This window comes from Sphingopyxis sp. Soil_C_28 (assembly GCF_057657055.1).
On the sequence record NZ_JBDGJE010000001.1, the window covers coordinates 1,077,901 to 1,304,835 of the forward strand.

Here is a 226,935-nt window from a genome sequence, read left to right on the forward strand (position 1 = left end):
AGGATGTTCGGGCTGGCGGAAACCGATAGCGACTGCACGGCGTTGCGCAGACCGCCCTTGTTACATTTTTCGATCGGCCAGCCCATGTCGTTGGCGGCGGCGCGGATCAGCTCCAGCGTATCGTCGTCGCAGACGAACGCGTTGAAGGGGTCACGCAGGCCTGCTGATTTGAAAGGTGCGTTCACTTGCCGCCTCCGCTTGTTACGCCGCTCAATTCGCCGGCACCGGTCTGGGGTTTGGTACGATAGGTCTGGATCGCTCGCGTCGCCGCAGTGGGGTCACTGCGGGTGTTGCTGGCGCCCTTGATCAGATCGTTCGGGTCGGCGACCATCGCAGCGAGATTGCTGTTCGTTGCGCAGCCATAGTTCGAAGAGGTCGAATTCGTCGGGTTGAGTGACGTTTTGCTGTCCCAATTGGGGCAGCCCGGCACAAAGGCCGAAGCGCGCGTCACGACGATGCGCACATGTCCTTCCGGCACGGCGCCGGTTGTCACCGGAACGTCGGCGCTGAGCAGCAAGCCGCGGCGTTCGACCATCGATCGAACCGTCGCCTGAGCCGAGCTGGCGCCATAGAGCGACGAATCCTCGATCGAGACACGGTCGCCATAACGCACGCCCATTGCATCGAACCAGCCTTGCAGGCGACCTTGTTCGCTGGGCGGCAGTTCGCCGTTCGCGGCCGCAACATCGAATTGATAGATGCTGTTGCGCACGACGGGCTGGTGCACCGATTCGAGGCTGCGGTTGCTGTGCGCGGCGCCGGTGCATCCGGCAAGCGACGTGGCCAGAGCCAGGACCGTCCAAGTTGCGATTTTCTTCATCACTTTGCTCCTGAAATCCAGCGCGTCACTTGATGCTGAAGCCGGGCGACGCATCGCCAGTGCCCCGCGGGCGGTCGGCGTCGCCGACACTCGTATCGAGCCGCGGCTTGGGGCGATCGCCGCCAGTCACGCCGTTGCTTGTCTGGTTGAGCAGCAGCCGCTGCAGATCGTCCGAGTCCTGGAAGGCGTCGGTCGGGAGCTTGATATCGTTCGCGGACACCGGCTGGACGAGATAGGGTGTCACGACGATGACCAATTCGGTTTCGCCGCGGCGAAAGCTGTCCGATTTGAACAACATGCCGAGCAAAGGCACGTCGCCAAGACCGGGCATCTTGTCGATAGCACCGATCGAACGATTGTTCATCAATCCGGCGATCATGAAGCTTTCGCCCGATCCGAGCTCGACCGTCGTTTCGGCGCGGCGAATGGTCAATGCGGGAACCTGGAAGCCCTGCATTTCGATCGCGCCTTCGGTCGACAGTTCGGACACTTCGGGGCGGACGCGCAGGCTGATGCGGCCATTCGACAGCACCGTCGGCGTGTAGGCCAGGCTGACGCCATATTTGCGATATTCGATCGTCGTCCCGGCGAAATTGCCCGGGATCGGGACGGGGAACTCACCGCCCGCGAGGAAGTCCGCCGTCTCGCCCGAGATTGCGGTCAGGTTCGGTTGCGCCAGCGTGGCGACCAGACCCGAACGCTCGCCGATATCGAGCGAGGCCATAAGGTCGAGACCGAACAGTCGGCCCGCACCGGCAAGGCTGCGGCGACCGGCAGGCTGGTTGAACTGATAATTGGTGCCCAGCGTTGTCTTGCCGTTGAGAAGCGGCAAGCCGGTTGCGGGATTATAGGGCACCGGAAACGGGCTGCCCGGAAACACCGCTGTCGGCGCCGGAATGTCGGTGATCGTTCCGGGGCTACGGCCGCCGAAGATACCACCAAGGAAACCGTTGCCCAGCGGACCGTCGGTGTCGCGGGTCAGCAGGTTTCCGCTGATTTCCTTGACGAGCGAACGGTTTACTTCGGCAATGCGAACCTGCAGATTGACCTGCAGCGGCGTGGCCGTGCGCAGGCGCGACAGCACCTTCGTCTGCTCGCCGACAAACGCCTGCACCAGCCGTTCGGCTTCGGCAGCGTCGTCGGGCGACTGAACCGTTCCGGTGAGCAGGACAAAGCCGTTCATCGGGTTGGCCGAGATCTTCGCTTCCGGCATCGCGAGCGACAGCATCTGGTCGATCGTCTCGATATTGTTGCCGACACGGGCAACGGTCGAAAAGACGACGCGTCCGCTGGCGTCGGTGGCATAGATGCTGGTTTCACCCGGCTTCTTGCCAAAGATATAGAGCTGGCGACCCGAACGAACCTGAACGTCGGCAACTTCGTCATTCGCGACAAAGACGTCGGACATCGAGGCCGGAAGGCTGACCAGACGACCACGGCCCACCGACAGTTCGATGCTGCTGCTGGCGTTCTGGACGGCCTGGGCGATGGCAGGCGCCGAAGGCGCCGCGGCGAGCGCGGCTGCCACGAGGCCGATGGCCAGGGTGCGAGCCAGAGCCGCCGCCTTGAAATTGGCTTTGCTGTTCATCTTATTTACCCCCAACCGAAACTTCGGTCATCTTGTCACCGCGGGTGACGCGCACGACCGGACCGGTCGGCACCGCCGCAGGACGAGCCCCATAGGACGGCGCGGAGTCGCCGTTATTTGCAGCCGGCTGCGGCGCCCGCGGGGACGACACACGGCCGCTGACCGGGATCCAGAAGCGCGACACGTCGCCGCCGGTCGTTACCGACGAGCGGCTGGCGGTCGGACGGGCGGCCGCTTCGGCGAGCATCCGCTTTTCCGCATTTGCACCGCCCGTGGCCGGCACATTGACCGCACCCGAGGCGATAGCCGCGTCGAGTTCGCCGGCGCTTTCCGCGAGCGGACGCAGCGCGAGCGACAATTTGCCCATGTCCTGTGCGACCGCGATCTTCTCTGCGATTTCGGGCGTGGCTTCCAATGTTACCGAACCGAAGGTGCGAACCGGGGTCTTGCCCGTTTCATCTTCGGCGTCGTAACGCTGGTCGGTCGCCAGAATGCGAACATTGCGAACGATGGTTTCAGCCGTGAATATCTGTTTGTCGGGATAGCTGCTGCCTTCCTCGACCGAGATGGTCTGGGCGAGGACGACGTCGACGCGGTCGCCAGGAAAGACGAAGCCTGCGACGCCCTGTTCCTGCGACACCTTGACCGTCACGGCGCGCATGCCCGGGCCAAGCGCCGCGGCAAGGAAGCCGCGATCGTCGGGATGAACCAGCGCACCCTGTGTCAGGGGCTGGCCAGCCGTGATCGGATAGCGCACGACGGTCCCGACCAACGTGTTCACGTCGGTCTTGTCCTTCATGAAATAGGCCTTTTCGACCAGTTCCTTCGGCCAGGGTTGAAACCGGAAGCTGTCCGGACCAATGATGGTGCCGACGGGCAACTGCCGCGTAGCAACAAGGATCATCGGACCCGTAATTTCCGGTGCCGCGGCGGCACGCGCCGACGGCGCTCCTGCTCCGCGCAGCATCTGGTTGACCCCGAACGCTGCGCCGATGGCAATCACCAGCGCGCCGACGATCAGCATAATCTTTCGCGTATCCATGACGATTTTTCGCCTCCTGCACCAACCAGAGCCGGCGGTGCTTGCCCTCAGGTTCAACCGATAGCCTGAAACTGGTTAAGATATTGTTGGTGAAGCGCCCAAAGGCCTGCCGCGGCGATGGCTACCCCATAGGGAACCTCGACCGCTTTGTCCGAAGGGCGCAATTTCAGATGGATAAGCATCACCGCCGACAGGATGCCTCCGCCGATCGCCATGATTGTCAGCATCGGCATGAACAGCGGTAGCGGGATCCATAGCATCACTGCGCCGATCATTTTTACATCGCCGCCGCCCATCGCCCCGATCGCAAACAGGCCTGTGAAGACCAGAAAGACCGCGAAGGCGGCGCCGAACTGGATCAGCACGTCGGGCCAGAACGCGAGGCCGGTCGCGATCCAGAACGGGATCGCCAGCAAAGCCATTGCAGCGTTGAGTTCATTGGAAATGGTCCGCGACCTGATGTCGCTGATCGCGGCTGCGATCATCATGAGGCCGAGTATGGCCATCAAGCCGAGCGAGATTGTGGCGCTATCCATCGGCTTTCCCCTACACATCGTGGCTTACCAAAGAGTAACCATGGCGGCGGGCACGCGCGGCTTGCATTCCGCGAGCCAGCGGATATGCGGCGGGCATGACTGACGCGCCGCCTTCCGCCACCGATGTGCTGATTGTCGGGGCCGGGATCGCCGGCGCCAGCCTGGCCGCTGCGCTGGCCCCATACCGCGAAGTCATGCTGGCCGAGGCGGAGGATTTTCCTGGATATCACGCGACCGGCCGGTCGGCAGCGTTCTGGCACGAAACCTATGGCGGGGCCCGCGTGCAGCCACTGACTGTCGCGTCGGCGCCGACGCTCGACAATCCCCCACCGGCGTTTTCCCATCGAGGTTTCTTGTCGCCGCGAGGGGCCTTGACGCTGGGCCAGCGGTCGGAGGCTGCGAGCGTCGACGCCTTCACCGCCGAATTCGCGGCGCGGGGCGTGGACGTAAAACGGATGTCGGGCACGGCCGTCGCGCAACAAATTCGAGGCGTTCGTCCCGAATGGAGCGAAGCCGCCTATGAAGCCGCCTGCCGCGACATTGATGTCGCAGGCCTGCATGCAGCTTATCTGCGTTCTGCAAAACGAGCGGGTGCTACTTTGGTTACCCGCGCGCCGTTACGATACGCGCGACGCGTCGATGGCGGGTGGGATGTTCGACTGGGTGATCAGCATGTACGGGCATCGGTCATCGTAAACGCTGCGGGTGCGTGGGCGGATGCGGTAGCGCTCGCCTGCGGCATCGCGCCGCTTGGCATCCAGCCCTATCGCCGCACCGTGCTGCAGGTCCGGCTCGGCGTGCCGGTTCCCGCCGATCTGCCGCTTGTCATCCATGTCGGCGGCGATTTCTATTTCAAGGGCGAGAGCGAGGGCCGCGTCTGGCTGAGTCCCCACGACGAAACGCCTACCGACGCTCATGACGCGGCGCCCGATGAGCTCGACGTGGCAATTGCAATCGACCGGATGCGATCGGTCGTCGACTGGCCGGTCGTCGCGGTCGAGCGCAAATGGGCCGGACTGCGTAGCTTTGCACCTGATCGCATCCCTGTTTTCGGCGCCGATCCTTGCGAACGCAGCTTTATCTGGTGCGCCGGGCAGGGCGGTTTCGGCATCCAGACCGCGCCGGCGATTTCGGCGCTGCTCGCCGCGCAACTGGGGGGGGCGAACGCCGAGGGGATAATCGGGCGCATCGATCCGTCACCGTTTTCACCATCGCGGTTCGGTTGACACAACATCTCTTGCGCGTTGAATTTGCTGGATTACCATGGCGTTGGCCGCCTCATCCCCGGGGTCGCCCGACCAGTGGAGGACCCGATGGCCCATTATTTCGAAATCAAGAAGAACAAGGCGGGCGAATTTGTCGCCTATTTCAAATATAATAGCGAACCGATCTTCTGGACCGAAGGCTATTCGAGCAAGGCCTCGGCCAAAAATGCCATCGAGTCGATACTGAAAAACGGGCCCGGCGCCGAAGTCCGCGAAGCCGAATAATTTCTAGCGCGCGGGCGCCGAACGCGCCCGCGCGACTTCGAGCGCCGCGTCGCTCGCCAGCGTGTCGGCGAGTTCGTTGTCGCCGTGACCCGAATGGCCTTTGACCCAGAGCCATTCGACCTGGTGCCGCGCGTTCTCGTTGACCAGGCGTTGCCAAAGGTCCGCGTTTGCGACGGGTTTTTTGGCGGCGGTCTTCCAGCCATTCTTTTGCCAGCCGAAGATCCATTTGGTAATGCCGTCGCGGACATAGACGCTGTCGGTCGACAGTTCGACGTTGCAACTGCGCTTGAGTGCGGCGAGCGCCTCGATCGCCGCCATCAATTCCATGCGGTTGTTCGTGGTGTCGGGCTCGCCGCCCGACAGTGTCTTCACCACATCGCCCCAGCGGAGTACGGCGCCCCAACCGCCGGGCCCCGGGTTGCCTTTGCACGCGCCGTCGGTGGCAACGATCACGGTTTTGCCGCTGGTCTCGCTCATGCGACCGCGAACAGGCTGGCGGCGTCGGCGGCGCTGTAACGTCGCAGGCGGGCGAGGAAGGGCGAGGGATCCTTACGCGTGACGAGGGCGTCGGCAGGCGTATGGATCCAGTCGTGCGCGCGCGTGAGCAGAAAGCGCAGCGATGCCCCGCGCGCGAGCAGCGGCAGCGTTGCAATTTCGGCATCTGACAGCGCGATTTCACTGATATAGCCGCGCATCAACGCCTGTGCTCGTTCGGGATCGCAATGCTGACCGTCGGCGGAAAAGGCCCAGGACGCATGGGTGATGACAAGATCGTAGGCCCGGAAATCGCTGGCGGCGAAATAGAAGTCGATGAGACCGGTAACCCGGTCGCCGAGCATCAGCACATTGTCGGGAAACAGGTCGGCATGGATAACATGCGCGGGCAGAGCGGTCGGCCAATGTTCCTCGACATACGCCAGCTCGTCATCGACGATGGCCTGTAATCCGGGCAGCACGACGTCGAGATTTCCTGCTGCTTCGGCAATGCCGCGCCAATGACGGTGGCCCATGCTGTTTTCGCGCGCGCCCGCATAACCCGCCAGCGTGCGATGCATCGCGCCCAACGCTGCGCCGGCGGCCTCGCACTGGTTCGGTGTCGGCTGGGTCAGTGAAATACCCGGCAGGAACTGGATGATGCAGGCGGCGCGGCCCGACACCTGCTGGATCGCGTTACCCTCGCCGTCGCGGATCATCGCTGGAACAGGACGGCCCTGATCGGCGAGGTAATTTAACAGATCGACGAAAAAGGGAAGGTCGCCTTCGCTCACGCGCTTTTCATAAAGCGTCAGGATGAAGCGCCCGCCCGTGGTCTCGAGCAGGAAATTACTGTTTTCGACGCCTTCGGCAATGCCCTTGCACGACACGGCAGTGCCGATGTCGTATCGAGCGACAAGCGTTGCAAGATCGTCGGGTTCGACGTGCGTATAGACCGCCATCAGGCTGGTTCGAGCCCGCGCGGCAGTTTGAAGACCATATTCTCTTCGGCGGTCACGACCACGTCTTCAACGATGGCCCGAACGGCTGCGACGGCGTCGATCACTTCGCGAACCAGTGTCTCTGGCGCGCTCGCGCCCGCAGTGATACCTAGCGTGTCGATGTCCTTCAGCCATGCGGGATCGACGTCGGCCCCGCGCTGGACCAGATGGGCAGGTGTTCCAAGACGTTCGGCCACTTCGACCAGACGCAGGCTATTCGAGCTGTTGGGAGCCCCGATCACGATCATGCGATCGCACTGGTTGGCGATCGCTTTGACCGCGTCCTGCCGGTTCGAGGTCGCGTAGCAGATATCTTCACCGCGCGGGCCGACGATCGCGGGAAAACGGTGTTGGAGCGCCGCGATGATATCGCGGGTGTCGTCGACCGAAAGCGTGGTCTGGGTCAGGAACGACAGCATCTCTGCATCCGGGGGCGACAGCGCGGCGACGTCGTCGACCGATTCCACCAGCGTCATGGCGCCCTGGGGAAGCTGGCCGAGCGTGCCGATGACTTCGGGGTGGCCGGCATGGCCGACAAAAATGATATGGCGGCCAGCTTCATAGACTCGTTCGGCCTGACGGTGGACTTTGGACACCAGCGGGCAGGTTGCGTCCAGATATTCGAGCCCGCGCATCGCGGCCTTCGCGGGTACCGACTTGGGTACGCCGTGCGCGCTGAATACGACCGGCACCCCGTCGGGAACCTGATCGAGCGATTCGACGAAAATGGCCCCCTGTGTCTTCAACGAATCCACCACATAGCGGTTGTGGACGATCTCGTGCCGGACATAGACCGGCGCGCCATATTTCTGCAGGGCCAGTTCGACGATGCGGATCGCGCGATCGACTCCGGCACAAAAACCGCGGGGCGCGGCGATCAAAACCTTAAGTTCTGGCGCTTCGCTGCCTTGTTCGCGCGTCATCGGATAGGGAGCGTTCATGATGCTGGCGCTCTAGCGCAGCAAGCCCTCCGGGGTAAAGCCGCTTCGTTCCTGTCCTCTTTGTTGCGTCTCTTTGTTGCGCCGCGTTCATCGCACCGATAAGAAGCGGCGCGCATGAAGCGGGATCAACCGTCCCGACGCCTGTCAGCGCGCCTGTTTGGAAAGTCCGATTATCATGATGTCCATTTCGTTCGCGTCCCGTAAGTTTCTGACCGTGCTGTGCGGCACGGCAGCCATGGCTACGGTGGCGGGTTGCGCGAAGGACAATGAAATCGACCTCGCCGGCGGCGTCGGCATTACCGCGACGCGCAGCGCTTGCCCGGCGGTCGCGGTGCCCTTGCACACCGGCGATGTAACATTGTTCGACCCGGCGACGAGCCGCGACGCGCGCGCTGTCGATGTCGTCGCCGCGATCACCAATGTGACCCCGCAATGCAACGATGCGGGCGAAAAGGTTTATCAGCTTGCAAGCTTTGATGTCGTGGCAACGCGCCGCGATGCGGGGCCCGCCCGCACGATCACCTTGCCTTATTATTCCACGGTCCTCCAAGGCGGCACCGCGGTTGTCGCAAAGCGGTTGGGCAATGTCGCTGTGACGTTCGCCGAAGGACAGGTCCGCGGCACCGGTCGCGCGCAGGCGTCGGCTTATATCGAGCGCGCTGCCGCGACGCTGCCCGCTGACATCCAGGAACGCATCACGCGCAAGCGCAAGGCGGGCGATCAGGACGCCGCGGTCGATCCGCTCAGCCTGCCCGAAGTGCGTGCGGCGGTACAGCGTTCAAGCTTTGAACTGCTCGTCGGCTTCCAGCTGACGCAGGACCAGCTCGAATATAACGTCCGACGATAAGGACCGCGGCGGCGCACCTGCGTCGTTCGCATCAAAGAGCCCTGCGCGCCGACCGGTGACGCGGGGCTTTTCGCGCCCGTCCAGCTAGGATAGGGCGCCCGCAAGACTTTTTCCGATCGAAGATAGGCCCAGCCCGTGACCCTGTTCAGCCGTTTTTCCGACCATATTGGCGCCGCGCTCGACGCTCTCGCCGCCCGCGATGCCCTGCCAGGCGGCCTCGACCGCAACGCGATCAGCGTCGAGCCGCCGCGCGACCCGGCGCATGGCGATGTCGCAACGAACGCGGCGATGGTGCTGGCAAAGCCCGCGGGCATGAACCCGCGCGCGCTCGCCGATCTGCTCGTCGCCGAACTTGGCGCGCTGGACGAAGTGACCGAGGCGAGCGTAGCCGGGCCCGGCTTTATCAACCTGCGCCTTGCCGATGACAGCTGGCGGGACGAACTGGCGCTGATCTTCAGCGAAACCGATGATTATGGTCGTTCGTCGATGGGGCAGGGGCGCCGGGTCAACGTCGAATATGTTTCGGCAAACCCGACCGGTCCGATGCACGTCGGCCATTGCCGCGGCGCCGTCGTCGGTGATGCGCTCGCCGCCCTGCTCGAATTTGCGGGGCACGAGGTGATCCGCGAATATTATGTCAACGATGCCGGCGGCCAGGTCGATGTGCTCGCCCGGTCGGTGCACATGCGGTATCGTGAAGCGCTGGGCGAGGATATCGGCGCGATCCCGGACGGGCTCTATCCGGGCGATTATCTGATGCCCGTCGCCGGCAAGCTCGCGGTCGAATATGGCGACCGCTTCGTTGGTGCGCCCGAAAGCGCATGGCTCGGCCTGTTCCGCGCCGAGGCGGTCAGCGCGATGATGGATATGATCCGCGCCGATCTCGCGAAGCTTGGTATCCATCACGATCTATTCTCTTCGGAGGCCGAACTGCAGGCCGAGGGCAAACCCGCCGCCGCCGAAAAATGGCTGCGCGACCACGATCTCGTCTATGATGGCATGCTCGAAGCGCCGAAAGGCGAAACGCCCGAGGATTGGGAGCCTGTCGTGCTGCCGCTGTTCCGCTCGACGCAGTTCGGCGACGATCAGGACCGCCCGATCAAGAAGTCGGACGGCAGCTTGACCTATTTCGGCGCCGACCTCGCCTATCATTTCCAGAAAAGCCAGAACGCCGACGAACTGATCGACATCTGGGGCGCCGATCATGCCGGGACGGTCAAGCGGATCAAGGCCGCAGTCGCGGCGCTGACCGGCGGCAAGACCCGCTTCGACGTCAAACTGGTGCAGATGGTCCGGCTGCTCAAGAACGGCGAACCGTTCAAAATGTCGAAGCGCGCGGGCAATTTCGTGACGCTCGCCGATGTCGTCGACGAGGTCGGCAAGGACGCCGTCCGTTTCACGATGCTGACGCGGAAAGCCGACGCGCAGATGGATTTCGACTTTGCCAAGGTGGTCGAGGCGTCGCGCGACAACCCGGTATGGTATCTTCAATATGCCAATGCGCGAATCTCACGTCTGCGCAAAAAGGCCGCCGATGCCGGGATTGTGTTGCCCGCGCCCGCGCCGGAGCGGCTCAATGCGCATGAACTCGGGCTGGTGAAGCTGCTCGCACAGTTCCCGCGGATCGTCGAAGCGTCGGCGTCGGCGCGCGAACCGCACCGGATTGCCTTCTACCTCGCCGATGTCGCGGCGGCGTTCCATGCCTGGTACAATCTGGGTAACGACGATCCGGGGCTTCGCATCGTTCTCGACAATGATCCCGAATTGACCGCGACGCGCCTTTATTTGGCCGACGGAATCGGGCAGGTTATCCGCAACGGGCTCCACCTGATGGGGGTAGAGGCGCTCGAGGAGATGATCTGATGGCCGGGGACAAGAACGCAGAGCAGGGGGACACGGGTCTCGGCCTCGAAGACGAGGACCGGCTGCCCTGGCTCGAAGCGGCCGACGGGTTCGAAGAAGATGGCGAGGTGTCGCCCGCGCGCCTGCTGGTGATGGTGCTCGGCGGGCTGCTGCTTATCGGCGCGGTGCTGGGCGGCCTCTGGTGGATCCAGAATGGCGGCGCACGCGGCAAGGGCGAGCTGATCGCGGCGCAACAGGGCGACTACAAGGTCGCCCCCAAAAATGATGGCGCGAAGACCTTCGAAGGTGAAGGCGACGCCAGCTTCTCGGCCAGCGAAGGCGCCGAGCCGGCGGGCAAAGTCGACCCGACCCGCATGCCCGAAGAGCCCGCCGTGACACCGCAAGAGCGCGAAGCCGCGGTGACCAAGAGCGCGGCGGACAAGGCAGCAGCGGCGAAAGCGGCCAAGGCCACTCCCGCGGACAAGGCAAATGCCAAGCAGGCAGCGACGTCGGTCAAGACGCCCGATGCCGACGCAAAGGCGGCGCCGACCACCTCGGGATCTGGAATGATCCAGCTCGGTGCGTTCAGCAGCGACGCCGCGGCCGCCAAGGCGTGGACGAACCTGTCGAAACGTTTCGCCTATCTGGCCGACCTCAACAAATCGGTTTCGCCAGCCAAAGTTGGCAATGGCACCGTCTATCGTCTGCGTGTTTCGGCGGGAACCACGGCTAATGCCACGAATTTGTGCGGAAAATTGCGCGTTGCCGGTGAAAATTGCGTCGTCGTTCGCTGATTCGGCCCGCTTGGCCGCAGACTCCGTTGGTGCAATCCCGCCGCTATGGCATGATCCTGTCCGGGTTGCAGCATGAGGGAGCGGTCGCCGATGGAGATTGACGCACGATGATACCCGCAATTTTCGGTCTGTCGGGCCTGACCCTCACCGATGACGAGCGCGCCTTCTTTCGCGACAGCGACCCGGCTGGCTATATCCTGTTCGGGCGCAACATCGAAAACCGCGATCAGGTGCGGCGTCTGACCGATGAGCTGCGCAGTCTCGACGGACGTGCCAACCTGCCGATCCTGATCGATCAGGAGGGCGGACGCGTCGCGCGTATGAAGTCGCCAGAATGGCCCAATTTCCCGAGCGGCGCGGCGTTCGACGCGCTGTACGACCGGGCGCCTGCCAGTGCGATCGAGGCCGCGCGGCTCAACGCGATGGCGCTCGCCGTCATGCTGGCGGAAGTCGGCATCACCGTCGACTGCTTGCCACTGCTCGACGTCCGTCAGCCCGGCGCGAGCGACGTGATCGGCGATCGCGCGCTCGGCAGCGAACCGATGCGCGTCGCGGCGCTCGGCCGTGCGATCCTCGGCGGGCTGCAAGCGGGCGGCGTCGTCGGCATCGTCAAACATATTCCCGGCCACGGCCGCGCCTTGCTCGACACGCATGAAGCGTTGCCGACCGTCACCGCGCCCGACCGCGATCTGCAAACCGATCTCGCGCCCTTTGCCGCGCTGCGTGATGCTGCGATGGCGATGACCTGCCATGTGATATTCGAAGCGTGGGATCCAGATCTTCCCGCGACGCTCTCGCCCATCGTCATCGACAGCGTGATCCGCCAGCGCATCGGTTTCCATGGCCTGTTGATGACCGACGATCTCGACATGAAGGCCTTGTCGGGCGACGTGCCATCGCGCGCCGCGGCGGCCGTTGCCGCCGGCTGCGACATCGCGCTCAATTGCTGGGGAAAAATGGACGACATGATCGGGATCGCGAATGTGCTCGATCCGATCAGCACCGTTTCACGCGCGCGGCTTGAAGGCGCGATGGACCGGATCGCGGGCGATAATGATGAACGCGCTTTCGCAACGCTCGTCGATCAGCGCGACGCCTTGCTGGCCTTAGCCTGACCCGCGATGGAGGAACTGCCGCTCGATTTCGACATCGCACCGGCAGCGCCCGAGCGCGAGGATTCCTTCCAGCTTTCGCTTGAAAGCTGGGAAGGCCCCCTCGACCTTTTGCTTACTCTCGCGCGAAGCCAGAAGGTCGATCTCAAGCAAATTTCGATCCTCGCGCTCGTCGAACAATATCTGACTTTCATCGCCGAGGCGCGCGAATTGAAGCTGGAGGTGGCCGCCGATTATCTCGTGATGGCGGCATGGCTCGCCTATCTTAAATCAGCGCTGCTGCTGCCCAAGGATCCGCTCGAGGATCCGTCGCCGGACGAGCTGGCGTTGCGTCTCCAACTCCGTCTGCAGCGACTGGCGGCAATGCGCGAGGCGGCTGCGCGACTGCTCGCGCGTGATCGTGTCGGCCGCGACGTATTCCTCCGCGCGAAACCCGAAGGTCTGCGCGATGTCAAACTGCGGCGTTGGGACGCCAGCCTGTACGACCTTCTTTCGGCCTACGGGCAGGTCAAGCTGCGCAGCGAACCTGTCGTGCATATGGTTTCGCGTCGCCCGGTCATCTCGCTCGACGCGGCGCTTCATCACCTGCGGCGGATGCTGGGCGTAAAGCTCGACTGGGCCGAGCTTTCCGATTTCCTGCCGCCCGACTACGACGGCCCGTTGCGCCGATCCGCCATCGCGTCGAGTTTCGTCGCGGCGCTCGAACTGGCACGGCAGGGGCGTCTCGACCTGAAACAGGATGGCGCGTTCGAACCTCTCTATCTGAAGGCTGCAGAAGCATGATCGATGATCTTGAGCGCGCGATAGAGGCGATGCTGTTCGCCAGCGACGAACCGCTCGACGCGCGGCAGGTCACGGCGCGGCTTGGCCGCGAAATGACACACGGCGACGTGCGTATGATCATTCAGGCGATTGCGGCCCGCCACGCCGGCAGCGGCATCGAACTCGTCGAACGCGGCGGACATTGGCATTTCCAGACGCCAGCCGATCTCGCCCATCTGCTTCGCCGCGAACGCGATGACCCACGCAAGTTGTCGCGCGCGGCGGCAGAAGTGCTTGCGATTATTGCCTATCACGAACCGGTGAGTCGGGCGGAAATCGAAGCGATCCGTGGGGTCCAGACCTCGAAGGGAACGCTCGACGTGTTGATGGAGGCCGAATGGGTCGCGCCCGCCGGACGGCGCGAGGTGCCCGGGCGGCCGCTGATTTACAAGACGACCGACGCTTTCCTGCAACATTTTGGCCTCACCAGCCGCAAGGACCTGCCGGGAATCGAAGATTTGCGTGCGGCAGGGCTGCTCGATCCGGTCGACCTCGCTTTTGAGGATGCGATGGGCGAGCTGGACCTAGTAAAAGATGGCGAAGAGGCTTAGATGAGCGCCTCAAGGAGAATTTAAGATGGGTAGCTTCAGCATCTGGCACTGGCTCGTGGTCGGGATTCTCGTCCTGCTGCTGTTCGGCAAGGGCCGTTTTTCGGACATGATGGGCGATGTCGCCAAGGGTCTCAAAAGCTTCAAGAAGGGCATGGCCGACGACGACGCGCCGACGCCCGCGCCCAAGCATATCGAAGGCCAGCGAGCGCCGGATCTGACTGCGACGCCGACCCCCACCACGGAAACCGAAAACCGCTGATTTTCAGCCGACTGCGGGGATTGGGCTCTTAAATGTTCGATGTTGCGCCCACCGAGTTGCTGCTCGTCGTGGTGGTGGCCCTGGTGGTTATTGGCCCCAAGGACCTGCCCAAGGCGATGCGCTTTGTCGGCAAATGGATGGGCAAGGCCCGCGGTATGGCGCGGCATTTCCGCTCTGGGCTCGACACGATGATGCGCGAGGCAGAACTCGAAGAGCTTGAGAAACAGTGGCGCGACCAGAATGACGCGATCATGCGTGAATTTCCGCGCATCGATGACATGAGCTCGTCAAACGCGGCCTCATCGGCGCCTGCAACAGGTACGGAGCCTGTGACCGACGCCGAAGTCGATGAGGCGGCGGCGGCCACCCCGCCCGAAACGCACGCGATCCCGCCCAAAGACGGCCCTCTGCCATGACCGACGAAGCAACCGTTGCAGCCGGAGATGAGGATGGCGGCGGCGGCAAGATGCCGCTGCTCGACCATCTGATCGAGCTGCGCTCGCGCCTGTTGAAGTCGCTGCTGGCGATCGGCCTCGCGTTTGGCGTGTGCCTTTATTATGCAAAGCCGATTTTCGGTGTTCTCGTCCAGCCGCTGGTCCGTGCGGGACAGGGTAAACTAATCTATACCCAGCTGTTCGAGGCATTTTTCGTCGAAATCAAAGTCGCGCTGTTCGCGTCGATGATGATCGCCTTTCCCGTGATCGCAAATCAGCTTTGGAAATTCGTCGCGCCGGGGCTCTTCAAGCAGGAAAAGCGGGCGTTGCTGCCCTTCCTGCTGGCGACACCCGTCTTGTTCGCGACCGGCGCGAGTTTCGCCTATTTCATCACGATCCCGATCGCGCTCAAATTTCTGCTCGGATATCAAGGCGACATTGGCGGGATCACGCAAGAAGCCCTGCCGACGGTCGGCAATTATCTGAGCTTCACGATGCAGTTCATCATGGCGTTCGGCATCGCCTTCCTGCTACCGATCCTGCTGATGCTGATCGAACGGTCGGGGCTGGTGACGCGCGAGCAGCTGGTTTCGGCGCGCCGCTATATGATCGTTGCGGCCTTTGCGATTGCCGCGGTCTTCACGCCGCCCGACATCCTGAGCCAGCTGTTGCTCGCGGTGCCGCTGGTGTTCCTGTATGAAATGTCGCTGCTGGCGATCTGGTTTACCCAGCGCCGACGCAAAACAGGCGCCGAAGAGGCGCCTGTCGAGCCTCTCGAAGAGGCTTAGGGTAAGTTATTCTCAGTCCCGATTAGTCGATGGCATCGCTGCCAGCCTGGCCGACAGATTCGATGTCGCGACCGGCACCCTTTACCGTATTGCAGCCAGCGACCAGAAAGCTTGCCATCAGAGCGAGAAGGATTGCGCGGTAACTCGTCATATTTCTACCTCTCAGGATTAGACGCAAAATGGCCCGGCACGCTTCGAGGGGGGGGAGGGAATGCGGGCCGGGCCAATGTTGCTGAGCAGCGCTGCGGGGGGGCGATGACCGCTGCTCGAATGGGAAACGACCGAAATGTTCGATAAGTTCCAAAAAAAAATCGCGGGGATGAATTTTTTTTCGCCGCTTTTTGAATCGATTTAATTTCAAATACTTGTTCTTACAGCGTCGTCAGTCCGCTGAGCACCGCAAGGCCGAGGAAGGCCAAAAATCCCATGGAATCGGTCGTCATGGTGACAAAAATCGAACTTGCGACGGCGGGATCCTGATCGAGCCTGTCGAGGATGAGGGGGATCGCGACACCCGCGACGCCGGCAACAAAGATGTTTACGACCATCGCCGCCGCGATGACGCCGCCTAGCTGCGGACTGCCAAACCAAAGCGCGGTGGCCGTGCCCGCAAGCAGCGCAATCGTGCCGCCGTTGAGCAGTGCAATCTTCATTTCGCGCCAGATCGCGCGCCAGCTGTTCGAGTCGGTGAGCTGGTTCATCGCCAGCGCGCGGACGGTCACCGCCAGCGTCTGCGTTCCCGCATTGCCACCGACACCCGCGACGATCGGCATCAAGGCCGCCAGCGCGACCATATGCTCGATCGCGCCGCCGAAAAATCCGACGATCGACGAAGCGAGCAGCGCCGTGCCGAGGTTGGCAATCAGCCAGCGAACGCGCGCGCTATATGTCTCACGGATCGGCTCGTTGATATCGCCATCGCCAGCGCCCGAGAGGCGCAGGATGTCCTCGCCCGCCTCTTCCTGGATGATATGGACGATGTCATCGACGGTAATCATGCCGACGAGCCGTCCGCCGCGGTCGATGACGGCTGCCGAGATCAGCGCATATTTCTGAAAGCGCAGCGCGACCTCTTCCTGGTCCATGTCGACCGGGATCAGCGTCTGTTCGCGTTTCATCACGTCGCTGATCGCGATGTCGCGCGGGGTGCGCAGAATCCAGCTCAGCTGGCAGCTGCCGACCGGACGATGCATCGGGTCGACGACGAAGATTTCCCAGAAATCGCTGGTGAGGTCGGTATCTTCGCGCAGCCGGTCGATGACGTCGCCAACGCTGACATGTTCTGCCACCGCGACGAGGTCGCGCTGCATCAGGCGACCGGCGGATTCCTCGGGGAAAGAGAGGGCGTCCTCGATCGCGGCGCGATCTTCGGGTTCCATCGCCTGAAGAACGGCTTGCTGCTCGTCCGCCTCCATATCCTCGATGATCGCGACGGCGTCGTCGGTATCGAGTTCGGATGCGAGTTCGGCCACTTGCTCCGGCGCGAGAAGGTCGATCAGCTCTTCGCGAACATAATCGTTCATTTCCGCCAGCACGTCGGCGGAGAGCATGTTGCCGAGTACCGCGGCAAGCATCGGGCGCTCGTCGGCGCGCGCGAGTTCGAAAAGGTCGGCGATGTCGGCGGGATGGAGGCGGCCGATCCGCTCGCGCGCCGCTTCGCCTTCGCCCGCCTCGGCCAGTTCGATGACGTCGCGGACGAATTCGGGCTTCAGCCGATCATCCTCATCGAGTTCGGTTTCGGCTTCGCGTGCCGGTTGTTCGCGGTCGCGGTCGTCGGCGATGGTGACGTCTTCGGGCGGCAGGGAATCTTCGCGTTTATCCATCGCGCGGTCCTCCCTGACAATTGCGGCGTGCGACCTTTCCCCTAGTGCCGCCACCAGCCGATGGCAACGCTGCGAACGCCTTTTCGCGATTTAATGCGTGGCTTTGACGGCCGCCCCGGCTATGGGACCGCCAACACAGACCACAGGAGTTCTAGCATGTCCGACACTCTCACGCTTTCGCTGTCGACCGGCGATGTTGTCATCCGCCTTCGCGCCGACCTGGCACCCAAGCATGTCGAGCGCATCAGCAGCCTCGCCGGTGAAGGGTTTTACGACGATGTCGTGTTCCACCGCGTGATCCCGGGCTTCATGGCGCAGGGCGGCGACCCGACGGGTACCGGCATGGGGGGCAGCGAGCTTCCCGATCTGCCGCAGGAATTCAGCAGCGAGCCGCATGTTCGCGGTGTCTGCTCGATGGCGCGGGCGCAGAACCCGAACAGCGCGAACAGCCAGTTCTTCATCTGTTTCGACGACGCGCGCTTTCTCGACAATCAATATACTGTCTGGGGCGAAGTGATCGAAGGCATGGAAAATGTCGATGCCTTGCCCAAGGGCGAGCCGCCGCGCGAGCCCGGCAAGATCGTCAAGGCGACCGTCAGCTGATTTAGGAAAATCCCCGCTCCGGCGGGGATTTTTTTGGCCCGGGTACTTCCTAATCGCCGATAAAGCCGTTCAGCCGTTCGCACGCGGCGATCCAGTCGGTCTTGAATTCTTGCACGACCTGTCCGGCACCCATCGCTTCGTTCATCAGGCCGACGCCCTGGCCAACCCAATAGGTAGCGAGCGCTTTCGCGCCTTCATGGCCCCCTTCCGACAATTTATCGACCTTGCGCAGCGCGGGTTCGCTGACCAGCGATTGCAGCGGCATCGGCAGCGGCTTGGGTGCGCCCTCGGCTTCCCACGCGTCGGTCCATGGCGAACGCAGCTGGCGCGATGGTTTGCCCGTACGGCTCTTTGACCTTACCGTGTCGCGCGACGACGCCAAAAGCATCTTTTCCTTCACAACGGGATTGGTTTCGGCCTCGGCGGTGGTCAACCAGACCGATCCGGTCCACGCACCGTGCGCGCCCATCGCCATCGCGGCCGCCATCTGGCGTCCGGTAACGATGCCGCCGGCGGCGAGGATCGGGGTGTTTGCGCCGACGGCTTCGACGGCGGCGGCGACCTCGGGCACCAGCACCATTGTGGCGACTTCGCCGCAATGGCCGCCCGCTTCGCCGCCGGCGACGACCAGGATATCGACGCCGGCACGGACCTGGGCGAGCGCATGGTCGCGTGTCCCGACAAGCGCCGCAACGGGGACATTGTGGCGTTTGCCGAGTTCAAGCATCAGCGGCGGCGGAACGCCGAGCGCATTGGCGATGAGCTTGATCGGATGGCGAAACGCGACTTCGAGCAGACGTGCGGCGCCGTCGTCGCTCATATTGTCGCCCAGGCTGCTGCGCATCGCGCCGGGCAGCGAAAGGTCATCGCCATCGACGCCATGCTTTTCCAGCAGGCCTGCGATGAACGCCTTATGCTCGTCGGGAATAGGCGGGGTATCCCGCTGCATCTCGCCTTTTCCGGCGAAACTGTTGGGGACGATCAGGTCGACGCCATAGGGTTTCCCGCCAATATGCGCGTCGATCCATGCCAATTCCTCCTCGAGCCGCTCGGGAGGCAGCGATGCGGCGCCGAAGACACCCATGCCGCCGGCCTTTGACACCGCGACGACGACGTCGCGGCAGTGGGAGAAGGCAAGCAGCGGGAATTCGATGTCGAGCATCGCGCAGATCGGGGATTGCATGGGGACCTCTCCAGTTCGTCTATTTGCACCCATGTCAGCGCTAGTTAACGTAAACGTCAAGTTGATTTGCTGGGCAGGCTGATTATCGCAGGTCCATGACCCAATTTTCCCTGCCCGATTTCGACCTTGATGCCTTTGTTCGCGCCACGTTGGCCGAGGATCTGGGGGCGGGGGGCGATATCACGTCGATGGCGACGATTCCCGCCGATGCGCGTTTCGGCGGCGTCATGGACAGCCGCGATGCGATCACCGTCGCGGGGCTGCCGATCGCCGAACATTTCTTTCGCGCGCTCGAACCTGCCATGGAGATCGAAATATTTGTCGAGGAGGGCGCGCAGGTTGCACCCGGCAGCGACCTGATGCGGCTGTCGGGCAATGCCCGCGCGATGCTGACCGCCGAGCGGTCGGCGCTTAACACCGTGCAGCATCTGTCGGGGATCGCGACGATGACGCGGCAATATGTCGATGCGCTGGCAGGGACCGGCGCGACGTTGCTCGACACGCGCAAAACGATTCCGGGCCTGCGGGTGCTGGAGAAATATGCGACGCGTATGGGCGGCGCAACCAACCACCGCATGGGCCTGTGGGACGCGGCGATGATCAAGGACAATCATGTCGCGGTCGCAGGGTCGGTCGAAGAAGCCGTTCGGCGCGCTGTCGCAGCCGGAATCGCGAGCATCATTGTCGAGGTCGACCGCGTGGCGCAGGTCGAACCGGCGCTCAACGCCGGCGCGACGCACCTGCTGCTCGACAATATGGGCCTCGAGGAACTGCGCGAATGCGTCGGCCTGGTCGGCGGCAAGGTTCCGACCGAGGCGTCGGGCGGGGTGCGGCTCGACACGATCCGCGCGATCGGCGAGACGGGCGTGACCTATGTGTCGGTCGGACGGCTGACCCAGTCGGCGCCGGCAGCCGACGTCGGGCTCGATTTTGCGCTGGCTTAGCGCCGCCGCGCTGGCGCTGGCACCCGTCGTGGTTCAGGCGCAATCGACGACATGTTCGGCGCCCGAACGGGTTTCGGTTCCGCGGCTCGAACAACCGCGCCGCGGCGAACCCGTACGAAAGTCGGCAGTCACCGGCTATCTGCTGAGCCTGAGCTGGTCGCCGCAACATTGCGCCGATGTCCGCAACCCGCGCGATGCGCGAGACCGCTTTCAATGTTCGAGCGAGAATGGCCGCTTTGGCTGGGTGCTCCATGGCTTGTGGCCCGAGACCGACGATGCCGGTTACCCGCAATGGTGCCGCCCGGCGAAGATCGTGCCGCAGCCCGTCCTGCGTCGGCATATGTGCATGACGCCGTCGGCCCAGTTGCTCCAGCACGAATGGGCCAAGCACGGGACGTGCATGAGCCCGAATCCGGCAGCCTATTTCCGATCGGCCGAGATATTGTTCCGGGCAGTGCGTTATCCCGATATGAAGGCATTGGGCGCGAAACCGCAGACCGCTGGAAGCATCCGGCGTGCCTTTGCCGCGGCGAATCCTGGGGTGAGCGCGCCGATGATCGCGGTGTCGGCCAATAGGCAGGGGTGGCTCGACGAAGTGCGATTGTGCCTTGGCCCCCGCATGAAGCCTGCGAAATGCAGACCTTTCCAGATTGGCGCCAAGGACGGCCGCCAGATTCGCGTTCGGCCGATACCGGGCCGTTAAGATGCGGGCAGCAAAGCGTCCCGAGGCGGGACGGTCGCGCGTTAACACTCTTTTAACCTTATCGACTCGTTAACATCGTTCTAGCCTCGATCGCATGGACTCGGACGATCATATCGACATTCGCGGTCGCATTCGCGAACATGGCGCAAGGCGACTGGTCATAGCGCGGCTCAGCGCCCCGGTGGACTGGCAGGGCGAACTGCGGACCGCGCTTGCGGCGCACCGCGAGCCCGTCACGATCTTTTCGAACAATGATTTCCGGTTGTTCGTTCAAAGTTTCGCGGTCTTCTTCACCGCGATGATGATATTTTTGGCTTAGCTTAGGGCAAAGGCCTAGTCGCAGGCCTTGTGCAAACGCCACGCCAGCAAGGCCGAGACCAGGCACATTGCCGCCACCATCAGCAGCGTATCGTCGATCGTCAGTCCCAGCCCGATCAACACGCTGAGCAGCAGCGTCGCGGCGACCATGAAGCCCGAATTGACGATGTTGTTGGCAGCAACGGTGCGGGCCGTCTGCGACTTGGCGACTGTCGTCGTCAGGAAAGCGTAAAGCGGCACCACGAACATGCCGCCCGCTACCGCGATACCGAAGAGGTCGAGGATAATGCGGTCACCGGTCCGTAACGACAGAAATTCGTGCCAGTCCATGAGGCTGCCATCATGATGTTGCCAGCCGCTTACAGCCCACCAAAGGTCGAGCACGAACAGCCCCATGACGATGACCGACCCGGGCGAGTAGCGCGCTGAGACATGTCCCTTGAGCAAGCGGTTGACGATGATCGAACCCACCGCGACGCCGACGGAAAAAATGGCGGTAAACAAGGTCGCAACCGTCTTGTCGGCGCCCAGCGTGTCTTTGACCAACGGTGGAAACTGTGCGGCCAGGATCGCCGCAATGGCCCAAAAGAAGCTGATCGAAACAATCGCCAGGAACAGGCGCGGAATATGCATCGTCGAATTGACGAGCCGCCACGAAGAGCGAAGGATATTATGGTCGATAACCATATCCTGCGTCTCTTTTTCGGGGGGCGCGGCGGGAACGAAGCTGGCGGTCAATCGGCCGACCAGCGCGACCGCTATGATACCGAGAACGGCGATATGCGGCGGGATCAGCCCGCCAGCGATCGTGCCGCCCAAGATTGCGATATAGGTCCCGGCCTCGACCCAGCCGGTCCCGGCCAGAACCTCGTCATCCTCCAGATGCTGGGGAAGAATCGCATATTTGATCGGGCCGAAAAAGGTCGAGTGGGTGCCCATCGCAAAGAGGGCGAGCAGCATAAGCGGGACATTTTGCAGCCAGATGCCAGCGCCACCGACGATCATGATGACGATTTCGGCCGTCTTGATGATCCGGATCATCTTCGTCTTGTCGGTACTGTCCGCAAGCTGGCCCGCAAGAGCGGAAAAAAGGAAGAAGGGGAGGATGAAGAGACCACCGACAAGGGCGTTGAACCAGGCGACCTCTGCCGGCTTGGTATAAATCGCATATGTGGCCAGCACGACCACCGACATCTTGTAGAAATTGTCGTTGAAGGCGTTGAGGAACTGCGTGGTAAACAGGGGCAGGAACCGGCGTTGCTTCATCAGCGCAAAGGAACCGGTCATTGAAAATCCACTTTTGCAGCCCGACATCCGGATCGCGCCGGTGCCAAGCGATCATTGTTGGGGCAATATTGTTGTCGCCCGGGCGACTTATCGGTTAGGGCTTGCCGGGTCAAAGCCGATTTTTGGACCCATAATGGAACGGACACATCGACAGGGATCATGCTGAGCCTTCCGAACATCCTGACATTGTCGCGCATCCTGGCGGTGCCCATCCTGCTTTTCCTGCTGTGGCCGGGCGTGGTAGAAGGGTCGCATCAGCCGAAAGCGATCGACTATGCGCTCGCTTTCGTCCTCTACTGCCTGATGGGCATTACCGATTATTTTGACGGTTATGTTGCACGCTCGCGCGGCATCGTGTCGCGGCTGGGCGCTTTCCTCGATCCGATCGCCGACAAGATCATGATCGCGGCGGTCATCCTGTTGCTCGTCTTTACCCGCGACATTACCGGCTATCACGTCATTGCGGCGCTGATGATCCTGCTCCGCGAGATCATCGTGTCAGGCCTGCGCGAATTCCTTGCGACGTTGCAGGTGTCGATGCCTGTGACGCAGCTCGCCAAATGGAAGACCACATTTCAGCTTGTCGCATTCGGTGCGCTGATCCTGGCGGGGGCTTTGCCCGCGATAGCGTGGATCAAAATTGTCGGGCTGGCCTCGCTGTGGGGCGCCGCGGTGCTGACGCTGATTACCGGCTGGGATTATCTGCGCGTCGGCTTAAAGCATATGGATTGAGCGTCCGATGGCGGCGCTGGACATCGCCTATTTCGCCTGGGTCCGCGAGCGGATGGGAATAGCCGCCGAGACGGTCGAAATTCCGGCGAGCGTTACGGACATAGGCGCTCTCGTCGCCTGGCTTGCGGCGCGCGACGCGCGCGGGCAAGCCGCCTTTGCCGAGCCGCAGCGTATCCGTGCTGCGGTCGATGGTGTGATGATGGGCCCCGCCGCGCCGATCGTTGGCGCCCGCGAGGTCGCGCTGTTCCCGCCGGTGACGGGCGGATGATCCGCGTCGCAGTCCAAGCGGAGACGATCGATATCGTCACCGAATTCGACCTCCACGACGCCGGTGGGCACGGCGCGAGCGCGAGTTTCATCGGCCGCGTGCGCGGCGACGGCGACCTGACCGAATTGTTTCTCGATCATCATCCGGCGATGACCCGGGCGGGGCTCGCCGATCTGGCGCATGCCGCGGCGGATCGCTGGCAGCTGTCGGCGCTGACATTGATCCACCGCGTCGGGGCGATGGCGCCGGGCGAGACGATCGTATTCGTCCTCGCGAGCAGCGCGCATCGCGCCGCGGCGCTGGCCGCGTGCGAGTTTATGATCGACCGGCTGAAGACCGACGTGATGCTATGGAAACGTGAAACCTTCGCCGACGGGCGCGTTGCGTGGGTCGAACAGCGCGACGGAGATCATTCGCGCGCGCAGCGCTGGGACGGCTAAGCCCCCTTATGCTTGCGAAAAATGTCCGCGAGCATCTGGAATTCCTCGGCGCGCGGGCTGCCTTTACGCCAGACGAGCGCGATCGTCCGCCAATCATGATCCGAATCGAGCGGGCGGGTATCGATATCGGTGTGGTCGAGGATACCCGCTTCGATCGCCATTTGCGGCAGCATTGTAATACCGAGCCCATTGTCGACCATCTGCACCAGCGTGTGCAGCGAGGTTCCCATCATCCGCGCGCCGGCGCGCAGTTCGGGGCGATTGCAGGCCGCGAGGACATGATCCTTCAAACAGTGCCCGTCCTCGAGCATCAGCATCTGCGTGGGGTCTAACTGGTCGGCGCTGACCATTGCCGGCAGGTTCTCGGACTGATCGCCGGGGAAGGCGACGAACAATGCGTCGTCGAACAATTCCTCGCTCTCGACGTCGCCGCACGCGTAGGGAAGCGCGAGGAGGACGCAGTCGACGGTGCCATGGTGGAGCGATTCGCACGCCTGCGCGCTGGGTTCCTCGCGAAGGAAAAGTTTAAGCGACGGGCGTTCCTTGCGCAGCAGCCGCAACATTCCGGGGAGCAGGAAGGGCGCGATCGTCGGGATGACGCTCATGCGCAGTTCGCCGACGAGAGGCGCGGCGGCGGCGGCGGCCATATCGGCGAGTTCCTCGGCTTCACGCAGGACACGATGCGCCTTTTCAACGATCGCGTTACCGAGCCCGGTAAAGCGGACGACACGCCGCGTGCGCTCGACGAGCGTCTGGCCGAGTAACGTTTCAAGCTCGCGGATACCTGCCGACAGCGTCGACTGGGTGACGTTACAGGCGTCCGCAGCACGGCCAAAGTGGCCGTGTTCGTGGAGTGCGACGAGATATTGCATCTGTTTCAGCGACGGGAGGTAATTTTGCATTAATCGAGCATAGCAATGATATCGGATTTATTGAATAAGTTTTTCGATTAAAATTCGTCACCAATATGGCGCCGTTTGTTGCCGTTTTCCCGTCTACCGTGATAATCAATCCCATCAACCGGCGCGGAGGGGGCGTATGGCGATTTCCCGTTTTCTGATCGGCGGCGTGGCGAGCGCGCTATTGCTCACCGGCGGCCTCTTCATGTGGAAGGGTTATACCCAGATTGCGGAAGAGGAGATTCTTCCCGATCCGCCGCCAGCCTTACCGTCGATTCCGGTCGCCGCAGCGAGCGCGCCCAAGCGAGGACCGGCGCCGCCGGCACTCCCTGCGGCAAAAGAGGCGTCGCGCGAAGAGCGGCGCTTCAATCGCTTCGATCGCGACCGCAACGACAAGATCAGCCGCGTCGAATTGATGTCTTCGCGCACGGCCGCCTTCCGCAAGCTCGACAAGGACGGCAATAATCTGTTGACCTTCGAGGAATGGGCCGCAGCGACCGGACAGCGCTTTGCCGGGGCGGATGGCGACAAGTCGGGCGACCTGACGCGGGCGGAGTTTGCGACGACGGCGCCAAAGGCAGCGGCGAAACCGAAGTGTAGCTGCTAGGCGGCGATGCCGTCGGCTTGTTTGATCCATTCGGCGAGCGAGGCACCCGCACGCGCTGTATACCCCAGCTTGCGGTCCTTCTTGCGCACATCCTCGGCGAGCGGCGGGAAAAGCCCGAAGTTCACGTTCATCGGCTGGTAGCTCGCGGCATCGGCGCCGCCCGTGATGTGGCTGAGCAGTGCGCCAAGCGCGGTTTCAGGCGGCGGCGGCGCTAGGCCGCGGCCCGCAAGTTCGGCGGCGGCAAAGCGGGCGGCGATCAACCCGATCGCGGCGCTTTCGACATAGCCCTCGCAGCCGGTGATCTGGCCGGCAAAGCGGATATGCGGCGCCGACTTCAGGCGAAGCTCGCTATCGAGCAATTCAGGCGAGCGGATGAAGCTGTTACGGTGGAGCCCGCCGAGGCGCGCAAATTCCGCCTTTTCGAGGCCGGGAATAGTGCGGAACAGCTCGACCTGCGCGGCATGCTTCAGCTTGGTCTGAAAACCGACCATATTCCAGAGCGTGCCTAGCGCATTATCTTGCCGCAGCTGGACGACCGCATAGGGCCAGCGCCCGGTGCGCGGATTGTCGAGGCCGACGCCCTTCATCGGGCCGAAGCGCAGGGTTTCGGGGCCGCGCTCGGCCATCACTTCGATCGGCATGCAGCCTTCGAAATAGGGGGTGTTCGTCTCCCATTCCTTGAATTCGGTCTTGTCGCCGTCGACCAGTCCCTTGACGAAGGCGTGATACTGATCCTTGTCCATCGGGCAGTTGATATAATCCTTGCCGTCGCCGATCGGACCGACCTTGTCCCAGCGGCTGGCCATCCACGCGATGTCCATGTCGACGCTGTCGCGGTAGACGATCGGGGCGATGGCATCGAAAAAGGCGAGCGCATCCTTGCCGGTCGCGTCGCCGATGCTGGAGGCGAGGCCCGCGGCGGTCAGCGGGCCCGTCGCGACGATCGTCAGGCCCTCCGATGGCAGCGCATCGATGCGTTCGCGAATGATCGTGATGTTCGGATGGTTTTCGAGCGCGCGGGTGACGCCGCCCGAGAAGAGATCGCGATCGACCGCGAGCGCCGATCCCGCGGGCACCTTGTGCACATCAGCTTCGCGCATGATGATCGAGCCGAGGGTGCGCATTTCGCGGTGGAGCAGGCCCACCGCGTTGCTGTCGCCATCGTCGGATCGAAAGCTGTTCGAGCACACCATCTCGGCAAGCGCATCGCCTTGGTGCGCCGGCGTCATGTCGCCGCCGCCGCGCATTTCGGAGAGACGCACGTGAAAACCGGCCTCGGCAAGCTGCCATGCCGCTTCGGACCCGGCGAGGCCGCCGCCGATGATATGAATGTCGTAGCTCATTACCTGTATCCGTTGACTTGCGACCAATACGGCGGCCACTAGGCGGGTTAGGGACAAGATGCAAAGGGGTGCGATGAGCGGCGAGCAGGGTTGGGATCGGGCGCGTTGGCTGTGGCTGCTGGCACTCGTCGGCGGGATCAGCTTTTTCGCCGCGGTGTATTTGCGGCTCGATGGTCCCGCGATATGGGCATGGAAGACGAGCGGCGTCGGCTTGCTTGCGGTTTGGGCAGCAGCGAATGCACGGGAGAGGAATGGCTGGCTGATCGCAGCCGTGCTCGGCTTCGGTGCGCTCGGCGATTATCTGCTTGATGCGAAGGGGCTTATTGCGGGCGCTTTGGCGTTCGCCGTCGGGCATCTGATCGCCATCATCCTGTATCTGACCAACCGGCGGGCGCAGATGACGCCGTCGCAGCGCTTGCTGGGCTGGCTGACCATGCCCGCCACGCTGGTGATCGTCTGGGCGATGTTGAGCCCGGCGGCGGGCTGGTGGCACGCCGCCGTCTACTCGCTGTTCGTCGCCGCGATGGCTGCGGCCGCATGGACCAGCCGGTTCCCGCGCTATCGCACCGGGATCGGCGCGATGCTGTTCCTGGCGAGCGACCTGTTCATCTTTGCGGGCGAGGGTGGGCTACTGTCCAAGGACGTCAGGATATGGCTCGTCTGGCCGCTTTATTTTGCGGGGCAGGCGCTGATCGCGTGGGGTGTGGTCAAGACGCTTGCGAACGAAAATTCAAACACCTAGCTGGCGCGTGTAGACCATTCGACGAGGAGCATATTGGCCTCGCCGAACCGCGCCCAGGCATCCGTCATGTTGTTCCGCGCGCAGCCGAAATCCAGACGGAGCGACCTGCTCTGGCGTCCATGTTCCCAAATCAGCCCGCCCTGCGCCTGATCGGTGGCGATGGTATCGCAGCGCATTGTTTCGAGATTTTCGAGCGGCTGCAGGATATTCCGAATGCGCTCAAAACCCTCGACACCGACGTTCAAATGTTTCGAAATGCGTTGGCCTCGCTCTGTTGTTTCATAATGGCCGCGTCCCGATCGCTCGATCCACCATTTCGTGCGGCCGCCAGTCCATCCGTTGCCGATCCCTTGATAGGATATCTTGTCCGGCGCGGCAGCGGTCGTAGGCGACGGCTTCGGCGGGCTGGCCGGATCGGTCGAGATCGAGGCGGCCAGCAAAACCATGGCATAAATCATCAGCGTCCACCTGCCCGTTTTTCGCCATCCCACGCCGCGATCGTGGTGCGGTGGAGCAGGCGGTCATAACCGTCATATCCACCGGTCGCGCGGTGGAGCAACGAGCGATTGTCCCACATGATCAGCATGTCAGGCTCCCATGCGTGGCTGTAACGGAATTCCTCGCGCCCCTGCCACTGGATCAGTTCGTAGAGCAATGGCAAGCCCTCGCCGTCGTCGAGTCCCTCGAACCCGATGATATAGCCAGCGCAGCCGAACAGGCCTTCTCGGCCGGTTTCGGGGTGTTTGCGAATGAAGGGGTGGAGCTGGGTGTCGAGCGCTTCGTCGCCCGAACGAATATCCATACTGCGGTTCTTGTCGTTCGCGCCGTACATGCCCGACGGCGCGTAGCCGGCGCGAGCGCTGTGAACGGCCTGCAGGCACTCAACACGCGCGCGGAGATCCGCGGGCATGGCGTCGAGCGCGGCGTGCTGGTTGGAAAATTCGGTGTTGCCGCCGACCGGTGGGATCGTGATGCCGAACAGGCAGGTGCCGGCGGGCGGGCGGGGCTGAAAGCTCCAGTCGCTGTGCCAGTTTTCGGCGAACAGCGGCGCGGTTTCGTCGGCCCTGCGCTTCACCGCGATGATATGGTCGTGACCGGGAATCGGGCGGATGAAGGGATCGTCGCCGAAGCCGCCGAAATAGCCGGTGAAGCGCTCGAGATCGTCTTCGCTCATCTTTTGGTCGGGAAAGGCGAGCACATGATGTTCGAGCCAGGCAGCGCGGATTTCGGCAACGGTTTCAGCGGCGAGCGGTTGCGTCAGATCGACGCCGGTCACGCGCGCGCCACACGCCTGACCGCTGGGGGTGATCGTGAGTGTCATCGGGGAATGCTGCGCCGATTGGGGCGCGGGGTCAATCGGGAGCGGCTGGGCGGTCAGGTCATGCCAATTTTTGGCCAGCGGCCGCAAAGCGGACGATCAATGTAGACGCGGTCACCATTTTTCACCATCTTGATACGCGGCATGCCTCGATTGTTCGAGGCGAAGGAATGTATATGAAAACCCTGACAAAGATTGCGATGTCGTTCGGCCTTTGCCTGTCGATGGCTGTCATCCCGGCGCAGGGCATCGCCGCCCTGCAGCGAGGAACGAAGGCACCGGATTTCACGCTGAGCGCGGCGCAAGGCGGCAAGCCCTTCAGCCTCTCGTTGAAGCAGACGTTGAAAAAGGGGCCGGTCGTGCTCTACTTTTTCCCCGCTGCCTTCACCCCGGGCTGCACGATGGAAGCGCATCTGTTTGCCGAATCGAGCGACGATTTCAACCGGCTGGGCGCCCGCGTCGTTGGCGTTACCGCCGGCAACATCGATCGCGTGGCAGAATTCTCCAAATCGGAATGCCGCGACAAATTTGCCGTCGCGGCCGATCCCGGTGCGAAGATCGCGGCGAAATATGATACCGTGCTTCAGCGCCCGAACCAGCCGGCGATCTCCAGCCGGACGTCCTTCGTTATCGCACCGAATGGAACGATCCTGCTGAGCTACACCGATTCGAAACCGCAGGCGCATATCGAAAAAACGATGGCGGCGGTTCGCGCGTGGAAAGCCCGGCAGCGCTGAAGAATGAAAGCCCCAATGTCGAAATCCGTCTTTCTGGATGATCTGCAGGTCGGCCAGTCATGGCATGGCGGCCCGATCGAGATGACCGAGGCAGATATCATCCGCTTCGCGAGCGAATATGATCCGCAGCCGATGCACATCGATACCGCGGCGGCGACGAGTGGCCGTTTTGGCGGCATCATCGCCAGCGGCTGGCACGTCGCCGCGGTGGTGATGCGCGATTTCGTCGAAAAGGCGCCGTTCGGGGACACGCCGCTTCTCGGCCTCAAGATCGACGATCTGCAGTGGCGCCTGGCCGTGCGGCCCGGCGACGTGCTTCGCATCACGCGCGAGATCGTCGACATCGCACGCTCCAGAAGCAAGCCCGACCGCGGCGTGCTCACCATGCGAATGACCGTCACCAATCAGGATGATGTGGTCGTGATGTCGTTCATCAACCTGATGCAAATGCCGGCCCGGCCCGACGCTAATAGCTGATTGCGCCGGCTACTTCGGAGTTCCGCTGTAGCCGGCAGCTTTCCGCAATTCGCCCGCGTCCATGACATAGCCGTCGCTCACCACCGTCACGACGCGGCGAAGCGCGCCAAGGTCGGTCGAGGGGTCGCCGTCGACTAACACCATGTCGGCTTCCTTGCCCACCGCGATCGAGCCGGTGCGCTTGTCGGCGCCGACGACGCGTGCCGGGACGATAGTCGCGCTCTGGATCGCCTCGGCGGGGGAAAACCCGGCCCGCTGGTAGATTTCGAGTTCGCGGATCAGCTCGATCCCCCAGCCGTCGGTGCCGGCGACGATCGTCACGCCTGCCTTGTGCAGCCTGCCGACCAGATCGACCATTTTCGCGTAGCTTTTGCGGTAATCGTCGCGCGTCAGCCCTTCGACCAGCGGGTAGCCGCCGGCGGTGAACACCGAGCGTTCGAGGACGGGAGAGATAATCCCCATATAGGGGGCATAGGCAGGTTGGGGTTTTCCGCCGTCCTGGGTGAACATGCCTTCAAAGATGACAATCGTCGGATCGACGATGGTTTTCTTACGCGCGAGATCGGCGACAAAGCCCGACATCAGGGGAGCGTCGAGATCGACGTCCTTGAAATAACGCGCCGGTCCTTCGACGCGTTGTCGCGTGTTTGCCTTGTCGATCACTTCGCGCGGCATCGATTCCATCACGACGAAATTGAGGTGGGTGAGTTCGTCATAGCCCGCTGCCACGGCTTCGCTCGGCTTCATCCCGGCGGGAACATGGCCGTGGACGTGGAGGCCGAGCTTGTGTGCCTCGGCGGCGGCGGGGGCGATCCACGCGGGGGTCATAGAGGTGTAGAATTTGACCCCCCACAGGCCTGCGGCCTTGATCCGGCGCACGGCGGCGATGGCCTCTTCGGCGCTGCTGACCACCTCGGCGCCCTGCGCCGCCAGCGGATCCTTCTTGTCGATGATGGCCGAGATGAAGGGTTCTCCCATCAGCAAGCTGCGATCGGCGCGGCGCTTCGTCGCCTCGACCGCGCGGTCGAGGTTCGTGCCGGGGCTGCGAAAGCTGGTGATCCCGTTCGCCATGTTCGAGAGCACGTCCCAATCGTCGCCGATGTGGAGGTGGCTGTCCCAGATGCCGGGGACCAGCGTGTTGCCGCGCCCGTCGATGACCTGCGCACCGGCGGGTGCTTTCAGCGATCCGGCGGCGCCGATGGCGGCGATCTTGCCGTCCTGTGCGAGGACGGCGCGACTGGCGAGAAACGCACCCTTGTCGGCATCGAACAGCTGCACATTGTCGAACAGCACGGGGGCTTTGGCGGCATCGGAAAGGAAGCGTTTGGCGATACCGGCGACGGCTTCGGCGGTCGCCGCATCCTGTGCGTTGCGTAGCTGCTTCAGCGCGCCCTCATATCCCGCAGGGATCACCGAAATGAAGCTGATGTCCGAGAAATAGCGTTTATTCTCGTCGAGCCAGACCGGGTAGGGCGAGGGTAATATGCCGCTGACGAACGCGAGCTGGACCTTTTTGGGGCCGCGCGGTCCCTGAATCGTCTGCGTCGCGCCCAAGGCCATGCGTCCCTTGCCGCTCGGCAGGAAGTCCAGCCCGGCGTCACCGGCTGCGGCGAGCGCGTCGATCAGCGGGGCACTGGCGATGCCGACACCGCCCGCCGGAATGTACCAGCCGCCCGCCGGAGCCTCGCCCGAGTCTGTCGCGGTCTTCCACGTCGCGCGGCCATTCGCGGTGCGATATTCTTCGGCGGCATCGCCCGAGATGGTGACGCCGCGGACGGTCATCGCCTCGATCGCGCCGCCGGGCGCGAAGGTGGTGACCTGATCCATCTCGGTGATCCAGCCGCGCAATTCCTGCGACCAGCGATAGGCGGTGCGACCGTCGGGAAGCTGCCAGCGCCACTGGCTGCCGTGCTGGCCGGCTTCGGACACGACGACATAGTGGACCGCGTCGGCCGGGGGCTTCAGCAGCTCTTCCTTGGGGACTGGCTTCGATTGCGTGGCAGGCGCGGCCACTTCATGCGCGTATACGGGCGCGGCCGAAGCCAACAAGGCGGCGAGCAAAACGAGGCGCATCTTCATGGTTCCCCCCAGTACGGACAAGACCCGACGGTGGTAGAAGCATATCGGCACGCGAAGCAAGATGCGACCAACGCCGATCTATGTTCGATCAGCGTGGTGTCAGTCGCGCTTTTGCAAGCTCACGACAGCGTGGATCGGCAATTCCGCATAGATATGCGGGAACAGTTCGCCGCCGCGCGCTTCTTCCCAGCGGATGGCGTCGCCGAGGAGGATCAGGTCCACCTCGGCGATCATCAGGCCGGTTTGCCCCGCGAAATGTTTCGCGATCGTGCTTTCGAGCTGCTCGGCGGTCGACAAGTGAATATAGCCGTCAGCGATATCCACCGGGGCGCCGCGGAACACGCGTTCACGCTCGAAATCGGCCCATTGCTGCGGGGTCAGCACTTTGAAGGCAGTCGAGGGGCTCATTCCGACGGCGTTTCCGTTGCCGGGGTGGCTTCGGGGATTTCGCCCTCAGTGCCTTCAATGCCTTCGATATCTTCCTCGTCGCTCTCTTCGATCAGCGCCGCCGACACGACATGTTCGTCGTTCGCGACGTCGAACAGGCGCACGCCCGCCGAACCGCGCCCGATAACGCGCATCGAATCGAGCCCCATCCGGATCAGTTTCGCCTGATCGGTAACCAGCATCAGCTGGTGCCCCTTGGTGGCGGGGAAGCTGGCAACGACAAGCCCGTTTCGCGCGATATTGTCGATATTGGTAATACCCTGACCGCCGCGGCCAGTGCGGCGATACTCGTAAGCCGATGATAGCTTGCCGTAACCGTTGGCGCAGACGGTGAGGATGAACTGCTCGCGCGCAGCGAGTTCGGCCATCCGCTCGCCATCAAGCGTCGGTTCGTTCTCATTATCCTTCCACGGCGCGGCGCGCAGATAGGCTTCGCGTTCATCGCCGCTGGTTCCGACGCGGTGAAGGATAGACAGCGAGATGACTTCGTCGCCCGCGGCGAGGCGCATGCCGCGCACGCCGGTCGAATTGCGACTCTGGAATTCGCGCACATCGTCGCCGGCAAAGCGGATCGCCTTGCCCTGCCGTGTCGCCAGCAGCACATCGTCGCTTTCGTCGAGCAGGGCGACGCCGATCAGCCGGTCGTCCTCGTCCTCGCCTTCGAACTTCATCGCGATCTTGCCGTTCGACGGCACGTTGGTGAAGGCGTCCATGCTGTTGCGCCGCACGCTGCCCTTGGCAGTGGCGAACATCACGTGGAGCTTGCCCCATTCGGTCTCATCCTCGGGCAGCGGGAGCACGGTCGAGATCGTCTCGTCCTTGCCCAGCGGCAGCAGATTGATCATCGGGCGTCCGCGCGTCGCGGGGCCACCCTCGGGCAGGCGCCACACTTTCATGCGATACACTTTGCCGAGCGTCGAGAAGAAGAGCACCGGGGTGTGCGTCGAGGTGACGAACAATTCGGTGATGACGTCCTCATCCTTCGTCGCCATGCCGGCGCGGCCCTTGCCGCCGCGGCGCTGGGCGCGGAACGTATCCAGCGGGGTGCGCTTGATATAGCCGTCGAGGGTGACGGTGACGACCATCTCCTCGCGCTCGATCAGATCCTCGTCGTCGATGCCGTCGGCGGCGGGGGCGAGCAAAGTGCGGCGCGGTTTGGCGAACTCGTCGCGGACCGCAATCAACTCTTCGCGCATCACGGCATAGAGCTTTTCGCGGTCGGCAAGAATCTCGAGCAGACCTTCAATCTCGCCCGCCAGTTCCTTGAGTTCATTGCCGATATCGTCGCGGCCGAGCGCCGTCAGGCGATGGAGGCGAAGATCGAGAATCGCCTTCACCTGGACTTCGGACAGGCGATAGGTCGAACTGTCGTCCATTTCGCCGTCGATCGCTTCAACAAGGCGAATATAGGGCGCGATGTCACCGATCGGCCATTCGCGTGCCAGCAACGCATCGCGCGCCGCGGCCGGGCTGGACGATCCGCGGATGATGCGGACGACCTCGTCCAGATTGCTGACCGCGACGACGAGGCCGAGCAAGATATGCGCGCGGTCGCGTGCTTTCGCGAGCTCGAACTTGCAACGGCGGGTGATGACTTCCTCGCGGAAGGCGATGAACGCCTCGAGGATCGTCTTCAGCCCCATCATTTCGGGGCGTCCGCCGCGGATCGCGAGCATGTTGGCGGGGAAGCTCGACTGCGCCGGCGTGTGGCGCCACAGCTGATTGAGCACAACTTCGGCGGTCGCATCGCGCTTCAGTTCGATAACGACGCGCACGCCCTCACGGTTCGATTCGTCGCGGATGTCGGCGACGCCCTCAATGCGCTTGTCGCGCGCGGCTTCGGCGATCTTTTCGACGAGGCCCGACTTGCCGACCTGGAAGGGGATGGCGGTCAGCACGATCGACTGGCGATCGTTGCGGCCTTCCTCGATCACATAGGTCGAGCGCATCATGATCGAGCCGCGGCCCGTGGCATAAGCGAGCCGCGCGCCGCCTTGGCCCAGCATCATCGCGCCGGTCGGGAAATCGGGACCGGGAATGATCGCCATCAGATCGTCGAGGCTGATTTCGGGATTGTCGATCGTCGCGAGTGTCGCGTTGATCACTTCGCCGAGATTATGCGGCGGGATGTTGGTCGCCATGCCCACCGCGATCCCGCCCGCGCCGTTGACGAGCAGGTTGGGGTAGCGCGCCGGAAGCACGGTCGGTTCGGATTCCGAGCCGTCGTAGTTGGGCTGGAAATCGACGGTATCCTTTTCGAGATCGCCGAGCAGCGTGTTCGCGACCTTTGCGAGGCGCGATTCGGTGTAGCGCATCGCCGCCGGCGGATCGGGGTCCATCGATCCGAAATTGCCCTGACCGTCGACGAGCGGGACGCTCATCGACCAGTCCTGCGTCATGCGCGCGAGCGCCTCGTAGATCGAGCTGTCACCATGCGGGTGATATTTACCCATGACGTCGCCGACAATACGCGCCGATTTGCGATAGGGGCGTCCGGCGACATAGCCGCTCTCGAACGCCGAATAGAGGATGCGGCGGTGTACCGGCTTCAACCCGTCGCGAACATCGGGGAGCGCGCGGCTGACGATCACGCTCATCGCGTAATCGAGGTAAGATGTCTTCATTTCGTCGACGATGTTGATCGACGAGATGCCGTCTTCAGACGGCGGTGCAGGCGTATTTTCTTCGGTCAAGACCCGGCCTTTTTTCTGCTTTTCGGGAAGTGGGTTTTGCCTAGCCGATGGGCGCCGCAAAGGCCAGCGATTCGGTCCTTTTCCCGGCATTTTTTTGGGAGCCGAAAAGGCGCCGGAAGCGCCGAAAATTAGTGTGAAGGCGTGACGTCGCCGGTCGCCATCCCGGGGCTTGCCAATCCCATCTTCGGGCCTAAAGCTTCGCGTCGATGACCGCTGCTGAAAAACTCCGGCGCCGATGGCCCTGATAGCGCTGGTTGGCGCCAGCGAAACGCTGCCCGACGGGTCGCTTCGCGCGCTCGTCACAGTGGCGGGCGAAACGCTGATCGAGCGGCAGGCGGCGCGGCTTTCCGACGCCGGTGTAACGCATATCGCGGTCGCGGTCGGCGCGGTTCCGTCGGACCTGCTCGCGACCTGTGACCGTATCCGTCGGCGCGGGATGAAAGTCACCCCCGTGCGCGCAGCGCCCGACTTGATGGGGCTGGTCGAGGGCGACGACCGGATCATGCTCGTCGCCGATGGACTGCGCGCGGGTGGCACGCATTATGCGGCGATCGCCAAGCCCGGATCGCCCGCAATCCTCGTCACGGGGGATACCCCGCTGACGCAAGGCTTCGAGCGGATCGACGCAACGCGCCGCTGGGGCGGGCTGGCGTGCATTTCGGACGCGATGGTTGCCGAACTCGCGGCGATGCCCGGCGAATGGGACATGATGCTGACGCTGCTGCGGCTTGCGGTGCAATCGGGCGCGCGGCGGCTTTATTGCGAACCCGCGCTGTTCGAGCAGGGCGAGATCGCGATTGTGACCGATCGCCCGACCGCGGCGCTGATCGAGCAATCGAGCCTGCAACAGGTCGAATATGGCGGGATGGGGCTGGGCCGGTCGGCGATCATGATGCCGTTGATCAGGCTCGCCGGGCCCTTGCTCGTTAAATCACCCGCGACGGCGCGTTATTTGCCCTATGTCACCGCGTTGCTTTGGGTCATCGTGGCGTTGCTGGCAGCAAGTGGGCTTGCGGCGGCAGGCGCACTGGTCGCGATCTTCGGCGGGCTCGGGCTTGCGGCGATGCGCTTCCTCTCGGCATTTCGGGCGGAAAGCGCGGCACAGGACCGGGCTCGCGACGTAATCCGTACCTTTGCTTGGGTGTTGCTCGCGGTCTTTCCATGGCTGTTGTCGCTCGCCGGACCGGGACACAAGATGCCGCTGTTTTCGGAAGCGGCGCTCGCGCCCTGCCTTGCTGCGACCATCCTGATCGCTCGGTCGCTTTATGAGGATTCGGGCGAACGGCGCCGATTTCACTGGCTGCTGCCCGACGCCGACCAGGCGTGGATATTGCTCGCGCCGGCATTGCTGTTCGGCTTTGCACCTTTGATGTTTGCGATCCTGCCGCTGCTCGCGCTGTTCCAGATACTGATCTGGTTGCGGCTCGCACGGCGTCCGGAGGCGCGGTAAAACAAAGGTATTGAAGGTTTAAGGCCTATTAACGCCATGCTGTTATTGGCGGATACGCATGAGTGAATTCGTCTCCTCCCCCGGCATCGACCCGCCGTCGCCGACGCTGTCGGCGCGCCTGCGCGAGCTGGCGGACTATCTGGCCGCGCCCGCAGCGGGCCGGCTGACCGAAGAGCAGCGCGCGCTCTCGCTGGGCATCGCGCGCCGGCTTGTAATCGACGTCGCAGAGCGGCTCGACCCCGGCATCAACCCGGAAGCCCTGTGGGACGGATGGCTGCGCGGCGGATTGCCGTGCGCTGCGCGGCTGGCAAGCCTCTGTTTTGTACGCGCTGAGGAACATCGCTGGCGCGAACAATCGGCGCACCGGGCCAGCCCGCCGCCGATTCTGAACGCAACCGAGGGGGCGAGCGCCGACGCGCCTTTGGTGGGTGAGCCGCTGTCCGAGGTCGATCGTGCCTATCTGACGCTGCAGATCGCCGACCGGCGCCGCTTCGATGCATTGGGCAATCCCGCGCTTGCGATCGCCGACCTCGACAGCGAAATTTTTCGCACGCTGCTGCTCGATATCGCCGCGTGGCGGCTTGCCGAAGTTAGCGGGAACACGGACCGCGCCGCCCGACTGGGCGAAGCCGTGCGGATCGCGACCGAGCGGCAGGCCGAGGAGGCCGGCCTCGATCGCGCCGGGCAAAGCTATTATGAAGCTGTGGGCCCTGCATTGCCTGACGCCGCTTCGGACGCGATCGCGCGCCACAACTGGCCGACGTTGATCGCGTTGGCCGCCGCGGCGCGGCGCCGGACTTATAACGATATGGCGATCAGTTTGCTGACGGCCGAAAGCGCGGCGCTGCCTTCGCTGTTCGCGCCGCTGCGGCTCGATCATATTGCGCTCGCGCCGCTCGAGGCTTCGCTGGCGATGCTGCCCGCGCGCGCCGTCGCCGATGCAGGCGAGGCCGCGGTTCCGATGCCAGACGGATCGGCACGGTGAGCGAGCGCATCATCCGCGGCCGTATCGACCGGTCGGGGGCGCTGATCAGCGCCGACGCGCCGCTGCTTCGCCTGCAACAACGCGCGGGAGCGGGACTCGACAAGCCGCTGGCCCTGCCGCATCTCGCGCGGCTCGTGACACTTGCGCAGCGGCTGCACCGCGACATCAGCCGCCCGCTATATGCCGCCGACGATCATAGCGACATCCACGCCCTGGTCCGCATCATACCCGACGCCGACGGGGCGAGCCTGGAAATCAGCGACTGGCGCACGCGCCCCGTCATGCAGCCCCAGGTTCCGGCGATCGCGGAGAGCGCGGCAGTCCCGCAAAGCTGGACGTGGGAATGTGATCCGCAGTTGCGCATGGTCGCATTGCGCGCGGCCGCCGATGCGCCGCCGCTCCCGGCAGGGTGGGAAGGGCGCTCGCTTTCGGAGCTGTTCGAATTGCAACCCGACGCGGACGGCCGCTTTCCCGTGCTGCGCGCGCTCGCCAGGCAATCGCGCTTCGACGGCCAGCGCGTGCGCGCTGCGGCTACGATGACCTTGTCCGGCGAGGCGTCGTTTGACGCGACGGGCCGTTTCACGGGCTTTCGCGGGCTTGCGGTCGTCGCCGATGCCCCAGTGTCGGCCGAACCGACGGCGACCGCTGCGCTGATCGATCCCGCTTTCGGATCTTTGCCGCTGTCCGACCCGCAGTTCGGACGCCGTATCGACGGCGCGCTACGCGGCCCGCTCAGCCGTATCATCGCGACGGCGGAGACGATTTCGGGGCAATTCGACGGACCGATCCGCGCCGATTATGCGCGCTACGCTGGCGATATCGCCCATGCAGGGCGCCATTTGCTCGGTCTTGTCGACGATCTTGCCGATCTGCAGAATATCGAGCGGCCCGGGTTCAAGGCAGCACGCGACGAAATCGACCTCGGCGATCTGGCGCGCCGCGCGGTCGGGTTGCTCGGCATGAAGGCCGAAGAAAAGGGCATCCGCATCGATGCCCCGCGCACCGACGACAAGATGCCCGCAACGGGCGAATTCCGTCGCGTGCTGCAGGTCCTGCTCAACCTGCTGGGCAACGCGATCCGCTATTCGCCCGAAGATTCGCTGATCTGGATCCGCGTGAACCGCGAAGGCGACCGTGCCATGGTGACCGTCGCCGATCAGGGGCAGGGCATAGATGCCGAGCAGCAGGCGGTCGTATTCGAGAAATTCGAGCGGCTGGGCCGGACCGACAGCGGCGGATCGGGCCTCGGCCTCTATATCGCCCGCCGTCTTGCACGGGCGATGGACGGCGAACTGACCGTGGACAGCGCGCCGGGGCAGGGCGCGCGTTTCACGCTGAGCCTGCCGGCACGCGAGGTCTGAATCGAAACGGCGGCGCAGTTGCCTGCACCGCCGTAAGAAATTGCCAAAAATCGAATAGTTAGCGCTTGTCGACCGCCACATAGGGACGATGCGTCGGGCCGGTGTACAACTGGCGCGGACGGCCGATCTTCTGTGCGGGGTCCGAGATCATTTCGTTCCACTGCGCGACCCAGCCGACGGTGCGGGCGAGGGCGAAGAGCGCGGTGAACATCGTCGTCGGGAAACCGATCGCCGACAGGATCACGCCCGAATAGAAATCGACGTTCGGGAACAGCTTCTTCTCGACGAAATAGGGATCGTTGAGCGCCATTTCCTCGAGCTGAAGCGCGACCTCGAACACCGGGTCGTTGACCTTGAGCGCCTCGAACACTTCGCGGACGGTTTTCTGCATCACGGTCGCGCGCGGATCGTAATTTTTATAGACGCGGTGACCGAAGCCCATCAGGCGGAACGGATCGTCCTTGTCCTTCGCACGCGCGATATATTCGGGGATGCGTTCCGGGCGGCCGATTTCGCGCAGCATGTTGAGCGCGGCTTCGTTGGCACCGCCATGCGCGGGACCCCACAGGCAGGCGATGCCCGCCGCGATGCACGCGAAGGGATTCGCGCCCGACGAACCGGCCAGGCGCACGGTCGAGGTCGAGGCATTCTGTTCGTGATCAGCGTGGAGGATGAAGATACGATCGAGCGCGCGTTCGACGACCGGGTTCACCTCATAGGGCTCCGCAGGCACGCCAAAGGTCATGCGCAGGAAATTCCCGGTGTAGCTCAGCGAATTGTCGGGATAGACGAACGGCTGGCCGACCGAATATTTATACGCCATCGCGGCAATCGTCGGCATTTTCGCGATCAGCCGGTGGCTGGCGATCATCCGCTGGCGCGGGTCGTGGATTTCGGTCGAGTCGGGGTAGAAAGCGCTGAGCGCGCCGACGACGCCGCACATCACCGCCATCGGGTGCGCATCACGGCGGAACCCGCGATAGAAGGTCGCGAGCTGCTCGTGCAGCATCGTGTGGCGAGTGATCGTGGTGTCGAACTCGGTGAGTTCGTCGGCGCTCGGCAGTTCGCCGTTGAGCAGGAGGTAGCAGACCTCCATGAAGCTCGACTGTTCGGCGAGGTCGCCGATCGCATAACCGCGATGGAGCAGGACGCCTTCGTCGCCGTCGATATAGGTCAGGTTGGATTCGCAGCTCGCGGTCGAGGTGAAACCGGGGTCGTAGGTAAAGGCGCCGGTCTGCGCATAAAGCTTGCGGATATCGATGACGTCGGGGCCCACCGTGCCCTTCAGTACCGGACTGTCGACGGTTGTGTCGCCCAGGGTGATTTTTGCGGTCTGATCGGTCATATTATTTTCCCTGTTCTGACGGCGGGAGAGAGAATGGCTACGCCCCTGCCGGATAATGTTGCGCTGCGTCAAGTCGCGCCAGACTGACATCCCGTCCGAGCAACAGCAGCACGTCGAAAATTCCCGGGGAAATGGTTCGGCCGGTTAATGCCGCGCGCAAAGGTTGTGCCAGCTTTCCGAGGCCAAGTTCGGCGGCTTCGGCTTCTGCGCGGACTGCGGCGTCCAGCTCTTCTATCGTCCAGTCGTTCAGCCCGCGAAGCCGCTGAATCACGGCGGCAAGCAGACCTTCGGGCGAGGCCTTTAGCACCTCGGCCGCCTTTTCGTCCACCGGCAACGGGTCGGGTTGAAACAGAAAAATCGCGCCGTCGGCGATCTCGTCGAGCGTCTTGGCGCGCGGTTTCAGCGACGCCATCGCGCGCGTCAGCAGATCGCGGTCGCCGTCGTCGAGCGCACGCCCGACAAGCTTTTCGACGCGCGGGGCGACGAGATTCGCGAGGTGCGCGTCGTCGGCTTCGCGAATATAATGGCCGTTGAGATTTTCGAGCTTTTTGAAATCGAAACGCGAGGGCGAACGGCCGACATGCTCAAGGTCGAACCACTCGGTCGCCTGCTGGCGGCTGATGATCTCGTCGTCCCCATGGCCCCAGCCGAGGCGGAGGAGATAATTGTTCACCGCTTCGGCAAGATAGCCCATCTCGTCGCGATAGGCATCGACCCCGAGCGCGCCGTGACGTTTCGACAGCTTCGCACCGTCAGCGCCGTGGATCAGCGGAACATGGGCATAAATCGGTTCGCGCCAGCCCATCGACCGGATGAGGGCAAGTTGGCGAAAGGCGTTGTTGAGGTGATCGTCGCCGCGGATGACGTGGGTGACACCCATGTCATTATCGTCGACCACGACGCTGAGCATATAAGTGGGCGTGCCGTCACTGCGCAGCAGAATGAAATCGTCGAGTTCTGCGTTCTGGACGGTCACCTCGCCCTGCACCTTGTCAGTGATCGTCACCGCGCCGTCCTGCGGCGCGCGCAGACGAATGACATGCGGGACCGCCGGGTCGCCGTCTTCGCGGTCGCGCCAAGCGCTGCGGACACGGAAGGGAAGGCGCTTTTCCTGCGCCTCGGCACGCATCGCGGCGAGTTCGTCCTGCGTCAGGTAGCAGCGATAGGCTTCGCCCTTTGCGAGCAGCTCGTTCGCGACCTCGGCGTGACGCGGCGCGCGCGCGAACTGGAACACGGTCTCGCCATCCCAATCAAGGTCGAGCCACTGCATGCCGTCGAGGATCGCGTCGATCGCGGCGTCGGTGGAGCGCGCACGGTCGGTATCCTCGATGCGAAGCAGGAATTTTCCGCCGTGATGACGCGCGAAGAGCCAATTGAACAGCGCGGTGCGCGCGCCGCCGATGTGCAGATAGCCGGTCGGCGAGGGGGCAAAGCGCGTCACGACATCGGCGCCTGTCGCTTCGGCGGTTGCTGCTGCCATATTGGTCTGGTTTTCGGTTGCCACTCTGGCCTCTTTCACTCACTTTGCCGGACCAACAAGAGAAGGCTCGGCGGGGATCGGGGGAGCCCCTAGCATGGCGACAAGGCAGCTACAAACGCCCATTGCCGCGCGGTGGGCAAGTATTGGACACCGGCTGGCGAACGCGATCGAGGCGCGGCTGGAGGCCGAGCGCGAGCGGATCGGGCTATGGCTGCCCGTCGCGCTCGGCGCCGGGATTGCCGCGTGGTTTGCGCTTCCCACGGCCGCCCACTGGATCGGATTGCTGTTGCTGCTCGCCGGGGGCGTGCTCGCGGGATTGCTGATCGGCTGGCAAAAATGGTCCGGACGCGTGGTCGTCGTCGGGTGCGGCGTGATGGCGGCGGGTGTCCTGCTGATCTGGGCGCGCGCTCTCTGGGTGGCGGCGCCGGTGCTGGCTACGCCAGCGACGACCGCGTTTTCTGCCATTGTCGAACGTGTCGAACCGCTCCCCGCCAAGGGGCAGGTGCGGGTAATCGCACGCCCCCAGCAGCGCAGCGATCTGCCGCCGCGCGTTCGGCTGACCTTGTCCAGCGAGCAGGCGCTCGATCTGGATGAGGGTGAAACGGTCGGTGTTCGCGCCCGCTTGATGCCGCCGCCGACCGCGAGCCTGCCCGGCGGCTATGATTTCGCCCAGCGTGCCTGGTTCGACCGGATCGGCGCCGTTGGGACGGTTTTGGGCGACGTGTCGCGTACACCGGGGCGCGGCGCGGTGACGCCTCCTCTGCGTGCCCGGCTCAGCGGGCATATCCACGGGCAGGTTGAGGGATCGGCGGGTGGTATCGCCGCGGCGCTTGTAACTGGCGACCGCGGCGCAATCAGCGAAGCGGACGAGGAGGCGATGCGCCGCAGCGGCCTTGCTCATCTTCTGTCGATCAGCGGCCTGCACGTGACCGCGGTCGTCGGCTTTGCCATGCTGCTGACGATGCGGCTTTTCGCGCTCAGCCGTCGGCTCGCGCTCGCGGGCTATGTCCTGCCGCTCGCCGCCGCTGCGGGAGCGCTTGCCGGCGGCGGGTATACATGGCTGGCTGGCGCCGAGGTGCCGACGCTGCGCTCGTTCATCGCTGCGCTGCTCGTGCTCGTGGCATTTTTGATGGGGCGCGAGGCGCTGACCCTGCGGCTTGTTGCGGCGGGTGCCTTGATCGTCCTGATCTGGCGGCCCGAATCGCTGGCTGGCCCCAGCTTTCAGTTGAGCTTCGCCGCTGTCACGGCGATCATCGCGCTGCACGAAAGCCGTCCGATGCGATCCTTTCTGGCGCAGCGGGAAGAGCCGTGGGTTTTCCGGCTCGGGCGCGGCGTTACGGGGTTGCTCATCACGGGGCTTGTCGTCGAGGTGGCGCTGGCGCCGATCGCGCTGTTCCACTTTCACAAGGCGGGACTGTATGGCGCGCTGGCCAATGTGATCGCGATTCCGCTGACGACCTTCGTCATCATGCCTGCCGAGGCGCTGGCGTTGCTGTTCGACAGCGTCGGGCTCGGTGCGCCCTTCTGGTGGGTTGCCGAACAGGCGTTGCTGACGCTGATCGGCCTGGCGCACAGCGTCGCCGACGCGCCGGGTGCGGTCGCGATGATGCCGACCTTTCCGCGTTGGGGCTTCGCCTTGGCGATCGCCGGCGGGCTCTGGCTTCTGCTCTGGAAAACTGGCTGGCGCAGGGCGGGCGCTGTGCCATTGGTGATCGGCATGGCCGCGCTGGTTCTGCAGCCGCGCCCCGATCTGCTGGTCACGGGCGATGGGCGGCATATCGCCGCTGCGCTCCCCGACGGCGGCTATGCGCTGCTCCGCGACCGGGCGGGCGATTATATCCGCGACACGATGGGGGAGGCGGCGGGTATCGATACGCCGCTCGCTGCGCTGGCCGAGCTCGATCATGTCGAATGCAATCGCGATTTCTGCCGCTGGAGTCAGGGCGAAGGCGCTTCCCGTCGCATCATCCTCGCCTCGCGCGGGCGCGACCGGATCGAGGGCGCCGACATGGCGGCCGCTTGCGCCGCCGCCGATGTAGTGATCAGCGACCGCTGGCTACCGCATGAATGCTCAGGGCGCTGGATGACGATCGATCGTGACAGCCTGGCCGCAAGCGGCGGACTGGCGCTCTATTTCGGCGAAACACCCGAAGCCGTCGCCACGCTACGCGCGGGCGACGGCCATCCGTGGCGTTTGCCGCAGCAACTCAGTGGTAACGACGAAGCAGTCCCGACAGCCGACCTTGAACGATGACGCGGTTGGCGGGGTAACGCTGCGGTTCATAGGCGCTGTTGGCGGGGTCGAGCCGGATCATTGCCCCCTCGCGGCGGAAATATTTGAGTGTAGCATCCTGCCCGTCGACGAGCGCGACGACGATATCGCCCTCGCGCGCGGTGCTCGCCTTCTGGATCAGCGCGTAATCGCCGTCGAAGATGCCTGCCTCGACCATCGAGTCGCCCGACACTTCGAGCGCATAATGTTCGCCCGAGCCGAGCAAAGCGGCGGGAACGGCGAGGTTATTATGCTCCTCGAACGCCTCGATCGGCACGCCGGCAGCAATCTTGCCGTGCAGCGGCACTTCGACGATGTCGTTCGCGGCAATCGGACGGACCGTCGGTGCCGGCTTACGCAGCGGCACGACATTCTCGCGCGCCGGAGCGGTCTTCGCTGCCTCGGGAACCTTGATCACTTCGAGCGCGCGGGCGCGATTGGGCAAGCGGCGCAAGAATCCGCGCTCTTCCAGCGCGCTGATCAGCCGGTGGATACCCGATTTGGATTTGAGGCCCAGCGCCTCCTTCATCTCCTCGAACGACGGCGAAATGCCGCTGTTGTCGAGCTTTTGCTGGATGAAGTGGAGCAGCTCATGCTGCTTTGCGGTCAACATCGGTTGTTCTCCATGATGCCAGTTCCGGACATAGTGAGAACGATAGTGGAACAAAGCGGAACTTGTCAAGCGATGACGAGATAGTCCGACATGGCGCCCGCATCGCGTGCCGGCGCACCAATCTCGCGGATGAGCAGCGCGTTGGCGGACGCCAGCGGCAGCGTCAGCCCGCTTTCCTGCCCGAACATCGGCGTAAGCTTGCCGTTCTCGAGTCTCGCGCGAAGATAGTCGCGCCGCGTTCCACCTTCGGCCAGCGGCGTCGCGAGCGGGCCCCGATGCGCAACAGGAAGCGGATCGCTCGCGCCGGCAAGATGACGGACGAGCGGCAACAGAAACAGTGTTGCGGTGACGAAGGCCGAAGACGGATTGCCGGGCAGACCGACCAGCACCGCATCGCCGATTGTCCCGGCGATCAGCGGCTTGCCCGGACGCATCGCGATTCGCCAGAAATCCAGATGTCCGCCGGCGTCCTCGAGTGCGCTGCGCACATGGTCATGATCACCGACCGACGCGCCGCCGACGGTGACGATGACGTCGTGACGTCGCGCCAAATCCTTGAGAATCTTGGCAAGTATCAGGCGGTCATCGCGGACTTGATGCGGCAGGATCGTTTCGGCGACCTCACCGTCAAGCATCGCGGCGAGCATCACGCCATTGCTGTCGGGTATCTGCCCGGCCGCGAGCGGACGCCCCGGTTGGACAAGTTCATCGCCGGTCGTCAGGATTGCGACGCTGGGGCGACGGCCAACGGTAATCTGGCCCGCGCCGCTCATCGCCGCGGCGGCAATCGCTCCGGGCGTAAGGCGGGTTCCGGCAGGAAGCAAAATCGTGCCGGCGGCGAAATCGGTTGCCCGCTCACGAATGTGGCGGCCGCGTGTGCCCGGCCCATCTCCGCAAAGCGTCAAGCGTTCGCCCTCGCGCGAGACATCTTCCTGCATGACGACGGTATCGGCGCCGTCTGGCAGCAGCGCGCCGGTAAATATCCGTATCGCCTGGCCCGACGTAAGCGTCCGGTCGGTCGCGGTGCCGGCAGCGACTTCGCCGACCATTGTCCAAGGGCCGGGCAGATCGTCGAAACGGATCGCATAGCCGTCCATCGCCGATAACGCCGCGGCTGGTTGGTCGCGCAAGGCCACGACATCATCCGAAAGATAACGGCTAAGCCCATCGGAAAGGCTGATTTTTTCGCTTCCCAAAGGCGCACGCAGCGCGAGAAGGCGGTCTTGTGCGTCCTCGACCGGAAGGAGCGCCGTCATTCGGCGCGCCAGTCGCCCGAGCGACCGCCGCTCTTTTCGAGCAGGCGAATGTCACCGAGCACCATCGCGCGGTCGAGTGCCTTGGCCATATCGTAAAGCGTGAGCAGGGCGACCGACGCGGCGGTGAGCGCCTCCATCTCGACGCCGGTCTGACCCGTCGTCCGCGCGGTCGCGGTAACGGCGATGCCGCGCTCTTCCCATGCAAAATCGACGCCGACCTTGGTCAGCGCGAGCGGATGGCAGAGCGGGATGAGGTCGGATGTGCGCTTGGCCGCCATGATTCCGGCGATGCGCGCGGTCGACAGGACGTCGCCTTTGGGCGCGTTGCCGCTCCGGATGGCTTCGAGCGCCTCTGCCGACATCGTGATGCGCCCGCCAGCGACGGCGCGGCGCTGGGTCATGGCCTTGCCGCCCACATCGACCATCGACGCAGCCCCGCTTTCGTCGAGGTGCGTCGGCCGCGTCATGCCGGGGTGCCGGTCAAAAGCGTGCGCGTTGCCGCCGTGACGTCATCCTGGCGCATCAGGCTTTCACCAACAAGGAACACGCGAACGCCGCTTTCCGCCAATCTTTCGCAATCGGAGTGGTCGGCGATGCCGCTTTCGCCGACGAGCAAGGTGCCCGGCGGGACGAGGCGGGCCAAGCGTTCGGTGACACCGAGATCGGTTTCGAAGGTCCGCAGATCCCGATTGTTGACGCCGATCAGACGCGAGCGGAGCCGGGTCAGCGCGCGGTCGAGCTCGGCCTCGTCATGCACTTCGACGAGCACATCCATGCCGCGCTCGATCGCGGCCGCCTCGATGTCCTGCATGGCGCCATCGTCGAGCGCGGCGACGATGATCAGGATTGCATCGGCGCCGATCGCGCGGGCTTCGGCGACCTGCCAAGGGTCGACCATGAAATCCTTGCGGAGCGCAGGCAGCGCGCAGGCGGCGCGCGCGGCGACCAGATAATCTTCGTGGCCCTGGAAATAGGGTGCATCGGTGAGGACTGACAGGCACGCGGCGCCGCCGGCAGCGTAAGCGCGCGCATGGTCCGCTGGATTGAAATCGCTCCTTATCAACCCCTTGGATGGGGAGGCTTTCTTGATTTCCGCGATCAGGCCGAAGCCGCCAGCGTCGATCTTCGCCTGCAGCGCCGCCGCGAAGCCGCGGACAGGCCCGGCATCAATCGCGTCGAGGTCGGAAAGCGACCGGATTGCGCGGCGCTCGGCGACCTCACCAGCCTTGGTATCCAGAATTTGCGTGAGCTTGTTCATTTATAGGCGATCCAGCAATTGAGCAGCGCGTTGGCAAGGCCCTTGTCGATGGCTTCGGCGGCTTCCTCGACGCCTTCGACCAGCGTTTCGACGGCACCGGCGACGACGAGCGCCTCGGCGGCGTTGTAGAGTACCGCATCGCGGTAGGCTCCGGCTTCACCTTCGAGCAAGCGGCGCAGCGCCTTTGCATTGAAAATCGCGTCGCCGCCGCGGATTTCACCGAGCGAGCGCGTGGGAAGACCGGCATCGGCGGCAACGCTGCGCTGCATCCGCACGCCTTCGGGCGTGATCACCGCCACCTCATTGCCGCCCGCGAGCGAGAGCTCGTCGAGTCCCTCGTCGCCCGAAATGACGCGCGAATGCTCGGTGCCGAGCCGGTGCAGCGCCTCGGCATAAACGGGAACATAGGCGGGGCGGGCGATACCGATCAGCTGGCGCGTGACGCGCGCCGGGTTGGCGAGGGGGCCCATCAGATTAAAGATCGTGCGACGCCCGATCGCCTTGCGGATCGGCATGATGCGCTTCATCGCCGGATGGTGGTGCGCGGCGAAGAGGAAGCAGATGCCGAGATCGGCGAGTTGGGCCTCCGCCATTTGCGAGGCGCGATCGAGATCGAGGCCGAGCACTTCGAGGGTGTCAGCAGCACCAGATTTCGAAGAAGCCGCACGATTTCCATGCTTTGCTACCGGAACTTCGCACGCAGCGACGACGATGGCGACCGCGGTCGAGACATTCAGCGTATGGTGGCCGTCGCCGCCGGTGCCGCAGACGTCGATCGCGCCTGCGGGCGCTGCAATGGGGATCAACCGGTCGCGCATCGCCTGCGCGGCGGCCGCAATTTCAACCATCGTTTCGCCGCGATTCGACAGGGCGGTCAGGAATTCCACGATATTGTCGTCGCTGGCGCCGCCGTCGAGCATCGTGGCGAAGGCGTCGGCCGCCTCGTCATGCTCCAGCAACCCCGCAGGGTCGGGAAACGGGCCGAACCGGCTCATGCCGCTTTCCGTTCGCCGACCGGCAACCCCGCGATCTTCAGGAAATTGGCGAGCATCGCATGACCATGTTCGGTAGCGATGCTCTCGGGGTGGAACTGGACCCCGTGGATGGGCAGTTCGACGTGGCGAAAGCCCATCACCGCGCCATCGTCGCTCGTCGCGTTAATCACGAGGTCGGCGGGAATGTCGACAACCTCGAGGCTGTGATAGCGCGTTGCCTGAAACGGCGAAGGCAGGCCGGCGTAGAGCCCGCTGTTGTCGTGGCACACGGGCGACGTCTTGCCGTGCATCAGGTGGCCGCGCTGAACAGTGCCGCCGAAATGCTGGCCGATCGCCTGATGCCCGAGGCATACGCCGAGCAAAGGACGCCGGGCTTCGGTGCAGACGGCGACGAGGTCGAGACTGATTCCCGCTTCGTTCGGCGTGCAGGGGCCGGGCGAAATCAGGATCGCGTCGGCCCCGGTCGCAAGCGCGTCTGCGGCGGTCAGCGCATCGTTGCGCTCGACGCGCACATCGGCACCCAACTCGATCAGATAATGAACGAGGTTGAAGGTAAAGCTGTCATAATTGTCGATGACGAGGATCATGGGGCGTGCCGTAACGATTTTGCCGATGCGGGGAAAGGGATAGAAGCTTTTCGCGGCGCAATCCCAACTTCGTCATCGCGGCGCAGGCCAGGATGACGAAAATGTGGTAGCTACTCCGCCATCAGTTTCGCCAGATCGGCTTTCCAGAATTTTGCCCATGTGTGCGTGCTGTGCCCCTTGGTTTCGGGGCTCGCGGGGATCAGAATGAATTTCGTCGTGGGCATCCGCGCCGCGGCCTTTTCGGTGATGCCGTACGCGGGCGGGTTGATGAAATCGTCGGCGGAATTGATCCACAGCACTGGCACTTTGATCTTTTCGAGATTCGGCCAGGGGTTGTAGGTTCGCGAGCTATCGAGTTGATAAATCACGTCGTTCGCGTCGTTGCGGCCATAGGTGCGAGCGAAGGCTTCATCCTTATATTTCTCGGCGGTTTCGCGCGTCGGATATTGTGCCTGCAAGGCATAAGGATTGGCGCCCGCGATCATGCTGAGCGACGCTGCGGTGCGCAGCCCCGCCGCCGGCGGCTCCTGATAATTGCCATCCTTCCAGAGCGGATCGGCCTTGATCGCGTCGATCGACAGCGTCCGCCACATGCGGTTCTGGCCCGCGATCTCCACCGGCAGGCACGCGAAAGGCGCGAGCTTTTCGGCGAATCCGGGATGTTTCTCGCCCCAGATAAACGCGTGCATGCACCCCATCGAGGTGCCGAGGATCAGCTTCAGCTTCTTCACGCCGAGTTTCTCGGTGAGTAACCGGTATTGGGCATCGACCATGTCTTCATAGTCGTAGCGCGGGAACTTCATGCGCAGCCCGTCGCTGGGCTTCGACGAGCCGCCATGGCCGATATTGTCGGGCAGGATGATGAAATATCTGGCGGTGTCGAGCGGCTGGCCGGGGCCGAACAGCTCGTCGGCGAACTGCGGCTGGAAAAACTGTTTTCCGGTGCCACCCGTGCCGTGAAGGATCATCACGGCGTTTATGACATCGCCCTTCGCGTCATACTGCGGCGTGCCGAGCGTGATGTAACGGAGGGTGAGTTCGGGCAGTTTCTCGCCGCTCGCGAAATTGAAGTCGGCGAGGGCGGCATCGACCCCGGCGGCGCCGTCGACGCTGAAGCGATAGGGTTCTGCGTGCGCGGGCGTGGCGCTGGCGAACAGCAGGGCGAGCGGGGCAAGGAGTTTGCGCATGGCGCGACGCTAGCGCGCGCGCCGATCAGGTCAAGCTATTGCCCGTAACCCGGCGTTCCGGCGAGCCGCACCGCTTCGCGCGCTGCGGCGAACAGCGCGCCGGCCTTGGCTTCGCATTCGCGCTGTTCATAGGCGGGATCGCTGTCGGCGACGATGCCGGCGCCGGCCTGCACATGCATTTCGCCGTCTTTGACGATCGCGGTACGCAGCACGATGCAGCTGTCCATATTGCCGTCGGGCGCGAAATAGCCGACGCCGCCGGCATAGGGCCCGCGCGCATCGGCCTCAAGCTCGGCGATGATCTGGCACGCGCGGACCTTAGGCGCGCCGCTGACCGTGCCCGCGGGGAAGCCCGCGAACAGCGCGTCGATCGCATCCCTCTCGGGAGCGATTCGACCGACGACGTTCGACACGATGTGCATGACATGGCTGTAGAATTCGACCGTGTAACTGTCGGTCACGGTCACGGTTCCACCCACCGCGGCGCGGCCGACGTCGTTGCGGCCGAGGTCGAGCAACATCAGATGCTCGGCGCGTTCCTTGGGATCGGCCAGAAGCGATTCGCGGTTTTCGACATCCTCGGCGCTGGTGCGTCCGCGTGGCCGCGTACCGGCAATCGGGCGGATTGTGATCTCGCCATCACGCACGCGGACCAGAATTTCCGGCGACGAGCCGATCAGTGCGAAGCCCGGAAGGTCGAGAAAATAGAGGAACGGCGAGGGATTGATGCGACGGAGCGCGCGGTAGAGGTCGAACGGCGGCAGGTCGAAGGGGGTCGAGAAACGCTGTGACAGCACGACCTGAAAAATGTCGCCCGCGGCGATATAATCCTTGGCCGCTGCGACCATCGCGGCGAATTGCGCGGGCGTCGTTGCGGGGTTGGCCGCGATGTCGGCGGGGAGCGCATCGGTCAAGGCGCGGTCGGCGTGCGCGCTGGCGCTCGACAGCCGCGCAGCGATGGCGTCGAGCCGGTCGCGCGCCGCCTCGATCATCCGGTCGATGGCGCCATCGGCATCGGGCCAGATCGGCGCGATCAGGAACAGCTCGTCGGCGAGGCGGTCGAAGACGAGGATCGTCGTCGGGCGGACGAACACCATGTCGGGCAGGCCCAGACCCGCGCCGGGCGCGCGCGAAACCCGTTCGACCAGGCCGAAGGTTTCATAAGCAAAGAAGCCGACAAGCGTAGCAAGCGCCTTTGGCAAGCCCTCTGGGACGTCGAAACGGCATTCGGCGACGAGATCGCGCAGCGCATGAATGGCGGGGGCGGCCAGCGGCCGGAACGCCTCGCGGTCGCGCCGCCAGTTGCGGTTGATCCGCGCGGCATCGCCGGTGACCTCGAACATCAGATCGGGATCGAGGCCGATCAGGCTGTAGCGCCCTCGCGTTTCGCCACTTTCGACCGATTCGAGGACCCAGTCGCCGCGGCCCGGTTCGATCAGCTTGAGCGCCGCCGATACCGGGGTTTCGATATCGGCGATCAGCCGCTGCCAGACGACCGCGCCGCGCCCTTGCGCCAGCGCTTCGAGCGCTGCGGCTTTGCCCTCGAGGCTCACCCCTATTCGGCAGCCGGCGCGGTGCCGGTGAGTTCGGCGCGCAGCTGGTTGACGAGGTCCTTGTTGATCGTGACGCCGATGCGGCGCTTTGCCTCGGCGGCGAGCTGTTCGATCAATTCGTTTCCGAAAGCGGGCGCAAGTGGCTGGGCGATCGCGGCAACGCGCTGCGGCTCGATCGATTTCGGATCGGGTCGCTGGACGTCGGTCAGCGCGATTACCATCCAACCGCGATTGCCGGGGATTTCCAGCGTCTTCACGCTGCCTTTGGCCATCGAAAACAGCAGCGCGAGTTCGGGCGGGACGGGCTTTCCGCCAGCGCCAAGTTCGGCCCGGCGGCCACCGATCGTCTGCGCATTGCCGATGTTCGGGCCCGCAGCGGCAACGGCGTCGGCGAGACTCTTGCCGCCTTCGACCGCCTTGGCGATTGTCCGTGCCTTGTCGCGAGCAACCTTTTGCCCCTGGGCGAAGCGCCATTCGCTGAGCAAGTCGCCGCGGATCTGGGCGAAGGGCGGCGGCGCCGCGGCGACGATCGATTTCACCGCATAGACGGCGAACCGCTCATTCTCGACGAGCGTGGCGATATGCCCTTCGCCTTCGCCAGCGGCCTGAAAGGCCTGGCTGACGAGCGGCGCGAGTTCGGGAGCCGGCGTGAAAGCGGGCTGGCCGGGCGCGCGGCCGCTGGGCAGCAACGCGGGCGTTTCGACAAGCTGCAGCTTGCGGTCGGCGGCGACTTCCTCGACCGACGCGCCGCCGTTCACGGCGTCCTGGATTGCGTTGTAGTAATCGACGATCGCCTCGTTGGCCTTGTTCTTGCCGAGCTCGGTCCGGATTTCGGCGCTGGCGTCGGCGAGGCTACGGGCCGGGCGCGCGGTCGCATCCTCTACACGCGCCACCGTCCAGCCAAGTCCGGTTTGCGTCGGGCCGATCAGGTCGCCGCGTTTCGCCGCAAAGGCTGCCTTAGCCGCGGCCGCGCTGCTCGTCGCGGCATAGGCGGACTGTGTCAGGTCGCCGGTGGTCGAGGCCGACAGACCCGCCGCCTGCGCCGCGGCGGCAAGCGAAGCGCCACCGCGCACCTTGGCGGCAAGGCTGTTCGCCGTCGCCTGATCGGGGACGATCACCTGCGCGAACCGGCGCGTTTCGCTCGCCGCATATTGCGCTGCATTGTCCTTATAAACCTTCGCGATTTCCGCGTCGGTGACTGCCGGAACCGGCACTGCGGACCGGTCGAACAGCGCATATTGGATTACACGGCGTTCGGGGACGGTGAATTTGGCGGCATTCTGCGACAGGAACGTCTTCAGCGCCGCATCACCCGGGTCGGCGGTCGGCGCGAAAGGACTGGCGGGAATGAAGGTCGCCTGTCCGCGGCGCTGTTCCATCAACAGCGCGGCATAGGGCTGCGCCATGCCCGGCGCGATGCGTGGCATCATCGCGATCGGCGCCGCAAGCTGTTCGATCAGGAGCTGCTGCCGCAGGTCGCGGCGAAGCTGGGTTTCGGTCAGCCCGTTCTGGCGCAGGAAATTCTCGAAAACCTTCTGGTCGAACCGTCCTGACACGCCGGCGAAGGCGGGAAGATCGGCGATGCGCCCGTCGATGAGCCGCTTGCTGACGCTGAAGCCCATCTGGGTGGCAAACTGGTCGAAGGCCAGGCCCTCGACCAGCTGGTCGAGCACCTGATCGAGACCGCCCGATTCGACGAAGGCCGCCATCGTCATTCCCGGCTGCTGCTGTCGCGCCTGATTATACGCCTGGCGGGCGCGATCGCGCAGTTCGCCAACGCCGATTTCCTCGCTGCCGACCTTCGCGACATTGGCGCCGCCGATCCCGCCAAAGCTGGAGTTGCCGGTGACATCGCCAAGCGCGAAAGCGAGTCCGACGAGCGCGACGAAGGCGAGGGCAAGGAATTTGCCGATCGTCGAGGAAAACATGCGGCGGATGGCGGTGATCATGGAACGGGCATTCTTTCGGCGAAGGCGCGGGATATGCGCGGTTGCGCGCTGCTTTAGGCGGGAGGCGATGCCGCATCAAGGCAGGAAAGGGGCTTTTCGTCCCCGCCCGACGCCGCTTGCCTATCTCTATCGCTCGCCGCTAGGGCACGGACAAGGTTTGAACATCGGGAGAGACAAAGGTCATGGCACGGCGCAAATATGTGGTTGGCAACTGGAAAATGAACGGCCTGTCGGACGCCGTCGGCGAAGCGCAGGCGATCTTTGCCGCGGCTGACGATCATAGGGGAGTCGATGTCGCGATTTGTCCGCCCTTTACCCTGATCGCCGCGATGGCCGCGGCGGCGCCGGGCAAAGCAGTCGGCGGACAGGATTGCCATAACGCGGCCTCAGGCGCGTTCACCGGATCGGTCGCAGCACCAATGCTTGCCGATATCGGCGCGCGCGTGGTGATCGTCGGGCACAGCGAACGGCGCGAAGGCTTTGACGAAAGCGATGCCGATGTGCACGCCAAGGCAGAAGCGGGGCTGGCCGCCGGCCTGTCGGTCATTCTGTGCGTCGGTGAGCCGCGTGCGGTACGCGAATCGGGCGGCGCGATCGACTATGTGCTCGCGCAGATCGCGGGGTCGGTGCCCGATGCCTTCGATGCGCATCGCCTGGCGATTGCTTACGAACCGATCTGGGCGATCGGCACGGGTCTGGTGCCGACGGTCGCCGACGTCGCAGCGATGCATGGCGCGATCCGCGGTGCGCTGGAAGCGCGTTTCGGTGGCGTGGCACAGGATATGCGCATTCTTTATGGCGGCTCGGTCAATGGCGACAACGCTGCCGAGTTGCTCGATGCCGGCGATGTCGATGGCGCCTTGGTCGGCGGCGCGAGCCTGACCGCGGCAAAGTTCGTGCCGATCATCGCGGCGGCGGCTACACTCGCGGGTTGAAGCGAAGCGCCATCGTCTCTATGTGCGCCGCGGGCGCGGTCCGTGTGAGACTGTGCAAGTTCGGGAAAATATGATGTCCAGTCTCTTCACCTTCATACTCGTCCTGCAGGCGCTCGTCGCTGCGGTGATGATCGGCGTCATCTTGATGCAGAAGTCGGAAGGCGGCGGTCTGGGCGTCGGCGGCAGCCCCGCAGGACTGCTGTCAGCGCGCGGCGCGGCGGATTTCATGACCCGGGCGACGACGATCCTCGCCACGCTGTTTGTCGGCCTGTCGATCCTGCTCGCGGCGATGGCCTCGGTCGGTCGCAGCGGCTCGACGATCGACACCTCCTTGTCGAAGACGGCACAGACGAGCGGCGCGGCACCGGCTTCGTCGCTGACGGCCCCGACGCAGCCTGCGCAGGGTGCAGCGGCAGGTACCGCAGCCGCCCCGGCAAGCGACGATCCGTTGGCCGCGGCGGCAGCGGCAGCCAGCCAGGACGCCGCGCCGGCGCCCGCACAGGCGCCCGCCAAGAAATAGACCGGCGGCTTCGGCCTCCGACCGCAACCCGCCCGGCGGAAATATTTTCCGCCGGATGCGATTCGACGGCTTGCGCCGTCCCCCTCCCGTTGAGTAAGTCTTTCCTCCCATGGCGCGGTTCATTTTTATCACCGGCGGCGTGGTCTCCTCGCTTGGCAAAGGTTTGATGGCGGCTAGCCTCGCGGCCTTGTTGCAAGCGCGCGGCTATCGCGTTCGTATCCGGAAGTTCGATCCCTATCTGAACGTCGATCCGGGAACGATGTCGCCCTATCAGCATGGCGAGGTCTATGTGACCGACGATGGGGCCGAAACCGACCTCGATCTGGGCCATTATGAACGCTTTACCGGCGTTGCAGCGCGGCAGAGCGACAATGTGACGTCGGGCCGCATCTATCGCGACATCATCACCAAGGAACGCCGCGGCGACTATCTCGGGGCGACGGTGCAAGTCGTCCCGCACGTCACCGATGCCATCAAGGCGTTCGCACGCGCCGAACTGGACGACCTCGATTTTGTCTTGTGCGAAATAGGCGGCACGGTGGGCGACATCGAATCACTGCCGTTTATCGAAGCGATCCGCCAGCTGCGGAACGAGGAAGGGCGCGACAAAACTTTGTCGGTCCATGTCACGCTGGTGCCTTACATCGCCGCCGCGGGCGAACTGAAGACCAAGCCAACGCAGCATAGCGTCCGCGAACTCGCCTCGCTCGGCGTTCAGCCTGAAATCCTGCTCTGCCGGTGCGAACGGCCGCTGCCCGATGGCGAGCGGGCGAAGATCGCGCAATTCTGCAATGTGCGGAAAGAGGCGGTGATCCCGGCGCTCGACGCCGACAGCATCTATTCAGTGCCGGTGCAATATCATGGCGAAGGGCTCGACAATGAAGTTCTGCGGCATTTCGGCATCGACGACGCGCCCGCGCCCGACCTGTCGCGCTGGTACGACATCATGGACCGCAAGCAGCATCCCGAAGGCGAGGTCACGATCGGCGTCGTCGGCAAATATGTGTCGCTGCCCGACGCTTATAAGTCGCTGAACGAAGCACTGATCCACGGCGGCATGGCGCACCGGGTCAAGGTCAACATCCGCTGGCTCGACGCCGAGATGTTCGAGCGCGATGAGGATCTGGCCGCGAATCTGGAGCCGTTGAACGGCATTTTGGTGCCCGGCGGGTTCGGCGAGCGCGGATCCGAGGGCAAGATTTCAAGTGTGCGTTTCGCGCGCGAACGGGGCGTTCCCTTCTTCGGCATATGCCTTGGTATGCAGATGGCGTGTATCGAAGGCGCGCGGAACACGAGCGGCATCGAAAATGCGTCGAGCACCGAGTTCGGCAAGACCGACGAGCCAGTGGTCGGCATGATCACCGAATGGATGAGCGCCGAAGGCTTGCAAAAGCGCGGTGCCGACACCGACATGGGCGGCACGATGCGCCTCGGCGCCTATGAAGCCAAGCTGTCGCCGAATAGTCATGTCGCGACCATCTATGGCGCGAACGAGATCAGCGAGCGACACCGTCATCGCTACGAGGTCAACAACGCCTATCGCGAGAGCCTCGAGAAGGGCGGTCTTGTCTTTTCGGGCATGTCGCCCGACGGCATGCTGCCGGAAATCGTTGAGCGTCCCGACCATCCGTGGTTTATCGGGGTGCAGTTCCACCCGGAACTCAAGTCGAAGCCGTTCGATCCGCATCCCTTGTTTGCGGGCTTTATCGAAGCAGCGGTGAAGCAGAGCCGACTGGTCTGACGAGACACAAAAAGGAATTAGGGGCATGGATCACGCAAGACTCGCCGAGTTGCAGGGCCCCGACAGCATCTTTTCGGGGCTTTCGGTCGAAGATTGGGCCGAGATCACCAGCCGCGCGGTCCAAGTCAACTTCGTCAAGGGCAAGGAATTGCTCGTCCAGGGCGATCCGGGCGACATGATGCTGATCCTGACCCAAGGCACGGCACGCGTATCGATGCTGACCGGCGGCGGGCGCGAGATCGTGCTGGCCTATGCCGAACCCGGCGCAATACTCGGCGAAATTGCGCTGCTCGACGGCGGCGAGCGGACCGCCTCGGTCACCGCGACGAGCGCCGGGAGCGCCCTACAACTCGGCCGCAATGCGCTCAAGGATTTCACCGCAAGCCACCCCGAATTCGCCTGGTCGCTAATGCAACAGCTCGCGCGGCGGCTGCGGACAGCCGACCAGACGATCGAGAGCGACCGCGCCTATGCATCGGGGCCGCGGCTTGCCCGTTATCTCAAGCGCCTGATTCACAAGGATGTCGAGGCATCGCATCGCGTCGAGCTGAGCCAGACCGAGCTCGGCAATTTTGCCGGGATGAGCCGCGAACATATCAACCGCCAGCTCAAGAGCTGGGAGGAATCGGGCGTCATTTCGCTGGAACAGGGCCGCGTTCGGGTTCTCGACACCGCTATGCTCGAAGATATCAGCGAGAGTGAGAGCTGATCAGGCCGGAATCACAACGCCCGGGCCTCGTTTCCGAAACCCGGGCGCCTGTGACGAACACTCGCCATCCCCCTTTGTTGCAAGCCCGGCGAAAGGCCTGCACTCCCTGGAACCGGGCCTTGGGGCCGCTTGAACCAGAAGATGGTGGGCTAGGACCTGACGGGGGCTTTGTCACCCTCTGACGGGCACTTGGCCCTGCTTTTGCCGGGCGCTGTGGCCGATGGGCAACAGATTTTGCGAATCACTCGCAAGCTATTGGCGGTCCAGCGGCCATTGCCAGCGGTGCTGGCGCTGCGTAAAGCGGCGGCATGCGTGTCATTTTCCATGCGCCGCAAAGGCACAACCATCCATGATCCTGCGTCCTTATGAACGCACCCTCTTCAAACGCTATTTGCTTCCGCAGCGCGGCGAAGGGTTCATCTTCGTCGCGGCGGCTTTCAGCTTTACCGCCGTGATGCTGGGCGTCGCAACGCTGGTGATCGTGATGAGCGTGATGAACGGCGTGCGTAGCGACCTGTTCGAAAAGATCGTCGGGCTGAACGGTCATGCGGTCGTGCAGGGCTTTGGCGGTCGGATCGACAATTGGCAGGACGTGTTGAAGCAAGCGAGGGCGACCCCGGGCGTCGTTTCGGCAACGCCGCTGATCGAGCAGCCGTTGCTTGGCACCTTCAGCGGGCGGGTCGAGGGGATTTTGGTGCGCGGCATGACCGTGCCCGATATTCGCAAGAATGAGACGCTGAACGGGAAGGTGTTGCAGGGCAGCCTCGACACGCTGACGCCCGGATCGGGCAATGTCGCGATCGGCAGCGAACTGGCGCGTAACCTTGGCGCCACCGTCGGATCGAACCTGACGATCATCAACCCGGCAGGACGCTCGACACCGTTCGGCACGGTACCGCGCGAAATCAGTTATCGTGTATCCGCGATTTTCGAGATCGGCGTCTATGATTTCGACAAGGCCTATGTCGTGATGCCGATGGAGGATGCGCAGTTGCTGCTGCTCACCGGCGATCAGGTCCAGATGATCGAGGTCAAGACCACCGACCCTGACAAGGTCGGCGATATATTGCGACCGCTCGCCGAAAAGCTCGCGGCGCAGGCGGTCGTGTCCGACTGGCGATCGATGAACGCGAGCCTGTTCGAAGCGCTGTCGATCGAGCGCGTCGCGATGTTCGTCATCCTGTCGCTGATCATCCTTGTCGCCAGCTTCAATATCGTGTCCTCGCTGATCATGCTCGTCCGCGCCAAGACGCGCGACATGGCGATCCTGCGGACGATGGGCGCGCCGCGCGACGCGGTGATGCGCATCTTTATCGCGATCGGCCTGTCGATCGGGGTTGCGGGAACGGTCGCCGGAATGGTCATCGGTTTCAGCCTGCTATATTTCCGGCAGGCTGTACTCCGCGGGTTCGAATTCATCACGGGCCAGCCGCTGTGGGACCCGTCGATCCGGTTCCTTACCGAACTGCCGTCGAAGCCCGATCCTTTTGAAATCATCGGTATAGCGACGATGGTGATCGTCTTCAGCTTCCTCGCTACGCTCTATCCCGCGTTCAAGGCGGCCAATACCGACCCGGTACAGGTGCTGCGTTATGAATGACCCCAACACCGACCGGGCGCTTGAACTCGTCGGGCTGAAGCGCAGTTTCACGCAGGCCGACGTCACGATCGAGGTGCTGCGCGGGGTCGACGCGCACCTTAAACGGGGCGAGATCGTCGCGCTGCTCGGGCCGTCGGGGTCGGGCAAGTCGACGATGCTGCAGGCTGTTGGCCTGCTCGAAGGCGGGTTCCAGGGCGTGATCCGCATCGATGGCCATGACGTCACCGATTATGATCAGGGCGAGCGGACGAAGACGCGGCGCGAGAAGATCGGATTCGTTTATCAGTTCCACCATCTGCTCCCCGATTTCAACGCGATCGAGAATGTCGTGCTGCCGCAGCTGATCCGCGGAGCGGGGCAGGCCGAAGCCGAGGAACGGGCGGCCGACCTGCTCGGGCGGCTGGGCCTGGGCGAGCGACTGCATCACAAGCCGAGCAAGCTGTCGGGCGGCGAGCAGCAGCGCGTCGCCGTGGCGCGCGCGCTGGCTAACCGGCCCCTGCTGGTGCTTGCCGACGAGCCGACGGGAAATCTCGACGAGGCGACCGCCGACCGGGTGTTCGACCAGTTCGTGAGCCTCGTGCGCGACCATGGCTCGGCGGCGCTGGTGGCGACGCATAACGAGCGGCTCGCGGCGCGGATGGACCGTGTGCTTCGCTTGCATGACGGGCGGATCGAGGCGTAGGCTGCGGCCTTTATCGACAGGGGACGGATCATGGGACTTTACGATCTTTCGGCGCCGCTGCCCGGTGGGGCCAAGCAATCGATGGCGGATTATCGCGGCAAGGTGCTGCTGATCGTCAACACCGCCTCGAAATGCGGCTTCACCCCGCAATATGAGGGGCTGGAGGAGCTGTACCGCGATTACAAGGATCGCGGCCTGGAAATCCTTGCCTTCCCATGCAATCAGTTCGGGGCGCAGGAACCAGGCGATGCGGCAGAAATCGCAAACTTCTGTTCGCTCACCTATGATGTCAGCTTTCCCTTGATGGCCAAGATCGATGTCAACGGCGACGATGCCGATCCGATCTTCAAGCATTTGAAGAAGGAAAAGACGGGATTGCTCGGCAGCGGGATAAAATGGAATTTCACCAAATTCCTGGTCGACCGGAACGGCAAGACCGTTTCGCGCCACGCGCCCACCACCAAGCCCGAACAATTGCGCAAAGAGATTGAGCAACTGCTCGGCTAGATCGGATCATATGCCCGGCATGAAGCGAACAACGCGGATTTTGCTCAAGCAGGTCGCCGTTTTCTGCGTCTTGTTCGCCGTGACGATCGTCGTGCGGAACCGCTTCGGATGGACTGGCGTGCTCGCTCTAATTCCAATCTTTTTGGCCGCCGGATATTTCCGAGCGATGATCGCTAAGAAATGGGCGCAACGGGGAGCGATTAAATAGCGAGTGGGGTCCGCAGAGCCCTTCCCCGAATCGTCACATATGCCTAGCGTCATCCGATGGCCTTCAGCCCCTTTGTCCCCCTGCGCGTCTTTTCCTGCTACACGATGCTCGAAGGAGCGATCGAGCCGAAAGCGATCGCCAAAGCCGCGCGCGACCGCGGATTTCCGGCAATTGCGATCTGCGACCGCAACGGCCTTTACGGCGCGATGGCGTTTGGCGAAGCGTGCAAGGCCGCTGGGGTGCAGCCGATCGTCGGTGCGCTGCTCAGCATTGCGCGGCCCGGACAGCGGATGGCCAATGGTGCACCGCTGATCGACTGGCTGGCGCTCTATGCGCAGGATGAGACGGGTTATGGCAACTTGTGCGCGCTCGTGTCAGCGGCGCATCTCGACCGACCGATCGAACAGGATCCGCATGTCACGCTTTCCGATCTGGCAGGCAAGACCGACGGGCTGATTTGCCTGACCGGCGGCGGCGAGGGCGCGTTGGCGCGATTGTTGGCGGGAGAGCAGGCGACCGCCGCCAATGATTATGTCGAGCAGCTGGAGGCCCTGTTCTCAGGGCGGCTCTATATCGAACTGTCGCGGCGCGGCGAGGCGGCCGAAATCGCGGCCGAAAAAGCGCTGATCGACATGGCCTATGCACGCGCCTTGCCGCTCGTTGCAACCAATCCGGCGAGCTTTGTCGAGCCCCAGTTCCACCCTGCGCACGATGCAATGCTGTGCATTGCGCAATCGGCCTATGTCGAAAGCGAGGACCGGCGCGTCAGCAGTCCCGAGGCATGGCTGAAGCCCGCCGAGGCAATGGAGGATGCCTTCTCGGATTTGCCCGAGGCGATGCGTAATACACTCACAATCGCGCAGCGCTGCGCGTTCATGGCGCCCAAGCGCAACCCGATCCTGCCGAGCCTTGCCGGCGACCGCGAGGCCGAGGCGGCGCAGCTCGCGCGCGATGCGCGTGACGGGCTCGACGCAAGGCTCGCGCATTATCCCGACCTGTCCGACGACGAACGTCAGGTCTATATCGACCGGCTTGATTTCGAAGTTGGCGTCATCGTCCAGATGGGGTTTCCGGGATACTTCCTGATCGTTGCCGATTTTATCAAATGGGCGAAAAATCACGATATTCCGGTGGGTCCGGGGCGTGGTTCGGGTGCGGGCAGTGTAGTTGCCTGGGCGCTGACGATCACCGATCTCGATCCGCTCAAGCTTGGCCTGCTGTTTGAGCGCTTCCTCAACCCCGAACGCGTGTCGATGCCCGACTTCGACATCGACTTCTGCGAAACGCGGCGCGGCGAAGTGATCCGCTATGTGCAGGAGAAATATGGGCGCGATACTGTCGCGCAGATCATCACCTTCGGTAAACTGAAGGCCCGCGCGGTGCTCAAGGACACCGGACGCGTACTCCAGATGAGCTATGGCCAGGTCGATCGGCTCGCGAAGCTGGTGCCCAACCATCCGACCGATCCCTGGACGCTCGAACGCGCGCTGAACGGCGTGTCTGAGCTGATGACCGAATATAAACAGGATGACGGGGTGCGCCGCCTGTTCGACATGGCGCGCCAGCTGGAGGGATTGCCGCGTCACAGTTCGACCCACGCCGCCGGCGTGGTGATCGGCGACCGTCCGCTCGATCAGCTCGTCCCGCTCTATCGCGACCCGCGCTCCGACATGCCGGTGACGCAGTTCGACATGAAATATGTCGAGAGCGCGGGGCTGGTGAAGTTCGACTTTCTCGGGCTCAAGACGCTGTCGGTACTGAAAGAGGCGCGGCGGCTGCTGGCATTGCGCGGGATCGACGTCGACCTCGACGCGCTGCCATGGGAAGACGCGGACGCGACGCCCAAAGTTTACGAACTGCTCCAGCGCGGCGAGACGGTGGGGGTGTTCCAGCTGGAATCCGAAGGAATGCGACGAACGCTGTCGGCGGTGAAGCCGACCAATTTCGGCGACATCATCGCGCTCGTTGCGCTCTATCGCCCGGGGCCGATGGACAATATCCCGCTGTTCGGCGCGCGCAAGAACGGCCGCGAGGCGATCGCCTATCCGCATCCGCTGCTCGAGGGCATCCTCGCGGAAACTTACGGCATCTTCGTCTATCAGGAACAGGTGATGCAGGCGGCGCAGATCCTCGCCGGCTACAGCCTCGGTGGCGCCGACCTGCTGCGCCGCGCAATGGGCAAGAAGGTCCAGGCCGAAATGGACGCGCAGCGCGAAACCTTTGTGAAGGGCTGCGGCGAGCATAACCAGATCGCGCCAAAGGCCGCAAACGAGCTGTTCGACTTGATCGACAAGTTCGCGGGCTATGGCTTCAACAAGAGCCACGCCGCCGCTTACGCGCTGCTGTCCTATCAGACCGCATGGCTGAAGGCGCATCACCCGCACGAATTTTTCGCGGCGTCGATGTCGTTCGATAGCCATCAGACCGACAAGCTTTCGATCTTCATCGACGATATGCGCCGGCTGGGTATCCAGGTCGCGCCGCCGTCGATCAACGAGAGTGAGGCCGATTTTTCTGTCGGGAAGAGCGGCGACGAACTGGCGGTGCGGTTCGCGCTCGGCGCGCTGAAAGGCGTTGGCGAGAAGGCGATGGAAGCGCTGGTTGCCGAGCGCAACGCGAAGGGGGATTTCGCAAGCCTCGACGATTTCGCCAATCGCATCGATCCCAAACAGCTCAACCGCCGGCAACTCGAAGCGCTGGCGGGAGCGGGCGCATTCGACGGGATCGAGCCCGACCGCCCACGCGTTTATGCCGGCGCCGAAGCCATGCTGGGATCGGCCAACGTCAATGCGCGCGAGCGATCGATCGGGCAGGATTTCCTGTTCGGCGAAATCGATACCGTGCCGGCGCTGCGCCTGCCCGTTGCCGAACCCTGGACACTCGCCGAGCGGATGACGCGCGAAAAGGAGGCGTTCGGTTTTTATTTTTCGGCGCATCCCGTCCAGCAATATGAGGCGATCGTCGTCGCGCGGGGGGCGCGGACCTATGGCGAAATCTGCGCGAATGTCGAGATGACCCCCGGAACGCGCATCCCCATGACGATGGCGGGCATGGTCGAAAGCGCGCGGCCGCGGGTTTCGCAGCGGGGCAACCGGTTCCTGAACCTGACACTGTCAGACCGCAGCGGCCAGTTTCAGTCGAGCTGTTTCGACGAACAGGCAACCAAGATACTGGAAGCGCTCGCGGCCGATGGCGGCTGCGCGATCCTTGCGGTGGAACTCGACCTGCTCGAGGGTGAAGAAACGCCCCGGGTGACCGTGCGGGGCGCGCAGCCGCTGGCCGATATTGCGGCGACCGCGGCGCTGCAGCTGACGTGCCGCGTCGACCTTCCTGCCGCGATCGATGAAATGGTCCGGTTGCTCGATCGGCGTGACGATGCGCGCGGCCGCGTCATCGTCACGACTCGTGATCCGATGACCGACGAGGATATCTGCATCGAACTCGGACGCGGTTTTGCGCTTGGCCCCGATATTGTATCGCGTCTCGAAACGACGGCAGGGGTCAGCGATCCGGCATTGTCTCTCGTCGCGCCACGCGATTTTCGGGTTCGCGGATAGGCCGACAGCCGTTTTTCCTGCGGAAGGAGCGGTTGTTTTTGGTTTGGCCCCTTGCACCATCGCGGTTTGCGGCCTTATCCCTAGGCAAAATCATAAGAGGGATGCCTGATGTTCGGAATGCAAAGCCAGCCGCTGCTTGTCACCAGCCTGATCGATCACGCCGCGCGTGAACATGCCACGCGCGAGATCGTTTCGCGCTGGGCCGATGGAAGCATAACCCGGTCGACGTGGGGCGAGGTTGGCCAGGATGCGCGGCGCTTCGCTGCGGCAATGAAAAAGCTGGGGATGCAAAAGGGCGATCGCATCGCAACGCTGGCGATGAACCACGGTCATCATCTGGTCAGCTGGTATGGCAGTGCCGGGATCGGCGGCGTGCTCCACACGGTGAACCCGCGACTGTTCGACGAGCAGCTTATTTATATCATCAACCATGCCGAAGATCGTGTGCTGTTGTTCGACGCGATGTTCCTGCCGATCGTCGAGCGACTGCGCGCCCAGTTGCCGACGGTAGAGCATTTCATCCTGTTCGATGCCCCTGCGTGCGACGGCTATCTGTCGTATCGCGACCTGATCGACGCCGAGGATGGCAGCTTCGAATGGGTCGAACTGGACGAGCGCGATCCGGTCGGGCTTTGCTACACCAGCGGCACCACGGGCAACCCGAAGGGCGTGCTTTACGAGCATCGCTCGAACGTCATTCACGCGATCACGGAGATCCAGCCCGACGTGTTCGGGCTGGCGAACCGCAGCGTGATCCTGCCGATCGTGCCGATGTTCCATGCGAACAGTTGGGGCGTGCCCTTTGCAGCTGCGACTGTCGGCGCAAAGCTGGTGTTTTCGGCGACGAACGACGCGCAGGTGCTGTGCGACCTGATGCACGACGAGGGCGTCACCCACAGTGCCGGTGTGCCTACGGTGTGGATCGCAATGTTCGCGCATATGGACGCAACCGGCATCGGTTATGGCAAGCTCGAGCGCGTGATCATCGGTGGTTCGGCGGCGCCGCGCGCGATGATCGAACGGTTCATGCGTGCGGGAATTGCCGTCGGCCACGCGTGGGGCATGACCGAGACGAGTCCGATCGGGACGATGGGTAAGCGACCGTGGAACTGGGACGAGCTGAGCTTCGACGAGCAGGTCGATATCGTGTGTCGGCAGGGCTGCCCGCCGTTCGGTGTCGAACTGCGCATCGTCGACGACGAGGATGTCGAATTACCGCGAGACGGGGTGACGAGCGGACGGCTGCAATGCCGCGGGCCGTGGATCATCCAGCGCTATTTCAAGGCCGAAGCCGACGCGGCCGATGCCGATGGGTGGTTCGATACCGGCGACGTCGCGGTGCTCCATCCCGACGGAGTGATGCAGATCACCGACCGCGCGAAAGATGTGATCAAGTCGGGCGGCGAGTGGATCAGCTCGATCGAACTGGAAAATGCCGCGGTCGGCGCGCCGGGCGTGCAGGAAGCCGCCGCCGTTGGCGTCTATCATCCCAAATGGGACGAACGGCCCATCCTGCTGATCGTCAAGAAGCCGGGGTTCGAGGCGAGCGAGGCGGCGATCGTTGAGTATCTGCAAGACAAGGTCGCCAAATGGTGGCTGCCCGACGAGATCGTCTTTGTCGACGAGTTGCCGCACACGGCGACGGGCAAGATTCTGAAGCGGCAGATCCGGGACGATTATAAGGACTATAAGTTGAAATCGCTGGCGGCCGCCTAAAACAGTTCGATCTGTCCGTCGCGTTCGGGTGGGCGGAACAGATCGCTGCGGATCGGCGGAAAGCTCCTGTCCATGCCGTGCGCGTGCGCGGCGCGCTTGACGCGGGTGCGGATGAGCTGCGCCCAGACGCCTTGGCCCTTCATGCGCGTGAAGAAACCGGGGTCGTTATCGCGCCCGCCGCGAATATCCTGCACCATATGCATCACCTTGTCGGCGCGGTCGGGATAATGCGCGGCGAGCCAGGCGCGGAAGAGCGGCGCGACCTCATGCGGCAGGCGCATCAGAATGTAGGAAGCCCGGATCGCCCCTGAATCGGCAGCGGCGGCCATGATCGCCTCGATCTCGTGATCGGTGATCGCGGGGATGATCGGCGAGATATTGACCTGCGTCGGCACCCCGGCGTCGATCAGCTTGCGGATGGCGGCGAGGCGGCGGCGCGGGTGCGGGGCGCGCGGTTCCAGCGTGCGCGCGACTTGCGGATCGAGGGTTGTGACCGAAACCGCGACCCCGACGAGATTGTCGCGCGCCATGTCCGCGAGAAGGTCGATATCGCGCAGCACCCGGTCGGACTTTGTGGTGATGATCAGCGGATGGCGGGTTTCAGCGAGGACCTCGATGATCGAGCGGGTGATGCCCCACTCGCGCTCGATAGGCTGGTAGCCGTCGGTGTTCGTGCCGATCGCGATCGGCGCAACGGTGTAACCGCGTTTCGCAAGTTCGGTGCGCAGCAGTTTCGCGGCATCGGGCTTGGCGAACAGCTTGCTTTCGAAGTCGAGACCCGGCGAGAGGTCGTGGAAAGCGTGGGTCGGACGGGCGAAGCAATAGATGCAGCCATGCTCACAGCCACGATAGGGGTTGATCGATCGGTCAAAGCCGATGTCGGGCGATGTATTGCGCGAAATGATCGTTTTGGGATGCTCGACGGTCACCGTCGTACGCAACGGCGACGCATCGCCGTCGACCTCCTCCGCGGCGTCTAGCCAGTCGCCGTCGGCCACGCGCTCTGCCGACCCGGTGCGTGTGGGACGCAGGTTGGTAGGCGCGCCGCGTCCGGAAATCGGGGGTAGGGGTTTGTTCGATGCCACCGAAGAAGAATAGTCTGTCGATGGGAACAAATAAAGAACGAAATCACTATTCGGTGAGCCGGGGCATCAGTTCGACAAAGTTGCAGGGCTTGTGGCGGCTGTCGAGCTGGGTCGACAAAATACCCTCCCACGCGTCGGTCACGGCGCCCGTCGAGCCGGGGAGCGCGAAAATATAGGTGCCGCGCGCAACGACGGCGCAGGCGCGCGACTGGATCGTCGAGGTGCCGATCGTCTGGTAGCTGAGCCAGCGGAACAATTCGCCGAAGCCGGGAATGTCCTTGCCGTCGAGCCGGTGCAGCGCCTCGGGCGTGACGTCGCGGCCGGTCAGGCCGGTCCCGCCGGTCGTGATCACGACATCGACGTCCGGGTCGTCGATCCAGTTGTGGAGACGCGAGACGATCAGGTCGGTCTCGTCCTTGATGATCGCGCGCGCGACGAGGATGTGGCCGGCGGCGGTCAGCAATTCTTCGAGCTTGTCACCCGACCGGTCTTCCGCCGCGCTCCGGCTATCCGAAATCGTCAGCAGCGCGATGCGGACCGGCTTGAACGTGAGGCTTTCGTCAATCGGCATTGGCTATACCGCCCGCCCAGGTCAGGCGGGCGCGATCCTTGCTGTCGGGGAAGCGCGGCCATTTGCCTTGCGCGAGCGCGGCACGGCTGACCGACGGCTTGCCCTGCTGCGCTTCGTACATCCAGTAATTGCGCAGCACGATGCCGACATAACCTCGCGTTTCCCAATAGGGGATCGATTCCATGTAGAGCAAAGGATCGCCATTATCGCGGATTTCGGACTGCCAGCGCGCGACGGGTGCGGGCCCGGCATTGTAGGCGGCGATCACCTTGGGCAGCTGGCCGCCGGTCGAGGCGTCGCGGGCGAGATATTGCAGATAGCTCTGCCCCATGTCCATGTTGACCGCGGGGATGCGCAGATCGCCCGTGCCGCTGTCGCCGCGCCAGCGCGCCACGTCGCGCGCGGTGCCCGGACGCACCTGCATCAGGCCGAAGGCACCAGCGGGGCTGACGACGGTGCGCTGAAAACGCGATTCCTGCAGCGTGTGCGCGAAGACGAGGGCGGGATCGACCTTCCACCCGCCATTGGGTTCCCATTTGGGCTGCGGGTAGCGAGCCTGCGCCAAGGGTTTGCGGCCCTGCGGCGTATTATGGGCGAGATAGAGTTGTGTTTCGGGCAGGCTCAATGTGCCGGCAATCGCGAGCAATTGTTCGTGCTGGCGCGCATCGCCGATCCGCGCCTGATGGCGCAGCACCGCGTCGGCATATTGGTCTTCGCCAATCTCCGACAGCGCCATCGCGGAGCGAACGTTCGGCAGGTCTTCGAGCGTGCGCCAGGCGCTGCGATCGGCGCGCACATTTTCGCGCTGGCGGCTCGGTTCGACGCCGAGCGTCTCGGTGGCTAGCAGGCCGTAGAAGGTTTCTTCATTGGCGGCGGCGGCGCGCAGGCGCGGCTGCACCGATGCGGGTTCGCCGGCGGCGATCGCGGACCGCGCAGCCCAATAATAAGCGGCAGCGCGCAATTCGCTGTCGGGCGCCTCTTTCGCCACGCGGTCAAAGGCGCTCAGGGCGGTGCGATAGTCGCGGGTACGCCAGGCCGCGAGACCCTTGACCCATGCGCCCTGCGTTGCCCACGCGCCCTGACCGTTGCTGCATTCGTTCGCGAGGCGCAGCGCGTTGGCGTCGTCATTCTCGATATAATAGGACCAGGCGACCTTTTGCCGCCATTCGTTGCGCGCCTCGGGCGTCAGCTGATCACCGGCGGCGTTCAGCAGCGCTTCGGCGCCGGCAGGGTCATCATTCTTGATGCGTTCGGGGATCGAGCGCGCGAGTGCGGCCGCAGCGGGGTCGCCGCTGATCGCATCGGCACCGACGCGGCGGGGCGCCGTTCCGGCCCATGTGAGGCGGGCCTGCGAGGGAAGCGTCGGCAGGTCGGTCGCGCCGCGCTTTGCGGCAAGCCGGCCAAGCTGTTCAGCCTGCGGCAGATAGGGCGAGCGCGAAAGAATCGGCATGATGTCGGCGACTTCGGCGCGCGGGCTGTTCGGTGCGGTGAGCAGTTCGGCGCGCAGGAAGTCGTTGAGTGGACCGTTATCGGCACTATCGAGCAGCGATTTGGCCTCGGCCCAGCGCTGGCCGCGGATCGCGGTCAGCACCTGCGTGTAGAGCTGTTTCTGTTTCGACGACAGGATGTCAGGCACTGTCTGCGGCGCCGGTATCAGATCGCGGCTGCTCGCATCGGCGGCCATGAGCGGCGATGCGACGAAAGCGGCGGCGAGAACCGCGCATGAAACGAAAGTCTTGGTCATATTCTGCATCCGTCAACGTCCCCGGTTGAACAGTTTCAGGCTATCCCAGGCCGCCGCTTTCTGTGCGGGCCGGGCCAGGAGCATCGCAGGATGCGCCACAGCCACCGCCTCCATCCTTCCGCCATCTTGGTTAATATCTAGTAACTTTCCGCGCGCATCGGGCAACGCCGTCGCGGCGACCATGCGAACGATGTCGCCACCAATCAGCAGCAGCCGTTCCGGTGTGGCCAGACGCAGGTGGTGCCAGAGCAGGCGGTCGAGTTCCAACGCCTCGCCTTCGTCACAGCGTCCACCGGCGGGGCGCGTCACAGCGAGGCTCGCGATATAGCAATCGCCGCGCGCCAGCCCGATCGCCTGCAGCATGGCGTCGAGCAACTTTCCTGCCGGTCCGGAAAACAGAGTGCCGTCGCGCTGATCGTCGATTTCGGGCCATGCGGTCAGGAGCATCAGGCGCGCGCGCGCATTGCCAGCAGGAAGTATGCGGCGGGCGTCCCATTGGCTGCCCGGAACATCGTCGCTCGTCGCAAGCCAGCGCTGAAAATCATTCCAGTCTTCGGGAAAGACCACCGGCCCCTTCGTCTCGACGACGTTCGGGGTCTCCTGACGCCGAAGCGCTGCGGGGAGCGGTAACGGTTCGGGTTCGGCATGGACAACGCGCTTCGGTCTGGCTGCCGCAGCGTCATTTGCGGGCGGCGTTACGAGCCAGCCCGCGGGCTCTTCGCCGACGAGCGTGTCGACACCTGCCAGCGACCACCAGCCGCAAGTGCTTTCCGCTAGCAACGCTGAATATGACCCACCCATCGATTTACACCAAACAGGTGGTTGACGGACCCGTCAATTGGCGGGCATCGCAATTCGTGACAGAATGAGCGCCGGACACGATGAATGATCGGCGCGGGGACGGCAGAAAGGTATTTGCGGTGAGCGAACGGGAATCGATGCCCTATGACGTGGTCATCGTCGGTGCGGGTCCGGCGGGACTTTCGGCGGCGATCCGCCTCAAACAATTGGCGAATGACGCGGGCAGAGAATTGTCCGTGTGCATCCTTGAAAAAGGATCGGAAGTCGGCGCGCATATCCTGTCGGGAGCGGTGATCGACCCCAAGGGGCTCGACGAGCTGTTGCCCGAATGGCGGACGCAAGGCTGTCCGCTCGCGGAGGTGCCGGTCAACGACAACCAGCACTGGATCCTGACCAAGACCAAAAAAATTGGCATGCCGCACATCGTCACGCCGCCCTTCATGCACAATAAGGGCACCTACACCGGCAGCCTCGGCAATCTCTGCCGCTGGCTCGCCGAGCAGGCCGAAGGGCTGGGGGTCGAAATCTTCCCCGGCTTCCCCGCGGCCGAAATTCTCTACAATGAGGATGGCTCGGTCAAAGGCGTGGCGACGGGCGACATGGGCATCGCGCGCGACGGAAGCCACAAGGGCGATTACGCCCCCGGCCTCGAACTCCACGCGAAATACACCTTCTTTGCCGAGGGCGTGCGCGGTCACCTGACCAAGATGATCAAGCCGCAGTTCGCGCTTGATGCCGATTGTGAGCCGCAGGTTTATGGCCTTGGCGTCAAGGAACTGTGGGATATCAAGCCTGAGAATCACGCGGAGGGCCGCGTGATCCACACGCAGGGCTGGCCGCTCGACCAGCATGCCAATGGCGGCGGTTTCCTCTATCATCAGGCGAACGGGCAGGTCGCTCTCGGTTTCGTCACCTGGCTCAACTATCGCAACCCGCACATCTCGCCGTTCCAGGAGATGCAGAAGTGGAAAACGCACCCCGAGATCGCAAAGATACTGAAGGGCGGCAAGCGCGTTTCCTATGGCGCGCGCGCGATCAGCGATGGCGGCCTGCAATCGGTGCCGAAGCTTGCCTTCCCGGGCGGCGCGTTGATTGGTGACACCGCCGGTTTCCTGAACGTTCCGCGCATCAAGGGCACACATACTGCGATGAAATCGGGCATGATGGCGGCCGAGGCGGCGTTTGCCGCGGTGGCCGCGGGCCGGTCGAGCGACACGCTCGACGCGTATCAGGCCGCCTTCGACGACAGCTGGGTCAAGAAGGAACTGAGCGTCGTTCGTAACGTGCTGCCGCTCGTCGAGAAATATGGCGACATGGCGGGCACGATCCTGTCGGGTATAACGATGTGGCTCGAAACGCTGAAGATCAAAGTGCCCTTCACGATGAAGCATCATCCGGACAATGAGAGCCTGTACCGGGCCGACATCATGCCGAAACCGGACTATCCCAAGCCCGACGGGGTGCTGACCTTCGATCGTCTCTCCTCGGTGTTTGTTTCGAACACCAATCATGAGGAGGACCAGCCGGTCCACCTGCAGCTTAAAGATCCGTCGATCCCCGTCGCATATAACCTGCCGCTCTATGATGAACCCGCGCAGCGTTATTGCCCCGCCGGCGTCTACGAGATCGTCGGCGAGGCCGAGGGAGATCCCAAATTCGTCATCAACGCGCAGAATTGCGTCCACTGCAAGACCTGCGACATCAAGGACCCGACCCAGAATATTAACTGGGTCACCCCCGAAGGCGGCGGAGGCCCCAATTACCCGAACATGTAAGCCCGCGCGCTTTCTTCTCGCCGTCGCCGCGCTTGCGCTGGCGGTACCGGCGCAGGCCGTCGACGACAATGGCGCGGCGCTGAACGCGCTTGTGCGTGCCCGGCTGGCGGAGGAGAGCGGCAAGCCCGCCGCGGCGCTGTCGGCGCTGACCGCGGTTTCCAGTGTTGCACCCGATCTGCCGGGCCTTCGCGGACGAATGCTCGAACAGGCGATCGAGGCGGGCGATCTCGACGCAGCGCGTACCGCCGCGTTACGGTTTTGGGCCGACGGCGACCGCCGGTTCGATGCGCAACTGGTGCTGATGGTCGATGCGATGCGCCGTTCCGACTGGAAAGCCGCTCGCATTTATATGGCGGGACGCAACGACAAGGCGGGCGCCGACACGATCGCACGGCTGATCCAGCCGACGGTGAATGCATGGATCGACGTTGGCGCGCGTGAGAAGTTGCCCGAACGCCATCTGGTCGCGGCCGACGGTCGCGCGCGGCCCGAGCCGGCGCTGTCTCTTCAGGTCGCGATGGTGCAAATCGCGACGGGGCGCGCGGCGGACGCGGCGGCGTTGACCGACCGCATCACACTGACCGACCGGACGAGCCAGCTCGTCGGGCTCCGCCTCGCGGCGACGCTGGACAAGGCGGGCGAGCGCGATGCTGCGCAGCGGCTGCGTGGGCGGATTGCTCTGGCGTCGGGGCAGCGCGAAGATCCGATGCTGTTACTCCCGGACCAGCCGGTTTCGACTCCGCGCGCAGGTGCCGCGCAGTGGCTCGGGCTACTCGCCGACGGATTGGCGCGAACGCCGAACGGCAGCACGAAAGTGCCGCTATTATTCGCCCGGACGGCTTATTGGCTCAACGATCAGGATTGGGCGGTCCGCGCCACACTCGTCGAGGCACTCGATCGCAACGGGCAGCGAGATGATGCGCTGGCGCTGCTCGGCGCCGGACGCGGCGCTCTGCCGCCTGTCCTCGCGATGCGGCGGGCTGAACTCATGGCCGATGAGGGGGATTTGTCCGGCGCGGCGAAGCTTGCGGAGGCGGCGGCGAATGACAACCCCGCACGCAGCCTGCTCGTCCGTCTGGCCGACATTGCACGGCGATCCGATAATCCCGCCGCAGCGGCGCGCGCCTATGAGCGTCTCGAGGCTGCGCTGGGAGAGGATGAGAGCGACCGCTCGCTGCGCGGCGGCTTGCTGATCGCGCGCGCCGAGATCCTGCTGCAGGCAGGGGAGTGGGATGCCGCCGCACCGCTGATGGAAAAGGCGGTCGCCTTGCAGCCCGACGACGCGACGGTCCTGAATTTCGTCGGCTATTCGGCACTTGAACGACGCAAGGATGTGAAGCAGTCGCTTGCCCGGATCGAAGCCGCATGGGCGCAGGAGCCGCAGAACGCGAGTATCGCGGATTCGCTCGGCTGGGCCTATTTCCTGACGGGGCGGCACGACGAAGCCGTGCCGCTGCTCGAAAAGGCGCAGCGCGGCGAGCCGGCAAATCCCGTGATCGTGGAACATCTGGGCGATGCCTATTGGCAAGCGGGCCGCAAATTCCAGGCGCGCTATAGCTGGCGCGCTGCGGCGCTGCTTGCCGAAGCCGAAATGGTAACGCGTCTGGAGGCAAAGCTGCGTGACGGGTTGACCCCCGCGACCACCGCGCCGTGACAGACGCAATGCAGGAAACCGGCTGGGCCAAGATCAACCTCGCGCTGCACGTCCGAGGGCGGCGCAGCGACGGCTATCACGAGATCGAGACATTTTTCGCCTTCGTTGACAGCGGCGATGCGATTACGGCCGAGGTCGCCGTGGCCGACGCATTGGTCATCGATGGCGAGTTTTCCGAAGGACTAAGCGCGGGTGGCGACAATCTGGTGATGCAGGTGCTGGCGCTGCTGCGCGCGCGTTACGGCGCCGACCGGGTGCCGCCGCTGACGGTGACGCTGACAAAGACGCTGCCGGTCGCTGCAGGGATCGGCGGCGGATCCGCCGATGCGGCAGCGATGGCGCGGATTGTGCGGCGGCATTTCCTTCCCGAGCTGGACGATGCGGCGCTGGCACGGCTTATGAGCTCGCTCGGTGCCGATATCCCCGCCTGCATCGCGAGCGCAACCTGCCTTGGCGTCGGCGTCGGCGAAGAATTGAGCGCAGTCCCCGAATTGCGGCTGGCTGGAACCCCCGTGTTGCTCGTCAATCCGCGCCAGCCGGTCGCGACGGGACCGGTATTTGCGGCGTGGGACGGGATCGACCGGGGGCCATTGTTCATCGGTTCGGATCTGCGTGCACAGCTGTTTGCGGGGCGTAACGACCTCCAGCGCCCGGCGACGGCGCAAAGCCCCGCGGTGGCGGAAATCGTCACCGAACTTGGGGCACTTCGACCGTGGCTTGCGCGCATGTCCGGATCGGGAGCGACCTGCTTCGCCCTGTTCGACGCGGAGGCCGAGCGCGACACGGCTGCCATCACGCTGGCACAGCGGCATCCGGGCTGGTGGCAGATGGCGGGAGCCTTGCGATGAGCGAGGCATGGCGCCAGCTTGGAGAAGCCCGCGGCGGCGGGATATTGCTGATCGCCGATCATGCATCTGCTTATGTTCCAGGCGATATCGACCTTGGTATCGATCCCGCGTTACTGGCGAACCATATCGCGATCGATATCGGAGTGGCGGAGGTCGCTGCGCTGCTGGTCGAAAGCGGTACGGTCGATGCGGCAATCCTGGGCGGCGTGTCGCGACTGGTCGTCGACTGCAACCGCGACGAGGATGCGCCCGGGGTGCTGCCAATCGCCAGCGACGGGCACGCGGTGCCGGGCAACGCGCTCGACGACGCGGCTCGTGAGGCGCGGCTGGCGCGTTTCTTCCGGCCCTATCACGCGCATATCGCCGCGACGATCGCGGCGCATCGCCCTGCTATGATCCTGTCGCTGCACAGCTTTACGCCGTCGCTGGAGAGCCATCCCGATCAGGCGCGACCGTGGCATGTCGGGGTGCTCTATAATGAGGACGACCGGCTTGCAGGCGCGGCAATCGCGGCGCTGAAGGCCGAGGAGATGATTGTCGGCGATCAGCAACCCTATTCGGGCAAGCTGCTCAACGCGACGATGAACCGCCATGCCGAGGGCAATGCTATTCCCTATGTCGGGATCGAGATGCGGCAGGATTTGGTCAGCGACGCGGCGGGGCAAGCCTTGTTCGCGGAAAAATTGGCGCGCATGTGCAAGAAAGTGACATTGAACATCGCCCAATAGGCGTGTAGACGCCCATCAAATCGATATATTTTGAAATATTATTTCTCGGAGCTTTCCAAATGCCTTCTTATCGTTCGCGCACCACCACGCATGGCCGCAATCAGGCCGGCGCCCGCGGGCTTTGGCGCGCGACGGGGATGAAGGACGGCGACTTTGGCAAGCCGATCATCGCGGTCGTCAACAGCTTCACCCAGTTCGTGCCCGGCCACGTCCACCTCAAAGACCTGGGCCAGATGGTTGCGCGCGAGATCGAGGCCGTGGGCGGGGTCGCCAAGGAATTCAACACGATCGCGGTCGATGACGGGATCGCGATGGGGCATGACGGCATGCTCTATTCGCTGCCGTCGCGCGACCTGATCGCGGACAGCGTCGAATATATGGTCAACGCGCATTGCGCCGACGCGATGGTGTGCATTTCCAACTGCGACAAGATCACGCCCGGCATGCTGATGGCCGCCCTGCGGATCAATATCCCTGTGGTATTCGTGTCGGGCGGGCCGATGGAGGCCGGCAAGGTCGTGCTGAAGGGCAAGACGGTCGCGCTCGACCTCGTCGACGCGATGGTCGCGGCCGCCGACGACAAATATACCGACGCCGAAGTGACCGCGATCGAACAGGCGGCGTGCCCGACCTGCGGATCGTGCTCGGGGATGTTCACCGCCAATTCGATGAACTGCCTGACCGAAGCGCTGGGGCTGTCGCTGCCGGGCAATGGATCGACGCTCGCGACACATGCAGACCGCAAGCAATTGTTCCTGCGCGCTGGGCGTATCGTCGTCGAGATGTGCAAGCGTCACTATGAGCAAGACGACGACAGCGTCCTGCCGCGCAATATCGCGACGTTCGAGGCATTCGAAAATGCGATGAGCCTCGACATCGCAATGGGCGGATCGACGAACACCGTGCTTCATCTGCTTGCTGCGGCGTTCGAGGCAGGGGTCGATTTCACGATGGCCGACATCGATCGGCTGTCGCGCCGCGTGCCGTGCCTGTCGAAGGTCGCACCCGCGAAGTCCGACGTCCATATGGAGGATGTGCACCGCGCCGGCGGGATCATGGCGATCCTTGGCCAGCTCGAACGCGCGGGTCTGCTCCACGCGCATCTGCCGACGGTACACAGCGCGACGCTCGGCGACGCGCTCAACAAATGGGACATCTCACGCACCAACGATCCCGAGGTGCAGAAATTCTTCATGGCCGCGCCGGGCGGGGTGCCGACGCAAGTCGCGTTCAGCCAGGACCGGCGCTGGGAATCGCTTGATCTGGACCGCGAGACCGGGGTGATCCGTTCCGCCGACCACGCCTTCAGCAAGGACGGCGGACTGGCGGTCCTGTCGGGCAATCTCGCGCTCGACGGCTGCATCGTCAAGACCGCGGGCGTCGATGATTCGATCCTGAAATTTTCGGGCCCCGCCAAAGTGTTTGAAAGCCAGGATGCATCGGTTGCGGGCATATTAACCGGACAGGTCGTTGCCGGCGACGTGGTGGTCATCCGTTACGAAGGGCCGAAGGGCGGACCGGGGATGCAGGAAATGCTGTATCCGACGAGCTATTTGAAGTCGAAGGGGCTGGGCGCCGCTTGCGCGCTCGTCACCGATGGGCGTTTTTCGGGCGGTACGTCGGGGCTCTCGATCGGTCACGCTTCGCCCGAGGCGGCCGAGGGCGGCCTGATCGGGTTGGTCGAAGATGGCGATCTGATCGAAATCGACATCCCCGGTCGCACGATCCGGCTCGCCGTCGCGGATGATGTTATTGCGGCGCGCCGCGCGGCGATGGAGGCCCGGGGCGATGCCGCCTGGCAACCCGCGAAACCGCGGCCGCGCAAGGTTTCGGTAGCACTACAGGCCTATGCCGCGATGACGACCAGCGCGGCGCGGGGCGCGGTGCGCGACCTGTCGCAGCTCGCCAAGCAGCGCCGAGGGGGAGGCAAGGGATGATTTCCAAACGGGGCGCGATCCTGCCGCTTTTACTGCTGGCGGCCTGCAACCGTGCGCCTGACAATGGCGAACTGGCCGAAGCCGAAGCGCGCGGTTCACGCGAAGCTGCTGAAAACGGCCGTATTGAATGTGCGCTCGAGGGCACGAAATTATTCGATCGCACGTGCACCGTCGAAGAGATGAGCGGCGAGGGCGGGACCATCCTTGTCGTCGGGCGCGGCAACGTCGGCTACCGCCGCTTGCAGATCACCACCGACGGACGCGGTCTGGTGTCGGCCGACGGGGCCGAGCCCGCGAAAGTGAGCATCATCGGCAACAATATGATCGAGGTTGCGGTGGGCCATGACCGCTATCGCCTGCCCGCCAATACGAGCGGCGCGAAATAGCCGATATCATGCTAGGGAAACGGGCATGACCGTTCCCGCTGACGCCCCGATCCTGACCACAAAGGCGATGCGCGAGGCCGAGGCCGCCTGCGCGATCCAGGGTACCTCGCTGTCCGAACTGATGCACCTTGCGGGCGCGGCAATTGCCGAGACGGCGTGGCGGATGGCTGCGGGATCGCCGATCCTGATCCTGTGCGGCCCTGGAAATAACGGCGGCGACGGCTATGTCGCCGCGCGCCTGCTGGCGGAGCGCGGAGCCGCAGTCCGGGTTGCGGCGCTGGCCGAGCCGGCGACCGATCTGGCGAAAGCCGCACGGGCAGGGTGGACCGGCCCCGTCGAGGCCCTCGATGGCCGCCTAGCCCCGGCCCCTTTGATCGTCGACGCCCTGTTCGGGGTCGGGCTGTCGCGACCAATCTCGGGCGAGATCGCTGGCATTCTAGGTCACTTTATTGATCGCCGGGTTTTGGCGGTCGATGTGCCGAGCGGCGTCGAAAGCGACGGCGCGGCCGACTGGATGCCGCCGCTGCGTGCCAACGTAACGCTCGCGCTGGGCGCGCTGAAACCCGCGCATGTGCTGCTGCCGACCGCGCCGGGGTGCGGTCGCGTTCTGCTCGCCCCGATCGGCATTTCGGCGAACATGGCAATGCGGACCTTGCCAGCGGCACGGACGCCGAAACCTGACGCCACCTCACACAAGTTCACCCGCGGCATGGTACTGGTCTTCGCCGGACCGATGCGCGGCGCCGCCGGCCTGACGGCGGCGGCGGCGCTGCGCGCGGGGGCGGGCTATGTCGTGCTCGAAGGCGACGCGCATGCGCCGTTTGCAGCAATCATCGCCGAGAGCGATGCGCGATTTGGCGAGCGGCTCAACGATGCGCGCGTCGGCGCGGTCGTCATCGGTCCGGGATTTCCCGCATGCGACGAACTGCTGTTCGATGTCGATGCCGCACTCGATTCAGGCAAGTCGCTCGTGCTCGATGCGGCAGCGATCGACGCGGCGCTGCCGCGCCTGTCCGAAACGCCGTGCAAAGCGATCCTGACTCCGCATGAAGGCGAGTTCGCACGCGCCTTTCCACAGCTTTACGGCAGCAAGATCGACCGCGCGAAAGCGGCAGCGGCCCGGACGCAGGCGGTCATCGTCTACAAGGGTGCCGACACGATCATCGCTGCGCCCGATGGCCGTGTCGTTGCCGCCTGGCCGGGAAGCCCGTGGCTAGCGACCGCCGGGACGGGTGATGTGCTGGCGGGCGCATGCGGCGCGATGCTCGCCCGCGGCGGTGATCCCTTCGACGCCGCTGTTGCAGCGGTGGGGTGGCATATCGCGCAAGCCGCGCGTATAGGCCCCGGCCTTGTGGCCGACGATCTGGTTAGGGACTGAAATGAGTGAAGCTGCGCTGATCGAGCGCATTGCCGCGCGCGGCGATGGCGTGACGGGCGACGGCCGCCATGTGGCGGGCGGCGTGCCGGGCGATCGCGTGCGCGATGACGGTATCATCATCCCCGGTCCCAACCGCGCCGAACCGGCGTGCCGGCATTTCGGCAAGTGCGGCGGGTGCCAGTTGCAGCATGTCGCCGAACCGGCGCTCGCCGACTTTGTACGCGACCGTGTGGTCGGCGGGCTCCAGGGACAGGAAGTGACCGGAATTCAGGTTCTTCCCGCCTTGCTTTCGCCGCCGCAAAGCCGGCGCCGTGCCGTGCTGACGGCACTTCGCACGGGAAAGCAGGTCGCGATCGGTTTCAACGCCGCGCAGAGCAACCAGATCGTCGATATGCGGATGTGCCCGCTGCTGCTACCCGAACTGGCCGCCTTGATCGCGCCGATACGGCAACTTCTGACGATGATCGCGCAGCAGCGGCGACCGGTGAAGGTCAAGCTGCAGATGCTCGATCAGGGCGCCGAACTGATACTCGAGGGCGTGAAGGCCGAGGGGCTCGAAGCGGCGATGGCGCTGCAGGATTTCGCAGGGGCGCACAAGCTGGCGCGCTTTGCGATCGATCAGGGCGACGGCCTCGAAACGCTTTGGCAGCCCGAACCGCCGACGATGCGATTTGGCGATGTAACGGTTGAACTGCCGGCCTTTGCCTTTTTGCAACCGACGGCAACCGGGCAGGCCGCGCTGATCGATGCGGTGATCAAGGCGATTGGCGATGCGCCCACAGTCGCCGACCTGTTCGCCGGCGTCGGCACGTTCGCGCTGTCGGTGCAGGCGGGGCGAAAAGTCTACGCCGCCGAAGGCGCGCGCGATGCCATCGCCGCGTTGGCCGGCGCCGCCAACCGCGCGCGTGCGCTGGTGGCCACCGAACATCGCGACCTGTTTCGCCGCCCGCTCATTCCCGCGGAGCTCGAAAGATTTGGCGCGATCATCCTCGATCCTCCACGTGCGGGGGCCGAGGAGCAGGTGAAACAGCTAGCGGCGTCGAAGGCGCCGGTGATCGCTTACGTCAGCTGCAATCCCGCGAGTTTCGCGCGCGATGCAAAGACGCTGATCGAAGGGGGCTACACGCTCGATTGGGTGCAGCCTGTCGGCCAGTTCCGTTGGTCGACCCATGTGGAACTGGCCGCACGCTTTTCGCGCTGATCAGTGCAGCACAAAACCCATGAAGGCGTGAAGGCACAAAGCGAGCAGCGCGAGGCTGGCCAGCGCAAAGACGCCAAAGCGCCACATCACGCGGTTCACCGTCGCCTGGATCAGGCTGTGCAGGATGCGTAAACCGACATAGGCCCAGGCGAGCTGCGTGTTGAGCCCGCCGCCCATGTCGCCGATCGCGAGCGCAAGCGCGACGGCATAAAAGACCGTCGGCTGCTCCATCAGATGATTATAATTATGCGCCTTCCATTGCACTTCGGGAGGCAGCACCTCGTCGAGGCCGCGCCCCGTCGTGCCGACGAGATTCTTGGCATCGATCTTTGCGCGCTGCATCGCCGGGATCCGGGTCGCGTACATCCAGACCCACATGATCATCGACCACAGCGCGAGCGTTGCAACCGGCCCCAATATTGCGTTCGTATCCATATTCTTTCCCCCTTCAGCCCAAAGTTGCTATCACGGCCAGCGCGGACAGTGCGAACAGGCACAAGGTCGCCACCGTGAAAATGATAAAACGCACCGGCACGCGGTTCACCGTCGATTGCCAGAAACTGTGCACGATCCGCAGCACGACGTAGGCCCACGCCAGCCCGCGGGTCAGGTCGGTGCTGCCGCCCGACAGATGCAGGAAGACGATAACGGCGTAGAACAAAGTCGGTTGCTCGCACAGATGCGTGTAATTATGCGATTTCCAGTTGGTGAGTGGCGGCAGCACACCCTCCAGATCGACGCCGCGTCCGCCGGGCGGTGCCGCCTTCAGGTCGATACCGACCTTGGAAAAGGCTTGAAAGCGAGACACACCCGCCCAGGTCAGCACGATGAGCGTCCACAGCGCGAGCACCGCGCCGGGCGCGAGAAGATTTTCAGGCATTTGGCTCCCCCCTTGTCTATTTGCCGGCGATGCTAAGGCACGCGGCCGACATTGCAACCGGCGACGTTCAGCGCTCCAGTTCGCCGCGGATCTCCGCGCCGTCGCCATCGACGCGCGGTGCGAAGCCGAGATCGCGGGGCAGCATCGCGCCATATTTCACCGGCGGCTGCATTTCGTGGAACGCGCCGACATCGGGATGCGTGCGGTGCCGGAAGAAACCGGTCGCGACGAAATGCGGATCCTCCTTGATATCCTGCAGGTCGCGCGCCGCCATGGCGGGGATGTCGTTCGCCGCGAACAGCGCCAGCCATTCGGCATTGGTCTTTGCCGGGGTCTTGCGCGCAATCTCGCTGTAGATGATCGGCATATGCTGCCCCCTGGCCTTGGCCTCTTCATATTCGGGCGTTTCGAGCAGGTCTCCGCTGCCGAGCAGCGCCATCAGTCGCGCTGTCGATTCGGGCGTATAAGGGACGATTGCGAGATAGCCATCGCTGGTGGGGAAGGGCTGACGTGTCGGGTCGAGCTGGCGCGGATAGCCCGCGGGGCCGATCGCCGGGTCGAGCGCGGCGTCGCGCAGATGCTCGGTGAGCATGAAGGATGCGAAGCATTCGAACATCGGTACTTCGACCTGCTGTCCCTCGCCGGTGCGCAGCTTGTGGACGAGCGCCGCGAGGATCGCCTGCGCGCCGAACTGGCCCGCGATCTTGTCGGCGATAAGCGAGGGGAAATACCGCGGGCTGGGGTTACCGTCGACGCGCGGGAGCAGGCTGGTGGTGCCCGTCGCGGCCTGGATTACGTCGTCGTACGCCTGAAGATCGGCATAAGGGCCATCCTGACCAAAGCCGGTGCCATGGACATAGATGATGTCGGGCTTGAGCGCCTTGCAGCCTTGATAGTCGAAACCGAGGCGCGTGATCGCCTTGCCGCGTACATTGTGGAAAAAGACGTCGGCGGTCGCGACAAGATCGCGCAGCACCGCCGCGTCTTCGGGCTTTTTGATATCGAGCGCGATCGATCGTTTTCCCCGGTTCACCGTCAGGTGAATCGACCCCATCGTCGGATCGGGAACGCCGCTGCCCAGATAGCGCGAGATATCCCCCACGCCGGGGGTTTCAACCTTGATGATTTCGGCGCCAAGGTCCGCGAGCATCTGCGTCGCATAGGGGCCGAAGATGACCGTGGTGAGATCGACAATCCGGATCCCTGACAACATTTGCGCACATCCTCTCTCTGCTTCTTCGGGCACGATAGAATGATTGCAAAGTAAAACGGAAGAGGGCTTCCCCGATTTTCCTTACGCCGCCGCAGACTCAGCTTCGTCCCCGCCATTTCCGGCGGCATAGGCGGCCGAGATTCGGCGATAGGATCGCGAGCCCAACGCCAGCAGGGTCAGAAGCACGCCAAGGACGCCCGCAATCGTGAAAACGATTGCGATTCCGCGCTCGGGGCCGCGCCCGTACCAGTCACCGATCGCCGCGGCACCCGCCCCGTCGGTCATGAAAGGCACGAAGACGAACTGGGTGATCGGGGCGATGAGGAAAGCGGTGAGCGGCGAGGCGGCCTGTTCGACCGACTGCGCGAAACCAAAGACGCGCCCTTGCCGTTCGAAGGGCACGACTTTCTGAAGCGCGGTCTGTTCAGCCGCTTCGGCATAGGGGCCAAGGAACATCCAGATGAAGCAGCCCACGGCAAGCAGCGGGATCGACGACTGGATCGTAAAGACCGCAGCGACCACCCATTCGATCAGACAGACGAAGAGCAAAGTGCGGATCGGATTGGCGCCAAGACCGGTGCGTGAGATCAGCGCACCGCTGAGAATGAAAGCGCAGGACATGACGGCCCAGAGCAGGCCCCATTGCTCGACCTTCATCAGCGAGAGGCCATAGGCATCCATCAGCGCCATGAAGACCCCGCCGAGGAGATTGTTGAAGGATGAGAAAAGGATCAGCGCGAAAAGCCCGGGAATGCCAAGCACGACCCGAAATGTCCCCGCAAGGTCGATACCCGCGCGCGTGCCATGATCCGCGGCAGCGCGCGGCTCCTCCAGCTTGACGAACAGAAGATGGATCGCGACCGCGAGGGTGAAGGCGATCGCGAAAACCAGCGTGGCCGTCATCCCGCCCCAAGCGACCAGAAAGCCGCTGATCGCCGACGTGACCAGAAAACCGACGCCGCCGACCATGCCGACAAGGCCGTTCGCCTTGTCGCGGCGGTCTTCCTGGATCAGCAACGTCACAAGCGTCGGCAGCGCGATCATGCGGATGTTGCCGAAGATGACGGCGAGCATCGATATTAGGATGAAGAGCCAGAACGCGATGCTCGTCACGCTGGCCGACCGGATGTCGGGAACCAGCGCATAACCGGCGAGCGCCACGACGTAGAGAAAGAGCGAGGCGACACTCGACACCAGCATCATGTTGCGTTTGCCATGATGGTCGACGAGGCTGCCGAACCAAATGCCGAGCATTGCGGTCAGAACCAGATAGATGCCCGCGATCATCCCCGTCGCGAAAACCGATTGGGTTTCGAGGAAGGTCCAGAAGGTCAGCGCGAACCACACGGTGAAATTGGTGAGGTTGGCGACGAAATTGTTGGCGAGGAAATGATGGAAAGGCTGCATTGGCCGGGCAATCTAGCGGCTTGGCCTGAAAGAGAAAGGGCCGGCGCATCGCTGCACCGGCCCTTGTTGTCTAGCCATCGTCGTTCGTCAGAACAGCTTGGTCACCGTCGCGCTGCGGCGTTCCTGTTCGACTTCGCCGGTGTAGAGGCTGACCATCGGCTCGTCGCTGACGACATGCGTCTCGTCGGCGCCGAAGCCGTTGAACTTTGTTCGCATCGCGCAGCCATAAGCACCTAGCATGCCGATTTCGATGAAATCGCCAGCCTTGATGTCCGCCGGCAGGAAAAACGGTCCTGCCATATGGTCGAGGTCATCGCACGTCGGGCCATAAAAGCTGAACGGCACCAGCTCGGCTTCGCTTGCAACGTCGCGCTGCAACGCGACTGGAAAACGCCAGCCGACGTGCGCGGCGTCGAACAGCGCGCCATAGGCCCCGTCGTTGATGTACAGCTCTTCGCCGCGGCGCTTTTCGACGCGCACGATCAGCGAGCTGTACTCGGCCGACAGTGCGCGGCCCGGTTCGCACCAGAGCTCGGCCGAATAGCTGATCGGCAGGCTTTCAAAGCTGCGGTGGATAGTGTCGAAATAGGCGTCGAGCGGCGGCGGCTCCATGCCCGGGTAAGACGAAGGGAAACCGCCGCCAACATCGATGATGTCGACCGTGACCGACGCCGCGACGATCGCGGCGCGGACGCGTTCCATCGCCTGTGCATAGGCGTGCGGAGTCATCGCCTGGCTTCCGACATGGAAGCAGATGCCGAGTGCGTCGGCCGCCTGACGGGTGGCCATCAGAAGTTCGACGACTTCGTCGGCTTCAGCGCCAAATTTGGCAGCGAGGCTGAGCTTCGAATGGTCGGACGACACGCGCAGGCGCACGAGCAGGTTCAGGTCCTGCGCGCCTTCGGTCGCGCGGACGATCTTCTCGAGCTCGTCCATCGTGTCGAGCGAGAAGGTGCGCACGCCGTGCTTCCAATAGGCTTCGGAAATCGCTTCCTCGGCCTTTACCGGGTGCATGAAGCAGAGCGTCGCTTGCGGAAGGGTACGCGCGGCGAGCCGGACCTCGGCGATCGAGGCGACGTCATAATGCGTCACACCCGAATCCCACAGCACACGCAGCAGATCGGCGGAAGGGTTCGCCTTGACCGCATACATGGTCGTGCCGGGAAAGTGGTCGATGAAGAAACGCGCTGCGCGCCGCGCGGCGTGCGGGCGGACAAGCGTAACAGGTTCGACCGGCGAAAGTGCCTGAATCAGCCCGTGGGCGCTATGATGCTGGTGCAATGCAAGGGACCCCCAAAAGTGTAACGGTAAACGACAAGGCTGCCTTGCGGTTATTGGAAGTCCCCCTGGGGCAGCGGAGGCGCATATATGGAGGGGGGTCCCCCCTGTAAAGACCCTATCGCGCAATTTTGTAACACGGCGGTAACACGGGGGCCGAACCGGGGCCGATGTGCGCCGAGCCGGGCAAAAAAGAGACAAAGGCCGGAGGTGCCGCTAAGAATGAACGTTATTGAACCGGAAAAGGATCTCCGCACCATGGTGTCTCGCGACGACGTCAATTATAGTTTCACCGACGCCGAACTGGATGAATTGCGGGCGTTCGGGGTCGTCGAATCGCACAAGGCTGGCGACCTGATTGTCGAAGAAGGGGCGATGGCGCCCGACTGCATCGTCACCCTATCCGGACATACCGATATTTTTGCATCGACCGACGACGGGCGGAAGCGCGTTGGGTGGATGGAGCATGGGCAGTTCGCCGGCGACCTGTCGGTACTGACCGGACAGCGGCACCTGTCGCGCGTCGAAATGGGAGCCGACGGCGATATCCTCCGCATCGTCCACGCCGATTTCCAGCGGCTGATTGCGGGCAATTCGCACTATTCGGACATTTTCATTCGCGTCCTTTCGGCGCGGCGCGAATTCAGCAACAATCGCGGCTTCGCGGTGACGATCGTGATCGGCGCCGCGATGGACCGCAGCGTCTATGCGCTGCGCGACCTGCTGATGAAGCATGGCGTCGCACATCGCTGGTTCGACCCCGCCGACGGCCCGGTCGCGGGGCATCTGATGGCTGAGCGCGGGCTGACCGACGAGCAACTGCCGGCGGTCATCCTTGGCGCCGCGGATGTATTGATCCAGCCGACGCCCGAACAGCTTGCCGCGGGGCTTGGCCTCGACCTGCTCCCCGATGGAGCCACAGCCGACGTTATCGTCGTGGGCAGCGGCCCCGGCGGGCTGGCCGCTGCGGTCTATGCTGCGTCGGAGGGGCTGACGGTTATCGCACTCGATTCGCTGGCGCCCGGCGGACAGGCGGGAACGTCGTCGAAGATCGAAAATTACCTGGGCTTCCCGACCGGCATTTCGGGGAACGAACTCGCGCGGCGCGCGACGGTCCAGGCGCAGAAGTTCGGCGCAAGGCTGGTCTCGCCAGTGCGTGCGGCGTCGATCAATCGCGATGGCGACGATGCTTATTGCCTGCACCTCGCCGACGGCCGCAAGCTGCGCAGCCGCGCGGTCGTGGTCGCGAGCGGCGCGCAATATCAACGCCTGCCAATCGACGGCATCGAATCCTATGAGGGCCGCGGCATCTATTATGGCGCGACGCCGATGGAGGCGCAGCTGTGCGGCAACGCCGAGGTGACCGTCGTCGGTTCGGGCAATTCGGCGGGGCAGGGCGCGATCTATCTCGCGAGTGTCGCGAAGAAGGTTTATGTCATTTTCCGCCGGGTGAGCCTGCGCGAGACGATGTCCGAATATCTCGTCAAGCGGCTGGAAGAGCATCCGAACATCGAGATCATACCATCGACCGACGTCGTCGGCCTGCATGGCGAGGAGCATCTGGCCGGCCTGACCTATCGCTGCCGCGAGACCGGGGCGGAAGATCGGTGCGATTGCCGCTTTCTGTTCCTGTTCCTCGGCGCCAGCCCGAACACGCGCTGGCTGCCGAAGGAGATGGTATGCGACGATCGCGGGTTCGTGAAGACCGGCGCGGATATCGCTCCGATGGAGCTGGTCAAGGCGGGATGGTCGCTCGACCGGATGCCGAGCCGTCTCGAGACGAGCTGGCCGCGCATCTATGCTGTTGGCGACGTGCGCAAGGGATCGGTGAAGCGCGTCGCATCATCCGTCGGCGAAGGATCGGTGGTGGTCAGCCACATTCATCAGGCGCTGGCGGAAATTACCCCGCCGGTGGGTTGACCCTGCTTCGGTTCGATGATGTTATCACATTGAATCAACAGCAAAGAGAATGAAATGTTCCTGACCGCTTTGGCTATGACCGTCGCCGCGCAGAGCGCGAGTGAGCCCCTGCCGCAGAAGACCGATATTCCGAACGACTATTCAACCGTGATCTGCCCTACCGAGGCGGCGGCGCGGACCATGCTGGCCAGCTATTATGGCGTTCAGTCCGCGCCGCGCAATCACACCATCGACACAAGCCTGTTCTTTCAGGGATTGGCGGCAACGGGATGCTCGCAGGACAGCGTCGATGCGAAGTCGGTAATCACGATCCAGCAAGCCGTGGCGCGGCGGACGCTGAAGCTTGCCTCGGCGAGCGAAACCTATCTTGTCTATCGCGGCGCGAACGCGAAGGGCGTGCGGGTCATCGGAATCGTCGATGAGACGGGAAACAACAAACATCCCCGCACGGAGTTCGAGCGCTGGCTTTCCGAATTCGTGCCCGATGGGCAGCTCAACTATGATCCCGCAACAATGAGTACGGTCTATCTATGCGCGAGCGTCGATGGTGCGCGTGCTTCCGTCCGCGCTATCCCTGCCAAGGGGAGCAAGGCGGTCCAGAACCAGGCTTTCGGCAAGGCGCGCGCCGCGAACGCATGCCGACAGGCACCGGCAGGGCGTTACAAGATTACCGCGCGCTACGAAAATCGCGACATTCAGTGCGGGTTCGAGTGCGAGGACATCTGGAATGCGCTCGCCGCAACCGACGCACGGGGTCGGGCAGTCGCACTGATTTTCAACGCTTCGCACTTCTGATGCGAACCTACCCCAGCCGCGTCTTGAAATCCTCGTAACCGAACTCGCGTATCAGCTTCAGCTCGTCGGTGTCGCTGTCCCACAGCCAGATCGAGGGGAGGGGGACGCCGTTGAAGGTGTTGGTCTTGACCATCGAATAATGCGCCTGATCGAGGAAGGCGAAGCGCTGGCCGATGCGTGCGCCGCCGGGCAGGCGGTAATCGCCGATGATGTCACCAGCGAGGCACGAGGGACCACCGAGCCGGGTAGGCATGCCTTCGTCGCCCTCATCGAGCATCGCCGGTCGATAGGGCGCTTCGATCACGTCGGGCATATGGCAGGTCGCGGAAATGTCGGTGATCCCGATCGCCATGCCATTGTCGAACAGGTCGAGCACTTCGCCGACGAGGATCCCGGCGTCGAGGGCGATCGCTTCACCGGGTTCGATCATCACATCGCAGTCGGTCGACGCGCGAACCTGTTTCAGGAAGGCAATCAGATCGTCGACCTGATAATCAGCGCGCGTGACATGGTGCCCGCCGCCGAAATTGATCCATTTGAGCTGGTTGAAGAAGGGCCGCAGCATCGGCTGTACCGCTTCCCATGTCCGCTGGAGCGGCGGGAAATCCTGTTCGCACAGGCTGTGCATATGGATGCCGTCGATGCCCTCCATATGCTCGGGCAGCAGCTGGGTCACGGGGAAGCCGAGGCGACTGCACGGCGCGGCCGGGTCGTATTTCGCGACCTCGCCCTCGCTGTGCATGGGGTTGATGCGCAGGCCAATGTCGAAGCTCTCGCCCTTGGCGCGCAGTTCGTCGAGCAGCGGACGGAAACGCGCAATCTGGCCCGGTGAATTGAAGATCAGATGGTCCGACAGCACCGCGATCTCGGGCAAGTCGGCTTCCTTGTAGCCCGCGCAATAGGTGGCAACTTCGCCGCCATATTCGCCGCGGCCGAGCTTGGCCTCGTAAAGCCCCGAGGCGCAGACGCCGTCGAGATACTCGGCGACGACCGGCCCGAGCGACCACATCGAAAACGCCTTGAGCGCCGCGAGCACACGCGCGCCCGACGCATCGCCGATATGGCGAAGCACCGACAGGTTTGCGCGCACTTTCGCGGCGTCGACGACAAAGGCGGGCGAAGGGACGCGGCTGAGGTCGAAGCGGGCAAAGGCTCCGGGGTCGCCGGCACGGGTTTCCATGTCGCTATATATTCCTGTCAGACCGCAATGGGTCCCTTGAAGATGAAAAACGCCCCCGCCGCAATCAGACCGAAGCCGACGAGATGGTTCAGGGTCAGCTTCTCACCGAGCCAGAAGACCGCGAACCCGGCGAATATGACCAGTGTGATCACTTCCTGCAAGGTCTTGAGTTCGGCGGCGGTATATACACCATAGCCGATGCGGTTGGCGGGAACCGCAAGGCAATATTCGAAAAAGGCGATCCCCCATGCGATCAGCACCGCCAGCCAGATCGGCCGCGACACCGCGCCAAGTTGCCCATACCAGGCAAAGGTCATGAAGATGTTCGAGACGAAAAGCAGCCCGACCGGCGCGAGATAGGCGGTCATATCGGGATTACTCCTTGGTCAGCGGCAGCACGTCGCGAAGCAGCGCGGCGAAGAAATGCCCCGGCTCCTCGATCATCGGCATATGCGCAGAATGTTCGAACCAGACGAGCTTCTTCGAGGGTGCCTTGACCTGTTCGAACCATTTTGCCGCGACGGGCGCCGCCGCGGTATAGTCATGGCGACCGAGCAGAAAGACGATCGGCGCGTCCATCGTCTTCATTTTGTTGAAATTCACGTCAGCGAGGCGCGGCCAAACCGTCGTCACCGAAAACGCGCTGCCCTTGGCCCATGCCTGCCGGTCGGCCTCGCTGTATTCGGGCGAAAGGCGCGGGGTCTGGAAATAATATTTGAGATCGGGTTTGTTATAAATGAGCGATCCATAGGCGATGCCATATTTACGCCAGCCGTCGGCACTGGCGATGGAAAAATCGCCGCGCGGGTAGGGTGCAAGTGCGTCGATCGCGGCAACCGCTTCGCTATTCCCGACCGCAATCGCTTTCGCCCGCGTCCACGCCATGCCGACCGCCTCGCTCTCGCGAAAATCGATGGCCTGCCCGACCCCGACGTAGGCGTAAAGCAGGTCGGGGCGCTTCGCTGCGACCGATAGGCCGATGGCCGATCCCCAGCTGTGGCCGAGCAGCACGACCTTGCGCTTGCCATATTTTTTCCGGAGCAGTTCGATCAGTTCAATGGCATCGTCGCGGTAGCGGTCGAGTGTCATCGTCGGCGCCAGCGTGGCGGGATCGCCCAGCGGATAGGAGCTCCCCGCACCGCGCTGGTCATATTGCACGACGGTGAAGACGTCTTCCCACGGACGCTGGAACGACCAGGCAAAGGGCATCTCGACCGCGCCGGGCCCGCCGTGGACGAATATGAGGACCGGATTGTCGCGGTCCGATCCGCGCACGTTCACGACCTGCCGCGCGCCGCCGAGTGTGGCTTCGAAGGTTTCCTGCACACCGTTCGGCGTGACGATCTTGCCCATATCGGCGACGATCGCGCGCGCCGGGGCATAGGCGTCGTCGGTTTGAGCTGCCGCAGGCGCGGCGAAAGCAGCAAGCAAGGCGAGCGCCGCAATTCTCAGTTTCATGTCAACCACCTCTCGTCATTCCCGCGAAAGCGGGAACCCAGTCCGACGTCGCTACTGGGTTCCCGCGTTCGCGGGAATGACAAAATTTGGGTGTCAGACGCGATCAGAAATCGAGCGGGCCGTCCAATTCCTTCACCTGCCACGGCAGGCCATGCTTGTTCAGCATGTCCATGAAGGGATCGGGGTCCATCTGTTCCATGTTGAACACCCCATCGCCGCCCCATGTGTTGGTCACCATCATCGCGGCGCCAATCATCGCCGGAACGCCGGTGGTGTAGCTGACCGCCTGATTGCCGGTTTCGGCATAGGCATCCTCATGGTCGCAGATATTGTAGAGGTAGAGCGTCTTTTCCTTGCCGTCCTGACCCAGGCCGGTGGCAATGACGCCGATGTTGGTTTTGCCCTTGGTCGTTTCGCCAAGGCTCGACGGTTCGGGCAGCACGGCCTTCAGGAACTGCAACGGGACGATCTCGCGGCCTTCGTAGATGACCGGATCGATGCGCGTCATGCCGACATTCTGCAGGACGGTCAGGTGCGTGATATAGGCCTCGCCAAAAGTCATCCAGAAACGGATGCGCTGGATTTCGGGCAGGTGGGTCTTCAGGCTTTCGATCTCCTCATGATACATGAGGTACATCGTCTTCGGACCAACGGCTTCGAAATCGAACTGCTGCTTCACCGACATCGGCGGGGTTTCGACCCAGTCCCCATTTTCCCAGTGGCGCGCGACCGCGGTGACTTCGCGGATGTTGATCTCCGGATTGAAGTTGGTCGCGAAATGCTGGCCATGATCGCCGCCGTTGCAGTCGAGAATGTCGAGCGTGTCGATGCGCGAGAAATGATGTTTTTTAAGCCAGGTGGTGAACACGCTGGTCACGCCCGGGTCGAAGCCCGAGCCGAGCAAAGCCATTAGTCCGGCATCCTTGAAACGGTCGTGATACGCCCACTGCCAATGATATTCGAACTTCGCTTCGTCGCGCGGTTCGTAATTGGCGGTGTCCATATAATGCGCGCCGGTCGACAGGCACGCCTCCATGATCGTGAGATCCTGATAGGGCAGAGCGAGGTTCACGACATGCGTCGCGCCGATCGAACGGATCAGCGCTGCGGTCGCATCGATATGGTCGGCATCGACCTCGGCGGTCTTGATCGTCACCCCGGTGCGTTCTTTGACCGAGTCGGCGATCGCATCGCATTTGAACTTGCGGCGGCTCGCCAGCGTAATGTCGGGAAAGATGTCGGGGTTCATCGCCATCTTGTGCACCGCGACCGAACCGACGCCGCCTGCGCCGATCACCAGAACCTTGCTCATCGAAAAATCTCCTGCGCCTACCTATGTGGCTTGTCTTGTATGGCTGGCCCTATAGGACGAAGCCATGACACAGCAAAGCCCCGATCCCCTGCTCGATCCGAACCGTGCGCCCACGTTTGCAGGCGTCGAACGCGCGGCGGCGAAAGTCGCTGCATTGTTGCCGCAAACCCCTCTGCTGCCGCTCGAAGTCGACGGGACCGTCGTGTGGTGCAAGGCCGAGTGCCTGCAACCCGTCGGTGCATTCAAGATCCGAGGCGCGTGGCACCGCCTGACCGACCTGACGCCCGAACAGGCGGCCGCGGGCGTCGTCGGCGTATCGAGCGGCAATCATGCGCAGGGCGTTGCCTGGGCGGCTAAGCGGCTCGGCATCCCCGCGACGATCGTGATGCCCAGCAATGCGCCGCAGATGAAACTGTCCGCCACGCGCGCGCTGGGGGCCGAGGTCGTGCTGTACGACCGCGTCACGGAATCGCGCGATGCCGTCGCGGCAAAGCTGCTCGAGGAGCACGGCGGCACGCTGGTCCACGCGTACGGCGATCCGTGGATCATCGAGGGCCAAGGTACCGCCGGCATCGAGGCGCGCGCGCAGCTCGCCGCTCGCGGCATCGCCGGTCCCGACAAGGTGATCGCCTGTTGCGGCGGCGGCGGCTTGTCGGCGGGACTCGCGCTCGCCTGTCCCGATGCTCAGATCGTTGCGGTCGAGCCCGAGGGCTGGGACGATGTGACGCGTTCGCTCGAAGCCGGCAAAATATTGTCGGTCGAGGACCTTGCCTATCCGACAGAATGCGATGCGCTCCAGACGCCGCAAACATGGCCGATCAATTTTGCGGTTTTGCAGGCACGCGGCGTACGCGGAGCCGTGGTGACGCGAGCGGAAGTGCGCCATGCGATGCGCGTCGTGTTCGAAAAACTGCATCTGGTCGTCGAGCCGGGCGGCGCGGCCGCACTCGCGGCCGTGCTGGCGGGCAAGGTGGAGCTCGGCGATGCAACATTGGTCACCTTGTCGGGCGGCAACGTCGACCCGAAGCATTATGCCGAGATACTGGCGGGATAAGCGGATACTTATCCTGCGAGGTGCGTTTGGACGGGGAAGGAGAAGCGAGATGCAAAAGAGCTTTCTGATCGGTGCTGCGTCGCTGTTGCTGCTGAGCGGCTGCGAAAAAGCCGAGGCGCCAGCGCCCGCGCCTACCGATACCACCGAGGTTCCGGTCGAAACGGCCGATCCCGAGACATCTCCCGCCGAAGATTCTGCAACCGCGCCGCACCGCTTCGCGAGCTGGGCGGGCAAATGGACAGGGGTCGAGGGTATGTATGTCACGATCGCCGCCGCCGAGCCGGGCAAATACAAGCTGGAGATGCAGTCGGACCTCGATACCAAGGGGACCTATGACGGTGAGGACAGCGAGCATGGCATCAAGTTCAAGCGCGGTGCCGAAGAACTCAGCCTGCGCCAAGGCAGCGGCGACGAAACCGGCCTCAAATACCTCGCCGGCAAGAAGGAATGCCTGATCGTCAAGCAGGGCGAGGGTTACTGCCGCGACTGATTGAGCGACGATCGGGGGTGGGCAAGATGGACGGAATAGAGACCGCAAGCGTGCGCGACCATGCGGCGCTTGTCGAGACGCTGGCACAGGCGTTCCAGACTGACCCCGCTTTATCGTGGATATTGCCCGATCCCGCTCGCCGCGCCCACGCGCTGCGTAGCCTGTTCGATGTCCTGGTTCCCGCGGACATGCGTGCGGGCGTGGCATTGCGCGCCACCCATGATGAATCAGCCGCTCTCTGGCGCGCACCGGCACAGGCGCATAGCGGCATGTTCGAATTCCTGCGAACCGTTATCCCGCTCGTTGCGACTTTCGGCACTGCGTTGCCGCGCGGATTGAAGGTGCAGGGCAGCATCGACGCGCATCGTCCGGAAGGGCGCTTCTGGTACCTCCATTATGTCGGCGTCCGCCGCGAATATCAGGGCAAGGGCCATGGCGGGCGGATCATCCGCGCGCAGACAGCCGTTGCCGACGCGGAGGGTCTGGCTTGCTGGCTGGAGACCGCTACGCCGGAGAATGTGCCGCTTTACGAGCGGCTGGGCTTCGCGACGCAGGTCGAATGGGATGTGCCGGGCGGCGGCCCTCATTTCTGGGGTATGATGCGACCGGCACAATGAGGGGCGGTCACGCCGCCGGGCGCGTCGCGGTGAAGGCAAAGGCGATGTCGACGCCCGCAGCGATTGCGTCGGTTGCCGCCCATTCGCCCTGACCGACACCGAAGGCGGTGCGATCGATGCGCGCGGTGCCGGAAACATGGGCCTTGTCACCATCGATGCGCAGCGTGAAGCGCAGCGTTGCGGGTTTGCTGGCGCCGCGCAGGTCGAGCGTGCCGCGCGCTTCATATCTGTCCCCGCCGAGGTGGCGGATTTCGCGCGCGGTAAAGACCGCAGCCGGATGCGCACCGATATCGAAGAAATCGCTGCCTTTCAGTGAATCGTCGCGCTGCCCGTCGCCGGTGTCCGCCGACGCGAGATCGACCGTGACGCGAATCGTCGATTTGGCGAGCTCGTCGGGGCTGAACCGGATTGAGGCACGCCAGCGGCCGAAACGGCCGTCGACCGCCTCGCCGTTCCAGCGTGCGGTGAAGCCGAGGCGTCCACCCGAAGCGACCGTCCAGTCGGCGAGCGGCTGGGTATTATCTTCCGGCGCGGTTTCTTCCGTTTTGGCGGCCTCATCGCTTTCGGCTGTGGGGGGTGAGGGAGCTGTCGGCAAGGCGGCAACCGGCGCCGCGATCCCTTTTTCGGCGACGGAGCGGGCCTTGTCCGGGTAGATCATCTGGCCTGCGACAAAGGCGGCGCCGACGAGCGCCAGCGCACCGAGCGCGATACCCACCGCCTTGCCGCGCGCGAAAGGGATCATCCGCTGCAGCTCGGGCTTGCCGAGCAGCCACTGGTGGCGAATCGCTCCCGCGATATGGAGGGCGAACAACCCGATTGCGAGCCAAGTCATCGCACCGTGGATCGATTCTGCCGGCTCGTGCCAGCTCCGACCCACGGGCAGGTGCGGCCAGGGGATAAGGCCAAAGAGCAGCGTGGGCACCTCAACGCGCGCCGTTGAAACGAGCAACCATCCCGTGATCGGGCCGAGGATCATAACCAGGTAGAAGAGCCAATGAACCGTGCTCGCGAGCGCGCGCGTCCAAGCCGGGCCGTCGGACGCAGGCGGTCGAGATACGAACAATCGAATGACAAGGCGCGCGAGACTGAGCAGGAGGATCGAGATGCCGATCGACTTGTGCAACTGATAGCGCGCGAACAATTCGGGACTATTATTGCCCTCGAGCGCCCAACCGAGCGCGATCTGGAACGCCAGAAGCAGCGCGATCAGCCAATGAAGCGTGATGGCGGTATAGCTATAACGCTGTGTTGGCATGACAATCCTTCGCGATGGGGAGGCCAGATTCGCTGCTTACCCTATCCAGTCTTGCGCCTCTTGTCGAAGGTCAGAGCGCGCCAATTTAGTCGCTTGAGCGGCCCCATTTGGGGTTCGGCGCTATATCAGGACGCTAAGCGACGAACCGGCGGCGAGTCCCGCCGCAATTGCAAGCACGCCGAGAGCAAAAAGTCGTATCCATCGGTATCTACGTAGGCCCCGGTCGACCTCACCAACGAGGAAAAAGTCGATAACGACCTGGACCAAGCTGGCGAGAGTTTCGCCGATCAATCGTCGAAACCGACGAACCGCACCGCCTCGTCGACACTCTTGCGGTTCGACACCACCGCATTGGCCGGGAATTCGGCATCGGGCCAGCCCATCGCGACGCAGATCATGATGACCTGATCGTCGGGGATATGCGCATTTTCGCGCACGACCGGGCTTTGCATGATACCCTGACTATTGATGACGCAGCCGAGCCCGCGCGACCAGGCGGCGTTGACCAGCGCATTGGTCACCGCGCCGCAGTCGAATGGCGCGATGTCGCTACCGAGCAGGACGCGGTCATAGGTGACGACGATACTGACGGGTGCGTCGAACTGGCGGAAGCCGCGCAGCACCCAGTCTTGCCGCGCGTCCTTGTCGTCGCGTTCGATCCCCATCGCGCCGAACAATTGTTTGGCGATCTCAATCTGGCGCGCACGATGGTCGTCGGCGATGCCGTCGAAGCGGCGAAATTCGCGGCTGTCGGGCTTGCCGGCGAGAATACCGTCGGTGTTGCCTTGGCGGATCGCGGCGAGCGGGGCGCCGGTGACGACCGAGAAGTTCCAGCACTGGTTGTTGAACGACGAAGGCGCGCGCATCGCGACCTCGAGGATCTCGGCAACGAGTGCCTTTGGAACGGGCTTGTCGAGGAAGCCGCGAATCGAGCGGCGTCCCACGACGATCTCATCATAGCCGGGATTGTTCGTCACGCGGCCTTGCGCAGCTCAAGCCGGTCCCAGATCTCGGCCAATGCACTGGTCAGTTCGCGCATCATCGCCTCGTCATGTGCCGGGCCCGGCGTGAAGCGCAGGCGTTCGGTGCCGCGCGGCACGGTCGGGAAATTGATCGGCTGCACATAGACGCCATATTCGGCGAGCAGGATGTCGCTGATCTTCTTCGCGCGCACCGGGTCGCCGACCATCAGCGGGACGATGTGCGTCGTCGAATCCATCACTGGCAGGCCGGCGTCGCGGAAGCACTGCTTGAGGTATGCCGCCGCTTCCTGTTGCGCGTCGCGCTCGACGCTCGACGCTTTCAGGTGGCGGACGCTGGCGAGGACGCCCGCGACCAGCACCGGCGACAGGCTGGTTGTGAAGATGAAGCCGGGCGCATAGCTGCGAATCACGTCGATGATATTCTTGTCCGCCGCAATATAGCCGCCCATCACGCCAAACGCCTTGCCGAGCGTGCCCTCGATGATCGTCACGCGGTCGGCCGCTTCGTCGCGGTCGGTGATGCCGCCGCCGCGCGGGCCGTACATGCCGACGGCATGGACTTCGTCGCAATAGGTGAGGGCGTTATATTTGTCGGCCAGATCGCAGATGGCGTGAATGGGGGCGACGTCGCCGTCCATCGAATAGACGCTTTCGAACGCGATCAGCTTCGCCGCGTCGGGATCGTCGGCGGCGAGCAGTTCTTCGAGATGCGCGAGGTCATTGTGGCGCCATACGCGCTTTTCGCAGCCCGAGTTGCGGATACCCGCGATCATCGATGCGTGGTTGAGTTCGTCCGAATAGATGATGCAGTTCGGCAGCAGCTTGCCGAGCGTGCCAAGCGTCGCTTCGTTCGAGATGTAGCCCGAGGTGAAGAGCAGCGCGCCGTCCTTGCCGTGCAGGTCGGCCAGCTCATGCTCGAGGTCGATATGATAATGGGTGTTTCCGCCGATGTTGCGGGTGCCGCCCGAACCCGCGCCGACGTCGTGCAGCGCGCCTTCCATCGCTTCGATGACCTTCGGGTGCTGGCCCATCGCCAGATAGTCGTTCGAGCACCAGACTGTAATCGGCTTCGGTCCGTTGTGACCGGCGAAGCAGCGTGCGTTCGGGAAAGAGCCCCGGTTGCGCAAAATGTCGATGAAGACGCGGTAGCGTCCCTCTTCGTGCAGCCGGTCGATCGCCCGAGCGAAAATATCGTTATAGTTCACGTTTCAGCCCCGCAGTCAGGTGCCCGTTCAGGTCTTTGGGCGCCGCTCCCTCCGGCGGCACTTAACAGGCGGGCCAATAACGCCGAATCTGGCTGAAATCCAGTGCGAACGATTCGCAGCTTGTGGGACAAATTGTCCTGGTCGATCGCGTCGACCGCGCCGTTCGCTGTGATCGATCGCACGGGCCGGTTGACGAATTGCAGCTATGGTGAAATCGCGACAACGGGTTGCCAAGGAGCGAAGATATGCGTTTTGTCATGGTTGCGATCTTGTCCATGGCTGCGCTGGGCAGCGGCGTATCGGCCACGAAGTCCTCGCCTGCGCCATTCGACGGCGCGTGGATGAGCTGTGAAACCTGGCAGGGCATGCGTATCTGCGGATACAATCTGCACATCCAGCGCGGCAGCCGCGTTTGCGGGGTCCAGAGCTATTTCGCGACCAATCGCACGTATGTGCAAAGATTTGTCGGCACCGCGACCGGCACGTCGCTCCGTATCGACAAGATTTGCGGCGATCCGGGATCGGAGACCGATACCTATTGCGCCGGCGCCGCGCCGAGCAGCGCCGAGAAAGTCGGCTGGGGCACCTCGGATCAACAGCTTCTGGTGTGCAATGGCCGCCTGCATAGCGCGAAGCAAGGCGAGGAGTTCAGTTGCGCCGCGGCGGTGCGCGCGGCAGGGTTACCCAAAGTGCGATCGCTGAAGGGTGAGGGGCCGCAGCCCGAAGATCTCGTCTGGCTGAAATCCTGCGCGACCGGCACCGACTAGGCGCCGGTCAGATCGTCTCGATCACACCGATGCCATAAGGCGCAAGCGCGGCGAGCGGCGGTGGCGGCCGGTCGTCGCTGCGCGTGAAGACCGCGATGCCCGGCAACGCGGTATTCGGCCAGGCCTGGCCTTCGGTCAGGGCGGCGATACGTCGCGCAATCCCCTCGGCGCCATCGATCAGACGGACGCCCGGGCCGACCGCCGCCTGCAACTCGTCCTGCAGCAGCGGAAAATGGGTGCAGGCCAGCACGATAACGTCGATGTCTTCGCCGCCGGGCTGGTCGCGCAGGCCCGCGACGGCCCGCGCGATCACCGCGGGGTCGATCGCCTCGCCGCGCAGCTTCGCCTCGGCCCCGGTGACGAGCCCGGGGCTGCCGTGCCGCAGCACGGTCTTGCCACTCGCGAATCGGGCGCCGAGATCGTCGACATAAGGCTGGCGCACCGTCGCCTCGGTGCCGAGCACGCCGATCACGCCGGTGCGGGTCACTTCGGCGGCCGGTTTGATCGCCGGAACGGTCCCGACGATCGGCAGATCGAGTGCGGCGCGGACATGCGCGAGCGCGATCGTCGAGGCGGTGTTGCACGCGATCACCGCGAGCCGCGGCTGGTATCGCTCGACGAGCCGCCCGAGCAAGGCCGGAACGCGCGCCGCAAGCTCGGCCTCGCTCTTCTGCCCATAAGGCAGGCCGGCATAGTCGGCGGCGTAGACGATAGGCGCGGTCGGCAGCAACGCGCGGGTCGGACCGAGCACGGTCAGCCCGCCCAGGCCGCTGTCGAAAAAAAGGATGGGGGCGTCAGGGGCGGGATGCATGTGCAGCGCCTAGCAGGCAGGACCAGCGGCTTTCAAATCCATTCTGGTCCTGACCGAACCCTAATCCATTGATTGCATCGCCCAACATCGCCACACTGGTATCGAACGAAACGGGGATTTTCATGACGACATTTTTGCTGGCTGCTGTCGGTTACCTGCTCGGATCGATCCCATTCGGCGTCATCCTGACCCGCCTCTTCGGTGCGGGCGACCTGCGTCAGATCGGGTCGGGTAATATCGGCGCCACAAATGTGCTGCGCACCGGACGCAAGGGTCTGGCGGCGGCCACCCTGATCCTTGACGGGGCCAAGGGTGCCGTGGCGGTCCTGCTCGCGCGTCACTTCGCACCCGGCCTGGGTCAGGATGGCGCGATGATCGCGGGCGCCGCAGCAATGATCGGCCATTGTTACCCCGTCTGGCTGAATTTCAGGGGCGGCAAGGGCGTCGCGACGCTGCTGGGACTGGCGCTGGCGCTGGCCTGGCCGATCGGGCTGATCTTTGCCCTCGTCTGGCTTGGTACGGTCGTGCTGCTGCGCATTTCGTCGCTCGGCGGAATGCTGGGTGCGGTTTCGGCGCCGATCGCGGCGCTAGTCCTCGGTTATCCCGTCTATGCGGTCGGCCTCGCCGGGCTGGCAGTGATCGTGCTCTGGCGCCACCGCGAAAATATCGCGCGGCTGCGCGCCGGCACCGAGCCGCGGATCGGCGGCAAGAAAGAGCCCGTATGACCGACGCTGAGCGGCTGGCACGGCTGCGGCTGATCCGGACGCCGCATGTCGGACCGGTCAGCTGGCACCAGCTGATGCAGCGCTTCGGATCGGGCGAGGCCGCGATCGATGCGCTGCCCGATCTGGTGCTGCGCGGCGGCGCCGGGAAGGCGCGCATCGCGCCCGTCGAGGTTGCGGAACGCGAATTCGAGCGCGCCGCGAAACTCGGGGCGCGACACATCTTCAGCGACGAGGATGACTATTCGCCGATGCTGCGCGAGGTCGAGGGGGCGCCGCCTGTCGTAATCGTGCGCGGCGATACCGGGATGCTGCGGCGCCCGTGCGTCGCGATCGTCGGCGCGCGCAACGCATCGGCCATCGCGTGCCGATTCGCGCGCCAGCTCGCCGCCGACCTGACCGTACGCGATGTGACAGTGGTCAGCGGGCTGGCGCGCGGGGTAGACACCGCGGCGCATATCGGCGCGCTTGGCGGGTCGACCGTCGGTGTGATCGCCAGCGGCCTCGATATCGCCTTTCCGCCGGAAAATGCCGCGCTGCAGGAAAAGATCGCGAGCGACCAGTTGCTGATCGCCGAACAGCCACCGGGCACCGAACCGCTCGCGCGCCACTTCCCTTCGCGCAATCGCATCATCGCCGGGATCGCGCACGGTACGGTCGTGATCGAAGCCGCGCCGCGGTCGGGATCGCTTATCACCGCGCGACGGGCCGGCGACTATGGCCGCGAGGTGATGGCGGTGCCCGGTTCGCCGCTCGATCCGCGCGCGCAGGGCTGCAACATGCTGATCCGCGAGGGCGCGACGCTGATCCAGACGGTCGATGACGTGATGGAAGCGGTCGGGCCGATCGACGCGCGCATGGTTCGTGAACCCGCGCGCGCTTATGCCGCCGCATCATTGCCGTCGGACGCAGGCGAGGGCGATCGGCGCGCGCTCGTCGACCTGCTCGGACCGACCCCCGTCGCGGTCGACGAACTGGTGCGTCAGTCGGGACGGTCCACCGCGACGGTCCAGCTGGTGCTTCTCGAACTCGAACTCGCGGGCCGCGTCGAACGCCACGCGGGCGCAAAAATCTCGCTCATGTGACCGGCGGCACAGCCTCCCGACCATCGTCAATCTAACGCCTTATCGTGGTTCAGCCACAGTTCAGCGACCAAATCTCAGGCTGATGATATTGTATAACATAGCGGGGAATTTGACGATGCGGAGCCGATTGCTCACAAGTGCCACGATGGTTGCGGTGCTGGCCTCTGCGCCCGCCCCGATCCCCCTCGCGCTGGCTCGTACCCCATTGGCCCCCGATCAGGGATTCTGTCGCAACGCCGCGCCCTTGCCACAAACCGGCCCCGAGGTTCGGCCCCAGCCGCAGCAGTCAAACGGCAGAAGCAAGACAAAGGGCGACCGCGAAGAGGCGATGGTGGACGGGGCTCCTCCGCCCCCGCCTGCACCACCGCCGCCGATGGCACCGCCATCGCCGTCCTACTCGAGCGCGGACGAGGTGTCCGAAATTGCCGTGACGGGATCGCGCATTTCCGAGACTGCACTGGACTTGCCGTCACCGGTCACGTCCATCAGCTCGGACGAATATTCCGCTGAGCGATCGGGGAAGGCACCGGTGCCCGGTTCATCCGCCGACTCGCGTCTGCCACCGCCGCGCCCCTATCCGCGGCCGCAGCCGCAACCCCAATCGGGCATATTGACCGCTGGCGAGCATGACGATCTGCTCAACCCCGAACTTTACGCATCCTATGTGAACCGCAGCGGCGATCTGGGGCAGGAGGTGCGCAGCCTGCCGCGCGTCGACACGACGCGGGTGGTGACGGTGAAGGTCAACGACCGCAGCGGCCAGCCGATCCCCTTCGCCGACGTCACCGTGACGTGCAGCGACGGCAACAGCATCACGATGGCGACGCAGGCCGACGGCAGCGCGGTCTTCTTTCCGGGGCTGGACCGGCTGAGCGAGCGGATCACCGTATCGGCTCGAAAGGCGGGGCGAACGATCGCCGACACGCGGCCGGTCCTCGTCGCGAACGCCGCCGGCGGCCAGCTCGTCGGACTCACCGCGAACCATGCGGCCACCAAGGTGACAAAACTCGACCTGATGCTCGTCGTCGACACGACGGGCAGCATGGGCGACGAGATCAGCTATCTTCAGGCCGAACTGCGATCGATCATCGGCGCGATCACCGCGAAACACCGCGATCTCGACATCCGCATCGGCTTCGTCTTCTATCGCGACATCGGCGACGATTATGTCACGCGGACGATCGCCTTCGACCGCGACATCGGCCGCGTGCAGGGCGCGCTTGCGCGGCAGGAAGCGAATGGTGGCGGCGATTATCCCGAAGCGATGGATCAGGCGATGATCCGCGCGGTGGGTCAGGATTGGCGCCCCGACGCGGCGAAGTCGCTGTTGCTTGTCGCCGATGCCCCGCCGCACGACGACAAGTTCGGGCGGACGTGGCTAGCGGCCGAGGCCGCGCGCGCCAAGCGCATCCATATCATCCCGGTCGCCGCCTCGGGCGTTGCCGACAAAGCCGAATATGCGATGCGCGCGATGGCAGCGGCGACCCAGTCGCGTTACCTGTTCCTGACCGACGACAGCGGCGTCGGCAATCCGCACGCGCCGCCGGCAATCGACTGCTACCTCGTGACCAAGCTCGACGCCCTCGTCCGCCGTGTCGTCGACAGCCAGATCAGCGGCCGCCGGATCGAGCCCGAGGATCAGGAAATCATCCGCAGCGTCGGCAAATATGACGCAGGCAAATGCATCCTGCCCGCCGACTTCAAATGGCAGAACGGCTGACACCCTGACGTCATCCCATTGACTTGCCCCCGCATCTGACCGATGCGGGGGCGTGGGCCGCTTCGGGGAACCCCTGCTGGCCGCGATCCGGTCCGTGGGGGTCGGAGGACCAGTCCATGAATAAAATGCTGTCGGCCATCGCCGTACTGGCGATGCTTGCCCAGCCCGTCCACATCGCTGCCAAGGAAAAGGAACCGGTCAAGATTGCTGGACCTGCCAATGCGAAGGGCATCTCCACTGTCACCATTGGCGCATTCAATGTCGGTTTCATCTTTGAATCGACCGACCAGACCAAGGCATCGGGCGGCCTGATCGGGGCGTTCGGAGGCACGACCAAGGCGAAGAGCGAACTTGTCGGCGTCACGCCGGAAATGATGCAGGCGGTTACCGATGCCGCCTACGCCGATTTCGTCGCGCAACTCAGCGCGGGCGGATACACCGTCCGGCCTGCCGCCGACCTGTTCGGTCACGCGGCGCTGGCGAAGACGAGGTCGCAGGACGTCCCTCTCGACATCAATATCGCGCTGGAAAAGGGCAGCAAGGGCAAGGCGACCTATTACAAGCCGTCGGCGCTACCCTCACTTTTGATGATCCCGGGCGACTTTCTGGGGTCAGGCATGAGCAGCATCGGCATGAACATGGCGGCGGGGCAGGCGAGCGCGGCGCTTGCGCAATATGCCAAACAGGCCGGTGTCGGGGTGGTCGATGTCGTCTATCTGATCGACTTTTCGAACCTCAAGCGACCGGGTGCTTTCAGTTTCGGTGGCCTACAAGTGAACAGCGGCCTGTCGGTGACCGCCGATTATTCGCGCATCACCCTGATCGCTCCCAATGGCAAGCAATCGGTGATCACGGTCAAGGCGCCGGTGATCGTCGAGGGCGAATTCGTCGAAAAGTCCGATGCATCGAGCGGCACAGACAAGGCGCTGCAATCCGCAGGCAATGTGGCTGGTGGGCTCGCGGCGGTCGCCGGTTTGGGTGGTCTGGGCTTGGGCAAGACGCGCAAGTTCGCATTCACCGCCCGGCAAGGCGCTTATGAAGAAGGCGCGGCCAAGGCGGCAAGTCTCGCGAGCGAAATGCTGATCGGTCGCCTCGGCGCGCTCCGTTGACGTAGACCCGTGGGCGCCCCATTTCTCCCTTGACGGAGGGGCGGGGCGCCCGCCACCCTCGCGCGTACGTACGTAAGAGTTTCCGGGGAACAAGTTTTTCATGCAGTTGGTAATTGTGGAATCGCCCGCCAAGGCGAAGACGATCGAGAAATATCTGGGACGCGATTTCAAGGTTCTGGCGTCCTATGGCCATGTCCGCGATCTTCCGCCCAAGGATGGGTCGGTCGATCCCGACGACGGCTTTGCGATGCAGTGGCTGCTGTATCCCGACAAAGCGAAGCGGATGAAGGAAATTCAGGACGCGGCCAAGACCGCCGACCGACTGATCCTCGCGACTGACCCTGATCGCGAGGGCGAGGCGATCAGCTGGCATGTGCAGGAATTGCTGCGCAGCAAAAAGGCGCTGCCGGCCAAGGTCGACCGGGTGACGTTCAACGCGATCACCAAGGACGCAGTACTGACCGCGATGGCGGCGCCGCGCGCTCTGGACGAGGATCTGATCGACGCCTACCGCGCCCGCCGCGCGCTCGACTATCTGGTCGGTTTCACGCTGTCGCCGGTGCTGTGGCGCAAGCTGCCTGGTGCCAAATCGGCGGGGCGCGTCCAGTCGGTGACGCTGCGCATGATCGTCGAACGCGAGCGTGAGATCGAAGCCTTTGTTGCGCAGCAATATTGGTCGGTCACCGGGCTGTTCGAAATGTCGGGCACGCCGTTCAAGGCGCGCCTCGCACGCTGGCGCGGCGACAAGATCGAGCGGCTGTCGATCACCAGCGAAGCTGATGCGCACGCCGCCGAGGCCGATGTGAAGGCGGGCCATTTCACCGTCGATCTCGTCGAAACCAAACCGCTGACGCGCAATCCTCCGCCGCCGTTCACGACATCGACCTTGCAGCAGGAAGCCGCGCGCAAGCTTGGCTTCTCGGCCAGCCACACGATGCGGATCGCGCAGGGTCTCTATGAGGATGGCGCGATCACCTACATGCGTACCGATGGTGTGCAGATGGACGGCAGCGCGATCAGCGCCGCGCGCAAAGCGATCGCGACGCGCTACGACGGCGGCTATGTCCCCGACCAGCCGCGCCAGTATCAGACAAAGGCGAAGAATGCGCAGGAAGCGCATGAAGCGATCCGTCCGACCGATTTTTCGAAAGACAAGACCGGCGGCGGCGATCATGCGCGGCTGTACGAACTGATCTGGAAGCGCGCGATGGCGAGCCAGATGGCCTCGGCGCGGCTCGAACGCACCAGCATCGACCTGACCGACGGCACCGGCAAGACGATGCTGCGCGCGACCGGACAGGTGATCAAATTCCCCGGCTTCCTCGCGCTCTACGACGAAGGCCGCGACGACAGCGAGGATGAAGACGCGCGCCTGCTGCCCGCGATGGCGAAGGGCGATGCGCCCGCTAAGACCGGCATCGAAGTCGAAAAGCACGAGACCCAGCCGCCACCGCGCTATTCGGAAGCGAGCCTGGTCAAGAAGATGGAAGAGCTCGGCATCGGTCGCCCGTCGACCTATGCCTCGATCCTCCAGGTGCTGAAGGACCGCGCCTACGTGACGGTCGAAAAGAACCGCTTCATACCCGAGGAAAGCGGGCGGCTGCTCACCGCCTTCCTCGAACGCTTCTTCGAACGCTATGTCGGCTATGATTTCACCGCGGGCCTCGAGGAAGAGCTTGACGATGTGTCGGGCGGCCGCGCCCAATGGCAGGCCGTGCTCGAACGCTTCTGGCGCGATTTCAAGCCGCGCACCGGCGAAGTGATGGAACAGAAGCCGTCGGAGATTACCGCGGAACTCGACATCTTCCTCGGCCCCTATCTCTTCCCTGACAAGGGCGACGGCAGCGACCCGCGCATCTGTCCCAATTGCGGCACCGGCAAGCTGGCGCTGCGTGGCGGCAAGTTCGGGCCGTTCATCGCGTGTAGCAATTATCCCGACTGCAAATTCACGCGAAAATTCGCGCAGCCGGGCGGCAGCGACGGGGCCGATACCGGGCCAGAGACGATGGGCACCGATCCCGACAGCGGGCTTGAGGTGACGAAGCGCAGCGGGCGCTTTGGTCCTTACATTCAGCTCGGCGACGGCAAGGAGGCGAAGCGCTCGTCGATTCCTAAAGACATTCCGGGTGAGGATTTCGACCTCGACTATGCGCTGCGGCTGCTCAGCCTGCCGCGCGAAGTCGGGACGCATCCCGAAAGCGGTAATGTCATCATGGCGGGGCTGGGGCGATATGGCCCCTATCTGCTCCACGACGGCAAATATGCCAAGCTGACTGGCACAGCCGAAATCTTCGACATCGGCATGAACGCCGCGGTAGTCCGCATCGCCGAAGCCGCCGCCGGCGGTGGACGCGGACGGACCAAGGCCGAGCCGCTCAACACCTTCGGCCCGCACCCGACGAGCGGCGGCGAGATGAAGCTGATGGAAGGACGCTTCGGTCCCTATGTGACCGATGGCACGACCAACGCGACGCTGCCGAAATCGGCCGATCCGGCGACGCTCACGCTCGAAGAGGCGATTGCGTTGATCGACGCACGTGCGGCGAAGGGGCCGGCGAAGGGCAAGAAGAAGGCGGCGCCGAAGAAGGCCGCAGCCAAGAAGACGCCTGCGAAGAAGAAGGCGCCGGCGAAGAAAAAGGCGACGGCGGAAGAATGACCTTCGCAGGCGGCGTTTGCGACGTCGCCAAGCCGTGATAGGGTGGCGCATCCGGGAGACTGTCCATGCGCCACCTGCTCGCCGCCACCCTGCTTTCCATCCTGTCGCTGTTTTCGCTGCCCGTCGCGGCCCAGCAGGCGGGGCGCCTGATATCGGCAGATCCCGTTCAGGACACGCCAGCCGGCGTTCAGGCATGGCGCGTAAAATATTGGACGACGAACCAATATGGTAAGTCGTTCGAGGTGACGGGCGTCGTGGCCGCACCGCGCGAAGCGACCCCGCCGCGCCCCCGCCGCGTCATCGCATGGACCCACGGCGCGTGGGGTGTCGCCGAGAAATGCGCGCCTTCGATCAGCCCGAATTTCTTCGCGGCGACTGCAGGGATCGACGCGGTTCGCAGCGGCTATGTCGTCGTCGCCCCCGATTATATCGGCCTGGGAAATCCGACGATGCATCCGATGCTTGTCGGCACCGATACCGCCAATTCGGTTCTCGACGCTGTGCGCGCGGCGCGCGAAATCCCCGGTGCCGCGGCGGGCAACAGCTTTGCGGTTTGGGGTGAATCGCAGGGCGGGCATGCCGCGCTCTGGACGGCGATTTCGGCGCGCTCCTATGCGCCCGACCTGATGCTCGTCGGCACCGCCGCCGCGGCACCTCCAACTGATCTGGCCGCCAATTTACGCGAAGGCAGCGACAAGAATGCGCGCGCGCTGCTGCTGTCCTTCACGCTTCATAGCTGGTCGACCCTCTACGGCTTTTCGCTCGATCCCATCGCCAATCGCACCAATCAGGGCATCATTCACCGACTGGCCGAGAATAATTGCGTGAGCTTCGACAAGAAACCGAAGCTCGGCACCATCCTCGGCATCCTGACCATCGTCCGCGCGACGAAGAACAAGGACATTGCGAAGATCGAACCTTTCGGCAGCTTCGCGCGCGCCAACAGCGTCGATGCGGCACGCGTGCCCGGGCCGCTGCTGATCGCGCAAAGCAGCAACGACACGATCGTCGCGCCTGCGGTCACGCGCAAGTTCGCGAAGGCGGTTTGCCGGCGCGGAACCCAGCTTCGCTGGATCGACATGACGGGCGATCATGGCGCGAGCGCACGCGAGAGCGCTCAGGAAACGATCGGCTGGATTACCTCACGCTTCGACGACACACCGCCTCCTAACGATTGCAGGCGGATTTAGCGCTTAGCGGAAGGTGTCGGGGCTCACTTTGTGAGTACCCTTCAACCAATCGACCGCATCGGCGCGAAAAAGGCAAAAAATAGAAAACGCCGTCAGCCCAGATGAGCCCAGGTTGGCGATCAACAAAACGCCCTTCGGCGCGGTTGGGCCATTAAGCGACAGTAGCGTCATCAATATGCCCGCGCCCATTAGCACAACGTAGATCCACTTGGTTACGTTGCTGCGTCTGCGCGCAATCATGAACCAGAAGAGAAGCATGAAGGCAAAGGAGACGAGCCACATCGTGATCATGAAACCACTGCCCAACCCCAAAGCCGCCATAGAAGGTTCGCTTCGGTAGATTTCAAGAATGTCATTCCAAGCGATTATCCCTCCAACTAGCCCGATGGAGAAAGAAGTCCAAAGCGACCACTCAAATGCGACAATCGATTTCGGGCGTTCCATATTTGCCTCCCCAGTTGTTTGTCGACCTAATCCACCCAATCAAGCCCCATGTCGCGATAGACGCCGCGGTCCTCGTCCCAGTTCGCCTTGACCTTCACATGCAGGAACAGGTGAACCGTGCGCCCCAGCAACTCGGTCAACTCGGCGCGCGACTTGCTGCCGATCTCCTTGATCCGCTCGCCCTTGTGGCCAAGGATGATCGCGCGCTGGTTGTCGCGCGCGACGAGGATCTGCTGGTGGATTTCGGCGCTGCCGTCCTTGCGCGTCGTGAATTTCTCGGTCTCGACAGTCGACTGATAGGGCAGTTCCTCGTGGAGCTGGCGATAGAGTTGCTCGCGGGTGATTTCGGCGGCGAGCACGCGTTCGGGGGCATCGCTGACCTCGTCTTCGGGGAAATGCCAATGCCCCTCCGGCATCAGAGCCGACAGCGTCGCTTTCAGTTCGGGAACGCCGTCACCCGTGCTGGCCGAGATGAAGAAGGTTTCATCGAAAGCGACGCGCTCGTTGAGCTTGGTCGCTGTCGTCAGCAGTTTGTCCTTCCGGGTGAGGTCGACCTTGTTGAGGACAAGGAACTTCTTTTCGGGGCGCCCCTCGATCCCCTGCAGCACACGCTCGGCACGCTCGCCGAGCTTGGCAGCCGCGTCGATCATGACCAGGATCGCCTCTGCCTGATCGAGGCTGTTCCACGCCGCCGCGACCATCGCCCGGTCGAGCCGGCGGGTGGGGGCGAAGATGCCCGGCGTGTCGATCAAAATAATCTGGGTCTCGCCGTCCATCGCGACGCCCATCAGCCGGGTGCGCGTCGTCTGCGCCTTCGGGCTGACGATCGCGACCTTCTGGCCGACGAGGGCGTTGACGATGGTCGATTTGCCCGCGTTGGGCGCGCCGACGACGGCGACAAATCCGCAACGGTGGGTCATTTTTCTTGTCCTTCGAGTTCGGCGAGCAAGGCGGCGGCTGCCGCTTTTTCCGCTGCCTGTTTTGATGCGCCCTCGGCCTCGGCCCGGGCCAGCTTTCCAACGCTCACCGCCACGCGGAAACGCGGCGCATGGTCGGGGCCTTCGCGCGCGACTATTTCATATTCGGGCGGGCGGCGCTTGCGCGCCAGCGCCCATTCCTGAAGCGCCGCTTTCGGATGTTTCGGCGCCGCCTGCTGCCCGTCGATCATCTCGCTCCAATTGGTCAGGATGAAGCGGTGCGCGGCGTCGGCGCCCTGATCGAGATAGAGCGCGCCGATCAGCGCCTCGATCGCGTCGGCGGCGATATTGTCGCTATAGCGGCCGCCGTCGTTGCGTGCCTGTGCCCCGAAGCGGACGAGGTCGGTCAGCTTCAGCCGCTGCGCAATCGCGGCGCAGGTCGCGCCTGAAGCGAGCACATGCAACCGCGACGACATCTCGCCTTCGCTGGCGGTCGGAAAGCGGGTGTAGAGTTCGGACGCGATGACGAGACCGAGCACGCGGTCGCCGAGAAACTCGAGCCGTTGGTAATCGGCGCGCCCGGTACTGCCGTGCGTCAGCGCCAGATCGTACAGCCCCAGGTCACCCGGGGAGCAGCCGATGATCTCGGCTAGCGCCCCGGTGTCGAGGGAATCGCTCAAAAACCGTCCCCGATGCGGCTCCAGCGCGCGGCGGTGAACCAGCTGATCGGGTTGATCCAGCTGGCGGATCCGTCGGTCGAGAACATGCCGACGAGCGCATGGCCGACCAGATTCTCCTCGGGAACAAGGCCGATGCCTTGGTTTTCCATCGCGGGGAAGCGGCTGTCGGCGCTACGGTCGCGGTTGTCGCCCATCAGGAACAGATGGCCGGCGGGCACGACGACGAGTGGGGTATCATCTTCGGGGATCGTCGTGATGTCGAGAATGCTATAGTTTTTCCCGCTCGGCAGCGTTTCTTTGAACTGCTTGTAGCGGCACTGGCGCTGGCCATCGGCGGCCACTTCCTCGAACTCGGGCGAATAGCAGGGCAGGGTGCCCGTCGCACGCGATGCTTCGACCATGTTCGGCGTCACCGGAATGACGAAATCGGCAATGGCTTCGCGCTTCAGCGGCTTGCCGTTCAGCCAGACGATGCCCTCTTTTACCTGCACACTGTCGCCCGGCAGGCCGATCACGCGCTTGATATAATCATTGTCGGCGACCGGCGGCGCCTTGAACACCACGACATCGCCGCGTTCGGGGGTGCGCGCGAAAATCCGACCCGGAATCAGCGGCGCGCTGAACGGCAGGCTGTATTTCGAATAGCCATAGGCCATTTTATTGACGAGCAGATAGTCGCCGATCAGCAGCCGCGGCTGCATCGATTCCGATGGAATATTGAAGGGCGACAGGAAAAAGCTGCGAAAAATCAATACCGCGATCGCAAGCAGAGCGAGGAAGCGAACGGTATCGACCGCCTCTTCCTTAGCGGACACCGGCGCGGGCGTCGGGGCAGGCGGCACGGGGCCGGTCGGAGGCGTCACATCGGCGGTAAAGCTGGCATTGGTCATGCCGCGCATTGGCGATGAATAGGTTGCCACGTCAAGCAAATATCGGCGGACGACACTGGCGCGCGGCGGGTAGCGAGCTTAGAGAATAGGGAAGATTCACCGTTCGAGGATTAGAAGATCATGACGACAGCGCAGCAAGCCTGGCAGGCCCTTTCCGAATGGCAGCCGCAGAAGCTGACCGATCTGGTCGCCGCCGATCCCGAAGCCCGGCTGCAGGCGCTGGTGCGCAGCGTCGCCGATATCCGCTTCGACCTCGCCAAGACGCATCTCGACGACGCAGCCATTGCCATCCTGTCAGACCTCACCGCGGCGCAGGACTTCGCCGAACGGCGCAAGACGCTGTTTTCCGGCGGCATCGCCAATCCGACCGAAGACCGCGCTGCCGAACATAGCGCCGAGCGCGGCGACGGCGCGCCGGAGTCTGTTCATCTCGCACAAGCGCTGCACCAGCGGATGCGGATGATGATCGACGCGATCGAGGCGGGAGCCTTTGGCGAGATCCGGCACCTGCTCCACATCGGCATCGGCGGATCGGCGCTCGGCCCCGATCTGCTCATCGACGCACTCGGCCGGCACAGCGACCGCTACGACGTCGCCGTGGTATCGAACGTCGACGGCGCCGCGCTGGACGAGGTGTTCGCCAAATTCAGCCCCGAACATACGTTGGTTGCGGTCGCGTCGAAGACTTTCACCACCACCGAAACCCTGCTCAACGCCAATTCGACGCTGCAATGGCTCGAAGAGGCGGGGGTCGCCGATCCGCTTGGCCGTTTCATCGCGCTGACCGCAAAACCCGAACGTGCGATGGAGTGGGGCATCGACGAAACGCGTATCCTGCCGTTCAGCGAAACCGTCGGCGGCCGCTATTCGCTATGGTCTTCGATCGGGTTTCCCGCCGCACTCGCGCTCGGCTGGGACGCATTCGCCGACCTCCTCGAAGGCGCGGCGGAGATTGATCGTCATTTCCGTCTCGCCGATGGCATCGACAATGTCTGCCTGCTCGCCGCGTTCGCCGATCAGCTCTATGCCAACCGCCTTGGATGCCAAACGCGCGCGGTCTTCGCCTATGACGAGCGGCTCCGCCTGCTCCCCGACTATCTCCAGCAGCTCGAGATGGAATCGAACGGCAAGTCGGTCACGGTCGACGGCCAGCCCGTCGGCCGCGAGAGTGCCCCGATCACATGGGGCGGCGTCGGCACCGACGCGCAGCACGCCGTGTTCCAGCTACTCCATCAGGGGACGCGTCTGACCCCCGTCGAGTTCGTCGTGGCGCGGGAGCCCGATCATCTGCTCGACGAGGCGCATCACGAAACGCTCGTCGCGAATTGCATCGCGCAGGGTGCGGCGTTGATGACGGGCCGCGCCAGCGCGGACGGGGCGCGAAACTATCCGGGTGATCGCCCTTCGACGACGATCCTGCTCGATCAGGTCACACCGCGCAGCCTCGGCGCGCTGATCGCCTTTTACGAGCATCGCGTCTTTGCCAACGCCGTCCTTCTCGGCATCAATCCGTTCGACCAGTTCGGGGTCGAGCTGGGCAAGGAAATGGCGAAAGGTCTGGCGGAGGGAACGGTCGAGTTCGACCCGGCGACGCGCGCGTTGATGCAGGCCGCGCTCGGCGAATAGGGCCGCGCCCCATCAGTCTGACCGCAAAATTCGATTGGCATCGCGGGTCCGCGTAACCACATAGGACCCCGGCGCGAATATCACGCGGCCATCCAGATCAGGGGTTTCCATGAGCGAGTTTGATTTCGACCTGTTTGTCATCGGCGCCGGGTCGGGTGGCGTCCGCGCCTCGCGTATCGCCGCATCGCACGGCGCGCGCGTCGCGCTGGCTGAGGAATATCGCGTGGGCGGAACCTGCGTCATCCGTGGATGCGTGCCAAAAAAATTGCTCGTTTATGGCGCGCACTTCGCCGAAGACCTGAAGGATGCGCGCAAATTCGGCTGGGACGTGCCCGATTGCAAATTCGACTGGGACCGCCTGCGCGACAATGTGCTCGCTGAAGTCGACCGACTGGAAGGCCTTTACGGCCAGACGCTCGACAATCACAAGGTCACGCTGTTCAAGACCCGCGCGACCGTCATCGGCCCGCAAAAGGTTCGCCTCGCCGACGGCCAGGAAATCAGCGCCGGGCGCATCCTGATCGCGACCGGCGGCTGGCCGCACGTTCCCGAATTTCCGGGCAGCGAGCATGCGATCACCTCGAACGAGGTATTCCATCTCGAAAAACTGCCGAAACGTGTGGTGATTGCCGGCGGCGGCTATATCGCCAACGAGTTTGCGGGCATCTTCAACGAGTTCGGCAGCAAGGTGACGATCGTCAATCGCGGCGACACGATCCTGCGCGGTTATGACGAACAGATCCGGGACCGCCTGCTTCAGATTTCAATGACCAAGGGCATCGAGTTCCGCTTCAACGCGCCGTTTCAGTCGATCGAAAAAAGGACGGATGGTTCGTTGACCGTTCACTTGGAAAACACCGATCCGATCGAGGCCGACATCGTTCTGGTCGCGGCGGGCCGCGTGCCCAACAGCAAGGGGCTGGGCCTCGAAGAGGTTGGCGTCGAGCTCGACAAGGATGGCGCGATCAAGGTCGACGAGGCCAGCCAGTCGTCGGTGCCCAGCATCTATGCCGTCGGCGACGTCACCAACCGCATCCAGCTGACCCCGGTGGCGATCCGCGAAGGGCAGGCGTTTGCAGACAGCGTATTCGGCGGCAAGCCCACCACGGTCGACTATGCCAATGTTCCGAGTGCCGTTTTCAGCCACCCGCCGATCGGCGCAGTCGGGATGACCGAGGCCGAAGCGCGCAACAAGCTCGGCTCGATCCGCGTCTACACCAGCGATTTCCGCGCGATGAAAAATGTCCTCGCGGGCCGCAACGAACGCGCGCTGTACAAGATGATCGTCAACGCGGCGACCGACCAGGTCGTCGGGCTGCACATGATCGGCCCCGACGCGCCCGAAATCCTGCAAGCCGCGGCGATCGCAGTGAAGGCAGGGCTGACCAAAGCCGATTTCGACAACACCGTCGCGCTCCACCCGAGCATGGCGGAGGAACTCGTGCTGCTCAAATAATCCTGCTACCCTCCCTGCTCAAAAGGCGAGGCTCAAAAGGCGAGGAGGGGCGCATGACGGGAGCGGCATTGGTCACCGGAGGCAGCGGTTATATCGCGGGCTTTCTGATCCGGCAGCTGATCGACAATGGCTGGACGGTGCACACAACCGTCCGCAGCCTGAAACGCGAACCCGACGTCCGCGCCTGGCTGGGTGTCGATAACGATCGACTGCGCTTCTTTGCAGCCGACCTCGAGCATGATGCAGGCTGGGCCGAGGCGATCGTGGGATGCAGCCACATCGCGCATGTCGCGTCGCCCTTTCCTCTGGGAGTTCCCAAACATCCCGACGAGCTGATCGTCCCCGCGCGCGAAGGCGCGCTCCGCGCACTGCGGTTTGCACGCGCGGCAGGGGTGAAGCGGTTCGTCCTGACCTCATCGATGGCAGCAATCGCCTATGGCCATGGCCACGGCGGCGGCATCTACAGCGAGGCCGACTGGACCAATCTCGATAATCCCGCGGTGATGCCCTATCCGCGCTCGAAGACCGTTGCCGAGCGCGCCGCGCGCGACTGGATGGCGGCCGAAGGCGGCGACATGGAATTCGCCTCGGTCAATCCCGCGGCGGTATTCGGACCGCTGCTCTCGGACGATCTCTCAACCTCTATCGAACTGGTGAAACAGTTGCTGGAGGGCAAGGTGCCAATGTGCCCCGACATTGGTTTCGGGATCGTCGATGTGCGCGATGTTGCCGACCAGCACTATCGCGCGCTGACCGCGCCCGCGATCCACGACGAACGCTATGTCTGTTCAGGACCGTTCCTGAAGATGATCGACGTCGCGAATATCCTGACCGCCAATCTGGGCGAAAAGGCGCGCAAGGTTCCGACGCGCAGGATGCCCGACTGGCTGCTCAAGCTGTTCGCGCTCGTCCGCCCCGAGTTGAAGCAACTTGTCGCCGAACTCGGCAATGTCCGCGGCGGCGACAGCAGCCATGCGATGAATACATTGGGATGGACGATGCGCAGCCCCGAGCAGGCGATCCTCGCGACGGCGCATAGTCTGATCGAGCGCGGGATCGTGAAGACCTGACCCCAGCGAGAAGAGCTGTTCCCCGGCGAAAGCCGGGGGTCCAGTCTGCGCCGGTACTGGGCCCCGGCTTTCGCCCGGGAACAGCCTAAGCAATCGTCGGAATAATCCCGCCCTCGGCGCGGATTGCGGCGCCGTTTGTGACAGCAGCCAGCGGGCTCGCAAGATAAGTCACCATGGCCCCGATCTCGTCGGCCTCGATCAGGCGGCGGATCAGCGACAGCGGACGCAACTCTTCAAAGAAGGTTTTTTCGCGCTCGGCTTCGGACGCTTCGGGGTTCGACACGACCGAGCGGATGAAGTCGGTGATGCCTTCCGAGCGCGTCGGCCCCGGCAGCACGCTGTTGACGGTGACGCCGGTGCCCCTTGTCTGCTCGGAAAGTCCGCGCGCGATCGTCAGCTGCGCAGTCTTGGTCATGCCGTAATGGATCATCTCGGCGGGCGGCAACAGGCCGCTTTCGCTCGCGATGAAGATCACGCGGCCCCAGTTCTTTTCGAGCATCTTCGGGAAATAGTGCCGCGACAGCCGCGCGCCGCTCACGACGTTAACCTCGAAGATATTGTGCCAGTCGGCGTCGCTGATCTCGGGAAAAGGTTTGGCCTCATAGATGCCGAGATTGTTGACCAGAATATCGACCGCCGGAACCGCTGCGATCAGCGCCTCGGAGCCCTCTGCGGTAGCCGGGTCGGCAAGCACGGCGCGGATCGTTCCGGCCTGCGACAGCTCCGCAGCTGCCTCGTCCAGTTTCCGCTGATTGCGGCCAGTAATGACGACATCTACGCCTTCTTCGGCGAGGCGCTTGGCGATCGCGAATCCGATGCCGGCGGTCGATCCGGTGACAAGGGCGGTTTTGCCTTTGAGCTTGAGGTCCATGAACGGTCTCCTTCCTTGGTGCAATTTGATGATCCGAAGATAGCGCGCCGCAAGATTGTTGATTAGAATGCGCTTCATCACTTCAGTGGTGATTCAAAATCAGGAATGGCGATGGACAACCGGTTCGGCGATATCGAAACCTTTCTGGCGGTGGCGAACGGCGGCAGCCTCGCGTCGGCCGCCAGGGCATTGCGCCTGACGCCCTCGGCGGTCAGCCGCAGCGTTGCGCGGCTCGAGCAGCGGCTCGGTGTCACGCTGATGCGGCGGACAACTCGCTCGCTCGCGCTGACGTCGGACGGCGAGGCATATCGCGACCGAATGAGTATATTGCTTGCCGATATCCAGTCCGTCGAAGCGGGGCTGGGGCAGGAACAGAAAGGGCCGCGCGGGCTGCTGCGTATCAACGCCTCGCCCTCGATCGGCACGATGGGGCTGCTGCCGATCCTGCCGCTTTTCACCGCGCGCTATCCCGACGTCACGGTCGATCTCGCGCTGTCCGACACCATCGTCGATCTGGTCGAGGAGCGCGCCGACATCGCGATCCGCATCGGTCCGCTGCGCGACACGACGCTGCGCGCCAAGAAGCTCGGGCATAGCCGCATGTTGCTGGTCGCCAGCCGGGATTATCTTGCGCGCCGCGGCACCCCGCAGACTCCCGACGATCTCGACGCGCATGATTGCCTGCGCTTCAGCTTCCGCCGCTCGGTCGATAGCTGGCCCTTTCACATGGGTGGCAAGGTCGTGCAGCGCCCCGTCCACGGCAGCTTCTTCGGCAATTCGGGCGAGGTCGTGCGCCAGATGGCGGTCGCTGGTGGCGGCATTGCGCGGCATGGGTGCTTTCATGTCGCACGGGATCTGGCGGAGGGGAGGCTCGTCGAGGTGCTACCCGATTATAACCCCGGCGATGGCGAGGATATTCACGCGCTCTACGCGCCCGAAGATCGCGCCGCAGCCCGCATTCGCGCCTTCCTCGATTTCCTGGACGAGGAGTTGGTGATCGACGGTTAGCCGATCCGGTACGGCACGACGTCGCGCCTGTCGGGGTCGACGAGGATCGGGCGATCGCTCGGGGGAAATGCACGCTGGTCGCAATCGTCGCGCGGGCAGATACGGCACGACAGACCGATGCGTGTCGCGGCTTGCGGTGCCGCAACATCGACCCCGTCGGCATAGACGAAGTCAGCCGCATATTGCGCCTCGCACCCCAATGCGACGGCGTAGCGACGCGGGCTGCGCGCATAGCTGCCCGAGGGTTTCACCAACCCCTTCGCCATCGACACATAGCGGAGGCCATCGGGTGTCTCGGCAAGCTGGAACAGGATGCGATCGGGAATCGCCGCGGCCTCGTGCACGATCCACAAGGGGCAGGCGCCGCCGAAGCGCGCGAATTGCAGCCGCGTCGCGCTGTGCCGTTTCGTGATATTGCCCGCCATATCGACGCGGCAGAAAAACATCGGAATGCCGCGCGCACCGGGGCGCTGGAGCGTCGAGAGGCGATGGCACGCCTGTTCGAAGCTGACACCATATTGAAGGCGCAGCCGATCGATGTCGTGCCTCACCGCGCGAGCGCTGGCGCGGAAGGGCGTATAGGGCATTAGCACCGCACCCGCGGCATAGTTGGCGAGGCCGACATGGAGCAACTGCCGCGCCGCGGCGGTCCGCAAAGGCGAAGCTTCGACCACCGTCGCGATCTCGCCCCCCAGCGCGAGGGCGGCAAGCTGATGCGCCAGCTGAAAGCGCCGACTCTCGGCGGGCTGCGACGGGTCGATTACGAGGTGCCGCATCGTCGCGTCGAAATCGCGCAGCGCCTGCGTCTGGCTATAGACGATCGAAATCCCGAGCGCATCGCGAAGCCGTCGCTCGATCGTTTCGATCGCGGGCGATGAATCCTTGCCGCGCAACTGCCCGGCCAGCACCTCGGCAGCGCGGTCGATGCTGTCGACATAATTGCCGGCATCGTGAAACCAGTCGCGCACTTCCTCCCACGGCAGGCGACTGCCCTCGGCGGTCCCGCCGGTCAGCGCCTCGTCGATGATCTGGAGCCGTTGCCCCGCACGACGATAGGCTGCGTGGAGCGCGACGAACTGATCGGTAAGCTGTGGCTGTTGCAACGCCGCGCGTTCGAGCTGTTCGGGGGGCAGGGGCGCCGAAGCGAACAACGGATCGGCGGCGGCTTCGCGCAATGCGCCCGCCCGGCGATCGCCCGCGTCGGCGGCCACTTCTTCCCATTCGAGCGGAAACAAGCGTTGCAGGCGTTCGAGGAGAGCCGGAGTCAGCGGACGGTCGTCATGCTCGATCTGGCTGAGGTAGGAAGTCGAGATGCCGAGTTGCTCGGCAAAGGAAGCCTGCATGATGCCGCGCTCGATGCGAAGCCGTTTCAACCGGGTTCCCGCAAAAATGCGCTGGCGAACCATCGCGCTCCATTCCCTGAGTTTTTGCCTTGAGATTTGGCTTTGATATTGGGGAGGTGCCGAGACGCAATCGAATTGAGACGTATTCTTGTGACTGCGCCTCGACGATCTCCAAACGATTGACGAGCTTATACGCAGCCAACAAAATTTGCAAAATTTGACTTTGCAACTTTGCAAATTCACATTTGCCACCGCGGTGCGAAGCGGGCAGACAATGAATTCCCGCTTCGATGGAGAACCATGTGTCCGCCAATATCGCCGAAATGGAACGCCGCCGCGCCGCCGCTGCCTTGGGCGGCGGACAAAAGCGCATCGATGCGCAGCATGCCAAAGGCAAGCTCACCGCGCGCGAGCGGCTCGACGTATTGCTCGACGAAGGCTCGTTCGAAGAACTCGACACTTATGTCGAGCATAATTGTACCGATTTCGGCATGCAGGACCAGATTGTTCCGGGAGACGGCATCGTTACGGGATCGGGCACGATCAACGGCCGTCTCGTCTATGTCTTCAGCCAGGACTTCACCGTCTTTGGCGGCTCGCTATCCGAACGCCATGCCCAAAAGATGATGAAGGTCATGGACAATGCGATGAAGGTCGGCGCGCCTATCATCGGCCTTAACGACAGCGGCGGCGCGCGTATTCAGGAGGGCGTTGCGTCCTTGGGCGGCTATGCCGAGGTGTTCCAGCGCAATGTGCTCGCATCGGGCGTGGTCCCGCAGATCAGCCTGATCATGGGGCCGTGCGCGGGCGGCGCGGTGTACAGCCCGGCGATGACCGACTTCATCTTCATGGTGAAGGACTCGTCCTATATGTTCGTCACCGGCCCCGATGTCGTGAAGACGGTCACCAACGAGGTGGTGACGCAGGAAGAACTCGGCGGCGCGATCACGCACACCACCAAAAGCTCGGTCGCCGACCTCGCGTTCGAGAATGATATCGAGGCGCTGCTCGCGGCGCGCGATTTCTTCGATTACCTGCCCGAGAATAATCGCAGCGGCGTTCCCGTGCGCCCGACGAGCGACCCATATGACCGCGCCGAGCCGAGCCTCGACACGCTGATCCCTCCGAACGCGAACCAGCCGTATGACATGCACGAACTGATCCGGAAGACGGTCGACGAGGGCGACTTCTTCGAGGTTCAGACCACGCATGCCGCGAATATCATCTGCGGCTTCGGGCGCATCGAGGGGCGCACGATCGGCATCGTCGCGAACCAGCCGCTTGTGCTCGCGGGGGTGCTCGACATCAATTCGTCGAAGAAGGCGGCGCGCTTTGTCCGCTTCTGCGACGCCTTCGAAATCCCGATCATCACCTTCGTGGATGTCCCCGGCTTCCTGCCCGGCACCGCGCAGGAATATAACGGCATCATCAAGCATGGCGCGAAACTGCTCTTCGCTTATGCCGAGGCGACGGTGCCGAAGATCACGGTGATCACGCGCAAGGCTTATGGCGGAGCGTACGACGTGATGGCGTCGAAGCATCTGCGCGGCGATTTGAACTACGCCTGGCCGACCGCCGAGATCGCAGTGATGGGCGCGAAGGGCGCTGTCGAGATCATCTTTCGCAGCGATATCGGCGATCCCGAAAAGATCGCGCAGCGCACGAAGGAATATGAGGACCGTTTTGCGAACCCGTTCGTCGCGGCCTCGCGCGGATACATCGACGAGGTCATCCACCCGCATAATACGCGCAAGCGGATCGCGCTGGGGCTGCGCAAGCTGCGAAACAAGCAGCTCGAAAACCCGTGGAAGAAGCACGACAATATTCCGCTGTGATCGCGACGGCCCTATTTTATCCGCGCGTGTGATGGTCGGCACACAGGAAACGCCGGGCTGGAGGCAAAGACAGGAGGCGGTTAGAGCATGACCGCGATGTCATTGATTCCAAATGAGGTTTGAAGATGCGTAAACTCTGTCTCGCTACCCTGTTCGCCCCCGTCCTGCTGGCCACTCCGGCAGCGCTGGCGTTCGATCCCGACACGCCGGTGGGCGAACCGAAACCTGCTTTCCCGGTGACGCTGGAGAGCGAAGAGAATACGACGATCAGCCTCGCCTTCCGGGCCGCTTTCGGGCTTCCCAAAGGCGCCGAGGCGACCGCGACGCGCGAGATCGACGGGCGAACCTATCAGTTCCGTCCTGCCGCGATCCATCTGCTCTCGAACAATGTCGGCGTGCTTCTGAGCCTCGGCAGCATGGACGAAGCGGGGCACAGCGAAGGCGGGATCAACGCAATCCACTATCTGCAGGGCGGCCCTTCGGGTTGGCAACGCAAGGGCGAGTGGCTCAATCTTGGTTCGGTCGGCACGGTCGGCAATGCTGCGACCGCGTGGGGTTTCAGCGACGCGCTGGGCAAAAACGCCTATCTCGTGACCTCGGGCGGCGGCGTCTGGCAGGGCTGCGCGATCAGCAACGCAACGCTCACCGAACTCGCGCCTGCCGGTCCGGTCGATCGCGCCAGCTTCACCGACAGCATGAGTTCAGGCGCCGGTCTGAACCAGACCGAGCAGGGCTTCGACGGGCAGATCACCGCGGCCGTTCCCGACAAGAGCTTCACCGTATCCTACACGGGAACACGCGCCATCAAGCAGCAATATGTTTTGAAGAACGGCAAGTATGAACTGGTCGGCAAGGACCAGATTCCGGGCTGCTGAGGAGAATGCAATGAAACTGGGTCGCCTCAATCACATCGGCATCGCGACGCCTTCGATCGCCGACAGCATCGCATTCTACCGCGATGTGATGGGTGCGATCCGGATTCACGAGCCCTTTGACCTGCCCGAACAAGGCGTGAAAGTGTGTTTCGTCGATACGCCCACTCGCGCCGACGATTCCGGGGAACTGAACGGCACACAAATCGAGCTGATCGAACCATTGCCCGGCAATGCATCGATCGCCGCTTTCCTGCAGAAGAACCCTGCGGGAGGGCAACATCATCTGTGCTACGAAGTGCCCGACATCCATGCCGCCAAGGCCGAGTTCGAGGCGCTCGGCAAGCGTGTTCTCGGCGAGCCGCGGATCGGGGCGCACGGGACTTTGATCTTCTTCCTCCATCCCAAGGATATGGGCGGAGTGCTGACCGAGATTATGGAGACGCCAAAGGGTGGCCACTAACATGACCGACAAGCCGACCATCGAGCAATGGGCCGCCGCGGCCGACAAGGAAGTGAAGGGCAAGGACCTCACCTGGCACACCGCCGAGGGGATCGACGTCAAGCCGCTCTATACTGCCGACGACGTGGCGGTCGATCCGGGCCTGCCCGGCTTCGCGCCGTTCACGCGCGGTGTGCGCGCATCGATGTACGCCGGGCGGCCGTGGACGATCCGGCAATATGCCGGCTTTTCAACCGCAGAGGAATCGAACGCTTTCTATCGCCGCAACCTTGCGGCGGGGCAAAAGGGTCTGTCGGTCGCCTTCGACCTTGCCACCCATCGCGGCTATGACAGCGACCATCCGCGCGTCACCGGCGACGTCGGCAAGGCGGGGGTCGCGATCGACAGCGTCGAGGATATGAAGATCCTGTTCGACGGCATCCCGCTCGACCAGATGTCGGTGTCGATGACGATGAACGGCGCGGTGATCCCGATCCTGGCGTTCTTCATCGTCGCGGGCGAGGAGCAGGGGGTCGATCGCAAGCTGCTCGACGGGACGATCCAGAACGACATCCTGAAGGAGTTCATGGTCCGCAACACATACATCTACCCGCCCGAACCCAGCATGCGGATCATCAGCGATATCTTCGGCTACACATCGCGCGAAATGCCGAAGTTCAACAGCATCTCGATCTCGGGCTATCATATGCAGGAAGCCGGCGCGACGCAGGTGCAGGAGCTGGCCTTCACCATCGCCGACGGCATGGAATATGTGAAATATGGCGTCGCGTCGGGTCTCGACATCGACAAATTCGCCGGAAGGCTGAGCTTCTTTTTCGCGATCGGCATGAATTTCTTCATGGAAATCGCCAAGCTGCGCGCGGCGCGGGTGCTGTGGCACCGCGCGATGACCACGCTCGGCGCGCAGGACGAGCGCTCGAAGATGCTGCGCACGCATTGCCAGACGTCTGGGGTCAGCCTGACGGAGCAAGATCCGTACAACAACGTCATGCGCACGACGATCGAGGCGATGGCGGCGATGCTCGGCGGCACCCAGTCGCTGCACACGAACGCGCTCGACGAGGCGATCGCGCTGCCGACCGACTTCTCGGCCCGCATCGCGCGCAACACCCAAATCGTCATCCAGGAAGAGACGGGGATGACCAAGGTCGTCGATCCGCTCGGCGGTAGCTATTATGTCGAGGCGCTGACTCAGCAGCTCGTTGACGCGGCGCAGGAAATCATCGACCGCGTCCAGTCCGAGGGCGGCATGGCAAAGGCGGTTGCGGCGGGCTGGCCCAAGGCGATGATCGAAACCGCCGCCGCAGCGCGGCAGGCGCGCGTCGATCGCGGCGACGACGTGATCGTCGGCGTGAATAAATATCGCCTGAAAGACGAGGACCTGCTCGAAACGCTCGACATCGATAACGCCAAGGTGCGCGACGGGCAGATCGCCCGTATCAACAAGACCAAGGCGAACCGCGACGAAGTGGCATGCCAGGCCGCGCTAAAGGCGCTGCGCGACGGTGCCGCTGGCCAGTCGAGCATCGAAAACAACCTGCTGGCGCTCGCGGTCGATGCAGCGCGCGCGCGCGCAACGCTGGGTGAAATCTCTTCGGCAATGGAGGAAAGCTTCGAGCGCTATGGCACCCAGCCGACCCCGGTGAAAGGCGTCTATGCTGCGCCCTATGAGGGCGACAACCGATGGCAACAGGTGCTCGACGGCGTGAAGGCCGTCGAACGCCGTCTGGGGCGTAAACCCAAATTGCTCGTCGCCAAGATGGGTCAGGACGGCCACGATCGCGGCGCCAATGTCATCGCCTCGGCGTTTGGCGATATGGGCTTTGACATCGTCTCGGGACCGCTGTTCCAGACCCCCGACGAGACTGTCGTGCTGGCGCTGGAAAGCGGCGTCGATGTCGTCGGCGCATCCAGCCTTGCCGCTGGACACAAGACGCTGATCCCCGAATTGATCGGAAAGCTGAAGGAAGCGGGCAGGGGCGATATCAAGGTGATCGCGGGCGGCGTCATTCCGCCGCAGGATTACCAGTATCTGCGCGACGCTGGGGTGCAGGGAATTTATGGGCCGGGCAGCAATGTCGTTGAATGCGCCGCCGATGTGTTGCGCCTGCTCGGTCACAATATGCCCCCGCTGGAGGATGCCGCGTGAAGACATTCATCGTTCTTATCGCCACGGCAGGGCTCGTGCTTTCGGCCGGTTCCGCCGCTCAGGCAAAATCGACCAGCCGACCAAGCGAATATCGCGCCGGCGTAACCGTCGAGCCGATCTATAAACAGGACCTCGACGGCCTTTATTTCGCCGAATGGTTCGGCCGCCTCGAAACGTCCGAGGGATCGTGGCGCGATGTCTATTTCGAGACGAGCGACAAATATGTGAACAAGGGCCGGATCCGCTTCGACTGCGCCGATCCCGAAACCGGCATCGCGATCACCCTCTACGACGTCAGCGAATATGGAAATGCCGAGGATATGCGCCAGGTCGATATCCCCTATGGCGATCGGCGGGCCTGGGCCGACGGCAATTATGAGCCCATGTCCGGCGAAACGCCGCCGATCGAATTTTACGGCGCAGCGCACGCGCGCTTCTGCAGATAACAGCAAATAACAACAGCAAGGGTTGCTACCATGAATCTCTCCTCTTCCGCCGACTTGGGCGATCCATCGCGCAAAGACTGGACCCGCGACGAAATCGCCGAGCTGTTCGACCTGCCGTTCGACGAGCTGATGTGGGAGGCGCAGGGCGTCCACCGCCGCCATCATGCGCGCGGCGAGATCCAGCTTTGCACTTTGCTCAGCATCAAGACCGGCGGCTGCGCCGAGGATTGCGGCTATTGCTCGCAAAGTGTGTCGGCCGACACCGGGCTGAAGGCCACGAAGCTGATGGACGTCCGTACGGTGCTCCAGTCTGCGGCCGAAGCAAAGGATGCCGGATCACAGCGTTTCTGCATGGGCGCCGCGTGGCGCAACCCCAAGGACCGCGACATGCCCGCGATCATTGCGATGATCGAAGGTGTGCGTCAGATGGGCATGGAAACCTGCATGACGCTGGGGATGCTCAGCAAGGAGCAGGCGCAGCAGCTCGCGGTCGCCGGTCTCGATTATTACAACCACAATATCGATACCTCGCCCGAGAATTACGGGAATATCATCTCGACCCGCAGCTTTCAGGACCGCCTCGACACGCTGGAGGAGGTGCGCAGCGCCGGGATCAACGTTTGCTCGGGCGGCATCGTCGGGTTGGGCGAAACGCGCACCGATCGCGTCGGCTTCATCCATGCGCTGGCGACCCTCCCCGAACACCCGGGCAGCGTGCCGATCAACGCGTTGGTCCCGGTGAAGGGAACCGTGCTTGGCGACATGCTGGCGGACACGCCGCTTGCCAAGATCGACGATATCGAATTCGTCCGCACCGTGGCGGTCGCGCGCATCACGATGCCGATGAGCATGGTGCGCCTGTCGGCGGGCCGCGAGAGCATGTCGGAAGCGACGCAGGCGCTCTGCTTCATGGCCGGCGCGAACAGCATCTTCACCGGCGACAAACTGCTGACGACCGCGAACGCCGGTGACAGCAAGGATGCGGCGCTGTTGGCAAAGCTCGGCCTCAAGCCGATGGAAAGCGAAGAGCCGATGCGGATGGAGGTCGCGGCCGAGTGAGGCGCTTCGTCTTACTGTCTTTTGAAATTTTGGGTTTGGCTGCCCTTGGCATCGTCGTGCTGATGTTTCTGGCTGGCTCGATGAGCGGCGAGGGTGATCGCTGGGGGGTACCGATGTTTCTGACGCTGCTGGGCGGCTTCGGTATCGTCGTTCTGACCATATATGGCGCAGCACGCATTTTCGGCGTGCTGCGCGAGGAAAAGTTGAGATGACCCGCAAGCCGCTCCTCGCCCTCCTGATGTCGTTGCTTCTGCTGCCCGCGTCCTGCGCGCTCGGCGTGGTGGCGGGCGATATGCAGGGCGTGCGGCTGGGGAGGGCGCCGGGTGAGGGCGGTCCGCTGTGGGTCGAAAATCTACTGTGGATCGGTGCGCTCGCGCTGATCCTTTACTGGGCGCGGCAGATCAGCCGCCTGTATCGCAAACCTGCCGTGGAAGCGGCACCGACGGAGACGGTCGAATGATCATCGCATCCATGCTGCTCTTGTCAGCGATGGCCGCCGAGCCCGCGGTTGATTGCGACAATGCCATGGCGCAGTTTGAGCTGAACGCCTGCGCCTATCAGGAATATGAGCGCGCCGACGCGGCGCTCAACGCGCAGTGGAAGCTGACGGCCGCCGCGATGGAGGCGCAGGATCGCGAGTTCGACCGGAGTTCGGACAATCGCCCCGGCTATTACGACACGCTTTTGGCCGCGCAGCGCGCCTGGATCACTTACCGCGACAAGCATTGCGCCAGCGAAGGCTACACGATGCGCGGCGGCTCGGCCGAACCGATGATGATCAGCGGCTGCATGCGGACGCTCACCGAACAACGCACCAAAGACTTAAAAGCCCTCATCGAGGAATATTGAGACGATGTTTAAGAAAATCCTGATCGCCAACCGCGGCGAAATCGCCTGCCGCGTTATCAAGACCGCGCGCCGCATGGGGATCGCGACAGTCGCGGTCTATTCGGACGCCGACGCGCGCGCGCCCTTTGTTCAGATGGCCGATGAGGCAGTGCATATCGGCGCGTCGCCCGCGTCCGAATCCTATCTGATCGCCGACAAGATCATCGCGGCGTGCAAGGCGACGGGGGCCGAGGCGGTGCACCCCGGCTATGGTTTCCTGTCGGAGCGGACCAGCTTTGCCGAGGCGCTGGCCAAGGAAAACATCGCCTTCATCGGCCCGCCGGTGAATGCGATTGCCGCGATGGGCGACAAGATCGAGTCGAAGAAGCTCGCAAAGGAAGCCGGCGTCAACGTCGTCCCCGGCTTTGTCGGTGAGATCGACGATACCGAACATGCGGTGCGGATTTCAAACGAGATCGGCTATCCGGTGATGATGAAAGCCTCCGCGGGCGGCGGCGGCAAAGGCATGCGCCTCGCCTATGACGAAAAGGACGTGCGCGAGGGCTTTGAGGCGACCAAGCGCGAGGGGCTCAACAGCTTTGGCGACGACCGCGTATTCATCGAGAAGTTCATCCTCAACCCGCGCCACATCGAAATCCAGATCCTCGGCGACCAGCACGGCAATGTGCTGTACCTCAACGAGCGCGAATGCAGCATCCAGCGCCGCCACCAGAAGGTCGTTGAGGAAGCGCCGTCGCCTTTCGTGACCGAAACGATGCGCAAGGCGATGGGCGAACAGTGCGTCGCTTTGTCGAAGGCGGTCGGCTATTACAGCGCCGGCACCGTCGAACTCATCGTGTCGGGCGCCGATCCGACAGGCGAGAGCTTCTATTTCCTCGAAATGAACACCCGCCTGCAAGTCGAGCATCCCGTAACCGAAGCGATCACTGGTATCGACCTCGTCGAGCAGATGATCCGCGTCGCCGCGGGCGAAAAGCTTGAAATGACGCAGCACGATATCAAGATCGACGGCTGGGCGATAGAGAACCGCGTTTATGCCGAAGATCCGTATCGCGGCTTCCTGCCCTCGACAGGGCGGCTCGTGCGTTACCGCACCCCGGTTCCGGCATGGGAAGGCGAGACACGCGGCGTCGATGGCGTGCGCGTCGATGCCGGGGTCGAGGAGGGCGGCGAAGTGTCGATCTTCTACGACCCGATGATCGCCAAGCTGGTGACCTGGGGCGCAACGCGCGACGAAGCCGCCGACCTGCAGATCGCGGCGCTCGACCGCTTCGAGATCGAGGGGCTCGGCCACAATATCGATTTCGTCTCGGCGATCATGCAGCATCCGCGCTTCCGCTCGGGCGAGCTGACCACAGGCTTCATCGCCGAGGAATATCCCGAAGGCTTTCACGGCGCGCAAACCGACGACAACGTCATTCGCGCGCTGGCGGCGATCGCGGGCTTCATGGCCAGCGCCGAAGCCGATCGGGCGCGCCGCACCGACGGCCAGCTCGGCGACCGGCTCGATCCGCCCGCTAAATGGCAGGTCACCGTCGGTGGTGTCGAGCACAAGGTGAAGCTCGGACAGAAACACATCAGGGTCGATGACGACAAGATCGACATTGCGCTCGAATATACCCCCGGCGATCGACTGATCGTGGCGGAGATCGACGAGACCGAACTCGCGGTCAAGGTCGCGAAGACGCGCACCGGCTGGCGCATGACGACGCGCGGGCGCATCCATGATGTCCGCGTGCTGCCCTGGCATATCGCGTCGCTGACCCAGCATATGATCGAAAAGATCCCGCCCGACCTCTCGAAATTCCTCATCTGCCCGATGCCCGGCCTGCTCGTTACGCTGCACGTCGGCGAAGGCGACAAGGTCGAGGCCGGGCAACCGCTAGCAACCGTCGAGGCAATGAAGATGGAAAACATCCTCCGCGCCGAAAAATCGGGAACGGTGAAGAGCGTCAACGCCGCGCAGGGCGACAGCCTCGCGGTCGATGCGGTGATCCTCGAGATGGAATGACGCGATGCACGTCCATCACGATCAGGTCTCTCCTGCGGCGGCGGAAATTGGCTTCGACGATTTCCTCCGCGTCGATATCCGCATCGGAACGATCATCGAGGCCGAGCCCTTTCCCGAGGCGCGCAAACCCGCGTTCAAGCTGAAGATCGACTTCGGCCCCGCGATTGGGATCAAGAAAAGCAGCGCGCAGATCGTCGACCGCTATACGCTCGAAGACCTCGCGGGGCGGCAGGTGGCGGCGGTCGTCAACTTCCCGCCGCGCCAGATCGGCAAATATATGTCCGAAGTGCTGACGCTCGGCTTCGCCGATGAGGAGGGCGCGGTGATTCTCTTCGCGCCTGATCGCAAAGTTCCCGACGGGTCGCGCCTCTTCTAACCTTTCCCGCGCCCGACATCGCGGCTAGTCTCGCGGAGGGAAACAGGGGAGAGGGCTCATGACATTACCCGTAACCGCGTTCGTGGCCGCCGTCTGCGCCTTGCTGCTGCTCGTCACCGCGATCGACACGGTGCGCCAGCGACTGCGCGTGAAGGCCGCTTTCGGCGACCATGGCGATGCCAAACTGATCAGCGCCAGCCGTGCGCACGGCAATCTCGCCGAATATGCACCGATCACGATCATCCTGCTCGGGCTGCTGGAGACGGCACGCGCCAATCATATGGGCCTGATGATCATCGGCGCGATCTTCCTCATCGGCCGCGTCGCACATGTGATCGGGCTCTATACACCGTCGGAGCCGGGGAAGGCGCCGCTCGGCCGACAGGTCGGCGTCCTTGCGACCTTCGGGGCGTTGCTGGTGCTGGCCGGCTGGACGCTATGGATTTTGGCGACGACCAACCTTTAGTCGACCAGCGCCACCGCGCGGATCCATCCCGCGCTCGCGCGCTCGATCTTTACCGGGAAGCAGCTGAAGGTGAAACCCGTCGCGGGGATCGCGGCAAGATTGGTCAGCTTCTCGATCTGGTAATAGGGCCGGATGCGTCCCGCTTTATGCCCTTCCCAGATGATCGACGGATCGCGTGTTTCGGCCCAGCGCTTCGCAGTGTGACTGAACGGCGCATCCCAGCTCCACGCGTCGGTGCCGACGACCTGCACGCCCCGTTCGGTGAGGTACAGCGTCGCCTCGGCGCCCATGCCGCAACCCTGGTCGGTGAAATTATCGGTGCCATAGACGGCGCCCGACTGGACGAGCACGATGTCGAGCGGCTGGAGGTCGTGCCCGATCCGCGCGAGTTCGGCCTCGACCTCGGCGGCGCTCACGACATGGCCATGCGGGCGATCCGAGAAGTCGAGCTTGATCCCCGGGCGAAAGAACAGGTCGAGCGGCGCTTCGTCGATTGACGGCGCGGGCGAGGCGCCGCTGTCGGTCGTCGAATGATAATGCCAGGGCGCATCCATATGCGTGCCGTTGTGCGTGCTGAGGGACAGCATTTCCACCGCCCAGCCTTCGCCGTCAGGCAGATCCTCTTTCGTCAGACCCGGAAAGAACATCGCGATCTGCTCCCACGTATTTTCGTGGGTCATATAGGTGATGTTCGGCCGCATCACCGGCGGGTCGGACACGACGTCGTTGGTGATCGGGATCGAAAGGTCGATGAACTGCATCGGCATATACTGCCACCGGAATGACGCCGCGCCAAGAAGGCTTGCGCGACGGCGCTTGCCCGGTAGAGATGGGCAAAAGCCCCATGCAATCCGGGGCGGGGGAGAGTGTATGACCGACAGTGTCGCCGTCGCCGGTCAGGGCGCGGCTTATCAGCCGAGCAAGAAGGAAATTCGCATGGTCATCGCCGCCTCGTCGGCGGGAACGGTGTTCGAATGGTATGATTTCTTCATTTACGGCACGCTTGCGGCGATCATCGGCAAAGCCTTTTTCCCCAGCGACAATGCGACGCTCGAGACGTTGCTCGTCTGGGCGGGTTTCGCGGTCGGTTTCGGCTTCCGCCCGCTCGGCGCCGTGCTGTTCGGTTTCCTCGGCGACCGGCTCGGCCGCAAATATACGTTCCTCGTAACCGTCACCTTGATGGGCATCGCGACCGCCGGTGTCGGCATGATCCCGTCGGCCGCGACGATCGGCATCGCGGCGCCGATCATCGTCATCCTGCTCCGCATCCTGCAGGGGCTGGCGCTCGGCGGCGAATATGGCGGCGCGGCGGTCTATGTCGCCGAGCATTCGCCGCCCGGAAAGCGCGGTTTCTACACCAGCTTCATCCAGGCGAGCGTCGTCGGAGGCTTCGTACTCAGCCTGATCGTCGTGCTGGGTTGCAAGGCGCTGATGTCCGACGCGGTGTGGGAGAGCTGGGGCTGGCGCGTCCCCTTCCTCCTCTCGCTGATCCTGCTCGCGATATCGCTCTGGATGCGCCTAAAACTGTCTGAAAGCCCGGTGTTCCAGGCGATGAAGCAGCAAGGCGAGCTGGCAAAGAATCCGCTGAAGGAAAGCTTCACCTATCCGGGTAACCCGCGCCGCATCTTTATCGCGTTGTTCGGCATCGCCGCCGGCCTGACGGTCATCTGGTACACCGCGATGTTCTCGGGCCTCGCTTTCCTCAAGGGGCCGATGAAGGTCGAGGATACCGCCGCCGAAATCATCGTCGGCTGCGCCGCTGCGGTCGGGATGGGCTTCTTCCTCTGGGCTGGCAGCCTGTCCGACCGCATCGGGCGCAAGAAGCCGATCGTCTGGGGCTATGCCGCAACGCTTGTTCTGCTCTTTCCGCTGTTCTGGTTGATGGGCAGCGTCGGCAATCCCGCGCTGAGCGCGGCGGCCGGGCGCGCACCGGTGACCGTCGCCGGATCGCAGTGCAGTTTCGACCCCTTCGCGCAAAAACAGGAAACCGCGTGCGGCCGCACGCTCGGCGAACTGACCAGGCTCGGCGTTCCCTATACGGTTGCCGCAACCGACAGCGGCTTCGACAGCGTCAAAATTCGCATTGGCGACCGCGAAGTCGCGAGCGAGGATCCCGCGCTGTTGCAACCCGCGCTCGAGGCAATGGGCTATGACTTCGCGAAGCAGATACCCGGCGTCGGCGGCATCGTCGTCATCTTCCTCGCGCTGCTCGGACTCAGCGCGCTGTCAGGATTCACCTATGGCCCGGTCGCGGCCTTGCTCTCCGAAATGTTCCCACCGCATGTCCGCTATTCATCGCTGTCGATCCCCTATCATCTTGGCACCGGCTATTTCGGGGGCTTCCTGCCGCTGATCGCCAGCTTCATCATCGCAAAGACCGGCAACGCCTATGCGGGGCTGTGGTATACATGGGGTGTCGTGCTCGTCGCGTTCCTCGTTGCCGCTTTCATGCTCAAGGATCCGGTCGAGGGACAGTGGGACAAGCCAGCGCCCGCAGCCTGATCACCCCATTGGCGCGGCCCGCCAACCCGTATAGGGGCGAGGCATGATCGAAGTCCCGTCGCCGCTCCGCCTCCGTCTCGACAGCGATGCCCTCATCGCCAACTGGCGCTGGCTGGCGACGCAAAGCGGCGCAGCCGCGTGCGGTGCTGCGATCAAGGCCAACGGCTATGGCCTCGGCGCGCGCGACGTCGTGCGATCTCTTGCCGCGGCGGGATGCCGTGACTTTTTCGTCGCGACCTGGGCCGAGGCAGCCGCGCTGATGCCCTTGCCTGAAGGCATATCGCTGTCGGTGCTCCACGGTGTCGGTGTCAGCGATATGGTCGCGGCGCGTACGCTGCCTGCACGGCCCGTTCTCAACAGCCTTGCCCAGGTCGCGCGCTGGCGTGAAACCGGGGAAGGGCGGGTGTGCGACGTGATGGTCGATACCGGAATGAACCGACTTGGCCTGCGCATCGAGGAGGCGAAGGCCGGCGCGCTCGAAGGACTGAATATCGAGACACTGCTCAGCCATCTCGCCTCCGCCGACGAGGAGAGCGAACAGAATGCGCGGCAACTGGCTGCCTTCCACGATATCCGGCATGCGATCCCCGCCCGGCGATACAGCCTGTCGAACAGCGCGGGGATTTGCCTCGGCACCGACTACGCCTTCGACCTCACGCGCCCGGGCATCGCACTATATGGCGGCACGCCGCGCGGCGAAGCGCAGGGCCATATTCGCCAGGTCGTCTTTCCCGAGGCCCGCCTGTTGCAGGTTCGCACTGTCCGCGCGGGCGAAACGCTGGGTTATGGGGCGACCTGGACCGCGAACCGGGACAGCCGGGTCGCGACCGTGAATATTGGTTATGCCGATGGCTATCTGCGTTGCCATGCGGAAACGGGGGCGGGGGCGACATGGCGAACGCACACACTGCCATTGATCGGCCGCGTATCGATGGACCTCACCGCATTCGATGCCAGCGACGCGGGTGCGATCGAGGAGGGCGACTGGCTCGCGCTCGACTATGATTTGCCGTCGACGGCAGCGCGCACCGGCCTGTCGCAATATGAGTTGCTGACGGGGCTCGGTGCCCGGTTTGAACGCGTTTGGGTTTAGGTCCCTGGACGATAGGTCCATGGGTCATAGGCAGCTTGGCGGATCCACCGCGTCGCGATCCATTTGACGCCCCTCGTAACGGGCAGGCCAGCATGCCGCGAGACGGGATCGGATGATCCATCGTCTTTCACATTGTCGAAGACGATGGCATCGCCCTGCTGCCCGGCAATTTTCGGTCCTTGCTCGAACAGCGTTTCGCCGCCTTTATAGCCATGGTTCAGATAGATGATCGCAGTCTTGATCCGCTGATTTTCCGTGCCCGGCAGCGCGTCGACATGCATGCGATATTGCTGTGAAATGTCATAGCGCATGACCGACAGCGGTTCGCCCTGTTCGGTCGCAGTGCCTGTGATCGCAGCAAGGCGATGGTTGATCGCGCGAACTACAAGATCCTCTTTGGCAGGGCCGATGACGGCGGCCATCGAGGTCCGGACGGGATGCGGGCGAAGCGTTCCGGTGGATGGATCGACAATCGCGGACGGTTCCAGCATCGGCCCGGCCACTGCCGCAATGTGCGCGCATTCGTTGGGTGAGAGCAGCGCGGGATAGCGAACGACATGTGGCGCTTCAGAAAGCAGTTCAGCGCGCGGCATCGCTTTAGGCCGACCTTCCGCATCGATGCGCATGCGTTCGACGAGCGCCATCTGCTCGGCGGCGACCGGATCGCCGCGCGCGGCCTGCCGCAACAAGGTCAACGCGCCGCTCCAATCCTCATGCGCCTGTCCAGATCCGTTGGCGACCAACGCGATTTCCATCAACGCACCGTCGACATGGCCGATTTCGACCGCTCGGCGCAGCCATTGGCGACCTCGGCGGAGATCACGCGCGCCGTGGCGTCCGGCGAAATCGAGGACGGCCAATTGCATCAGCGCATCAACATTTCCTTCGTTCGCGGCATGCGTCAGCAGCGTCATTCCCTCGGCGATGCGTCTTTGGGCAAAGAGCCGGTTGGCTTGTTCGATGGGCGACCCGTGCAGCATGGACGGATTGTAGCGGCGTTCACGGCAAAAAAAAGGGGGCCGGATCGCTCTGGCCCCCAATAAAGCTGTTCTGATCCGCGATCAGAATTTGGCGACGATACCAGCATAGAAATACTGGCCACGGTTGTCGTAAATCCCCGAACCACCACCGACGCCCGTAAGGGCGAACGGCGGCTTGCGGTTGAAGACGTTATCCACGCCAGCGTAGAAGTTGAAACCTTCCGAAACATCGACCTGCGCGCGCAGATCGATATACGCAACCGACGGATACTTCTGCACCGAAGCATAGTCGAGGTTCTGCGGCGGCAGACCGTTCAGTTCGTTGAAGTCTTCGTAGGTGTTCAGGTACATTTTGTCGATCCAGCGGAACTGGTAACCGACCGTAACGCTCTTGTACTTCGCGCTGACGTTCACGTTGACCTGGTTCTTCGGATCACCCAGTTCGCCCAGAATGCGGTTCTTGAAGTCCGGGCTTGCCGGGTTCAGGAACTCGTCACGCTGCAGAACGCGCGTGTAAAGACCGCCAAGGGTGAAGGTCCAGTCGCCATCGGTGTAACGGTAATCGATTTGCGCATCGATACCGCGAGCCTTCAGCTTCGCGTAGTTCTGGCTGAGCTGGATCAGCGAGTTACCATTACCTTCCAGGATCTGGAAGGGGACATAATCCACCGGAATCGGGTTGCCGTTGACGCCGGCACGCTGGAACAGGCCACAGAACGCATTGTTCAGATCGGGAAGATCGTAGCAGGCGTTCGCGATCTGCTGCGCCGACGGAGCGGTGATCACGTCATCAACGGTGATGGTGTAATAGTCGGCCGAGAACGACAGACCGGGGATGAACCGCGGCTGCAGCAGAACACCAACGGTGTACGAGTCCGACTTTTCTGCTTTCAGGTCTTCATTGCCACCGCTCAGGATTTCCAGCGATGAGCTGTAGCGGAAATCATAACCCGCCGGACGACCAGCAGCCGTGCAATTGGCAAGGCGGTTAGCCGAGCCCGTCGCGAGGTTGACGGCCGAGCAGGGGTCTCCGAAGCCCGGAGCGAAGTTCTGACCCTGCGCCGAATAAAGATCGGCGAGGTTCGGGGCGCGGACCGAGCGGGCATAGGTACCGCGGAATCCGATGTCTTCGATCGGCTTCCACATGATTTCACCACCATAGGTATAGGTGGTACCGGCCTTGCCCTTATAGTCGGAGATACGACCGTTGGCGCGCAGCGTCAGCTCGTGGAAGAACGGGGTATCGCGCAACAGCGGAAGCTGAATTTCGCCGTAGACTTCCTTCACTTCGAACGCAGGCGAGTCGAAACTCGGGATTGCGTTGTAGAAGGCGTATCCTTCCTGGGTCAGATCGTCGAGATCATAGTCCAGCGTTTCACGACGATATTCGGCACCCAGCGAGAAGGCGACAGGGCCGCCCGGCAGGTTGAAAAATTCGCTCGTGTCGCCGGCAACGAAACCGCCAATGTTGAGCTGCGTGATCTTTCCGGTAGCCAGCGAGTCAACGAGCACATAATTGCGCGCCGCATCGGTGACCGAGCCTTCGCCGAACGGATTGATCGGAACGCAGGCCGCGACGTCGGCGGCGAGGCGCGGATCGTCACCGGCGCTGAGCGGCGTGCCGGTGATGTACGACAACGGATCCGCATTAGGAAGCTTCGAACGGCAGACGATGTTGCCGTTCACATCGCGAGCGGTGTCAATACCCAGCAGATAGCGCTGGATGTTGACGTTGCCCTTGATCAGGTTCTTTTCCTTGTGCTCGCCATAGTTGACGAAGACTTCATAGTTCCAGTCGTCGTTGAAGTCACCGCGTGCGCCAATCACAGCGCGATAGGTTTCGCGGGTGATTTCCTCATCGCGGGTACCGAAGTCGGTCCAGTTGCGACGCAGGCTGAAACGGAAAGTGCCTGCGCTGATCTGCGCGCGCTGGGCGGCCAGCTTTTGTGCGGCGGTAACCGTAACAACACCATTAACGACCGTGTCGGTAAAGCCTGCACCCGTGTTCGGATTAACCGTCGAACCCAAAAACGTGTTGGTCAGCAGCGTGCGCGCCTGAGCCGTCATATAGGGGTTGTCGAGGCGGATGCGCTCGCGGCCACCCGGGTCACCGAGCGTCGCGCCCTGCGAGAAGAAGGGACCGCTCTGCGAACCCTGAGCTTCCGAACGAACATATTTCGCTTCGATGAACGGAACGAACGCCGGCGAAACTTCAAAATGCGCGATCAGGTTGGCCGAATAACGCTGAAGCGTCGGCGAAAGGGCAATCAGCTTGCCTTCGCGGCCGGTCATCCCGTTGCCACCGAGGAACGGACCCGTCGGGCCGAGGCCGGCGCGGCTTCCGGTCTGGGCCGCAAGACTGCCGTCCGGCTGGAACAGGAAAGCGCAGGTATATGCCGTGCCGCCACCGCGGCCGCAGGGTGCGGTCGTCGGGTTCTGATAGGCTGCGACCATGCCGCCGAGGCTGATCGTCGTCGAACGAATGTCGCGGACGAAATAGCGGTCGAAACCGCCAGCCGCGCCGTTCGGCGAGCCGGGAGCGTCAGCTTCGACAATCAGGAACGCGTCGTTCGAGTCGAGATAGGGACGGCCCGAAGCATAAAAGTCCGAGCTGCGCGCATATTCGAGGTTGACCGCGACGTTGCCACGGCCATCGGCGAAGTTCTTGCCCGCCGTCAGCGAGACGAACTGGTTGCCGGCATCGCCATAACGCGAAACGCCGCTCTGCCCACGGAGCTGAACGCCATCAAAGTCGTCCTTGAGGATGAAGTTCACGACGCCCGAGATCGCGTCCGAACCATAAACGGCCGATGCGCCGCCGGTCACGATGTCGATACGCTCGATCAGATCCGAAGGAATGGTGTTGGTGTCGACCGAGACGCCGTTCGACAGCACGTCCGAACCGACATGACGGCGGCCGTTGACCAGCACCAGCGTGCGCTGCGTGCCGAGGCCGCGAAGGTCGAGCAGGTTGAGGCCGCGCGTTCCGAGGAAGCGCGTCGAGTTCTGCTGGCTGAACGTGCTGCGCAGCTGCGGCAGTTCGTTGAGCAGATCGCCGACCGAAATGCCGCCGGTTTCAAAGATTTCGGCGCCGGTGACGACCGCGATCGGGTTGGCCGATTCAAGGTTCGGCTGGCGGATGCGCGAGCCGGTCACAACAATCGTGCCTTCGCCAGCGGCGTCCGCTGCATCGTCCGCGGGAGCGGCGTCGCTCTGTGCCATCGCCGGCATGGCGCTGAACAAAGCAAGAGTCAGGGCGGAGCCCCGAACTAGCAGGCTAGTCTTCTTCATGATGTATTTCCCCGGTTGCCGTTCAAAAAATTGGGAGTGAACGGATTGCCCCTTAGAAAGACAGAAATTTTCGGCGGCACAAGCCTTTGATGTAAATTTTCTGACAGTCGAGGGACTCGGATGTGGCGCTGTGGCATTTTCGCAACAGGGCAAGGCGGGGCTGCCGATACATCGGTTGGAATCAAAATGCCCGTCGACGAAACGAACAACCTCGATAAACGCATAGGCACGAGAAAAATGCCACAGAATTGATATCCCGTGAAACTAAGTTACGTTTGCCGTTTAGAGCTCGCTAAGCTGGAGAATCCGACTTCCTGTTTGGCAGCGCGCCCCTCAGCGACCCTTCGCGCCCTGTCCGGCAGATTCCGAATCGCGCCAGCGCCGTGTTGACGACCCGACCAGCGCATGTTGCGATGCATCATATTTTGATGCTAATGCGATATCCGGATGGCCGGGCGGCGCGTCGCCATTGCACCGGAACACAAGGAGCGCGGGTAAAGATGGCGAAGTCCAGGGCGACGGCGGAAGATGGCGTCGTCACGATCAAGAAATACGCCAACAGGCGACTCTATGATACCGAACGAAGCTGCTACATCACGCTCGAGGATCTCGGCACGATGGTCCGCGACGGCCGCGATTTCCGTGTCGTCGATGCCAAGAGCGGCGACGACATCACGCATAATGTCCTCACGCAGATCATCATGGACGAAGAAACGCGCGGCGAAACGCTGCTGCCGGTCAATTTCCTGCGCCATCTGATCGGCATGTACGGCGACAAGATGCAGTCGATGGTGCCGCAGTATCTCGAAGCCTCGATGACAGCATTTCGCAAGAACCAGCAGGATGTCCGTTCGGCACTTGAGGGCGCGCTGGGATCCAACCCGCTCGCCGAATTGACCCGCCGCAACATGGAAATGTTCCAGCAGGCGGCAGGCGCCTTCATCCCCGGCGCGGGCGGAGGCAAGGCAAAGGATGCCGAGATCGCCGCGCTCCAGGCCGAAGTCGCCGAACTCAAGGCCGAGCTTGCCAAGAAGAATTAATCGGGTCCGCTCCGGCGCCCCAATGACGGAAAAAAACTAAATATCATGGTCAAACATGCGCTCAGCGTAACCCGGCAGGCCGATTTTGCGGCCTGGTATCAGGATGTCATTGCCGAAGCCGATCTTGCGGAAGAATCGGGCGTGCGCGGCTGCATGGTCATCAAGCCGTGGGGCTATGGTATCTGGGAGCGTATCCAGACCGTGATGGACGCGGCGATCAAGGATGCCGGGGTCCAGAACTGCTATTTTCCGCTCTTCATCCCCTTGAGCTTCTTTGAGAAGGAAGCTGACCATGTCGATGGTTTTGCAAAAGAAATGGCGGTCGTTACGCATCACCGCCTGATCGCCGACGGCAAGGGCAAGCTCGTCCCCGATCCCGAAGCGAAACTCGAAGAGCCGCTGATCGTTCGGCCGACCTCGGAAACGGTGATCGGCGCCGCGATGAGCCGCTGGGTGCAGAGCTGGCGCGACCTTCCGCTCAAGGTCAATCAATGGGCCAACGTCGTGCGCTGGGAGATGCGCACGCGCATGTTCCTGCGCACCAGCGAATTCCTGTGGCAGGAAGGCCATACCGCGCACGCCGACAAGACCGACGCGATGGTCGAGACGCTGCGCGCTCTCGAAATGTACCGCGCCTTTGCGGAAGATGTTCTCGCGATGCCGGTAATCGCGGGCGAAAAGCCCGAAAATGAGCGCTTTCCGGGCGCCGTCGCGACCTATTCGATTGAGGCGATGATGCAGGACGGCAAGGCGCTGCAGGCCGGCACCTCGCATTATCTCGGCACCGGCTTCGCCGAGGCCGCAGGCATCCGCTATCAGGACAAGGACGGCGGCCACAGCCTCTGCCACACGACAAGCTGGGGCACCTCGACCCGCATGATCGGCGGCGTCATCATGACGCATGGCGACGACGATGGCCTGCGCTGCCCGCCGCGCATCGCGCCGCACCAGATCGTCATCGTACCGATGCTGCGCGACAATGAGGAGGATCAGGCGATCCTCGACTATTGCGCGTCGTTGCAGTCCGAGCTGAAGGCGCTCGACGCCTTCCGCGAACCGCTGCGCGTCCATCTCGATGCGGGCGCCAACAAAGCGCAGACGAAACGCTGGGGCTGGGTGAAAAAGGGTGCACCGATCATCCTCGAAATCGGTCCGCGCGACGTCGCGGGCGGCAATGTCGCGGTTATCCGCCGCGACCGGCTCTACAGGGACGATGGCAAGCTCAATACCGCCTTCGTTGCCAAGGGCGATTTCGTGGGCGAAGCGGTTGCGACGCTCGAGGACATCCAGTCGAGCTTGCATGCCGAGGCCAAGGAAAGACTTCACGCGAACATTCGCCGCGACATTACTGATTTGAAAGCCCATTTCGCCGGCGACGACAAGTTCGTCGGCTGGGTCGAGGTGCAATGGTCACGCCCGACCGGCGCAGCGCTCGACGCCATCGTCGAACAGCTCAAGGCGCTGAAGCTGACGATGCGCAACACGCCGCTCAACGCTTCCCCTGCGGATGGCGCCTGCTTCTTCACCGGCGAGCCCGCGGTCGAACGCGTGCTGATCGGCCGGACTTACTAGAACTGCGATTGCTGGCGCGGTTAGCGCCCGATCAATCCTGAAAGCCGTTCGCGGGCGATCATATTTCTGATACGCAGGCGGCGCAGGGAGTCGTCTTTTGGGGCTCGCCCGCTGGCGATAGCCGCCGCAGATCGCTTATCTGCATTTCATTCAGCAGGGGACGGATCGTGAAACGACAATTTATTGCCTCGACCGCTATTTTTGCGCTGCTCTTCGGCGCGACCGCACCCGCATTCGCCAAGCCGCCGTCCGACGTGTCCGACCTCGTCGGCGCACGGGCGCCGGGCGGCGAAACGCAGATGCAAAGCCGCGGCTATACAATGGAGAAATTCAAGGGCGGCGCGCAATATTGGTGGAACCGCGGGACGAAAACCTGCGCCCGCGTCGTCGTTGCGAACGGTCGCTATGCCAGCGTCGACAAGACCGATGCGAGCGATTGCGGCCACGGTGACAGCAGCGGCTCGTCCGCCGGGGCGGCGATAGCGGGCGTCGCGGCGATCGGCCTGATCGCCGCGCTTGCCAGCCACAAGAAGAAGCATGGGAGCGACCAGGGTGGCGATCACGACAGCGAATATGGCCGCGGCTACAACGACGGTCTCTATGGCGGCCGATATGACCGCCACGACAGCGAGGCCTATCACGACGGCTTCATGGCGGGCGAGGCCGAGGCGTCAAACCGCCGCGCCGCCAATCGCCCCTACGCACGTGGCGGCCCCGATGCGGCGCGCGCGGCCTGCGAGCGGCGCGGCGACGAATATCAGAATGCACCGGGCGGCAGCAGCGTCGCGGTGAGCCAGCGCGGCGACGGCGCGGGCAATTATATCTTCACTGTCGCGACAGGCCACTATCGATCGCAATGCACGGCGACCGCGAGCGGGCGGATTCTCGACATCTCGCCCTATTGAGGTTGCATTGGGGGTGACGGCCAGCCCGTTACCCCCTATCCGCCGATGATGGCCCGCAAACAATATACCGGACTGCCGACACCCGAGCAGATCCTTCGCTTCATCGAAGAGAGCAAGGAGGCCGTCGGCAAGCGCGAGATTGCGAAATATTTCGCGCTGCACGGCAACGACAAAATCGCACTGAAAGCGCTGCTCAAGGACATGACCGACGAAGGGCTTGTCGATCTTGCGCCGGGTCGCGCGTTTCACAAGCACGGCGGGCTACCGCGCGTCACCGTGCTGCGCGTCGCGGCGATCGAGGGCAGCAATGTCTGGGCGGTGCCCGAACGCTGGGAGGCCGCCACGCCGGCACCGCGCCTCCGCGTGATCGAGCAGGGTCGCAAGGGCGCACTCGGCATCGGCGACCGCATCCTGGCGCGCACCGAGGAACGCGGGAGCGGCCATGTCGCCCATCCGATGAAACGGCTCGAAGCCGGCGGCGAGACCGTGATCGGCGTACTCGTCGAGGATATGGGGCCTGGCGGCAAGCCGATTCTGTGGCTGCGTCCCGCCGACAAACGCGCGCGCTACGACTTCGCCGTCGCCGACAAGGGCGATGGCAATGTCGGCGATCTCGTCCGCGCTGAACTGACCGGGCGCGGCCCGGCGATCAAGGCAAAGGTCATTGAGCGCCTCGGCGATCCCTTTGCGCCTCGCGCCTTGAGCATGATCGCGATCGCGCGGCATGAAATTCCGCATGTTTTCGGGGCCGAACCGCTCGCCGAAGCGGAGGTTGCGGCAAAGCTTCCGCTCACCCCCGAAGGTCGCGAGGATTTGCGCGACCTGCCGATCGTCGCGATCGATCCAATCGACGCGCGCGACCATGACGATGCGGTATGGGCCATTCCCGACGACGACACGACCAACAAGGGCGGTTTCCGTGCGATCGTCGCGATCGCCGATGTCAGCTATTATGTCCGGCCCGACGGCGAGATCGACCATGAGGCGCGGCGGCGCGGCAACAGCGTCTATTTCCCCGACCAGGTCGTCCCGATGCTACCCGAAACACTGTCGGCGGGCGTCTGCTCTCTGAAAGCCGGGCAGGACCGGGCGGCGATGGCATGCCATCTGGTGATCGACAAGCACGGCAAGGTGACGTCATGGCGCTTCACTCGCGCGCTCGTCCGATTGCGCGCGAACATCGCCTATGAGCATGCGCAGGCGGCCTATGATGCCGATGCGCCGCGCGACGAATGGGACGCCGATGTGCTCCCGACGCTCAAACAACTATGGGCCTGCTGGGCGCTACTCGCCAAGGCGCGCGCGGCCCGGGCTCCGCTCGATCTCGACCTGCCCGAACGACAGGTCATCCTCGACGAAGCAGGCGGCATCGCCGAAATTCGTATCCGCCCGCGGCTGGATTCGATGCGGCTGATCGAGGATTATATGATCGCCGCGAACGTGGCCGCCGCAAAGGCCCTCGAGGCGAAGAAGTCGCCGGTCATGTACCGCATCCACGAACCGCCCAGCCGCGAGAAACTCGTCAGCCTGAAAGACTATCTCGAAACCTTCGAACAAAGCTTCGCGCTGGGTCAGGTGATCACCCCTGCGGTGTTTAACCGCCTGATCGACGGCTTTTCGGAAGACGACCGGCTGCCCGAGATCATGCAGGCAATCCTGCGCAGCCAGACGCAGGCCTATTATGGCCCCGCCAACGCGGGCCATTTCGGCCTCGCGCTCGGCAGCTACGCCCATTTCACCTCGCCGATCCGCCGCTACGCCGATCTGATCGTCCATCGGGCACTCGTCGACAGCTACAAGCTCGAAGTGCCGGGCAAGCCGAAGGGGCTTCCGGAACGCACCGGGCTGGGCGAGGCCGACGCCAAGGGACTGTCGCATATCGGCGAAGCGATCAGCGCGCTGGAGCGCCGCGCGATGGAAGCCGAACGCGAAACCGTCGATCGCTATGTCGCTGCGTATCTTTCAAACAAAAAGGGCGAGATCGTTCAGGCCCGGATCACCGGGGTACAGCCCTTCGGCTTTTTCGCGACCGTCGACGGGCTCGGCGGCGACGGATTGGTGCCGGTATCGACGCTGGGCAACGAGCGCTTCTTCTATGACGAAGCCGCTCGCAGTCTCGACAGCGAGCATGGCCGGATCGGCTTCACGACCGGTCAGCGGCTCGACCTGCGACTGGTCGATGCCAATCCGATCAGCGGCGCCTTACGCTTCGAATTGCCCGACGCCCCCGAAGGCGGCTTCCGCAATCGTCCGCCGCGCCGCGACGGCGTCAAGGACAAGGCTGGCAAACATGTCGTCGGCAAACGCGGTCGCCCCGCGAACATCAAGCACAAGGGCAAGCGACGCTAATCGGTTCGCATTATCGCGATGCCAGCTTCTGTAACAAAACCGCGCTCTCGGCATCGGCAGGGAAGAAAGCTTCGATCGCCAGCTCCGACAGCGTGATATCGACGGGAGTCCCGAAGATCGTCACCGTCGACACGAACGAAATCCGCCCCGCAACTGTGTCAAGGATCAACGGCACCGCGATGCCATTCGCACGGCCTCCATCATTGTCGTTCGCCTCGACCGCATAGCCCGCCAATTCCTCGCGCAGCGCGATCAGCCCTGCGTCGGCGCTTGCCTCGATCTGCAAGTCGAGCCGGTGGAGGATATGCGCCCGCCATTCGCCGAGATTGACGATCTGCGGCGCCAAGCCCTCAGGATGCAGCGCGATGCGCAATACATTGACCGGCGGCGCGAGAAGGGCGGGGGACACCTGCTCGATCAGGATCGCGATGGCCTCGTTCGCTGCAACCATGTTCCAATGGCGGTCGACCGCCAGCGCGGGATAGGGCTCATGCCCCCTCAGCACATGCTCGACGATCGCGCGCATTCCGGCCATTTCGGCGCTGTCGAGCGGCCGCTCCTGATAATCGGGCGCATAGCCCGCCGCGAGCAGCATTGCATTGCGCGCGCGGTGTGGCACGTCGAGGCAGTCGGCGATCCGCGCAAGCATCGCGGCGCTCGGCTTCGATCGCCCCGTCTCGATAAAGCTCAGGTGGCGCGTCGATATCTCGGTATCGAGCGCGAGGTCCATCTGACTCATCCGGCGGCGGGTGCGCCATTCGCGCAATTGCTCGCCCAGCGTCGCGACTTGCATCATCATCTCCCTTGTCCGGAGAGCTATACCTCCGCCTTCCTGTTTTCCATTACCTCTGGCGTAATCGACCAGCCGCATTTTCGGGACCAGATGAGACGGGCATTCGAAAGGAGAAACATCATGTCCATCTTCAATCTCAAGAACACCCTGATTATCGACGCTGTAACCTGCACGGCGTTGTTCGTCCTGTGTGTGTTTGCGACCGCGACGGTCGCTGCGCTGCTCGGCCTCCCCTCCGATGTGGTGACCGTCGCGGGTTGGATCGGCCTGCCGTCCGCGCTGTTGATGCTGTTCGTCGCCCATCAGAAGGCGCCGAGCAAGGGCCTTGCGAACCTGATTGCGGTGGGTAACCTCGGGTGGGTCGCGGCGAGCTTTGCGGTTCTTACGATCTTCGCAAGTCAGATGACGTGGCTTGGCATTGCGGTCGTCGCGATCCAGGCCGTCGTGGTCCTGGATCTCGCGATTTTCGAGGCGAAGGGCGCCGCCGCCCTTCCGCGGCTCGCGCCAGCCTGACGCTCCGTTAACTCAGCGCATCGAGCCGGGCGATATCGATCCCGCCCGGCACCAGCATCACCGGACAGGGAAGCGTACCCGCATCCTGTCCGGTGAAATGCGTGACCAGCGGCCCCGGCGCGCCGCTCGCCGCAGTGGCGAGCACAAGCGCTGCGACTTCGTCGCTCGCACCGATGACTTCGCGCACCACTTCGGCGGGCTTGCCCGCCTTGATCATGGTCTGCGGCGTAACGCCTTCTTGCACCACCGCGTCGGCCGCTGCCGCCACCAGTTCCTCGGCGTGCTCGCGCGCTTCGGCTTCGATCGTCGCCTGGACCCCGCCGAACGCGACGAAATCCTGCGGCGGGATGATCGCCAGCACAATGACGCCGCCGCCCGTCCGTGCGGCACGCCGCGCCGCAAAACGCAGCGCCAGCGACGCCTCCGGACTGTCGTCGATCACCACCAGATATGTCCGCATCACCCCGACCCCTCGTGTTTTTGCTTGGGGTAAAGAGTGCGTCACATTCGTATGAAACGCAAGTTGGCCCGCTAGACCTTGACCGACGCAAGGCTTAAGGCGAGGAACAAACCGTAGCGGCAGGCGACGCCTGCGAGACTGACGCCCAAAGTTCAAGGGGACACGCCTTACCATGCCAATCGAACTCAAAATGCCCGCCCTCTCGCCAACGATGGAGGAAGGCACCCTTGCCAAATGGCTGGTCAAGGAAGGCGATACGGTCAAATCGGGCGACCTGCTCGCCGAAATCGAAACCGACAAGGCGACGATGGAATTCGAAGCGATCGACGAAGGCGTCGTCAGCCAGATTCTCGTCGCCGAGGGGACGGACAATGTGAAGGTCGGCACCGTGATCGCAGTGATCGCGGGCGAGGGGGAAGACGCCGGGAGCGCGAAGGCCGCTCCTGCGCTGGCCCCGGCTGCAGCTCCCGCCGCTGAACCGAAGGCCGAAGCGCAAGCCCCCGCCGCAGCGCCTGCACCGACGCCCGCACCGGCTCCGGCAACCCCTCCCACCGCATCGGGCGAGCGCATCAAGGCCAGCCCGCTCGCCAAGCGCCTCGCCGCCGAACAGGGCATCGATCTCAAGAGCTTGACGGGCACCGGCCCGGGCGGCCGTATCGTGAAGGCCGATCTCGAGGGCGCGCCCGCTGGCGCCGCAGCCCCCGCTGCAACCGCCGCGCCGGCTCCCGCAGCCTCTGCCCCGGCGGCAACTGCCCCCGCGCCGGCCACCGCTGGCTCTATCCCCGATTTCGGAATCCCGCACGAAGACGAAAAACTGTCGGGCATGCGCAAGACGATCGCGCGCCGCCTGACCGAGTCGATGCAGCAATCGCCACACATCTACCTGACCGTCGACATCCGGCTCGACGCGCTGCTCAAGCTGCGCGGCGAACTCAACGCCAGCCTCGAAAGCCGCGGCGTCAAGCTCAGCGTCAACGACATGCTGATCAAGGCGCTCGCGGTCGCACTCGAACGTGTGCCTGCGTGCAACGTTAGCTTCGGCGGCGACGTCATGCGCCAATACAAGCGCGCCGACATCTCGGTCGCGGTCAGCATCCCTGGCGGGCTGATCACCCCGATCATCACCGACGCCGGCGGCAAATCGATGTCGAAAATCTCGACCGAAATGTCCGAACTCGCGGCGAAGGCGAAGGAGGGCAAGCTCCAGCCCAGCGAATATCAGGGCGGTACCGCCTCGATCTCGAACATGGGCATGATGGGGATCAAGCAGTTCACCGCGGTGATCAACCCGCCGCAGGGCATGATCATGGCGATCGGCGCGGGCGAGAAGCGCCCCTATATCGTCGACGATGCGCTTGCGATCGCAACCGTCATGTCGGCCACCGGCAGCTTCGACCATCGCGCGATCGACGGCGCCGACGGCGCGCTGTTGATGAAGACCTTCAAGGAACTTGTCGAAAGCCCGCTGGGACTGGTGGCATAAGATGACTGACACCAACTACGACCTCATCGTCCTCGGCTCGGGACCCGGCGGCTATGTCGCAGCGATCCGCGCGGCGCAGCTTGGGCTGAAAACCGCGATCGTCGAGCGCGAGAATCTGGGCGGCATCTGCCTCAACTGGGGCTGCATCCCGACCAAAGCGCTGCTGCGCTCGGCCGAAATCTATCATTATATGCAGCATGCCGGTGATTACGGCCTGATCGCGCAGCAGATCAGCGCCGATATCGACGCCGTCGTGAAGCGTTCGCGCGGCGTCGCAAAACAGCTCAGTCAAGGCGTCGCCTTCCTGATGAAGAAGCACAAGATCACCGTCCATATGGGCGAGGGCAAACTCACCGCGCCGGGCAAGCTCGAGGTGAAAGGCGAGAAGGGGATCGAAACCCTCACCGCCAAGAACATCATCGTCGCGACCGGCGCCCGCGCCCGCGACCTGCCGTTCGCGCCCGCCGACGGCAAGCGCATCTGGACCTATCGCCACGCGCTCGTCCCGCCCGAAATGCCAACGAGGCTGCTCGTTATCGGATCAGGCGCGATCGGGATCGAGTTCGCGAGCTTCTACAGCGACATGGGCTGCGACGTGACCGTGGTCGAAATGCTCGACCGCCTCGTCCCCGTCGAGGATGCCGACGTGTCGGCCTTCCTTGAAAAGCAGCTCAAGAAGCAGGGTATGACGATCTTAACCGGCGCCGGCGTCGAGGAACTGAAGGCGACCGCCAACGGCGTCACCGCGAAGATCAAGACCAAGGACGGCAAGACCGAAAGCGCCGAATTCAGCCACGCGATCGTCGCGATCGGCATCGTCCCGAATACCGAGAATATCGGGCTCGAAGCGCTCGGCGTGAAGACGACCAAGGGCCATATCGACACCGACGCGATGTGCCGCACCAACGTCCCCGGAATCTGGGCGATCGGCGACGTCACCGCACCGCCGTGGCTCGCGCACAAGGCAATGCACGAATCGGTGATTTCGGTCGAAGCGATCGCGGGCAATCACCCGCACGCGATGGACCCGCGAAACATCCCCGGCTGCACCTATTGCCGACCGCAGATCGCGAGCGTTGGCCTGACCGAAGCGAAGGCCAAGGAGCTCGGTTACGAGGTCAAGGCGGGCACCTTCCCCTTCATCGGCAACGGCAAGGCGATCGCGCTTGGCGAATCCGAGGGCTTTACCAAGACCGTGTTCGACGCGAAGACCGGCGAGCTGCTCGGCGCGCACATGATCGGCGCCGAGGTCACCGAACTGATTCAGGGCTATACAATCGGCAAGACCGCCGAACTGGTCGAGGATGATTTCATCGGCACCGTCTTCCCGCATCCGACGCTCAGCGAAACGATGCACGAAGGCGTACTCGCCGCATTTGGGCGCTCGCTGCACATCTAGGGCGGGCCGCTTGAACCCGTCGATCCTGCATTTCTCCCGGACGGGCAGCGCCATCAAGGCGCTGTTCTTCCTGGCGGGCGCGGCGATCGCCTTTATGGTCGCGAACCTGATGTACGCAGAGCGGGAGGCGCCGGAGCGAACCATTCGCCTGCCCGACATCGAACTGCCCGCCCCGGCACCACGCCACGACCCGCTCGCGCCGTTCAAGATCCCGCTTCTGATCATCAGCGGATGCATATGCCTTTTCTATGTCGGCAGGCATGGTCTGCGCGGAGTGACCCGATCGGTCGCCGCGAAGATCGAAAACGGCCACCTCCATTTTCACTCGAGCTATGGTGCGGCGATCACCCCCTTGCCCGTCGACAGGGTCACCGGGACGGTCTTCGATCGCGCCGATCGCCTGCCGGGCGGATTGTCGGGCTCTGCACGGTTCGGCGCCCGGTTTCGGCACGGCCTCCATCTTCGCTATCATGCCGAAGGGGCGTCGGGCGAAGTTCGACTGATCGACAACGACATCGACGGCGGCACCGAACAGCTGCGCCGCTTTGCCGCTCATCTGGACAGCTGGCGCCAGTCGGCGGCCCGCACGGCACAGCGGGACTAGGCCACTGTAGATGACTGGAAAACCAACATATATTTTGACGGCATTGGCACTGATTGCAGCAGTCATTCTGCTCGGCCTTGCGGTCGGCGCGGGGTGGACGCAGGCGACCGACTGGCGGGTGTCGCACGCGCTCGCGCTCCGCGTCGACGAAAGCGACCCGAACTTCATCGCCTTCATGCAATGGGCGAGCTGGATCGGTGGTGGGACACCGCGATGGATCATCGTCATCCTGCTCTGCGCACTCGTCTGGCACTGGTGCGGCCCGCGCTGCGCAGTTGCACTCGGCGGAACCTCGCTGCTCGCCAATCTCGCTTCCAGCCTGATGAAGCTCGGCTTCGGTCGCACGCGCCCCGATGTGATCGACCACCTCGACCATCAGACGAGCTTTTCCTACCCCAGCGGCCATGCGACGAGCGCCGCCACCGTCTATCTGCTCCTCGCCTCGCTTGCACCACCGCGCTGGCGGCCGTTCGCCTGGACGCTCGCGGTGGCGATGATCGTCCTAAACGGCTTTTCGCGCATCATGCTCGGCGTTCACTGGGCGAGCGATATTTTGGGCGGCACAATGCTCGGCGCCGCTTTCGCGCTGCTCGGGGCGTGGTGGGTGAGCCTTCCCTCTCGACAGGCAGGCACAAGCAGCTAACGTCGCCGCATGGCTCAAGGCACCCACGACTTCGTCCCCGACCCGCGCAACGACGCGATCCTTATCAATGTCAACGGTGACCTCGTCCCCCGCGCGCAAGCAAGCGTGTCGGTGTTCGACAGCGGCTTCATGCTCGGCGACGGGGTGTGGGAGGGCATCCGCGTCCACAAGGGGCGCATGGCCTTCCTCGACCAGCATCTCGACCGCTTGTGGGAAGGGGCAAAGGCGATTGCGATGGATATCGGGATCACGCGGGACGCGCTGGAACAGCGCCTTTACGCGACGATCGACGCCAACGACATGGACGCGTGCCATATCCGGCTGATGGTCACCCGCGGCATCCGCTCCACCCCCTATCAGGACCCGCGCGTCGTCATCTCGCCCGCGACGATCGTCATCATCGCAGAGCATAAGGATCCGCTACCCGTGACGGTCGAAAAGGGCCTCTCGCTCTTCACCGTCCACGTACGCCGCGGCGATCCGGCGGTGCAGGACCCCAAGCTCAATTCCCACAGCAAGCTCAATTGCATTACCGCCTGTATCCAGGCGGCCCAGGCCGGCGCCGACGAGGCGCTGATGCTCGACCCGCACGGCTTCGTCGCGACGTGCAACTCGACCCATTTCTTCATCATCCGCAGGGGCGAGGTCTGGACGTCGAGCGGCGATTATTGCCTCGGCGGGATCACCCGCGCCAACGTCATCATGCTGTGCCGCGAGAATGACATTCCGGTCCATGAGAAGAATTTCTCGCTCACCGATGTCTATGGCGCCGACGAGGCATTCGTCACCGGCACATTCGCCGGGGTGGTCCCCGCGCATACGGTCGACGGCCGCAAGCTGACCGAGGGCAGGGGACCGATGGTCGAGCGATTGCAGGGGTTCTACAAGGCGCTCATCGAACGCGACATCGCCGGGCGTTCGCGGCCGTGAGCGACGGCGTGCGCATCGCGATGTGGTCGGGGCCGCGCAACCTGTCCACCGCGATGATGCGCAGCTTCGGCAGCCGCGCCGACAGCTTCGTCAGCGACGAACCCTTTTATGGCGCGTATCTCAAGCAAACCGGCGACCCGCAGCCGATGATGGATGCGGTGATGGCGTCGATGGATTGCGAATGGCACGGCGTCGCACGGACAATGACCGGACCTTGCCCGACCGGCGCGCCGGTCTGGTACCAGAAACATATGGCGCATCACATGGTCGGCCCGATCGCGCACGACGACCTGCCGGGGCTGCGCCATGCCTTCCTGATCCGCGACCCCGCGCGCGTCGTCGCCAGCTACGCCGCGAAGCGCGTGTCGGTGCGCCCCGACCATCTCGGCACCGACAAGCAGGTCGAATTTTTCGATCGCGAAGCCGATCGGCTCGGCCACGCGCCACCGGTGATCGACAGCGCCGACATCTTGCGCGACCCTCCCGCGATGCTGCAAAAATTGTGCGCCGCGCTCGACATCGCTTGGGATGCAGCAATGTTGCACTGGGAGACCGGATTGCACCCGACGGACGGCATCTGGGGATCGCATTGGTACGACGCGGTCGTATCGAGCACGGGCTTCGGCGTCCCCGACAAGCCGGTGCCCGACCTGACGGGCGACGAGCAAGCGGTCGCCGACGCCTGCCGCCCCGACTATGACTATCTCGCGCGGCACAAGATCACCGCCTGACGCATTTTCCGCTGTCCTATTTTACGCCGGTTTGCCATCTGGTTTAAGGGCACCAACAGCAGGCGAGGTAAACATGCAATCGCGAATGAAGTTCGGCAGTTTTCTGCGGGGAATCGCTTTGGGCTCGACGGCGTTTTTTGGCGCTGCAACCGCGATGGCGCAGGCGCAGGAAACGACCGGACAGACGGTCATTACCGCCGCGCGCTACATCGACGTGCTGACCGGCAAGACGGTCGAGTTTCCCGCAATCTTCGTCGGCGCCGACGGCCGCATCACGGGCATTGCCGATGCGCGCACCGTGCGCTGGGGATCGAACGTCAAACATATCGATCTTGGTGACAAGACGCTGCTGCCCGGCCTGATCGACATGCACGTCCATCTCGACGGCCCGGCCGATATCGGCGGCTATCGCGGGCTCGAATTCACCGACAGTTTCTGGGGCATGACGGCGGTCAAAAATGCCAACGACATGCTGGGCGCGGGCTTCACCACCGTCCGCAACGTTGGATCGAGCGACCGAAACGACATCGGCCTGAAACAGGCGATCGACGCGGGCTATGCAACCGGCCCGCGCATCGTCCCGGCGGGCTACGCCCTCGGCGCCACCGGCGGCCATTGCGACAGCACCTTTCTGCCGCCCAGCCTCGAGAAGAAGGACGGAAAGGAAGAGGGTATCGGCGATACGCCCGAGGAACTGCGCTATCAGGTCCGGCGCCAGCGCAAATATGGCGCTGAAGTGATCAAGGTCTGCGCAACCGGCGGCGTCTTCTCGCGCAACACCGAACCGGGCCAGTTGCAGGTTTCCGAAAAGGAACTCGCCGCGATCGCCGACGAGGCGCATCAATGGGGCCTGCGTGTCGCCGCGCATGCGCATGGCGCGGCGGGCATTCGCGCCGCGATTGCCGCCGGGATCGACACGATCGAGCATGTCAGCCTGGTCGATGACGAGGGCATCCGCATGGCGCTCGCACGCAAGCAGCCGGTATGGTTCTCGATGGATATCTACAACACCGAATATACGCAGGCCGAAGGTGCAAAAAATGGCGTGCTCGAGGACAATCTGCGCAAGGATCGCGAGATCGCACAAATCCAGCGCGATAATTTCCGCAAGGCGGTGAAGGCGGGCGTGCGGATGGTGTTCGGCTCCGACGCGGGCGTCATGCCGCACGGGCAGGTCGGTGGTCAGTTCCGCGTCATGGTCGAATATGGGATGACCCCGTTGCAGGCGATCCAGGCTGCGACGAAAAACGCTGCCGAAGCGCTCGGCCGCGAAAAGGATGTCGGCGCGATTGCAGTCGGCCGCTACGCCGACATCGTCGCGGTCGACGGCAATCCGTTGACCGATGTGCGCCAGCTCGAAGGCGTCGACGCGGTGGTGAAGGGCGGGGTGCTTGTCCGGGGCAATTAAACCCCGTCAGGTCACCACCAGCTTGTCGGTTAGCGACTCGCGCATTTCGGGAGTGAAGTTCAACACCGACTCGGCGTAGGTTGCGACGTCGCCATGATCGCGGCGCACCGTGGCCAGCGCCGCGTCGAGGAAGATCGGGTTGACCGACATCAGGGTACGGATCGCATCGTCGTGTATCTCTGCGCCATAGCGTGCGCGGATGACGTCGCCGCCCTGCGCGATACGCTCCTCGATCTTGCCCGCGGTGTTAGTGAGCAGATAATCCTGCATAAGATCGTCCTCGTGCACCCCCAGAAGGCGGTGGACGACGGCAACGGCAAAACCCGTACGGTCCTTGCCCGCAACGCAATGCACCAGGCTCGGCGCTTCATATTCGGCGAGCGCCGACAGATAGAGGCGCAGCGTGTTCACCAGCACCGGACGATAGGGCATGCTGGCATAGACATCGACCATCCGCGACCGCGCGGTGTCATTGTCGATCGTCCCGCCGGCAGCCTGCAAATGCGGCGCAAGTCCCGCGGTGTTGCCATCGGCAAACAGAACCCGCGCCGAGAAACCCGTCGACCGCCTGCACGGATGCGCTGCGCGCTCGTCGTCGCCGCGCAGGTCGACGATCGTCTCGATGCCCAGATTGTCGACGACGGTCAGGTCGTCGTCGGTTGCGTCCTGATGATGCGCCGACCGCCACAGCATGCCGTTGCGCAGGCGGCCGCCGCCTTCGACAGCATAACCGCCATAATCGCGGAAATTGTGGATGCCGGCCAGTGGCAGGACTCGCTCGGCAATCATCTTCATTCTCCTGTAAACACCGGGGGGCGCTTTTCGACGAAGGCATTGATCGCCTCGCGGTTATCCGCGGTTTCATGAACGATCGCCTGATAGGCTGCACTGAGTTCCAAAATATCGCTCATCCGGCTGTGCTGCGCCTCGCGGAGCAGGCGTTTCGTCAGACGCAGCGCGCGCGGCGGATTGCAGACGATCCGCTCGGCAACGGCGATAGCCCGGTCGAGCAGTTCGGCATCGGGCACGACGTCCGTAACCAGACCATATTCCTTTGCCTGGGCCGCGTCAAAGCGGTCGCCAGTCAGGAAGAGTTCGGCCGCACGCGGATATCCTAGCACCTTCTGAAGCAACCAGGCACCGCCGTCCCCAGGGACGATCCCGACCTTGATAAAGCTGCAGGCGAACTTCGCGCTCTCGGCGGCGATCCGGATATCGCAGGTACAGGCAAGGTCGCAGCCGAGCCCGATCGCATGGCCGTTGACCGCGGCAATCATCGGCACTTCGCAGTCCATCAACGCGCGGATCACCGCCTGCACGCCCTTGCGGTAATTGGCGCGAGTCGAATCGGGCTGGTCGAGTACGCCGATTCCAGTGCGATCCTGCATGCCTTTCAAATTGCCGCCGGCGCTGAATGCCTTACCGCTGCCGGTCAAGATGATCGCGCTGACGCCGCGGTCGTCGCCAAGGTCGCGCAATGTGTCGATGATGTCCTGGCAATCTTCGTGCGTGCCGATCGCGTTCATGCTCTCGGGCTTGATCATCGTCAGGATCGCGATCTTGCCCCGCCGCTCGACACTCAAAAATTCGCCCATGTTCAAAATTCCTTTGCTGTTGCGGAAAGCTATTGCATGGCGGTGGCGACATGCAAGGCTTTGCACTCTATCCTTTTGATCCGCCAGGCGACGTTGCCGCACTACGCGCCGATTTGCGGGCATGGCTGGCGGCGAACCAGCCGCAAGGCGATGTTGTGAAGCGCGCCAATTGCTGGGCGAGCTTCGATCAGGATTTCAGCCGGGCGCTCGGCGCTGCGGGATATATCGGCATGACGCTGCCGTTACGATATGGCGGCGGCGACCGGCACCCGCTCGAACGCTATGTGGTGATCGAGGAACTACTGGCGGCGGGTGCTCCCGTCGGCGCACACTGGATCGCCGATCGTCAGACCGGCCCATTGATCTTGCGCTATGGCAGCGAAGAACAACGCGAGCGCTATCTTCCCGGCATCGCGAAGGGCGCGCTTTACGCCTGCATCGGCCTGTCTGAACCGGGCGCCGGGTCGGACCTCGCCGCTGTCCGGACGGCAGCGCGCGAAACAACCGAAGGCTGGCGGGTCAATGGCCAGAAAATATGGACCACCGGCGCGCATTTTTCGCACATCATGCTGACGCTGGTACGGACCGAGGAAGGCAGCGAGCGCAACGCGGGCCTCAGCCAGCTGTTGATCGACCTCGATACGCCCGGCATTACTATCCGCCCGATCATCGACATGGCGGGCAACCATGATTTCAACGAAGTATTCTTCGACGATGTGCTTGTGCCCAACGGCGCGCTGGTCGGCGAGCGCGGGCAGGGGTGGAAACAGGTCACCGCCGAACTCGGCCTCGAACGCTCAGGGCCCGAACGCTATCTGTCGAGCCATGCGCTTTTCGCCGCGCTAATCGATGCGGCGGCCCCCGATCCCGACCCCGCGGTCGTGGCGCTGATCGGCGAACTCGCCGCCGAGATGTGGACGCTGCGCCAGCTCTCGATGTCGACCGCGGCTAAGCTGGCGGCGGGCGAGGACCCAATGGTCGACGCCTCGGTCGTCAAGGAGCTCGGCAATGCCTTCGAACAGGATATGCCGCGCCGCGTTCAGGCGATCCTCGCCTGCGACTGGAACGGTGAAAGCGATCTGGCACGTCTGCTCCGAGCGCTCCTCATCGCATCGCCCAGTTTCTCGCTGCGCGGCGGCACGCGCGAGGTGATCCGCGGGATCATCGCGCGCGGATTGGGCCTGCGATGAGCGCGGCCCGCGACATGCTCTGCGACACCGCACGCACGGTATTCGCCGGCGCAGGCGACATCGCGTCGGTCGAAGAGGCGGGATTTGCCTTGCTGCTCGTGCCCGAAGAAAAGGACGGCTTCGGCGGCGACTGGGGCGACCTCGATGCTGTCCTGCATATAGCGGGGGTCGCCGCCCCCGATCTGCCGATTGGGGAGCTGATCCTCTCAGGCCTTGGCCATGCTCCGATGCCACTGCGCGCCGCCGCGACCGTCAGCCTGATGGCCGGCGCGATGGGGCAGGCGCTGGCACTCTCGATCGAGCATGTGAACATGCGCCGGCAATTCGGTCGCCCGCTCGGGAAATTTCAGGCGGTACAGCAATCGCTCGCCGTCATGGCGTGCGAAGTTGCCGCAGTCGATGCCGCTGCGGCTGCGATGGCTACCCGGCTCGATGCGACCAGGCTCGATGCGGACGCCGCCGGTTTCGAGATTGCCGCCGCGAAGTTGCGCGCCAACCGCGCCGTTGGTATCGTCACGGCCATTGCGCATCAGGTCCATGGCGCGATCGGTTTCACGCGCGAATATGACCTCCAGCGCGTCACCGTCCCGCTGATGCGCTGGCGCGGCGCGCATGGAAATGATGCCCACTGGGCGCAGATCCTCGGGCGTCAGGTTGCGGGGTTCGGCGGGCGCGGCCTGTGGGAAGCGATGACCGCGCGCACCGACTGATCCGTCAGCGCACCGCGCCGCCTTCGCGAACGGCGGCAATCCTGTTCGCGTCATAGCCCAGACCCGCCAGCACGGCGTCGCTGTCAGCCCCAACGGCAGGTGCGGGGCGCGGCGTGTCGTTGACCGTCGCCGAATAGCGCGGCGCAGGTGCGGGCTGGACCGCGCCGCCGACCGTCAAGAAGGTTTCCCGCTCGACATTATGCGGATGCTGCGGTGCTTCGCTGAGCGACAGGATCGGCGCAAAGCAGACATCGCTCATCTCCATGATCGCGCACCATTCGTCGCGGGTCTTGGTCGCGAACAAAGCGGTGAGCTTGCCCTTCAACGGACCCCATTGCGTAGGGTCCATCTGCGCGTCGAAATCGGGGTCGTCAGTCAGCCCGGTTTTTTCGCGGAGCAGCGCATAGAATTGCGGTTCGATCGACCCGATCGAGATGAACTTGCCGTCAGAGCAGGCATAGCTGTCATAGAAATGCGCGCCGCCGTCGAGCATGTTCACGCCGGCCTGATCCTGTAGCCGACCGGCAGCGTGGAACCACCAGCTCATCCCGGCGAGCAGCGCCGACCCGTCGGTCATCGCGCAATCTATCACCTGACCCTCGCCGGTTCGCGCGGCGTGGACGAGCGCGCTCGACATGCCGAAGGCAAGCATCATCCCGCCACCGCCGAAATCGCCTACATAATTTGCAGGCGGCACCGGCTTTTCGCCCGCGCGGCCGATGCCGTGAAGCACGCCCGACAGCGAAATATAGTTGATGTCGTGCCCCGCCGCCTGCGCATAGGGGCCAAACTGACCCCAGCCGGTCATGCGCCCGTAGACGAGCTTCGGATTGTCCGCGAGCAGCACCTCGGGCCCAAGTCCGAGCCGTTCCATCACGCCCGGCCGATAGCCCTCGATGATCCCGTCGGCGCTTTTGCAAAGATCGCGTGCAATCTGCACCGCCTCCGGCTTCTTCATGTCGAGTATAATCGACCTGCGGTTGCGGCTCAGCGGGTCGCGCGGGTCCATGAAACCGCCGGGGCGGTCGATACGGGTCACCTCGGCGCCATGATCGGCGAGCATCATGCCGCAGAAGGGACCGGGACCGATACCCGCAAATTCGATGATCCTGATACCCTTCAGCGGCCCGGTCATGTGTGTCTCCTGTTCGTCAGATACGTTCGATGATGATCGCGGGCGCCATGCCGCCGGCGGCGCACATGGTGACAAGACCATAGCGACCGCCCGAACGTTCGAGTTCGTCGAGCGCCGTGCCGATCAGGATCGATCCGGTGGCACCGATCGGATGGCCTAGCGCCATCGCGCCGCCGTTGATGTTCACCTTTTCACGGTCGAGATCGAGGTCGCGGATGAATTTTTCGGCGACGACCGAAAAGGCTTCGTTGATTTCCCAGACGTCGATGTCGTTCTTCGTCAGCCCTGCCTTTTCCAGCACCTTCTTCGCCGCCGGAACCGGCGCATTGAGCATGAGCGTCGGATCGTCGCCGATATTGGCATAGGCAACGACGCGGCCGCGCGGCTTCAGACCATGCTTGTCGGCATATTCCTTCGACGTCAGCAGGATCGCCGCGGCGCCATCGACGACGCCCGACGAGTTTCCGGCATGATGGAAATGCTGGATTTCGACGTCGGGGTAGCGGCGGTTGACCTGCTTGCGGAAGGTGAAGCCGCCACCGAGGTCGAAATCGGCCAGGCCGGTGAAGGCGGGCTTCAGCGACGCGAGGCCTTCGGCGGTTGTTTCGGGTCGCGGGAATTCCTCATGGTCGAGCGCGACGCTGCCATCGGTGTTGAGGACCGGCACGACCGACTTGTTGAAACGGCCTTCCTTGATCGCACGGTCAGCGCGCTGTTGGCTAACGAGCGCGAGGGCGTCTAGCGCCTCACGGCTGATGCCTTCGATCGTCGCGATGGCATCGCCGCACACACCCTGATGCGACTGCGGGTGCAGTTCGTCGAGCGCTTCGTGTCCCGCCCCCATCAGACGCTGGGGCAAGCCGGCATTGGCCTGTTCGGCGGCGTAGGCGGTCGTGTAGCTCATCATCTCGGTGCCGCCCGCGATCACGCAATCTTCCATGCCGCTCATCACGCTGGCGGCGGCCAGATTGACGGAGGTTATGCCGCCACCGCAGAAGCGGTCGAGTGTCGTGCCGCTGGCCTTGGTGTCATAACCCGCCGACAGCGCCGCCATGCGGCCAAGGTCGCCGCCCTGCTTGCCATTCTGGCTCGACGTCGACCAGATGATATCGTCGACCGTCGCGGTGTCGAGATTGTTGCGGTCGCGGATCGCTGCGAGCACTGTCGCGGCGAGGTGCTGCGGGTGAAGATGCGACAGCGCGCCCTTGCCGGGTTTGCCGACCCCGCGGGGGGTACGGACGGCGTCGATGATATAGGCCTCGGCCATGGTTGATATCCTTTCGTGGAAGAGCTTCGAAGATCGTCGGTTGATTGAAAAGCTAAATGGCGGGGAGTCTAACGGGGGGCCATGCGGATCGCCCCGTCGAGGCGGACTGCCTGACCATTGAAATAGGTGTTGCGAACCATCTCCATTGCGAGGCTCGCATATTCCTCGGCCTTGCCGAGGCGCTTGGGGAAGGGAACCGATGCTTCGAGGCTCTCCTTCACCTTCGGGTTCATATTGCCGAGCAGCGGGGTTCCGAAGACGCCGGGCATGATCGAATTGACGCGGATGCCAAGGTCCATCAGGTCGCGCGCCATTGGCAGGACAAGCCCATTCACCCCGGCCTTGGCCGACCCATAAATGACCTGTCCGATCTGCGCGTCCTGCGCCGCGACCGAAGCAGTGAAGATGATAGCGCCGCGTTCGCCGTCTTCCATCTCCGGAAGCGTCGCCATGCCTTCTGCAGCGATCGACCCGATGCGATAGCTCGCGGTCAGGATACCGGCGACGCCATAGGCATAATCTTCGGTCGACGTGCGGCGGAACGTTCTAGTTTCCTTGTCATAGGCGAGCGTCTTGCCACGCCGCGAGGTCATCGCGCAATGGACGCAAATACGTTCCTGTCCATGCGCCGCGCGCGCCTTCGCATAGCCATCTAAAACCGATTGCTCGTCGGTGATGTCGACCTTGCAGAAAAGGCCGCCGATCGATGCCGCGACCTCTTCGCCCAACGCCTCGTTGATATCGAAAATCGCGACCTTCACGCCCGAGGCGGCGAGCGCCTCCGCGGTGGCGCGGCCGAGGCCCGACGCCCCGCCGGTCACGACGGCTGCGGTGTTGGAATCGAATTTCATAGGCGCGCCTCCTCAGGCCGGGATCTGGTTAAAGGGGATGCCCTTATCGGGGCGATGGTCCTGCGGCAGGCCGAGGACCTTTTCGGCGATGGTGTTGAGCAAGGTCTCGTCCGATCCACCCGCGATGCGGCCGGTCGGAGCGTTGATCCAGCTCGACGCCCAATCCTCCTTTTGCGACGCATGTTCGTCGAACAGGAAACCGTCGCTGCCCTGCAGGTCGATCGCAAGCTCGGACAGTTTCTGGCGCGACCTCACCGCGACCAGCTTGTTCAGCGATCCTTCGGGGCCTGGCATCATGCCCGCCTGCATCATCAAACGTGCACGCACATTGATCGAATCGAGCCCCGACCGCATCGCATAGTTTCGCGCGATCTGTTGCCGGATGCGCCCATCCTCTATCGCCGGACGACCATTGAGCTGGATATCTTTCGCCAGCTCGACGAACAGGTCGAGGTGCGGTCCGAAACCCGCGCTATCGGTCGCGACATAGCGTTCGATCATCAACGTCGCGATCGCGACCGCAAAGCCGCCACCGACCGGTGACATGCGATGATCGTCGGTGATCTTCACATCGTCGAAGAACACTTCGTTGACGTGGCTGTCGCCGCCCGCGAGCTTGATCGGGCGCACCGTGACGCCCGGCGCTTTCATATCGACCCAGAAATAGGTCAGCCCCTTGTGCTTCGGCACATTGGGATCGGTGCGAACAACGATCACGCCATAGTCGCTATAATGCGCCCAGCTCGTCCACACCTTCTGCCCGTTGATCTTCCAGCCATTGCCGTCGGGTTCCGCCTTGGTGCGAAGTCCCGCGAGGTCCGAACCACCCGCGGGCTCGGAAAAGAGCTGGCACCAGATTTCTTCGCCTTGCAGTGCCTTCAGCACACGCTCTTTGACGAACTCCTTGTCGCTGCCGAACTGCATCAGCACCGGCACCGGCATGCCGAGCGAAATGCCGAAATAGAAATTCGGGAAGCCGTGCTTCATTTCCTCGGCGTCGAAGGTGACTTTTTCGAGATGACCAAGCCCCTGGCCGCCATATTCGGTTGGCCAATTGATCCCGGCATAGCCCGCATCGAACTTCGCTTTCTGATAGCGGCGGCCGAGAGCCAGATCATCGGCTTCGGACAGGCCCTTGCGCGCATCGCGGCCAAAGGTCGGCGCGATTGATGCAAGCCAGGCCGCAGCCTTGTCGCGATAGACTTCAAGATCGCTCATGCCGCTTCTCCCGCAAGTTGATCGACGAGGACATCTTCCCAAAACAGGCTGCTGCCCTGTTCGATCGCGAGGCTGCGGGCGCGGCGCATATGGAGGTGCAGACCGATCTCCCAAGTTACCCCGATGCCACCATGGATCTGGATGCAATCGCGCGCCGCGGTGTCATAGGCTTCGGTCGCCGAGAGCCGTGCAGCGGCCGCGGCAGTAATGAAATTGGCTTCGCCCTCACGCGCCGCCGCGTGGATGCAATTCGCGCGCGCTAGCTCAACGAGGCCATAGAGTTCGGCGATACGATGCTTCACCGACTGAAAGGCGCCGATCGGCTGGCCAAAGGCCTTGCGTGTCAGAGCATAATCACGCGCGATTTCCATCAACGCCTCGGCGCCGCCGGTCTGCTCATGGGCGGTAACGACCGCTTGCAGCGCCAATATGTGCAGCGCCGCATCACGCGCCGTGCTGCCAACGACGAGCGCTTCGGCCGGTGTCGCCGAAAAGCTCAGGTCGGCCACGAGGCGACTATTGTCGAAGCTCGAAACTGAGGAGCGCGGGGCTCCGGCGAGATCGACGACCGAGAGCACCGGCATGTCTGGACCATTCGCAAAGACGACTGCAACATCGGCGGCAAGACCAGCCGAAACGCCACGTGCCGTGCCGTCGAGCCGGTCGCCCGTAAAGGTCACATCGGGACGGGCGGGAAGGGCGTCAGGACCGGCGGCAAAAGCGATGGCCCCAATGGCTTCACCGCTTGCGAGCCTGGGCAGCCAGCGCGCCTTTTGCGCCGCGGAGCCGAACAGCTCGATCGCCTTCGCCGCACCAAAACTCGAGGTCAGGAACGGCGCGCCGCTGATGCTGCGCCCCGCCTGATGCGCAATCAGCCCCAGTTCGATCAGGCCAAGCCCCAAACCTCCATCGGCTTCGGGGAGGGCGAGCGCGGTCCATCCCTGCTCCTTTGCGGTGTCCCAGAACGGCCGATAATATTCGCCGACGGTTTCAAGCAAGGGCAGCAGCGCGTCCCTGCCGATCCGTGCCTCGAGAACGCGCCGCGACTCGGTCGCGATCGCCTGCTGGCCTTCGTCATAGAGGATGGTCATGCGCGCACCCGTCCTTCTCCCAATTATCTTGTTCGGCCAGTCAACCGGACGTTGACGTAAACGTCAAGCACTTTGACGCTACGCTTTTCGGCCCGCAACTGGCGACCATGTCAGGCCAGCCCGGCTTTCCAGTCACGACGGATCTTCTTCGCGAGGCTCCATTTATGGACCTCGGTCGGACCGTCATAGATGCGGAAGGCGCGAACTTCGCGGAACACTTGCTCGACGATCGTCTTGTCGGTGACCCCGGTGCCGCCCATGACCTGAACGCAGCGATCGGCGATGCGCATCAAAGCTTCGGAGACAGCGACCTTTGCCATCGAGCTTTCGACGGTGCCAAGCGATCCGGTGTCGAGCACCGACGCACACCAATCGATCATCAGCTCGGCCTGTTTCAGATCGATCATACTCTCGGCCAGCATGAAGCCGACGCCTTCATGGTCGATCAGCGGCTTGCCGAACGCCTCGCGGCGGTTGGCATAGTCGGTCGCGATTTCGTGCGCGCGGATGCACGCGCCCAACCAGCGCATGCAGTGCGAAAGGCGGGCAGGGGAGAGACGCACCTGCGCGTAACGAAACCCCTCGCCGGCCTCGCCCAGCATCTGGTCGGCAGGGATGCGCAGATTGTCAATCGTCAGCGTCGCATGGCCGCCGGGCATCGAGCTGTCGATCGTGTTCGGCACATTGTCGATGCGAATTGCGGGGTCGGGCAGGTCGACGAGGAACATGCACGCGCCCTGCTCGGACTTCGCCATCACGATCCCGACCCGCGCGCCGAGCGCACCGGTGATGAAGGTCTTGCGGCCATTGACGACCCAATGATTGCCGTCGAGGTGGCACGTCGTTTTCATCATCGACGGGTCGGACCCGGCGCCGCCCTCTTCGGCCGGCTCGGTCATGAAGAAGGCTGAGCGGACGCGGCCTTCGACCATCGGCTTCAGGAAGCGCTCCTTGAGTTCAGGGCTGCCTTCCTTGCCGAGCAGATACATATTGCCCTCGTCGGGCGCCATCGTGTTGCAAGCAAGCGGGCCGAGAGGCGACAGCCCGCTCTTGATGAGGACAACCGCGGTTTCGCGCTGGTTCAAATGATCGCCATCGCCCAAGATGTGCGGGGTCAGGACCCCGGCGGCGCGGGCATGTTCGCGCATCTCCATCACCAGCTCGTCGGTCGGCGCGCCATGATGGTCGCGGCGCGGGTCTCTTTCGAAGGGGACAACAGTTTCGCGGACGAAGGTTTCGACCTTTGCGGCAATCGCTAGCGCCCGATCCGATATGCCTTCGCGCGCCGTCATTCCGATTCCCTTCGTTGCCTAACTACCCACCTAATCAACCCGACGTTGACGTAAGCGTCAAGTTAATTCATGGGCCGGAGCGAAGATGCCGTAAGGGCAGCACCGTCAAGGAAGGATCGAGAATGGCTTTCAAGACACGCATCACCGAAATGCTGGGTATCAAGCATCCGATCGTCCAGGGCGGCATGCAGAGCGTCGGCTATGCCGAACTCGCGGCTGCGGTGTCGAACGCCGGCGGGCTGGGCATATTGACCGCGCTCACCCAGCCGACGCCCGCCGCGCTGAGCGCCGAGATCGAGCGTTGCCGCGCGATGACCGACAAGCCGTTTGGCGTTAACATGACCGTGTTCCCGACGATCAATGCGCCCGATTACAAGGCCTATGCCCAAGCCATCATCGACGGCCGAATCAAGATCGTCGAGACCGCAGGCACGCCGGCGGTGCGCGAAATCTGGGAGATGCTGAAACCCCATGGCGTAACTATCCTGCACAAATGCACCGCGGTGCGCCACGCGCTGTCGGCCGAACGCGCCGGCTGCGATATCATTTCGATCGACGGATTCGAATGTGCCGGTCACCCGGGCGAGGATGATATCCCGGGCCTGATCCTGATCCCCGCCGCCGCAGACAAGGTGAAAATCCCGATGCTCGCGTCGGGCGGCTTTGGCGACGGCCGCGGCCTCGTTGCCGCGCTGACGCTCGGCGCCGAAGGCATCAACATGGGCACGCGCTTCTGCGCCACGGTAGAGGCGCCGATCCACGACAATGTGAAGCAGGCCTATATCGAGAATGACGAACGCGGCAGCTTTCTGATTTTCCGCAGTCTCAAGAACACCGCTCGCGTCGGCAAGAGCGCGGTGAGCGAGGAGGTTGTGCGCCGCCTCGCGGTGCCCGACGCCACCTTTGCGGATGTCGCAGAACTGGTGAATGGCAAGGCGGGCCGCGAGTTGCTGGAAACCGGGGACCTGACGAAGGGCGTGTTCTGGGCTGGCATGGTGCAGGGGCTGATCCACGACATTCCCACCTGTAAAGAGCTCATCGACCGGATCATCGCCGACGCTGACGCAATCGTCGACCAGCGGCTCGCATTGATGCGCGCGTAATTTACGCGGCACGCTGGCGCCGCGTGTCGGCTTTCGATATGATCCGATTCATTACAATTTAGTCATATCGAACGCTGTCGGCGTCAGCCTGCCGGCGCGGCAAGGGGGATTTTTGAGCCTCATCGAATATAAGGGTTTCGGCGGCGTCGCTCTGTCGGCCGACATGCTCGGCGACGAGAATGACCCCGCCGTCCTCCTGCTCCCCGACGTCGGCCAAAGCCGCGTTGCATGGCGCGAGGTTGCCGACGCCTTGGTGGTATCTGGCCGTCGCGTCGTTAATCTCGACCTGCGCGAAGCGGTAAAAGAGGACGGGCTCGCGCCGCAAATCGAGGATTTACGCGCTGTACTCGCGCAAATGGGCTCGCGCCCGGTCGTCGTCGCGGCAGGCCGTGGCGGCTGGATCGCAACGCGCGCGCTGGCTCTCGACGGGACACATCTGGCCGCCGGACTGGTCCTCGTCGACATGCCCGTCGACGAGGACGCCATTCATAACGGCGTTGCCGCCCAATTGGCTTTGCCGACGCTTGTCGTGCGCGGCGGCTTTTCGCCCGCGCAAGGCAGCGCGGTCAGCGACGTATTCGCTTCCTCCCTACCGATCGGTCAGACTGCCGACATCAACGAGTGCGACCTCGAACTGGCAGCGGACCGGAAAGAAGCCCTGCTCGGCCAGCTGCTCGAATTTCTTGAGCGGCGCCAACCGCGCGAGGCGATGGAGTTCAAGGCGGGGTCGGACCCGCGTACGCTGCGCGACGCAATGGGCTGTTTTGCTACCGGCATTACGATCGTTACGGCACTCGATGCCGAAGGAACGCCGGTCGGCCTGACTGCCAACAGCTTCACCTCGGTGTCGCTCGAACCGCCGCTCCTCTTGGTGTGCATAGCCAACACCGCGGGCACCGCGCCCGTGCTGCGCGATGCAGTACATTTCGGAGTAAATGTGCTCCAAATCGGCCAACAGCCGACATCAAACCGATTTGCATCAAGGGGCGAAGATCGATTTGCTAACCAGCCATGGGCGCCCGGCGAGACGGGTGTACCGCTCCTCGGCAGTTCGCTCGTGTCGTTTGAATGCCAACGCGAATCGCTGCACGAAGCAGGCGATCACTTCATCTTGGTCGGCCGGGTGGTACGCGCGCAGTTCGAGCCGCACCGTGATCCCTTGCTCTATTTCCGCGGCAAATACCGGCGGCTGCATTTTGCGTAGTTGGTGACACAGGAGAGGTGGGAAGGGGCGTTGGCGGAAGAGGTGGGATTCGAACCCACGGATAGGTTTCCCCATCGCTGGTTTTCAAGACCAGTTCCTTAAACCACTCGGACACTCTTCCAATGCCCGTCGCCATAGCGATTGAAGGCTTTGCGGCAAGCAAAACCTTATACGCTCAGCCCGCCCCACGAATGACTCGCTTTGTCCCGCCACAGCCTAGCCAAGCCGCTCGCATCTATGCGAGACACGCTTTATGGTGGGGATATGATGCACGCTATACGTTTCAGAATCGGGCGCCTTTTCAAGTTTGCTACCGCTTTCTTGTCGGCCTGGATGCTAACGGCCTCGACTCCGCTCCATGCACAGAGTGCCGATGCCAGCTTCGACACCTATGTCCAGTCGCTATGGCCCAAGGCGCAGGCACGCGGGGTATCGCGGACGACCTTCGATCGGGTGACCGCGGGACTGGCCTATAATCCTCGCGTCGTCGCGCTCGATCGCGATAATCTCGGTACCCCGCCAAGCTCCAACACGCCGATTCCGTCGTTCGCGCCGTATAAGGCCAAGCATGTCGATGCCGCGCGCATCGGCGGCGGCCGCCGCGTCCACGATCGGCTGCTTCCACTCCTGTCGCGTATCGAGGCTCGCACTGGCGTTCCGACCAGCATCATGATCGCTATTTACGGTCATGAAACCGCTTATGGTCAGGTGACCGGCAATTTCGACTTGCCTGAGGCGCTGGCTACGCTGGCGTATGAGGGCCGCCGCCGCAGCCTGTTCGAGCCCGAGTTGATTGCAACGATGGTGATGGTCGAGCGCGGCGTGCCGCGCAGCGCGCTGAAGGGCAGTTGGGCCGGCGCTTTCGGCTATCCGCAATTTCTGCCGTCGGTCTATTTGCAGGTTGCCGAGGATGGCGACGGCGACGGGCGCGCGAGCATCTGGTCGAGCGAGGCCGACGCGATCGAATCGATCGGTTCCTACCTTCGCCGCGCAGGATGGCGCGCAGGGCAGCCTTGGGGTGTTGCCGTGACCGTGCCTTCCGGCTTCGACCGCAGCCGCGTTGCCAACCGCCTGACCCCCACGCGCTGTCCGCGCGTTTTCGATCGCCACAGCCGCTGGCGTTCGATGGCCGAATGGCGCGCAGACGGCATCGCGCCGCTCAGCGGCCGCTGGCCCGACTCCAATGTTCAGGCGACGCTTCTCGAGCCCGATGGTCCCGGTCGAACGGCCTATTTGCTGACCGGTAACTATCGTGCGATATTGGACTATAATTGTTCCAATTTTTACGCATTATCTGTGGGGTTGCTGGCGGATGAAATCGATCGTTAGGGGCGCGGGCCTGATGGCGGGGGCGGCGTTGCTGCTCTCCGGCTGTGGTAGTTTCGATGGCAAGCGCGAGGGCGGCCCGACGGCTAGTCCGACGCCAACCGCTACGGTCGTGGCCGATGGACCGGTAAAGGTAGGCGATCCCTACGCCATCGCCGGCGTAACCTACACGCCTGCCGATATCCCCGATTATGACGATGTCGGCTATGCGAGCTGGTACGGCGAGGAACTCGCGGGCCAACCAACCGCCAATGGCGAGATTTTCGATCCCGCGGGCATTTCGGCGGCGCACAAGACGCTGCCGCTGCCCAGCTATGTGGAAGTGACCGCGCTCGATACCGGACGGACGATCCTCGTGCGCGTCAACGACCGCGGTCCGATGGTCGGCGACCGCTTGATCGACCTGTCGCGCGGCGCGGCCGAGCAGCTGGGCCTGACCGACGGCGTTGCGGCGGTGCGGGTGCGCCGGACAAATCCGCCCGTCGCCGAACGCGCACAGCTTCGCGCCGGAAAGCCGGTCCCGGAACGGATCGCGACACCGGACTCGCTGCTCGCCATCCTTCGCGGCAAGGCCAAGAGCCTGCCGGTACCGAAGGGCAAAGCCATTGCCATGCCGGTCGCCCAGCCGGCCGCTCCCATTGCTTCGGGCACTGCAAAGCCCGGCGACGACCGCTTCGTCGTCGAGGGGGCCGCCACGACCAGGCCCAAGCCCGCACCAGAGACCAAACCGGCCGTCGCCGCAGTTGCCGGTGGCAAATATGTCGTCCAGGTCGGAGCTTTCAGTGCCGAAAGCCGCGCAAACGCAGCCGCGAAGTCAGTCGGGGGCCATGTCGCCAAAGCGGGCAACCTCTGGCGCGTTCGCATCGGTCCCTTCGCCACCGATGCCGATGCGCGTGGCGCGCTTGGCAAAGCGAAAGCCAAGGGCTTCCGCGACGCGCTGGTCCAGCGCGACCGCTGACGGCGCGGCGCGTGGAGAAGCCAGCGATCATTGCGAAAGGCGGCGCGGCGCTCCTGACTGCGCTGGCGCTAACAGTCGCTTTCCCCGCGGCATCCGCTGGCGATGCGCGTCCGAAAACTGCTCCGGTCAGCCGCCCGCTCTATATCACTCAAGCACCGATCGTGTTGCTCAAGGATCTGGATTCGGGCGCGATCCTGTTTTCGCGCGGCGCCGAGAAACGCTTCGCTCCAGCATCGATGGCAAAGGTGATGACCGCCTATGTCGTCCTCGACCTGATAAAAAAGGGAGACCTCGCGCGCGACAAGCAATTCACCGTCGGCGAGGCGACGTGGAAGAAATGGAACGGCAGCACCGGCGGCTCGACGATGTTCCTGCGGCCGAACGAAAAGGTCTCGGTCGATGAATTGCTCAAGGGGCTGATCACCGTTTCGGGAAATGATGCCGCGGCGGTACTCGCGGTTGGAATCGATGGCAGTGAGGCCACATTCGTCAAGAGAATGAACGCGGTAGCTGCTAAAATTGGTATGGCGTCGAGCCAATTTGGAACGCCGAATGGTTGGCCCGACGGCGGCGTCACCAAGGTGAGTGCCGCCGATCTTGTCACATTGGCCGACCGCCTGATCCGGGAACATCCTGACGGTTATAGTCGCTATTTCTCGTTGCTGAAGCTCCAGCATGGCAAATCGCCCGACGGCAAGCCGATCATCCAGCCCAACCGCAACCCCATTCTCGGACGCTTCGAGGGCGCCGACGGCCTGAAAACCGGCCACACCGCCGAGGCGGGTTACTGCTTCCTCGGCTCGGCCAAACGGAACGGCCGCCGCCTGATCATGGTCGTTGCGGGAATGAGCAGCGAAAAGGCGCGGCGCGACGAGGCTGAGCGCCTGATGAAATGGGGCTTTGACGAATGGGAGGGGCGCGAGCTCGTCCCCGCGGGAGCCAGCCTCGGCGGCGTCGATGTCAGAAAAGGCGCCGTTCCCGTGGTTGCGACCCAGGCTGGCATCGCGGTTCGGATGACGGTTCCCAAGGGCTATAGCGGCGGCTATCGCGCGGTGATGCGCACCCGAGCCCCCATCGCCGCGCCGCTCACCCGCGGGACGCCCGTCGCCGACTTGGTGGTCACGCCCGACGGATTACCGCCGCAAACGACCCCGCTGATTGCCGCCGCCGATGTGAGAAAAGGCGGATGGTGGGCGCGTGCACGGACGGGTTTTTACCGGCTCACCGGGCTGTGAAGGGTCGATTCATCACGCTGGAAGGCGGGGAGGGGGTGGGAAAGTCCACGCAGATCCGCGCCCTGGCCGCCGCACTGGAAACGCGCGGCATTGAAATCGTTGCGACGCGTGAACCCGGCGGCAGCACCGGCGCGGAAGCGATCCGCACGCTCTTGATGGTGGGCAGCGACGATCGCTGGGATGCGCGGAGCGAAGCGTTGCTGTTCGCCGCGGCGCGCGCCGACCATGTTGCCCGGACGATCCGTCCCGCGCTGGATTCTGGAAAATGGGTGCTCTGCGACCGCTTCGTCGATTCGAGCCGCGCCTATCAGGGCGGCGGTGGCGGGATTACCGACACCGATATTTTGGGGCTTCACGGCTTTGGCTCGCAGGGCCTGCTACCCGATCGCACCTTCCTGCTCACCGTCAGCACGGCCGAGGCCGCGCGGCGCCTGACCGAACGCGGCGGCAGCGACCGGATGGGAAGCAAACCGGCTGACTATCAGGCGCGCCTCGCCGCCCGCTTCGTCGAAATGGCTGCAGCCGAACCGGAGCGCTGGCGGATCGTCAATGCCGACGCCCCGGCGGAAGAAGTAACTGCCCGGATTCTTAGCGAACTTGTGGAATGGCTGCCATGATCGGGCATCAGGATGCCGAGTCCGTGTTTCTGGAAGCATGGCAGGCGGAGCGTCTCCATCATGCGTGGCTGTTCGCAGGCCCCGAAGGCATGGGGAAGAGGGCTTTCGCGGAACGGGTTGCCCGTTTCCTTGTCACGCATGGCGGTACCGGGGATGGGCACGTGCTTACACTCGACGATCCCGGCGACACCGCAGCGGGCAGGTTGGTCGAGGCGGGAAACCATCCCGAGATCCTTCGCCTCGCGCGTCAGGCAAAGGACAAAGCGAAGGACCTCGCACGCAACATCACGATCGAACAGGTGCGCGAACTAAAAACCCGGCTTCATTTTTCGCTGTCGCTCGGCGAATGGCGCGTGATCATCGTCGACGCGATCGACGACATGGAGCCTTCGGCATCCAACGCCCTGCTCAAGACACTCGAGGAACCGCCAGCCAAGACGCTCTTCCTGCTCGTCAGCCACTCGCCGGGACGGTTGTTGCCTACGATCCGGTCGCGATGCAGAACGCTACGTTTTCAGCCGGTTGATCGTGACGTCATGGCAGCATGGCTGCACGAATTACGCCCGATGCTCGATATGGCCGAGGTGCGCGCGATCGTGGCGACGTCGGGCGGGGTCCCGGGCAAGGCACTCGCGTTGATCGACAGCGACGTCGCGGCGATTGAAAAGAAGCTGCTCGCCATCGCGACAAGCGGCGATCCCGAGAACCGCCTGCGCGAAGCCCTCGCCCGCGAAGTCGGCGGCACCAGCAATCGTGCCCGGCTGGAACTGGTGATCGATATCGTTCCCGGCCTTCTCGCCCGTATCGCGCGTGAACGCCCGGTCGCCGAGATCGCGCCGATCCTCGCGCAATGGGACCGCGTGCAGCGCACCGTACGCGATGCCGTACGCGGCTCTTACGACGGAGCGATGGTCGGATTCGAAATCGGCAATTGCCTCGCCGAACTGGCACCGCGGCAGGGCCAGGCAGCACGCTGACGCTTTCCCTCGTGCGCGCCAGCGGCTAAGGCGCGCGCATGTCCGAACAAACCGAACCTTTCTACATCACCACCGCGATCAGCTACCCCAATGGCCGCCCGCATATCGGCCACGCCTATGAAGCGATCGCAACCGATGTCATGGCGCGCTTCCAGCGCGCGCGCGGTCGCGACGTCCGCCTGATAACGGGCACTGACGAGCACGGACTGAAGATGTTCCAGACCGCGCGCGACCAGAGGCGCGCGACAATCGATCTTGCCGATGAAATGTCGGGATATTTCCGTGAGATGTATGCCAAGCTGAATATCAGCTACGATAATTTCATGCGCACGTCCGACGCGGCGCATCACGCGGCGTCGCAGGCAATCTGGAAGGCGATGGAGGCCAATGACGACCTTTATCTTGACCGCTATGAAGGCTGGTATTCGGTCCGCGACGAGGCATTTTATGACGAAAGCGAGCTGACTGACGGAGAAGGGGGCGCCCGTCTGTCCCCGCAGGGCACGCCCGTCGAATGGACCGTCGAGGAAAGCTGGTTCTTCAAACTATCGAAATATCAGGACAAGCTGCTGGCGCTCTACAACGACCAGCCCGATTTCATCCGCCCGGAAAGCCGCCGCAACGAGGTCATGCGTTTTGTAGAAGGCGGGCTCAAGGATCTCAGCGTTTCGCGCACCAGCTTCGATTGGGGCGTGCCCGTGCCCGGTTCGCCGGGGCATGTGATGTATGTGTGGGTCGACGCGCTCACGACCTATCTCTCGGGGATAGGCTATCCCGATCTTGACGGCGATTTCGGTAAATTCTGGCCGGCGAATATCCATATGATCGGCAAAGATATCGTTCGTTTTCATGCGGTTTACTGGCCGGCTTTCTTAATGAGCGCCAATTTGCCACTGCCGAAACAAATATTCGGTCATGGCTTCCTGCTCAATCGCGGCGAGAAGATGTCGAAATCGCTCGGCAACGTCGTCGACCCGATGGCGCTCGCCGAACAATTCGGCGTCGATCCGTTGCGCTATTATCTGCTGCGCGAGGTCAGCTTCGGTCAGGACGGCACCTATTCGGCCGAGGCTATCGTGCGCACGGCAAATGCCGATCTCGCGAACAGCTTCGGCAATCTCGCACAGCGCAGTTTATCGATGATTTTCAAAAATCTGGATGGCGTTCTTTCTACGGACCATGTGTCTGCGCAGGACGATACCGCGCTGTTATCCGATCTGCACGCCATGGCGACCGAACGCCTGCCGCACGAGTTCGATCAGCTCGCCTTCTCGATCGGAATAGAGGACTGGATCCGCGCGGTTTTCGCCTGCAACCAATATGTCGACGCGCAAGCGCCCTGGGCGCTCCGCAAGACTGACCCCGAGCGAATGCGCGCTGTATTGATGACACTGTTCCGCGCTGTTCGAACGCTCGCGATTGCTATCCGGCCCATCGTGCCCGCATCAGCCGACAAACTGCTTGATCAGATGGGCATCGCCGCCGATGCGCGCGATTTCGACGCGCTGGACGACAACGACTGGCTTGCGAAGCTCGTCGCCAGCGGCTTCGTCGTCGGTCAGCCCGTTCCGCTCTTCCCGCGCCTTGAACTGCCTGAGGGTATGAATGAAGGGGAAGGGGAGGCCTGATGCTCGTCGATTCGCATTGCCACCTCAACTACAAGGGCCTTGCCGAGCAGCAGGATGAGGTGCTGGCCCGTGCGCGGGAACACGGCGTAACCGCGATGCTCAACATCGCGACGCGCGAAAGCGAATGGGACGAAGTGCTTGCTGCGGCCGAGACGCACGACGATGTGTGGGCCAGCGTCGGCATCCATCCGCACGACGCCGACCATCATCCCGATGTCGATACCGCGAAGCTTGTCGGCCGCGCCGCGCACGACCGTGTGATCGGCATCGGCGAAACCGGACTCGACTATTATTACGACAAGAGCGACCGGGCGCGGCAGCAGGACAGCTTCCGCCGCCACATCCATGCTTCACAACAGACCGGACTTCCTATTATCGTCCACACACGCGATGCCGAAGGAGATACGCTGAGGCTGCTCGGAGAGGAGATGGGCAGGGCGGCTTTCCCGGGCGTGATCCATTGCTTCACGGCAAGCGACGATTTTGCACGGCGCGCGCTCGATCTCGGCCTGTACATTTCCATCTCGGGTATCGTGACGTTCAAGAACGCCGCCGATCTTCAGGCAACCGCCAAATGGCTGCCTCAGGATCGACTGCTGATCGAAACCGACGCCCCCTTCCTTGCGCCGGTCCCACACCGCGGCAAGACGGGTGAGCCGGCGTTCGTGGCAGATACGCTCGCGTTCCTGGCAAGTCTGCGCGACGAGGACCGAGACACACTTGCGGCGGCGACAGGTGCCAATTTCTATAAACTTTTCAACAAGGCGACGCCATGACGTCACGTGCGTTATGAAGCTCAGAATTCTCGGGTGCGGGACATCTTCGGGGGTCCCGCGGATCGGCAATGACTGGGGGCAATGCGATCCCGACAATCCGCGCAACCTGCGCAGCAGGGCGTCGATCCTGGTATCGCTCGGCGGCTTTCGTATCCTCGTCGACACCAGCCCCGATATGCGGCTGCAACTGCTCGATGCCGAGATCGGCGATATCGATGCCGTGATCTGGACGCACGAACATGCTGACCATACGCACGGGCTCGACGATCTGCGCCAGGTGATGCACCTGCGCCGGTCGGCGGTGCCCGTTTATGCTCGCGATCATGTGCTCGATATTCTCAAATGGCGTTTCACTTATGCATTTGCCGGCAACGCCGGCTACCCGGCGTCGGTCGATCCGATCGACCTGCACGATCATCAATCGATCGGCCCCGTTGAAGTCTCCGCGATCGAAATGCCGCACGGGCCGATAAAGGCCACCGGGCTGATCTTTAGTGACGGTGCGCACAAGATCGCCTATGCAACTGATTTTTCTAAATTTACTGACGAAATGGTCGATTTCTTTCAAGGCGTCGATCTGTTCGTGATCGATGCGCTGCGCCGTTATCCGCATCCGACGCATCCGCATCTGGCGATGACGCTCGAAGGACTGGCCAAGGTGGGCAACCCGCGCGCGATCATCACACATATGGACAATACGATGGATTATGACGACCTCGCGGGCGAATTGCCGCCGGGCGTCGAGCCAGGGTATGATGGATTGGAGGTGCAGCTATGACCGGAGACACGACCGTCCAGATTCTCTGGTTCGCCGGCGCATTTGCGATGGTGCTAAGCTCGCTGATTGCGCGGCGCTTGCCGATGGCGGACTGGCTCAAGATGGCATTGGCGTGGGTGGCGATCTTTGGACTGGTTTTTCTGGTCATTCGCACATGGCAGGTGGTGACATAACGGAACGCCTTCCCCTTCGATGCTGAATGACATTTAACATAATATATATTATCGGATAAATATATGGCCGAAGCGGCAACGCCATCCCCCATCGACCGCCTGCTCGCGATCATGCGTCAGCTACGCAATCCCAATGGCGGCTGCGAATGGGATCTGGCGCAGAATTTCTCGACGATCGCGCCTTACACGATTGAGGAAGCCTATGAGGTTGCCGATGCGATCGCCGGCGGCGACCCGGCAGCGATCTGCGACGAGCTTGGCGATCTGTTGCTCCAGGTCGTCTTTCACAGCCAGATCGCGACCGACGGCGGCCTGTTTGGCTTCGACGATGTCGCGAACGCCATCGGTGACAAGATGGAACGCCGCCACCCGCATATTTTCGGTGACGGCAAGACGGATGACGTTCGTCAGCAATGGGAGCAGATCAAGGCGGCCGAGCGCGCCGCTGACGGCCCGACCGGCGCGCTTGCCGGAGTCGCATTGTCATTGCCGGCGCTGCTACGCGCGCAAAAACTTCAGGGCCGCGCGGGGCGTGTCGGTTTTGACTGGCCCGACGCCGACGGACCGCGCGACAAGATCGCCGAAGAACTCGCCGAGGTCGCGGCTGCAACCGATGATGACGCGCGTCACGAAGAGATCGGCGATCTGCTGTTCGCGGTCGTCAACTATGCGCGGCACCTTGGCGTCGATGCGGAAAGTGCGCTGCGCGATGCCAACGCCAAATTTTCGCGCCGGTTTGCTGCCATGGAAGATCGCGCCGGCGGCAGTCTGTCGGGATTGTCGCTCGAGGCACAGGAAAGTCATTGGCTGGCGGTCAAGGCGTCGGAACGTCCTTAGCGGGCCAGAGCCGCTCGAATCGTGCGCTGTCGGCCGGATCGAGCCGAACCGTAAGCACATGGCCTTCTGCCTCGGGTTCGTCCGCGAGCACCTCGCCGCGCGCGTGAAGCCACGCCGCCGCTTCGCCCTCGCCATAGGTCAGATAGATGCGTTGCACCTTGTGCAGCGCCGTCAATTGTGACGCCATCAGGATACGCGCCGCCTCGACGCCTTCACCCGTCACCGCCGACATTACCGCGACGTCGGAGCGTCGCGCCGCCATTTCTTCGATGTCCGAACGGCGCTCGCTGCCCGCCGTATCGATTTTGTTCCAGATTTCGATCTGCTGAATCGCGGGCGGCGCATCCCCTTCCCCGCCATCCTGCGGCCCGTTGACGCCGAGCGAGTCCAATATGGCCCGAACGTCGTCATATTGCGCTTCGCTGTCGGGATGGACGATGTCGCGGACATGGACGATCAGGTCGGCGGTCGTAACCTCCTCCAGCGTCGCGCGGAAAGCCGCAACGAGCTCGGTCGGCAAATCGGACACGAAACCCACCGTATCCGACAGAATTGCCTTGTCGATGCCGGGCAACCGGATTTCGCGCATCGTCGGATCGAGCGTCGCAAACAGCATGTCTTCCGCCATGACGTCACTTCCCGTCAGGCGATTGAAAAACGTAGATTTTCCGGCGTTCGTATAGCCGACGAGTGCAACGACAGGCCACGGCGCACGCTGGCGTTTCGATCGTTGCAGCTGACGTGTACGGCGCGCATCCTCGAGGCTACGCCGAATACGCGCCATGCGGTTTCGGATCATCCGGCGGTCGGCTTCGATCTGCGTTTCGCCGGGGCCTCCGAGGAAGCCGAAACCACCGCGCTGGCGTTCGAGGTGGGTCCAGCTGCGGACCAGCCGCCCCGCCTGATAATCCAGATGCGCAAGTTCGACCTGAAGCCGCCCTTCGGCGGTCGCCGCTCGCTCGCCAAAGATTTCGAGGATCAGGCCGGTACGATCGATGACCTTGGTGCCGAACGTAGTTTCGAGATTGCGCTGCTGGATCGGGCTGAGCGCGGCATCCACAACCACCAGTTGCACGCCGCGCGCGGCAATATCGGGCGTGATCGCTTCAATCTGGCCGACACCGAGCAATGTCGCTGCGCGCGTCTGCCGCAGCCGCAGCGTGTGCACCGCAACAACGTCGAGTCCGATTGCGAGCGCTAGGCCCCTCGCCTCCTCGGCGCGTGCGTCGAGGTCGCGTGCTAGGCGCTGGCTATGCCATTCGGGCACGACGATAAGCGCGGCGGCGCCGCGCGTTACCTCGTCTTCATTGTCGATTATCGGGTCGATCAGGCGTTGTCCGCTTCGGCGTCCGGCTCGCTGTCGGTCAGGTTGATCGGGCCGTTCGGCTGCACGGTCGAAATCGCGTGTTTATAGACGAGCTGCACCTGGCGCTCCCGCTCAAGCAACATGCAGAACAAGTCGAATGCCACAATATCGCCTTGCAACATCACCCCGTTGACGAGGAACATCGTTACCGACTCGTCCGACTTGCGCACAGCGTTGAGGAATACGTCCTGCAACGCCTTGCCCTTGCTGGCCGGCGCATCGCGCAGATTGCCGCCGAGCAGTGACAAGTCAAAGTCGTGCGACGGCATCACCGTAGAGATCGCATGCTTGTACACCAGCTGTGACTGACCGTCGCGGCGAAGCAGCAACGAGAAATTGTCGAACCAGGTGATGATGCCCTGCAGTTTGACGCCCTTGACCAGGAACATGGTCACCGGGGTCTTACTCTTGCGAAGGGCGTTGAGGAAAATATCCTGGAGATTCTGGTTCTTATCGGACACATTTGCCTCCTGTTTTTGGCGGTATAACCGCGGGTATGGCACCGGTTTTCCGGCTTTTAAGACCTTCTTCGCGCATGCAATATGCGGCAAAGGAAGCAGAAGGTCTAGCGCAAAGCCGCTATCCCTCGCCCTCCGAACTCTCGGTAAGCCCCAAAAGTTTCAGCTTACGATGCAGCGCCGAGCGCTCCATGCCGATAAAGGTCGCGGTGCGGGAGATATTACCCGAAAACCGATTGATCTGGATACGCAAATATTCGCGTTCGAAATTCTCGCGGGCTTCTTTCAGCGGGATCGCGGTGATCGATTCCGAATTGGGCAGAATATCCGTCCCTCCGCGCACCAGTTCGGCGGGCAGCATGTCGGCGTCGATCCGGGCCAGCCGATCGCTGGGGGCCAGGATCATCACGCGCTCGATCACGTTGCGCAATTCGCGGACGTTGCCCGGCCATTCATGCGCCTGCAGCGCCGCCATCGCTTCAGAACTGATCTCCGGCGGCGCAACGCGCCGATCGGCGGCGTAGCGACGGATATAATGATCGCAGAGGCTGACGATGTCGTCGCGCCGCTCGCGAAGCGGCGGGATATGAACCGGCACCACATTCAGCCGGTAATAAAGATCCTCGCGGAACCGGTTTTCGGCGATTTCGGTCATCAGATCGCGCGCCGCCCCCGAAATGATCCGTACATCGACGCGGATCATCGTACGGCCGCCGACGCGCGTGAAGCTCTGGTCGGTCAGGACGCGCAATATCTTGCCCTGCGTGGTCAGCGGCATGTCGGCGACCTCGTCAAGAAACAGCGTCCCGCCATGCGCCTGCTCGAGCAGCCCGACGCGGATCGAACCATCCTCGGCTTCGGACCCGAACAATTCGGTCTCGACCGTTTCAGGATCCATTCGCGCCGATGAAATCACGCGAAACGGCGCGTTTTGCCTGCCACTCCACCCATGAAGCACGCGCGCGGCGACCTCTTTTCCCACGCCGGGCGCGCCGGTAATCAGTACGCGACTACCGGTCCCTGCCACGCGCTTCAGCGTCGCGCGAACATTGTTGATCGCAGCGCTCGTCCCCGTCAGTTCGTCCGATGGCCCTGCTTTTTCGCGGAGCTGCGCATATTCGAATTTTAGCCGCTCGCTTTCGGTCGCGCGGGCGACAAGATGGAGCAGGCGCGAAGCTTCGAAAGGCTTTTCGATGAAATCGAACGCCCCGCGGCGGATCGCCGCAACCGCTGTGTCGAGCCCGCCATGGCCCGAAATGACGATGATCGGCAGCGTCGGATCAAACGCCTTGATCGCCTCGACCAGTCCGAGACCATCGAGCCGCGACCCCTGCAGCCACACGTCGATCAACGCCAGCGACGGCCGCCGCTGACGGATCGCTTCCAGTGCGGAATCGCTGTCTGACGCGGTGCGCGCCTCATAACCTTCGTCCTCCATGACGCCGGCGACAAGGTCGCAAATGTCGCGTTCGTCATCGACGATCAGAATATCAAGCGCCATGATCTTCTCTGTCTTGCCGGTTCCGGATGCGTCCGGGAACCGATTCACCATGCCCCATATTTGTCTCCCCGCCCTTGCCGGCCAAAGGCCTGAGCCGGTCGGGATGGAGCGTCAGGGTAACGCACGTCCCCTGCCCCGCCGGATTGTCCGAAAACTCCAGTTCGCCATAATGTTGCTCGACGATCTTCTTGACGATCGCCAACCCGAGTCCGGTCCCGCCTTGCCGCGTGGTCATATAGGGCTCCGCAATAGCTTCGCGTGCTTCGGGAAGCCCGATACCATCGTCAGCGACGCGGATCGTCAACTCGCCTTCGATGCTGACGTCAAGTTCGGCATCGATATGGCCTATCGGCACCACATCCGAATTTTTCGATTTTTCTTCAACCGCTTCCACGGCATTTTTGACGATATTTGTCAGAGCTTGCGACAGCAGGCGACGATCGCAGACGAGCGGTTCGATCTCGTCCGGAATAGTGATCGCAAAGGCGATGTCGGGTTTCGCCACTTCGAACAGAAAGACCGCCTGGCGCAGGATATCGCGAACGTCCTCCACTCCGAACGTCGGCTTCGGCATCCGGGCAAAGCTCGAAAATTCGTCGACCATCCGGCGCATGTCGTGAACCTGACGGATCACCGTATCGGTCAATTTACGGAAAGTGGCGGCATCGCCTTCGACCTTGTCGCCAAAGCGCCGCTGGAGCCGTTCCGCCGCAAGCTGGATCGGAGTCAGCGGATTCTTGATCTCGTGCGCAATGCGGCGCGCAACGTCGGACCAGGCGGCGCGCCGCTGATCGAGCAATTGCTGGGTTATATCCTCAAAACTCAGAACAAAGCCGTCGCCCTGCGCCACCGCCTTGGCCGCGAGGGTTGCCGGCTCGGCATCCTTGCGCGAGAGTTGAACGATCGCCTCGCGCTCGTCACTGGTCAGTAGTCCGACCAGTTCGGGCGCGACGTCGGCCAGCGGCCTGCCGGTCAGGCATTCGGCAGACTGACAGATCAACCGCTCCGCCGCCGCATTAGCTAGCAGGATGCGGTGGTCGGCGTCGACCGACACCACGGCGGACGACACGCCGCTCAGCACGGCCTCGATAAAGCTGCGACGCGCCTCGAGTTGCTCGTTCACGCTCACGAGCGCGCCGGTCTGCCCTTCGAGCTGCTCGGTCATGCGATTGAAAGCGCGAGTCAGCACTGCGATCTCGTCGTCGCGGACCGGCGGCGTTACGCGGACCGAAAGGTCGCCGTCGGCTGCGGTTCGCGTTGCGCCGATCAGTGTCCCCAGCGGGCGCACGATACGGTCGGCGACCACGATGGCGGCAAAGACCGCGAGCGCGAGCAGCAGGAGCGAGCCCAGATAGAGCGCGCCGTTGAACTGGAGCTGCAATTGCTGCGACCGTCCGAACAGCGCGTTATAATCGGCCAGTACGCTGCGCGCCCGATTGAACTGCTCCCATCCGAGAATATTGGCATCGCGCGACGCGTAAACATAGGCATTCGATCGCCCCGGAAGGCGGGTCGCGGCTTCGATGCGATCCGACTTCTGCAAGACCACAACCTCTTCACCCCGATTGAGTCTTGCGACCGTTTCCGGAGAAATTCGAGTCTCAGCCGCGCGATTGTCGGGATCGACCATCACCGGCGTGCGGGCAATGCCATCAGGGCCAATCTCGATAATAGCCGACTCGTTGAGCTCGCGGAGCACGACTTGCCGACCATAGGCGTTCTGAAACGTCTCGCTATCGATCGGATAGCGAGACAGATAGACGCCGAGGTCTTTTGCCATCGCTGTCGTGTTCGCGCTAACAGCCTTCTGGCTGTCCTCGTAAAAAGCCTGCGCCATGCTGGCGGCGTTCTCGAACATTCCTCGCGAACGGTCGGAATACCAGAAATTGACGCCGAACTGGAACAGAAGTGACGCGAAAATAACGACCAGCAAGGTCGGCGCGGCCGCAATCAGCGAGAAAAGCGCCACCAGACGAACATGAAGCCGTCCGCTGCTGCCCGTTATCGAGCGCGCCGCACGGCCGCGGGCGACGCGGCTGCCGATCAGCACGATCAACGCCATTGCCGGCACAAGGTTGACGATCATGATCGCCGCCACCAGCGCCGGGGTCAGCAAACGCTCGCTCTGCGCGTCGCCGGTCACGAAAATATAGGTCGCAATGGCGACGCTGATGATGACGGCGAGCGTATAATATTCCGGTGCGCCAAAACGCCAGAAGCCGGAGCGCACCTCCTGACCGTCCGAATCCATGTCGAAGGTCAGGGAGGGAGACTGCGCCATTGTTGCCTCGTTACGACAATCCTGTTGCATAGAAAACACACAATCTGCGTTCGCTTCGCCCAATTGCCCGGATTTCGGGATTATTGCCGCGCGTCACGGATGCGTCGGATCGATATCGAGCTGCCCGAGCCGCTTTCGAAGCGTGTTGCGATTGATACCAAGGCGCCGCGCGGCCTCAAGCTGATTGCCGCGAACATCGCGTAGGACCCGTCGGAACAGCGCCGCCTCGACAATCGCTTCGAGCTGTTCGTGGATATCGCCGTCGCCTGCCGCGCCAGCCATCTGTTCGCGGGCCCAGTCGTCGACTGCGCGGGCGATAAGCGCCGCCGGGTCGACCGCTCCGCCACCCTCGCCATTTTCGTTCAGCACCGTCTCGACGTCGCGCACCGTGACGACCGTGTCGCGCGACAGCACGGCCAGTCGCTGCACCACATTGCCGAGTTCGCGGACGTTCCCCGGCCAGTCGTAACGTTCGAGCCATTGCATCGCGGCGGGCGCGAACTGCCGGTCGGGAAGGCCCGAACCCCGGCCCGTTTCCACAAAATGACTGACCAGTGCCGCGATGTCGCTGCGCCGGTCACGCAGCGGCGGCAATGTCACCGGAATGACGTTGAGGCGGTAGAACAGATCCTCGCGGAACCGACCGTCGGCGACGAGTGTGCGCATGTCACGGTGCGTCGCGGCGACGACACGCACATCCGCGCGGAGCGCCTGACTCCCCCCAACGGTCGAATATTCGTTGCTTTGCAGCACGCGCAGCAGGCGCGTCTGGGCCTCCAACGGCATGTCACCGATTTCGTCGAGAAAGAGCGTACCACCGGCGGCCTGTTCGAACCGGCCGGCATTGCGGCTGTGCGCCCCGGTAAAGGCGCCCTTTTCGTGACCGAACAACTCAGCCTCGATCAATTCGCGCGGGATCGCCGCCATATTGATCGCGACAAAAGGTCCCGTCCGGCGCAACCCCGTCGCGTGGATCGCGCGCGCAACCACCTCCTTGCCCGTCCCCGATTCTCCGAGGATCAGCACGGCAAGGTCGTTCGAGGCAAGCCGGGCTATCGTGCGGTAAACCGCCTGCATCGCCGGCGCGCGGCCGACGAGGCCATGGCTGTCCGCTGGCGTGGCATCCCTCGCGGCGGGTTCGGCCCGCCGTTGCAATGCGGCGCGGACGCTGGCTGTCAATTCATCGAGATCGAATGGCTTGGGCAGGTAATCGTAACTGCCGATGCCCGTCGCACGCACCGCGGTGTCGAGCGTATTCTGCGCCGACAGCACGATTACCGGCGTCGCGGAATCCACCCCGGCGCGCGGTAGCGAGTCGATACCGTCGCCATCGGGCAGGACGACATCGGTAATGACCAGATCGGGACGGTTATCGGCAAGCCAGGCGTTGCGCTCTGCTATGCTCCCGACCGACGCGAAATGACCGCATTCCCCGACGAGCGTTTCGCGAATGATCATCGCGATCGCCGGATCGTCTTCCACCAGCAAGATCGTCTTGCCCTTGCTCATGCTGGCCGTCCCTTTTGCGCGACCGGAAGGTGAACACGGAAGCGTGTCCATTCGCCGTCACGGATATGCTGGGCCGTACCGCCCATATCGCGCGCAAGCTTGGCGACAAGCGCGAGGCCGAGTCCCCGCCCCTCGCGCTTCGTCGTGACGAAAGGATCGAACAGGTCGCCGCGAATATCAGCTGGAACGCCCGGCCCGTTGTCGCTGACGCCGACCTCGATCGGCAGTGCGATACGGCCGCGGCCATCGCCATTGTCGATCGAAAGGCCGTGGCGGTACGCCGTCGTCAACCGCACGACGCCGTCGTCGCGCCCGCCCAGCGCCTCGCAGCCGTTGGTCAGCAGGTTGAGCAATATCTGCACCATGGCGTCATGGTTTCCGTGGACCAGCGGCAGCGACGGATCGAAATCCTCGGTAAAACGTACGCCAGGAAACTGGCGAGCGCGCGCGGTTTCAAGCGCCTGATGGATCGGCTGATAAAGGTTGATCGGCCCACAAGCGATCGGTTGCCCGCGCGAGAAATGCTCCATCTGATCGATCAGCGTCGCAATGCGGTCGACTTCGGCGCAGATCAGCGTTGTGAAGCGCTCTCCGCCAGCATCCGTTTTCCTTGCGAGAAGCTGTGCCGCGCCCTTGATGCCCGCCAGCGGGTTTTTGATCTCGTGCGCCAGCATCGACGCCGCCGCCCCTGCGGCACGGCCTGAGCGGCCTATGGCACCGCCCATCAGTTCAGCGTCGCTTTGCGACGGGACAAGCGCGAGAATACGGTGCCCACTCTGGCCATAAGGGACCATCTGCATATCAACGAAGATCGACCTGCGACCACCCGCCGCAATTTCGGTGCGATGCGCGAATAACGCCGACGTCGCCGTATCGGTCATCCGTTGGCGGTAACTGCGGTCCATATGGATCACGTCATAGACGACGCGCCCGACCATTGCCGAGCGGCTGACGTTGCAAAGCTGTTCGGCCGCGGCGTTGACGAACAGCACGACCCCGCCACCATCGATCAGCAAGGTCGGGACGGGATGCGACTGGATCAGCTCGTCATGGTCGAAGCTCGGAATGCTCGACGTGAGGGCGGTCACGCCGCCGCCTTGCTCAGGAACGGCGTGTAGAACCGCTCGAGCGCGTCGAGGACATCGCGGCTGTTGGGGATCTGGTTGACCTGGTTGCGAAACTCAGCCGAGCCATGCAGGCTCTTGACGTACCAGCCGAGATGCTTGCGCGCCATATTGACGCCGGTGATCTCTCCATAATGGTCGATCATCGCGCGATAATGCGATGTAATGACGTCATATTGTTCGTCGATGCCCGGGTCGGGACGCGGGCTTTCGCCGCGCAGCGCAGCCATCACCTGACCGAGCAGCCAAGGCCGACCATAGGCGCCGCGACCGATCATGACGCCATCGGCGCCGCTTTGCGCAAGCGCGGTGCGGGCGTCGTCGGCCGAACAAATATCACCGTTGACGATGACAGGGATCGCTACTGCGTCCTTGACCGCGCGCACGAACGCCCAGTCGGCCTCGCCGCGGTACATCTGGTTGCGCGTGCGCCCGTGAACGGTGACGAGTTTTGCGCCCAGATCCTCGGCAATATGCGCGAGTTCAGGCGCATTGAGGCTGTCATGGCACCAGCCCATGCGCATCTTGACCGTTACCGGCACAGATACCGCCTTGACGCAGGACTCGATCAACGCGGCAGCAAGTTTCAGATCGCGCATCAATGCCGAGCCAGCATCGCCATTGGTGACCTTGCGCACCGGGCAGCCCATATTGATGTCGATGATCGCGGCGCCGCGATCTTCGTTGAGCCTCGCCGCTTCGCCCATTTCATAGGGCGTGCAACCGACAAGCTGCATCGACACCGGTTCTTCGACCGGATCCCACGCCGCTTTCTGGACCGACTGGCGTGTTTCGCGGATCGCGGCCTGGCTCGCGATCATTTCGGTGACATTGAGCCCCGAACCAAAGCGGCGGACAAGCTTGCGGAACGGAAGATCGGTGACGCCCGTCATCGGCGCGAGGATCACGGGATCTGCGATGGTGATGTTGCCGATCTGGATGGGCTGCAGCGGCGCCATGCGGGGAGCTTTCGTCTGATTGCCTAAAATTTGAGCAGCCCGTACACGCTAAGCGGCTTTCCCGCAAGGCGCGGCTGCGCTAACCGCCGCGCACGATGACCGAGTCCGTCCCCTTCCCTGCGCCGCGCATCGCGGTCGTGCTGCTTGCGGGTGGCCAAGGGACGCGTGCGGGTTTCGAGGTGCCGAAACAGCTCGCTATGCTCGGCGCCAAGCCGGTGCTGCGCTGGAGTCTCGACGCGTTTGCCGAGCATCCAGCGATCGGCGGCGGCGTTCTGGTGGCCAATCATGACGTCGTGGCGGCGGCGGGGATTCTTCCAGCGCGATGGATTTCTGCCCATCCCGGCACGGAACGTCAGCAGTCGGTGGCCAATGCGCTTCGCTCTCTCGCCGATTGGGAGGATGATGCGTTGGTCCTCGTTCATGACTCCGCGCGGCCCGGGGTTACGGCCAGCCTGATCGACCGCCTGCTTGCAGCGCTGGTCGACGCCGAAGCGGTAATCCCCACATTGCCCGTTCCCGATACCTTGGTCGAGCAGACAGCCCATCTGGCCGGCGAGGTTGTCGACCGTAGCGCTCTCGCGCGCGTTCAGACGCCGCAGGCGTTCCGTCTTGGCACATTGCGCCGCGCGCATGCCGAAGCCGTCGAGGCCGCTGCGACCGACGATGCGCAGCTGGTGCGCCGTCTGGGCGTATCGGTGGCAACTGTGCCGGGCGAGGCGCGGCTCCACAAACTGACATATGCCGAGGATATGGCGATCCTCACTGGACTGCTGGGGATCGGAACGATGACGCGCACCGCGGTCGGCTTGGGATATGATGTTCATCGGTTGGTGGCGAACAAGCCGCTGTGGATCGGCGGCATAGAAATCGCACATAGTCATGGTCTTGAAGGCCATAGTGATGCTGACGTCGGACTTCATGCACTGACCGACGCGATCCTCGGGGCACTCGGCGACGGTGATATCGGCGATCATTTCCCGCCCAGCGATCCGCAATGGCGCGGCGCGGCGTCGCATCGTTTTCTCGGCTTTGCCGCCGAACGTGTAACGGCACGCGGGGGGCGCATCGACCATGTCGATCTGACCATCATTGCCGAGGCGCCCAAGATTGGTCCGTACCGCGAAGCGATGCGGACGCGAATATCCGAAATCCTTGCGATTCCGGTTGAACGGGTTAGTGTGAAAGCGACGACGACAGAGCGGCTGGGCTTCACCGGCCGCCGCGAAGGGATAGCGGCGCAAGCCGTCGCTACCCTGCAACTTCCGGAGAATTGAAATCGTGCTGCCCGACGCTGAATCGCGCCTTACCGCGCGCGACGACCTCGCCACGACCGTGCTCGCGAACAATCGCGCCGCGGGACGCAAGGTCGCGGTCGCCGAAAGCTGCACCGGCGGCATGGTCAGCGCGGCGCTGACCGACATTGCCGGAAGTTCCGACGTCTTCTCGGCGGGCTTCATCACCTATTCGGGCCATGCTAAGCAAAGCCAGCTGGGTGTCAGCAGCGAAATCATCGAAACCTTTGGCGAGGTGTCGCTCGCGACCGCCTGGGCGATGGCTGCGGGAGCGCTGGAAAACAGCGATGCCGATGTCGCGGTCGCGATCACCGGAATCGCCGGACCGGGCGGCGGGTCAGAGAAAAAGCCGGTCGGCCAGGTCGTCTTTGCGCGCGCGCTGCGCGGCCAGAATTCCGACGATTACTTCACCCAGCGCGTTAAGTTCGAATCGACCGACCGCGCGGCGATCCGCCACCATGCGACGCTTTTTGCGCTCGACCTGCTTCAGCCCGACAACGACGAGCTGCGGCCATCGGAGGATGTCACCCTCCCCGCCCCGTAAAGTGCGTCGGCGCGCGTTTCGAACGCGGCGATCATCTTGCGCAGCGCCTTGTCGAACATCTGTCCGGCCAGCGCCTCGAACATCCGGCTGCGGAACGAGAAATCGACGAGGAAATCGACGCGGCAGCCTCCACCCTCGGCGGGCTGAAAATGCCATTCATTGTTCAGATGCTTCATCGGCCCGTCGATATAGCTGACGACGACCTCATTTGACCGCTGCTTGTGGACGCGGCAGGAAAAGCTCTCGCGCAATCCCTTGAAGCCGACGATCATGTCGGCAACGGTCTCATGCTCGCTGTCGCTTCGGATGCGAAGCGCGATGACCCAAGGCAGAAACTCGGGATAGCGCTCGATATCGGTGACGAGCGCGAACATCTGCTCGTCGCTGTACGGCAGGATCCGGGTCTCGTGGTGCCGCGGCAAGCGCTGATCAGCCCGCCTTGACGCGCGCCAGTTGCGCCTCGCGCGCGGCGCGCATCCGCTCGAAATCGTCACCGGCGTGATAGCTCGATCGCGTTAGCGGAGATGAGGCGACCTGCAGGAAGCCTTTGGCGCGTGCGATCTGCGCATAGGCGTCGAAGGCCTGAGGCGTCACAAAGTCGATCACCTTGGCATGTTTCGGCGTCGGCTGCAGATACTGGCCCATCGTCATGAAATCGATGTCGGCGCTGCGCATGTCGTCCATCACCTGATGCACCTCCATCCGCTGCTCGCCGAGGCCAAGCATGACGCCCGATTTGGTGAAGATCGACGGGTCGCGGCGCTTGACGCTTTCGAGCAGGCGCAGCGATGCATAATAGCGCGCGCCCGGACGGATTGTCGGATAGAGCCGCGGCACCGTTTCGAGATTATGGTTATAGACGTCGGGCCGGGCATCGATGATCGCGGCCACCGCGCTCTCGGGCTTGTTGCGGAAATCGGGGGTCAGGATTTCGATCGTCGTCTTGGGCGTCTCGCGGCGGAGTGCCTGAATCACCTTCACAAACTGGCTGGCGCCGCCGTCGGGCAAATCGTCGCGATCGACCGAGGTGATGACGATGTGGCTGAGCCCCATCTTCGCCGCGGCGATTGCGGTATGTTCGGGTTCGAGCATATCAACCGCGCGCGGCATGCCGGTCTTGACGTTGCAAAAGGCGCAGGCGCGGGTGCAGGTGTCGCCGAGAATCATCACCGTCGCGTGCTTTTTCGTCCAGCATTCGCCGATGTTCGGGCACGCTGCCTCTTCACAGACCGTGTTGAGGTTCAACTCGCGCATCAGCTTGCGCGTTTCCGCATAACCGGGGCTGGTCGGCGCCTTGACGCGAATCCAGTCGGGCTTGCGCTGGCGCTGGCCAGACGCGAGGGGGCTGGGGGTCGTTTCAGGCTGGGGGACAGGTGAGGCTGGAGCGTTCATGTCGCCCACATAGTCTTGCACGCGCCTCTTCTCAACCTCTCTACCTATGCTAAGGCGCCTCCATGACTCACTTTGCAGATATGATCGAGGGTTACCGTCGTTTCCGTAACGGCGGTTGGCAGCAACAGCGCGAGCGCTGGGAACATCTCGCAGAGGGGCAATCGCCCAAGGTGATGATCATCGCCTGTTCGGACAGTCGATCCGAACCGTCGCAGATTTTCGACACCAATCCCGGCGAAATCTTTGTCGTCCGCAACGTCGCGGCGCTGGTGCCGCCGTTCGAGACGACGCCCGGGCGTCACGGCGTCTCGGCCGCGCTCGAATTTGCGGTCCAGTTCCTGAAGGTCGAAGAAATCGTCGTGATGGGCCACGGCATGTGCGGCGGCTGCCATGCGGCGCTGCACCGAACGATGGCAGGCGCCGAGCCGGGGCGCGGTGGCTTTATCGCCGACTGGATCGCGATGCTCGACGACGCAAGCGAGCAAGTGCGGAGCAGTCACGCCAATATCGACAACCGCGAAGCCGGCCGGGCGATGGAACTGGCGGCAGTTCGCGTAAGCCTTGACAATCTGAGGACTTTTCCCTGCATTCAGGAGAAGGAACGGCGCGGGACATTGACGCTGCGCGGCGCCTTTTTCGCGATCAGCGACGGCGTGCTGCACGTGATGGACGAGGCGACGGGAGAATTTTCTCCTACTTGAACAGGAGGCAATATGAGCAAGAATGCGATGTGGCTGACTCTCATTTTTCTGGGGGCTATCTTTGGCGCGTTCATGGGGCCGTCGCTTGCGCAAACGCTGTCACCCGGAACCTTGCTGGTCCTTTTTGTCCTGCTGATAGGCGGCATCGTCATTTTCTGCATCTGGGCGCTGTCGAGCAACAAAGGCGGGGCGAAGGCCGACACCGCCGCCACCGCCGACGCCCGCACGATGCAGGCTCCCGAAGGCAAAGCGCGTATCTATGTCACGCGCCGCGGCTTTGTTGCCGCCTTGCAGGGCATGGACGTTAGTCTGGAGGGCGTGGCGAAAGGCCAGATCAAATCGGGCCAGATGCTGATGGCCGATGTGCCGCCCGGGACCTATCGTCTCCATGTCGCAACCGCCAAGGCGAAGCTGGCGCGGCCCGCCGATCTGGAGATCGATGTCGGCGCGGGCGGCGTCGTCGTTGTCGATGCGATGATCGAAATGGGGGCACTGAAAGGCGGCGTGAAGCTGACGCGGCTTGATGCCGCAAAGGCGCGCGAGAATGTCCATGCGACCAAACTTATCTTGTGGGAAGCGCCGCCAGCCTGAGCCCACTGCGACGAACCGACGCGGACCTGCGGGCAATCGTGAAACATATCCGCAACAATGGCGTTAACCGAACGTTCTCCCAAAAAGGAGAATTTGATGGCCCTTCGCCAAACCCTCTCGGCTGCGCCGGCGCTTGCTTCTCGTCGGCGTGCCTTTCCCGGCGAAGATGAATCCTACGCCAAAGCCCGCAAATCGCTGCTCGCCGAAGAAATCGATCTTCGCCGTCGGATGACGCGCGTCGCCGAACAGCGGCGCCGGCTGCCGGCGGGACCGTTTATGCAGGGGTACAGGTTCAGGGACGCCAACGGCACCGAACAGGGCCTCGCCGACCTGTTCGGCGACCATGATACGCTGGTCAGCTATTTCTGGATGTATGGCCCCGAACGCGAACGCCCCTGCCCGATGTGCACCAACTGGCTGGGCGCGGTGAACGGCAATGCCAACGATATCAAACAGCGCGTCGCATTGAAGGTTTTCGGCCGCAGCCCTGTCGAGCGTCAAAAAGCCTTTGCGCAGGAACGCGGCTGGCAGGCGCTCGATTTCGTCCAGACCGTCGGAGACGACTATGCGAAGGATTTCCGCCTCCTCAACGCAGACGGCAGTGAAAATCCTGCGCTGGCGGTGTTCAAGCGCAGCGGCGACGGCATCCGCCTGTTCTGGAAGAGCGAAATGACGCGCGAAATGGCCGACCCCGGGCAGGACCCGCGCGATGCACCCGATATCGCCAGCCTGTGGTCGATTCTCGACCTGACGCCCGGCGGGCGTGGGAGCGACTGGTATCCTTCGCTGGAATATTGAGGCTTAAAGCCACAAAAGCCCCGCACGCGCGCATCGAAACTGTGTCTTTTGTGGCCGTTTTCAGACAACCGGCTTAGAGATCATTCAAGGAATAGCGTAGGTCACGTTTGCCTGCCCGACGGGCTTTTCGGCGTCGTCGGTCCAGATGCGGACGTCCATCACCGCAAGCCGCTTGCCGAGGCGCAGCATATGCGCGTCGGCGAAGAGCGGGCCCGGGCGGCATGGGCGGAGGAATTGATAATTGAGCGCACTCGTCACCGCCATCGCGACGGGACCGATATGCGCGAGGAGGAGCGCATAGGCCGCCATGTCGGCGAAACCCATCTGCGTCGGGCCAGAAATCAATCCGCCGGGGCGGAGCGCCTTGTCGGTCGGGTCCATCCGAGCCTGGATAAAGCCCGGTGCGGCGGACACGACGTGGCCGCGCGATCCGGGTTCGGAATGCGGAAAGGCCGCTTTGAGAAAATCGTTGAGCGCATCCGCATCCATGCGGATCGCGCCCGACGAAACCGGATCAGCCTCCCCCGCCATCAGATCAGCGTGTCAGTTTCTTGTACGACGTCGCATGCGGACGTGTCGCATCGTCGCCGAGGCGGCGAATCTTGTCTTCTTCATAGGATTCGAAATTGCCCTCGAACCATTCGACATGGCTGTCACCCTCGAACGCGAGGATATGCGTCGCGAGGCGATCGAGGAAGAAGCGATCATGGCTGATGACCACGGCGCAGCCCGCAAAATTCTCCAGCGCTTCTTCGAGCGCGGCGAGCGTTTCGGTGTCGAGATCGTTGGTCGGTTCGTCGAGCAGCAACACGTTGCCGCCCTGTTTCAGCATCTTCGCCATATGGACGCGGTTGCGTTCGCCGCCCGAGAGCTGGCCAACCTTTTTCTGCTGATCGACGCCCTTGAAGTTGAACGCGCCGACATAAGCGCGCGTCTGCATCTCGTGCTTGCCGATGTTCATCATTTCAGCGCCGCCCGAGATTTCCTGCCAGACATTATTGTCGGGTTTCAGATCGTCGCGGCTCTGGTCGACGAAGCCGAGATGGACGGTGTCGCCGATCGTCACCTTGCCGCTGTCGGGGGTTTCCTGCCCGGTGATCAGCTTGAACAGGGTCGATTTACCCGCGCCGTTCGGACCGATCACGCCGACGATGCCGCCGGGCGGGAGCGAGAAGGAGAGGTTTTCGAACAGCAGCTTGTCGCCAAAGGCTTTCGAGATATTCTCGACCTCGATCACCTTGCCGCCAAGGCGCTGGGGAACCTGAATGACGATCTGCGCCTTGCCGGGGATGCGCTTTTCCTGCGCCTCGACCAGCTGGTCGAAGCTTTTGATACGCGCCTTCGATTTGGCCTGACGCGCTTTCGGCGACTGCCGAATCCACTCGAGCTCGTCCTTGATCGCTTTCTGGCGACCGGCGTCCTCGCGCGATTCCTGCTCGAGGCGCTTGCCCTTCTTTTCGAGATAGGTCGAATAATTGCCCTCGTAGACGAAGTAGCGACCGCGATCGAGTTCGAGGATCCAGTTCACGACATTGTCGAGGAAGTAACGATCGTGAGTGACGAGGATTACGTTCCCCGGATAATCGACGAGATGCTTTTCGAGCCAGGCGACGCTTTCGGCGTCCAAATGGTTGGTCGGTTCGTCGAGCAGCAGGATCGAGGGCTTTTCGAGCAGCAGGCGGGTCAGCGCGATGCGACGCTTTTCACCGCCCGACAGGCTTTCGACGCTCGCATCGCCCGGCGGGCAGCGCAGCGCTTCCATCGCGATTTCGAGCTGGTTGTCGAGCGTCCAGCCATCGACCGCGTCGATCTTTTCCTGAAGCGTGCCCATTTCTTCCATCAACGCGTCGAAATCGGCGTCGGCGGGCGGATCGGCCATCAGCGTGCTGATCTCGTTGAAACGCTCCATCATGTCGGCGACGCCGCGGACGCCGTCCATGACGTTTTCCTTGACCGTCTTGGTCGGGTCGAGCTGCGGCTCCTGCGCGAGATAGCCGACGGTAATGCCGTCGCCCGCCCAGGCCTCACCGGTGAATTCTTTGTCGATCCCGGCCATGATTTTCATCAGCGTCGACTTGCCCGTACCGTTCGGGCCGACAATGCCGATCTTGGCATCGGGATAGAATTGCAGGCTCAGATCCTTGAGCGTCGGCTTTTGCGCGCCGGGATAGGTCTTGTTCAGACCCTTCATCACGAAACTATATTGGGCGGCCATGGAAATGCTCCGGATATGGGCTGGGCCGCGCGCGCGGCCGGGACAGAATGAGTTGCGCGCCGGTTAGCGAATGGGCGCCCGCTTGGCAATCGGCGCTTGCGGCGCGTGCGGGCTCGCCGCATGGAATACACCATGCAAATCATCCGTAGCACCACCCGCCTTGCCGGGCTCGCCGCCCTTATACTCACCACAACCGCCGTTGCGGAGCCAACAGCCGTCGATCTGGCGCAAACCGGCGACGACCCGGCGTGGTCGATTACCAAAGGGCTCACGACCGATATCGGTCCGCGGATGGCGGGCACCGAAGCCGAAGCCGTCGCGCGGCGATGGGCCACCCAGCGGTTGCAGGCGATGGGCTTCCGCAATGTGCGCGAAGAGCCGTTCGATATGCCCGTATGGGTGCGCGGTGTCGAAGAAGCGTGGTTGACCAGCACCCTCCTGCCCCAGAAGCTCGCGATCACCGCGCTCGGCAACAGCGAGTCGACCGGACCGAAGGGGATCGAAGGCGATATCGCCTATTTCGAAAGCTTCGACGCGCTGGCGACCGCCTCCAATGCATCGGTAGAAGGCAAGATCGTCTTCATCGACCATGATATGAAGCCAACACAGGACGGTAGCGGCTATGGCTATTATGGTCGTGGCCGGTTCACCGGACCCAATATCGCCGCGAAAAAAGGCGCGATCGCGATCGTAATCCGCTCAATCGGCACCGACAACCACCGAAACCCGCACACCGGGGTCACCAATTTCGAGGCCGGTGTGAAACCGATCCCGGCCGGCGCAATCTCGAACCCCGACGCCGATCAACTTGTCCGGCAGTGGCAACGCCCGCAACCTGTGCGCTCCGATAAACGGCCGCCGCTCAAGATGAAGCTGATCCTTACCCCGCAGAATCTCGGCACGAAGAAGTCGGGCAATGTTATCGCCGAAGTCACCGGCAGCGATCCGACGGCCAGTCCGGTCATCATCGCCTGCCATCTCGACAGCTGGGACCTGGGCACCGGCGCGATCGACGACGCGGCGGGCTGCGGTATCATCACCGCCGCCGCGAAGCATGTCATGACAGCAGGCCAACCGCGCCGGACGATCCGCATCTTTTGGGCGGGCGCCGAGGAAGTCGGCGTGTTCGGCGGCAAGGCCTATTTCGGCGCGCACGGGAAAGAGAAGCACGCCGTCGCGCTCGAATCCGATTTCGGTGCCGACCGGGTATGGCGGGTCGATTTCAAGCTGCCCGACAGCGCGAAGGCACTTTCGGACCGGATTGCCGCCGCGCTGATGCCGTTCGGAGTGGTACGCGGGAAACAATCCGCGAATGGCGGGGCCGACATCGGCGCGCTCGTCGAGGCGGGTGTTCCGGCGATCGATCTGGCGCAGGATGGGACACGTTATTTCGATATCCACCACACACCCGACGACACACTCGACAAGATCGACCCTGCGCAGTTGCGGCAAAATGTGACAGTTTGGGCAGCGACTCTGGCGATTCTCGCCAACAGCACGAACGAAGAACTCCCCTGAGTATGACGGAGAAATGACAGATTCCCGTCCCCGCCGACCATCTCAATTATTTTTGTTGACGATTCATGCGGAACGGCTAAATCCCGCCGCTCGCGGAACGGGAAAGTTTCCCCAACGCGTTAAGGCATTTTAGGGAGCCCACACATCATGAAGAAATTTGCTGCTATCGCCGTTGCTGCCAGCATGTTCGCCCTCGCCGCTTGCGGTGAAAAGGCTGCTGAAGAAGCCACCACGGAAGCTCCGGCTGCTGAAGCTGTTGCTGAAGAAGGCGCCGACGCCGCTGCTGCTGGCGCTGAAGCCGCTGCCGCTGGTGCCGACGCTGCTGCTGCTGGTGCAGAAGCTGCTGCTCCGGCTGACGCTGCTGCAACCGCTGCTGCTCCGGCTGATGCCGCTGCTGCTCCGGCCGCTGCTGCTCCGGCTGAAGAAAAGAAGTAAGTCGCAGCCCTTCGGGGCGTTGACTGAAACGAGAAACGGGCGGTCTTCCTTCGGGAAGGCCGCCTTTTTCTTTGCCCAGCTTTTTCGTCAGAGCGAGTCCGGGCGGGATAGACTTGTGTCTCTGCCCTGTCTAAGGCGCGGGGCAGTAGTCGGGGAGTAGCGCAGCCCGGTAGCGCGCCTGCTTTGGGAGCAGGATGTCGCAGGTTCGAATCCTGTCTCCCCGACCACTATTTTCCCAACATGATTATCCCGCGGACGTCGCAATCAGCCGCGCATAGAAATCGATCATGCGCTTGAAGCTGTCGATCGTCATATGCTCGTTGGTACCGTGGATCATCGCGGTTTCCTTCAGCGTGAAGTGCATCGGCATGAAGCGGTACACATCCTGTGAAATCGGCTCCATACTGCGGCTGTCGGTTGCTCCGACAACCAGAAAGGGCGCCACGACGGCGTCGGGCGCATCGGCGCGCGCGGCGGCGACGACATATTTCCAGCCCTGCGACGTGCTCGACGACACGCGCGACGGTTCGTTCGGCGGTTTGACCCAGCTCAGTTCAACCGGCGCATCGCCGACCGCGGCCTTCGCGCGCGCCATGACGTCGGCCGAACTGTTCCACGGCGCGATGCGGTAGTTGATCAGCGCCGTCGCCGATTGCGGCAGCACATTCTCCTTCGGGCTTCCCTGAAGCATCGTCGGTGCGATCGTCGTGTGGAAGGCAGCGACCGACGACGGCGATGCCGAGAGCTGTTTTTTCAGGACCGGACCGAGCAGCCACTGGTTCGCAACCGCGAGCTTCGTCGTGCCGCCCTTGTGCGCCGCCAGCGCCTCGACCATAGCCGCGCCGGGACCGCGCATCTCGATCGGGAACGGGCTTTCAGTGATCGCAAGCACTGCACGCGCCAAGGTCGTCACGCCCGTTTCGGCCGGCGGCATCGAACTGTGCCCGCCGGGAGCGTTGGCGGTCACCTTGAGCGTCGCATAGCCCTTCTCGGCAACCCCGATCAGGATCGCCGGACCGTCGATCACCGGCGTATCGCGCAACACGACGCTGCCTTCGTCGAGCGTGTAAAGTGCACGAACGCCTTCGGCTTTCAGCCGGGCGGCAGCAGCCACCGCGCCCGAGCCGCCGGCCTCTTCGTCATGCCCCGACACCAGATAGATGCCGCGCTTCGGCTGGAACCCGTTCGACGCCAGCGCGTCGATCGCTTCGAACAGGCCGATGAGCGAGCCCTTGTCATCGACGGTACCACGGCCCCACACCGCCTTTTCGGCAATCGTCCCGGCAAAGGGAGGATATTTCCAGTCGCCTTCGGTGCCTTCGGTGACCGGGACGACATCCTGGTGCGCCATGACGATGATCGGGGCGAGCGACGCATCGCTGCCCGGCCAATGATAGATGAGCGTGCGGTTCGGCAGGATGGTACGCGCCATGACGCGATGCGTGGCGGGGTAGGTCGCCGCGAGCCAGTCGTGGAGTCGGTCCCATTCGGCAACATCATTCTCCGCCGGATCCTGATGCGAAATCGTCTTGATCTGCGCCGCGGCGCTCAGATGGCCAACCGCCGCATCGAGATCATAGACCGGCACCGCGGCCAGCCTGATGTCGCTGCCATCGACAATGTCCTTGGGCGCGAAGGTCGTGGTCCGCACCGTCGCCGTCCCCGCAACCAGCGCCAAAATCGCAAGACCGCCGAGCAAAACTGTCCGCCGCTTCCCCATGTCCCTCTCCTCCTGCCCACGCAATGAAGAGGTATCGGTTTCGATTTGCAAGGAAAATGGGGAAGGAAGTGGTGGGCCCGGCAGGACTCGAACCCGCAACCTAGCCGTTATGAGCGGCCGGCTCTACCATTGAGCTACAGGCCCCCCTTTTGAAACCCGATGGGGGTGTGCGGGCGATAGCGGAGGCCGCGCTGCGTTGGCAAGCGCCAACGATCAGGATGGCGACGCCGGAGATGCTTTGCGTTCGGCCATCGCGACGATCCCGGCCGCGTTCGTCGCTTCGACACCGCGCCGCGCGAGATGATCGAGCACGATATCCCACCAACGATAGAAGAGGTCGAGGTCGGCAATGCTGCGGACATAGGGGGTATTCCCCGGCTGCAGCGACGGCGAATGAAAGGAGAAGTTGAGTACCGGAAGGCGCGCCGCGATAGCGATATCGATCGCCTTTACGGCGCGTTCGGCGGGAATCCCTTCCGGCGTCAACGCAATCCGCTCGACCAGACCCAGCCGCGCCAGCGCGGCGCCGGCGTGCGTCCCGCCGCGAGCGATACGATGATAGACACCGCGCCCCGCTTTGCCGAACAAGCCGCCAAATACCGTGGTGACCGGCATTTCCAGCACCGCGCCATTTCCGGTGTGAACCCACCATGGGTGGAGCGGAGCGTTGCGGTAGTCGGGGCCATGCCCCGCGCGGTAATCAAATCCTGCGCGCACCGATGTGTCGCAGCGGAAGCCCAGTTCGGCGAGCATCGCCGCCGTGTTGGTCCCCAACCCGTACCGGCCCGCCCGATAGGCGATCGGCGCCACGCCAAACCGATCACGGATCGCATTACGGAGCGCCGTCATTTTCGCGCGCTGCAAACCGTCCGGCAGATTTCCGGTATAGCTGTTGTGCGCGTTCACATCCTCTTCGTGCGGCGGTGTCACCCACGGGTGGAGCTGCGCCCCGATTTCGCAGCGGCCGGCGTCCCGCGCCGCGCCCAGGATCTGGACCGCGCGGTCGTCGGCCACAATCGGCCAATCGACGAGATAGATGGGCTGAACGGCGGCGGCCTCGAAATACGCCTGACATTTGGCGAGCGCCGGAACCGAGGCGAGCCGGTAGCCGGTGCGCGCAAAGGGCGCCTCCCAATCGAAATCCTCTTCGGTATCGATCGTCACCCAGAAGCGCGGCCGTTCACCCGCGTCCAGTTCGATCAGGTCCGATGCGGCCGGATATGCAAAGAAATTGCCCGCAGGCTGCACCATGCTCCCCTTTGCCCCGACCCCCCGGGCCTATTCGCCTTGCTGGGCTTCCAGCTCGACTTCGGCCTTCGAGTTGGCGGAGGGCAGATGCAAGGTCAAGGCGTTATGCCCGATATCGAGACGTCCGCCGCCGCCGCGCGCCAGGCTGTCGACGAGGCGGAGCGAAAAGCCGAGGCTGAGCACCGCCGCGCCGGGTGCCTCCCCTTCTGGACTGAAACCCGGGTCGAGAAGGTCGGCGGCGGTCGCGAAGCGGATCGTCGAGGGGCGAACAATGCGAAGCTGCAACATGTCGTCGTGCCGCGATTCGGTCACCAATTGCCCGACCAATATTGCCCCCGGTTCGGATACATCGACCAGCGCGGTCAGCAGGCGCCCGACCATCCGCCGCGCATCGGCATCGCTGGCAAGTCCCAGAAACGGCCCGCCGACACGTGAAATGCTGAGGTCGACGCGCTGGTCGGCGAGGAGCGGGGCAAGGTCGCTTTCAACCTGCGTCACCACCGCGCCGATATCGACGATTTCGTCGGCCGGCGTAGCCACAACGGCAGTGCTGCTCCGCGCCGCGGTTTCCAGATCGTCGATGATAGACTGTACCGACGCGGCATCGGCGACGATCGTTTCGGCCATCGCGCGATAGCCGTGGCTGACCGGGCCGAACATCTGTCCCGAAATAATCTGCGCGAAACCCGAAATAGCGTTCAGCGGGCTGCGCAGTTCGTGAATCAGCTGACGAATCGAATCGCCCGAATCCTCGGCGGCAGGGCGGCCATAGGGGATTTCATTGCGGTGCGGACGGCGCGCGCTGGCGCGATAGCCACGGAACTGCCCCGTCGCGGGATCGAACCATGGCAAAGCCGAAAAGCGCCATTCCCCCGCATCCGCCGGCGTCCCTTCCAGCAGCATGCGCGCGTTGATGATTTCGGCCCGTTGACGAAAGGCGCCGGCGGCGACGCCATCGGTTCCGGGCTCACCGCCAAAGGCCGCCTCGGCGATCGAGAGCCCGATCACCGCACCACGCGTCACACCCTCGACCCAATGGATCACGCCGTCGGGTCCGGTTTCGAACAGGAAGGCCGCACGCGGCGCGCGGGATTGGGCAGGGTGGCTGCGGGTCGATTGATATTTATCGATCCGGCGCACGAGTTCACTGATCTGGCTCTGAGCGCCTTCGGCCAAAGACTCCGGCACGATTTCCGCCATCGGAACAGGCTCTTCCTGAACCGCCGCTTCGGGCTGCGGCAACGCGACAGATGCGCTGCCAAGGCTTGCGAGCGCGCGGTAAACGCCTTGCGGCAGATCGGACCGGCCCGCCAACACCGAACGCGCCATCGCGCTCGTGGCTGGCAGCAGCGCCAGCCAGTCGGCTTCGGTCAGCCGCGCATCGCGCAGCATGATCGCCGACACCGCAGCGACGTCATTGGCATAAAGCGCCACTAGCGGCGCGAAACGCCCGTGCCGCGAGATCGCCCGCGCGCAGTCGCGACGGATGGATTCGGGGACGCGAGGCCGCAATACCGCGAGTGCATGCAAGCTGCGGCGAATATCGTCATCGTGCAGTTGATTGCCGCGCTGAGCCAGAATATCGGAGAGTTGCCGCCACGCTGTGATGCTCGCGCGGCGATCCGCAGGCGCTTGGCGCAAGATGGTCGCAATCATCGAGTCAGCAGTCACGCGAAGTCAGCCCCAAACCCTCAGTCGTTGGTTACCGTATGCTTACCGGCTAGCGTGAATCATCCGGTCATGAAAGTGCCTTAACCTTCCACGTCGCATTGTGGGACAATTGCAATCGCCTGAAATATTATTATGGTCATCGCAATTTTGGAAAACGGATGTTTCAATGATGGCTAGCCAGAAATTCGATCAGATTGATTTGCAGATACTCGGCGAGTTGCAAAAAAACGGGCGAATGACGAATGTCGAGCTGGCACAGATGGTGGGGCTGACCGCTCCGCCGTGCCTCCGCCGAGTCCGCGCGCTCGAAGAATCGGGAGTCATCCGATCCTATCATGCCGACCTCGACGCAGCGAAACTCGGCTATGGCATTACCGTTTTTGCGATGGTCAGTCTGCGCAGCCAGGCCGAATCCGATCTCAAGGCGTTCGAGGATTATGTCGGCGGGCTCGCCGAGGTGCGCGAATGTTATATGCTGAATGGCGAGATCGACTTTTTGCTCAAGGTGGTCGCGCGCGACCTGCAAAGCTTCCAGTCCTTCCTGACCGCGCACCTGACATCAGCACCCAACGTCACAAGCGTGAAGACGTCGCTCACGATTCGCACCGCAAAGCAGCTGGCTGGAATTCCCGTCGAACCCTGAGCGTTCGTGCCATCGGCGACATGAAAAAGGGCGCCCCTCCATTCCGGAGGGGCGCCCAAATTTTTGGCAACGATCGAAAGGTCAGCTGCCGGTAGCCGGTGCAGCCGGTGTGGGAGCGGCCGGCGCGGCCGAGCCTTCGAGCTTCGCGATCCACAATTGCGCAAGCCGTTTGCGGTTGCCGGTGATCTGCGCAAAATTTGCCTTTGCGCCCGCCGCGTCGCCCGCAAGGGCCTGGGCAACGCCCATACGATAGGTCCACAATTCCTTGTCGCCGCCAGCAGTCAGCGCTGCCTTGTACAGCGGAACGGCATCGGCGTAGCGGCCGTAACCGACCATCGCGTCGCCGGTCGCGCCTGCAACCTTGGGATTCGACAGTGTCGAAGGCTTTTGCGCATAGGCCGTCAGCGTCGATTCCTCGTCACCGATACGGTCACTCTGGCTCTTCACAAGCTCGTCCAGCTTGGGATCGGGGGTCGGGAGAACTTTGCTGGCCCGGCCTGCCTTGATCAACGAGACGACTTCGCCCGGCAACGCCGCCTCGGTCGCGAGCGACGCATATTCGAGATATTCGGGGCGCTGCAGCATCGAATTTGTTGCGCGCATCAGACGCAGAACATCGAGGCCGACTTCCTTGTCCGGATTCGCCTGCAGCAAGCTGAAGAGCGTCTGACGCCACACGGCCGGCTGGTTGTAATCGCGCATCCGCAACGTCATCAGGTCGAGCATCTCGTCGGTCCGTTTTGCGGCCTGCAACGCCTGGATCGGGCGAACATAGAGTTCGTCCGACGGACGTTGCCCGGCAGCGCGGCTCGCATCGATTGCGGCCTTCGCCGTTGCGATGCCCTGATCGACCTGTCCGGCTTTCAGATAGCTATCCATCAGCAGAACGGGGGCGCTGGATTCGGTTGTGCCGGCAGCGCGCGCCGCTTCGAGCCGCTTGATAGCCTTCGGATAATCCTTGGCGCCATAAGCGAAGTTGCCGGAGAAGAAGTTATAGACCGCGAGGCTTTCGGGCGGGGTCAGGCCCGAATCGAGCATCGCGTCGAGCCCCTGCCCCTGCAGCGCCTGATCCTTGTTCAGGATGCCAAGCTGAAGCTGATAAAAGCCGACCAGATATTTGTCGTCGGGCGACGTCGCCGACGACTGCCCTTCGGTCAGCGCAGCCTGCAACGCGACAGCGTCCTTGGCTTTTTGCGCCTCTTCCATCTTTTTCGCGGCGGGAATGAAGCCCTTGCTGACGGAGATTCCGCCACCCTTGGCCTCTTCTCCCTTTTTCGGCTTTTCCTTTTTGGGCTTTTCCTGGGCAGCTGCCGGAATTGCAGTCGTCATCAGCGCGCAGCCCAGCACGGCAGCCATCGCCGTTGCGGGCATCGAGCGGAAACGGTTGAACATCGAAATCTCTCCTCTGAACTCGGCCGCCAGCCCCTATGCATACAGGTCCGGCCACGCGTCACAAACGCGGCTAAACCCGTCACGTTGCCAAGGCAAGACAGCCGGTATCGATATTTCATTGCAGCACCGCGGCTGAACCGGAATTGAACCCGGATCGCCGCCAGCCAAGTCAGGCGGCCGTCCGTCAGGCGATCGCGTCGATGGCCTGATTGATCTGGCGCAGAACCGCAGGATCCCCCGGCGCACCCTCGATCGCCTGTTCGGCAAGCTGGATCAGCGGGATGATGCCAAAAGTCGCGGCGAGCCCCTTAAGACGGGTTGCCGCCATGGCCCAGTTGGCATCACAGCGGGAGCGGCGCATCAGGTCGGAAAGGTCGCGCGCGCTGCCTGTAAACGCCCCGCGCAGGTCCATCGCCATCGCCGGATCGTCACCGAACGCTGCGCTGAGATATCGGTCGAGGGGGCCACTGTCGAAAGACATTCCACAGGATTGACAGCCTGTGGTTAAGTTTCCGTTTCATGGCGGTCATTTGATGCTAAGATGGCAGGATGACGGGGGAAAAGAAAATCGTTGGATTGTGGCGGAATTCCGCGGCAAATCCCGAAGCCGACGACGTTTCGGCGACGCAGGTGCCAGCGCCTGAAACGGCTGCTGCGCCCGATATCGAGGCGCCTGCCGATCGCGATTGGCTCGACATGTCCTCGCTCGACGCCGCACAGATCGACGAAGCGCCGCACACGCTGTCGGCGTGGCGCGAGCGCGTCACCCCCTTGTTGCTCATCCTTCTTGCGATCGGCTGGAGCGGATTCGCTTTGTTCGTCGCAACCGACGGTTTCGCAAAGAGCCCGGCGCTGGCCGAATGGCCCGCGCTCTTGGCGACCATCGCCATGCCGCTGACGCTGCTCGCGGTGCTGTGGATGTCGCTTCTACGGTCGGGCCGATCCGAACAGGCGCGCTTCGCGCGCGTCGCGACCGCGCTCCGCGAAGAGAATTTGGCACTGAACCAATCGATGCATTCGCTCGGCCTGCATCTGGCCGATGCGCAAAAGCAGCTCGGCGATCAGGCGAAGATCGTCCAGCAGCTCGGCCTCGACACCGTGATGCGCCTCAACGAAAGCAGCGATAAGCTCGCCGGCAATGCGTCGGTGATCGCCAATGCGCACGACCAGCTGGCGCGCTCCGGCGATGTCGCGCTGCAACGAATGGACGGCCTGCTCGCCGGTCTCCCACGGATCGACGATGTCGCGCAGCGGCTCGCAGTCAATTTCCGCGAAGCGGGTCTCGTCGCGCATCAACAGGGCGCGAATCTCGAAGCCAGGCTCGCCGCACTCGGAGAGGAAGCCGCGAAGGCTGCGCAGACCGGCGCCGAATCGACCGCGACCATGCTCGAGGCGATCGTCGCGCTGCAGGAACAGACGAAGGAAACCGAAACGGACCTGCTCGCCGCCTCGGCGCAGGTCGCCGACGTGCAAAGCGCGGCGCTTTCGCAGATGAAGACCACGGCCGCCTCCGCGCGTAACGATATGATCTCGACCGTCGCTGCGATGACGGACCAGATGGGCGCGAGCTGGCGGCAATTTCGCGAAGGCATCGACGATGCCGGTGCGCTGATGGAGGCGAAACTCGCCGTTGCGCGCGACGCCGGCATTGCCATGGGCGCGCAGCTTACCGCGCACGCCGACGCAAGCGATGCGCTGGCATCGCGCATCACCGCGCATGTGAACGATGTCGGTCAGCAGCTCGAAGTGCTCGACGTCAGCGTCAGCGCGAGCACGGGGGTTATCGGCCGCGCGATCGAAGATACCAAGGCACAGCTCGGCGCTTTCATGCAGGAAGTGCAAAGCGGGAATGCTTCGGCGCACCAGCTGATCACCCATGCCGAATCGCTGCTGCTCGCGCTTGATGCCGTGACGCGCGAGCTCGACGAGACGCTGCCGCACGCGCTCGACCGCATCACCTCGCATGGCAAGACGACGCAAACCGCGCTGTCGCAGCTCCGCCCCATCCTCGACGCGTCGGAACTCGTCGCGCAGTCGACGATGTCGCACGTCAATGCGGTGCAGGCGACACTCAAGTCCAACGAGGAACAGATGGCGGGTCACGCGACCAGTCAGCAGGAGCTGGTCGACCGCATCAACACGTCGCTCGCCGACGCCGAGACGGCGCTGGCGAAGCTGCGCGACGGCGCCGACGAATTTGCCGAACAGGGCGGCGCGCGGATGATCGCAACGCTCGGCGAAGTCCGTGCCACCGCCGATTCGGCCGCGGACGAGGCGCGGCTGACGCTCGAAAAGCTGGTGTCGGGCGCGCGCGAAGCGATGCAGGCAACCGCGACCGACGCGATCGACGCCGCATTCAAGAACGAGATCATGGCGCAATTGAGCGCGATCGAGGATGCCTCTGCGCGCGCGGTCGCCGCTGCCAACGGCGCCGCGGACCGGCTTATGCGCCAACTGATCACGATCATGGACACCAGCGCCAGCGTCGAACAGCGCGTGAGCGAAGCCGAACAGGCGATCGCCGCGTCCGATCGCGATTCGCTCGCCAAGCAGGTCGGCTTGCTGACCGAGTCGCTGAAATCGACCGCGATCGACGTGACCAAAATTCTGTCGAGCGAGGTCAGCGATACCGCATGGGACGCGTATCTCAAAGGCGATCGCGGCGTGTTCGCGCGGCGTGCGGTCAAGCTGATCGACAATAGCGAAGCCAAGGAAATCCTGCGGATCTATCAGGCCGACGACGGGTTCCACGCGTCGGTGAACCAGTTCATCCACGACTTCGAAGCGATGCTGCGCCTGCTCATCGGCGCGCGCGACGGCTCCGCGATCAGCGTCACCTTGCTGTCGTCGGATATCGGCAAGCTATATGTCGCGCTGGCGCAAGCGATCGACCGCCTGCGGAACTAGGCCCGCTCTTGCAATAGCGGATCAGCGTGGCGGCTTTCGACCGGTTGCAGACATCCAACTCTTTGTCACCCCGGACTTGATCCGGGCCCACGACTTCAGCGCTGCGGCGTATCCCGGATCAGGTGCGGGATGACCAATGGATGGTGGAACCGATTGATAACAGGCCGTCGCCCCTGCGAAGGCGGTGGGCGCTGTCGTTTTACGCAGCAACGCAGTGCAAGGCAGCCAAGGGCCCCCGCCTTCGCGGAGGCGACTGCTATGTGCTACGTCCACTTTCCATCCCCAAGCGGACAGCGTGAACGGCGCTCAGGTCCGCCCGCTGAGCACGTCGGGGTCGGCCCAGCCATTCACATAGGCCACGTAATAGAAAACGAACGCGATCGTCGCGGCGATCGTCATCTGCAGCATGATCCGCTTGGGCCGAACCGTGGCGGGCGCGCCCCGATCCTGCCCCTTGACCAGCGGCGTATCGTCATCGCTTGCACGCCGACCATGGAAGGGCAGCACAAAGAAGGCGCTGAACGCCCAAAACAGCAGATAGATGGCGAGCGCCGATGTCCATTTCATCTTTGCATATCCGTTCAGATTTGGACGAGCATCACATCGACGACGGGCTTTTTGCCCGTCCAGTCGGTCGCCACTCGCCGCACGCTGAGGCGGATGGCCTCGCGCATTTTTTCCTGCTCCCTGGCGGGAGCGGTCGCGGCTTTCTGCGCCGCTTCGCGCATCTCGTCGATGAAGGCCTCGCGCTCATCCTCGACCGGAACGCCGCGATAGCTCACCGCAGCCTCGGTAAAGCGCTTGCCGGTAAAGATGACGGCAACGGTGATATGACCATGGAGCGCGAGCTTGCGCCGCTCATTGATCGTCTCGCCATCGGCGGGCAGAATGACGTCGCCATCGAGGATCAGGCGGCCCGAATGAACGCGCTCTACGATCCTGGCCGGGCCGGGCGCGAGGCGGACGAGGTCGCCATTTTCCTGGATCAAGGCGTCGGGCACGCCGCGTTCGAGCGCAAAACGCGCCTGTTCGTGCATGTGGCGAATCTCGCCATGCACGGGCACGACCAGCTTTGGCCGCAGCCAGCCGTAAAGCGCCGCAAGCTCAGGCTGGCCGGGATGGCCGCTGACATGGATATGGGCCTGTTTCTCGGTGACCGTCAGCACGTCCTTGGCCGCGAGCTGGTTCATGATCCGCCCGATCGCAACCTCATTGCCCGGGATCTGCTTCGACGAGAAGACGACGGTGTCGCCCGCTTCGAGCTTGATCTGGTGACCGTCGGCCGCCATGCGCGCCAGCGCCGCGCGGGGTTCGCCCTGCCCCCCTGTCGCGATCACCATCACCTTGTTTCGCGGTAGCCGCATCGCTTCGTCGAAATCGACCGTCGGCGGGAAATCCTTGAGGTAGCCGACCGAGCGCGCAACGCCGAGGATGCGGTCGAGCGAGCGACCCGCGACGCACAGGGTACGCCCGGTCGCCTTCGCGACTTCGCCAAGCGTCTTCAGCCGCGCCGCATTGGAGGCAAAGGTCGTGACGATCACCCTTCCCTTTGCCGCCCCGACTGCTGTCAACAGACCGTCGAACAGCCCACCTTCGCTGCCCGACGCTTCGGGATTGAAGGCGTTGGTCGAATCGCCGACCAGCACGTCAATCCCTTCGTCACCGAGCTTGGTCAGCGCCGATGCCGACGACGGGGTGCCGAGCACCGGGTCATCGTCGAGTTTCCAATCGCCGGTGTGAAAGACCCGGCCATAGGGCGTATCGATCACCGCCGCACTCATCTCGAGGATCGAGTGCGCGAGCGGCAGGAAGCGGATACCGAACGGGCCGAGCTGGAACTTGGCGTCGATATCGACGACATGAACCTTGACCTGTTTCTCCAGCCCCTCCTCGATCAGCTTGCCGGCGATCAGCCCCGCGGTGAAACGGTTGGCATAAAGCGGCACGCCGAGTTCGGCGGCGAGGTACGGCAGTGCCCCGATATGATCCTCATGCCCATGCGTCAGGACGATGCCGAGCAGATCCTTCTTGCGGTCCTCGATAAATTCGAGGTCGGGCATGATGATGTCGATACCCGGATAATCGTGGGTGCCGAAGGTCACGCCGAGGTCGAGCATGATCCATTTGCCGTCGCAGCCGTAAAGATTGGCGTTCATGCCAATCTCGCCCGACCCGCCGAGCGCGAGGAAGAGCAGCTCCTTGCCCGGCACGGTCATGCTTTTGCACTCCGCTGGTTATAGAGGTGCATCAGGCCGTTGAGCGTCAGGTCGGGTTCGATGCGATCGAACAGATGCGCCTGTTCCTGGAACAACGTCGCGAGGCCGCCCGTCGCGATGACGGTGAGAGGTTTGCCGATTTCGGATTTCATACGCCCTATTAGGCCTTCCATCATGGATACATAGCCCCAATAGACGCCGATCAGCATCTGGCTTTCGGTGGTGCGGCCGATCACGCTGGCCGTCGCGGGGGCTTCGATTGCGATACGCGGGAGTTTCGCGGCAGCGGCGACCAAGGCTTCGAGCGACAGATTGACGCCCGGCGCGATGATGCCGCCGAGGTAGGCGCCGTCGGGCCCGATATGATCGAGTGTCGTCGCGGTGCCAAAGCTGATGACCAGCTTGTCCTTGCCGGGCTCGACGGCCTGCGCGGAGATGGCGTTGACCGCGCGGTCGGCGCCGACGGACTGCGGTTCGTCGACCTTGAGCGCGATTCCCCACGTCACTGGTTCACGCCCCGCGACCAGCGCATCAACGCCGAAATATTTCACAGCGAGCAGTTGGAGATTGTGAAGCGCGCGCGGAACCACTGTCGAGATGATGACCGCTTCGACGCCGGCGCGGTCGTGCCCCTCAATCCGCATCAACTGGTCGAGCCACACCATATATTCGTCGGCGGTACGCCGGTCATCGGTCGCGATGCGCCAGCGCGCGAGCAACTCCGTTCCACGGAAAAGCGCAAATTTGGCGTTGGTGTTGCCGACATCGATCGCGAGCAGCATCTAATTCCCCTCCTCGACCGGGCGGCGTAATTCGACGTCTCCGGCATGCACCAGCATGGTCTCCGCGCCGTCGCGGCGCAAGCGCAGCGCGCCATCGTCGGCAAGGCCGTCGAAGAAGCCGTCGATGCCCTGCTCGGATACGCGAAGAGGCGTGCCGACAGGGTGCGCCTGCGGCAGCCAGGCCCGGACGATACTCGCCACGCCTTCCTGCCGCCACGTCCACAGCGCGTCGATCATTGCGATGCCGAGCGCATTGGAAAAATGATCTCGATCGAGCGCCGCCCCCTTGTCCGCAAGCGTCGCGGTCGGGCGGTCGGGCAGTTCGGGCGCGGCAACCAGGTTGACGCCGATACCGATAACCACCGAATTGCCGGTGCGCTCCATCAAGATGCCCGCGCATTTCGCGCCATCGACCAGCAAGTCGTTCGGCCACTTGAGCTGCGCGCCGAGACCGGGGGCGAGCGCGGCAACGGTCTTTGCGAGCGCGACTCCAGCGACGAGCGCCAGCGTTGCAGCCGACGGATCGCCCACCGTCAGGTGGACGACGGTCGAGCCCATGAAATTGCCCTGCCCGTCGTTCCAGCCGCGGCCAAGGCGCCCGCGCCCGGCGGTCTGGCGGTCGGCGATCAGCCAATGGCCCTCGCCGACATGCTCACCGCTTGCCAGCCGCGCCAGCAGGTCGGCGTTGGTCGAACCTGTCTGCGCTATCCGCTCGATCGGCGGTATCAGAACAGCACCGCGGCGGCGCTGGCCGATACCACCGCCAGCACGGGAATAAAGAGATAGCCGATAACCGAGAGCCAGAGCGCGCTCGCGGTGATCACCGCATCCTCGACGATCACGCCGCCGCTCGCCGGGATTTCCGTATCCGATTTATCGTCGAAATACATCATCTTGATGATCGCGATATAATAGAAGGCGCCGATCACCGAGGCAACGATACCCGCGACCGCCAACGGCACGAGGTTAGCGTTCACCGCGGCCTCGAACACCAGATACTTCGGCCAGAACCCAAATAGCGGTGGGATGCCTGCGAGGCTGAACATGAACACCGCCATCGCCGCGGCCAAGCCGGGGCGAGCCTGCGACAGGCCGGCAAGTGCCGGAATACTCTCGATCTGGTTGCCGTCGGCATCGCGAAGCTGGAGCACGACAAGGAACGCGCCAAGCGTCGTGACGACGTAAACGAGCAGATAGGTCAGCACGCCTTCGACCCCCTGCTGCGTTCCCGCGGCAAGGCCGATCAGCATGAAGCCGACATTGTTGATCGACGAGTAGGCCAGCAGGCGCTTGATATTCTTCTGCCCGATCGCGCCGACCGCACCGAGGATGATCGAGGCGAGCGCCAGGAAGATGATGATCTGCTGCCACGCACCGATCGCGGGGCCCATCGCATCGATCACGACGCGCGTCATCAAAGCCATCGCCGCCACCTTGGGGGCGGTGGCGAAGAAGGTCGTCACCGGGGTCGGCGCACCTTCATAGACGTCAGGGGTCCACATGTGGAACGGCACGGCGCTGATCTTGAAGCCGAGGCCCGCGAGCACGAAAACGATGCCGAAGATCAGCCCGATGTTGAGCTCGCCGCCGAGCACCTTCGCGATACCCGCGAAATCGGTCGTGCCGGTGAAGCCGTAGAGCAGCGAGATGCCGTAGAGCAGCATGCCCGACGCCAGCGCGCCGAGGACGAAATATTTGAGACCGGCTTCGGTCGAGCGCTCGTCGGTCCGCATGAAGCTGGCGAGCACATAGGCGGCCAGGCTGTTGAGCTCGAGGCCCACGTACAGCGTCATCAGGTCGCGCGACGACGCCATGATGCCCATGCCGAGCGCGGCGAACAGAATCAGCGTCGGATATTCGGCGCGCATGCCGCCGGAAAAGAAGCGCGGCGCAATGATGATGCTGACGAAGCTTGCAGCGTAGATCAACAGCTTGGCAAAGCCGCCGAAGTTATCGACCGAGAGCGTGCCCGAAAAAACCGTCGCATCGATGCCGAAGAGCGCGACGACCGCCGCAGCTGCGGCCGCCAGCGTGAGCAGCGCGCCGAGCTGATAGATACCGACCTGACGGTCGCCCAGGAAGGTGCCGAGCATCAGCGTGATGAGCCCACCGATCGTAAGGATCAGTTCGGGCCAGATGAGCGCAAGATCGGCGGTCATTGGATGCCTCCCGCATGGCTCGACCCGTGGGCGGCTTCACCATGCGCCTTGGCGGCCTCTGGCTTGCCGACGGCAAGGTGCGCATCGCCCGCGGGCTTTGCCGGGGCAAGGCGCGCAACGACGGTGGTCACGTCCCCGCGCATCGGGGCAAGGAAGCTTTCGGGATAGACGCCCATCCACAGCGCTACGGCAGCGAGCGGCGTCAGGATCGCCCATTCGCGGCGGTTGAGATCGGGCATTGCCTTCACATCGTCCTTGGTCAGTTCGCCGAACACGACGCGGCGGTAGAGATAGAGCATATAAGCGGCACCAAGGATGATCCCGGTCGTGCAGACAAAGGCGACCCAGCTCGAGGCTTCGTAAATGCCCGCGAGGCTCAGGAATTCGCCGACGAAACCGCTCGTGCCCGGCAGGCCGATCGACGCCATCGTAAACAGCATGAAGAAGACCGCATAGGCCGGCATGTTCACGGCAAGGCCGCCATAACGGTCGATCTCGCGAGTATGCAGCCGGTCGTAGATCACCCCGACGCAGAAGAAGAGCGCGGCCGACACGACACCGTGGCTGAGCATGATGATCAGCGCGCCCTCGATGCCCTGCTGGTTGAACGCGAACAGGCCCGCGGTGACGATCGCCATATGCGCGACCGACGAATAAGCGATCAGTTTCTTCATGTCACTCTGCACCAGCGCGACGAGGCTGGTGTAGACCACCGCGACCATCGACAGCCCAAGCACGAGCCACATCAGCTGTGCTGAGGCGTCGGGGAACATCGGCATCATGAAGCGGATGAAGCCATAGGCGCCGAGCTTCAGCAGCACGCCGGCCAGGATCATCGAGCCCGCGGTCGGCGCCTGCACATGCGCATCGGGAAGCCATGTGTGGACGGGCCACATCGGCATCTTGACCGCAAGGCTGGCGAAGAAGGCAAGCCACAGCCACGTTTGCATCTGAACCGGGAAGTCATAGTTCAACAGCGTCGGGATGTCGGTCGTGCCCGCTTCGGCGATCATCGCGATCATCGCGATCAGCATGAGGACCGAGCCGAGCAGCGTGTAGAGGAAGAATTTGAACGCCGCATATTTGCGGTTCGCACCGCCCCAGATGCCGATGATGAAATACATCGGGATCAGGCCGGCTTCGAAGAAGATGTAAAAGAGCAGCAGATCCTGCGCCATGAAAACGCCGATCATGACGACTTCCATCACAAGGAACATCGACATGTAGAGTCCGACGCGGCTCTTGATCGCGTCCCAGCTGGCGAGGATGCAGAGCGGCATCAGGAAGACGCTGAGCATGATCAGCATCAGCGCCATGCCGTCGATGCCGAGCGCCCACTGGAAGCGGCCGAACAGGTCGGCGCGTTCGGTGAACTGCCACTGCGCGCCACCGATATCGAAGTTCGCCCAGAGGACGCAGCCAAGGACGAAGGTCGCCAGCGTCGCGCCCAGCGCGACCCAGCGCGCCGTCTTGTCGCCGACAAACAGGCAGGCGATGGCGGCGATCGCGGGAACCGCCAGCATCAGCGAAAGAATCGGGAAGCCGCTCACAGGAAATTCACCATGGCCCAGCTGGCGAGGCCGACAAGACCGAGCAGCATCACAAACGCATATCCATAAACATAACCCGATTGCAGCCGGACCGCGAGACGGGTCCCCCCAGCGACGAGCGCGGCGGCGCCATCGGGACCGAAGCGGTCGATGGTGCCTTCATCCCCGCGCTTCCAGAAGAAGCGACCGATCGCGAAGGCGGGCTTCACGAAGAGGATGTTGTAGAGCTCGTCGAAATACCATTTATTGTACAGGAACTGGTGGAGCAGCTTGAACTGCGCCACGAAGCGACCCGGCAACGACGTGTTGCGGATATAGCTGTTCCACGCGAGGAACAGCCCGATCGCCATCACCGTGAACGGCGTCCATTTCACCCACAACGGCACTTCGTGCGCAGCGTGCATCAGATGCTCGTCGAACGCGAGGCTTCCCTTCCAGAATGCCATCCCCTCTTCGGGATAGATGAACTGGTGGTGGAACGCGATGCCCGCAAACACCGCACCGATCGACAGCACGACCAGCGGGATCAGCATCGTGATCGGGCTTTCGTGCGGGTGATAACCCGCGGTGCCGTCACTGTGCGCGTCATGATGATGGTGGTCGTCATGCGCGGCATGGGCGTGCGCATGATCGTCATGGCCGTGGCCGTGATCGTCGTGCACCGCGTGCTGGATATGCTCGCTCTGTTCCCAGCGCGGCTTGCCATAGAAGGTCAGGAAGACGAGGCGCCACGAATAGAAGCTGGTGAGGAATGCCACGAAAATGCCGACCCAGAAGGCCACCACGCCGCCGCCGCCGCTCGCGAAGGCCGCTTCGAGGATGCCGTCCTTCGAATAGAAGCCGGCAAAGCCCGCGACGCCCGCGATGCCGACGCCGGTGATCGCCAGCGTACCGAGCATCATCGCCCAATAGGTGATCGGGATCGATTTCCGCAGATCACCGTAATAGCGCATGTCCTGCTCATGATGCATCGCATGGATAACCGAACCGGCACCGAGGAACAGCAGTGCCTTGAAGAAGGCGTGCGTGAACAGGTGGAACATCGCGGCGCCATAGGCGCCCGCGCCCGCGGCAAAGAACATATAACCAAGCTGCGAACAGGTCGAATAGGCGATGACGCGCTTGATATCCCACTGCGTCGTCGCGACGGTCGCGGCGAAGAAGCAGGTCGCGGCGCCGATAAACATTACCACGCCCTGCGCGACTTCGCTCGTTTCGAACATCGGCGACAGGCGGCAGACCATGAAAACGCCGGCGGTGACCATCGTCGCGGCGTGGATCAGCGCCGACACCGGGGTCGGGCCTTCCATCGCGTCGGGCAGCCATGTGTGCAGCCCAAGCTGCGCCGACTTGCCCATCGCACCGATGAACAGCAGCAGGCAGAGGATCGTCATCGTATCGAGACGCATGCCCATGAAGCCGATCGTCGAACCCGCCATGCCCGGTGCAGCCGCCAGAATCTCGGGGATCGAGACGGTGCCGAAGACGAGGAAGGTACCGAAGATGCCGAGCATGAAGCCAAGGTCGCCGACGCGGTTGACGACGAAGGCCTTGATCGCCGCGGCATTGGCGCTCGGCTTCTTGTACCAGAAACCGATGAGCAGATAGGATGCGAGACCGACGCCTTCCCAGCCGAAGAACATCTGGACGAGGTTGTTCGCGGTCACGAGCATCAGCATCGCGAAGGTGAAGAGCGAGAGATAGGCGAAGAAGCGCGCCTGATCCGGGTCTTCCTCCATATAGCCCCAGCTATAGAGGTGGACGAGTGCCGACACCGTGGTGATCACGACGAGCATGACCGCGGTCAGCGTGTCGACGCGCAATTCCCAATTGAACTGGAGCGCGCCCGACGACACCCAGTGCAGCACCGTCGTCACGCTGGCTTCGCCGCCGCCCGTCACGAACGACAGGAAGATCGGCCAGCTGAGTGCGCAGCTGGTAAACAGCGCGCCCGTAGTCAGGATTTTCGACGCGAACGGGCCGATGGCCCGCTGGCCGAGCCCTGCGATAAGTGCCGCCAAGAGCGGCAGGAAAACGATCGCCTGGATCACCGGCTTATCCCTTCATCCGGTTGGCATCGTCGACGGCAATCGTGCCGCGCCCGCGGAAATAAATAACAAGAATGGCGAGGCCGATGGCGGCCTCACCCGCGGCCACCGTCAACACGAACATCGCGAACACCTGTCCGACCAAGTCGTTCAGCGCGGCGCTGAACGCGACGAGGTTGATGTTCACCGCCAGCAGAATGAGTTCGATCGCCATCAGGATGACAATGATATTCTTGCGGTTGATGAAGATGCCGAGCACGCCAAGCGTGAAGAGCACCGCCGAAACGGCGAGATAATGGCCGACCGAAATCACAGTTCCATCCCCTGCCCTACGCCCGGATCGACCAGCCGCGTCGCGTCCTGCGGGCGGCGCTGGTTCTGATGCGAGATATTCTGGGTGCGCACTCCGCCACGCTGGCGATGCGTCAGCACGATCGCGCCGATCATCGCGACGAGCAGGACAATGCCCGCCGCCTCGAACAGGAAGATATAGCGCGTGTAGAGCAGCTCGCCGATCTGCTGGATATTGCTCTTGTCGGTCACCGCCGGCGCAGCGCGCGCAGCGAGGTCGATACCGCCCGCGCTCCACGCTCCGACCGCGAAGATCAGTTCGGCGGCGAGGATGATCGCGACCAGCGCGCCGAGCGGCAGATAGCGGACGAAACCCGCGCGCAGCTCGGCGAAATCGATGTTGAGCATCATCACGACGAACAGGAACAGCACCGCGACCGCACCGACATAGACGATGACAAGCAACATCGCGATGAACTCGGCGCCCGCGAGCAGCATCAGCCCAGCCGCGTTGAAGAAGGCAAGGATCAGCCACATGACGCTGTGGACCGGATTGCGCGCGAAAATCACCATCGCCGCGGAGGCGATGACGAGGGTCGCGAACAGGTAAAAGGCAAAGAGTTGGATCATGTGCGCGCGCCCTTACCGATAGGGCGCGTCGGCGGCAAGATTCGCCGCGATCGCGCGTTCCCATTTGTCGCCATTGGCGAGCAGCTTGGCCTTGTCATAGAGCAGTTCTTCGCGCGTTTCGGTCGCGAATTCGAAGTTCGGCCCCTCGACCACCGCATCGACCGGGCACGCTTCCTGGCAGAAGCCGCAATAGATGCATTTGGTCATGTCGATGTCGTAACGCGTCGTGCGGCGCGAGCCGTCCTCGCGTGGTTCAGCCTCGATCGTGATCGCCTGCGCCGGGCACACCGCTTCGCACAGCTTGCACGCGATGCAGCGTTCCTCGCCGTTCGGATAACGGCGCAGCGCATGCTCGCCGCGGAAACGCGGGCTGAGCGGGTTCTTCTCGAACGGATAGTTGATCGTCGCCTTCGGCTTGAAGAAATATTGCAGCGTGAGGGCGTGCGCCTTCACAAATTCCCAAAGCGTGAAGCTTTTGATCAGGTGGGCGATGGTGCTCATTGGAACTCTTCTCCAGCGCCGTAAAAAAAATTGGTGTCACATATTCCGCTGTATCTGATTGCAGCGGGCGATCCAATGTACGGATTATACCTAATAACGACGCCGCTTTCCCCTCGATCCAAACCAGGTTCATGTAATATCAATGATACAAAGCTCGATTTTTCTGGCTGACCGACAAGATATAGCGAATAAGTCTTTATCCATTCTGCAGAATAAAATGCAGAAAAATTTGGAGTTTCAGTCGATTCAATCTTAACGACTGGATAGAATTCTCCTTGGGGGTTCTTCTTTTTTCCAAGCTTTCCTGAAAACTTCAACTGCTCTCCTTTGGCGTTCGCAACGGTGCAAAGAAAAGTTCCTGTGGAAGGACGGGGCAATGGCGCAGGCGAAACCGTCTGCGCTGCAGCCAGAACGAGAAGCATTACGCTCATGCCCCATACCTCGTCAGCATCAGCCAGCCCGAGATCAGGAAGATCCAGAGAAGCGAGATCGGCAGGAATATCTTCCAACCCAGCCGCATCAGCTGGTCATAGCGGTAGCGCGGCACGGTCGCCTTCACCCAGCTGAAGATGAAGAAGAAGAACAGGATCTTGCCGAACAGCCACACCCAGCCCGGAATGTCGAACCAGGGGATCAGGTCGATGTTGAGCGGCGGCAACCAGCCGCCCCAGAACAGCACCGCGTTGAGCGTGCACATCAACAGCACGTTGGCATATTCGCCGAGCCAGAAGAGCGCGAAGGCCATCGACGAATATTCCGTCTGATAGCCCGCGACGAGCTCGCTTTCGGCTTCGGTCAGGTCGAACGGCGCGCGCGCAGTTTCGGCGAGCGACGAGATCAGGAACATCACCGCGAGCGGGAAGAGCAGCAGATTGAAGCCGAAGGCGTTGACGATGCCGAGCCCGTGCCCCTGCTGCGCTTTCACGATCTCGTTCATGTTGAAGCTGTCGGCAAAGAGCACGACGCCGATCAGGATGAAGCCGATCGAGACTTCATAGCTGATCATCTGCGCCGAGGCGCGCATCGCCGAGAAGAAGGGATATTTCGAGTTCGACGCCCAGCCCGACAGGATCACGCCGTACACACCGAGCGACGAAATCGCGAGGATGTAGAGCAGCCCCACATTGATGTCGGCGAGCACCGCGCCCGAATTGAACGGGATCACCGCCCACGCCATCAGCGCGACGGTGAAGGTGATGATCGGCGCGATCAGGAACAGCCCGCGGTTGGCGCCGGTCGGGATGATCGTTTCCTGCAGGAACACTTTCAGACCGTCGGCGAAGCTTTGGAGCAGGCCGAAAGGACCGACGACGTTCGGACCGCGGCGCAGCGCGATCGCCGCCCAGATCTTGCGGTCGGCATAGATGATCATCGCAACCGCGAGCATCAGCGGCAGCGCGATGAGCAGGATGCCGACGATCGTCGCGACGCCCCACGCCCAATTCGGGTCCATGCCCCAGGAGATGAAGGTCTCGGTCATTTCCGGGTCCCGTCCTGGTTGCGCCAACCGTTATGCGGGCCGGGCTTTTCCGACTTGCGCGGATTGAACCCGCGCCAGACCGAATAGCCCATCCCGACCAGCAGCACGCTGGCAATCGCATGCACCGGGTTCATTCCGCGGCCTCCGCAAAGTCTGCGCCATGGACCAGCTCTTCCGAGCAGCGCTGCATCGTCGGCGACGCGCGGCAGATGGCGTTGGTGAGATAGAAATCCTTGATCGGCGACGGGATCCCGCGCGCTTCGGGCTTGGCGGGCAGCTTCGGTACCGACCAGCCGTAATCGGTAATCCCTTCGACGCCGAGCGCCGGCACCGCGACGATCATCGCCGCGCGGCACTGCGCAAAGCTGTCGAACCCGAGCGACACGCCGAGCGCATCGGCGAGCGCACGGAAAATGCTCCAATCCTCGCGCGCGTCGCCGGGTGCGAACACCGCCTTTTCGCTGCGCTGAACGCGGCCCTCGGTGTTAACCGTGGTGAAGTCCTTTTCAGTCCATGCGGCGGCGGGCAGGATGACGTCGGCGGCATGCGCGCCCTTGTCGCCATGATGCCCGACATAGACCTTGAACGTATCGGGCAGTGCCGCGAAATCGACCTCGTCGGCGCCGAGGAAGAAAGCGAGCTTCGGCTTCGCCGCGATCACATCCTTGATCCCGCCGGGCAGGCCGTAACCGAGCATCAGCGACCCCATGCGCGCGGCCGAGAAATGCACGACATTATAGCCGTTCCAGCCGTCCTTGACCGCGTTCACCGACTTGGCGAGCGCAAGGCCCGCACCGTGGACGCCGGGCACCGACAGCGCGCCGCCGCCGAAGATCAGCATCGGCCGCTCGGCGCCCTTCAGCGCGTCGAGCACCGCTGCAGGCAGCTTCGCGACGAGCGAGGCGTCGTCGCCGAGCCATTCGGTCTTGTACGTCAGGTCGGTTTCGGGGCCGATCGCGAAAACCTTCGCGCCCTTCTTCCACGCCGCCTTGCGGACGCGCGTGTTGATCAGCGGCGCTTCCCAGCGCAGGTTCGTTCCGACGAGCAGGATCACGTCGGCGTTCTCTGCCTCGGCGATGCCAGTGTTGAAATTCACCGCCGACAGGCTGGTGACATCATAGTCGAGCCCGGTCTGACGCCCCTCGAGCAGCGTACCGCCGAGCGCATTGACCAGCGATTTCGCCGCGAACATCGTCTCGCAATCGGACAGGTCGCCCGCGATTGCGGCGACCGACGACCCGGCGTTCACCGCCCTGATCGCCTCAAAGGCTTCGGCCCACGTCGCTTCGACCATCTGGCCGCCCTTGCGGACATAAGGTCGGTCGAGGCGGCGGCGGACGAGGCCGTCGACATGGTGGCGCGTCTTGTCGCTCGCCCATTCCTCATTCACATCGTCGTTGATCCGCGGCAACACGCGCAGCACCTGACGCCCACGGCTGTCGATGCGGACATTGGTGCCGACCGCGTCCATCATATCGATGCCGAGCGTCTTGGTCAGCTCCCACGGCCGCGCTTCGAACGCATAGGGCTTGCTGGTCAGCGCGCCGACCGGGCACAGGTCGACGATATTGCCCGAAAGCTCGCTCGCGACCGCATGTTCGAGGTAGCTGGTGATCTGCATGTTCTCGCCGCGCCCGATCGCGCCGATATCTTCGACGCCCGCGACTTCCTCGGCAAAGCGGACGCAGCGCGTGCACTGTATGCAGCGCGTCATCACCGTCTTGACGATGGGCCCCATATATTTCTCGGTGACCGCGCGCTTATTCTCGTCATAGCGCGTCGCGCCGCGGCCGTAAGCGACAGACTGATCCTGCAAATCGCACTCGCCGCCCTGATCGCAAATCGGGCAGTCGAGCGGGTGGTTGATGAGCAGAAACTCCATCACCCCTTCGCGCGCCTTCTTCACCATCGGGCTGTCGGTCTTGATCACCTGCCCCTCGGCGGTCGGCAGCGCGCACGACGCCTGCGGTTTCGGCGGGCCGGGTGCGACTTCGACAAGGCACATGCGGCAATTGCCGGCGATCGACAGACGTTCATGGTAGCAGAAGCGCGGAATTTCCTTCCCCGCCATCTCGCACGCCTGCAGAACGGTCGCGCCCTGCGGAACGTCGATTTCTACGCCATCTACGGTTACTTTAGGCATTATTCGGCTGCCTCCAGCGCGCCGCCATTCTCGCGAATGCGGCGTTCGATTTCGGGGCGGAAATGTTTGATCAGGCCCTGGATCGGCCAGGCCGCCGCATCGCCGAGCGCGCAGATGGTGTGGCCTTCGACCTGCTTGGTCACGTCGTACAGCGTGTCGATTTCGCTGATGTCGGCATCGCCGGTGCGCAGGCGCTCCATCACGCGCCACATCCAGCCGGTGCCCTCGCGGCACGGTGTGCACTGGCCGCAGCTTTCATGCTTGTAGAAATAGCTGATGCGGCTGATCGCCTGGACGACGTCGGTCGACTTGTCCATCACGATGGCGGCGGCCGTGCCGAGGCCCGATCCGACGGCCTTCAGCCCGTCGAAATCCATCGGCGCGTCCATGATCTCGACCGCAGGGACGAGCGGGACCGACGAGCCACCGGGGATCACCGCAAGCAGATTGTCCCAGCCGCCGCGAATGCCGCCGCAATGCTTGTCGATCAGTTCGCGGAAGGTGATGCCCATCTCTTCCTCGACGACGCACGGGCGCTCGACATGGCCCGAAATCTGGAAGAGCTTGGTGCCCTTGTTATTCTCACGCCCGAAGCTTGCGAACCACGGCGCGCCGCGGCGCAGGATCGTCGGGACGACCGCAATGCTCTCGACATTGTTGACCGTCGTCGGGCAGCCGTAAAGCCCCGCACCCGCCGGGAACGGCGGTTTCAGGCGCGGCTGGCCCTTTTTGCCTTCCAGGCTTTCGATCATCGCGGTTTCTTCGCCGCAGATGTACGCGCCGGCGCCGCGGTGGACAAAGACGTCGAAGTCGTAACCCGACTTGGCGGCGTTCTTGCCGAGCAGGCCGGCATCATACGCCTCCTGCACGGCCGCAAACAATGTCTCGGCCTCGCGGATGAATTCGCCGCGGATATAGATGTAAGCGGCGCGCGCGCGCATCGCGAACCCCGCGATCAGCGCGCCTTCGATCAGCTTGTGCGGATCATGCCGGATAATTTCGCGGTCCTTGCACGACCCCGGCTCGGATTCGTCGGCGTTGATGACGAGGAAGCTCGGGCGGTCGGCGCGCGGCTCCTTCGGCATGAACGACCATTTGAGGCCGGTCGGAAAGCCCGCGCCGCCGCGGCCGCGCAGGCCCGACGCCTTGATCTCTTCGATGATCGCGTCCTGGCCGCGCTTCATCAGATCCTTGGTATTATCCCAGTCACCGCGCGCCTGCGCAGACTTCAAATTCCACGGCTGGAAGCCGTAGAGATTGGTGAAAATGCGATCCTTATCGGCCAGCATGGCTTACCATTCCTTCCGATAGTCGTGGTTCGAAGATACCATTTCCTTCAGCGTCGTCGGTCCGCCGTCGGGCTCGCTCGTGTGGCGGTTCGCAAGCTGCGTCCCCGCCTTCGGCTGCTCACCCGCCGCAAGCGCTTCGAGGATGCGGACGGTGCTGTCGTAATCGAGGTCTTCATAATTATCGTCGTTGATCTGGACCATCGGCGCGTTGGTGCAGGTGCCCATGCACTCGACCTCGGTCAGCGTGAACAGGCCGTCGGGCGTCGTCTTGCCCTTCACCATGCCGCGGTTCTTGCACGCCGCCATCACATCGTCCGACCCGCGCAGCAGGCACGGCGTCGTGCCGCACACCTGCACATGATAGCGGCCGACGGGGACGAGATTATACATCGTGTAAAAGGTCGCGACCTCATAGGCGCGCATGAACGGCATATCGAGCTGGGCGGCGACATATTCGATCACCGGCACGGGCAGCCAGCCCTGCGTCTGCGTCTCGGCGCCGACCTGCCGCTGCGCGAGGTCGAGCAGCGGCATCACCGCCGAACGCTGCCGCCCCGCGGGATAGCGCGCGATGACCGCCTTCGCCTTTTCGGCGTTTTCCGCCGTCCATGCGAAAGCGCCCCAGCGTGCGCGGGTTTCGGCTTCGTCGGGGATTTGGGGTGCGTCGGCCATTAGCGGACAAACTCCACACGCGACACTTGGTCGCCTTCAAAACTATAGATGGTCATAACCTCGAACGGTTCGGCGTCCGGCGAACGCGCGACCTTTTCGTGCAGGACGGCGAAGTCGCCGAGCGCATAACCCGACAGGATCTCGGCGCGGTTCTGCGGGAATTCGGCGAACATCGCCTTCAATCCCGCACGCACGCCTTCCTTGCCATCGCGGACGACTGCGCCGCGATAGCCGGCTTCGGCCGCATCGTCGGTCATCAACGCGACATAGGCATCGGCGTCTTGCGCGTTGTAATGCGCGATCATCGTTTCGGCGATTTCCAGCTTGGTCACCGGTCACACTCCCCGAACACCACGTCGATCGCGCCGATGATCGCAGTCGTATCCGCGAGCATGTGGCCTTTCGACATCATGTCCATCGCCTGCAAATGCGAAAACGCCGTCGGGCGGATCTTGCAGCGGTACGGCTTGTTGGTGCCGTCGCTGACCAGATAGACGCCGAATTCGCCCTTGGGGCTTTCGGTCGCCACGTAAACTTCGCCCGCAGGGACGTGGAAGCCCTCGGTGTAGAGCTTGAAGTGATGGATCAGCGATTCCATCGACTGCTTCATCTCGCCGCGCTTCGGCGGCACGACCTTGCGGTCGAGGCTGGCGATCGGGCCCGTCGGCATATCGCGCAGGCACTGTTTGATGATCTTTGCCGACTGATAGACTTCCTCGACGCGCACCATGAAGCGGTCGTAGCAATCGCCGCGCGTGCCGACGGGAATGTCGAATTCCATCGCCGCATAGGCGTCATAGGGCTGCGACTTGCGCAAATCCCATGCGATGCCGCTGCCGCGGATCATCGGGCCCGAGAAACCCCACGCCAGCGCGTCTTCCTTGCTCACCGTCGCGATGTCGACGTTGCGCTGTTTGAAGATGCGGTTATCGATAACCAGGCTCATCGCATCGCCGAACAGCTTCGGCAGGCGCGTTTCGACCCACTCGCCGATGTCGACGAGCAGCTTTTCGGGAACATCCTGATGGACGCCGCCCGGACGGAAATAGGCCGAGTGCATCCGCGCGCCCGACGCGCGCTCAAAGAAGTTCAGGCAATCCTCGCGCAGCTCGAACACCCACAGGTTGGGGGTCATCGCGCCGACGTCCATGACGTGCGACCCGATGTTGAGCATATGGTTGCAGATGCGCGTCAGCTCGGCGAACAGCACGCGCAGATATTGCGCGCGCGCCGGGACTTCGAGGTCGAGCAGCTTCTCTATCGCGAGCACGTACGAGTGCTCCATCGCGAGCGGCGAACAATAGTCGAGCCGATCAAAATAGGGCAAAGCCTGCAAATAGGTCTTATATTCGATCAGCTTTTCGGTACCGCGGTGAAGCAGCCCGACGTGCGGATCGACGCGCTCGATGATCTCGCCGTCGAGTTCGAGCACCAGACGCAACACGCCGTGCGCCGCCGGATGCTGCGGACCGAAGTTGATCGTGTAGTTGGTGACCGCCTGATCGCCCGCGGTGTTCGCAGTATCGACCGGATAGCCCTCGAACAGGTCGCCGCCATAGTGATTGACATGCGGAGAGTCGGTCATGCGTCACCTCCTGCTTTGGGCTTGCGCGGCGCGCGCGGCTTCGGCGGTGCCTTTTCGGCCTTGGTGGTCGCGGGCGTTTTCGCCTCCTTCGTCGCAACTTTGGATTTTGCGCCGTCGCGGCTCGTCTTCGAAGCGGCCTTATTGACCTTGGCACCCGCACCGGTCTGCGTCGGGCTGTCGGTCGTCTTCGGAGTGGGCGGCGGCGAAGCCTTGGCCTTGTCGTCGGACGCCTTCACTTCCTTTGCCGTCATCGGCGTCGGCGCGCCCTTACCCGGCGCTTCGCCCGTGCCACCAGCCTTTTCATCGCCCGGCAGCACATAGTCGGCGCCTTCCCATGGGCTGAGGAAGTCGAAATTGCGGAAATCCTGCGCCAGCTTCACCGGCTCGTACACGACGCGCTTGTCCTCTTCGGAATAGCGCAGCTCGGTGTAGCCGGTCAGCGGGAAGTCCTTGCGCTGCGGATGCCCCTGAAAACCATAGTCGGTCAGGATGCGGCGCAGGTCGGTGTTGCCGCTGAACAGCACGCCATACATGTCGAACACTTCGCGCTCGAGCCAGCCCGCGTTCGGCCAGACGGGAACGATCGTCGGCACCGGCGTCGCCTCATCGGTCGACACACGGACGCGCAGGCGATGGTTCTTGGTGACGCTGAGCAGATGATAGACCACCTCGAACCGCTCGGCGCGATCGGGATAATCGACCCCCGCGATCTCCATCAGTTGCTGATATTCGAGATTGTCGCGCAGCGCGATCATCACCCCGGCGACGGCTTCGCGGTCGACCGTGATGCTGTCTTCATCGACGGTGAAGACATGCACCAGCAGATCGGTGCCGAGCAGCTTGGTGAGCGCGGCAGCCAGCGCCGGCTGCGGCGCTACGAGAGGAGCAGCATGGGCCATCAGCGTTCGATCGTCCCGGTGCGGCGGATTTTCCGCTGCAGCTGCATCACGCCATAGAGCAAGGCCTCAGCCGTCGGCGGGCAGCCGGGAACATAGATGTCCACGGGCACGATACGGTCGCAGCCGCGCACCACCGAATAGCTATAATGATAATAGCCGCCGCCATTGGCGCAGCTGCCCATCGAGATGACATATTTCGGGTTCGACATCTGGTCGTAAACGCGGCGCAGCGCCGGGGCCATCTTATTGCACAGCGTGCCCGCGACGATCATCACGTCCGACTGACGCGGCGATGCGCGCGGCGCGGCCCCGAACCGCTCCATGTCATAACGCGGCATGTTGACGTGGATCATCTCGACCGCGCAGCATGCGAGGCCAAAGGTCATCCACCAGAGCGAACCAGTACGCGCCCAGTTGAACAGATCCTCGGTCGAGGTGACGAGAAATCCCTTGTCGCCGACCTCGCTGTTGAGGTCGTCGAAAAACGACATGTCGGGGTTCGTCCCCGGGGCAACCGGCATCTGGCCGGGCGGCAGGATGATCGAGCTGCTCATTCCCAGTCCAACGCCCCTTTCTTCCATGCATACACTAGGCCGAGCGTCAGTTCGGCGAGGAAAATCATCATCGTGGCCCAACCCGCCCAGCCGATTTCTTTCAGGCTGACCGCCCATGGAAAGAGGAACGCCGCTTCGAGGTCGAAGATGATGAAGAGGATGGCGACGAGATAGAAGCGAACGTCGAACTGGCTGCGCGCATCCTCGAACGCCGGGAAGCCGCATTCATATTCGGTCAGCTTCGCCGGATCGGGCTTGTGCGCCCCGGTCAGCCGCGCAACCCCCATCGGTAGAAACACGAAGGCGGAAGACAGGCCGATGGCGACGACCAGAAAGATCAGAATCGGCAAATATTGCGTCAGATCGACCATGGGAGCTCGCAGTTCTGTTGTTCATCTATTGGGGTGTCTGAGCACCCTTGTTGCGGGCGCTTTAGGCCAGCGCGCCGCGCCTCGCAACCTCTGCGGGCAGGAATTTCGTAACCCGCGTGACCAAAAGCATAAACGGCGCTGGTGACAGGCCCTATCCCTGTGATACGCCGATAAAAGTGGGTCGTTTCGCTGCGCTTTTTGGCGTCGTTTCGATTTGAGGAGTTTTCATGGGACCAATCACCCTTCGCGCCGCGCTGGCCTTGGGAGCCGCCACGTTTTTCTCGGCTACACCGGCGCATGCCGAATTGATCAACGCGGCGAATCCCGCAACGATCCAGGCGATCGTCGAGTCGCAGGGCTGGCCGGCGACGATCGTCGCCAAGCCGGGCGACGATCCCTATATCGAAAGCAGTCGGGGCGGCCTGAAATTCCTCGTCCTCTTCATGAACTGCGACGAGGGCAAGAAATGCAAGACGCTGCAATATTATATGGGTTTCAGCGATGCCAAGGGCGTCTCGCTCGACAAGCTCAACAAGTGGAACAAGGACAAGCGCTTCGCCCGCGCCTATAAGGACGACGAGGGTGACCCGGTGCTGGAAATGGACGTCGACCTCGATTTCGCGGGCATCCCGCGCGAGAATGTCGGCGAGACGTTCAACACCTGGGCATCGCTGATGGACAGCTTCCGCGAGTATGTCTTCGAGAAGTAGATTGAACGCATAGCTTCACCATCCCGGCCTTCGCCGGGATGGCGGACTGGAAATCAGGCGTTGCGGAGTGCCCCCGCGATCAGTTTCTGCAGCTTCGAATGGACCGCGGCGCTGCCCGCAATAAACTCGCTGCGTTCGATCGCGCGGTCGCCGCCGCGGAAATCGCTGACGAAACCCCCGGCTTCGCGCACGAGCAACATGCCCGCAGCAACGTCCCAGACCTGAAGGTCGCTTTCCCAGAACCCGTCGTAACGGCCCGCCGCGACCCATGCGAGATCGAGGCTGGCGGCGCCGAAGCGGCGAATGCCGGCGACTTCGGGTGCAACAGCGCCGAAAATGCGGCTCCACTGCGCCATATTGCCATGGCCCATGTAGGGGATGCCCGTCGAAACGAGGCATTCGTTGAGGTGGCGGCGCGATGCGACGCGCAGGCGCCGGTCGTGCAACCACGCGCCGCGGCCGCGTTCGGCCCAATAGCTTTCGTCGGTGACCGGCTGATAGATCAGCGCCGCCGTCACGTCGCCCCAGCCGCCGCCCGGCTTCGGTTCCTGCACCGCGATCGAAATCGCGAAATGCGGAATGGCGTGAAGGAAGTTCGAGGTTCCGTCGAGCGGATCGATGATGAAGCGCGGCTTGCCCGGGTCGCCTTCGATGATCCCGCCTTCTTCGAGCACAAAGCCCCAGCCCGGACGGTCGCGGCCGAGTTCGTCGTACAGCGTGCGCTCGGCCGCCTGATCGGCTTTCGACACAAAGTCCGCGGGGCCCTTCTGCGAAACCTGCAGATGCTCGATCTCGCCGAAGTCGCGGCGCAGCTTCGTTCCCGCCTTGCGGGCGGCGCGTTCCATGACGGTGATGATGCCAGATACGGCCACTATACGGATCCCTTACGTTCTACGACCAAAATGCGGGCCTCGCCCACTGGATGCGCCACATGTTCGTCGCCGACCTCGGCCACGAACATGTCGCCGGCGTCGAGGCGCACAACATGCTCCTCGCCCGCCTCTCGATAATGCATGTCGACCATCCCGGCGATGACACAGAAGAGTTCAGCGCCATCGTTGACATGCCATTTATAAGGCTGGTCCGTCCAATGCAGACGGACGCTGGCGCCTTCGATCTCGGCGAGATCGCGCGCCCCCCACGCGCGGTCGGCCCGAAAGCTCCGCGCGTCGGTGACGATCTGTGCCATCAGTCGGCGCGGCGGACATATTCGCGGTCGTACACATGCACGACGATGCGGGTCCCGCTGGTGATATGCGGCGGCACCATCACGCGAACGCCATTGTCGAGGATCGCGGGCTTGTACGACGACGATGCGGTCTGCCCCTTCACCACGGCGTCAGCCTCGACAATCAAGGCCTCGATCGTTTCGGGCAGTTCGACCGAAATCGGGCGCTCTTCCCAAAGCTCGAGCACAACGTCCATGCCGTCCTGCAAAAACTCATGCGCTTCGCCGACGACGTCCTTGGCGATCGTGATCTGCTCGTAGGTGTCCTTGTCCATGAACACCAGGTCGTTGCCCTCGGCATAGAGGAACTGGAAATCCTTGGTGTCGAGGCGGACCTTTTCGACCGTGTCGGCGCTGCGAAAGCGGTTGTTCAGCTTGCGGCCGTCGATCAGATTCTTGGCTTCGACCTGCATATAGGCGCCGCCCTTGCCCGGCTGGGTGTGCTGGATCTTGGTGACCTTCCAGATCCCCTTTTCAAATTCGATAATATTGCCGGGACGGATTTCAACGCCGGTGATTTTCATCGCGCAAGCCTTCTAAGATTGGGGGCACAGTTCAAGGATGGAAAGAGCAAAGCGGCGCCCGCCGGGCACAGCTATCAGGTGCGCGCCTTTAGCCGCGCAAGCGCCGAAGGGCAAGTCAGGGCGTTTCGACGACCATGCGGCGGGTCCGCTTGTAGCTGAGCCAGACGAGCCCTACGAACAGGATGAGCCCGACCCATGGCGCGTAGGGCGCATATCCGTCGCCGAGGACCGCCAGCGGGGCATCGCTGCCGCTCCCCGCGACAACGCCTGCGTAGACGACGCCGAACAGGCTTTCGCCGACAATCATTCCCGTCGCGGTGAGCACACCCATCCGGTGCGCGAAGCCCGCGTTCGGGCGCTTCGCCGCCCAGCGGTCATAGAACCAGCCGCCGACCGCGCCGATGACCACGGGCAGGATCACCGCCATCGGCAGATAGACGCCGATGCCGATCGCCAGCGGCGGAAGCCGAAGCTTGCCCGCACGCCCAAGCATCGCATCGACGATGATGAAGCCGACGCCGGCAAGCGCGCCATAACCCAGCATCGTCCAGTTGAGGTCGCCGCCAAGCACGCCCTGCGCGAGCGACGAGATCAGTCCCGCCTGCGGTGCGGCGAGCGCATTCGGCCCTGCCCCCGGCGCACCGACGAAACCGAGGGTTTCGTTGAGCACGTTCAAAACTGGCGGAACGATGATCGAGCCGAAGATCACGCCGATGATCAGCGCGACCTGCTGCTTCCACGGCGTCGCGCCGACGAGCTGGCCAGTCTTCAGGTCCTGAAGATTGTCGTTCGAAATCGTCGCGATGCCGAACACGAGGCCGGTCACGATCAGCGCATAGGCGACCATCGCGGCGATTTCTTCCTCTCCGCCCCCACGGCCAAGGAGTCCGAGCAGCAGCAGCGACGAGGCAATGATCGCAAGAATCCCGATCCCCGACACCGGCGAGTTCGACGCGCCGATCAGGCCCGCCATATAGCCGGTGACCGACGCGATCATCAGCCCGACGACGATGATGAACAGGATCGCGCCCGCGATCAGGATCATCGACGATCCCGCAAGCGGTCCGCCCGCCAGCACGGTCCAAAGCAGCCAGCCGATCGGCAGCATCAGCGCCAGCGATCCGCCGAAGACCCAGTTGATCGACATATCCTGTTCTTCGATGGCAAGTGTGGCGCCGCCCTGCCGAGCGCGGCTCGCCGCCATCGCCGAGCGGATGCCGCCGATGACCGGTCCGGCGATTTTGATCAGCGTCCAGATCGCGGCGACCGCGATCACGCCGGCGCCAAAGAAGCGGACATCGGCGCGGAACACGGTGTTCGCCAGCGTCTCGGCATCGCCCGTTCCGCCCTGCGTCAGGATCGGCAGCAGCACCCACCAGCCGGTGACCATCCCGACAAGCTGCGCCATGCCGACCGACAGTCCGACAAGATGTCCGACGCCGAACAACGCAAAAGCGAGGCCGCCCGCAATTCCAGTTGCGCCGCTGCCCACAGCGAACCAGCGCGCGACTTCGGCGCCGGCGAGCTTCATCTGGGTGAGCAAGGTAAAGGCGGCCGCAACGATGCTGTTCCACAGCAACGCCGAAAGTCCGGCGCGATTTTCTTCGGCGCCCTCGGCGCTCGCCGCGCCGACTTGCAGCACTTCGGCAGCGGCGCGGCCTTCGGGATAGGGAAGATCCGAATCGACGACGAGCGCACGGCGCAGCGGCACCGAAAAAAGCACGCCCAATATGCCGCCCAGCATCGTGATCGCGGTGGTCTCGATCATCGGGAAACCCTGCCAATAGCCGACCATGACGAGCCCCGGCAGCACGAAGATGATCGCCGCCAGCGTGCCCGCAGCGCTCGCGATCGTCTGGACGATGTTATTTTCGAGGATCGTCGACCCGGCCATATAGCGCAGCAGCGCCATCGAAATCACCGCCGCGGGAATCGAGGTCGCGAAGGTCAGCCCGACCTTCAGCCCCAGATAGACGTTCGCCGCGGTGAACATCAGCGTCAGCAGGCCGCCGAGCAGGACCGCGCGGAGCGTCAATTCGCGTCCGCGTGCAGCCGGTGTCGTGATTTCGGTCATAAACTTCTCCCCGCCCGCTGTGTTGCGACCCCCCGGGCCCAGCGCAAGTCAAAAACAGATGCAAGCCAAAAGGCGACGAACCGAAGCCGATTTGACGCATCGATCCAATATGAGTCGCGACATCGATGCCATATCCGCAGCCATGATGAGTATCGATCTTTCGGACCTTACCCCGCCGCCCCCTCGCGGCAACGCAGCAACTTCGTCGCGCGGGGCTCCTTGCGCCGGCCTGTTTGGCTGGCGCAAGGATGCGGCGGCGCCGCGCGCGCTCAAAGATGGTCCGAAAATGCCGGGGCGCGACTACCCCGCTGGCTGATCGTTCAGGAGCGCGCTGAACGCGCGCACTGCGGCTCCCGGACCCTCGGGATGGGACCAAACACCGCTCGACACCGCAAGAAAATCCGCCCCCGCCTCGACCAACGTCCGCGCATTGTCGACGGTGATCCCGCCGATCGCGACGCAAGGCAGCTCGAACATTCCCTGCCACCATTCCAGTATTTCCGGTTCGGCATGGTGCTCGACGGTCTTGGTGGTCGTAGGGAAGAAGGCGCCAAAGGCCACATAATCCGCCCCCGCTTCGCCCGCTTCCATCGCCATATGGCGGCTGGCGTGACAGGTGACACCGATCTGCGCTTGCGGCCCGAGCTCACGGCGCGCCTCGCGCGGATCGCCATCGTCCTGCCCCAGATGCACGCCATCCGCGCCCAGCCGTTTCGCGAGGGCGATGTCGTCATTGACGATGAACGCCACGTCACGCGCAGCGCAGATTGCTTGCAGCGGTTCGGCGAGCCGCGCCGCTTCATGCTGTTCGAGGTCCTTGACGCGAAACTGGAAGGCCGCGACCGGGCCGGCGTCGAACGCTTCGGTCAGACGGTCCGGAAAATCGCCGCCGACATCGAGCGGCGAGATCAGGTAAAGTTGGCAGGTCGGTGTTTTCATGGCGCGTTCATAGCGGCGCGGTCACAGACGGGCAAATGCAGAACATCTATCGCCTCGCGGCACTCGCTCTCCCCGCTGCACTGGCCCTTTCCGCCTGCGCCACGACGCGCGGCGCGCCGCTGCAGGGCGGCAGCGACGTCGCGCTCGGTCAGAAAGCCTATGTCGATGGCCCGCTCGTCCAGCCCGTCGAGGTGGTCGAGGATAGCCGCTGCCCGATGAATGCCCGTTGCGTTTGGGCGGGCCGCGTCCGCGTGAAAATGCTGTGGATTCGCGGCAATGGCGAAAAGCAGCCGTTCGAAGCGACGCTGGGCGAACCGGTCCAGCTTGCCGACGGCCAGTTCACGCTCGAATCGGTCCGCCCCGAAAAGATGACCAATGTGAAGATCAAGCCGTCGGACTATCGCTTCTCGTTCCGATTCGCGGGCGGACTCTAAAGCACCCGCGCCAACACAAAACCATCCCAACCCTTGGCGCCGACCGTCTGGATGGCGGTCGCGTCGAGGCGAGGATGCGCGTTCAGCATGTCGAAAAGCGCACGCGTGCCGATGATGCGCTCGTCGTTGCTGTTTGCATCCAGCACGCCGCCTTCGCGCACGACATTGTCGACGATGATCGTGGTTCCGGGATGGCCGAGCCGGATCGCCTCTTCGACGTAACGGACATTGTCCTGCTTGTCGGCGTCGATGAAGACAAGGTCGAACGGCGCTTCGTCGGTCATCGCCTCCAGGCTTTCGGCCGCCGGGCCGACACGAATGTCGACAACGTCAGCCAATTCAGCCGTTTTCAGATTCTCTCGCGCAACGCGCGCATGATGCGCTTCGAGTTCCAGCGTCACCAGCGTCCCGCCCTCGGGCAGCGCGCGCGCAAGCCAGATCGTCGAATATCCGCCGAGCGTTCCGACCTCGAGAATGCGCTTCGCCCCCGCCATCTGCGCGAGCAGGAACAGCATCTTCCCCTGCGCCGCAGATACGTCGATCGGCGGCAGGCCCTGGTCGGCATTGTTCGCGAGGGTGGTGGCAAGCGCGCCATCGTCGCCAAGCAATTTGGCGGCGATATAATCGTCAACGGCTTGCCACCGCTCTCCCATCACCTAGGCCACGGAGGCCGCGTGAATTTCCTTGATCGCACCGCCCAGCGAGGCGTTGAACTCGTCGTCGCTCATCTGGTGGCGCAGATCTTCGAGCAAAGCGCGGCTGAAGCTCGCGATGATGCCCGGGTTCTTCGCCAGCTCGACGCAGGCTTCGGGACGCGCAAAGCCGCCCGACAGCGCAACGACGCGCAAAACCTTGGGATGATCGACCAGCGACTGGAACAGGCCGGCTTCGGCTGGCAATGACAGCTTGAGCATCACCGGGGCACCGTCCCAGCTATCGAGCGCCACCGTGATTTCCCGAAGCAGCAGCCGGTCGGCGCCGTCGCGCTCGGTGCTCTTGATATTCACTTCGGGCTCAATAATCGGCACCAATCCGTGCGCCGCGATGCGCTTCGCCTCGGCGAACTGCTGCTCGACGATCGTCTTCACACCCGCCGGATTGGCAAGGTTGACGACACTGCGCATCTTCGTGCCGAACACGCCCTTCGCCACCGCGCGCGCGCAGAGATCGTCGAGGCCCGGGTTAGGCTTCATCAGCTGGACGCCCTCGGCTTCATCTTCGAGACCCTTGTCGACCTTCAGGAACGGGACAACACCGCGTTCCCACAACAGCGTGGGGACCGGCTTGCCGTCGGCCTCGCCGTCCATCGTGCGCTCGAACAGGATCGCGCCGATCACTTTCTCGCCATTGAAGCAGGGCGCAGTGACGATGCGGCTGCGCATCGCGTGAATCAGGCCGAACATTTCCTCGTCGTTAGAGAAAGCGTCTGCTTCGATAC

At 63.4% G+C, this 226,935-nt stretch carries 221 protein-coding genes and 3 tRNA genes (2 of these 224 cut by a window edge); 112 read left to right on the plus strand and 112 right to left on the minus strand.

What is annotated here, in order from left to right:
* The 5 genes in view from AC3A43_RS04990 to AC3A43_RS05010 are tightly spaced (at most 53 nt apart) and all read right to left on the minus strand, a layout consistent with a single transcriptional unit that may run on beyond the window.
* On the minus strand, nt 1–185 hold the beginning of the coding sequence (locus AC3A43_RS04990) for a CpaE/TadZ family protein (RefSeq protein ID WP_487791422.1). Its footprint begins 1,087 nt before the window's first position; the window shows 185 of its 1,272 coding nt (coding positions 1–185); its start codon is at nt 183–185; the stop codon falls past the left edge of the window.
* Nucleotides 182–820, minus strand: a complete 639-nt coding sequence (locus tag AC3A43_RS04995) for a CpaD family pilus assembly protein (protein WP_487791423.1) — start codon at nt 818–820, stop codon at nt 182–184. Before AC3A43_RS04995 ends, AC3A43_RS04990 begins: the two co-directional genes overlap by 4 nt.
* Nucleotides 821–845: 25 nt before the next feature.
* On the minus strand, nt 846–2,408 hold the full coding sequence (locus AC3A43_RS05000) for a type II and III secretion system protein family protein (RefSeq protein WP_487791424.1): 1,563 nt from the start codon (nt 2,406–2,408) through the stop codon (nt 846–848).
* A 1-nt stretch (nt 2,409) separates the two neighbouring features.
* Complete coding sequence (cpaB, locus tag AC3A43_RS05005; protein WP_487791425.1) at nt 2,410–3,450, minus strand: Flp pilus assembly protein CpaB; 1,041 nt, start codon at nt 3,448–3,450, stop codon at nt 2,410–2,412.
* A 53-nt stretch (nt 3,451–3,503) separates the two neighbouring features.
* Nucleotides 3,504–3,986, minus strand: a complete 483-nt coding sequence (locus AC3A43_RS05010) for an A24 family peptidase (protein ID WP_487791426.1) — start codon at nt 3,984–3,986, stop codon at nt 3,504–3,506.
* A 95-nt stretch (nt 3,987–4,081) separates the two neighbouring features.
* Between AC3A43_RS05010 and AC3A43_RS05015 the strand changes: the two genes are divergently transcribed.
* Together AC3A43_RS05015 and AC3A43_RS05020 are read left to right on the plus strand one after the other, a co-directional pair.
* Nucleotides 4,082–5,212 (plus strand): NAD(P)/FAD-dependent oxidoreductase, encoded by a 1,131-nt coding sequence (locus AC3A43_RS05015; RefSeq protein ID WP_487791427.1) that lies wholly within the window; start codon nt 4,082–4,084, stop codon nt 5,210–5,212.
* A gap of 87 nt (nt 5,213–5,299) precedes the next feature.
* Nucleotides 5,300–5,476 carry a YegP family protein gene (locus AC3A43_RS05020; RefSeq protein WP_293647365.1) on the plus strand — a complete coding sequence of 59 codons (177 nt, stop codon included), beginning with the start codon at nt 5,300–5,302 and terminating at the stop codon, nt 5,474–5,476.
* Between the two features lie 3 nt (nt 5,477–5,479).
* Here the strand turns inward: AC3A43_RS05020 and rnhA are convergent, their stop codons facing one another.
* From rnhA to ispH, 3 genes are read right to left on the minus strand one after another with little or no spacing between them, the layout of a single operon-like run.
* Nucleotides 5,480–5,953, minus strand: coding sequence for a ribonuclease HI (rnhA, locus tag AC3A43_RS05025; RefSeq protein WP_487791428.1), 474 nt, complete (start codon nt 5,951–5,953; stop codon nt 5,480–5,482).
* A complete protein-coding gene (gene thrB / locus AC3A43_RS05030) occupies nt 5,950–6,912 on the minus strand; it encodes a homoserine kinase (protein WP_487791429.1) in 963 nt (320 codons plus the stop codon). Before thrB ends, rnhA begins: the two co-directional genes overlap by 4 nt.
* A complete protein-coding gene (gene ispH / locus AC3A43_RS05035; protein WP_487791430.1) occupies nt 6,912–7,892 on the minus strand; it encodes a 4-hydroxy-3-methylbut-2-enyl diphosphate reductase in 981 nt (326 codons plus the stop codon). Before ispH ends, thrB begins: the two co-directional genes overlap by 1 nt.
* A gap of 175 nt (nt 7,893–8,067) precedes the next feature.
* Here ispH and AC3A43_RS05040 point away from each other — a divergent pair, with 175 nt between their 5' ends.
* From AC3A43_RS05040 to tatC, 9 genes are all read left to right on the plus strand, one after another.
* Complete coding sequence (locus AC3A43_RS05040) at nt 8,068–8,739, plus strand: hypothetical protein (protein ID WP_487791431.1); 672 nt, start codon at nt 8,068–8,070, stop codon at nt 8,737–8,739.
* Between the two features lie 135 nt (nt 8,740–8,874).
* Entirely contained in the window at nt 8,875–10,602 is a 1,728-nt protein-coding gene (argS, locus tag AC3A43_RS05045; RefSeq protein WP_487791432.1) for an arginine--tRNA ligase, read from the plus strand.
* Nucleotides 10,602–11,375, plus strand: coding sequence for an SPOR domain-containing protein (locus AC3A43_RS05050; protein ID WP_487791433.1), 774 nt, complete (start codon nt 10,602–10,604; stop codon nt 11,373–11,375). Before argS ends, AC3A43_RS05050 begins: the two co-directional genes overlap by 1 nt.
* A gap of 107 nt (nt 11,376–11,482) precedes the next feature.
* Nucleotides 11,483–12,490 (plus strand): beta-N-acetylhexosaminidase, encoded by a 1,008-nt coding sequence (gene nagZ, locus AC3A43_RS05055; protein WP_487791434.1) that lies wholly within the window; start codon nt 11,483–11,485, stop codon nt 12,488–12,490.
* Between the two features lie 6 nt (nt 12,491–12,496).
* Nucleotides 12,497–13,270: a segregation and condensation protein A gene (locus AC3A43_RS05060; protein ID WP_487791435.1), complete on the plus strand. Its 774-nt coding sequence runs from the start codon at nt 12,497–12,499 to the stop codon at nt 13,268–13,270.
* Complete coding sequence (gene scpB, locus AC3A43_RS05065) at nt 13,267–13,860, plus strand: SMC-Scp complex subunit ScpB (RefSeq protein ID WP_487791436.1); 594 nt, start codon at nt 13,267–13,269, stop codon at nt 13,858–13,860. The genes AC3A43_RS05060 and scpB overlap by 4 nt, the downstream gene beginning before the upstream one ends.
* A 25-nt stretch (nt 13,861–13,885) precedes the next feature.
* The gene (locus tag AC3A43_RS05070) at nt 13,886–14,119 is read left to right on the plus strand and encodes a twin-arginine translocase TatA/TatE family subunit (RefSeq protein ID WP_487791437.1); all 234 of its coding nucleotides are present in this window, start codon (nt 13,886–13,888) and stop codon (nt 14,117–14,119) included.
* Between the two features lie 32 nt (nt 14,120–14,151).
* Entirely contained in the window at nt 14,152–14,535 is a 384-nt protein-coding gene (gene tatB, locus AC3A43_RS05075; RefSeq protein WP_487791438.1) for a Sec-independent protein translocase protein TatB, read from the plus strand.
* Nucleotides 14,532–15,341 carry a twin-arginine translocase subunit TatC gene (gene tatC, locus AC3A43_RS05080; protein WP_487791439.1) on the plus strand — a complete coding sequence of 270 codons (810 nt, stop codon included), beginning with the start codon at nt 14,532–14,534 and terminating at the stop codon, nt 15,339–15,341. The genes tatB and tatC overlap by 4 nt, the downstream gene beginning before the upstream one ends.
* Before the next feature lie 22 nt (nt 15,342–15,363).
* On the opposite strand, the gene AC3A43_RS05085 is transcribed toward tatC, so the two are convergent.
* The gene (locus AC3A43_RS05085) at nt 15,364–15,492 is read right to left on the minus strand and encodes an entericidin A/B family lipoprotein (protein ID WP_037515306.1); all 129 of its coding nucleotides are present in this window, start codon (nt 15,490–15,492) and stop codon (nt 15,364–15,366) included.
* A gap of 220 nt (nt 15,493–15,712) precedes the next feature.
* A complete protein-coding gene (gene mgtE / locus AC3A43_RS05090; protein WP_487791440.1) occupies nt 15,713–17,164 on the minus strand; it encodes a magnesium transporter in 1,452 nt (483 codons plus the stop codon).
* 156 nt (nt 17,165–17,320) lie between these two features.
* On the opposite strand from mgtE, the gene AC3A43_RS05095 reads away from it, so the two are divergent.
* The gene (locus tag AC3A43_RS05095) at nt 17,321–17,767 is read left to right on the plus strand and encodes a peptidylprolyl isomerase (RefSeq protein WP_487791441.1); all 447 of its coding nucleotides are present in this window, start codon (nt 17,321–17,323) and stop codon (nt 17,765–17,767) included.
* A 49-nt stretch (nt 17,768–17,816) separates the two neighbouring features.
* Here the strand turns inward: AC3A43_RS05095 and AC3A43_RS05100 are convergent, their stop codons facing one another.
* Nucleotides 17,817–18,950 carry an NAD(P)H-dependent flavin oxidoreductase gene (locus AC3A43_RS05100; RefSeq protein WP_487791442.1) on the minus strand — a complete coding sequence of 378 codons (1,134 nt, stop codon included), beginning with the start codon at nt 18,948–18,950 and terminating at the stop codon, nt 17,817–17,819.
* Between the two features lie 95 nt (nt 18,951–19,045).
* On the opposite strand from AC3A43_RS05100, the gene nadC reads away from it, so the two are divergent.
* The 3 genes from nadC (at nt 19,046) to AC3A43_RS05115 (ending at nt 20,916) form a co-directional block, all read left to right on the plus strand.
* Complete coding sequence (nadC, locus tag AC3A43_RS05105; RefSeq protein WP_487791443.1) at nt 19,046–19,894, plus strand: carboxylating nicotinate-nucleotide diphosphorylase; 849 nt, start codon at nt 19,046–19,048, stop codon at nt 19,892–19,894.
* Entirely contained in the window at nt 19,881–20,597 is a 717-nt protein-coding gene (locus tag AC3A43_RS05110; protein WP_487791444.1) for a ribonuclease T2 family protein, read from the plus strand. Before nadC ends, AC3A43_RS05110 begins: the two co-directional genes overlap by 14 nt.
* A 94-nt stretch (nt 20,598–20,691) precedes the next feature.
* Nucleotides 20,692–20,916 (plus strand): hypothetical protein, encoded by a 225-nt coding sequence (locus tag AC3A43_RS05115; protein WP_487791445.1) that lies wholly within the window; start codon nt 20,692–20,694, stop codon nt 20,914–20,916.
* A 14-nt stretch (nt 20,917–20,930) separates the two neighbouring features.
* Here AC3A43_RS05115 and AC3A43_RS05120 read toward each other — a convergent pair whose 3' ends face one another.
* Nucleotides 20,931–22,202 carry an MFS transporter gene (locus AC3A43_RS05120; protein ID WP_487791446.1) on the minus strand — a complete coding sequence of 424 codons (1,272 nt, stop codon included), beginning with the start codon at nt 22,200–22,202 and terminating at the stop codon, nt 20,931–20,933.
* Between the two features lie 159 nt (nt 22,203–22,361).
* Between AC3A43_RS05120 and pgsA the strand changes: the two genes are divergently transcribed.
* From pgsA to AC3A43_RS05135, 3 genes are read left to right on the plus strand one after another with little or no spacing between them, the layout of a single operon-like run.
* Entirely contained in the window at nt 22,362–22,934 is a 573-nt protein-coding gene (pgsA, locus tag AC3A43_RS05125; protein ID WP_487791447.1) for a CDP-diacylglycerol--glycerol-3-phosphate 3-phosphatidyltransferase, read from the plus strand.
* A 7-nt stretch (nt 22,935–22,941) separates the two neighbouring features.
* Nucleotides 22,942–23,202, plus strand: coding sequence for a molybdopterin converting factor subunit 1 (gene moaD, locus AC3A43_RS05130; RefSeq protein ID WP_487791448.1), 261 nt, complete (start codon nt 22,942–22,944; stop codon nt 23,200–23,202).
* A complete protein-coding gene (locus AC3A43_RS05135; protein ID WP_487791449.1) occupies nt 23,199–23,642 on the plus strand; it encodes a molybdenum cofactor biosynthesis protein MoaE in 444 nt (147 codons plus the stop codon). The genes moaD and AC3A43_RS05135 overlap by 4 nt, the downstream gene beginning before the upstream one ends.
* Here AC3A43_RS05135 and AC3A43_RS05140 read toward each other — a convergent pair.
* Nucleotides 23,639–24,544 (minus strand): hydrogen peroxide-inducible genes activator, encoded by a 906-nt coding sequence (locus AC3A43_RS05140; protein ID WP_487791450.1) that lies wholly within the window; start codon nt 24,542–24,544, stop codon nt 23,639–23,641. The genes AC3A43_RS05135 and AC3A43_RS05140 overlap by 4 nt on opposite strands.
* 136 nt (nt 24,545–24,680) lie before the next feature.
* Here AC3A43_RS05140 and AC3A43_RS05145 point away from each other — a divergent pair, with 136 nt between their 5' ends.
* Entirely contained in the window at nt 24,681–25,148 is a 468-nt protein-coding gene (locus AC3A43_RS05145) for an EF-hand domain-containing protein (RefSeq protein WP_487791451.1), read from the plus strand.
* On the opposite strand, the gene trmFO is transcribed toward AC3A43_RS05145, so the two are convergent.
* Entirely contained in the window at nt 25,145–26,491 is a 1,347-nt protein-coding gene (trmFO, locus tag AC3A43_RS05150) for a methylenetetrahydrofolate--tRNA-(uracil(54)-C(5))-methyltransferase (FADH(2)-oxidizing) TrmFO (RefSeq protein ID WP_487791452.1), read from the minus strand. The two genes, AC3A43_RS05145 and trmFO, sit on opposite strands and share 4 nt — an antisense overlap.
* A 73-nt stretch (nt 26,492–26,564) precedes the next feature.
* Here trmFO and AC3A43_RS05155 point away from each other — a divergent pair, with 73 nt between their 5' ends.
* Entirely contained in the window at nt 26,565–27,233 is a 669-nt protein-coding gene (locus AC3A43_RS05155; protein ID WP_487791453.1) for a lysoplasmalogenase family protein, read from the plus strand.
* On the opposite strand, the gene AC3A43_RS05160 is transcribed toward AC3A43_RS05155, so the two are convergent.
* Together AC3A43_RS05160 and AC3A43_RS05165 are read right to left on the minus strand one after the other, a co-directional pair.
* On the minus strand, nt 27,230–27,679 hold the full coding sequence (locus AC3A43_RS05160; protein WP_487791454.1) for a hypothetical protein: 450 nt from the start codon (nt 27,677–27,679) through the stop codon (nt 27,230–27,232). The genes AC3A43_RS05155 and AC3A43_RS05160 overlap by 4 nt on opposite strands.
* A gap of 11 nt (nt 27,680–27,690) precedes the next feature.
* Nucleotides 27,691–28,554 carry a TauD/TfdA dioxygenase family protein gene (locus AC3A43_RS05165; protein ID WP_487791455.1) on the minus strand — a complete coding sequence of 288 codons (864 nt, stop codon included), beginning with the start codon at nt 28,552–28,554 and terminating at the stop codon, nt 27,691–27,693.
* 173 nt (nt 28,555–28,727) lie between these two features.
* On the opposite strand from AC3A43_RS05165, the gene AC3A43_RS05170 reads away from it, so the two are divergent.
* Both AC3A43_RS05170 and AC3A43_RS05175 read left to right on the plus strand, forming a co-directional pair.
* Entirely contained in the window at nt 28,728–29,288 is a 561-nt protein-coding gene (locus AC3A43_RS05170) for a peroxiredoxin (protein WP_487791456.1), read from the plus strand.
* A gap of 15 nt (nt 29,289–29,303) precedes the next feature.
* Nucleotides 29,304–29,765 carry a MaoC family dehydratase gene (locus tag AC3A43_RS05175; protein ID WP_487791457.1) on the plus strand — a complete coding sequence of 154 codons (462 nt, stop codon included), beginning with the start codon at nt 29,304–29,306 and terminating at the stop codon, nt 29,763–29,765.
* A 9-nt stretch (nt 29,766–29,774) separates the two neighbouring features.
* Here the strand turns inward: AC3A43_RS05175 and AC3A43_RS05180 are convergent, their stop codons facing one another.
* From AC3A43_RS05180 to gyrA, 3 genes are all read right to left on the minus strand, one after another.
* A complete protein-coding gene (locus AC3A43_RS05180; protein ID WP_487791458.1) occupies nt 29,775–31,844 on the minus strand; it encodes an amidohydrolase family protein in 2,070 nt (689 codons plus the stop codon).
* 99 nt (nt 31,845–31,943) lie between these two features.
* Complete coding sequence (locus AC3A43_RS05185; protein ID WP_487791459.1) at nt 31,944–32,252, minus strand: DUF952 domain-containing protein; 309 nt, start codon at nt 32,250–32,252, stop codon at nt 31,944–31,946.
* The gene (gyrA, locus tag AC3A43_RS05190) at nt 32,249–34,984 is read right to left on the minus strand and encodes a DNA gyrase subunit A (protein WP_487791460.1); all 2,736 of its coding nucleotides are present in this window, start codon (nt 34,982–34,984) and stop codon (nt 32,249–32,251) included. Before gyrA ends, AC3A43_RS05185 begins: the two co-directional genes overlap by 4 nt.
* A 235-nt stretch (nt 34,985–35,219) precedes the next feature.
* Here gyrA and AC3A43_RS05195 point away from each other — a divergent pair, with 235 nt between their 5' ends.
* From AC3A43_RS05195 to AC3A43_RS05205, 3 genes are read left to right on the plus strand one after another with little or no spacing between them, the layout of a single operon-like run.
* Nucleotides 35,220–36,434: a hypothetical protein gene (locus AC3A43_RS05195; protein ID WP_487791461.1), complete on the plus strand. Its 1,215-nt coding sequence runs from the start codon at nt 35,220–35,222 to the stop codon at nt 36,432–36,434.
* A 58-nt stretch (nt 36,435–36,492) separates the two neighbouring features.
* Nucleotides 36,493–37,419 carry a hypothetical protein gene (locus tag AC3A43_RS05200; RefSeq protein ID WP_487791462.1) on the plus strand — a complete coding sequence of 309 codons (927 nt, stop codon included), beginning with the start codon at nt 36,493–36,495 and terminating at the stop codon, nt 37,417–37,419.
* Complete coding sequence (locus AC3A43_RS05205; RefSeq protein WP_487791463.1) at nt 37,416–38,780, plus strand: sensor histidine kinase; 1,365 nt, start codon at nt 37,416–37,418, stop codon at nt 38,778–38,780. Before AC3A43_RS05200 ends, AC3A43_RS05205 begins: the two co-directional genes overlap by 4 nt.
* Nucleotides 38,781–38,838: 58 nt before the next feature.
* Here the strand turns inward: AC3A43_RS05205 and AC3A43_RS05210 are convergent, their stop codons facing one another.
* Nucleotides 38,839–40,125 (minus strand): citrate synthase, encoded by a 1,287-nt coding sequence (locus AC3A43_RS05210; RefSeq protein ID WP_487791464.1) that lies wholly within the window; start codon nt 40,123–40,125, stop codon nt 38,839–38,841.
* A 37-nt stretch (nt 40,126–40,162) separates the two neighbouring features.
* The gene (gene gltX / locus AC3A43_RS05215) at nt 40,163–41,629 is read right to left on the minus strand and encodes a glutamate--tRNA ligase (protein ID WP_487791465.1); all 1,467 of its coding nucleotides are present in this window, start codon (nt 41,627–41,629) and stop codon (nt 40,163–40,165) included.
* Between the two features lie 70 nt (nt 41,630–41,699).
* Between gltX and AC3A43_RS05220 the strand changes: the two genes are divergently transcribed.
* The gene (locus AC3A43_RS05220) at nt 41,700–43,859 is read left to right on the plus strand and encodes a ComEC/Rec2 family competence protein (RefSeq protein ID WP_487791466.1); all 2,160 of its coding nucleotides are present in this window, start codon (nt 41,700–41,702) and stop codon (nt 43,857–43,859) included.
* On the opposite strand, the gene lexA is transcribed toward AC3A43_RS05220, so the two are convergent.
* From lexA to AC3A43_RS05265, 9 genes are all read right to left on the minus strand, one after another.
* Nucleotides 43,813–44,490, minus strand: a complete 678-nt coding sequence (gene lexA / locus AC3A43_RS05225) for a transcriptional repressor LexA (protein ID WP_487791467.1) — start codon at nt 44,488–44,490, stop codon at nt 43,813–43,815. The two genes, AC3A43_RS05220 and lexA, sit on opposite strands and share 47 nt — an antisense overlap.
* A gap of 65 nt (nt 44,491–44,555) precedes the next feature.
* Nucleotides 44,556–45,746, minus strand: a complete 1,191-nt coding sequence (locus AC3A43_RS05230; protein ID WP_487791468.1) for a molybdopterin molybdotransferase MoeA — start codon at nt 45,744–45,746, stop codon at nt 44,556–44,558.
* Nucleotides 45,743–46,213 (minus strand): cyclic pyranopterin monophosphate synthase MoaC, encoded by a 471-nt coding sequence (moaC, locus tag AC3A43_RS05235; protein ID WP_487791469.1) that lies wholly within the window; start codon nt 46,211–46,213, stop codon nt 45,743–45,745. The genes AC3A43_RS05230 and moaC overlap by 4 nt, the downstream gene beginning before the upstream one ends.
* Nucleotides 46,210–47,004, minus strand: coding sequence for an indole-3-glycerol phosphate synthase TrpC (gene trpC / locus AC3A43_RS05240; RefSeq protein WP_487791470.1), 795 nt, complete (start codon nt 47,002–47,004; stop codon nt 46,210–46,212). Before trpC ends, moaC begins: the two co-directional genes overlap by 4 nt.
* Nucleotides 47,001–47,999 (minus strand): anthranilate phosphoribosyltransferase, encoded by a 999-nt coding sequence (gene trpD / locus AC3A43_RS05245; protein WP_487791471.1) that lies wholly within the window; start codon nt 47,997–47,999, stop codon nt 47,001–47,003. Before trpD ends, trpC begins: the two co-directional genes overlap by 4 nt.
* Nucleotides 47,996–48,586, minus strand: coding sequence for an anthranilate synthase component II (locus AC3A43_RS05250; protein WP_487791472.1), 591 nt, complete (start codon nt 48,584–48,586; stop codon nt 47,996–47,998). The genes trpD and AC3A43_RS05250 overlap by 4 nt, the downstream gene beginning before the upstream one ends.
* A 110-nt stretch (nt 48,587–48,696) precedes the next feature.
* On the minus strand, nt 48,697–49,773 hold the full coding sequence (locus AC3A43_RS05255) for an alpha/beta fold hydrolase (protein ID WP_487791473.1): 1,077 nt from the start codon (nt 49,771–49,773) through the stop codon (nt 48,697–48,699).
* Nucleotides 49,774–49,808: 35 nt separating this feature from the next.
* Nucleotides 49,809–51,326 carry an anthranilate synthase component I family protein gene (locus AC3A43_RS05260; protein WP_487791474.1) on the minus strand — a complete coding sequence of 506 codons (1,518 nt, stop codon included), beginning with the start codon at nt 51,324–51,326 and terminating at the stop codon, nt 49,809–49,811.
* 2 nt (nt 51,327–51,328) lie between these two features.
* Entirely contained in the window at nt 51,329–53,275 is a 1,947-nt protein-coding gene (locus AC3A43_RS05265; protein ID WP_487791475.1) for a SurA N-terminal domain-containing protein, read from the minus strand.
* A 182-nt stretch (nt 53,276–53,457) separates the two neighbouring features.
* Here AC3A43_RS05265 and tpiA point away from each other — a divergent pair, with 182 nt between their 5' ends.
* From tpiA to AC3A43_RS05310, 9 genes are all read left to right on the plus strand, one after another.
* Entirely contained in the window at nt 53,458–54,210 is a 753-nt protein-coding gene (gene tpiA / locus AC3A43_RS05270) for a triose-phosphate isomerase (protein ID WP_487791476.1), read from the plus strand.
* A gap of 70 nt (nt 54,211–54,280) precedes the next feature.
* Nucleotides 54,281–54,730 (plus strand): preprotein translocase subunit SecG, encoded by a 450-nt coding sequence (gene secG / locus AC3A43_RS05275; RefSeq protein ID WP_487791477.1) that lies wholly within the window; start codon nt 54,281–54,283, stop codon nt 54,728–54,730.
* A gap of 109 nt (nt 54,731–54,839) precedes the next feature.
* Complete coding sequence (pyrG, locus tag AC3A43_RS05280; RefSeq protein ID WP_487791478.1) at nt 54,840–56,471, plus strand: CTP synthase; 1,632 nt, start codon at nt 54,840–54,842, stop codon at nt 56,469–56,471.
* Nucleotides 56,472–56,496: 25 nt separating this feature from the next.
* Nucleotides 56,497–57,180 carry a Crp/Fnr family transcriptional regulator gene (locus AC3A43_RS05285; protein WP_487791479.1) on the plus strand — a complete coding sequence of 228 codons (684 nt, stop codon included), beginning with the start codon at nt 56,497–56,499 and terminating at the stop codon, nt 57,178–57,180.
* Between the two features lie 349 nt (nt 57,181–57,529).
* Nucleotides 57,530–58,780, plus strand: a complete 1,251-nt coding sequence (locus AC3A43_RS05290) for a lipoprotein-releasing ABC transporter permease subunit (RefSeq protein ID WP_487791480.1) — start codon at nt 57,530–57,532, stop codon at nt 58,778–58,780.
* Nucleotides 58,773–59,462: an ABC transporter ATP-binding protein gene (locus AC3A43_RS05295; protein ID WP_487791481.1), complete on the plus strand. Its 690-nt coding sequence runs from the start codon at nt 58,773–58,775 to the stop codon at nt 59,460–59,462. The genes AC3A43_RS05290 and AC3A43_RS05295 overlap by 8 nt, the downstream gene beginning before the upstream one ends.
* A gap of 30 nt (nt 59,463–59,492) precedes the next feature.
* Nucleotides 59,493–59,969, plus strand: coding sequence for a glutathione peroxidase (locus AC3A43_RS05300; protein ID WP_487791482.1), 477 nt, complete (start codon nt 59,493–59,495; stop codon nt 59,967–59,969).
* Between the two features lie 264 nt (nt 59,970–60,233).
* Complete coding sequence (gene dnaE / locus AC3A43_RS05305; RefSeq protein WP_487791483.1) at nt 60,234–63,734, plus strand: DNA polymerase III subunit alpha; 3,501 nt, start codon at nt 60,234–60,236, stop codon at nt 63,732–63,734.
* Nucleotides 63,735–63,851: 117 nt separating this feature from the next.
* Nucleotides 63,852–65,450 carry a long-chain fatty acid--CoA ligase gene (locus tag AC3A43_RS05310; RefSeq protein WP_487792025.1) on the plus strand — a complete coding sequence of 533 codons (1,599 nt, stop codon included), beginning with the start codon at nt 63,852–63,854 and terminating at the stop codon, nt 65,448–65,450.
* Here AC3A43_RS05310 and AC3A43_RS05315 read toward each other — a convergent pair.
* The 4 genes from AC3A43_RS05315 to AC3A43_RS05330 are packed head-to-tail and all read right to left on the minus strand — an operon-like array spanning nt 65,447 to nt 69,651.
* Nucleotides 65,447–66,535 carry a PA0069 family radical SAM protein gene (locus AC3A43_RS05315; protein WP_487791484.1) on the minus strand — a complete coding sequence of 363 codons (1,089 nt, stop codon included), beginning with the start codon at nt 66,533–66,535 and terminating at the stop codon, nt 65,447–65,449. The two genes, AC3A43_RS05310 and AC3A43_RS05315, sit on opposite strands and share 4 nt — an antisense overlap.
* A 46-nt stretch (nt 66,536–66,581) precedes the next feature.
* Nucleotides 66,582–67,106 carry a molybdenum cofactor biosynthesis protein B gene (gene moaB / locus AC3A43_RS05320; protein WP_487791485.1) on the minus strand — a complete coding sequence of 175 codons (525 nt, stop codon included), beginning with the start codon at nt 67,104–67,106 and terminating at the stop codon, nt 66,582–66,584.
* The gene (locus AC3A43_RS05325) at nt 67,096–68,850 is read right to left on the minus strand and encodes a lytic transglycosylase domain-containing protein (protein WP_487791486.1); all 1,755 of its coding nucleotides are present in this window, start codon (nt 68,848–68,850) and stop codon (nt 67,096–67,098) included. The genes moaB and AC3A43_RS05325 overlap by 11 nt, the downstream gene beginning before the upstream one ends.
* Before the next feature lie 12 nt (nt 68,851–68,862).
* Nucleotides 68,863–69,651 (minus strand): uracil-DNA glycosylase family protein, encoded by a 789-nt coding sequence (locus AC3A43_RS05330; RefSeq protein ID WP_487791487.1) that lies wholly within the window; start codon nt 69,649–69,651, stop codon nt 68,863–68,865.
* 119 nt (nt 69,652–69,770) lie between these two features.
* Between AC3A43_RS05330 and AC3A43_RS05335 the strand changes: the two genes are divergently transcribed.
* The 8 genes from AC3A43_RS05335 (at nt 69,771) to AC3A43_RS05370 (ending at nt 79,558) form a co-directional block, all read left to right on the plus strand.
* Complete coding sequence (locus AC3A43_RS05335; RefSeq protein ID WP_487791488.1) at nt 69,771–71,426, plus strand: electron transfer flavoprotein-ubiquinone oxidoreductase; 1,656 nt, start codon at nt 69,771–69,773, stop codon at nt 71,424–71,426.
* 91 nt (nt 71,427–71,517) lie between these two features.
* Nucleotides 71,518–73,080 (plus strand): tetratricopeptide repeat protein, encoded by a 1,563-nt coding sequence (locus AC3A43_RS05340; protein WP_487791489.1) that lies wholly within the window; start codon nt 71,518–71,520, stop codon nt 73,078–73,080.
* Nucleotides 73,081–73,088: 8 nt separating this feature from the next.
* Nucleotides 73,089–73,928 carry a 4-(cytidine 5'-diphospho)-2-C-methyl-D-erythritol kinase gene (locus AC3A43_RS05345; protein WP_487792026.1) on the plus strand — a complete coding sequence of 280 codons (840 nt, stop codon included), beginning with the start codon at nt 73,089–73,091 and terminating at the stop codon, nt 73,926–73,928.
* Nucleotides 73,925–74,656, plus strand: a complete 732-nt coding sequence (locus AC3A43_RS05350; protein WP_487791490.1) for an N-formylglutamate amidohydrolase — start codon at nt 73,925–73,927, stop codon at nt 74,654–74,656. Before AC3A43_RS05345 ends, AC3A43_RS05350 begins: the two co-directional genes overlap by 4 nt.
* A 59-nt stretch (nt 74,657–74,715) precedes the next feature.
* A complete protein-coding gene (gene ilvD, locus AC3A43_RS05355) occupies nt 74,716–76,593 on the plus strand; it encodes a dihydroxy-acid dehydratase (protein ID WP_487791491.1) in 1,878 nt (625 codons plus the stop codon).
* Nucleotides 76,590–76,979: a hypothetical protein gene (locus AC3A43_RS05360; protein ID WP_487791492.1), complete on the plus strand. Its 390-nt coding sequence runs from the start codon at nt 76,590–76,592 to the stop codon at nt 76,977–76,979. Before ilvD ends, AC3A43_RS05360 begins: the two co-directional genes overlap by 4 nt.
* Nucleotides 76,980–77,004: 25 nt before the next feature.
* Entirely contained in the window at nt 77,005–78,357 is a 1,353-nt protein-coding gene (locus AC3A43_RS05365; protein WP_487791493.1) for an NAD(P)H-hydrate dehydratase, read from the plus strand.
* Nucleotide 78,358: 1 nt separating this feature from the next.
* The gene (locus tag AC3A43_RS05370) at nt 78,359–79,558 is read left to right on the plus strand and encodes a class I SAM-dependent RNA methyltransferase (RefSeq protein WP_487791494.1); all 1,200 of its coding nucleotides are present in this window, start codon (nt 78,359–78,361) and stop codon (nt 79,556–79,558) included.
* Here the strand turns inward: AC3A43_RS05370 and AC3A43_RS05375 are convergent, their stop codons facing one another.
* The 5 genes from AC3A43_RS05375 to AC3A43_RS05395 all read right to left on the minus strand — a co-directional run bounded on the left by AC3A43_RS05375 (nt 79,559) and on the right by AC3A43_RS05395 (nt 84,339).
* On the minus strand, nt 79,559–79,993 hold the full coding sequence (locus AC3A43_RS05375) for an MAPEG family protein (RefSeq protein ID WP_487791495.1): 435 nt from the start codon (nt 79,991–79,993) through the stop codon (nt 79,559–79,561).
* A 13-nt stretch (nt 79,994–80,006) separates the two neighbouring features.
* On the minus strand, nt 80,007–80,438 hold the full coding sequence (locus tag AC3A43_RS05380) for an MAPEG family protein (protein WP_487791496.1): 432 nt from the start codon (nt 80,436–80,438) through the stop codon (nt 80,007–80,009).
* Between the two features lie 67 nt (nt 80,439–80,505).
* The gene (locus AC3A43_RS05385) at nt 80,506–81,651 is read right to left on the minus strand and encodes a CaiB/BaiF CoA transferase family protein (protein ID WP_487791497.1); all 1,146 of its coding nucleotides are present in this window, start codon (nt 81,649–81,651) and stop codon (nt 80,506–80,508) included.
* Nucleotides 81,652–81,732: 81 nt separating this feature from the next.
* Nucleotides 81,733–83,058 (minus strand): MFS transporter, encoded by a 1,326-nt coding sequence (locus AC3A43_RS05390; RefSeq protein WP_487791498.1) that lies wholly within the window; start codon nt 83,056–83,058, stop codon nt 81,733–81,735.
* 87 nt (nt 83,059–83,145) lie between these two features.
* Nucleotides 83,146–84,339, minus strand: a complete 1,194-nt coding sequence (locus AC3A43_RS05395; RefSeq protein WP_487791499.1) for a type III PLP-dependent enzyme — start codon at nt 84,337–84,339, stop codon at nt 83,146–83,148.
* Between the two features lie 255 nt (nt 84,340–84,594).
* Between AC3A43_RS05395 and AC3A43_RS05400 the strand changes: the two genes are divergently transcribed.
* Complete coding sequence (locus AC3A43_RS05400) at nt 84,595–86,256, plus strand: FAD-dependent oxidoreductase (protein ID WP_487791500.1); 1,662 nt, start codon at nt 84,595–84,597, stop codon at nt 86,254–86,256.
* Between the two features lie 54 nt (nt 86,257–86,310).
* Complete coding sequence (locus tag AC3A43_RS05405; RefSeq protein WP_487791501.1) at nt 86,311–87,051, plus strand: hypothetical protein; 741 nt, start codon at nt 86,311–86,313, stop codon at nt 87,049–87,051.
* Nucleotides 87,052–87,058: 7 nt separating this feature from the next.
* Here the strand turns inward: AC3A43_RS05405 and AC3A43_RS05410 are convergent, their stop codons facing one another.
* The 4 genes from AC3A43_RS05410 to AC3A43_RS05425 form a co-directional block, all read right to left on the minus strand.
* Nucleotides 87,059–88,231 (minus strand): carboxynorspermidine decarboxylase, encoded by a 1,173-nt coding sequence (locus tag AC3A43_RS05410; RefSeq protein WP_487791502.1) that lies wholly within the window; start codon nt 88,229–88,231, stop codon nt 87,059–87,061.
* Nucleotides 88,232–88,248: 17 nt separating this feature from the next.
* Nucleotides 88,249–88,599, minus strand: coding sequence for a DMT family protein (locus AC3A43_RS05415; RefSeq protein WP_487791503.1), 351 nt, complete (start codon nt 88,597–88,599; stop codon nt 88,249–88,251).
* A 7-nt stretch (nt 88,600–88,606) separates the two neighbouring features.
* On the minus strand, nt 88,607–89,689 hold the full coding sequence (locus tag AC3A43_RS05420; RefSeq protein WP_487791504.1) for an alpha/beta fold hydrolase: 1,083 nt from the start codon (nt 89,687–89,689) through the stop codon (nt 88,607–88,609).
* 103 nt (nt 89,690–89,792) lie between these two features.
* Nucleotides 89,793–91,001 (minus strand): saccharopine dehydrogenase family protein, encoded by a 1,209-nt coding sequence (locus AC3A43_RS05425; protein ID WP_487791505.1) that lies wholly within the window; start codon nt 90,999–91,001, stop codon nt 89,793–89,795.
* 64 nt (nt 91,002–91,065) lie between these two features.
* On the opposite strand from AC3A43_RS05425, the gene AC3A43_RS05430 reads away from it, so the two are divergent.
* From AC3A43_RS05430 to AC3A43_RS05440, 3 genes are read left to right on the plus strand one after another with little or no spacing between them, the layout of a single operon-like run.
* A complete protein-coding gene (locus AC3A43_RS05430) occupies nt 91,066–92,055 on the plus strand; it encodes a threonine ammonia-lyase (protein WP_487791506.1) in 990 nt (329 codons plus the stop codon).
* 49 nt (nt 92,056–92,104) lie between these two features.
* Complete coding sequence (locus tag AC3A43_RS05435; RefSeq protein ID WP_487791507.1) at nt 92,105–92,545, plus strand: hypothetical protein; 441 nt, start codon at nt 92,105–92,107, stop codon at nt 92,543–92,545.
* A 26-nt stretch (nt 92,546–92,571) separates the two neighbouring features.
* Entirely contained in the window at nt 92,572–93,162 is a 591-nt protein-coding gene (locus AC3A43_RS05440) for a GNAT family N-acetyltransferase (RefSeq protein ID WP_487791508.1), read from the plus strand.
* Nucleotides 93,163–93,169: 7 nt separating this feature from the next.
* Here the strand turns inward: AC3A43_RS05440 and AC3A43_RS05445 are convergent, their stop codons facing one another.
* The 3 genes from AC3A43_RS05445 to hemA all read right to left on the minus strand — a co-directional run bounded on the left by AC3A43_RS05445 (nt 93,170) and on the right by hemA (nt 96,605).
* A complete protein-coding gene (locus AC3A43_RS05445; protein WP_487791509.1) occupies nt 93,170–94,417 on the minus strand; it encodes a YceI family protein in 1,248 nt (415 codons plus the stop codon).
* Between the two features lie 287 nt (nt 94,418–94,704).
* Nucleotides 94,705–95,394 (minus strand): nitroreductase family protein, encoded by a 690-nt coding sequence (locus AC3A43_RS05450; RefSeq protein WP_487791510.1) that lies wholly within the window; start codon nt 95,392–95,394, stop codon nt 94,705–94,707.
* Nucleotides 95,391–96,605: a 5-aminolevulinate synthase gene (hemA, locus tag AC3A43_RS05455; RefSeq protein ID WP_487791511.1), complete on the minus strand. Its 1,215-nt coding sequence runs from the start codon at nt 96,603–96,605 to the stop codon at nt 95,391–95,393. Before hemA ends, AC3A43_RS05450 begins: the two co-directional genes overlap by 4 nt.
* Nucleotides 96,606–96,850: 245 nt before the next feature.
* Between hemA and AC3A43_RS05460 the strand changes: the two genes are divergently transcribed.
* On the plus strand, nt 96,851–97,372 hold the full coding sequence (locus AC3A43_RS05460; RefSeq protein ID WP_487791512.1) for a hypothetical protein: 522 nt from the start codon (nt 96,851–96,853) through the stop codon (nt 97,370–97,372).
* A 7-nt stretch (nt 97,373–97,379) separates the two neighbouring features.
* Here the strand turns inward: AC3A43_RS05460 and murI are convergent, their stop codons facing one another.
* Nucleotides 97,380–98,183, minus strand: a complete 804-nt coding sequence (gene murI / locus AC3A43_RS05465; protein ID WP_487791513.1) for a glutamate racemase — start codon at nt 98,181–98,183, stop codon at nt 97,380–97,382.
* Nucleotides 98,184–98,305: 122 nt separating this feature from the next.
* Between murI and plsY the strand changes: the two genes are divergently transcribed.
* The 6 genes from plsY to AC3A43_RS05495 all read left to right on the plus strand — a co-directional run bounded on the left by plsY (nt 98,306) and on the right by AC3A43_RS05495 (nt 106,665).
* Entirely contained in the window at nt 98,306–98,908 is a 603-nt protein-coding gene (gene plsY / locus AC3A43_RS05470) for a glycerol-3-phosphate 1-O-acyltransferase PlsY (protein ID WP_487791514.1), read from the plus strand.
* Nucleotides 98,905–99,990 (plus strand): DNA-processing protein DprA, encoded by a 1,086-nt coding sequence (dprA, locus tag AC3A43_RS05475; protein ID WP_487791515.1) that lies wholly within the window; start codon nt 98,905–98,907, stop codon nt 99,988–99,990. The genes plsY and dprA overlap by 4 nt, the downstream gene beginning before the upstream one ends.
* A gap of 529 nt (nt 99,991–100,519) precedes the next feature.
* Nucleotides 100,520–101,710 (plus strand): VWA domain-containing protein, encoded by a 1,191-nt coding sequence (locus tag AC3A43_RS05480; RefSeq protein WP_487791516.1) that lies wholly within the window; start codon nt 100,520–100,522, stop codon nt 101,708–101,710.
* Nucleotides 101,711–101,826: 116 nt separating this feature from the next.
* On the plus strand, nt 101,827–102,819 hold the full coding sequence (locus tag AC3A43_RS05485) for a hypothetical protein (RefSeq protein WP_487791517.1): 993 nt from the start codon (nt 101,827–101,829) through the stop codon (nt 102,817–102,819).
* Between the two features lie 100 nt (nt 102,820–102,919).
* Nucleotides 102,920–105,475: a type I DNA topoisomerase gene (gene topA / locus AC3A43_RS05490; protein WP_487791518.1), complete on the plus strand. Its 2,556-nt coding sequence runs from the start codon at nt 102,920–102,922 to the stop codon at nt 105,473–105,475.
* 65 nt (nt 105,476–105,540) lie between these two features.
* Nucleotides 105,541–106,665, plus strand: a complete 1,125-nt coding sequence (locus AC3A43_RS05495; RefSeq protein WP_487791519.1) for a lipase family protein — start codon at nt 105,541–105,543, stop codon at nt 106,663–106,665.
* Nucleotides 106,666–106,668: 3 nt separating this feature from the next.
* Here AC3A43_RS05495 and AC3A43_RS05500 read toward each other — a convergent pair whose 3' ends face one another.
* The 4 genes from AC3A43_RS05500 to lepB are packed head-to-tail and all read right to left on the minus strand — an operon-like array spanning nt 106,669 to nt 109,521.
* On the minus strand, nt 106,669–107,109 hold the full coding sequence (locus AC3A43_RS05500) for a hypothetical protein (protein ID WP_487791520.1): 441 nt from the start codon (nt 107,107–107,109) through the stop codon (nt 106,669–106,671).
* A gap of 26 nt (nt 107,110–107,135) precedes the next feature.
* A complete protein-coding gene (gene era, locus AC3A43_RS05505; RefSeq protein ID WP_487791521.1) occupies nt 107,136–108,029 on the minus strand; it encodes a GTPase Era in 894 nt (297 codons plus the stop codon).
* Complete coding sequence (gene rnc / locus AC3A43_RS05510; protein WP_487791522.1) at nt 108,026–108,706, minus strand: ribonuclease III; 681 nt, start codon at nt 108,704–108,706, stop codon at nt 108,026–108,028. Before rnc ends, era begins: the two co-directional genes overlap by 4 nt.
* A complete protein-coding gene (gene lepB / locus AC3A43_RS05515; protein ID WP_487792027.1) occupies nt 108,703–109,521 on the minus strand; it encodes a signal peptidase I in 819 nt (272 codons plus the stop codon). Before lepB ends, rnc begins: the two co-directional genes overlap by 4 nt.
* A gap of 195 nt (nt 109,522–109,716) precedes the next feature.
* Between lepB and pgi the strand changes: the two genes are divergently transcribed.
* The 3 genes from pgi to AC3A43_RS05530 all read left to right on the plus strand — a co-directional run bounded on the left by pgi (nt 109,717) and on the right by AC3A43_RS05530 (nt 113,748).
* Entirely contained in the window at nt 109,717–111,222 is a 1,506-nt protein-coding gene (pgi, locus tag AC3A43_RS05520; RefSeq protein ID WP_487791523.1) for a glucose-6-phosphate isomerase, read from the plus strand.
* Nucleotides 111,223–111,331: 109 nt separating this feature from the next.
* A complete protein-coding gene (gor, locus tag AC3A43_RS05525) occupies nt 111,332–112,678 on the plus strand; it encodes a glutathione-disulfide reductase (protein ID WP_487791524.1) in 1,347 nt (448 codons plus the stop codon).
* 53 nt (nt 112,679–112,731) lie between these two features.
* The gene (locus AC3A43_RS05530) at nt 112,732–113,748 is read left to right on the plus strand and encodes an NAD-dependent epimerase/dehydratase family protein (RefSeq protein WP_487791525.1); all 1,017 of its coding nucleotides are present in this window, start codon (nt 112,732–112,734) and stop codon (nt 113,746–113,748) included.
* An 85-nt stretch (nt 113,749–113,833) separates the two neighbouring features.
* On the opposite strand, the gene AC3A43_RS05535 is transcribed toward AC3A43_RS05530, so the two are convergent.
* Nucleotides 113,834–114,619, minus strand: coding sequence for an SDR family NAD(P)-dependent oxidoreductase (locus AC3A43_RS05535; RefSeq protein ID WP_487791526.1), 786 nt, complete (start codon nt 114,617–114,619; stop codon nt 113,834–113,836).
* A 111-nt stretch (nt 114,620–114,730) separates the two neighbouring features.
* Between AC3A43_RS05535 and AC3A43_RS05540 the strand changes: the two genes are divergently transcribed.
* Nucleotides 114,731–115,627, plus strand: coding sequence for a LysR family transcriptional regulator (locus tag AC3A43_RS05540; protein ID WP_487791527.1), 897 nt, complete (start codon nt 114,731–114,733; stop codon nt 115,625–115,627).
* Here the strand turns inward: AC3A43_RS05540 and AC3A43_RS05545 are convergent.
* Entirely contained in the window at nt 115,624–117,033 is a 1,410-nt protein-coding gene (locus AC3A43_RS05545; protein WP_487791528.1) for a helix-turn-helix domain-containing protein, read from the minus strand. The genes AC3A43_RS05540 and AC3A43_RS05545 overlap by 4 nt on opposite strands.
* 239 nt (nt 117,034–117,272) lie before the next feature.
* Between AC3A43_RS05545 and AC3A43_RS05550 the strand changes: the two genes are divergently transcribed.
* The 12 genes from AC3A43_RS05550 to AC3A43_RS05605 all read left to right on the plus strand — a co-directional run bounded on the left by AC3A43_RS05550 (nt 117,273) and on the right by AC3A43_RS05605 (nt 127,496).
* Nucleotides 117,273–118,805 carry an acyl-CoA carboxylase subunit beta gene (locus AC3A43_RS05550; RefSeq protein WP_487791529.1) on the plus strand — a complete coding sequence of 511 codons (1,533 nt, stop codon included), beginning with the start codon at nt 117,273–117,275 and terminating at the stop codon, nt 118,803–118,805.
* Nucleotides 118,806–118,930: 125 nt separating this feature from the next.
* Nucleotides 118,931–119,680 (plus strand): hypothetical protein, encoded by a 750-nt coding sequence (locus AC3A43_RS05555; protein WP_487791530.1) that lies wholly within the window; start codon nt 118,931–118,933, stop codon nt 119,678–119,680.
* A gap of 10 nt (nt 119,681–119,690) precedes the next feature.
* The gene (gene mce, locus AC3A43_RS05560) at nt 119,691–120,140 is read left to right on the plus strand and encodes a methylmalonyl-CoA epimerase (RefSeq protein WP_487791531.1); all 450 of its coding nucleotides are present in this window, start codon (nt 119,691–119,693) and stop codon (nt 120,138–120,140) included.
* 1 nt (nt 120,141) lies between these two features.
* On the plus strand, nt 120,142–122,289 hold the full coding sequence (gene scpA / locus AC3A43_RS05565) for a methylmalonyl-CoA mutase (protein ID WP_487791532.1): 2,148 nt from the start codon (nt 120,142–120,144) through the stop codon (nt 122,287–122,289).
* The gene (locus tag AC3A43_RS05570; RefSeq protein ID WP_487791533.1) at nt 122,286–122,735 is read left to right on the plus strand and encodes a hypothetical protein; all 450 of its coding nucleotides are present in this window, start codon (nt 122,286–122,288) and stop codon (nt 122,733–122,735) included. The genes scpA and AC3A43_RS05570 overlap by 4 nt, the downstream gene beginning before the upstream one ends.
* Nucleotides 122,736–122,765: 30 nt before the next feature.
* Entirely contained in the window at nt 122,766–123,794 is a 1,029-nt protein-coding gene (gene bioB / locus AC3A43_RS05575; RefSeq protein ID WP_487791534.1) for a biotin synthase BioB, read from the plus strand.
* Nucleotides 123,791–124,006, plus strand: a complete 216-nt coding sequence (locus tag AC3A43_RS05580) for a hypothetical protein (protein WP_487791535.1) — start codon at nt 123,791–123,793, stop codon at nt 124,004–124,006. The genes bioB and AC3A43_RS05580 overlap by 4 nt, the downstream gene beginning before the upstream one ends.
* Nucleotides 124,003–124,254 (plus strand): hypothetical protein, encoded by a 252-nt coding sequence (locus tag AC3A43_RS05585; RefSeq protein ID WP_487791536.1) that lies wholly within the window; start codon nt 124,003–124,005, stop codon nt 124,252–124,254. The genes AC3A43_RS05580 and AC3A43_RS05585 overlap by 4 nt, the downstream gene beginning before the upstream one ends.
* Nucleotides 124,251–124,643, plus strand: a complete 393-nt coding sequence (locus AC3A43_RS05590; RefSeq protein WP_487791537.1) for a lysozyme inhibitor LprI family protein — start codon at nt 124,251–124,253, stop codon at nt 124,641–124,643. Before AC3A43_RS05585 ends, AC3A43_RS05590 begins: the two co-directional genes overlap by 4 nt.
* A 4-nt stretch (nt 124,644–124,647) precedes the next feature.
* Complete coding sequence (locus AC3A43_RS05595) at nt 124,648–126,654, plus strand: ATP-binding protein (protein WP_487791538.1); 2,007 nt, start codon at nt 124,648–124,650, stop codon at nt 126,652–126,654.
* A 4-nt stretch (nt 126,655–126,658) separates the two neighbouring features.
* Nucleotides 126,659–127,030: a tRNA-binding protein gene (locus AC3A43_RS05600; RefSeq protein WP_487791539.1), complete on the plus strand. Its 372-nt coding sequence runs from the start codon at nt 126,659–126,661 to the stop codon at nt 127,028–127,030.
* 58 nt (nt 127,031–127,088) lie between these two features.
* The gene (locus AC3A43_RS05605) at nt 127,089–127,496 is read left to right on the plus strand and encodes an MAPEG family protein (protein ID WP_487791540.1); all 408 of its coding nucleotides are present in this window, start codon (nt 127,089–127,091) and stop codon (nt 127,494–127,496) included.
* Here AC3A43_RS05605 and AC3A43_RS05610 read toward each other — a convergent pair.
* Nucleotides 127,493–128,257, minus strand: coding sequence for a cyclase family protein (locus AC3A43_RS05610; protein ID WP_487791541.1), 765 nt, complete (start codon nt 128,255–128,257; stop codon nt 127,493–127,495). The two genes, AC3A43_RS05605 and AC3A43_RS05610, sit on opposite strands and share 4 nt — an antisense overlap.
* 109 nt (nt 128,258–128,366) lie before the next feature.
* Here AC3A43_RS05610 and AC3A43_RS05615 point away from each other — a divergent pair, with 109 nt between their 5' ends.
* Together AC3A43_RS05615 and alr are read left to right on the plus strand one after the other, a co-directional pair.
* Complete coding sequence (locus tag AC3A43_RS05615) at nt 128,367–129,998, plus strand: MFS transporter (RefSeq protein ID WP_487791542.1); 1,632 nt, start codon at nt 128,367–128,369, stop codon at nt 129,996–129,998.
* Nucleotides 129,999–130,041: 43 nt separating this feature from the next.
* The gene (alr, locus tag AC3A43_RS05620) at nt 130,042–131,091 is read left to right on the plus strand and encodes an alanine racemase (protein ID WP_487791543.1); all 1,050 of its coding nucleotides are present in this window, start codon (nt 130,042–130,044) and stop codon (nt 131,089–131,091) included.
* Here alr and AC3A43_RS05625 read toward each other — a convergent pair.
* On the minus strand, nt 131,088–131,582 hold the full coding sequence (locus AC3A43_RS05625; protein ID WP_487791544.1) for a prolyl hydroxylase family protein: 495 nt from the start codon (nt 131,580–131,582) through the stop codon (nt 131,088–131,090). The two genes, alr and AC3A43_RS05625, sit on opposite strands and share 4 nt — an antisense overlap.
* A 66-nt stretch (nt 131,583–131,648) precedes the next feature.
* On the opposite strand from AC3A43_RS05625, the gene AC3A43_RS05630 reads away from it, so the two are divergent.
* Nucleotides 131,649–132,134 carry a hypothetical protein gene (locus AC3A43_RS05630; RefSeq protein WP_487791545.1) on the plus strand — a complete coding sequence of 162 codons (486 nt, stop codon included), beginning with the start codon at nt 131,649–131,651 and terminating at the stop codon, nt 132,132–132,134.
* A gap of 18 nt (nt 132,135–132,152) precedes the next feature.
* On the opposite strand, the gene AC3A43_RS05635 is transcribed toward AC3A43_RS05630, so the two are convergent.
* A complete protein-coding gene (locus AC3A43_RS05635) occupies nt 132,153–135,362 on the minus strand; it encodes a TonB-dependent receptor domain-containing protein (protein ID WP_487791546.1) in 3,210 nt (1,069 codons plus the stop codon).
* 500 nt (nt 135,363–135,862) lie between these two features.
* Here AC3A43_RS05635 and phaR point away from each other — a divergent pair, with 500 nt between their 5' ends.
* The 4 genes from phaR to AC3A43_RS05655 all read left to right on the plus strand — a co-directional run bounded on the left by phaR (nt 135,863) and on the right by AC3A43_RS05655 (nt 141,228).
* Nucleotides 135,863–136,402 carry a polyhydroxyalkanoate synthesis repressor PhaR gene (gene phaR / locus AC3A43_RS05640; RefSeq protein ID WP_487791547.1) on the plus strand — a complete coding sequence of 180 codons (540 nt, stop codon included), beginning with the start codon at nt 135,863–135,865 and terminating at the stop codon, nt 136,400–136,402.
* 45 nt (nt 136,403–136,447) lie between these two features.
* On the plus strand, nt 136,448–137,974 hold the full coding sequence (proS, locus tag AC3A43_RS05645) for a proline--tRNA ligase (protein ID WP_487791548.1): 1,527 nt from the start codon (nt 136,448–136,450) through the stop codon (nt 137,972–137,974).
* 167 nt (nt 137,975–138,141) lie between these two features.
* A complete protein-coding gene (locus AC3A43_RS05650) occupies nt 138,142–138,879 on the plus strand; it encodes a hypothetical protein (RefSeq protein WP_487791549.1) in 738 nt (245 codons plus the stop codon).
* 45 nt (nt 138,880–138,924) lie between these two features.
* Nucleotides 138,925–141,228, plus strand: coding sequence for a ribonuclease R family protein (locus tag AC3A43_RS05655; protein WP_487791550.1), 2,304 nt, complete (start codon nt 138,925–138,927; stop codon nt 141,226–141,228).
* Between the two features lie 10 nt (nt 141,229–141,238).
* On the opposite strand, the gene AC3A43_RS05660 is transcribed toward AC3A43_RS05655, so the two are convergent.
* Nucleotides 141,239–142,027: a helix-turn-helix domain-containing protein gene (locus tag AC3A43_RS05660; protein ID WP_487791551.1), complete on the minus strand. Its 789-nt coding sequence runs from the start codon at nt 142,025–142,027 to the stop codon at nt 141,239–141,241.
* Nucleotides 142,028–142,141: 114 nt separating this feature from the next.
* On the opposite strand from AC3A43_RS05660, the gene AC3A43_RS05665 reads away from it, so the two are divergent.
* Nucleotides 142,142–142,534, plus strand: a complete 393-nt coding sequence (locus tag AC3A43_RS05665; RefSeq protein ID WP_487791552.1) for a hypothetical protein — start codon at nt 142,142–142,144, stop codon at nt 142,532–142,534.
* Between the two features lie 7 nt (nt 142,535–142,541).
* Here the strand turns inward: AC3A43_RS05665 and AC3A43_RS05670 are convergent, their stop codons facing one another.
* Nucleotides 142,542–142,994 carry a universal stress protein gene (locus AC3A43_RS05670; protein ID WP_487791553.1) on the minus strand — a complete coding sequence of 151 codons (453 nt, stop codon included), beginning with the start codon at nt 142,992–142,994 and terminating at the stop codon, nt 142,542–142,544.
* Nucleotides 142,995–143,166: 172 nt separating this feature from the next.
* On the opposite strand from AC3A43_RS05670, the gene AC3A43_RS05675 reads away from it, so the two are divergent.
* From AC3A43_RS05675 to AC3A43_RS05705, 7 genes are all read left to right on the plus strand, one after another.
* Entirely contained in the window at nt 143,167–144,477 is a 1,311-nt protein-coding gene (locus tag AC3A43_RS05675) for a pyruvate dehydrogenase complex dihydrolipoamide acetyltransferase (RefSeq protein ID WP_487791554.1), read from the plus strand.
* 1 nt (nt 144,478) lies between these two features.
* Nucleotides 144,479–145,876 (plus strand): dihydrolipoyl dehydrogenase, encoded by a 1,398-nt coding sequence (gene lpdA, locus AC3A43_RS05680; protein WP_487791555.1) that lies wholly within the window; start codon nt 144,479–144,481, stop codon nt 145,874–145,876.
* Between the two features lie 10 nt (nt 145,877–145,886).
* The gene (locus AC3A43_RS05685; RefSeq protein ID WP_487791556.1) at nt 145,887–146,480 is read left to right on the plus strand and encodes a hypothetical protein; all 594 of its coding nucleotides are present in this window, start codon (nt 145,887–145,889) and stop codon (nt 146,478–146,480) included.
* A gap of 10 nt (nt 146,481–146,490) precedes the next feature.
* Entirely contained in the window at nt 146,491–147,123 is a 633-nt protein-coding gene (locus AC3A43_RS05690; RefSeq protein ID WP_487791557.1) for a phosphatase PAP2 family protein, read from the plus strand.
* A 9-nt stretch (nt 147,124–147,132) separates the two neighbouring features.
* Nucleotides 147,133–148,053, plus strand: coding sequence for an aminotransferase class IV (locus tag AC3A43_RS05695; RefSeq protein WP_487791558.1), 921 nt, complete (start codon nt 147,133–147,135; stop codon nt 148,051–148,053).
* On the plus strand, nt 148,050–148,784 hold the full coding sequence (locus tag AC3A43_RS05700) for a sulfotransferase-like domain-containing protein (RefSeq protein WP_487791559.1): 735 nt from the start codon (nt 148,050–148,052) through the stop codon (nt 148,782–148,784). The genes AC3A43_RS05695 and AC3A43_RS05700 overlap by 4 nt, the downstream gene beginning before the upstream one ends.
* A 73-nt stretch (nt 148,785–148,857) precedes the next feature.
* A complete protein-coding gene (locus tag AC3A43_RS05705) occupies nt 148,858–150,192 on the plus strand; it encodes a Xaa-Pro dipeptidase (protein WP_487791560.1) in 1,335 nt (444 codons plus the stop codon).
* Nucleotides 150,193–150,198: 6 nt separating this feature from the next.
* Here the strand turns inward: AC3A43_RS05705 and AC3A43_RS05710 are convergent, their stop codons facing one another.
* Nucleotides 150,199–150,981 (minus strand): tyrosine-protein phosphatase, encoded by a 783-nt coding sequence (locus tag AC3A43_RS05710; RefSeq protein ID WP_487791561.1) that lies wholly within the window; start codon nt 150,979–150,981, stop codon nt 150,199–150,201.
* A 2-nt stretch (nt 150,982–150,983) separates the two neighbouring features.
* Entirely contained in the window at nt 150,984–151,787 is an 804-nt protein-coding gene (locus AC3A43_RS05715) for a crotonase/enoyl-CoA hydratase family protein (protein ID WP_487791562.1), read from the minus strand.
* A 50-nt stretch (nt 151,788–151,837) separates the two neighbouring features.
* Between AC3A43_RS05715 and AC3A43_RS05720 the strand changes: the two genes are divergently transcribed.
* Both AC3A43_RS05720 and AC3A43_RS05725 read left to right on the plus strand, forming a co-directional pair.
* Nucleotides 151,838–152,977 (plus strand): acyl-CoA dehydrogenase family protein, encoded by a 1,140-nt coding sequence (locus AC3A43_RS05720; protein WP_487791563.1) that lies wholly within the window; start codon nt 151,838–151,840, stop codon nt 152,975–152,977.
* Nucleotides 152,974–153,687 (plus strand): acyl-CoA dehydrogenase family protein, encoded by a 714-nt coding sequence (locus AC3A43_RS05725; RefSeq protein ID WP_487791564.1) that lies wholly within the window; start codon nt 152,974–152,976, stop codon nt 153,685–153,687. Before AC3A43_RS05720 ends, AC3A43_RS05725 begins: the two co-directional genes overlap by 4 nt.
* 4 nt (nt 153,688–153,691) lie before the next feature.
* Here AC3A43_RS05725 and AC3A43_RS05730 read toward each other — a convergent pair whose 3' ends face one another.
* From AC3A43_RS05730 to AC3A43_RS05755, 6 genes are all read right to left on the minus strand, one after another.
* The gene (locus AC3A43_RS05730; protein ID WP_487791565.1) at nt 153,692–154,822 is read right to left on the minus strand and encodes a CaiB/BaiF CoA transferase family protein; all 1,131 of its coding nucleotides are present in this window, start codon (nt 154,820–154,822) and stop codon (nt 153,692–153,694) included.
* Nucleotides 154,823–154,838: 16 nt separating this feature from the next.
* A complete protein-coding gene (locus tag AC3A43_RS05735; protein ID WP_487791566.1) occupies nt 154,839–156,089 on the minus strand; it encodes an acetyl-CoA C-acetyltransferase in 1,251 nt (416 codons plus the stop codon).
* A gap of 68 nt (nt 156,090–156,157) precedes the next feature.
* Nucleotides 156,158–156,940, minus strand: coding sequence for an SDR family NAD(P)-dependent oxidoreductase (locus AC3A43_RS05740; RefSeq protein WP_487791567.1), 783 nt, complete (start codon nt 156,938–156,940; stop codon nt 156,158–156,160).
* A 12-nt stretch (nt 156,941–156,952) separates the two neighbouring features.
* The gene (locus AC3A43_RS05745; RefSeq protein ID WP_487791568.1) at nt 156,953–158,158 is read right to left on the minus strand and encodes an acyl-CoA dehydrogenase family protein; all 1,206 of its coding nucleotides are present in this window, start codon (nt 158,156–158,158) and stop codon (nt 156,953–156,955) included.
* Entirely contained in the window at nt 158,155–159,249 is a 1,095-nt protein-coding gene (locus AC3A43_RS05750; protein ID WP_487791569.1) for an acyl-CoA dehydrogenase family protein, read from the minus strand. Before AC3A43_RS05750 ends, AC3A43_RS05745 begins: the two co-directional genes overlap by 4 nt.
* Before the next feature lie 110 nt (nt 159,250–159,359).
* Complete coding sequence (locus tag AC3A43_RS05755; protein WP_487791570.1) at nt 159,360–160,541, minus strand: acyl-CoA dehydrogenase family protein; 1,182 nt, start codon at nt 160,539–160,541, stop codon at nt 159,360–159,362.
* Between the two features lie 122 nt (nt 160,542–160,663).
* Between AC3A43_RS05755 and AC3A43_RS05760 the strand changes: the two genes are divergently transcribed.
* Together AC3A43_RS05760 and AC3A43_RS05765 are read left to right on the plus strand one after the other, a co-directional pair.
* Nucleotides 160,664–161,644, plus strand: coding sequence for an NAD(P)H-dependent flavin oxidoreductase (locus AC3A43_RS05760; protein WP_487791571.1), 981 nt, complete (start codon nt 160,664–160,666; stop codon nt 161,642–161,644).
* 112 nt (nt 161,645–161,756) lie between these two features.
* Nucleotides 161,757–162,848 carry a flavin reductase gene (locus AC3A43_RS05765; RefSeq protein WP_487791572.1) on the plus strand — a complete coding sequence of 364 codons (1,092 nt, stop codon included), beginning with the start codon at nt 161,757–161,759 and terminating at the stop codon, nt 162,846–162,848.
* A 31-nt stretch (nt 162,849–162,879) separates the two neighbouring features.
* Here AC3A43_RS05765 and AC3A43_RS05770 read toward each other — a convergent pair.
* A tRNA-Ser gene (locus AC3A43_RS05770) sits at nt 162,880–162,969 on the minus strand.
* Nucleotides 162,970–163,181: 212 nt separating this feature from the next.
* Here AC3A43_RS05770 and AC3A43_RS05775 point away from each other — a divergent pair.
* The 10 genes from AC3A43_RS05775 to mazG all read left to right on the plus strand — a co-directional run bounded on the left by AC3A43_RS05775 (nt 163,182) and on the right by mazG (nt 172,153).
* Nucleotides 163,182–164,177 (plus strand): lytic murein transglycosylase, encoded by a 996-nt coding sequence (locus tag AC3A43_RS05775; protein ID WP_487791573.1) that lies wholly within the window; start codon nt 163,182–163,184, stop codon nt 164,175–164,177.
* Nucleotides 164,161–165,132 carry a septal ring lytic transglycosylase RlpA family protein gene (locus AC3A43_RS05780; RefSeq protein WP_487791574.1) on the plus strand — a complete coding sequence of 324 codons (972 nt, stop codon included), beginning with the start codon at nt 164,161–164,163 and terminating at the stop codon, nt 165,130–165,132. The genes AC3A43_RS05775 and AC3A43_RS05780 overlap by 17 nt, the downstream gene beginning before the upstream one ends.
* Nucleotides 165,133–165,143: 11 nt before the next feature.
* Nucleotides 165,144–166,367: a D-alanyl-D-alanine carboxypeptidase family protein gene (locus AC3A43_RS05785; protein WP_487791575.1), complete on the plus strand. Its 1,224-nt coding sequence runs from the start codon at nt 165,144–165,146 to the stop codon at nt 166,365–166,367.
* On the plus strand, nt 166,364–166,984 hold the full coding sequence (gene tmk, locus AC3A43_RS05790) for a dTMP kinase (RefSeq protein ID WP_487791576.1): 621 nt from the start codon (nt 166,364–166,366) through the stop codon (nt 166,982–166,984). The genes AC3A43_RS05785 and tmk overlap by 4 nt, the downstream gene beginning before the upstream one ends.
* Nucleotides 166,972–167,961, plus strand: a complete 990-nt coding sequence (locus tag AC3A43_RS05795; RefSeq protein WP_487791577.1) for a DNA polymerase III subunit delta' — start codon at nt 166,972–166,974, stop codon at nt 167,959–167,961. The genes tmk and AC3A43_RS05795 overlap by 13 nt, the downstream gene beginning before the upstream one ends.
* A gap of 38 nt (nt 167,962–167,999) precedes the next feature.
* Entirely contained in the window at nt 168,000–169,589 is a 1,590-nt protein-coding gene (gene metG, locus AC3A43_RS05800) for a methionine--tRNA ligase (protein ID WP_487791578.1), read from the plus strand.
* Nucleotides 169,589–170,365 carry a TatD family hydrolase gene (locus AC3A43_RS05805; RefSeq protein WP_487791579.1) on the plus strand — a complete coding sequence of 259 codons (777 nt, stop codon included), beginning with the start codon at nt 169,589–169,591 and terminating at the stop codon, nt 170,363–170,365. The genes metG and AC3A43_RS05805 overlap by 1 nt, the downstream gene beginning before the upstream one ends.
* A 13-nt stretch (nt 170,366–170,378) precedes the next feature.
* Nucleotides 170,379–171,143, plus strand: a complete 765-nt coding sequence (locus tag AC3A43_RS05810; protein ID WP_487791580.1) for an MBL fold metallo-hydrolase — start codon at nt 170,379–170,381, stop codon at nt 171,141–171,143.
* On the plus strand, nt 171,140–171,316 hold the full coding sequence (locus AC3A43_RS05815) for a hypothetical protein (protein WP_487791581.1): 177 nt from the start codon (nt 171,140–171,142) through the stop codon (nt 171,314–171,316). The genes AC3A43_RS05810 and AC3A43_RS05815 overlap by 4 nt, the downstream gene beginning before the upstream one ends.
* A gap of 63 nt (nt 171,317–171,379) precedes the next feature.
* Nucleotides 171,380–172,153 carry a nucleoside triphosphate pyrophosphohydrolase gene (gene mazG / locus AC3A43_RS05820; RefSeq protein WP_487791582.1) on the plus strand — a complete coding sequence of 258 codons (774 nt, stop codon included), beginning with the start codon at nt 171,380–171,382 and terminating at the stop codon, nt 172,151–172,153.
* Here the strand turns inward: mazG and hflX are convergent.
* From hflX to dusB, 7 genes are all read right to left on the minus strand, one after another.
* On the minus strand, nt 172,131–173,420 hold the full coding sequence (hflX, locus tag AC3A43_RS05825; protein ID WP_487791583.1) for a GTPase HflX: 1,290 nt from the start codon (nt 173,418–173,420) through the stop codon (nt 172,131–172,133). The two genes, mazG and hflX, sit on opposite strands and share 23 nt — an antisense overlap.
* A gap of 59 nt (nt 173,421–173,479) precedes the next feature.
* Complete coding sequence (gene hfq / locus AC3A43_RS05830) at nt 173,480–173,980, minus strand: RNA chaperone Hfq (protein WP_249340006.1); 501 nt, start codon at nt 173,978–173,980, stop codon at nt 173,480–173,482.
* Nucleotides 173,981–174,098: 118 nt separating this feature from the next.
* Nucleotides 174,099–175,478, minus strand: a complete 1,380-nt coding sequence (ntrX, locus tag AC3A43_RS05835; protein WP_487791584.1) for a nitrogen assimilation response regulator NtrX — start codon at nt 175,476–175,478, stop codon at nt 174,099–174,101.
* Complete coding sequence (locus AC3A43_RS05840) at nt 175,468–177,759, minus strand: sensor histidine kinase (protein ID WP_487791585.1); 2,292 nt, start codon at nt 177,757–177,759, stop codon at nt 175,468–175,470. Before AC3A43_RS05840 ends, ntrX begins: the two co-directional genes overlap by 11 nt.
* Nucleotides 177,760–177,852: 93 nt before the next feature.
* Nucleotides 177,853–179,268: a sigma-54-dependent transcriptional regulator gene (locus AC3A43_RS05845; RefSeq protein WP_487791586.1), complete on the minus strand. Its 1,416-nt coding sequence runs from the start codon at nt 179,266–179,268 to the stop codon at nt 177,853–177,855.
* The gene (locus AC3A43_RS05850; protein ID WP_487791587.1) at nt 179,265–180,356 is read right to left on the minus strand and encodes a two-component system sensor histidine kinase NtrB; all 1,092 of its coding nucleotides are present in this window, start codon (nt 180,354–180,356) and stop codon (nt 179,265–179,267) included. Before AC3A43_RS05850 ends, AC3A43_RS05845 begins: the two co-directional genes overlap by 4 nt.
* The gene (dusB, locus tag AC3A43_RS05855) at nt 180,353–181,351 is read right to left on the minus strand and encodes a tRNA dihydrouridine synthase DusB (RefSeq protein WP_487791588.1); all 999 of its coding nucleotides are present in this window, start codon (nt 181,349–181,351) and stop codon (nt 180,353–180,355) included. Before dusB ends, AC3A43_RS05850 begins: the two co-directional genes overlap by 4 nt.
* Nucleotides 181,352–181,446: 95 nt before the next feature.
* On the opposite strand from dusB, the gene AC3A43_RS05860 reads away from it, so the two are divergent.
* Together AC3A43_RS05860 and AC3A43_RS05865 are read left to right on the plus strand one after the other, a co-directional pair.
* The gene (locus AC3A43_RS05860) at nt 181,447–182,625 is read left to right on the plus strand and encodes a bifunctional 2-C-methyl-D-erythritol 4-phosphate cytidylyltransferase/2-C-methyl-D-erythritol 2,4-cyclodiphosphate synthase (RefSeq protein ID WP_487791589.1); all 1,179 of its coding nucleotides are present in this window, start codon (nt 181,447–181,449) and stop codon (nt 182,623–182,625) included.
* Nucleotides 182,626–182,629: 4 nt separating this feature from the next.
* On the plus strand, nt 182,630–183,187 hold the full coding sequence (locus tag AC3A43_RS05865) for a CinA family protein (RefSeq protein ID WP_487791590.1): 558 nt from the start codon (nt 182,630–182,632) through the stop codon (nt 183,185–183,187).
* Here the strand turns inward: AC3A43_RS05865 and AC3A43_RS05870 are convergent.
* Both AC3A43_RS05870 and lipA read right to left on the minus strand, forming a co-directional pair.
* Nucleotides 183,130–183,609: a type II toxin-antitoxin system RatA family toxin gene (locus AC3A43_RS05870; protein ID WP_487791591.1), complete on the minus strand. Its 480-nt coding sequence runs from the start codon at nt 183,607–183,609 to the stop codon at nt 183,130–183,132. The two genes, AC3A43_RS05865 and AC3A43_RS05870, sit on opposite strands and share 58 nt — an antisense overlap.
* 7 nt (nt 183,610–183,616) lie before the next feature.
* Nucleotides 183,617–184,579, minus strand: coding sequence for a lipoyl synthase (gene lipA, locus AC3A43_RS05875; protein ID WP_487792028.1), 963 nt, complete (start codon nt 184,577–184,579; stop codon nt 183,617–183,619).
* A 62-nt stretch (nt 184,580–184,641) separates the two neighbouring features.
* Between lipA and AC3A43_RS05880 the strand changes: the two genes are divergently transcribed.
* From AC3A43_RS05880 to AC3A43_RS05890, 3 genes are all read left to right on the plus strand, one after another.
* Nucleotides 184,642–185,280 carry a carbonic anhydrase gene (locus AC3A43_RS05880; RefSeq protein ID WP_487791592.1) on the plus strand — a complete coding sequence of 213 codons (639 nt, stop codon included), beginning with the start codon at nt 184,642–184,644 and terminating at the stop codon, nt 185,278–185,280.
* A gap of 12 nt (nt 185,281–185,292) precedes the next feature.
* Entirely contained in the window at nt 185,293–185,871 is a 579-nt protein-coding gene (locus AC3A43_RS05885) for a DUF2846 domain-containing protein (RefSeq protein WP_487791593.1), read from the plus strand.
* 96 nt (nt 185,872–185,967) lie between these two features.
* Entirely contained in the window at nt 185,968–186,669 is a 702-nt protein-coding gene (locus tag AC3A43_RS05890) for a DUF899 family protein (RefSeq protein WP_487791594.1), read from the plus strand.
* An 84-nt stretch (nt 186,670–186,753) separates the two neighbouring features.
* Here AC3A43_RS05890 and AC3A43_RS05895 read toward each other — a convergent pair whose 3' ends face one another.
* Both AC3A43_RS05895 and ettA read right to left on the minus strand, forming a co-directional pair.
* On the minus strand, nt 186,754–187,200 hold the full coding sequence (locus AC3A43_RS05895) for a PaaI family thioesterase (RefSeq protein ID WP_487791595.1): 447 nt from the start codon (nt 187,198–187,200) through the stop codon (nt 186,754–186,756).
* A 4-nt stretch (nt 187,201–187,204) separates the two neighbouring features.
* On the minus strand, nt 187,205–188,884 hold the full coding sequence (gene ettA, locus AC3A43_RS05900) for an energy-dependent translational throttle protein EttA (protein ID WP_487791596.1): 1,680 nt from the start codon (nt 188,882–188,884) through the stop codon (nt 187,205–187,207).
* A 132-nt stretch (nt 188,885–189,016) separates the two neighbouring features.
* Between ettA and AC3A43_RS05905 the strand changes: the two genes are divergently transcribed.
* The 3 genes from AC3A43_RS05905 (at nt 189,017) to AC3A43_RS05915 (ending at nt 191,064) form a co-directional block, all read left to right on the plus strand.
* On the plus strand, nt 189,017–190,402 hold the full coding sequence (locus tag AC3A43_RS05905; RefSeq protein ID WP_487791597.1) for a M28 family peptidase: 1,386 nt from the start codon (nt 189,017–189,019) through the stop codon (nt 190,400–190,402).
* 205 nt (nt 190,403–190,607) lie between these two features.
* Nucleotides 190,608–190,997, plus strand: a complete 390-nt coding sequence (locus tag AC3A43_RS05910) for a hypothetical protein (protein WP_487791598.1) — start codon at nt 190,608–190,610, stop codon at nt 190,995–190,997.
* Nucleotides 190,988–191,064: transfer RNA gene (locus AC3A43_RS05915), tRNA-Pro, on the plus strand. The genes AC3A43_RS05910 and AC3A43_RS05915 overlap by 10 nt, the downstream gene beginning before the upstream one ends.
* Before the next feature lie 17 nt (nt 191,065–191,081).
* Here the strand turns inward: AC3A43_RS05915 and AC3A43_RS05920 are convergent.
* The 4 genes from AC3A43_RS05920 to AC3A43_RS05935 all read right to left on the minus strand — a co-directional run bounded on the left by AC3A43_RS05920 (nt 191,082) and on the right by AC3A43_RS05935 (nt 195,461).
* Nucleotides 191,082–192,557 carry a M20 family peptidase gene (locus AC3A43_RS05920; RefSeq protein WP_487791599.1) on the minus strand — a complete coding sequence of 492 codons (1,476 nt, stop codon included), beginning with the start codon at nt 192,555–192,557 and terminating at the stop codon, nt 191,082–191,084.
* A 69-nt stretch (nt 192,558–192,626) separates the two neighbouring features.
* Nucleotides 192,627–192,701, minus strand: a tRNA-Ile gene (locus AC3A43_RS05925).
* 69 nt (nt 192,702–192,770) lie between these two features.
* Complete coding sequence (locus AC3A43_RS05930) at nt 192,771–193,808, minus strand: polysaccharide deacetylase family protein (RefSeq protein ID WP_487791600.1); 1,038 nt, start codon at nt 193,806–193,808, stop codon at nt 192,771–192,773.
* A 27-nt stretch (nt 193,809–193,835) separates the two neighbouring features.
* Nucleotides 193,836–195,461, minus strand: coding sequence for a histidine kinase dimerization/phospho-acceptor domain-containing protein (locus AC3A43_RS05935; protein WP_487791601.1), 1,626 nt, complete (start codon nt 195,459–195,461; stop codon nt 193,836–193,838).
* Nucleotides 195,462–195,645: 184 nt separating this feature from the next.
* Here AC3A43_RS05935 and AC3A43_RS05940 point away from each other — a divergent pair, with 184 nt between their 5' ends.
* The gene (locus tag AC3A43_RS05940; protein WP_192645538.1) at nt 195,646–196,119 is read left to right on the plus strand and encodes an Lrp/AsnC family transcriptional regulator; all 474 of its coding nucleotides are present in this window, start codon (nt 195,646–195,648) and stop codon (nt 196,117–196,119) included.
* A gap of 81 nt (nt 196,120–196,200) precedes the next feature.
* Here AC3A43_RS05940 and AC3A43_RS05945 read toward each other — a convergent pair whose 3' ends face one another.
* The gene (locus AC3A43_RS05945) at nt 196,201–197,511 is read right to left on the minus strand and encodes a tetratricopeptide repeat protein (protein ID WP_487791602.1); all 1,311 of its coding nucleotides are present in this window, start codon (nt 197,509–197,511) and stop codon (nt 196,201–196,203) included.
* A 184-nt stretch (nt 197,512–197,695) separates the two neighbouring features.
* The gene (locus AC3A43_RS05950) at nt 197,696–197,929 is read right to left on the minus strand and encodes an Hpt domain-containing protein (RefSeq protein ID WP_487791603.1); all 234 of its coding nucleotides are present in this window, start codon (nt 197,927–197,929) and stop codon (nt 197,696–197,698) included.
* Nucleotides 197,930–198,060: 131 nt separating this feature from the next.
* Between AC3A43_RS05950 and AC3A43_RS05955 the strand changes: the two genes are divergently transcribed.
* Nucleotides 198,061–200,418 carry a coiled-coil domain-containing protein gene (locus AC3A43_RS05955; protein WP_487791604.1) on the plus strand — a complete coding sequence of 786 codons (2,358 nt, stop codon included), beginning with the start codon at nt 198,061–198,063 and terminating at the stop codon, nt 200,416–200,418.
* A gap of 306 nt (nt 200,419–200,724) precedes the next feature.
* Here AC3A43_RS05955 and AC3A43_RS05960 read toward each other — a convergent pair whose 3' ends face one another.
* Genes AC3A43_RS05960 through AC3A43_RS06060 form a run of 21 tightly spaced genes read right to left on the minus strand, consistent with a single transcriptional unit; the run spans nt 200,725 to nt 219,588 of the window.
* Nucleotides 200,725–200,985: a DUF1467 family protein gene (locus tag AC3A43_RS05960; protein ID WP_487791605.1), complete on the minus strand. Its 261-nt coding sequence runs from the start codon at nt 200,983–200,985 to the stop codon at nt 200,725–200,727.
* A gap of 14 nt (nt 200,986–200,999) precedes the next feature.
* Complete coding sequence (locus AC3A43_RS05965) at nt 201,000–202,634, minus strand: ribonuclease J (RefSeq protein ID WP_487791606.1); 1,635 nt, start codon at nt 202,632–202,634, stop codon at nt 201,000–201,002.
* The gene (locus AC3A43_RS05970) at nt 202,631–203,416 is read right to left on the minus strand and encodes a type III pantothenate kinase (RefSeq protein WP_487791607.1); all 786 of its coding nucleotides are present in this window, start codon (nt 203,414–203,416) and stop codon (nt 202,631–202,633) included. The genes AC3A43_RS05965 and AC3A43_RS05970 overlap by 4 nt, the downstream gene beginning before the upstream one ends.
* Nucleotides 203,417–204,220 (minus strand): biotin--[acetyl-CoA-carboxylase] ligase, encoded by an 804-nt coding sequence (locus AC3A43_RS05975; protein ID WP_487792029.1) that lies wholly within the window; start codon nt 204,218–204,220, stop codon nt 203,417–203,419.
* Nucleotides 204,142–205,575 (minus strand): NADH-quinone oxidoreductase subunit NuoN, encoded by a 1,434-nt coding sequence (gene nuoN, locus AC3A43_RS05980; protein WP_487791608.1) that lies wholly within the window; start codon nt 205,573–205,575, stop codon nt 204,142–204,144. The genes AC3A43_RS05975 and nuoN overlap by 79 nt, the downstream gene beginning before the upstream one ends.
* The gene (locus tag AC3A43_RS05985) at nt 205,572–207,125 is read right to left on the minus strand and encodes an NADH-quinone oxidoreductase subunit M (RefSeq protein ID WP_487791609.1); all 1,554 of its coding nucleotides are present in this window, start codon (nt 207,123–207,125) and stop codon (nt 205,572–205,574) included. The genes nuoN and AC3A43_RS05985 overlap by 4 nt, the downstream gene beginning before the upstream one ends.
* Entirely contained in the window at nt 207,122–209,176 is a 2,055-nt protein-coding gene (gene nuoL, locus AC3A43_RS05990) for an NADH-quinone oxidoreductase subunit L (RefSeq protein WP_487791610.1), read from the minus strand. The genes AC3A43_RS05985 and nuoL overlap by 4 nt, the downstream gene beginning before the upstream one ends.
* 4 nt (nt 209,177–209,180) lie before the next feature.
* Nucleotides 209,181–209,486: an NADH-quinone oxidoreductase subunit NuoK gene (gene nuoK, locus AC3A43_RS05995; protein WP_260583119.1), complete on the minus strand. Its 306-nt coding sequence runs from the start codon at nt 209,484–209,486 to the stop codon at nt 209,181–209,183.
* Nucleotides 209,483–210,094: an NADH-quinone oxidoreductase subunit J gene (locus tag AC3A43_RS06000; protein ID WP_487791611.1), complete on the minus strand. Its 612-nt coding sequence runs from the start codon at nt 210,092–210,094 to the stop codon at nt 209,483–209,485. Before AC3A43_RS06000 ends, nuoK begins: the two co-directional genes overlap by 4 nt.
* A gap of 12 nt (nt 210,095–210,106) precedes the next feature.
* Entirely contained in the window at nt 210,107–210,595 is a 489-nt protein-coding gene (nuoI, locus tag AC3A43_RS06005) for an NADH-quinone oxidoreductase subunit NuoI (protein ID WP_487791612.1), read from the minus strand.
* Entirely contained in the window at nt 210,592–211,026 is a 435-nt protein-coding gene (locus AC3A43_RS06010; RefSeq protein ID WP_487791613.1) for a hypothetical protein, read from the minus strand. Before AC3A43_RS06010 ends, nuoI begins: the two co-directional genes overlap by 4 nt.
* Nucleotides 211,023–212,075, minus strand: coding sequence for an NADH-quinone oxidoreductase subunit NuoH (nuoH, locus tag AC3A43_RS06015; protein WP_487791614.1), 1,053 nt, complete (start codon nt 212,073–212,075; stop codon nt 211,023–211,025). The genes AC3A43_RS06010 and nuoH overlap by 4 nt, the downstream gene beginning before the upstream one ends.
* Nucleotides 212,072–212,209: a hypothetical protein gene (locus tag AC3A43_RS06020; RefSeq protein WP_156377452.1), complete on the minus strand. Its 138-nt coding sequence runs from the start codon at nt 212,207–212,209 to the stop codon at nt 212,072–212,074. Before AC3A43_RS06020 ends, nuoH begins: the two co-directional genes overlap by 4 nt.
* The gene (gene nuoG / locus AC3A43_RS06025) at nt 212,206–214,218 is read right to left on the minus strand and encodes an NADH-quinone oxidoreductase subunit NuoG (protein ID WP_487791615.1); all 2,013 of its coding nucleotides are present in this window, start codon (nt 214,216–214,218) and stop codon (nt 212,206–212,208) included. Before nuoG ends, AC3A43_RS06020 begins: the two co-directional genes overlap by 4 nt.
* Complete coding sequence (gene nuoF, locus AC3A43_RS06030; RefSeq protein ID WP_487791616.1) at nt 214,218–215,507, minus strand: NADH-quinone oxidoreductase subunit NuoF; 1,290 nt, start codon at nt 215,505–215,507, stop codon at nt 214,218–214,220. Before nuoF ends, nuoG begins: the two co-directional genes overlap by 1 nt.
* 3 nt (nt 215,508–215,510) lie before the next feature.
* Nucleotides 215,511–216,179, minus strand: a complete 669-nt coding sequence (locus AC3A43_RS06035; RefSeq protein ID WP_487791617.1) for a complex I 24 kDa subunit family protein — start codon at nt 216,177–216,179, stop codon at nt 215,511–215,513.
* A complete protein-coding gene (locus AC3A43_RS06040) occupies nt 216,179–216,511 on the minus strand; it encodes a nuclear transport factor 2 family protein (RefSeq protein WP_487791618.1) in 333 nt (110 codons plus the stop codon). Before AC3A43_RS06040 ends, AC3A43_RS06035 begins: the two co-directional genes overlap by 1 nt.
* On the minus strand, nt 216,508–217,764 hold the full coding sequence (locus tag AC3A43_RS06045) for an NADH-quinone oxidoreductase subunit D (RefSeq protein ID WP_487791619.1): 1,257 nt from the start codon (nt 217,762–217,764) through the stop codon (nt 216,508–216,510). The genes AC3A43_RS06040 and AC3A43_RS06045 overlap by 4 nt, the downstream gene beginning before the upstream one ends.
* Nucleotides 217,761–218,663, minus strand: a complete 903-nt coding sequence (locus AC3A43_RS06050; protein WP_487791620.1) for an NADH-quinone oxidoreductase subunit C — start codon at nt 218,661–218,663, stop codon at nt 217,761–217,763. Before AC3A43_RS06050 ends, AC3A43_RS06045 begins: the two co-directional genes overlap by 4 nt.
* The gene (locus tag AC3A43_RS06055; protein ID WP_487791621.1) at nt 218,663–219,217 is read right to left on the minus strand and encodes a NuoB/complex I 20 kDa subunit family protein; all 555 of its coding nucleotides are present in this window, start codon (nt 219,215–219,217) and stop codon (nt 218,663–218,665) included. Before AC3A43_RS06055 ends, AC3A43_RS06050 begins: the two co-directional genes overlap by 1 nt.
* Complete coding sequence (locus tag AC3A43_RS06060; protein ID WP_431560972.1) at nt 219,214–219,588, minus strand: NADH-quinone oxidoreductase subunit A; 375 nt, start codon at nt 219,586–219,588, stop codon at nt 219,214–219,216. Before AC3A43_RS06060 ends, AC3A43_RS06055 begins: the two co-directional genes overlap by 4 nt.
* Before the next feature lie 227 nt (nt 219,589–219,815).
* Between AC3A43_RS06060 and AC3A43_RS06065 the strand changes: the two genes are divergently transcribed.
* Nucleotides 219,816–220,298, plus strand: coding sequence for a YbjN domain-containing protein (locus AC3A43_RS06065; protein WP_487791622.1), 483 nt, complete (start codon nt 219,816–219,818; stop codon nt 220,296–220,298).
* A 53-nt stretch (nt 220,299–220,351) separates the two neighbouring features.
* Here the strand turns inward: AC3A43_RS06065 and AC3A43_RS06070 are convergent, their stop codons facing one another.
* The 5 genes from AC3A43_RS06070 to thiE form a co-directional block, all read right to left on the minus strand.
* Nucleotides 220,352–221,173, minus strand: a complete 822-nt coding sequence (locus AC3A43_RS06070; protein ID WP_487792030.1) for an inositol monophosphatase family protein — start codon at nt 221,171–221,173, stop codon at nt 220,352–220,354.
* Nucleotides 221,170–221,487 carry a cupin domain-containing protein gene (locus AC3A43_RS06075; RefSeq protein WP_487791623.1) on the minus strand — a complete coding sequence of 106 codons (318 nt, stop codon included), beginning with the start codon at nt 221,485–221,487 and terminating at the stop codon, nt 221,170–221,172. Before AC3A43_RS06075 ends, AC3A43_RS06070 begins: the two co-directional genes overlap by 4 nt.
* Nucleotides 221,487–222,050, minus strand: a complete 564-nt coding sequence (gene efp / locus AC3A43_RS06080) for an elongation factor P (RefSeq protein WP_487791624.1) — start codon at nt 222,048–222,050, stop codon at nt 221,487–221,489. The genes AC3A43_RS06075 and efp overlap by 1 nt, the downstream gene beginning before the upstream one ends.
* A 115-nt stretch (nt 222,051–222,165) precedes the next feature.
* Complete coding sequence (locus AC3A43_RS06085) at nt 222,166–224,124, minus strand: OPT family oligopeptide transporter (RefSeq protein ID WP_487791625.1); 1,959 nt, start codon at nt 224,122–224,124, stop codon at nt 222,166–222,168.
* Nucleotides 224,125–224,424: 300 nt separating this feature from the next.
* Nucleotides 224,425–225,063 carry a thiamine phosphate synthase gene (gene thiE / locus AC3A43_RS06090; RefSeq protein ID WP_487791626.1) on the minus strand — a complete coding sequence of 213 codons (639 nt, stop codon included), beginning with the start codon at nt 225,061–225,063 and terminating at the stop codon, nt 224,425–224,427.
* A gap of 35 nt (nt 225,064–225,098) precedes the next feature.
* Here thiE and AC3A43_RS06095 point away from each other — a divergent pair, with 35 nt between their 5' ends.
* A complete protein-coding gene (locus tag AC3A43_RS06095; RefSeq protein ID WP_487791627.1) occupies nt 225,099–225,497 on the plus strand; it encodes a hypothetical protein in 399 nt (132 codons plus the stop codon).
* Here the strand turns inward: AC3A43_RS06095 and AC3A43_RS06100 are convergent.
* Together AC3A43_RS06100 and AC3A43_RS06105 are read right to left on the minus strand one after the other, a co-directional pair.
* On the minus strand, nt 225,494–226,150 hold the full coding sequence (locus tag AC3A43_RS06100) for an O-methyltransferase (protein ID WP_487791628.1): 657 nt from the start codon (nt 226,148–226,150) through the stop codon (nt 225,494–225,496). The two genes, AC3A43_RS06095 and AC3A43_RS06100, sit on opposite strands and share 4 nt — an antisense overlap.
* A gap of 3 nt (nt 226,151–226,153) precedes the next feature.
* Nucleotides 226,154–226,935, minus strand: the 3' portion of a protein-coding gene (locus AC3A43_RS06105) for a fructose bisphosphate aldolase (protein WP_487791629.1). Its footprint extends 109 nt past the window's final position; only the last 782 of its 891 coding nucleotides appear in the window; its start codon lies beyond the right edge, outside the window; the stop codon is at nt 226,154–226,156.

Coding starts and splice junctions, on each gene's coding strand:
- AC3A43_RS04995 (WP_487791423.1), bottom strand. CDS start 820: ATGAAGAAAATCGCAACTTGGACGGTCCTGGCTCTGGCCACGTCGCTT.
- AC3A43_RS05000 (WP_487791424.1), bottom strand. CDS start 2,408: ATGAACAGCAAAGCCAATTTCAAGGCGGCGGCTCTGGCTCGCACCCTG.
- cpaB (WP_487791425.1), bottom strand. CDS start 3,450: ATGGATACGCGAAAGATTATGCTGATCGTCGGCGCGCTGGTGATTGCC.
- AC3A43_RS05010 (WP_487791426.1), bottom strand. CDS start 3,986: ATGGATAGCGCCACAATCTCGCTCGGCTTGATGGCCATACTCGGCCTC.
- AC3A43_RS05015 (WP_487791427.1), top strand. CDS start 4,082: ATGACTGACGCGCCGCCTTCCGCCACCGATGTGCTGATTGTCGGGGCC.
- AC3A43_RS05020 (WP_293647365.1), top strand. CDS start 5,300: ATGGCCCATTATTTCGAAATCAAGAAGAACAAGGCGGGCGAATTTGTC.
- rnhA (WP_487791428.1), bottom strand. CDS start 5,953: ATGAGCGAGACCAGCGGCAAAACCGTGATCGTTGCCACCGACGGCGCG.
- thrB (WP_487791429.1), bottom strand. CDS start 6,912: ATGGCGGTCTATACGCACGTCGAACCCGACGATCTTGCAACGCTTGTC.
- ispH (WP_487791430.1), bottom strand. CDS start 7,892: ATGAACGCTCCCTATCCGATGACGCGCGAACAAGGCAGCGAAGCGCCA.
- AC3A43_RS05040 (WP_487791431.1), top strand. CDS start 8,068: ATGATGTCCATTTCGTTCGCGTCCCGTAAGTTTCTGACCGTGCTGTGC.
- AC3A43_RS05050 (WP_487791433.1), top strand. CDS start 10,602: ATGGCCGGGGACAAGAACGCAGAGCAGGGGGACACGGGTCTCGGCCTC.
- nagZ (WP_487791434.1), top strand. CDS start 11,483: ATGATACCCGCAATTTTCGGTCTGTCGGGCCTGACCCTCACCGATGAC.
- AC3A43_RS05060 (WP_487791435.1), top strand. CDS start 12,497: ATGGAGGAACTGCCGCTCGATTTCGACATCGCACCGGCAGCGCCCGAG.
- scpB (WP_487791436.1), top strand. CDS start 13,267: ATGATCGATGATCTTGAGCGCGCGATAGAGGCGATGCTGTTCGCCAGC.
- AC3A43_RS05070 (WP_487791437.1), top strand. CDS start 13,886: ATGGGTAGCTTCAGCATCTGGCACTGGCTCGTGGTCGGGATTCTCGTC.
- tatB (WP_487791438.1), top strand. CDS start 14,152: ATGTTCGATGTTGCGCCCACCGAGTTGCTGCTCGTCGTGGTGGTGGCC.
- tatC (WP_487791439.1), top strand. CDS start 14,532: ATGACCGACGAAGCAACCGTTGCAGCCGGAGATGAGGATGGCGGCGGC.
- AC3A43_RS05085 (WP_037515306.1), bottom strand. CDS start 15,492: ATGACGAGTTACCGCGCAATCCTTCTCGCTCTGATGGCAAGCTTTCTG.
- mgtE (WP_487791440.1), bottom strand. CDS start 17,164: ATGGATAAACGCGAAGATTCCCTGCCGCCCGAAGACGTCACCATCGCC.
- AC3A43_RS05095 (WP_487791441.1), top strand. CDS start 17,321: ATGTCCGACACTCTCACGCTTTCGCTGTCGACCGGCGATGTTGTCATC.
- AC3A43_RS05100 (WP_487791442.1), bottom strand. CDS start 18,950: ATGCAATCCCCGATCTGCGCGATGCTCGACATCGAATTCCCGCTGCTT.
- nadC (WP_487791443.1), top strand. CDS start 19,046: ATGACCCAATTTTCCCTGCCCGATTTCGACCTTGATGCCTTTGTTCGC.
- AC3A43_RS05115 (WP_487791445.1), top strand. CDS start 20,692: ATGGACTCGGACGATCATATCGACATTCGCGGTCGCATTCGCGAACAT.
- AC3A43_RS05120 (WP_487791446.1), bottom strand. CDS start 22,202: ATGACCGGTTCCTTTGCGCTGATGAAGCAACGCCGGTTCCTGCCCCTG.
- pgsA (WP_487791447.1), top strand. CDS start 22,362: ATGCTGAGCCTTCCGAACATCCTGACATTGTCGCGCATCCTGGCGGTG.
- moaD (WP_487791448.1), top strand. CDS start 22,942: ATGGCGGCGCTGGACATCGCCTATTTCGCCTGGGTCCGCGAGCGGATG.
- AC3A43_RS05135 (WP_487791449.1), top strand. CDS start 23,199: ATGATCCGCGTCGCAGTCCAAGCGGAGACGATCGATATCGTCACCGAA.
- AC3A43_RS05140 (WP_487791450.1), bottom strand. CDS start 24,544: ATGCAAAATTACCTCCCGTCGCTGAAACAGATGCAATATCTCGTCGCA.
- AC3A43_RS05145 (WP_487791451.1), top strand. CDS start 24,681: ATGGCGATTTCCCGTTTTCTGATCGGCGGCGTGGCGAGCGCGCTATTG.
- trmFO (WP_487791452.1), bottom strand. CDS start 26,491: ATGAGCTACGACATTCATATCATCGGCGGCGGCCTCGCCGGGTCCGAA.
- AC3A43_RS05155 (WP_487791453.1), top strand. CDS start 26,565: ATGAGCGGCGAGCAGGGTTGGGATCGGGCGCGTTGGCTGTGGCTGCTG.
- AC3A43_RS05160 (WP_487791454.1), bottom strand. CDS start 27,679: ATGGTTTTGCTGGCCGCCTCGATCTCGACCGATCCGGCCAGCCCGCCG.
- AC3A43_RS05165 (WP_487791455.1), bottom strand. CDS start 28,554: ATGACACTCACGATCACCCCCAGCGGTCAGGCGTGTGGCGCGCGCGTG.
- AC3A43_RS05170 (WP_487791456.1), top strand. CDS start 28,728: ATGAAAACCCTGACAAAGATTGCGATGTCGTTCGGCCTTTGCCTGTCG.
- AC3A43_RS05175 (WP_487791457.1), top strand. CDS start 29,304: ATGTCGAAATCCGTCTTTCTGGATGATCTGCAGGTCGGCCAGTCATGG.
- AC3A43_RS05180 (WP_487791458.1), bottom strand. CDS start 31,844: ATGAAGATGCGCCTCGTTTTGCTCGCCGCCTTGTTGGCTTCGGCCGCG.
- AC3A43_RS05185 (WP_487791459.1), bottom strand. CDS start 32,252: ATGAGCCCCTCGACTGCCTTCAAAGTGCTGACCCCGCAGCAATGGGCC.
- AC3A43_RS05195 (WP_487791461.1), top strand. CDS start 35,220: ATGGCCCTGATAGCGCTGGTTGGCGCCAGCGAAACGCTGCCCGACGGG.
- AC3A43_RS05200 (WP_487791462.1), top strand. CDS start 36,493: ATGAGTGAATTCGTCTCCTCCCCCGGCATCGACCCGCCGTCGCCGACG.
- AC3A43_RS05210 (WP_487791464.1), bottom strand. CDS start 40,125: ATGACCGATCAGACCGCAAAAATCACCCTGGGCGACACAACCGTCGAC.
- AC3A43_RS05220 (WP_487791466.1), top strand. CDS start 41,700: ATGGCGACAAGGCAGCTACAAACGCCCATTGCCGCGCGGTGGGCAAGT.
- lexA (WP_487791467.1), bottom strand. CDS start 44,490: ATGTTGACCGCAAAGCAGCATGAGCTGCTCCACTTCATCCAGCAAAAG.
- AC3A43_RS05230 (WP_487791468.1), bottom strand. CDS start 45,746: ATGACGGCGCTCCTTCCGGTCGAGGACGCACAAGACCGCCTTCTCGCG.
- moaC (WP_487791469.1), bottom strand. CDS start 46,213: ATGACGCGGCCGACGCACCTCGACGAAAGCGGGGCTGCGTCGATGGTC.
- trpC (WP_487791470.1), bottom strand. CDS start 47,004: ATGAACAAGCTCACGCAAATTCTGGATACCAAGGCTGGTGAGGTCGCC.
- trpD (WP_487791471.1), bottom strand. CDS start 47,999: ATGAGCCGGTTCGGCCCGTTTCCCGACCCTGCGGGGTTGCTGGAGCAT.
- AC3A43_RS05250 (WP_487791472.1), bottom strand. CDS start 48,586: ATGATCCTCGTCATCGACAATTATGACAGCTTTACCTTCAACCTCGTT.
- AC3A43_RS05255 (WP_487791473.1), bottom strand. CDS start 49,773: ATGCGCAAACTCCTTGCCCCGCTCGCCCTGCTGTTCGCCAGCGCCACG.
- AC3A43_RS05265 (WP_487791475.1), bottom strand. CDS start 53,275: ATGATCACCGCCATCCGCCGCATGTTTTCCTCGACGATCGGCAAATTC.
- tpiA (WP_487791476.1), top strand. CDS start 53,458: ATGGCACGGCGCAAATATGTGGTTGGCAACTGGAAAATGAACGGCCTG.
- secG (WP_487791477.1), top strand. CDS start 54,281: ATGATGTCCAGTCTCTTCACCTTCATACTCGTCCTGCAGGCGCTCGTC.
- pyrG (WP_487791478.1), top strand. CDS start 54,840: ATGGCGCGGTTCATTTTTATCACCGGCGGCGTGGTCTCCTCGCTTGGC.
- AC3A43_RS05285 (WP_487791479.1), top strand. CDS start 56,497: ATGGATCACGCAAGACTCGCCGAGTTGCAGGGCCCCGACAGCATCTTT.
- AC3A43_RS05290 (WP_487791480.1), top strand. CDS start 57,530: ATGATCCTGCGTCCTTATGAACGCACCCTCTTCAAACGCTATTTGCTT.
- AC3A43_RS05295 (WP_487791481.1), top strand. CDS start 58,773: ATGAATGACCCCAACACCGACCGGGCGCTTGAACTCGTCGGGCTGAAG.
- AC3A43_RS05300 (WP_487791482.1), top strand. CDS start 59,493: ATGGGACTTTACGATCTTTCGGCGCCGCTGCCCGGTGGGGCCAAGCAA.
- dnaE (WP_487791483.1), top strand. CDS start 60,234: ATGGCCTTCAGCCCCTTTGTCCCCCTGCGCGTCTTTTCCTGCTACACG.
- AC3A43_RS05310 (WP_487792025.1), top strand. CDS start 63,852: ATGCAAAGCCAGCCGCTGCTTGTCACCAGCCTGATCGATCACGCCGCG.
- moaB (WP_487791485.1), bottom strand. CDS start 67,106: ATGCCGATTGACGAAAGCCTCACGTTCAAGCCGGTCCGCATCGCGCTG.
- AC3A43_RS05325 (WP_487791486.1), bottom strand. CDS start 68,850: ATGACCAAGACTTTCGTTTCATGCGCGGTTCTCGCCGCCGCTTTCGTC.
- AC3A43_RS05330 (WP_487791487.1), bottom strand. CDS start 69,651: ATGGGTGGGTCATATTCAGCGTTGCTAGCGGAAAGCACTTGCGGCTGG.
- AC3A43_RS05345 (WP_487792026.1), top strand. CDS start 73,089: ATGCAGGAAACCGGCTGGGCCAAGATCAACCTCGCGCTGCACGTCCGA.
- AC3A43_RS05350 (WP_487791490.1), top strand. CDS start 73,925: ATGAGCGAGGCATGGCGCCAGCTTGGAGAAGCCCGCGGCGGCGGGATA.
- ilvD (WP_487791491.1), top strand. CDS start 74,716: ATGCCTTCTTATCGTTCGCGCACCACCACGCATGGCCGCAATCAGGCC.
- AC3A43_RS05360 (WP_487791492.1), top strand. CDS start 76,590: ATGATTTCCAAACGGGGCGCGATCCTGCCGCTTTTACTGCTGGCGGCC.
- AC3A43_RS05365 (WP_487791493.1), top strand. CDS start 77,005: ATGACCGTTCCCGCTGACGCCCCGATCCTGACCACAAAGGCGATGCGC.
- AC3A43_RS05370 (WP_487791494.1), top strand. CDS start 78,359: ATGAGTGAAGCTGCGCTGATCGAGCGCATTGCCGCGCGCGGCGATGGC.
- AC3A43_RS05375 (WP_487791495.1), bottom strand. CDS start 79,993: ATGGATACGAACGCAATATTGGGGCCGGTTGCAACGCTCGCGCTGTGG.
- AC3A43_RS05380 (WP_487791496.1), bottom strand. CDS start 80,438: ATGCCTGAAAATCTTCTCGCGCCCGGCGCGGTGCTCGCGCTGTGGACG.
- AC3A43_RS05385 (WP_487791497.1), bottom strand. CDS start 81,651: ATGTTGTCAGGGATCCGGATTGTCGATCTCACCACGGTCATCTTCGGC.
- AC3A43_RS05390 (WP_487791498.1), bottom strand. CDS start 83,058: ATGCAGCCTTTCCATCATTTCCTCGCCAACAATTTCGTCGCCAACCTC.
- AC3A43_RS05400 (WP_487791500.1), top strand. CDS start 84,595: ATGGTGTCTCGCGACGACGTCAATTATAGTTTCACCGACGCCGAACTG.
- AC3A43_RS05405 (WP_487791501.1), top strand. CDS start 86,311: ATGTTCCTGACCGCTTTGGCTATGACCGTCGCCGCGCAGAGCGCGAGT.
- AC3A43_RS05410 (WP_487791502.1), bottom strand. CDS start 88,231: ATGGAAACCCGTGCCGGCGACCCCGGAGCCTTTGCCCGCTTCGACCTC.
- AC3A43_RS05415 (WP_487791503.1), bottom strand. CDS start 88,599: ATGACCGCCTATCTCGCGCCGGTCGGGCTGCTTTTCGTCTCGAACATC.
- AC3A43_RS05420 (WP_487791504.1), bottom strand. CDS start 89,689: ATGAAACTGAGAATTGCGGCGCTCGCCTTGCTTGCTGCTTTCGCCGCG.
- AC3A43_RS05425 (WP_487791505.1), bottom strand. CDS start 91,001: ATGAGCAAGGTTCTGGTGATCGGCGCAGGCGGCGTCGGTTCGGTCGCG.
- AC3A43_RS05430 (WP_487791506.1), top strand. CDS start 91,066: ATGACACAGCAAAGCCCCGATCCCCTGCTCGATCCGAACCGTGCGCCC.
- AC3A43_RS05435 (WP_487791507.1), top strand. CDS start 92,105: ATGCAAAAGAGCTTTCTGATCGGTGCTGCGTCGCTGTTGCTGCTGAGC.
- AC3A43_RS05440 (WP_487791508.1), top strand. CDS start 92,572: ATGGACGGAATAGAGACCGCAAGCGTGCGCGACCATGCGGCGCTTGTC.
- AC3A43_RS05445 (WP_487791509.1), bottom strand. CDS start 94,417: ATGCCAACACAGCGTTATAGCTATACCGCCATCACGCTTCATTGGCTG.
- AC3A43_RS05460 (WP_487791512.1), top strand. CDS start 96,851: ATGCGTTTTGTCATGGTTGCGATCTTGTCCATGGCTGCGCTGGGCAGC.
- murI (WP_487791513.1), bottom strand. CDS start 98,183: ATGCATCCCGCCCCTGACGCCCCCATCCTTTTTTTCGACAGCGGCCTG.
- plsY (WP_487791514.1), top strand. CDS start 98,306: ATGACGACATTTTTGCTGGCTGCTGTCGGTTACCTGCTCGGATCGATC.
- dprA (WP_487791515.1), top strand. CDS start 98,905: ATGACCGACGCTGAGCGGCTGGCACGGCTGCGGCTGATCCGGACGCCG.
- AC3A43_RS05485 (WP_487791517.1), top strand. CDS start 101,827: ATGAATAAAATGCTGTCGGCCATCGCCGTACTGGCGATGCTTGCCCAG.
- topA (WP_487791518.1), top strand. CDS start 102,920: ATGCAGTTGGTAATTGTGGAATCGCCCGCCAAGGCGAAGACGATCGAG.
- AC3A43_RS05495 (WP_487791519.1), top strand. CDS start 105,541: ATGCGCCACCTGCTCGCCGCCACCCTGCTTTCCATCCTGTCGCTGTTT.
- AC3A43_RS05500 (WP_487791520.1), bottom strand. CDS start 107,109: ATGGAACGCCCGAAATCGATTGTCGCATTTGAGTGGTCGCTTTGGACT.
- era (WP_487791521.1), bottom strand. CDS start 108,029: ATGACCCACCGTTGCGGATTTGTCGCCGTCGTCGGCGCGCCCAACGCG.
- pgi (WP_487791523.1), top strand. CDS start 109,717: ATGACGACAGCGCAGCAAGCCTGGCAGGCCCTTTCCGAATGGCAGCCG.
- gor (WP_487791524.1), top strand. CDS start 111,332: ATGAGCGAGTTTGATTTCGACCTGTTTGTCATCGGCGCCGGGTCGGGT.
- AC3A43_RS05530 (WP_487791525.1), top strand. CDS start 112,732: ATGACGGGAGCGGCATTGGTCACCGGAGGCAGCGGTTATATCGCGGGC.
- AC3A43_RS05535 (WP_487791526.1), bottom strand. CDS start 114,619: ATGGACCTCAAGCTCAAAGGCAAAACCGCCCTTGTCACCGGATCGACC.
- AC3A43_RS05540 (WP_487791527.1), top strand. CDS start 114,731: ATGGACAACCGGTTCGGCGATATCGAAACCTTTCTGGCGGTGGCGAAC.
- AC3A43_RS05545 (WP_487791528.1), bottom strand. CDS start 117,033: ATGGTTCGCCAGCGCATTTTTGCGGGAACCCGGTTGAAACGGCTTCGC.
- AC3A43_RS05555 (WP_487791530.1), top strand. CDS start 118,931: ATGCGTAAACTCTGTCTCGCTACCCTGTTCGCCCCCGTCCTGCTGGCC.
- mce (WP_487791531.1), top strand. CDS start 119,691: ATGAAACTGGGTCGCCTCAATCACATCGGCATCGCGACGCCTTCGATC.
- scpA (WP_487791532.1), top strand. CDS start 120,142: ATGACCGACAAGCCGACCATCGAGCAATGGGCCGCCGCGGCCGACAAG.
- bioB (WP_487791534.1), top strand. CDS start 122,766: ATGAATCTCTCCTCTTCCGCCGACTTGGGCGATCCATCGCGCAAAGAC.
- AC3A43_RS05585 (WP_487791536.1), top strand. CDS start 124,003: ATGACCCGCAAGCCGCTCCTCGCCCTCCTGATGTCGTTGCTTCTGCTG.
- AC3A43_RS05590 (WP_487791537.1), top strand. CDS start 124,251: ATGATCATCGCATCCATGCTGCTCTTGTCAGCGATGGCCGCCGAGCCC.
- AC3A43_RS05595 (WP_487791538.1), top strand. CDS start 124,648: ATGTTTAAGAAAATCCTGATCGCCAACCGCGGCGAAATCGCCTGCCGC.
- AC3A43_RS05600 (WP_487791539.1), top strand. CDS start 126,659: ATGCACGTCCATCACGATCAGGTCTCTCCTGCGGCGGCGGAAATTGGC.
- AC3A43_RS05605 (WP_487791540.1), top strand. CDS start 127,089: ATGACATTACCCGTAACCGCGTTCGTGGCCGCCGTCTGCGCCTTGCTG.
- AC3A43_RS05610 (WP_487791541.1), bottom strand. CDS start 128,257: ATGCAGTTCATCGACCTTTCGATCCCGATCACCAACGACGTCGTGTCC.
- AC3A43_RS05615 (WP_487791542.1), top strand. CDS start 128,367: ATGACCGACAGTGTCGCCGTCGCCGGTCAGGGCGCGGCTTATCAGCCG.
- alr (WP_487791543.1), top strand. CDS start 130,042: ATGATCGAAGTCCCGTCGCCGCTCCGCCTCCGTCTCGACAGCGATGCC.
- AC3A43_RS05625 (WP_487791544.1), bottom strand. CDS start 131,582: ATGCTGGAACCGTCCGCGATTGTCGATCCATCCACCGGAACGCTTCGC.
- AC3A43_RS05630 (WP_487791545.1), top strand. CDS start 131,649: ATGTGGCGCTTCAGAAAGCAGTTCAGCGCGCGGCATCGCTTTAGGCCG.
- AC3A43_RS05635 (WP_487791546.1), bottom strand. CDS start 135,362: ATGAAGAAGACTAGCCTGCTAGTTCGGGGCTCCGCCCTGACTCTTGCT.
- phaR (WP_487791547.1), top strand. CDS start 135,863: ATGGCGAAGTCCAGGGCGACGGCGGAAGATGGCGTCGTCACGATCAAG.
- proS (WP_487791548.1), top strand. CDS start 136,448: ATGGTCAAACATGCGCTCAGCGTAACCCGGCAGGCCGATTTTGCGGCC.
- AC3A43_RS05655 (WP_487791550.1), top strand. CDS start 138,925: ATGATGGCCCGCAAACAATATACCGGACTGCCGACACCCGAGCAGATC.
- AC3A43_RS05660 (WP_487791551.1), bottom strand. CDS start 142,027: ATGATGATGCAAGTCGCGACGCTGGGCGAGCAATTGCGCGAATGGCGC.
- AC3A43_RS05665 (WP_487791552.1), top strand. CDS start 142,142: ATGTCCATCTTCAATCTCAAGAACACCCTGATTATCGACGCTGTAACC.
- AC3A43_RS05670 (WP_487791553.1), bottom strand. CDS start 142,994: ATGCGGACATATCTGGTGGTGATCGACGACAGTCCGGAGGCGTCGCTG.
- AC3A43_RS05675 (WP_487791554.1), top strand. CDS start 143,167: ATGCCAATCGAACTCAAAATGCCCGCCCTCTCGCCAACGATGGAGGAA.
- lpdA (WP_487791555.1), top strand. CDS start 144,479: ATGACTGACACCAACTACGACCTCATCGTCCTCGGCTCGGGACCCGGC.
- AC3A43_RS05690 (WP_487791557.1), top strand. CDS start 146,491: ATGACTGGAAAACCAACATATATTTTGACGGCATTGGCACTGATTGCA.
- AC3A43_RS05695 (WP_487791558.1), top strand. CDS start 147,133: ATGGCTCAAGGCACCCACGACTTCGTCCCCGACCCGCGCAACGACGCG.
- AC3A43_RS05705 (WP_487791560.1), top strand. CDS start 148,858: ATGCAATCGCGAATGAAGTTCGGCAGTTTTCTGCGGGGAATCGCTTTG.
- AC3A43_RS05710 (WP_487791561.1), bottom strand. CDS start 150,981: ATGATTGCCGAGCGAGTCCTGCCACTGGCCGGCATCCACAATTTCCGC.
- AC3A43_RS05715 (WP_487791562.1), bottom strand. CDS start 151,787: ATGGGCGAATTTTTGAGTGTCGAGCGGCGGGGCAAGATCGCGATCCTG.
- AC3A43_RS05720 (WP_487791563.1), top strand. CDS start 151,838: ATGCAAGGCTTTGCACTCTATCCTTTTGATCCGCCAGGCGACGTTGCC.
- AC3A43_RS05725 (WP_487791564.1), top strand. CDS start 152,974: ATGAGCGCGGCCCGCGACATGCTCTGCGACACCGCACGCACGGTATTC.
- AC3A43_RS05730 (WP_487791565.1), bottom strand. CDS start 154,822: ATGACCGGGCCGCTGAAGGGTATCAGGATCATCGAATTTGCGGGTATC.
- AC3A43_RS05735 (WP_487791566.1), bottom strand. CDS start 156,089: ATGGCCGAGGCCTATATCATCGACGCCGTCCGTACCCCCCGCGGGGTC.
- AC3A43_RS05740 (WP_487791567.1), bottom strand. CDS start 156,940: ATGAAATTCGATTCCAACACCGCAGCCGTCGTGACCGGCGGGGCGTCG.
- AC3A43_RS05745 (WP_487791568.1), bottom strand. CDS start 158,158: ATGAGCGATCTTGAAGTCTATCGCGACAAGGCTGCGGCCTGGCTTGCA.
- AC3A43_RS05750 (WP_487791569.1), bottom strand. CDS start 159,249: ATGACCATCCTCTATGACGAAGGCCAGCAGGCGATCGCGACCGAGTCG.
- AC3A43_RS05755 (WP_487791570.1), bottom strand. CDS start 160,541: ATGACGGCGCGCGAAGGCATATCGGATCGGGCGCTAGCGATTGCCGCA.
- AC3A43_RS05760 (WP_487791571.1), top strand. CDS start 160,664: ATGGCTTTCAAGACACGCATCACCGAAATGCTGGGTATCAAGCATCCG.
- AC3A43_RS05775 (WP_487791573.1), top strand. CDS start 163,182: ATGCTAACGGCCTCGACTCCGCTCCATGCACAGAGTGCCGATGCCAGC.
- AC3A43_RS05780 (WP_487791574.1), top strand. CDS start 164,161: ATGAAATCGATCGTTAGGGGCGCGGGCCTGATGGCGGGGGCGGCGTTG.
- AC3A43_RS05795 (WP_487791577.1), top strand. CDS start 166,972: ATGGCTGCCATGATCGGGCATCAGGATGCCGAGTCCGTGTTTCTGGAA.
- metG (WP_487791578.1), top strand. CDS start 168,000: ATGTCCGAACAAACCGAACCTTTCTACATCACCACCGCGATCAGCTAC.
- AC3A43_RS05805 (WP_487791579.1), top strand. CDS start 169,589: ATGCTCGTCGATTCGCATTGCCACCTCAACTACAAGGGCCTTGCCGAG.
- AC3A43_RS05810 (WP_487791580.1), top strand. CDS start 170,379: ATGAAGCTCAGAATTCTCGGGTGCGGGACATCTTCGGGGGTCCCGCGG.
- AC3A43_RS05815 (WP_487791581.1), top strand. CDS start 171,140: ATGACCGGAGACACGACCGTCCAGATTCTCTGGTTCGCCGGCGCATTT.
- mazG (WP_487791582.1), top strand. CDS start 171,380: ATGGCCGAAGCGGCAACGCCATCCCCCATCGACCGCCTGCTCGCGATC.
- ntrX (WP_487791584.1), bottom strand. CDS start 175,478: ATGGCGCTTGATATTCTGATCGTCGATGACGAACGCGACATTTGCGAC.
- AC3A43_RS05840 (WP_487791585.1), bottom strand. CDS start 177,759: ATGGCGCAGTCTCCCTCCCTGACCTTCGACATGGATTCGGACGGTCAG.
- AC3A43_RS05845 (WP_487791586.1), bottom strand. CDS start 179,268: ATGAGCAAGGGCAAGACGATCTTGCTGGTGGAAGACGATCCGGCGATC.
- dusB (WP_487791588.1), bottom strand. CDS start 181,351: ATGGCGCCGCTGCAGCCCATCCAGATCGGCAACATCACCATCGCAGAT.
- AC3A43_RS05860 (WP_487791589.1), top strand. CDS start 181,447: ATGACCGAGTCCGTCCCCTTCCCTGCGCCGCGCATCGCGGTCGTGCTG.
- lipA (WP_487792028.1), bottom strand. CDS start 184,579: ATGAACGCTCCAGCCTCACCTGTCCCCCAGCCTGAAACGACCCCCAGC.
- AC3A43_RS05880 (WP_487791592.1), top strand. CDS start 184,642: ATGACTCACTTTGCAGATATGATCGAGGGTTACCGTCGTTTCCGTAAC.
- AC3A43_RS05885 (WP_487791593.1), top strand. CDS start 185,293: ATGAGCAAGAATGCGATGTGGCTGACTCTCATTTTTCTGGGGGCTATC.
- AC3A43_RS05890 (WP_487791594.1), top strand. CDS start 185,968: ATGGCCCTTCGCCAAACCCTCTCGGCTGCGCCGGCGCTTGCTTCTCGT.
- AC3A43_RS05895 (WP_487791595.1), bottom strand. CDS start 187,200: ATGGCGGGGGAGGCTGATCCGGTTTCGTCGGGCGCGATCCGCATGGAT.
- ettA (WP_487791596.1), bottom strand. CDS start 188,884: ATGGCCGCCCAATATAGTTTCGTGATGAAGGGTCTGAACAAGACCTAT.
- AC3A43_RS05905 (WP_487791597.1), top strand. CDS start 189,017: ATGCAAATCATCCGTAGCACCACCCGCCTTGCCGGGCTCGCCGCCCTT.
- AC3A43_RS05920 (WP_487791599.1), bottom strand. CDS start 192,557: ATGGGGAAGCGGCGGACAGTTTTGCTCGGCGGTCTTGCGATTTTGGCG.
- AC3A43_RS05930 (WP_487791600.1), bottom strand. CDS start 193,808: ATGGTGCAGCCTGCGGGCAATTTCTTTGCATATCCGGCCGCATCGGAC.
- AC3A43_RS05935 (WP_487791601.1), bottom strand. CDS start 195,461: ATGATTGCGACCATCTTGCGCCAAGCGCCTGCGGATCGCCGCGCGAGC.
- AC3A43_RS05940 (WP_192645538.1), top strand. CDS start 195,646: ATGGCTAGCCAGAAATTCGATCAGATTGATTTGCAGATACTCGGCGAG.
- AC3A43_RS05945 (WP_487791602.1), bottom strand. CDS start 197,511: ATGTTCAACCGTTTCCGCTCGATGCCCGCAACGGCGATGGCTGCCGTG.
- AC3A43_RS05950 (WP_487791603.1), bottom strand. CDS start 197,929: ATGGCGATGGACCTGCGCGGGGCGTTTACAGGCAGCGCGCGCGACCTT.
- AC3A43_RS05955 (WP_487791604.1), top strand. CDS start 198,061: ATGACGGGGGAAAAGAAAATCGTTGGATTGTGGCGGAATTCCGCGGCA.
- AC3A43_RS05960 (WP_487791605.1), bottom strand. CDS start 200,985: ATGAAATGGACATCGGCGCTCGCCATCTATCTGCTGTTTTGGGCGTTC.
- AC3A43_RS05965 (WP_487791606.1), bottom strand. CDS start 202,634: ATGACCGTGCCGGGCAAGGAGCTGCTCTTCCTCGCGCTCGGCGGGTCG.
- AC3A43_RS05970 (WP_487791607.1), bottom strand. CDS start 203,416: ATGCTGCTCGCGATCGATGTCGGCAACACCAACGCCAAATTTGCGCTT.
- nuoN (WP_487791608.1), bottom strand. CDS start 205,575: ATGACCGCCGATCTTGCGCTCATCTGGCCCGAACTGATCCTTACGATC.
- AC3A43_RS06000 (WP_487791611.1), bottom strand. CDS start 210,094: ATGATCCAACTCTTTGCCTTTTACCTGTTCGCGACCCTCGTCATCGCC.
- nuoI (WP_487791612.1), bottom strand. CDS start 210,595: ATGAGCACCATCGCCCACCTGATCAAAAGCTTCACGCTTTGGGAATTT.
- AC3A43_RS06010 (WP_487791613.1), bottom strand. CDS start 211,026: ATGAGCGTAATGCTTCTCGTTCTGGCTGCAGCGCAGACGGTTTCGCCT.
- nuoH (WP_487791614.1), bottom strand. CDS start 212,075: ATGACCGAGACCTTCATCTCCTGGGGCATGGACCCGAATTGGGCGTGG.
- AC3A43_RS06020 (WP_156377452.1), bottom strand. CDS start 212,209: ATGAACCCGGTGCATGCGATTGCCAGCGTGCTGCTGGTCGGGATGGGC.
- nuoG (WP_487791615.1), bottom strand. CDS start 214,218: ATGCCTAAAGTAACCGTAGATGGCGTAGAAATCGACGTTCCGCAGGGC.
- nuoF (WP_487791616.1), bottom strand. CDS start 215,507: ATGCTGGCCGATAAGGATCGCATTTTCACCAATCTCTACGGCTTCCAG.
- AC3A43_RS06035 (WP_487791617.1), bottom strand. CDS start 216,179: ATGGCCGACGCACCCCAAATCCCCGACGAAGCCGAAACCCGCGCACGC.
- AC3A43_RS06045 (WP_487791619.1), bottom strand. CDS start 217,764: ATGACCGACTCTCCGCATGTCAATCACTATGGCGGCGACCTGTTCGAG.
- AC3A43_RS06050 (WP_487791620.1), bottom strand. CDS start 218,663: ATGGCCCATGCTGCTCCTCTCGTAGCGCCGCAGCCGGCGCTGGCTGCC.
- AC3A43_RS06055 (WP_487791621.1), bottom strand. CDS start 219,217: ATGAGCAGCTCGATCATCCTGCCGCCCGGCCAGATGCCGGTTGCCCCG.
- AC3A43_RS06060 (WP_431560972.1), bottom strand. CDS start 219,588: ATGGTCGATCTGACGCAATATTTGCCGATTCTGATCTTTCTGGTCGTC.
- AC3A43_RS06065 (WP_487791622.1), top strand. CDS start 219,816: ATGGGACCAATCACCCTTCGCGCCGCGCTGGCCTTGGGAGCCGCCACG.
- AC3A43_RS06075 (WP_487791623.1), bottom strand. CDS start 221,487: ATGGCACAGATCGTCACCGACGCGCGGAGCTTTCGGGCCGACCGCGCG.
- efp (WP_487791624.1), bottom strand. CDS start 222,050: ATGAAAATCACCGGCGTTGAAATCCGTCCCGGCAATATTATCGAATTT.
- AC3A43_RS06085 (WP_487791625.1), bottom strand. CDS start 224,124: ATGACCGAAATCACGACACCGGCTGCACGCGGACGCGAATTGACGCTC.
- thiE (WP_487791626.1), bottom strand. CDS start 225,063: ATGAAAACACCGACCTGCCAACTTTACCTGATCTCGCCGCTCGATGTC.
- AC3A43_RS06095 (WP_487791627.1), top strand. CDS start 225,099: ATGCAGAACATCTATCGCCTCGCGGCACTCGCTCTCCCCGCTGCACTG.
- AC3A43_RS06100 (WP_487791628.1), bottom strand. CDS start 226,150: ATGGGAGAGCGGTGGCAAGCCGTTGACGATTATATCGCCGCCAAATTG.